Consider the following 230,686-nt stretch of genomic DNA (forward strand, 5'->3'; position numbering starts at 1 on the left):
CGGCTGGGCGCTGGCCGCTCGTGCCTGGCAGATCAACCCGCAGGATGCACTGGCCGCGTGGCTCTGGAGCTGGCTGGAAAACCAATTGGCAGTACTGATGAAAACCCTGCCGCTGGGCCAGCAAGCCGCCCAGCGCCTGACCAGCGAACTGCTGCCGCTGCTGCAACAAGCCCAGCAAAACGCCACCCGAATCCACCCCGAACACTTTGGCAGCGCCGCTTTCGGCCTGTCCCTGGCGTGTATGGCCCACGAGCGCCAGTACAGCCGCCTCTTCCGTTCCTAGGGCCCGTTACTTTGGAGAATCACATGAACACACAACCTCTGCGCGTCGGCATCGGCGGCCCGGTCGGCTCCGGCAAAACCGCCCTGACCCTGGCCCTGTGCCTGGCCCTGCGCGACCGTTACAACCTGGCCGTCGTGACCAACGACATCTACACCCGCGAAGACGCCGACTTTCTGGTGCGTAACGAAGCGCTGGCGCCGGAGCGCATCATCGGCGTCGAAACCGGCGGTTGCCCGCACACTGCCATCCGCGAAGACGCCTCGATCAACCTCGAAGCCGTGGACCAGCTCAACCGCCGCTTTCCGGGGCTGGACCTGATTCTGGTGGAGTCCGGTGGCGACAACCTCTCGGCGACTTTCAGTCCCGAACTGTCCGACCTGACCATCTACGTGATTGACGTCTCCGCCGGCGACAAGTTACCGCGCAAGGGCGGACCGGGTATCTGCAAATCCGATTTGCTGGTGATCAACAAGATCGACCTCGCGCCGTTGGTGGGAGCGTCGTTGACGCTAATGGACAGCGACACCACGCGCATGCGCAACGGCAAGCCATTCGTCTTCAGCAACCAGAAAACCGGCCAGGGTCTGGAGGACATCATTGCCTTCATCGAACGCCAGGGTCTGCTGACCGCCGCCTGACCGACACTTATCAACAAGGAAGCTTATCCATGACACTGAAACGCATCCTGGGCGCCATGGCCCTCCTGCTGACCCCAGCCATCGCCTTCGCCCACCCGGGGCACGGCGACAACGGCTTGATCGCCGGCATCAGCCACCCGATCGGCGGCCTCGACCACTTGCTGGCGATGCTCGCAGTTGGCCTGTGGGCGGCGCAGCAGAAAGGCGCAGCGCGTTGGGCGCTGCCGTGCACATTCGTCGGCACCATGCTGATCGGTGGGTTGCTGGGTTTTGAAGGGCTGGACCTGCCAGCGCTGGAAGGCGGGATTGCTGCGTCTGTGCTGGCGCTGGGCCTGGCGGTGGCTTTGGCGGTCCGTCCGCCGTTAAGCGTTGCAGTGGGAGCGACGGCGCTGTTTGCGCTGTTCCATGGTGTGGCGCATGGTCTGGAGCTGCCGGACATGACCAGCCCTTGGGCGTATGCCGCAGGATTCGTGGCGGCGACAGCGGCGTTGCATGCGGCGGGATATGCGCTCGTGCGAGTGTTGCCGCAGGCGGCTGCGCCGTTGGTTCGACTGGCGGGGGCGGCTTCGGCGGCGACCGGGGTTTGGTTGTTGGCCGGCTGATTTCCTTAGCGCCTGTTAGGGCCTCATCGCTGGCAAGCCAGCTCCCACAGGGATTTGCACTTAACCTGTGGGAGCGAGCCTGCTCGCGATGACGGCCTGAAAGACAACACACCTCTCAGGCCTGCTAACATGTCGCGCAATCAACCCCTGCCGTGACGACGCCAGCCAATGCCGCCTGTTTCCCGCTCCGCCTCCCAGCCTGAACTGACCGCCCTGTTTGCCTCGGTGCAACAGCACTTCCAGGACGTGATCGTGCCGCTCTGGCAAGGTCCGGGCTGGAATGCCGACATGGCGCTGCCCTACGAGGCGCTGGATGCCGAGCACCAACCGCTGCCACCACAGCGCTACCGGGCGATGGCCTGCGCGCGGCAGCTGTATCTGTTCGCCAGCCTGATCGGGCAGGTGCCGGACGCCGAAGAACGGGCGGCGGCGCTGTTCCGTTCCTTGCAGCGGCATTTCCACGACGCCGAACACGGCGGCTGGTTCTACAGCATCGATCCGCAAGGAGCGCCGCTGGATCAACGCAAAGACCTCTACACCCACGCCTTTATCCTGTTCGCCTGCGCCCATTACTGGGACAAGGTGCGCGAGCCACTGGTGGAGTCGGTGCTCAACGCCGCCCTGGAAGTCATCGCGCGGCGTTTCTCCACCGGGGACGGTCTCTACGAAGCCAGCCTCGACCGTGACTGGTCATCGCTCAACAGCGGCCCCTTGCAAAACCCGCTGATGCACCTCGCCGAAGCCTTCCTCGCGACGTTGTCGGTGCGTGAGGACCTCGCCGTACAACGGGCGCTCATCGAGTTATGCACAGCGATGCAGAAGCGATTCATCGAACCGCAGCACGGCGTGCTGATGGAAAAACCGCTAGGTGCTGTGGATAACTGGTTTGAACCGGGTCATCAGTTCGAGTGGTATTTCCTGCTGGAGTCGTCTGATCTGCTGCGCGGCTCAAAACTGCACGCGTCACTTGAGCGCGCCTTTGCCTTCACCGAACAACTGGGCGTCGATCAACAGACCGGCGCCGTACGGGCCATGCTGGACTTGGGGCCCAATGGCGGATCGCGAGATGCCACGCAACGGATCTGGGCCCAGGCCGAATACCTGCGCGCCTTGACGTTGCGGCCGGGCAGTGAGGCTCTGGTGTTGCGTCAATTGCAGGCATTGCAACAGCGTTCGCTGCACGCAGGCGGCTGGTATGAGTGCCGTGACGAGCACGGTGAAGTGAGCCGTCGGGACATGCCGTCGACCACACCGTATCACTTGGCGACGTGTTATCACGGGTTGGCGGAATATCTTCGCTGACCCATCACGCAATCCACTTCCTGTCCCCGGTAAAACTGATGGTCAGCCATCGCGCCGCATCAGGCTTGCCGAGCTTCGCGGAAATCTCCTCCCGCAGTGCATCCAGTTGCACCACGCTGTGCAGCCGATAGTCCGTCGGCAACACAATGTGAATCTCGATAAAACAGGCCCGTCCGTGTTTTTGCACGTAGGAAATGTAATCGTCGAAACCGTGCTCGATCTTCGCCGCCGCCAGCACCTGGTTTACCTTGTCGTCCAGTTGATCCGGGACAATCCCCAATACATCGCGCAATGCCGGCCCGAGGATTTTGAACGCCGGAGGAAGCATGCCCAAGGCCAGCAGAATCAGAATCATCGGATCGACATACACCGCCCAGTTGTCGTAACCCTGAGTCTTGAGCAGCAGCGCGATGAGGAAGCTCACCAGCAGCCCCGCCGACAGCATCGCGTCCACTAGCCAACTGATGTTGTCGAACTGGATCAGCGATGATTTGAGTGTGCGATTGCGTTGGCGGACGTAGAAGAAATAAATGAGTTCAACGACAGTGAAGAACGCCGCGTAGAAGATCACCAGCCCCAGTTCGACCTCGCGGCCACCACTGATGATGCCGAACACGCCGTTGAGAAAGGCATAGACGGCTACGAGGAATATGAAACTGCCTTCGATCACCAGCACCATGGGTTCCAGATGCCAGGAACCGAACTGGAAGCGCTGATTGCTTTCCTTGGCGATCAGCCGGGCGGTGATCAGCATCAGGACCTTGATGAAGGCCGCAATTAACGAAAAGAAGCCATCGAACAGGATGGATTGGGCGCCCGACACAAAACCGGTGATGATCCCGGCGAATGTCACGGCGAGCATCAGGAAGGTCGATTGTTTGAGCAGTGACTGCTCGCCTCGATTACTCACTTGATCCCCTCGAATACCTCTAGACCGCCGCGCTTGACGGGCTGCTTGAGAGAGGAGTCTAGCTGATGTCCAGATTTGTCTGGCCCGACCCTATCGCGAGCAGGCTCGCTCCCACAGGTTCAACGCGAACCCTGTGGGAGCGAGCCTGCTCGCGAAAGGTCGTTACGCAGTCTTAAGACTTACGCTCAATAGCAAACCCGGCCCAGCTCTGACTAACCGGCATTAGCTCGAGGCTGTTGATGTTGATATGCGCCGGCGCATTGAGTACCCAGAAAATGGTATCGGCAATGTCCTGCGGCTGGATGGGCTCGGCGCCGGCGTAGGTCGCGTTGTAACGCTCCTGGTCACCAGCAAAACGCACCAGCGAGAACTCGCTCTCACACAGGCCCGGCTCGATGTTGCTGACTCGCACGCCCGTGCCTTGCAGGTCGCAGCGCAGGTTCAAGGAGAACTGTTTGACGAACGCCTTGGTTGCGCCATACACGTGGCTGCCCGGGTACGGATAGTTGCCCGCCACGGAGCCCAGGTTGACGATGCCGGCGCCACGACCGTGGGCGATCAGCCGCGGCAACAGCAGACGAGTGCTGTACATCAGGCCTTTGATGTTGGTGTCGACCATGGTGTCCCAGTCATCCAGGTCGCATTTGGGCGCCGGGTCAACGCCCAGGGCCAGGCCAGCGTTGTTGATCAGCCCGCGCAGTTTGGCGAAGGACGGCGGCAGGTTGGCGATGGCTTCTTCCATGGCTTTGCGGTCGCGCACATCGAGCACCAGACCATGCACTTCGGTCTGCTTGGACAATTCGGTGCACAGCGCATTGAGGCGTTCTTCACGACGGCCGGTCAGCACCAGTTTCCAGCCGGCCTCGGCAAAACGGCGGGCACAGGCTTCACCAAAACCGGAGGTCGCGCCGGTAATAAACAGGGTGTTGGACATCGTGTTCTCCTTGCTTCGGCTGATCGGCAGCCATTGGAATAGAAAATCAGCAGGCAGCATGCCCGGCCTTGCCCACAGCGGCAACCATCACACCGCCTGTTCAAAAAACGATCAAAGCTTGCTTCGCCTTGTTTACCGTGGCCTGTAGACATGTGCACGCACCTTATCCACAGGCCGATCCACAGTCTTTGGGGGCAAGTGGGAAAGCTGTAAGCCGCTGTGCACAAGGCTTTGCGAGGGATTTTGAAATTTTTTTGCTTGACCCTCATTGGCCTGCTGTGTAGCCCATGGCTATTTATCCGGCCGGGCAGTCAAACCGGCGATGGCGCCAAGCCAGCAACGACGGCCTTCAGCCGAGTCTTTCCAGAGTTTAACCACAGACTTATCCACAGGCTTATCCAGGCCCGCCCAGCGCCTTTTCGGCTCTTACAAAAAGGTTGACAAAGCCGCCTCATGGCTCCGCAAAAATGCCTGATCAAAAAACAACCGCCCTGCTGAAAGCCACGGTTTCAAAGGCCTCCAGCCAGCTACTCCCACGTTATTCACAGCCAGCTCCACAGTAAACGGGGACAAGTCAAAAGCGTGACAAAACAACTATTTGCAGCGGCTTTATGTCGCGGTTTGGGAGGTCGTCAATTTTGTTTTCCACAATTTCCCCTTAACACAAACCGCGTTTTAATTCGGGCATAAAAAAACGCCCTGATTGCGTCAGGGCGTTTTCATTGGTCGCTGAAGTTTAGTGCCCGCCAAGATAGGCGTTACGCACATCCTCATTAACCAGCAGTTCCTTGCCCGTGCCGGTCATGCGAATTTCGCCGTTGACCATCACGTACGCCCGATCCGACAACCGTAGGGCGTGGTTGGCGTTCTGCTCCACCAGAAAGATGGTCATGCCGGTCTTGGCCAGTTCCCGCAGTGTCGCGAAGATCTGTTTCACCACGATCGGTGCAAGGCCCAGGCTCGGCTCGTCGAGCAGCAACAGTTTCGGCCGGCTCATGAGCGCCCGGGCGATGGCGAGCATTTGCTGTTCGCCCCCGGACATGGTCATGGCCCGCTGAGTACGCCGCTCTTCGAGCCGCGGGAACAGCTCGAACATGCGCTGCATGTCTTCCTTGGCGTACTTGTCACCGATCGGGATGGTGCCCATCAGCAGGTTTTCCTCGACGGTCATGTCGGGGAAAACTCGCCGCCCTTCCGGCGATTGCGCGATGCCGTTGGAAGCAATGTAGTGGGATGACTTGTGAGTGATATCCACACCTTGATAGAGGATCTGACCGCTCGCCGCCCGTGGCTGGCCGAAGATCGACATCAGCAGGGTCGACTTGCCGGCGCCGTTGGAACCGATAAGACTGACGGTTTCACCTTCATTGATGTGCAGCGAGACTTTCTTCAGGGCCTGGATCGGCCCGTAAAACACATCCAGCTCCTTGAGTTCGAGAATGGCACCGTTAGTCATACGAGCTCCTCTTCATCGGCGCCCAGGTACGCGGCAATCACTTTCGGGTCGTTGCGGATGTCGTCGGGGCCGCCCTCGGCGATGACGATGCCGTGGTCCAGCACCACGATGTGATCGGAAATACTCATTACCATGCCCATGTCGTGTTCGATCAGCACCACGGTCAGATCGTGCTCGTCGCGCAGCAGACGGATCATCGCGCTCAGCGCTTCGGTTTCCTGAGGGTTGAGGCCGGCCGCCGGTTCGTCGAGGCAGATGATCTGCGGACGGGTACACATGGCCCGGGCAATCTCCAGGCGACGTTGCTGGCCGTAGGACAGTTCGCCGGCCAGACGGTTGGCGCAGTCCACCAGATCCACCACTTCCAGCCAGTAAAACGCATGGTCCAGCGCATCGCTTTCGGCCTTGCGGTAGCCCTTGGTGTTGAGGATGCCGGCCAACATGCTGCGGTTGACCCACATGTGCTGGGCCACCAGCAGGTTTTCCAGCACTGACATTTCCTTGAACAGGCGAATGTTCTGGAAAGTCCGAGCCAGCCCGGCACGGTTCACCAGGTGGGTGCCGCCAAACATCTTGTAGCGCAGCCGGGTGATAAAGTTTTTTGGCGAGACGAAATCGGTCGGCTTGAACGACTCCCCCAGCAACTGGATGACGTTGGTTTGTTGACCGCGCACGTTGAGTTCAATCTTGCCGCCGGAGGCCTTGTAGAACCCGGTCAGGCAGTTGAACACGGTGGTCTTGCCGGCGCCGTTGGGGCCGATCAGGGCGAAGATCGAGTTGCGGTTGACCTTCAGGCTCACATCATTCAGCGCCTTGATGCCGCCGAAGTGCATCATCAGCTTCTCTACGGAGAGTACGACTTCGCTCATGGCGCTACTCCTTTACGCGGGGTCACACCGGTACGGCTGATCCGAATCAGGCCGCGCGGTCGCCAGATCATCATCAACACCATCAGGATGCCGAACAGCAGCACGCGGTATTCGGCGAAACCACGCAGCAGTTCCGGAGCGACGGTCAATACGAAGGCCGCAATCACCACACCAATGGTCGAGCCCATCCCGCCGAGTACCACGATGGCGAGGATCAGCGCCGATTCGAAGAAGGTGAACGAGGTCGGGTTGACGAAGCCTTGATAGGTGGCAAAGAACACACCGGCCAGGCCTGCAGTCGAGGCGCCAATGGTGAACGCGGAGAGCTTGACCAGTACGTGGTTCAGGCCCATGGAACGGCAAGCGATTTCGTCTTCACGCAACGCTTCCCAGGCACGGCCAACCGGCATTTTCACCAGACGATGCTTGATGTACAGCACAGCCAGCACCACCAGGAACAACACCGCGTAGATGAAGTAGTACTTCACGTCAGGGTTGTAGGCGATGCCGAAGAACTCATGGAACGGCACGCCGCCATCCTTCGCTCTTTTACCGAATTCCAGGCCAAAGAAAGTTGGCAATGGAGCCGGCATACCGTTCGGGCCGCCAGTCAACGACAGCCAGTTGTTGAGGATCAGGCGAATGATTTCACCGAAGCCCAGGGTCACGATTGCCAGGTAGTCACCGTGCAATCGCAGCACCGGAAAACCGAGGATGCAACCGGCCAGCCCGGCAGTGATCGCCGCCAATGGCAGCACCGTCCAGAAGCCCAGTCCCAGGTATTGGTAACCGAGTGCCAGGCCATAGGCGCCGATGGCATAGAACGCCACGTAACCGAGGTCGAGCAAGCCGGCCAGGCCAACCACGATGTTCAGGCCCAGGCCCAGCAGTACGTAGATGAGTCCGAGGATGACCACGCCCAGCAGATAGGAGTTGGAGAAGAATGGGAACACCACAGCGATGACGATAACCAGCGGGATGATCCATCGCAGGCGGGATTTGTAATCGGGCGCCAGAACATGAACCCCGGAACCGGTGGATTCAAAACCCTCGAGGATTCTCAGTCCCTTGGGAGTTTGCAGAAACATGCTCAGAGCAAAACGACCAGCCATGACGATGGCGACAATCCATGCTACCCGGGTAGTTTCCAGGTTGAAGCCATAGCCATCGAGTACGACGCCGACAATCGGCCCGAACACGATCAGGGCAATGAGGCCGGCAAGAATCGCATCAACCAGACTTTTCTTGAGATCAATGGTTTTTTTAGTGGTTGAAGACATCGCTTACACCTTCGACACAAGAGGACGGCCGAGCAGGCCTTGAGGCCGAAAGACCAGAACGAGAACCAGCAGCGAGAAGCTGAAAACGTCTTTGTAGTCCGAGTTGACCAGACCAGAGAACAGCGACTCGGAAATCCCGAGGATGATCCCGCCGAGCATGGCGCCAGGCAGCGAGCCAATCCCGCCGAGTACCGCGGCGGTGAACGCCTTGATACCGATGATGAAGCCGGCATAGAAGTCGAATGTGCCGTAGTTCATGGTGATCAGCACGCCGGCCAGGGCCGCCATCGCTGCACCGATGATGAACACATAGGAAATCACCCTGTCGGTGTTGATCCCAAGGATCGAGGCCATCTTGCGGTCTTGCTGGGTTGCGCGGCACATGCGGCCGAGCTTGGTGTACTTGATGATGTAGGTCAGCGCGGCCATCCCGGCAAACGCGGCGACCAGAATGAAGACCTTGGTGTACGTCAACTGCACGAAACCTGTGCCGATCTCGACGCGCCAGGCACCGGTCAGCAAGGTAGGAACACCTTGTTGCTTCGCGCCTTGAGCGATCTGTGCATAGTTTTGCAGGATCAGCGAAATACCGATGGCGCTGATCAACGGTGCCAGTCGGGTGGAGTTACGCAGGGGTTTGTAGGCGACGCGCTCGATGACCCAGCCATATACCGCCGTGACGACGATGGTAAAGATCAGGGTTCCGAGCATCAGTAGCGGGAAGGATTCAATACCGAAGTATGCCAGCAGAGCCAGACTGATCGCCGCGAGGTAAGCGGAAATCATATAAACCTCGCCGTGGGCGAAGTTGATCATGCCGATGATGCCATAGACCATTGTGTAGCCGATGGCGATCAGGCCATAGACCGACCCGAGGGTCAGGCCATTGACCAGTTGCTGCAGGAAAATACCATCCATAACGCAATCTCACGCAATGAGAACCTGCACACCTGTGGGGATGCGGTTCTTCTAAGGAAAATACAGATTTACGTCGGAGCAATGTCAAACACGATCAGGCAAGCCACCACCCACCTGTAGGGGCTGGCTTGCCAGCGATAGCGGTGCATCAGCCAACATTGATGTCGACTGATCTGGCCCCATCGCGGGCAAGCCCGCGCCTACAAGTGGTCAACGTGGGTCAGGCGATCGAGTCAGCCCTTACTTCTGTTTTTCCAGCTGGTGATATTTGCCGTCCTTGTCCCACTGGTAAACCACGTAGTCGGAGACTTTCAGGTCGCCCTTGCTGTCCCAGGTCTTCTCGCCCATGACGGTCTTGACCGGGTTTTTCTTCAGCCACGCAGCCGCTTCTTCGCCCTTGTTGGACTTGGCGCCGTTGAAGGCGGCAGCCAGGGTCTGGACCGAAGCGTAGGCGTACAGGGTGTAGCCTTCAGGCTCGGTACCGGCCTTGCGGAAGGCGTCTACCACGGCCTTGCTGTCTGGTAGCAGGCGTGGGTCGGCGCCGAAGGTCATCAGCACGCCGTCGACGAATTGTGGACCGCCAGCGGTGGTCACCAGTTCGTCGGTCACGATGCCGTCGTCGGACATGAACTTGACGTCTTTCAGGCCTTGTTCACGCAGTTGGCGAACCAGAGGACCGGCTTCCGGGTGCAGGCCACCGAAGTAGACGACGTCGGCGCCAGCACCGCGGATCTTGGTGACGATGGTGCTGAAGTCTTTCTCGCCACGGGTCAGGCCTTCGTACAGCACTGGCGTTACGCCGCGCTTGACCAGTTGAGCCTTGGTGGCATCAGCCAGGCCTTGACCGTAGGTGTCCTTGTCGTGCAGCACGACAACCTTCTTGCCCTTGAGCACGTCGACGATGTAGTCGCCGGCCACGATGCCTTGCTGGTCATCACGACCGCACATACGGAACATGGCGCTCAGGCCGCGCTCGGTAACAGCCGGGTTGGTGGAACCTGGAGTGATGGCGATGATGCCCGCTTCGTCGTAGATCTCCGAAGCCGGGATGGTCGACGAGGAGCAGAAGTGACCGACCACGCCAGCGACTTTCTGGTTGGTCAGGTCCTTGGCGACCGTCACAGCCTGTTTCGGTTCGCAGGCGTCATCGCCCTTGACCAGTACGATTTTTTCCCCGTTTACGCCGCCCGCTGCGTTGACCGCGTCGGCCGCTGCCTGTGCACCCTTCATGTACTGCTCGCCAAATGCCGCGTTGGCGCCCGTCATTGGACCCGCTACGCCGATCTTGATGTCAGCCTGAGCAAACGCAGAAACACCCAACGCAGTTGCCACTGCGAGGGCCAGAAAGCCTTTCTTGTAAAACGTCTGGGACATGAGGTGGTGCTCCAAGGTTTTTTTTAATTGGCACTGCGACTTCACTGAATGCTCAGAGCAAGTGTTGTGCCATCGGTTTTTTATTCTGAAAAAAGTCGCTGCTTTATTGTTATTTCGACTGTTTCGGGCCCATTTTCATTGAGCGTGCAACCGTCTAAACCGCTGAAGGTGAAACCAATTGATTTTTGCGGTGCAACCCTCCCGTGCCATCATTGCAACCCCCACACCAAACGGCGTGCAACCAGCCTGTAACAACGCGCGTCACCGAACTGCACACTACTGGTGCGCAACTGCTACAACCCGCACCACTACAGGCTAGTCGCTAGACTAAAAAGCGCCGCTTCCAGCAACAAATTTCTACAATCAAATCACGATGCGCAAGCACTGGCCTGCGTGATACAGCGAAAACCCTGCCTCATACAAGCAGCTGCGCAACCCCACCCCGGCCAATGGCTGCATGGGGGCGAATGGAATCGGTAGCGCCTGAGGATTTCCGTTACACAAATAATCGGCGAAGGCTTTGCCAACTACAGTGCCCGTGGTCACGCCCCGACCGTTGTAACCGGTGACTGCCACTAAACCGGGCGCCGGTTCGAACAGGCGCATCAAATGATCGGGCGTAAACGCGATGCAACCGGTCCAGGTGCACTCCCATTCCACCGGTTTTAGATAGGGAAAGTAATGCCGCTGGACTCGATCGGCCCAGGCCTTGAGGAACCATGTCGGCTTTTGATTGCCGTTGCCCAGACTGCCGAGCAACAGACGACCATCCTTATCCCGACGAATACTACTGAGCACCTGGCGAGTGTCCCAGGATCCCTGGCCACCGGGCAGGATTTGCTGCGCAGCGTCTTCGGTCAGCGGCACCGACGCCACCTGGTAGTAATAGCCGGGGAAGAAATTGCGCCGCAGCTCGGTCCACGCGCCCTCGGTGTAAGCGTTGGAAGCAATCACCACTTGCTCGGCCAGCACCGAGCCCTGCGCGGTTTGCACCGACCAGCGCTGGCCCTGACGTTCGAGTCGGGTCACTGGGGAATGATCGAATAATTGACCGCCGAGGCCGATGGCCGCTTTGGCCAGCCCCGTCGTGTAGGCCATCGGATTGATCGTGCCAGCACGGCGATCGAGCAACGCGGCGGCGATTTTCTTGGTGCCCGTGGCTTGCTCACAGGCTTGGCCGGTGAGCAATTCAACCGGCGCTCCACGGCGTTTCCATTGTTCTTCACGACTGCGCAGATCCGCTTCGCCACGGGCGTTGTGCGCCATGTGCAGCGTGCCTTCGCGGCGGAGCTGGCAATCGATGTTGTACTTATCCACAAGACTGAAAACCAGGGACGGCGCCGCACCGAGCATGCGGTTGAGCTGGCTGCCAACCTCTTCGCCGAACCCGGCTTCGATTTCGTCCGGTGGAATCCACATCCCGGCATTCACCAAACCGACGTTGCGCCCTGAGCCGCCATGCCCGGCGCGATGGGCCTCCAGCACACAAACCGTCTTGCCTTGCTCCAGCAAATGCACCGCCGCCGACAGCCCGGTGAAACCGGCGCCGATGACGCAGACATCGACTTTTACTTCACCCTTGAGCGCCGAGTTGTCGGGCCTTTGCGGCGTCAGTTTTTCCCACAGACACTCTTCGCGTAACGGCATTGCCAGACTCCAACTGAAACCTAACCAACACACAGTTCAAATGTGGGAGCGAGCCTGCTCGCGATAGCGTCGGCACATCCAGCAACAATGCGACTGAAAAACCGCTATCGCGAGCAGGCTCGCTCCCACAGGAGGCTCACTGTACGACCGAGACTTAGTCGAACGTGATCCCTTGAGCCAACGGCAACTCCAGCGAATAGTTCACGGTGTTGGTCTGACGACGCATGTAGCCGCGCCATGCATCGGAACCGGATTCACGACCACCGCCGGTTTCTTTCTCACCACCGAAGGCACCGCCGATTTCCGCGCCGCTCGGGCCGATGTTGACGTTGGCAATGCCACAGTCACTGCCCACCGCCGACATGAATTGCTCAGCCTCACGCACGTCGGTGGTGAAGATGCACGAGGACAGGCCTTGCGGTACAGCGTTGTTCAATCGCAGCGCTTCCTGGAAATCGCTGTAGCCGACCACGTAGAGGATCGGCGCGAAAGTTTCGTGGCACACCACATCGCTCTGCTCCGGCATTTCAACAATGGCCGGCGAAACGTAGTAAGCATTAGGGAATTTGTCTTCCAGCTGACGCTTGCCGCCGAACACCTTGCCGCCTTCGCTCAGGGCCTGCTCCAGCGCATCCTGCATGTTCTCGAAGCTGTTTTTGTCGATCAGCGGACCAATCAGGTTGCCTTCCAGCGGATGGCCGATGCGCACTTTGGAGTAAGCGGCTTTGAGGCGGGTGACAATCTCTTCCTTGACCGATTCGTGAGCAATCAAGCGACGCAACGTGGTGCAACGCTGGCCGGCGGTGCCGACGGCGCTGAACAGGATGGCGCGAACGGCCATGTCCAGATCGGCGCTTGGGCCGAGGATCATCGCGTTGTTGCCGCCCAACTCCAGGATGCTGCGGGCGAAACGTGCGGCGATTTTCGGCGCCACTTCGCGCCCCATGCGGGTGCTGCCGGTGGCACTGACCAGCGCGACACGCGGGTCATCGACCAGCGCTTCACCGGCATCGCGGCCACCGATGACGACTTGGCTCAGGTGTGGTGGAGCGTCGCTGAAGTTCTTCAGCACACGGTCGAACAACGCCTGGCAAGCCAGTGCGGTGAGCGGGGTTTTTTCCGACGGTTTCCAGATCACCGGGTTGCCGCAAACCAGCGCCAGCGTGGTGTTCCAGGCCCAGACTGCGACCGGGAAGTTAAAGGCACTGATCACACCAACGACACCCAGCGGATGCCAGGTTTCACGCATGTGGTGACCAGGACGCTCGGAGGCGATGGTCAAACCGTACAACTGGCGGGACAGACCGACGGCGAAGTCGCAGATATCGATCATTTCCTGAACTTCACCCAAACCTTCCTGAGTGATCTTGCCGGCTTCCCAGGACACCAGTTCACCGAGATCGGCCTTGTATTCACGCAGGATGTCGCCCAGTTGACGCACCAGTTCGCCACGGCGCGGCGCCGGAACCTTGCGCCACAGTTCGAACGCATGATCTGCGCGACTGATGTGCTGCTCGACTTCAGCGGCGCCTTCCCAGTTGACGGCGGCAATCTGGCTGCCATCGATAGGCGAGTGCACCGGCACTTTGCCGTTTTGGTACAGGGCCGGATTCACACCAAGACGATCAAGCAATGCGGCAACCATGGGTTACTCCTCAAGCAAAAAACGGAACGGGTGCAGCCGGAAAATCACGGCTGATCAGACCTGTAGTTTTAGCTCCCCGGAGGTTACTCAACAAACGACCTTTAAGAGAGATATCATTCCGTTTATTCATGCTGTGCATTGCTGGCAATAAAGAAACAAAAACAAAGGACCGCCCATGCTGAACAAACGCTATTTGCCATCGATCGCTGCATTGCAGTGTTTCGAAGCCGTGACCCGGCATCTGAGCTTCACCCGGGCCGCCGAAGAGCTGAACCTGACCCAGAGCGCGGTCAGCAAACAGGTCGCGCAACTGGAAGAGCTGTTGCAGCACTTGTTGTTTCGCCGGGTGCGCCGACGCCTGCAAATGACCCCGGCGGGCGATCTGTACCTGGTTGAGGTCAGAAAAATCCTCACACAAGTCGAGATGTCGACCCATTACCTACGTTCCTACGGCGGCGAAACCGAAGTCCTGCGCGTCTCGACGCCGCCCACCTTTGGTGCACGCTGGCTGGTGCCTCGCCTGAAAGGCTGGCGGTTGCGTCATCCCTCGATTCACCTGGACCTGTGCAGCGAGCAGGAAGCAGACGATCTGCTGCAAGGGCGCAGTGACCTGGCGTTCTACTTCGGCCAGGGCTCACGGCCCGGCACCGAATGCCTGAAGCTGTTCGGCGAAGAGCTGGTGCCAGTCTGCGCCCCGGGTAGCCTGCCCGCCGAGCCCTTCACCGACCCGACGCAACTCACCGATCTGGTCCTGCTGCAAAACGCCTCCCGCCCCCAGGCCTGGCACGACTGGTTCGACAGTCAGGGCTACCACACCGAACACAGCTACCACGGCCCGCGTTTCGAGACCTTCTATATGTGCATCCGCGCGGCGCAGGTTGGCTGTGGCGTGGCGCTGCTGCCAAGGTTTCTCGTGGAAGAGGAACTGGCCGACGGCAAACTGGTCATTCCCTGGCAGCATGCAATGCCCAGCACCGACGCCTATTTCCTGGCATACCCGGAACATTCAGCGGAAGTGCCCAAGGTGCGGGATTTTGTGAAGTGGATGTTGGAGCAGATCGATAGTCCTGCAGCGATCTGATGAACGCTTCGCCCTGTAGGAGCTGGCTTGCCAGCGAAGAGGCCGGCACATCCGATATTAATGTCGATTGAAAGACCGCCATCACTGGCAAGCCAGCTCCTACAAGGGCCTGCGTTGGTAGAAAAAGTGCTGGTAATGACTGTCCGGGATATGCGCCACTAGCGCCATTGATCAATACCGCTTCAACGCTGGAGATTCCCTTTATGAGCGAGAGCGTGTTTGCCGATCGCATCGTGCAGAACCTGCTCGACACCGACTTCTACAAACTGACGATGATGCAGGCGGTGCTGCACAACTACCCGAACGTGGAAGTCGAATGGGAGTTTCGTTGCCGTAACAGTGAAGATCTGCGCCCGTACCTGGCGGAGATTCGTTACCAGTTAGAGCGCCTGGCCGAATTGAGCCTGAGTGCCGATCAGTTGAGTTTTCTCGAGCGTATCACCTTCCTGAAACCTGATTTCCTACGCTTTCTCGGGCTGTTTCGCTTCAACTTGCGTTACGTCCAGACCGGTATCGAAAACGGCGAATTATTCATCCGTCTACGCGGCCCGTGGTTGCATGTGATCCTGTTCGAAGTGCCGATTCTGGCGATCGTCAGTGAAGTGCGTAACCGCTATCGCTACCGGGAAATTGTCCTGGAACAGGCGCGCGAGCAGCTCTATCGCAAGTTCGACTGGCTGACCGCCAACGCCAGCAGCGACGAATTGTCCGAACTTCAGGTAGCCGATTTCGGCACCCGGCGTCGTTTTTCATACCGAGTGCAGGAAGAAGTGGTGAACGTGCTCAAGCACGATTTCCCCGGGCGCTTCGTCGGCACCAGCAATGTGCACCTGTCCCGCGAACTGGACATGAAACCCCTGGGTACCATGGCCCACGAATGGATCATGGCCCACCAGCAACTTGGCCCGCGGTTGATAGATAGCCAGATTGCCGCTCTCGATTGCTGGGTCCGCGAATACCGTGGCCTGCTGGGGATTGCCCTGACCGATTGCATCACCATGGATGCCTTTCTCGGCGATTTCGATCTGTTTTTCGCCAAGCTTTTCGATGGCTTGCGGCACGACTCGGGCGACCCGGTGGTCTGGGCTGAAAAGGCCATCGCGCACTATCACCGGCTCGGTATCGACCCGATGAGCAAGACGCTGACCTTCTCCGACAGCCTGACGCTGCCCAGGTCCCTGGAGATATTCCGGGCGCTGCGGGGGCGGATCAATGTCAGCTTCGGTATCGGCACCCACCTGACGTGTGACATTCCGGGTGTCGAACCCATGAGCATCGTGCTTAAAATGACCGCCTGCAATGGCCAACCGGTGGCGAAGATCTCCGACGAGCCTGGCAAGACTCACTGCAAAGACCCGAATTTCGTCGCTTATTTGCGACACGTTTTCCAAGTACCTGCCGCCCTTTCCAGCGCATCAAGCCCATCTAGCAAGGAGTGAATTCATGCAAGCCGTACAGCGTGAGATTGCTGAACAGCTCAAGGTCCAGCCGCCATTCGCCGACGAAGCCGCCCTCGAAGCTGAAGTCGCCCGCCGGATCACCTTTATTCAGGATTGCCTGGTCAATTCCGGGCTCAAGACCCTGGTGCTGGGCATCAGTGGTGGCGTCGACTCCCTGACCGCAGGCCTGCTGGCCCAGCGCGCCTTGCGTGAACTGCGCCAGCGCACGGGTGACACCAGCTATAAATTTATCGCCGTGCGCCTGCCGTACGAAACCCAATTTGATGAACACGACGCGCAGGCCTCAGTGGATTTCATCGCCCCGGACGAGCGCCACACGGTGAACATCGGCCCGGCGGTCAAATCTCTGGCCAGCGAAGTCGCGGCGTTCGAAGGCAAGCAAGCGGTCTCGGTGGATTTCGTGCTCGGCAACACCAAGGCGCGGATGCGCATGGTCGCCCAATACACCATCGCCGGCGCTGCCCAAGGCCTGGTGATCGGCACCGACCACGCGGCGGAAGCGGTGATGGGTTTCTTCACCAAGTTCGGTGATGGCGCCTGCGACCTGGCACCGCTCAGCGGACTAGTGAAAAACCAGGTCAGGGCCATCGCTCGCAGTTTCGGCGCGCCGGAATCGCTGGTGGAAAAAATCCCGACTGCTGACCTGGAAGACCTGTCTCCGGGCAAACCGGACGAGGCGTCCCACGGCGTGACCTACGCCGAGATCGATGCGTTCCTGCACGGCCAGCCGGTACGTGAGGAAGCGTTCAAGATCATCATCAACACTTACAACAAAACCCATCACAAACGTGTGATGCCGTTTGCCCCGTGAGTAAGGTGGCGTCTGAACCGACGCCATCGCCAGCAAGCCGGCTCCTGCAGAGTTCCTGTCGTTATGCGATGACGGAATCGACACCAATCCGTAGGAGCCGGCTTGCTGGCGATGAACGATGGCCCGGTCAAACGCCAGGCACAAAAAAGCGTCCATTGCGGACGCTTTTTTTATGGGCTCGATTCGACTTATTTCAGCGTCACAGTGCCTTTCATCATCGAGATGTGGCCAGGGAACGAGCAGAAGAAGCCGTACTTTTCATTGGCATCAAGCTTCGACACATCGAAGGTCACCGAGTCAGTTTCCTTGGCGCCGATGACCTTGGTGTGCGCGATGACGCGGGCATCGCCTTCCTTCAGGTAGTTCTTGTCGATGCCGGCGCTCAGGCCGTCGGTGGCGATCGGCTGCATGTCCGCTTCTTTACTCAGCACCCAGTTATGGCCCATGACGTTTTTCGGCAAGCTACCGGAATGGGTCAGTTCCACGGTGAAGGTTTTGCAGCTCTTGTCGATTTCAATGGCCTTGGTGTTGAAGGACATTTGATCTGTGGAGTCAACGGTGACTTTGCACTCTGCAGCCATCAATTGGCTGCTGGCCAGTGTCAACAGGGATACCGCAACAAGTTTGGCAAACATGGTGAATCTCCAAGGCAGGGTTAGCAGAAATGCGAATGGACAGAAGACTGCCTGAAAACTTCGCAAGTTCATATGACTTGAATCAAAAATTGTATACAACTTTCGAGCTATAACAGTCATCGAAAGAATCTACCAGCCAGGCGTCTGGCCCGGGCCTAAGATCAGGCCATCATCACTTGCCGGAGCGTTTGTCATGTCCCTCAATAGCCTGTTGTGCAGCTTGCTTGCCGCCTACGCCTGCGGCGCCAGCGGAACGTACGAAACGCCCAAACGCGAAGTCTAGTCCTTGGAGCGGCGCGTGCCTGCCTTTACTCTGTGACCCTGATCGACCATGGAGGAAGGCATGTCTTTAACATCCGTTTGTGTATTTTGCGGTGCCAGCACCGGCACCAACCCGGCTTATCGTGAAGCGGCTGTGACCCTCGGCCGCGCCTTGGCCGAGCGTAAGCTGACCCTGGTGTATGGCGGTGGCGCCGTGGGGCTGATGGGCATCGTCGCCGATGCCGCACTGGCGGCCGGCGGTGAAGTGGTCGGCATCATCCCGCAGAGCCTCATGGACAAGGAAATCGGCCACAAAGGCCTGACTCGCCTCGAAGTGGTCGACGGCATGCACGCGCGCAAAGCGCGGATGGCCGAACTCAGTGACGCCTTCATCGCCCTGCCCGGTGGCTTGGGCACGCTCGAAGAGCTGTTCGAAGTCTGGACCTGGGGCCAGCTCGGCTACCACGGAAAACCGCTGGGATTGCTGGAAGTGAATGCTTTCTACAGCAAACTCACCGGTTTTCTTGATCACATCGTCGGCGAAGGCTTCGTTCGGGCCGCGCACCGTGACATGCTGCAAGTGAGCGAATCGCCACAAACTCTGCTCGACGCCCTCGATAGCTGGCAACCGACAGTGCTGCCCAAATGGGTCGAGCAAAAACCCGACTAACGACTCGGCACCGATACAGGGCAGAATATGCGCCGCTCAACCTCACCTTCGACCCCAGAGGATCGCCCATGGCTAAACCCAATTATTCCTTCGCCAAACGTCAGCGTGACTTGGCCAAGGAGCAGAAGAAAGAGGAAAAGCTTCAGCGCAAGAAAGCTACAGCTGAAGAAGCAGCACTGAACCCAGATGGTGAAGTGGCAGCAGAAGATGATGTTGATGCACCGAAAGATCAGGCGCCCGACGCCTGATACCCTCCGGGCCGGATGATCTGATCAGGCCCCCCGGATCTGTGTCCAGGGTTGGCAGCGTTGCTGCTGACCCTGGTTATTCCAATGGCATTACGGTGACGCTAACTTCCGGGTCATGGTTGCCGCCTCCCAAAATCACCCCGCGTAACGGCGACACGTCGGAAAAATCCCGCCCCCAGGCCAAAGTGATGTGCTCCAGCGCCGGCTGCACATTGTTGGTCGGATCGAAATCAACCCAACCCAGCACCGGGCAATACACCGACACCCAGGCATGGGATGCATCGGCGCCGATCAGTCGTGGCTGACCCGGCGGTGGCTGGGTCAGCAGGTAGCCACTGATGTAACGCGCCGCCAAACCACGGGAACGCACGCAAGCGAGCATCAGGTGCGCAAAGTCCTGACAGACCCCGCGTCGACGTTCCAGCACCTCCACCAGCGGTGTCGCGACTTGCGTCGCTTCCGCGTCGAACGTGAACTCGCTGAATATTTTCTCCATCAAGGCCTGGACGCCAAGCAACAGCGGTCGCCCCGGTGGAAAGCAACTCTCGGAAAATTCCACGAAGTTGCGCTTCAAATGCACATAGGGCGACTCGAAGCGGTATCGGCACGCCTCAAGCAAATCGGGCGAAAGCGGTTGGCTGCTATAGGTCAGCGCACTGCGGGTGTCTTCCCATGCTGGAGACAAATTGAAATCGGGCACAGGTCGTGGCAGTACTTCAATGGTAAGGCTGGCGTTGACCAACAACTCATCATGCGGGCGCTCGAACGCCAGCCGGGTCAACGGGTTGCCGAAGACATCCAGTTCATCGCGGCGCGAGGTCGGCTCGGGGCTGATTTGCAATTGCTGAGCGGAACAGCGCTGCCAGGCGCACGAACGCGGCCACAGGTGCGCCAGTTGCTGGGCCAAAGACACCGGGCTGTCGTAGTGATAATGGGTGTCGTGGAAAATCTGGTAACGGGCGCTCATCAGACGGACACCGTGCGCTGGCTGACATCATCGACATGGGCGAAGTGTCGCAGGGCCAGGCGATCCGACACCTGTCCGCTGGCATCGGCGATCTGTTGCAGCAAATCGGCCAGCCCCTCGACGGCAGCACGCACGCTGGCCGCACCAAACAACGGGTTTTCCAGGCAACCCAGATCGAAACGCGCCAGGCGCTCCACCAACTGCGGCAGGCCTGCTTCGCGAGGTGCACCAAAGTCGTCGCACAGGCGCTTGAGCGAACGGGTCACCAGCTTCAACTGGAACAGCACCGCGTGCGGGTTCTGTTCATCGAGCAACAACAGGTCTAGCACCGGGATCAATTGCGCCACCGCCAGGTAGCGCGAGCGATAAGTGATGCTGCTGTTGCCCAGTTCCAGCAGCCATTCCAGCCCTGCCTGATCGAAAGCCCCGGTGCCACGCAGGAACGCCGCCAGACTGCCGCTGAGAAATTGCAGGCGCTCGATCCGCCGGCCGATCATCAAAAAGCGCCAGCCTTCGTCCCGGGTCATGTCATCCAGGGCAAACCCGGACAGCGCCGCCAGGGACATCACCAAGCGGTTGAGGAAATCCAGCAGCTCACCGAAGTCCGGTTCTTCGGTTTCCAGTTCCATGGCTTCGCGCTGCAACTCCACCAGCGCCTGCCAGTTTTCCCGCGAGAGCTTGCCGCGCACCTGCGACGCCGCCCACTGCAAACGTTGCAGGTTGGAGCGCAGACTGAATGACCAATCATCGCCAAGAATTGCGGCCAGCAGCCGTTCCGGTAGTTCGCCTTCATCCGGTAATAGCATCAGCCGCTCGCCGAGCTTGACCGCAGCGTCCAGCGCCTGCGGGTCATCGCCGTCGACATATCGCGCCAGCATGATCCGTAACAACCGCGCGCTGTCATCGCACCGTTCGCAGTAACGACCAAACCAGTACAGATTTTCCACCACCCGCGACGGTAGATAGGGATCGCGTCGCACCAGATCATGCACACCGATGTTGCGCTGGGCGTTCCATTGTTCGCCGCTCGATGGGCGGTCGCCCAGCACCCAAGTGTCCTTGCTCGCACCGCCGCGCTGCATCGATACCACTTCGGCATCAGCCTCGGCGGCGACACGGGTCAAGCCACCGGGCAGGACCCGATAACCGTCGCGACTGGCCACCGCATACACACGCATGCCGATCGCCCGTGGCTGCAAGTGACCGTCCTCGGCCTGCCAGATCGGCGCTTGGGACAACTGCGCGAGTTCTTGCGCAACATAGGCGTAAGGGCGCGCCTGCATGCGCTCGGCGAGGGCCTGGCGCTGTTTTTCACTCAGGTCGCGGCCAAATACCGGAGCGAAGCTCTGGGACGGAAATGCGGGCTTGATCAGCAGTTCCGGCAGTTTTTCCAAAGCTTGGGCCAACACTGGCGCCTCACCGCACCACCACGTAGCAATGGACGGCAGGGTCAATTCCTCGCCAAACAGGAATTGATTGATCTTCGGCAAGAACCCGAGCAAACCCGGTGACTCCAGCACGCCGCTGCCGAGAGCATTGGCCACCAGCACCCGCCCCTGCCGCACGGCTTCGAGCAGACCCGGCACGCCAAGGGCCGAATCGGTGCGCAGTTCCAGCGGATCGCAAAAATCGTCGTCGAGCCTGCGCATGATCGCGTGGACCCGCCGCAAGCCATTCAGGGTTTTCAAGTAAACCGTGGCATTGCGCACCGTGAGGTCGCCGCCCTCAACCAAGGGATAACCAAGCTGCCGCGCCAGATAAAGGTGCTCGAAGTAGCTTTCGTTGAAGCGTCCCGGCGTCAGCAACACGATCAGCGGTGCTTCATTGTCGCTCGGTGCCTGGCGGGCCAGGGTCTCCTGAAGCGTGCGAAAGAATCCGGCCAGGTATTGCACCTTCAAATCCCTGTACAACTCAGGAAAGGCCCGGGACACGATCATGCGGTTTTCCAGTGCATAACCGGCGCCGGACGGCGCTTGCGTACGGTCCGCCGTCACCCACCAGCGACCATCGGGTGTGCGCGCCAGATCCACGGCATACAGATGCAGAAAGGCCCCGTCAGGCGGACTAATGCCCTGACAGGGCCATAGAAAGTTGTTATGACCGAATACCAGTTCGGCGGGCAGCAAGCCTTCGGCGATCAAGCGTTGCGGCCCGTACAGGTCGGCCAGCACGGCATTGAGCAGTCGAGCGCGCTGGGCGATTCCGGCCGATAACCGAGCCCACTCATCGGCCGCAATTACGTGAGGCAGCAGATCGAGTTCCCACGGACGATCGGCACCCTTGGGGTCGGCGTAAACGTTGTAGGTCACGCCGTTTTCCTGAATCTGCCGACTCAGCAGTGCCTGACGCTGCGCCAGTTGCGCTGGCGTGCTGCGCTGCAATTGGTCGAACAATCGACGCCAGTGCGGACGTACCGTTCCGCTTTCGTCGAGCAGTTCATGATAGGTGCCCGCTGTCAGCGGGTAGCGGTCTAGCAGGTCAGGCATGGAAAGCTCGGCAGACAGCAAGGAACGGTCAGACTAACGCAGGCTCATGACGCCCGGATATACGAAAAATCCGAGCGTCGCGTACGGTTTAGAAACGTCGTAAATCGAGAGTCATCGGTAGCTCGTCGTTAATTTCCAGAATCGGTATAGGAAATTTCCCAGGCGTGTGTCCGATGCGGAAGAAACGCGCCATCCGCCGGCTCTCGGCTTCATTGGCGTTCACCGGCAAGCTGTCGTAGTTGCGCCCGCCCGGGTGGGCCACGTGGTACTGGCAACCGCCCAAGGAGCGGCCCATCCAGGTGTCGAGCAGATCGAACACCAGCGGCGCGTGCACCGGGATGGTCGGTTGCAGGCAATTGGCCGGTTGCCACGCGCGGAAACGCACACCCGCGACAAACTCGCCAACGCGCCCTGTCGGCTGCAACGGCACCGGGACGCCGTTGCAGGTCAGGAGATAGCGCTGGGGCGCCAGACCGGTGAGCTTGACCTGCAAGCGCTCCAGCGACGAATCCACATACCGCACCGTGCCACCGACCGCGCCCTCCTCACCCAGCACGTGCCACGGCTCAAGCGCTTGGCGCAGCTCCAGCGCCACACCACTGACGGCGTAATCACCGACCTTGGGAAAACGGAATTCCAAATGCGCCGCAAACCACTCGGCCCGCACCGGATAACCGGCGGCGTTGAGATCGACGATGACGTCGGCGAAATCCTGCTCGATAAAGTGCGGCAACAGAAACCGGTCGTGCAATTCCGTGCCCCAGCGCGCCAGTTTCGGCGGCGCATAAGGCTCGCGCCAGAACCGCGCGACCAGCGCCCGCAGTAATAACTGCTGCGCCAGACTCATGCGCGCATGGGGCGGCATTTCGAAAGCGCGCAGCTCCAGCAAGCCAAGGCGACCTGTAGCACCGTCCGGCGAATAGAGCTTGTCGATGCAGAATTCGGCGCGGTGCGTGTTGCCGGTAACGTCGATCAGCAGATTGCGCAGCAACCGGTCGACCAGCCACGGCGCACATTCTTCGCCCGGTGCAGGCATCTGTGCGAAGGCGATTTCCAGTTCATACAAGGCATCGTTACGCGCCTCATCCACCCGCGGCGCTTGCGAAGTGGGGCCAATGAACAACCCGGAAAACAGGTAGGACAGCGACGGATGGTTATGCCAGTAACTGATCAGGCTGCGCAGCAAATCCGGACGACGCAGAAACGGTGAGTCAGTCGGTGTCGCGCCACCCAGTACGAAATGATTACCGCCGCCGGTGCCGGTGTGCCGCCCGTCGATCATGAATTTTTCGGTAGTCAGGCGGGTCTGGCGCGCTTCTTCGTAAAGGAACTCAGTGCGCTCGACCAACTCGTCCCACGTCGCGGATGGCTGAACGTTGACCTCGATCACGCCCGGATCCGGCGTGATGCGGAAGTTGCTCAAACGCGGATCGCTCGGGGGCTCGTAGCCTTCCAGCAGTACCGGGCAACGCAGTTCTTCGGCAGTGGCTTCGATGGCGGCGACCAGTTCCAGATAGTCCTCGACCCGCTCGAGCGGTGGCATGAACAGGTACAACCGGCCTTCCCGCGCTTCGGCACAAAATGCCGTGCGGGTAAGCCAGTCGGCGGACTCGTCTATTTTCGGTGCACGATCTTCTGCAACGGCCGCGACGCCTTGACTCTGAAGTTGCGCCGAATCGGGCAGTGCCGGGAAATCCTGATTCGGGTCCTGCGGATGAATGAACGGGTACTCTGCCGCCTTCACCCAAGGCTGCGACCCGAGCGGCAAACGATAGCCCAGCGGTGAATCCCCTGGCACCAGTCGGCAGTGCTCGTCACGCAGATACCAGCGCCCGCTCTGCCACTGATCGCCCTTGGCGGTGCGTGCCAGCGGCAAGACCTGGCCAATCACTTTATCCAGGCCCTGGCTGAAAACTTTGCGCAGACGCGCACGCTCCAGCGGCTCTTCGAGTCGCGAGTCCTCGGCACTGACGTTTTGCGGCAAAGCGCCTTCGCGCCAGAGGTAATAGAAATTGTCTTCGTAGGCTGGAAATACAAAGCGTGTCGGAATTTTCAGGCGTTCGGCGACACTTGCCAGGAAACGCCCTGCCAACTCGCCATTGGCGCCGTAGTCTTCCTGCTCGTCGGCGATCAGCGCGGTGTTGTGCCAGATCGGCACGCCGTCACGACGCCAGTAGCAGTTGAGTGACCAGCGCGGCAGTTGCTCGCCGGGGTACCACTTGCCTTGACCGAAATGCACCAGACCCTTCGGCGCGTAGTGCTGGCGCATGCGCTGGAACAGTTCGGCGGACAGTCGACGCTTGTCTGGCCCCAATGCAGCGGTGTTCCACTCGGCACCGTCCGGATCATCGATGGACACGAACGTCGGCTCGCCACCCATGGTCAGGCGCACATCGCCTTCCAGCAGGTCGGCATCAATCTGCCGGCCCAGTGTCTGAATCGCCAGCCACTGCTCTTCGGTGTAGGGCTTTGTAACCCGTGGCGCCTCCCAAATCCGCTCCACCGACATTTCGTGGCTGAATTCGCACTCGCACGGTTCCACCAAGCCACTGATTGGTGCCGCAGAGGACGGATCGGGACTACAAGCCAACGGAATGTGTCCTTCACCGGCAAACAGCCCTGAGGTCGCATCCAGACCGATCCAGCCAGCACCAGGCAAATACACCTCGCACCAGGCATGCAGGTCGGTGAAGTCGACTTCGGTACCTGACGGACCGTCGAGGCTTTTCACGTCGGCAGTCAGTTGGATCAGGTAACCGGAGACGAAGCGCGCCGCCAAACCCAGGTTGCGCAGCAATTGCACCAGCAACCACGCGGAATCGCGGCAGGACCCGGAAGCCTGTTCGAGGGTGTGCTCAGGCGTTTGCACACCTGGCTCCATGCGGATCAAGTAGCCGATGTCTTCGCTGAGGCGCTGATTGAGGGCGACGAGGAAATCCACGGCCGGTAGCGGCGTGCGGTCGATGCCGTCGAGGTAGGCCTTGAACTTCGGCGTCAGCGGCAAGGTTTCCAGGTACGGCGCCAGTTCCTTGCGCTCGTCTGCGGCATAGGTGAAAGGAATTTTTTCGGCGTAAGGCTCCAGAAAGAAGTCGAACGGATTGAACACCGCCATTTCGGCCAGCAAATCGACTTCGATCCTCAGCTCGTTGGTTTTCTCCGGAAACACCAACCGCGCCAGGTAATTACCCTGCGGGTCCTGCTGCCAGTTGATGAAGTGTTGCTCGGGCGACACCTTCAGCGCATAGGACAGAATCCGCGTGCGACTGTGAGCGGCCGGGCGCAGGCGAACGATCTGCGGACCGAGCTCGATTGCGCGGTCGTAGCGGTAATGCGTGACGTGGTGCAATGCGACATGAATCGACACGGCGTGCCTCCTGCGAGCCCTAAGCGTATTCGAAAGCGCGCAAGACTTATGCCATCCAGCAGCGCTGGCGCTTTCTCCGGTTACTGGAGGCAGTACAGCACCAAAATCGGGCGACGCGGGAAATTGGTTTGCATCGATTGCACGTAAATGTGGCGCCACACATGAAACTCGCCGCCCCTGAAATGCAAAACGCCAACCCGAAGGTTGGCGTTTTGTTCAGCCCCAGCGTGGCCTAGCGCGGCACGACCGGCTTGCGGGTCGGTTTCGGACCTTTGCCCTTGGCCGCGTCCTTGCGCTCCTTGGCCGCCTGCTGATTGCGGGCAAACGCCGCAGCCTTGGCCTGTTCGCGCTTGTCCCACGGGTTGCCGCCATCGCTGGCGCGGGGTGGCAGGCCGGTGTGCTGGGTCAGGATCTTGGTGGTCTTTTCCCCAGCAACCTTGTGGCTGCCGGCCGGCGTCGAGTTTTTGCGACGGGCACTCTGGTAGCTGTCGGTGGACGGCTGGTGCAGCGGGATCAACTGGTTCTTGCCCGGCCCGATCAGGTCGGCGCGGCCCATGCGGGTCAACGCTTCACGCAGCATCGGCCAGCCTTTCGGGTCGTGATAACGCAAGAATGCTTTGTGCAGACGGCGCTGCTCTTCGCTCTTGACGATGGTAACCGCGTCAGACTTGTAAGTGACCTTGCGCAGCGGGTTCTTGCCCGAGTGGTACATCGCGGTGGCAGTGGCCATCGGCGACGGGTAGAACGCCTGCACCTGGTCGGCACGGAAACCGTTGCCCTTGAGCCACAGCGCCAGGTTCATCATGTCTTCGTCGGTGGTGCCCGGGTGGGCGGCGATGAAGTATGGAATCAGGTACTGCTCTTTGCCCGCTTCCTTGGAGTACTTCTCGAACATGCGCTTGAATTTGTCATAGCTGCCAATGCCCGGTTTCATCATCTGGTTGAGCGGACCTTCCTCGGTGTGTTCCGGGGCGATCTTCAGGTAACCACCAACGTGGTGGGTCACCAGCTCTTTCACGTATTCCGGCGACTCGACCGCGAGGTCGTAGCGCAGTCCGGAAGCAATCAGGATCTTCTTCACACCCGGCAATTCACGGGCACTGCGATACAACTGGATCAGCGCCGAATGGTCGGTGTTCAGGTTCGGGCAGATGCCAGGGAACACGCACGATGGTTTGCGGCACGCGGATTCAATTTCCGGGCTCTTGCATGCGATGCGGTACATGTTCGCGGTCGGACCGCCGAGGTCGGAGATCACGCCGGTAAAACCCGGGACCTTGTCACGAATCTCTTCGATTTCGCGAATGATCGACTCATGGGAACGGTTTTGGATGATCCGGCCTTCGTGCTCGGTGATCGAGCAGAACGTGCAGCCGCCGAAGCAGCCACGCATGATGTTCACCGAGAAACGAATCATGTCGTAGGCCGGGATTTTCTCCTTGCCGTACGCCGGGTGAGGAATGCGCGCGTAGGGCATGCCGAACACGTAGTCCATTTCTTCAGTGGTCATCGGAATCGGCGGCGGGTTGAACCAGACATCGACTTCGCCATGCTTCTGAACCAAGGCGCGAGCGTTGCCCGGGTTGGTTTCCAGGTGAAGCACGCGGTTGGCGTGGGCGTAGAGAACGGCGTCGCCACGGACTTTTTCCACCGACGGCAGACGGATCACGGTCTTGTCGCGGGTCATCTTCGGACTGGCCAGGATCTGCACGACTTTGGCTTCCTGCGGATCCTCAACCGGGCCTTTCTCCTGCTCGATGGCGCAGGCCTGGGTGTCCTGGGTGTTCACGTACGGGTTGATGATCTTGTCGATCTTGCCCGGACGGTCGATGCGCGTGGAGTCGACTTCGTACCAGTCTTTCGGCGTATCGCGACGAATGAACGCGGTGCCGCGCACGTCGGTGATGTCTTCGATTTTGTGACCGTAGGACAAGCGCTGGGCGACTTCGACGATCGCACGCTCGGCGTTGCCGTAGAGCAGGATGTCGGCGCAGGCGTCGATCAGGATCGAGTTGCGAACGCGGTCCTGCCAGTAATCGTAGTGAGCAATGCGGCGCAGCGACGCTTCGATGCCGCCGAGTACGATCGGCACGTTTTTGTACGCTTCCTTGCAGCGCTGGCTGTACACCAGGCTCGCGCGGTCCGGGCGTTTGCCCGCCAGGCCACCCGGAGTGTAGGCGTCGTCGGAACGGATTTTCTTGTCGGCGGTGTAGCGGTTGATCATCGAGTCCATGTTGCCGGCCGCGACGCCGAAGAACAGGTTCGGCTCGCCGAGCTTCATGAAGTCGTCTTTGGACTGCCAGTTCGGCTGGGCAATGATCCCGACGCGGAAGCCCTGGGACTCCAGCAGCCGGCCGATGATTGCCATGCCGAACGACGGGTGATCGACGTAGGCATCACCGGTGACGATGATGATGTCGCAGGAATCCCAGCCAAGCTGATCCATCTCCTCCCTGCTCATCGGCAGGAATGGCGCTGGCCCGAAACATTCGGCCCAGTACTTGGGATAGTCAAATAACGGCTTGGCTGCTTGCATGTCGATAACCGGTGTTGGCTTTCATTGAATTTCGCGGGCGCGGAATATAGCACAAATTTTGACCAATTCCGACGGCTGTGGTCGGAAATTGCGTCGCCCCTATCGCGAGCAAGCTTGCTCCTACAGGTACGACGCAACCCGTGTAGGAACTGGCGTGCCGGCGATGGGGCCTTTCAGGACGCCAAATACCTTACTCGTCGTCGTCGAAGTTATAGCTACCCGGCGCCAGGTTCTCGAATCGCGTGTACTTACCGATAAAGGCCAGGCGAATAAAGCCGATCGGCCCGTTCCGCTGTTTGCCGATGATGATTTCGGCGATGCCCTTGTGCTCGGTTTCCGGGTGATACACCTCGTCGCGGTAGACGAACATGATCACGTCGGCGTCCTGCTCGATCGCTCCGGATTCCCTGAGGTCGGAGTTGATCGGCCGTTTGTTCGGCCGCTGCTCGAGGGAACGGTTGAGCTGGGACAGCGCCACCACCGGGCAGTTGAATTCCTTGGCCAAGGCTTTCAAGGAACGCGAGATTTCCGAAATCTCGTTGGTTCGGTTGTCGCCGCCGGAACCTGGAATCTGCATCAACTGAAGGTAGTCGATCATGATCAGGCCGATCTCACCGTGCTCACGCGCCAGACGCCGGGTACGCGCACGCATTTCCGATGGGCTGATACCGGCGGTGTCGTCGATGAACAGCTTGCGGTCATTGAGCAGGTTCACCGCCGAGGTCAGCCGCGGCCAGTCGTCATCTTCCAGCTGACCGGAACGCACCTTGGTCTGGTCGATCCGACCGAGGGACGACAGCATACGCATGACCAGCGATTCGCCTGGCATCTCGAGGGAATACACCAGAACGGCCTTGTCGCTGCGCAGTACGGCGTTTTCCACCAGGTTCATCGCGAAGGTGGTCTTACCCATCGACGGACGACCGGCGACGATGATCAAGTCAGCCGGCTGCAGGCCGCTGGTCTTCTCGTCGAGGTCGGTATAGCCAGTGGACAGGCCGGTAATGGCGTTGTCAGTGTTGAACAGCGTGTCGATACGATCGATGGCTTTGGTCAGCAAATCGTTCACACCGACCGGGCCACCGGTTTTCGGTCGGGCCTCGGCAATCGCGAAGATCTGGCGCTCGGCTTCGTCGAGGATCTCCTCGGCCGTGCGACCTTCCGGGTTGAAGGCGCTGTCGGCGATCTCGGTGCTGATGCCGATCAGTTGGCGCAACGTCGCGCGCTGACGGACGATCTGCGCATAAGCCTTGATGTTGGCAACCGACGGCGTGTTTTTCGCCAGCTCACCGAGGTAACCGAGGCCGCCGACTTGCGAGGTCTGACCTTCTTTATCCAATTGCTCGGACAGGGTCACGACGTCGATCGGCATGTTCTGATCGGCCAGTTTGGCGATCGCACGGAAAATCAGGCGGTGGTCATGTCGATAGAAATCGCCGTCGGAGACTTGGTCGAGCACGCGTTCCCAGGCGTTGTTGTCCAGCATCAGACCACCGAGTACAGCCTGTTCGGCCTCGATGGAATGCGGCGGCACTTTCAGCGCGGCGGCTTGCAGATCGTATTGCTCGGGAGCGGAGATTTCGTTCATGGCCACTTGGAGTCAGGTTTGAAAACGGGAGTACCAGAAAGACAAAGGGCACGACCTGTAAACAGGATCGTGCCCGATGTTACCGGCAAGCACCCGAGGGTGCCAGCCGACAAGTGCTGCTTAAGCTGCTACCACGACAACGCGTACGGTGGCTTCAACTTCGGCGTGCAGGTGCACGGCTACGTCGAATTCACCTACGTTGCGGATGGTGCCGTTCGGCAGACGAACTTCGCTCTTCTGCACTTCAACGCCGGAGGCGGTCAGTGCGTCAGCGATGTCGTGAGTACCGATCGAACCGAACAGCTTGCCTTCGTCACCAGCGGTGGCAGTGATAGTCACTTCCAGCTCAGCCAGTTGGGCAGCGCGGCTTTCAGCCGACGATTTACGGTCTGCTGCTGCTTTTTCCAGCTCAGCGCGACGCTCTTCGAACGCAGCCAGGTTGGCTGGGGTCGCGGCGGTTGCTTTACCGTAAGGCAGCAGGTAGTTACGACCGTAACCAGCCTTAACGTTCACTTTGTCACCCAGGTTGCCCAGGTTGGTGACTTTTTCCAGAAGGATCAGTTGCATGTGAAAATCCTCTTAACTTTTAACCTTCACCGTTCGCGTTATCGGCGTCTTTCGGCGCCAGACGACCGCGAAAATCAATCAGGCTGTCGACGATGGCCAGGACCACCAGCAACGGATAGATCAGCTGCATGAACAGCAACAGCGTGACGTACAACCCCACCAGCCAGAATTTGGCCAGTCGCTTTCGCGCCACCAACCCGTGAATCAGGGCCAGCCCGGCGAAAACCAGCGGTACGCTGCACAACGGCACAAGCATGGACATCTGGGCACCGAAATTCGGTGTCACAACCATGCCCGCCAGCAGCAACATCGCGGGACCCAGCGGGATTCGGACGGCGCGAAACTCGCGACCAAAACCACCGGGGTTGTACAACAACGCCTGCCAGTAGCGCCCGATAATCAGGCTCAGCACACTGACGATTTGCAACAAGGCCGCAATCAGGCCGGTCAGGATCGGTGCAATCAGGGACGCGAAACGCGCTTGTTCGTCTACCGACAACTTCTGGTAGACCTCACCGAGTAGCGACGGCATGACTTTTATCAAAGCCTGCGCCAGCATCTCGATCTGAGGACCAAAAGCCGTCCCCAGCACCACTGAAAACACCACTCCCATCGCTATGCTGACCAGCAGCACGCGGTTCCAGGACTCGCTTGCGCGCAAAACCAACGCAAGGCTCGCAGACCCCAGCAGCACCAGAAGTGCCCGAGGGTCGTCGGAGTAGAGCCACCAAATCAATGCTGGTAGCAGTCCCAGAGCAAGAACGCCCAGGGCGTCCTTAAATCCGCGCCGCAGGAGCACAAGGCATCCAGCGGCAGCACCCAACCAATACAACAACGGTAATGCCGCGCATCCAGCCACTACCAGAGTGGCCTGCATACGGCCCCGCATGATGAACTCAGCTAAGGCACGCATACATTCAATCCTTTGCTACGTGTCGACTGCCCGGTCTCAGCGGCCGTGGCTGTCGGTGTAGGCCAGCAGGGCCAGGAAGCGGGCGCGCTTGATAGCGGTGGCCAGCTGACGCTGATAACGTGCTTTGGTACCGGTGATGCGGCTTGGAACGATTTTGCCGGTCTCGGATACATAAGCTTTCAGAGTGTTGAGATCTTTGTAATCGATCTCTTTCACGTCTTCAGCGGTGAAGCGGCAGAATTTACGACGACGGAAGAAACGTGCCATTTGATAGGCTCCTTAAAAGGTCCGTGGATTACTCGTCAGCGTTATCGCTGTTGTCGCTGTCATCACTATCAGCGCTTTCAGCGCCTTCGTGCTCAGGACGGTCGCGACGCTCACGGCGCTCACTGCGGTTTTCTTCAGCCTTGAGCATCTCGGATTGGCCGGTAACGGCTTCTTCGCGACGGATGACCAGGTTACGGATCACTGCATCGTTGTAGCGGAAGTTGTCTTCCAGCTCGGCCAGGGCCTTGCCAGTGCACTCAACGTTCAGCATCACGTAGTGAGCCTTGTGAACATTGTTGATTGCGTAGGCCAGTTGACGACGGCCCCAATCTTCCAGACGGTGGATTTTGCCGCCGTCTTCTTCGATCAGCTTGGTGTAACGCTCAACCATGCCGCCGACTTGCTCGCTTTGATCCGGGTGGACCAAAAAGATGATTTCGTAATGACGCATGAATGCTCCTTACGGGTTGTAGCCTGCCGCTCAAAAGCGGTCAGACAAGGAGTGAATGACACTTATGGACTTGCGGACGCTAGACACATGCGTGCCTGCCATCACAGCAAGGGGCGCAATTGTAGAGAAGGGTCGAGGGAGGCGCAAGGTAATTGGTGATTATTTGAACAACCCCCATTTACCCCATGCCTGTAGGAGCCAGCTTGCTGGCGATCCATGCGCCTCGGTATTTCAGACACACCGAGGCGCGGCAATCGCTGGCAAGTCAGCTCCTACAAGAGACTTGCGTGAATCAGGCTTTTTTGGTGGCAGCCTTGGCTTTGACGCTGCGCTGACGCTGGGCTTCGAACAGGCAGACGCCTGTCGCCACGGAAACGTTGAGGCTGCTGACGCTACCAGCCATCGGCAGGTTCACCAGGTAGTCGCAATGCTCGCGGGTCAGGCGACGCATGCCCTTGCCTTCGGCGCCCATGATCAGGATGGTCGGACCGGTCAGGTCCTGATCATAGAGACTGACTTCAGCCTCACCGGCCGTACCGACCACCCACAAGCCGCGCTGCTGGAGCTTTTCCAGGGTGCGCGCCAGGTTGGTGACGGCAACCAGCGGAATCACTTCCGCTGCACCACAGGCGATTTTTCTTACAACCGGAGTCAGGGTCGCTGACTTGTCCTTCGGAACGATCACCGCCAGCGCACCCGCCGCATCGGCGGAACGCAGGCAGGCACCCAGGTTATGCGGATCGGTCACGCCGTCGAGCACCAGCAATAACGGCGCGCCTTCGGTGCGATCGAGCAACTCGTCGAGCATCGCCTCACCCCAGACCTGGCTCGGACTAACGTCCGCGACCACACCCTGGTGCACGCCTTCAACCCAGGCGTCCATTTCACGGCGCTCGGCCTGGCCGACCTGGACCCGATTCTCGTTGGCCAGCTCGATCAGGGTCTGCACCCGTGGATCATTGCGGCCTTCGGCCAGCCAGATCTGCTTGACGCGTTTCGGGTGATGACGCAGCAACGCTTCTACCGCATGCACGCCGTAGATTTTTTCCAACTGACTCATGGCTTGGCCTTAGGTTTACGCGCCCCGCCGCTTTTCGCGGCTGGAGCGGAACCCGCTTTTGGCGGGCCTTTACGATGTTTGCTTGGTTTTGCTGGCTTGCCGCCGGGGGCCTTTTCAGGCGCCGACCGTCCGGTCTTTCCCCCAGACGCCGCTTTACCGCCGCTTTTCGCATCGGCCAACAAGGCCTTCTTCATTTCACGGCTTTTGCGCACTTCGGCGTTTTTCGCCGCCGCATCGCTCGGGCGATAGGCTTCGACAGCCTTTTCCTTGGCAGGGCGACGACCAGTTTTCGCCGGGGCCGGCTCTGCTGCGGTTTTGGCGGCTGGCGCTGCGGTTTCGGTGCCACGCTTCTTGCGACCAATCGGCGCGCTGATGGTTTTTTCGGCCATCTCGAAGTCGATCTTGCGCTCGTCGAGGTCGACGCGCATGACGCGCACCTCAACAGTATCGCCAAGTCGGAAGCTGCGACCGGTACGCTCACCCGCAAGGCGGTGATGCACTGGATCGAAGTGGTAGTAATCACCCGGCAGCGCGGTGACGTGCACCAGGCCTTCGACGTAGATGTCGGTCAGTTCGACGAACAGACCAAAACCGGTTACCGCGGTAATCACGCCAGGGAACGACTCGCCCACGCGATCCTTCATGAACTCACACTTGAGCCAGTTCACCACGTCACGGGTCGCTTCGTCGGCGCGGCGCTCACTCATCGAGCACTGCTCGCCGAGTTGCTCCAGGGCCGCTTCGTCGTACGGATAGATACGCGCCTTCGGAATGGTCATCGCACCGGCACGGCGAACGTGCGGGGTGTCCTGTTTCGAATGGATCACGCTGCGGATCGCCCGGTGCGTGAGCAAGTCCGGATAGCGGCGGATCGGCGAGGTAAAGTGGGTGTAAGCCTCGTAATTCAAGCCGAAGTGGCCCTGGTTATCAGCGCTGTACACAGCTTGGCTCAACGAACGCAGCATGACGGTCTGGATCAGGTGGAAATCCGGACGATCCTTGATGCCGGCCAGCAGTGCCTGGTAGTCCTTCGGCGACGGGCCGTCCTTGCCTTTGTGCAGGGACAAACCGAGTTCGCCGAGGAAGGCGCGCAGTTTTTCCAGACGCTCCGGCGGCGGACCATCGTGAACACGGTACAACGCAGGAATTTCGTGTTTTTTCAGGAATTCGGCGGTGGCCACGTTAGCCGCCAGCATGCATTCCTCGATCAGCTTGTGCGCATCGTTGCGCACGGTCGGCCGGATTTCGGCGATCTTGCGCTCGGAGCCGAAGATGATCCGGGTTTCCTGGGTTTCGAAATCGATCGCGCCACGCACATGACGAGCGGCCAGCAGCACTTTGTACAGCGCATACAGCTGCTTGAGATGCGGCACAACGTCGGTGTACTCGCCGCGAAGCTTGCGCGCTTCGGTGGCTTTCGGCGTTTCGAGCATCGCGCTGACTTTGTTGTACGTCAGGCGAGCATGGGAGTGGATCACCGCTTCGTAGAAGCAGTAGTCGGTCATTTCGCCGGATTTGGAGATGGTCATCTCGCAAACCATGGCCAGACGATCGACTTGCGGGTTCAGCGAGCAGAGGCCGTTGGACAACTGCTCCGGCAGCATCGGAATCACGCGCTCGGGGAAATACACCGAGTTGCCGCGAACCTGAGCCTCGGCATCCAGCGCCGAGCCAAGCTTCACGTAGCTGGATACGTCGGCGATTGCCACGTACAGCTTCCAGCCGCCGGAGAACAGGCGCAGCTTGCCCGGACGGGCTTCGCAGTAGACTGCGTCATCGAAGTCGCGGGCATCTTCGCCGTCGATGGTGACGAACGGCAGATGGCGCAGGTCGATGCGCTTCTCTTTGTCTTTTTCTTCGACTTCCGGCTTGAGCTTGCCAGCTTCTTTCAGCACGGCGTCAGGCCAGACGTGAGGAATGTCGTAGGTGCGCAGGGCGACATCGATTTCCATGCCTGGCGCCATGTAGTTACCCACAACCTCAACCACGTCGCCTTGCGGCTGGAAGCGTGGTGTCGGCCAGTGGGTGATCTTCACTTCGACGAACTGACCGATCTGCGCGTTGGCATTACGACCCGGCGTCACCAGCACTTCTTGCTGGATCTTAGGATTGTCGGCAACCACGAAACCGATACCGCCCTCTTCGAAGTAGCGGCCGACGATGGTTTCGTGAGCGCGGGACACCACTTCGACGATCATGCCTTCGCGGCGACCACGACGGTCCAGGCCGGAAACACGGGCCAGGGCACGATCACCGTCGAACACCAGGCGCATTTGCGCCGGGCTCATGAACAGATCGTCACTGCCGTCGTCCGGAACCAGGAAACCGAAGCCGTCACGGTGACCACTGATGCGACCGAGGATCAGGTCGAGCTTGTCCACCGGCGCATACGTGCCGCGACGGGTATAGATGAGTTGAGCATCGCGCTCCATGGCGCGCAGGCGGCGGCGCAGGGCTTCGATCTGGTCTTCTGTGGTCAGACCAAACTCTTCGACCAGTTGCTCGCGGTTAGCAGGCGAACCTCGATCAGCAAGGTGCTGAAGGATCAGTTCGCGGCTAGGGATAGGGTTTTCGTATTTTTCCGCTTCACGAGCGGCCTCGGGATCGAGGGACTGCCAATCGGCCATTAGAGAGTTTTCACCTTGTCTATATACGGGTTAGTTTGGCATAGGCGTAATGAAACGGGAAATTTCAAGCTAAGACTGCCCATCTAGAGTCCTGTATCGACACATCAAAACTGTTTTGTACACCGCTGGCGAAATTTTCCAGGTTTTTTTGATGCCGGGGGTTTACAGTTAAAAAGACGCTCCGTATAGTGCGCGCCATCGACGACGGAGACGTTGCGATACTGCCCAGATGGTGAAATTGGTAGACACGCCAGCTTCAGGTGCTGGTGACCGCAAGGTCGTGGAAGTTCGAGTCTTCTTCTGGGCACCAATTTCGAGCTTGAGATTAGATCAATTTCAACGCTCACACAAAAACCCGCGAAAGCGGGTTTTTGCATTCTGGACCACTGGTTTATTAATTTTAAAATCAGGGGTTTACAGATTAAAACGCTCTCCGTATAGTGCGCCACATCAACAGCGGCAACGCTGAAGATGAATGCCCAGATGGTGAAATTGGTAGACACGCCAGCTTCAGGTGCTGGTGACCGCAAGGTCGTGGAAGTTCGAGTCTTCTTCTGGGCACCAATTCAAATTCAAGGTTAAGGCCTTGAATTTCACAGAAACCCGCGAAAGCGGGTTTTTGCGTTTCTGACCTCCTGGAATTTCACCAGTCAGTCTTTTGTGGCGAGGGAGCTTATCTGCTCCTGACAAAACTCGCCGCCTTCGCAATGCGCATTTGAGAAACAATATCGTTTATCATTGTTGCAAGTTTTTGCAATGCGACAGTGAGGAACCCTGCGAATGATGTTTCGAAATACCCTGCGCCGCGGCCTGACCATCACCCTGCTCGGCCTGGCAATCGCCACTCCCCTCACCCAGGCTGCTGATCCAGTTTCCCTGACCCTCTATAACGGTCAACACAAGGAAGTCGGCGACGCCATCGCCAAAGCCTTCGAAGCCAAGACCGGCATTCACGTCAATGTACGCAAAGGCAGCAGTAACCAGCTCGCCAGCCAGATCGTAGAAGAAGGCGATCGCTCCCCCGCCGACGTGATCTACACCGAAGAATCACCCCCCCTGAACAAACTCGGCGAACAAGGCCTTCTGGCCAAGGCCGACGATGCAACCCTGGCGGTTCTACCCAAGAAATACGTAGCCGACAATGGCACCTGGATTGGCATCACCGCCCGGGTTCGCGTCGTTGCCTTCAATCCGAAATTGATCGACGAAAAAGACCTGCCTAAATCGGTAATGGAATTTTCCAATCCGGAATGGCAAGGCAAAGTCGGCTTCGTGCCCACCAGCGGTGCGTTCCAGGAACAAGCCGTAGCCATCATCAAGGTTCACGGCATGGACGCCGCCGAAGAATGGCTTACCGGCCTGCGCGCGTTTGGCAAGACCTACAGCAACAACATGGTCGCGCTGAAGGCTGTGGAAAATGGCGAAGTGGCCACTGTCCTGGTGAACAACTACTACTGGTTCGCTCTGCAGCGGGAGAAAGGCCAGCTCGATTCGAAACTGCATTACTTCACCGGCGGCGACGTCGGAGGATTGATCACGGTTTCCAGTGCAGCCGTACTGAAATCCAGCAAGCATCCAAAAGAAGCCCAGCAATTCCTCGCCTATATGGCCAGCGAAGAGGGTCAGCGTGTGATCACCCAGACCACCGCCGAATACCCGCTGCACAACGGCATGGAATCGGATCGCGGCCTCAAGCCGTTCAGCGAACTGGAAGCGCCAAACGTCACGCCAGTCGACCTCGGCAACGCCGAAGAAGCCCTCGACCTGGAACGTGATGTTGGTCTGAACTGATGAGCCCATCGCTATCCGCTTCCACCGCACATGGCGGCTACGTTCCGCGACGCAAGCGGCCGTCGATCTGGCTGTTGCTGCCGGTTCTGCTGCTGGTCGTACTCAGCCTGCTGCCGCTGGCTTACGTTGGGCTGAAGGCCTGGCAAGCGGGTTGGGCCGAGGCGCTGCATCTGCTGTGGCGGCCTTATGTGTTTGGGCTGCTGCGAAACACCCTTGCGCTGATGGTCGGCGTTACGCTGGCGTGCGGTGTGATTGGCCTGTCGCTGGCATGGCTGCTGGAACGCAGCAATTTGCCGGGACGGCGGTTATGGGGCGTGATCCTGTGCTTGCCGTTCGCCGTACCGGCATTCGTCAGTAGCTTCACCTGGGTTTCGCTGAGCGCCCAGTTCGAAGGTTTGGGCGGGGCGATTCTGGTGATGAGCCTGTCCAAATACCCACTGATCTTTCTGCCAGTGGCCGCGACCCTGCGCAATCTTGATCCGTCTCTGGAAGAGTCTGCTCGCACCCTCGGGCAGAATCGCTGGGGCGTGTTCTTCAAAGTCACCCTGCCCTTGCTCTGGCCATCGCTGCTTGGTGGCTCGCTGCTGATCGCCCTGCACATGCTGGTGGAGTTCGGCGCGCTGTCGATCATCGGCCTGCAAACCTTCACCACGGCGATCTATCAACAGTTCGAGCTGGAATTCAGCAACGCCAACGCAGCGATGCTGTCGGCGGTGTTGCTGGCACTTTGCTTAATGTTGTTGTGGCTGGAACTGCGCGTTCGCGGCAAGGGCCGACACGTTCGCACAGGGCAAGGCGCAGCGAGGCAAGCGGAGCAGGTTCGTCTAGGATCGTGGACAATCGCCGGGCAACTTTACTGCCTGGCCTTGGCGATTATCGGTAGCGGCATTCCGCTGGGCATGCTGGCGTACTGGCTAGCCGTGGGCTCGTCGGCGGCATTCCCGGCGGCAGCCATCGGCGAAGCGCTACTTTCGTCCCTGGCGCTCTCGCTGGGCGGCGCGGCGCTGTGCCTTGTGCTGGCGGTGCCGGTGGGACTGTTGGTCGTGCGATACAAAGGCCAATTGGCGATCTGGGCTGAACGCTTGCCGTATCTGCTGCACGCGCTGCCAGGACTGGTCATCGCACTGACGCTGGTGTATTTCGCCTTGCACTATGTGCCTGCGCTGTACCAAACGTCGGCGCTGCTGCTGATAGCGTATGCGCTGCTGTTTCTACCGCTGGCTCAGGCACCGATTCGAACGGCACTGAACAAAGCGGCACCACAGCTGGAGGAGGCGGCGCGCACGCTGGGCGCATCGTCGTTCAGCGCGTTTTGCCGGGTTACCCTGCCGATTATCTTCCCGGCGCTGGGCGCAGCGTTTGCACTGGTGTTTCTGGATGCGATGAAAGAACTGACGGCGACCTTGCTGCTGAGCCCGACTGGGCTTAACACGTTGGCGACTGAGGTGTGGGCGCATACCGCGAATGTGGAGTTCGCGGCGGCTGCGCCTTATGCGGCGTTGTTGATTCTGGTGTCGGGGCTGCCCGTCTACCTGCTAACGACCCGGATGTATTTGAGCCGTTGATAAAGCAAAAGATCGCAGCCTGCGGCAGCTCCTGCAGGGAAACGCATATTCCCGTGTAGGAACTGCCGCAGCCTGCGACCTTTTGATCTTTTAAGCCCTGAACTGCCCCAGACTCGCCTTCAACTGCGCCGCCAACCCATCCAGCACTTTGCCGCTAGCCGTGGTTTCTACCACTGCCTGAGCCGCTTTCTCGGCCTGTGCATGAATGGTCTCGACGCGTCCACGCACCGCCTGCGCACCTTGCGCCTGATGCGCCGCCGCCTGGGTCGCCAGACCGATCGCCGCATGCACCTGCTCAACCGATGCCTGCACCGATTGCTGCAACCGCGCACTATCACGCAACACCAGCAAACCTTCGCTGGCCTGGCGCCCGGCCTGCCCGATCGCGGCTACCGCTTCGCGTGCGCCCTGTTGCAGCGCGACGATATGCGCCTGAATATCGCCCGTGGAGCTCTGGGTCTTGCTCGCCAGCGCCCGCACCTCGTCAGCCACCACCGCAAACCCGCGCCCGGTTTCCCCGGCACGCGCGGCTTCGATTGCCGCGTTCAGCGCCAGCAGGTTGGTTTGCTCGGCGATCCCGTGGATCACCGTCAGCACCACTTCAATTTGCTCACTTTGCTGCGCCAGTCGTTCGATGACTTGCGCCCCGGTATCGACCTGACCGGCCAACGCCTCAATCAAACTGCCGACTTTCGCCGAGGTCCGGGTGTTTTCGTCCGTGGCCTGACGGATATCCACCACTTGCTTCAATGCCGCTTGCATGGCGTGGCTTTCCGATTGGGCCTCATCGGCCATTTGCGACAACGCACGCAGGCTCTCGGCCACTTCATCGCGCTGCATGCCCGCCGCCGCATCGGCGCCGGCATTGCGCAGGGTCATGGCGCCGATTTCCACGCCAGTACGCTGAGCCACATCACCGGCCTCCCGCACGATCGGCTGCAACTTATCCACAAACCGATTGACCGCCGAAGCCATGTCGCCGATTTCGTCCTTGCTGTTGATCTGCACGCGCTTGGTCAGATCACCGTCGCCGGCGGCCAGATCATCCATGGCGCAAATCAGCATTTTCAGGCGATTGACCACGCGACGCCCCAGCACCACGGCGAGCAACAGCAGAACACCCGCACCTACCAGCGCCAGACCCATGCCGATGCGCCAGCGCAAAGTTGCCGCGGCTTCCTGCACAGTGCTGGTGGTGTTGGCTTTCATTTCAGAGGCAGTGGATTGAGCAGAGGATAGTCGCGCACGCATCGCCGCCGCACTGTCCGCCGCTGCACCTTTGAGGCTGTCGCCCACCAGTTGATCACTGCTGGCAATCAGGGCCGAGAAGCGCTTGTCGAGGGCCGCCAGGTCTGTTTCGACCGAAGCCGTCGAGACGCCCATCAAGACCTTGCCGATTTCCACGCCATTGGGGTTGATCGAGGCTTCGAGATAGTAGACCGACGGATCGTTCTTCGCCGCATCCAGAACTTTGTCCAGCGCCCGCTCGCCCTGGCCTTTTTCCAGCAGAGCCTTGTTGATCGGGTTTTCCCGGTTGAGATAGCGCGTCAGGTGCTGGCCCGTTGCGTCGTCGTAAACCACGAACAAGACGTTGGGATTGCGCTGCGCCCGACGGGCGAATTCAGAGAGGGTCGGAACGTCGCTGTCCCACATCGCGCGGGGTGCGACCGATGCCAGCAGCTGTGCCATGTCATTGGCGGAGTCCTTCAGGTCTTTTTCCAGCGTGGCGCGCAACTGCGCCTGCTCTTCCTCCAGTCGCGAGGACAAACCGGCCGTAAGACGCTGACGCGTGCTGGCGGAGAGGCTGTCGAGACTCGATGTGACTTCACGCCCCGCCTGCTCGAGTTCGCCAGAGAGTTTTTGGCTGTCCGCGCCCAGGCGCACACCCAGGTCTGCTTCCAGCGCAGTCACTGTGCTCCGGGTCAGGGCAACAGCTACCAGTACCTGCACCAATAGGGCGATACCGAGAGTAACGAACACTGGCCGCAAGAGACGGCTTTGTAACAGTGAGAGAACGGCCGACACTTGATATCCCTCTGCATTAGCGCCATTAAATTGATGGCACGCCAAAAGTGACGTTTTAGTTAAAACTAATAGCAAAGGTCATGCCGTCCAACAGGCATAAACGACAAAGGCCCCGATTAAGGGGCCTTTGTGTTTTACATCAACAGCTTATCAAGCAAATGGATGGCGCAGAACGATGGTTTCGTTGCGGTCCGGCCCCGTCGAAATAATGTCGATCGGCGCACCGATCAGCTCTTCGACGCGTTTGATGTAAGCACGGGCGTTAGCTGGCAGCTCTTCCAGGGTTTTGGCACCCACGGTCGACTCGGTCCAGCCCGGCACTTCTTCGTACACAGGCTGCAGGCCTACGTAGCTGTCTGCATCAGTCGGGGCGACCGCATTACCTTGTGCATCTTTGTAGCCGACGCAGATATTGATGGTTTCCAGACCGTCGAGTACGTCCAGCTTGGTCAGGCAGATGCCCGAGATGCTGTTCACATCGATAGCGCGACGCAGGATAACGGCGTCGAACCAGCCACAACGACGGGCACGGCCGGTCGTTGCGCCGAACTCGTGACCTTGTTTGGCCAGGTGTGCGCCAACTTCGTCGAACAGCTCAGTCGGGAACGGCCCCGAACCTACGCGCGTGGTGTAGGCCTTGGTGATGCCAAGGATGTAGTCCAGGAACATCGGGCCAACGCCCGAACCGGTAGCAACGCCGCCAGCGGTGGTGTTGGAGCTGGTCACGTACGGGTAGGTACCGTGGTCGATGTCCAGCAGGGAACCTTGGGCGCCTTCGAACATGATGTCTTTGCCAGCGCGACGCAGGTCGTGCAACTCGGCCGTCACGTCCAGCATCAGAGGCTTGAGCAGCTCAGCGTATTCTTTGCACTCGGCCAGGGTCTTTTCGAACTCGATGGCTGGCTCTTTGTAGTAACCCACCAGCATGAAGTTGTGGTAATCCACCAGTTCACGCAGCTTGTCTTCAAAGCGCGGCATGTTGAGCAGGTCGCCCACACGCAGGCCACGACGTGCAACCTTGTCTTCGTAAGCCGGGCCGATGCCGCGACCGGTAGTACCGATCTTCAGCTCGCCACGGGCCTTTTCACGAGCCTGGTCCAGCGCAACGTGGAAGGACAGGATCAGCGGGCAGGATGGACTGATACGCAGGCGCTCGCGCACCGGTACGCCTTTCTCTTCCAGCTTGGTGATCTCGCGCAGCAGGGCGTCAGGTGCAACCACCACGCCGTTACCGATCAGGCACTGCACGCCTTCGCGCAGCACGCCCGACGGGATCAGGTGCAAGACAGTTTTTTCGCCATCGATCACCAGAGTGTGACCAGCGTTGTGGCCACCCTGGTAGCGCACTACGGCGGCAGCATGTTCGGTCAGCAGATCAACGATCTTGCCTTTGCCCTCATCACCCCATTGGGTGCCCAGGACTACGACATTCTTACCCATAACACTTGTCCTCATTCGCGCAAACTTGGTGCCGGCGGCGGCCGGCAGGAAAACTCAAGAAGCCAGTGGCGATACTTGCCAAAGCCCGTTCTGCTGAATCAATTGCCGGTCGCAGTCCGCTTCACGGGCGGCGGCCAAAGGTTGTCCAGGCAATGCCTGAACGACACGCTGACCCTCACTGCGCAACTGGCAAACCTGCTGCCAGAGTGCCGCATCCGTACTGTCAGGCATCCAGATACCGCCAGACGGTAGCTCGATCTCAGCACGCCCCAGGGTCACCAGGGTTTTCAAATCGGTGGAGAAGCCGGTTGCCGGACGAGCGCGACCGAAATCGGCGCCGATGTCGTCATAACGACCGCCCTGGGCAATGGACTGGCCAACACCCGGTACGAACACCGCAAACACCACACCGGTGTGGTAGTGGTAACCGCGCAACTCGCCGAGGTCGAAATAAAGCGGCAGTTCCGGGAAACGCACGGACAGACGCTCGGCAATCGCCAGCAAATCGTCCAGTGCCGCCAAAACCGGCGCCGGAGCCTTGGCCAGACGCTCACGCGCAGCCGCCAGCACTTCGCGACCGCCACACAGGTCAACCAATGCGCGCAGCATGTCCGACAGATCGGCCGGCAGGCCTTCGGTCAAGGTAATGACCTCATCAATGGCCTTGCGTTGCAACGCATCGAACAACTGTTGCTCAACTTCACCGGAAAGGCCGGCAGCGCGGGCCAGGCCGCGATAGATACCGACATGCCCCAGGTCCATGTGTACATCCGGCACGTCAGCCAGTTGCAGCATGGCCAGCATCAGGCTGATGACTTCGACGTCGCTGCTCGGACTGCCATCGCCGTACAACTCGGCACCCAACTGGATCGGGCTGCGCGAGGACGACAAGGCACGCGGCTGAGCATGCAGCACGCTGCCGGCGTAGCACAGACGGCTCGGGCCTTCGCGACGCAGGGTGTGCGCATCGATGCGCGCAACCTGTGGCGTGATGTCAGCGCGAAAACCCATCTGCCGGCCCGACTGCGGGTCGATGACCTTGAAGGTACGCAGATCAAGATCCTGGCCCGCGCCGGTCAGCAAGGATTCCAGGTACTCGATATGGGGAGTCACGACGAACTCGTAACCCCAGCTCTGGAACAGATCCAACACCTGGCGACGCGCGACTTCAATGCGCGCCGCTTCCGGTGGCAGTACTTCTTCGATGCCATCTGGCAGCAGCCAGCGGTCTACCGTTGCCATTACGCCATTCCCCTATGATCCGGGCGGCAAGCCTTTGGGCGAGCCTTGAGTGAAGCAGAAAATGATCGGCTCAGCGCAAACCCCGCGCATGAGCGACGAAGCGAAAAGCCTGTAATGGGCTTCGCCAAGCACTTTCCTCGTAAAACCTCTCGAGCCATTGGGCTCGGGCACCTGCACAAAACAGCAATCAAACGTGCAGACGCAAAAAAGCCGGGAATTTCCCGGCTGCCGCATCATACACACGTTTTCCCAAAGGATCACCCCGCCAGAGGTATTAGCCGCCCGGCGGGATGAATCAGGTCAACGCCGTATCAAGGCTTGGCTTTTTCCAGGTAGTGGAAGAAGTCACTGCTTGGGTCGAGGACCATGACGTCGGATTTGTTCGCGAAGCTTTCACGATAGGCACGCAGGCTACGGTAGAACGCGTAGAACTCCTGATCCTGACCGTAGGCCTTGGAGTAGATCGAAGCGGCCTGGGCATCACCGTCACCGCGAATCTCTTCGGATTCACGATAGGCTTCGGCCAGCAGCACGCGGCGTTGACGATCGGCGTCGGCACGAATGCCTTCAGCCAGCTCGTTACCCTTGGCGCGGTGCTCGCGAGCTTCACGCTCACGCTCGGTGCTCATACGTTCGAACACGCTACGGTTTACTTCTTTCGGCAGGTCGATGGTCTTGACCCGTACATCGACAACTTCGATGCCCAGCTCTTTTTCGGCCATCTTGTTCAGCGAAGCCGTGATATCCGCCATCAGCGCATCACGCTCACCAGACACGACTTCGTGCAAGGTGCGCTTACCGAACTGGTCACGCAGGCCCGATTCCAGACGACGCGACAGACGTTCGTCGGCAATCTGTTTCAGACCGGAAGTCGCGGTGTAGAAACGCTCCGCGTCCTTCACGCGCCACTTGGCGTAGGCATCGACCATCACAGCCTTCTTCTCCAGCGTTAGGAAGCGTTGTGTCGGTGCATCCAGCGTCATCAGGCGTGCGTCGAATTTACGCACCTGGTTAACGTAAGGCACTTTCACATGCAGGCCAGGCTGAACATCGGTCTGGACCACGCGACCGAACTGCAGCAACACCGCACGCTCGGTTTGAGCCACGATGTAGAAGCAGTTCCAGGCTGCGATCGCCACGACGACGCCGACAATAAGGGCGATCAGCGATTTATTGCTCATCAGCGACTCTCCCTGGTACGTGCTTGCTGTTGCTGCAGATCAGCTGCCGCACGTGCATTCGCCTCATTGCTGGTGGCTGCCGCGCCGGTCACCGGAGTGTTTGAGCTGCGACCACTTTCGACCATCTTGTCCAGCGGCAAGTACAGCAGATTGCTCTGGCCGTTCTTGTTGCCGGTCACGAGAACCTTGCTGGTGTTACTGAAGACTTCCTGCATGGTGTCCAGGTACAGACGCTGGCGGGTAACTTCAGGTGCCTTGCGGTACTCGGCGACCAGTTTGGTAAAGCGATCGGCTTCACCCTTGGCGCGCGAGACGGTTTCGTCACGGTAACCATTGGCATCTTCGAGAATGCGCTGGGCCTGACCACGGGCTTCCGGCACGACGCCGTTGGCGTAGGTTTCAGCCTGGTTACGCGAACGCTGCTCGTCTTCACGGGCGCGGATCACGTCATCGAAGGCTTCCTGTACTTCACGCGGTGCCGCTGCGCTCTGTACGTTGACCTGGGTAACGGTGATACCCGTGCGATAGGTGTCCATGAAGCGTTGCAGACGCTCCTTGATTTCACTGGCCATCAATTCACGACCTTCGGTCAACACCTGATCCATTGCGGTGGAACCCACCACATGGCGCAAGGCGCTGTCGGTTGCGTGCTGCAGGCTGATTTCCGGCTGATCGACGCTCAGCACGAAGTCCTGCAGGTTGCTGATCTTGTACTGCACGGTCAGTGGCACTTCGACGATGTTCTCGTCTTCAGTCAGCATCTGGCCTTGCTTGGTGTACGCACGCTCACGCGTTACGTTTTCCATGTACTTCTTGTCGATCGGCGGGAAGTAGATGTTCAGACCCGGGCCGACGGTTTCGTAGTACTTGCCGAAGCGCAGCACCACGGCTTGCTCCTGCTCGTCGACTACATAGACCGCGCTGTACAACCATACGGCTGCCAACACGACCAGACCGATGCCGAGCAGGCCACCGAAGCCGCCACTCTTGCCCGAACCACCGCCGTCATCACCACGTTTCTTACCACCACCGAACAACCCGTTCAGGCTTTCCTGCAGCTTTCGGAAGGCCTCGTCGAGATCTGGCGGACCCTTGCGATCGCCGTTATTACGGCGCTTGCCACCCCAAGGATCCTGATTATTCGAGTTGCCACCCGGCTCATTCCAAGCCATAGCGCTCTCCATCTGATAAAGCAAAGACGCACCCACGGCGCGCCGACCAATGCTACAGAATGCCTGTCACCACGACACAACCGCTTTCTCAGGCTTTTATTGCAAAGTGTGTTGCTCGATGAATTCCATCGGCTGCAATCCTTCGCGGCTTACCAGTCGATTCAACTCGACCCGGGGCAAACGAACGGCCAGCAAACTGATGCCTTCTTCGTCGTGTTCTTCTTTTTGCACCGCGCCGAGTTCGAAAAACTGCGCACGCAGTCGAGCGAATCGTTGCGGCAAGCGCAGAGTACCGATAAACAAATCACTGCCGAGCAACTCGGCAATGGCTTGCTCAAGCAATTCCAGACCAGTGCCGTCGCGCGCCGACAGCCAGACCCGCTGGGGTTTGCCGTTTTCGTCGCGCTGGATTTGTGGCTCAACGCCTTCAAGCAAATCGAGTTTGTTATAGACCTCGAGGATCGGCAAGTCCTGGGCGCCAATCTCGCCCAGCACCACCATCACCTGCTCGATCTGCAACATGCGATCCGGTTCGGCCGCGTCGATCACGTGCAACAACAGGTCGGAGTTGCTCGACTCTTCGAGGGTAGACCGAAATGCCTCGACCAGCTTGTGGGGCAAGTGGCGAATGAAACCTACAGTGTCCGCCAGGACAATCGGCCCCAGATCGTCCAGATCCAGACGACGCAAGGTGGGGTCCAGCGTGGCAAACAATTGGTCCGCCGCGTAGACGTCGGATTTCGTCACGTTATTGAACAGCGTGGATTTACCGGCGTTGGTATACCCCACCAGCGACACGGTAGGGATATCCGCACGCGAACGGCCCCGCCGCGACTGTTCGCGCTGGCTACGTACTTTCTCCAGCCGGCCCTTGATCTGGCGCAGGCGAACCCGCAGCAAACGCCGGTCAGTTTCCAGTTGGGTTTCACCCGGGCCACGCATGCCGATACCGCCACCCTGACGCTCAAGGTGGGTCCAGCCGCGAACCAGCCGGGTGCTCATGTGGTCAAGCTGGGCCAGTTCTACCTGGAGCTTGCCTTCATGGGTACGGGCGCGTTGGGCGAAAATGTCGAGAATCAGACCCGTGCGGTCGATCACGCGACACTCGAAGACACGTTCGAGGTTACGTTCCTGACTGGGCGTTAGGACGTGATTGAAAATCACCAGATCGGCCTCTTCGGCTTTGACCAGGTCGCGCAGCTCCTCGACCTTACCGCTGCCAATCAGGAATTTGGCGGTTGGCCGATGACGCGGCACGTTAAAAAACGCAACGGTCTCGGCGCCAGCCGAATTAGCCAACTCCTGAAACTCCTGCGGATCTTCGCGCGCCTCAGGGTCCTGTCCATCCAAGTGAACGAGGATCACTCGCTCACCACCACCGTGGCGCTCAAAGAACAAAGGAGACTCCTATCAGGCGTTACCTGGCTCAGCATCACCTGCTTCGGATTCGGTTGCGCTAGGCAGACGAATTGGACGAACCGGCACTACTGTAGAGATAGCGTGTTTATAGACCATTTGGCTGACGGTGTTTTTCAGCAGGATGACGAACTGGTCGAAAGATTCGATCGTACCTTGCAGTTTGATCCCGTTGACCAGATAGATGGACACCCCAACTTTCTCTTTACGTAAAGTATTCAAGTAAGGGTCTTGTAGCGAATGCCCTTTTGACATGTGCCGCACTCCTTTAAGGATTCAATATAAAAAATAGGTAAACAGATGGCTTTGGCCGCCCCACCCCCAAGGATAGACGGCAATTGCAAGGACTCAGCTCAATATGGAGATGGTCCCCAGGTATTTCAAGGCGCGCGGCAGATTGTCGCAATCCAGGCTGTCCAGCCAGTGTAAATCAGCCCAACTGCGCAACCAGGTGAACTGGCGCTTTGCCAATTGGCGCGTGGCGATGATTCCACGCTCCTGCATCTCGGCTGACGTCAGCTTGCCATCCAGGTAGTCCCAGACTTGTCGGTAGCCTACCGCACGTATAGACGGCAACCCGGAATGCAGGTCACTTCGCTTACGCAGGGCTACGACCTCGTCGATGAATCCCTGTTCCAACATTAAAGTGAATCTTTGTTTAATTCGCTCGTGAAGTACCTGACGATTTGCCGGAGCAATAGCCAAGTTCGCGACAGTATAGGGCAATTGTTGACGTCCCGAAGCGGCTGCTTCAGTACTTTGCGCAGATTGTTGCAAGCGTAGCGCAGTCATGCTCTGACCGCTGACTCGATAAACTTCCAGTGCTCGACTGAGCCGCTGCGGATCGTTCGGATGAATGCGCGCAGCAGAAACCGGGTCGATGATTGCCAATTGGTCGTGCAGGGCTTGCCAGCCAAGGCGTGCAGCTTCTTCTTCGATTTGCGCACGGACTTCGGGATCGGCCGCCGGCATGTCTGCAAGACCTTCGAGCAAAGCCTTGTAGTAGAGCATTGTGCCGCCTACCAACAGCGGAATTTTTCCTCGCGCCGTGATCTCGGCCATCGCTTCGAGGGCATCACGGCGAAAATCCGCAGCCGAATAGGCTTCTGCCGGATCGAGAATATCGATCAAGCGGTGCGGATACTGCGCCAAAAGTTCTTTCGACGGCTTGGCGGTGCCGATGTCCATGCCCCGATAAACCAGCGCCGAATCGACACTGATCAGCTCGCAGGGCAGGACTTTGGTGAGCTCGATGGCCAGGTCGGTCTTGCCGGCGGCGGTCGGGCCCATCAGGAAAATCGCAGGGGGGAACTGGCTCATCAACGACCGCGCAAGAACAGTTTGTCCAGATCGTCCAGCCCCAATTGGGTCCAGGTCGGTCGGCCATGGTTGCATTGACCGCTGCGTTCGGTATTTTCCATGTCGCGCAGCAGACCGTTCATTTCCGGGATCGCCAGGCGCCGGTTCGCACGAACTGCGCCGTGGCAGGCCATGGTCCCGAGTAACTCGTTCAGGTGTGCCTGAATCCGGTCGCTAGTGCCATATTCCATCAAATCGGCCAACACATCGCCGACCAGCCGATTGGCTTCAGCCTGCTTGAGTAAGGCCGGAATCTGCCGGATGGCCAGGGTTTCCGGGCCGAGGCGCTGCAATTCAAAGCCCAGGCGCTGGAACCAGGCGACATGCTCTTCAGCACAATCGGCTTCACGCTGGCTGACCGCCAGGGATTCCGGGACCAGAAGCGGTTGCCCGCTCAAGCCTTCGCTGGCCATCGCTACTTTCAAACGCTCATACATGATCCGCTCGTGAGCGGCGTGCATGTCGACCAGCACCAGCCCTTGGGCGTTTTCCGAAAGGATGTAAACGCCTTTGAGCTGCGCCAGCGCATAGCCCAGCGGTGGGATGTCGTCCTGTCCGGCCGGGAGCGCGGTGGCGTTGGCCTCGGGCAGCGGTGCAAAAAACTCGCGATAGGCTGCCTGTGCCTCGGCCGCTGGAACAGCCGATTGCGGACGCGGGGTGTATTGATACTGATAATCCGCGCCAGAGCCGGTGCCGGCCGGCGTATTAAACGACGGCTGCGCTTGAGGCTGCTCCAGCAACGCATTGGCCGCCAGGCGCATTTCGCCCTGCGGGCCGAATTCACCCGCCTCAAGACCGCTAGGGCGGACGATGGCAGTCACGACTGGCGCGGCCAACTGATCATCCGGCCGAACATCACCCAATGCGCGGTGAAGCGTCCCGTAGAGGAAATCGTGAACCATGCGTCCTTCACGGAAGCGCACTTCGTGCTTGGTTGGGTGCACGTTGACATCGACGCCCGTCGGATCGACTTCGAAAAACAGCACGAACGTCGGGTGCCGACCGTTGAACAGCACGTCGCGATAAGCTTGGCGCACCGCATGGGCGACCAGTTTGTCGCGCACGGCACGGCCATTGACGAAGAAATACTGCAAATCCGCCTGGCTGCGGTTGAACGTCGGCAACCCGACCCACCCCCACAAATGCAGGCCGTTGCGCTCGATTTCGATCGGCAGTGCCTGCTCCAGGAAACCCGGGCCACAAATCGCTGCCACACGCCGCGCACGGGCCGCATCATCGTGGGCCTCGTGCAGGCTGAGGATGGTCTTGCCGTTGTGACGCAAATGGAACGCCACATCGAAGCGCGCCAGCGCCAGGCGCTTGATCACTTCTTGCAGGTGATCGAATTCGGTCTTTTCTGTCTTGAGAAACTTGCGCCGAGCCGGGGTGTTGAAAAACAGGTCGCGGACTTCCACCGAAGTGCCCACCGGATGGGCTGCCGGTTGCACGCGAGGCGCCATGTCCCGGCCTTCGGTTTCCACCTGCCAGGCCTGATCGGCATCGCGGGTGCGGGAAGTCAGGGTCAGGCGCGCCACAGAGCTGATCGACGCCAATGCCTCACCACGAAAGCCCAGGCTCATGACCTGTTCCAGGTCTTCCAGATTGCGGATCTTGCTGGTGGCGTGACGCGCCAGTGCCAGCGGCAGATCATCGGCTGAAATGCCGCTGCCATCGTCACGCACCCGCAGCAGCTTGACGCCACCCTGCTCGACATCGACATCGATGCGTTTGGCACCTGAGTCGAGGCTGTTTTCCAGCAACTCCTTGATCACCGAAGCCGGTCGCTCGACTACTTCACCGGCGGCAATCTGGTTCGCCAATCGAGGGCTGAGCAGCTCGATACGAGCGCCGTTGAGCACGACCTGATTCATTCTTTGGCCGCCAGTTCTGTGCCGGGGATGGTCAAGTGTTGACCGATCTTGAGTTCATCGCTCGACAGGTTGTTGGCGCTGCGCAACGTGGCCGGTGATACCTGGTAACGCACAGCGATCATCGCCAGCGTCTCGCCAGGGCTTACCCGGTGGTCACGCGGACCTTGGGCGATCTTGCCGGAGTCACGCAGCCAGGCAATGTAAGTGCCCGGTGGTGGGTTTTGCTGGAAGAATTGGCGCACGCCGCTGCTGATGGAGCGGGCCAGCGCTTGTTGGTGGCTCGATGCGGCGAGTTTCGAGGCCTCGTTGGCGTTGGAGATAAACCCGGTTTCCACCAGGATCGACGGAATATCCGGCGATTTCAGCACCATAAACCCGGCTTGTTCCACCCGCTGTTTGTGCAGCGGTGTAACCCGGCCGATGTTGCTCAATACTTTTTGACCGACGTTGAGACTGGAGGTCAGGGACGCCGTCATCGACAGGTCAAGCAGCACGCCCGCGAGCATGCGGTCCTTGTCATCGAGGCTGACGTTGCCGGCACCACCGATCAAGTCAGAACGGTTTTCACTGTCGGCCAGCCAACGGGCGGTCTCTGAAGTCGCACCGCGATCAGACAGGGCGAACACCGAGGCACCGAAGGCAGCGGCTGAAGGCGCGGCGTCGGCGTGGATCGAGACGAACAGGTCGGCGCCCTTCTTGCGGGCGATTTCAGTACGGCCGCGCAACGGGATGAAGTAGTCGCCGGTACGGGTCAATTCGGCGCGGAAGCCCTTCATGCCGCTGACCTGACGCTGCAATTCGCGGGCGATGGCCAGCACCACGTCTTTCTCACGCTGGCCGCGAGAGCCTGAGGCGCCCGGGTCTTCGCCGCCGTGACCGGCATCGATTACCACAATGATGTCGCGCTTGCCGGCCGGCGCTGGCGGCAACTTGATCGCCGGCTCCGTAGGCGTGACCGGCACCGCAGGCACGGTGGCCACCGACGGTGTCGGGGCTGGAGGCGGAGCGGCATCGGACGGGTTATCGAACAGATCGACCACCAGTCGGTTGCCGTACTGGGCATTGGGCGCCAGGGAGAAGCTTTTCGGGGTGACGGCCTTTTTCAGGTCGATGACCACCCGCAGGTCGGTGGGCGTACGCTGTGCCGAACGCATCGCAGTGATCGGGGTATTGGACGTGTTGACGTTCAGCGGTGCGCCCAGGGAGGCGCCGTTGATGTCGATCACCAGGCGATCCGGTGCCGACAGGGTAAAAACGCTGTGCTGGACAGGACCGGTCAGGTCAAACACCAGCCGTGTGTTGTCCGGCGCCCGCCACAGGCGAACACTGTTGACCTTCGTCTCGGCCACAGCGTCGACGGTCACCGCCAAAAACAACACCCCTACGGCAGCAACCAACGCGCGAAAGCGCATACCTAACCCCATCATTTATTTGGATTCCAATGCCAAAGCGGCACACCACGACTCGCCACGCGAGCCCTGGGACAAAATTTTCAGCGAACGCCCGCTGTCTTGCGGGCTAATGGTAATGGTCAGGTCGGGCTTTGGCAAAAAGCCTGCACCCTTGTCGGGCCATTCGATCAGGCACAGCGCGTCGTCTTCGAAGTAGTCGCGAATGCCGAGAAACTCCAGCTCTTCCGGATCGACCAGACGGTACAGGTCGAAATGGAAGGCGCGAATGTCGCCAATCTCGTAGGGCTCGACCAGCGTGAACGTCGGACTTTTTACCGCCCCGACATGCCCCAGCCCCCGGATGATGCCCCGTGACAGCGTGGTTTTCCCCGCGCCCAGATCCCCTTCAAGAAAAATCAGACCGTGCCCTTTTGTCGTTTGGGCGATGCGCGTACCAAACGCGGTCATTGCCTCTTCATCAGCCAGGTACAGGGTTACTTCAGACACGGTGCTTGCTCCTCCAATAACTGACGAATGGCTGGGATCAGATCACTGGCCGCCAGCCCACGGCCGAATTTACCTTGTTGCTCGCCGGCATTGGCGTGTAGCCAGACCGCCAGACACGCGGCGTCGAACGCGTCCATGCCTTGAGCGAGCAAAGCGCCCACCAGTCCGGCCAGCACATCGCCCAACCCTGCGGCAGCCATCGCCGGATGGCCTTGATGACACACGGCCAGCCGTCCATCAGGGCTGGCGATCAAACTGCCGGCGCCTTTGAGCACCACGACCGCTGTATATTTTTCGCTCAATGCACGGGCCGCCGCGGGCCGATCGGCCTGGACTTCAGCCGTCGTCATGCCCAGCAAACGCGCCGCTTCGCCCGGATGCGGTGTGATCACGCACTCCTTGGGCAAAGTCACGCGTTCCTCGGCCAGAATGTTAAGCGCGTCGGCGTCCCAGACTTGCGGCAATGGCGCGTTGGCGGCGGCCGACAAAAGACTGCGTCCCCAACCGGCCTGTCCCAAGCCAGGACCGACGACCAACACGGAAACTTTTTGCAGCAATTCCATCAGCTGATTGGCCGACGAAGTGCCCACTACCATCGCCTCGGGGATTCTCGCCAGCGCGGCAGGCACGTGTTCGCTGCGAGTCGCGACGGAGACCATGCCAGCGCCGCTGCGCAGGGCGCTTTGCGCACTCAGCAGGATCGCTCCACCCAAACCACGATCGCCACCGATCAGCAGCACATGACCGTATTGGCCTTTATGGGAAGTGGGAGGGCGCGCAGCCAGACGCGGCAAACTTCCAGCCGTCAGACGGCGAGCACTGATCGGCGCGCCTTCAAGCAACTGCGGATCGGCGTGCAAATCGTTGAATACCAGCTCGCCAACAATGTTCGCTGCATCGCCGGTGAACAATCCCAGCTTCAATCCTATGAACGTGACAGTCAGATCCGCTCGTACCGCATGGCCGAGTCGACGGCCGGTATCAGCGCACAGCCCCGACGGGATGTCCACCGCCGCCACTGGCAAACCGCTGGCATTGATCGCGGCGATCGCGTTGGCAAACGGTTCACGCACCTCACCGGTCAGACCGGTGCCGAGCAGAGCGTCCAGCACAATGCCGCGCAATTCGGATTGGATCGACCAAGGTTCGATAGGGACCTTTTCGGACAACGCCTCGGCATGGGCCAACGCCGCATCGCCCTGTAGCCGCATGGGATCGCCCACCGCCAGTACCCGGACCGACCAACCGGCCCGCTGCGCGAGCACTGCCACCAGATAACCGTCACCAGCATTATTGCCGTGGCCGGCCAGCACGCTCAGTTCGTTTGCTGCTGGCCATTGGCGAACCAGCGCTCGCCAGGTCGCCCGCGCCGCCCGCTGCATCAATTCAAAGCCCGGCGTACCCGCCGCAATCAGGCTCGCATCGAGTCCTCGGACCTGCGCGGCACTGTACAGCGCGTCGGGTAAATCATCTTTAGTGTGCGGCATGCGTCTTCGGGCTCCGATGTCTGGCAGAATTATACGCACCTCAGCTCCGGTTTCTCGCGCCTCATGCCCGCTATTACTACAGACCTGCCCGCCCTCGCCCAATCCATCAAGGACTGGGGCCGCGAGCTGGGCTTTCAGCAAGTCGGCATCAGCGGTCTCGACCTGGGCGAGCATGAGCAGCATTTGGAGCGCTGGCTCGAAGCCGGTTACCACGGCGAAATGGACTACATGGGCGCCCACGGCAGCAAACGCTCGCATCCGGAAGAGTTGGTGCCGGGCACTTTGCGCGTTGTTTCCCTGCGCATGGACTACCTGGCGGGCGACACGCAAATGGCGCAAATGCTCGCCCAGCCGGAGAAAGCCTACGTCTCGCGTTATGCCTTGGGCCGCGATTACCACAAATTGATCCGTAAACGCGTGCAACAACTGGCGGAAAAAATTCAGGCGGCCATCGGCCCGTTTGGCTACCGCGCTTTCGTCGACAGCGCTCCGGTGCTGGAGAAAGCCATTGCGCAAAAGGCCGGCCTGGGCTGGATCGGCAAAAACACCCTGGTCTTGAATCGCAAGGCCGGCAGTTACTTCTTCCTCGCCGAACTGTTCGTCGACTTGCCGCTGCCGGTGGATCCGCCCCACGCTACCGAGCACTGCGGACGATGCAGCGCTTGCCTCGATATCTGTCCGACCAACGCGTTTGTCGGCCCATACGTGCTGGATGCCCGCCGCTGCATTTCTTACCTGACCATCGAGCTCAAAGGCGCGATCCCGCAAGAGCTGCGGCCGCTGATCGGCAACCGTGTATTCGGCTGCGATGATTGCCAGATCGTCTGCCCGTGGAACCGCTTCGCCCGCCCGTCCGGCGAAAGCGACTTCAAGCCGCGACACAACCTGGACAACGCCCAACTGGCCGAGCTGTTTATGTGGGACGAGGAAAAATTCCTGAGCAGCACCGAAGGCTCGCCCTTGCGCCGGACCGGTTACGAAAACTGGTTGCGCAATCTGGCGGTGGGCTTGGGTAATGCGCCTTCAACGATTCCGGTGCTGGAAGCGTTGAAGGCGCGACGGGAGTATCCGTCGGAACTGGTCAGGGAGCATGTCGAGTGGGCGTTGCGCCAACATGCTCTGCGTGATGTGTAGGCTGACTACCGAAAAGTCTGCGATCAGCCTTTACCATTGAGGATCGTGGTCTCCGATCTGCTTTATCACCACTTTCATTTCAGCTCTGTACTCCAGGAAAAACACTCTGTCGAAACCTCCGAGACGCGCATGAATATGCTGGGGCTCAGAGATTAAAGCAGGGACCTCCCCGGCCTTCCTGGCAGCATTGACGGCTACCTGATTGCTCGCTTTTACGTCGCTGACCAGTCTTGTGTAACTGCTGTAACCCGGATAAGGATCGTAGCTGTTGCCCAAGTGAGCTCTTGCAGACTCATGGGGGCTCAGCCCTTCCTCTACCCCCCTTTTGAAGTCAGCGTATTTGCTTCGGGCAACATTTCCGGGCCGTCCATTCGGAGTGAGGTCGTTTCTGCCGATATCATCAATCACCGTCCACTTTTCCGGTCGTGCTGATTGGGCCGAAGTCGACGGTGTCTGCGAAGACCTGCCTACGCTTCTCGCACCTTTGGCCCCTCTTCCTCCACCGGCAAGCGCCCCCGGCCGATAGCCGAATTTAGTCACTCTGGCAGGCGGGGACGTCAGCAACCGACTGCCCCATTGGGTGAATGCCTTGGAGGCAGCAAGGCTACCTGCAGCAATTGATCCGACACCTGTCGCAAAACTCATCCAACCCAGCACCTCGCCCGCCACAGAACCGGGCAACAATTCTCCCGCTACCGTACCGGCGATCCCCGCCAACGCGGAAACACCTCCCAGGCCAAGCCCGAGAATGGCCAGCGGCGTGGCAGCGCCAAAGGTTGCAAAACTGGCGACGACTCCCACGATGGACAAGGCAATACCTAAAATGCTTTGCCAGGAAAAATGCCCCGTGGGATCGACTCGATTGATGGGGTCACCCAGGCAATAGGCGTAAGGGTTCAAACCGCCGCGACCAAAGGGACTCATGCTGTCCGGGCTGTGAAAGCGCATCAAGGCGGGGCTATACGCACGGTAGCCGTTACCCAACAGATACAGGCCTGTCAGCGAGTCAAATGGCTCCCCGTTGAATCCAGCCGGGTTGAACGGTTCTTCTTGCCCCTGGCAATAGCCATAGGGGCTGTAAGCGATTTCGCTGTGTCCGCTGCCAGTGATTTCCCCTAAAACCGTCTGCTGCTGATCCGTACCCGACAACCGGACGCCAGCATTCTTCCCCGAATGATGCCGGGCCAAAAGAAGACCGTCCTGGCGCAAACAACTGGTGGCATCGCCGCCACACACGTCATTCATCATCCGGCCGTCGCGATAGTAACGCTGGGTGGGCACTACTTCGGGCGAGGACAATTGGACGAGATTATCCATTGCGTCATAACCATAGCCTCGCAGGACAACGCCTTGCGAAGTGGCCACTTGCGTCAGTCTTCCCAGCGCGTCGTAGGTTAACGTTCGCCCCTGCTCGTCCCGTACCAATTGACCATTGGCGTCATACTGCAGGGTCACCGGCTGCGGGTAGTCGCCATGGCTATGCCGAATGCTGATCAACTGGGTCGGATCGACCTGGCTGTACTCGTATGTAGCCAGGTTCTTGCCACCGGAAAATTCGGTTTCCAGTGTCAGAATGTTATCCAGCTCATCGAATACAAACTTTTGCCTGATGATTTCATTGCCTCTGAAATCACGGGGCCGCTGCATTCCGTCGCACCGGTAGTCATTGAGTCGGCCACGCGCGTCATAGCTGAACCACTCATCACGAACCACCTGATCGCGATTTTTCAATGTTCTTTGCGCCAGTTTGCTGGCCAGGGTGTAGCGCGAGATCAGGGTTTGGCTGACATCCTTGTCAGCCTCAAAACGGCGGGTAACTTCTCGCCCCAAATCGTCATAGGCCAGACGAGTCACCAGCGAACGACCACTAACGATGTCTTGTGTATGAATGGTCTCCAGTTGCTCCAAGGCGTTGTAGGAAAAATCGGCTTTGACCTGATTCTGCACATGGGACTTCGGACGCCCCAAATCATCATAGGTAGTCTTGTGTTGAGCTCCGAGCACGTCGGTGTAGGCAAGCGGCCGGCCCGCCATGGAGTAGCTGTATTCGGCAGTTGTCGTTGTTTGACCGGGTTGAGTCGATGCCTCGCGTTTGAGTTTTCCGGATCGGCTGTACTCAAATCGCGACTCTCGTCCCTGCTCACTGCAACTCGTCAGGCCACCGAGTCGGGATTCGTACGAGTAGTCAGCCACAAGCGCTGGCTCGGAGAGAGCGCCCATCTGCGCTTCCAATGCCTGGCGCTGAACGACTTTACCGCCAAGGTTCGGCTCGTAGCTGTAGCGGACACGCTCACCACCGGGTTTGCTTTCGACAGAAGGGCGCTTCGAACCGCCCTCGTATTGCAAGCTGCTTTGCCGCCCTCCCACCTCGCTTCGGGTCAAGCGTGACAGACCATCGAACGTTTGCCTGCCGAGGCTGCGAGCGCCTACTTTGACTTCAATGGGCAATGACAAATGACTGTGAGCCGCGTATGCAGTCTCGACAACCGATCCATCAGGCAACACGCTGCGTTGCAGCCGGCCAAAGACGTCATAAGCATGGGTTGTCGTCTTCCCCTCCGGACCAGTCTGACCGACAGCGCGACCCAGGCCGTCGTAGCGATGAGTCGTCTTGCCCAGGCTCTTTCCCTTGCGGTCGAATGCTTCAACGCTGAGTGGCTTGTCGAACGCATTGAACAGCGTAACGGTCTTGCCGGCGCCCTCCGTCCAGCGCGACACCTGTCGAGACACCGGATCATGGTCTTCGTGTTGCTGACGACCGCTCTGGAAAACCGAGGTCCGTATATTCCCCCAATCGTCGAAGACAAAGGTTTGTTTGAGGGGTAATGCGACGCCGTCCAGCCAGTCGGTGCGGACTTCATCCACCAACTGATCGGTTTCGTCGTAGCGGGCCACATAAACGACTCTCAATGGCCCGTCTTTTGATTGATCGCTGTCCTGCTCCTCGATGCTCACCACTCGCCCGATGCCGTCATACGTCACCCGCTGCTTCATCCCACTGGCGTCTGTGTTGAGCAGCGTTGCGGGGGAGCCCGAGGTAGCAGCCGTGCAAATCGAATGGCGCTGCGCTTCGAACGTTGTCCCTGGCGCCACGGTCTCCGACAGAGGCCGGCCAATAGCGTCATAGACGAAATCAGTCGTCACGCCGTCTTGGTTTGTTCCGGACAACAAGGCACCGTTCAGCGCAGAGTACGTCCGCGAATCTGTCGTTTGAACGCCGTCGAAACCGGTCAACGTCGTCTGCACGATCAGCTGCGCACCCCGGAGCGTGTAAGAAAATTCGCCGTGAGTTGAGTGGCCCTGTTGAACCCGGGTTTGCTTTTTCAATAAGCCATGACGATGAGGTTCGCCCGGAAGATCGTAGTAACTCAGGTCCGTCTGTAGTCGTAACGATTCGCCAGCTGCCGTACGCTCCGACAATTGCTCTGTCACTGGCACGACGTGCTGCATAGAACTGCCAGTCAAACCCTTCAGCAACTGGTAGCGGTAGCGGCTGACGGTCACTGGCGCTCCGGCCATTCCTTCGGCCGGATGCACCACGCGCTGTTTTTCAAAGCGCACAAATCCCAGAGGATCGGCAGGACAGCCTTGCCCACCCGTGGCGGCATAAAAATCACTGATTGTGGTGATCCCGCTGGGCTCGACCTGCTTCAGCAAGTTGCCGTACTCGTCGAACTCCGTCCGGGTCACCTCTGTGCGCTGTTTTCCCGTGCCTTCGCTTTTGTATTGCTGGGTTTGGGTCAACGGCAGTCGAAACTGCGGCGGTTGATCATCAAGACTTTTGCCCGGCAAGAGGTGGTACTGCGTCGCTACGGAGTGAGTGGCCTGCCCGCACCGAGTCACTTCCGAAAGCAGCAGATGATATTTATTGTAGGTCCGCACTTTAGTGCGCCAGGCAGCGGCGCCGCGTATCAGTGTTTCTGTCGAGGTGTAGCAATAGTCATCCGGTGCCGCGCTCAGGCTGTCGAGTTCCGCCGACCAACTGAGCCCGCCATTGAATCCCAGGAAGTTGTTCTCGGAATATTCATACTCAGTGACGATGGCGGGTTGATCGACTCCCGGAAGTAACGTGTGGGCAATGACATAAGGCAAGGACGCGACAGGTCCTCCCGGAGGAAAAGCGTGCCCACTGCTGCCGTACTGAATCTGTTCGCGTGCCCCCATTGCAGAGTCGACCTGGGTCAGACAAACAAACCCTTGGACTTCCTCATAGGTGAAAAGCCATCGATCCCCAGTCGGTAACGCAATACTGCTCACGCGGTCATTGCCCAGCGCCAAAGTGAATCGCGCCTCACTGTCAGTACCCGGGTATTGGGTAAGAATGACCTGCGCGTCGTCATAGATGATGCTCAGTAAAGTCCGCTCAACGCTCCTGACTTTTACCAATACCGGCTTGCCTTGATGAAGGGTGTAATCGAGAAGGATATGCGCCCCATTCGCTGCCTCGATCCGTCTTGGCACCGCGTAGTCAGTCGACTCGAACACTTCGAGCACTTCCCGCAGGCCATTCTTGTGAAACACTGAATAGTGGCCCTCGGTAGAACTGCTTATCTTGAAGTTTTCGACGTAGGGCTCGGCAAATTTAAGCCCTCCAGCAACAGGCGTCGCTTTGTAGCTATCGCCACTCGACAACGACAGTGTGTTATTCAGCACGTCATAGCGGGATAACGGTATCGACCAACCTGCTCCCAATCCGGTATCCAGAGTATCGAGAGGGCTGAACTGCAGATTGATATTGAACGATGGCCCGTTCAGCGTCGACGAATGGATATTTCCCAGCGACAAGTTGAACGTGTACAGACCGGTCCTCGGATCAACCCCACCACTCAAAAAATCATCGAAATTAAAGGCATTGGAAAAAACAAGTGCATTGATTTTTTCAGACATACAATCATCCTGATTGGTCTTGTAACAGCAACCATGAAGTTACTTATAGAGATCAACTTAAAACGGTCAACCTTTAACGAGCGCAAACGTGCTAGGAACAACAGACTTGTCAACACGCAACCCCAAGTCATGCCCATTACCGTAAACATCGTAGACTGTAAAATAAAATGCCCCTTCATTCCCGACATGCACGTCTTCAGTGAAATCCAGGGTAGATGCTTGAACAATAGACAGCATGCCTTTTCGATCATTGACCACCACGCGATGCAACTGCGGTCTATTCACTTCGCGCTCTGGCGGAAGTACCAGATACACTTCCTGTTCATCGACACTGGCAACATGACAGAGCGATCGCCACCAAAAATCACTGTCCGGATAAAAGCCACGCATCTCAAGCGCTTTGGTACTCCTGGAGAAAACACCGTATCCAGTCTCCGCCTTACTTGACCAACCTATTAACTTCAACTGTTGCCCATCGACATTCAAACTCAAGTAAAAATGGGTAACGGTGGTGGCTTGAGCGGGATAACTCTCCACGGAGTCCAGATGAAACCTTGTAAGGTCATAAGTCACTGGAGGTTGCGCTTCGATAAACACGCTGCTATCGAATTTATGACCCACGGTGGTGTTATTGGAACGGATCACATTGTCATTCAAAATAACCACCGCACCAATCTGGACGTCCTGGGCGATGGAACTCGACACCCAATAGTTAATAATCCGGACATAGGGATTAAAGGGCGCTGACTCCTCCTTCCACTCCAGTGAAACTCCATATAGCGCCTGTGAAAACCGGTTTGGAGCACCCGCCTCCCAACCGTCCGCCAGCAACTCTCCGGTCTTGTAGTTAATCAGCCTTACACTATGATAGACCGAAGGCGACAATATGACCGGCCTTCCATTCGCATCAACAGCAGAAAGAGCCACCTGCACTCGAACCTGCATTCTGCCGTTGGCGTAGATTTTTTTGAAGTAGCACCAGCACCACCATCAAACTGAACCTTGAACATAGAAAATCGAACTGGCTTTACACTTTCATCAGGCATGACGACTCACTCTTTTTTTGCGGGAAAGGAAAATACGTTTAGTCAAATAAAAGTCAGAGCCCGGCACAAGTCCGAGCCCTGACTTCGAATGCAAAACTACAACAATCGCTTCCTACGCCACACTTAAAAAAAGAGACAAACTGTGTGAACGCCTATCAGATTATCATTCAGCGTTCGACATCACTTTCTGCGCCACTACTTATCGCACTGTCTGTCGACTCATCTTCAGAATCAATCAAAGCCTCCTCAACTTCCGGAGCCCCGTCGAATCGAACGGATATTTCTCGATCGAGACTTGCTTGTGCCAAGTATTCCTTGAGGCCAGCGATACTTTCAAATCCTAATGGGTTATCGCTGAGGTCAATATCAAGGGCCCGTGTGTCGGGCACTTCAAAAAACTCCTCGGGCAAATCAACTATCTCATTGAATGTCAGATCTGCCCTCGATAGACGCTCGAGATCAAACAGTCCAGAGGGAACTTCAGTTATTCCCGTATTACGTAAATAAAGGTCACGCAAGCCCTTCATGTAGCCCAAGTGCGGACTAATGCCCAGAGGATTATCGTTCAGACTCAGCAGCTCCAGGCTTTCGATCCGAGACAATCCTTCCGCCGTGGCCTCAGAGAGTCGCAGGGCGCAACGATCGAGCGTCAGCGAGACCAGGCCTCGCATTTGATAAATGTCCATAGGGAAGGAGCTCAGTTCAATGCCCTCAAGCGTGAGGAACTGCAGCCCGGTAAAGCTTTTCAAAAAACCATCCCCGCGCAACGGCTGAAGACGGCTCCCCAACACCAGTTCGGTGACATGGCTGAAGTCGGCAGACAGTTCGGGCAACTCGCCGATGATGTCGAGATACAGATAAAAGTGATAAGGCTCATACGGACTGGCTGGCGTCGGCTTGCGAGACCAACTGGCCTTGAGCTCCTCCATGAAGGCCCGTCGTTTGAGGGTTTGTTCCGCGATAATGCCGGCATCCAGCGGCAGGCCCGTTATCGGATGGAGAGAAGGCACGTCTTGCACCCATAGCTCCAACTCATTGACCAGCGTGAGGTACTCATTTTCCAGGCGTGTGATGGCCAGCAATGGCTCCCCGGAGAGTCGCTCACTGCGCAAGGCCGCCATATCCTCTTCAGAAAGCGCGGGGAAAAGCGCTCGCAGCCTTTGCTCGAAAGTCAGTGTATTTACGGGTTTGAAATCTCCACCGCCCAGCAGATAACCGGCGCGACCGACTGCGAGTCGCATCGGAGAATGACTGTCGGCTGCCAGCGGTGGCTGTCCGAACAACGTTCTCAACTCGGCACGTGGCAACAGTGGCAGGCGAATGACGGCCTGTTCCAGCTCATGCCCCTGCCCGACATGGGGAAACCCGAGAGCTTCGCGCTCAGGCTGGGGAAGCGCATGCTGGACCGCGCCAAACAGATCGTCGAGGCCATGCAATTGCTGACTCTTGTCATCGTAGGTTTCATAACGTCCCGCCTGCTTGACCAACACTTTACGAATCGGCGCGTCGACAGATCCGATACTGTCGAGGAGCACCCCGTCAACGTCCCCGTCACGAACCTCCAGGCGAACAGCGGGATTCCAGCCTTCGAGGGTTTCGAGCATGTGCAAGGCCAGCATGTCGCTATCGGCCGTGGAGACAGCGTGCAAATACAATCCCTCACAGGCGCGATTCAGGCGTAACTCACGCAGATAAAACAGTGCCTCGCTGGCCATCCGTCGGGGTATGCCGGGATTATTGAGCAGGTGCAATCGATCGCCAGCAGTGGCTTCCCGCCATAACTCTTGCGCAACACTTCGAGGCAGGTCCGGGAAAATCCGCCGCATCTGCTGCGTGCTTGAGTTCGCAGCCGACTCGAACGACTCCTCAACAGAGTTGAACAACGACGCGCGGTATTCCTGCGCCCACCGGGCCATGCGGTTACGCAGCAAATCGGCGCAAACCTGCCGCCCTGGCAGCGCGTCTCCCGATGATGAACTCAACCCCATGAGTATTTTCTGCTCGCGTTCCGGTACGACCTCCAGGACGGTCGCAATCACGTCACCACCCCGCAGCCGTTGCTCGGGCAGATCGACCTTTTGGGTCTTCAACAGATGCAATTGCAGGTGGACGTCAGCCTTGGCATAAACCGCCGAATCAGGGCTCGCCATTTGTGTGTTGAATAGCTCGATCCGCTGATCCAGCTTGAATCGCCGGATCGTGTCTTCAAGCAGGGCCGGCGGGCGCTGCGCGTGAACGTGCATGTGCCGCAACATTGCTTCGTCGATCCCACTGACCGAGAGGATGCGCCGTGCCGTGTCGTCGGAAAACTCCGCAACCGAGTGCCCCAGGCGTCGAAACAACTGCGCACCTTGCCACTCCATAGGTCGCTCGACCTCGTGGGCCCAGGCGCCGGCACCGTTGTGGTTGAGACGCGGTCGATAGGCATTTGGCCGCTGTGGGTGGCGGACGTGATAGGCCGCGCTTTCAGGTTCAGCGATTACTTCGTAATTGCGACCCTCAAGCGGCAGAAAAGTCTTGCCTGCCTGATGCCTCAGACCCAACTCGTCCGGCACGTCGTCCGCCAGCAAGACGGGATGTGTATAGGGCTGCAGATCGGGATACCACAACCGCGTACGCCCATCGTCAAACACTACCGGTTTGAGTCCCTCGACAAATGCCGAAGGCTTGATCGCGAGGATTTTCCCGGCCACGGTGGCGCCCCCTATGAAAGCTGCCAGCTGCGCGAGATTCTCGCCGATGGACAGCAGATGGCCGGCGGCTTCGGATACTTGTCCCTCGGCCCAATCGAGGATGCCGGTAAAGGCATCGTCCAATAATTGATAGGTGGTATACGCCAGCATCAACTCGCCCAGAAACGGCACGAAGGGCATTGCCACCAGGGCTGCGACCTGTACGACGATCGAGGCCACTTTCTCCAGACTGACCCACAGCGCCCAGCGCGACTGACGATCTTCATCGGCGGTCGGCACCGCAATGATGCGCGCGTCATTTAGGATTTTGTTAAGCGCGTCCTGATAGAGCCATTGCCACGGATCACCCTCGATTCTGTGCGAGTGGAAGCGCAGCCTGGGGTTTTCGACAGGTACACGGCGCCAGGCCGGTTGGGGGTCATCGGGTTGCGGCGGATTCCACTTCACAACATTCAATTGTTGATCGAGCGCGGCAAAGAAATGGCCGCGCTGCTCATGAGCAATAAACCTGGCAAAAAACCTTTGATAGGCCGGCGCGCGCAGTTGCTCCGTCAATACCGCCGCGAACGCCAGCGTCGAGGGATATTCCTTGAGCGGATGCTGTGGATCGTTGGGTATGTACACCACCAGTGGCTCAACGCTGGAGGAATGTTCAAGATCCCCCGCCAGCACCATGACGCCAGTCAGTTTGGCCGTCATGACCTGCAATTGGTGGCATTGCAAAAATGGAATGGATGCGCCCTCAAGAAGCCGCAGAAGCGAGGATTCTGAGTCCGTGCCAATGTCGCCCTTCATCCGCGCCATGAGTACAGCCGCCCTGAATGCATCTTTTTGGCTGGTCTTGACTCGGTACTCCAGCCCGTTTTTGGCGACAGCATCCCTGGGCAACAATATCGCTTCCAGTTCTCGCGAATACTGGCCACCGATGTCCAGTTCACGACACATCGAGATATATTCAGAAACTTTTATTTGTTTATTTACTGGCGAGTTACTGAAGTGACCAAGATTGTCGGGCCCACTAATAAAACAAGATGCGTCGTCAAAATAATTCTCGACAGCTTCCTTTGTTTCAAAGTTATTCAGCGCAGCATCTAATAAAGAGAGCGTTTTAACTTGATACCCCGGCAAAATGCCTTTGGGTAAATAGAGCCGAAGGTACGTCCGGGTTACATCCAGCTCAACACCAAAGCGATCCTTCAATATCCGTTTCAATAGTGGCTCGGCAAACCGACGGACATCGGCCAGAGGCTCAAACACTCGATCCAGTTTGGTCTGCGACAACCAGCTGGCCTTGATAGCTTGCGCCAGGGCGGCATGAGACGCCGCTGTTGCCGTTCTGTACCATGCGGGGATAGCGACAGGTGCATGCCTTAAGGCCAATCGCCTGTGAGGTGACGCCTGGATCAGCCATTCAGGGATTCGTTCTTCTATGAATCGTCTGTGACTATTAGCAGAACAATTTTTCAAACATGCATCAAGCATACAAGCCGCCTATAAACCGAAATGAAAATTCAGCTTATAAAAACCAGCGACTGATAAAGAATTAATTAGTTACCGCATTTAACATTCATAAATATGCAGCTTCAACTTCATTGCTCATCACTGTAGACAAATTTCGGCATTTCCCAGTGGAAACGAATTGCCAATAGTCGCAACAGGAAACCACCGAACAGCGTGATCAGAATCGACTGTTCTCCTGGCAAATTCAGGTAAAGGCAAAACATGTAGCACCACGCTGCGGCGAACGAGACGCTGGCGTAAAGCTCACGGCGGAAAATCAGCGGAATGTCGTTGCAGAAGATGTCCCGAAGGATGCCGCCGAACACTCCGGTGATCACGCCGCTGACGGACGCGACCAACATGCCATGCCCCATTTCCAGGGCGGTCATGCAGCCGATCAGGGTGAAGGCCACCAGCCCGACGGCATCGAGCACCAGAAACAGCGAACGCAGGTGGCGCATCCAGCGTGCCGTAAACACCGTAACCATCGCCGCAATAGAGGTCAGGACCAGATATTCCGGGTGTTTGACCCAGGTCAGCGGGTAATGACCGAGTAGCACGTCGCGCACTGAACCTCCGCCCAGTGCCGTGATGCAGGCGATCAGCACCACACCAAACCAGTCCATGCCGCGACGGCCCGCCGAGAGCGCGCCGGTCATGGCTTCGGCGGTGATGGCGATCAGGTAGAGCATCAGCAACATGTTGGCGGTCCTTGCAGAAAGGCGCGCAGTCTACTCACTTCATCCAGGCACCATAAGAGGGCGACATTATTTGTAGGAGCCGGCTTGCTGGCGATGCGTCCTCAAGGGCGCCATCGCCAGCAAGCCAGCTCCTACAGGTCGGATTCCAGGCTTAGAACTTGATGAAATGCTTGCGGTAGTGCTGCAACTCGGCGATGGACTCGCGGATGTCGTCCAGGGCCAGGTGAGTGCTGCCTTTCTTGAAGCTGTCGCGCACGTCCGGCGCCCAGCGCGCAGCCAGCTCTTTGAGCGTGGACACGTCGAGGTTGCGGTAATGGAAATAGCTTTCCAGGGATTTCATGTGGGTATAAAGGAAGCGACGGTCCTGGCAGATGCTGTTGCCGCAGATCGGCGACTTGCCTTTCGGCACCCATTTTTCCAGGAAGGCGATGGTTTCGGCTTCGGCTTCGGCCATGCTGATACGGCTGTCGCGCACGCGTTGGGTCAGTCCGGAGTTGCCGTGGGTGCGAGTATTCCATTCGTCCATGCGGGCGAGGACTTCATCGCTGTGGTGGATAGCAATCACCGGACCTTCGGCCAAAGTGTTCAGATCGCTGTCGGTGACGATGGTGGCCATCTCGATGATGACGTCGTTTTCCGGATCCAGACCGGTCATTTCCAGGTCGATCCAGATCAGGTTCTGCGTATTTAGCATGTGTCGGCTCCTAGGCAATGCTGCGCAGTTTAGCCTAGGCCGGTGGCCGGGCGTGCTAAACTCGCGACCGTTTTACCTAATCGCTGCATTCTTGATACGGAACACCCATGGCCAAACGCCAACTCAATCGTCGTCAAAACTGGCGCATCGAAAAGATTCAGGGCGAACGCGCTGCCCGCGCCGCCAAACGCGAGTCCTCGGCTGTCGAGGCACTTGAGGGCGGTGACCTCGGCCCGGAACAGACGGGCCTGGTAATCGCACACTTCGGTGTGCAGGTCGAAGTCGAGGCTCGCGATGGCGAACTGGCCGGCCAGGTATTCCGTTGCCACCTGCGCGCCAACCTGCCGGCGCTGGTGACCGGCGATCAGGTAGTCTGGCGCGCCGGCAACCAGGGCATCGGCGTGATCGTGGCGCAACTGCCGCGCAACACCGAGCTCTGCCGTCCGGACAGCCGTGGTCAGCTTAAGCCGGTGGCGGCCAACGTCGACATGATCGTGATCGTCTTCGCCCCGCTGCCCGAGCCTCACGCCAACCTGATCGACCGCTACCTGGTAGCCGCCGAACACGCCGGCATCAAGCCGTTGCTCTTGCTGAACAAATTCGATCTGATCGACGAAAACAATGCACCGGCACTGAACGCCTTGCTCGCGGTTTACCGCACCCTTGGCTACCCGGTGCTCGAAGTGTCGGCTCATCACGGCAATGGCATGGAGCAATTGCAGAAGCAACTGGATGGACGCATCAGCGTGTTCGTCGGTCAGTCCGGCGTCGGCAAGTCCTCGCTGGTCAACAGCCTGCTGCCGGAAGTCGAGACCCGCGTCGGTCCGTTGTCCGAGCTGTCCGGCCAGGGCACTCACACCACCACCACCGCGCGCCTGTTCCACTTCCCCGGTGGCGGCGAGTTGATCGACTCCCCGGGTATCCGCGAATTCGGTCTGGGCCATGTCAGCCGTGCCGACGTAGAGGCCGGTTTCATTGAGTTCAACGACCTGCTGGGCACCTGCCGCTTCCGCGACTGCAAGCACGACCGCGAACCGGGCTGCGCCCTGCTCAAGGCCCTGGAAGACGGCCGTGTGCAACTGCAACGGATGAACAGCTACCGCTCGATCATCGCCAGCCTGCCGGAAAACGGCTATTAAACAGACGCGCCGACCGCCTCGCACCAACGGGGCGGCCGGCCGTTCGTTACGTCTTACGCATATCCCCCCGCCTTAAACGTCAGACGAATCCGTAGGGCGTTTGCCCAGGTGTTTGAAGGGCATTTCTGATTCGCCGCACAAGCCTTGTTCGCGCCCGCCAATTGCATACATTCGAGCCCTCTTCGCGTTCAAGCGACATCGAGGGACACCCATGCAAACCTACCATCTGTTCATCAGCCATTCGTGGAACTACTCCGACGCCCACGACAAACTGGTGAAACTGCTCACCGCGCACCCGACCTTCACCTTCAAGAATTTCTCGGTGCCACCGCACAACCCGATTGTTGGCGCGCGAACCGACAAGCAACTCATCGAAGCCATCGAAAACAAAATCCGCCCCTGCTCCGCCGTGCTGATCATGGCCGGGATGTATTCGACCTACAGCAAGTGGATCAACAAGGAAATCGAGATCGCCAAGCGCATGGGCAAGGTGATCATCGCGATCAAACCATTTGGCGCCGAGCGCATTTCCACTGTGGTGCGTAACGCGGCACATGCCGAATGTGCGTGGAACACCAACAGCATCGTCAGTGCGATTCGTCAGCAAACGGCGGTGTAACCATGCGCAAGGGATTGTTCATCGGCATCAACAACTACAGCCATATTTCCCAGTTGAGCGGCTGTAACAACGACGCGATGGCCATGGCTTCGGTGCTGAAGACCGACGCCAATGGCGATCCGAATTTCAAGAATCTTGTTCTGACCTCAGCCGAGGACTACCTCAGTCGCGAGAAACTCGAAGACCAGATACGCGAGCTGTTTTCCGGGGACTGCAATGTCGCCCTGCTGTACTTCGCCGGCCACGGCAGCTTCGATACCGACACTGACGAAGGCATGCTGATTCCTCAGGACTACAAGAGCGCCAAGGACGGCATCCGGATCAGCGACATCCTGAATTGGGCCACCAAAGCGACGAAGATCAAAAACAAAGTGATTATTCTCGACTGCTGCCAGGGCGGATCGGCCGGCGAAATACGCGCCTTGCGCAGCGAAAGCAGTGTGATTGGCGAAGGCATGACCATTCTCACGGCGTGCAAGAAAGAAGAGCCGGCAATGGAAGGCGCTGGCCACGGGGTCTTCACCGGTTTGCTGCTTCAAGCGCTGCATGGCGGCGCCGCGAACATCCTCGGCAAAATCACTCCCGGCAGCCTCTATTCATTCGTCGACAACGCCCTCGACGCCTGGGAACAGCGCCCCGTGTTCAAGACCAATGTCTCGCAATTCATTTCCTTGCGTGAAGTCTCGCCGCTGATCCCCAAGGAAATCCTGAGAAAACTGCCCGACTGGTTTGCCGAAGCGGAATCGGTGTACCCCCTCGCCCCCAGCTATGAGCCCACCGAGCCTGAATTCAATCCAGAGCACGGCGAAGTCTTCTCTCAACTGCAAAAGTGCAATCGTCACAGCCTGATCGAACCGGTTGATGCCGAACACATGTATTACGCCGCCATTCACTCCACCGGTTGCCGCCTCACCGCCCTCGGCGCCTATTACCGCGAACTCGCGATCAAGGGACATTTCTGATGCCTGTGTTTATCAGCTACCGCCACATGGATCGCGCGCATGCGATCAACATCAACACGCGCCTGATGCAGGCGAACATCAAGACCTACCTCGACGTGCTGGACCCAGAATCCCAGACCACCGATGACATCACCGGGGTCATCACCCGCAACATCACCGAATGCACTCACCTGCTGGCGGTAGTTTCGGAAAAGACCGCGTCGTCCTGGTGGGTGCCGTTCGAAATCGGCGAAGCGACGATCAGTAATCGACGCATCTGCTCGTTCAAGGCCGGGCCGACAGAATTGCCGCTGTACCTGGACAAGTGGCCAAAACTCAGCAGCGACAAAGACATCGAGTTATTCATAGATGCTTATCGCAACGAAGTGATGCTCAAGCGCTCGATCGCAATGGAATCGGTAACGGGAGGCGAGTCCGCGCGCACCTTCAACAAGACCAATGCCGATCGCTTCCACAGTGACTTGAAGTCCAGGATCATTCGTGGATTCTGAGATCAATGCGCATCGATTTATTCCGGTCTCGCCGATGGTCCGCGTAATCGTTCATCGCCAGCAAGCCGGCTCCTACAGGAGGGGAAACGCGGTACTCCTGTAGGAGCTGCCGAAGGCTGCGATCTTTTGATCTTGATGCACCACAACAAAAAGCCGACATCTCTGTCGGCTTTCTCTTTCAGTTACTGCTTCGGCGGCTCACCCGGTTTCGGCGCCGGATCATCGAACAGGTTCAGACGTTCACGCAGTTCATGTGCCGGCAACGGTTCCTTGTCCGCTGGCAACGCATTCGGATCGACTGGCGTCGTCGGCGCGGTTGCCGGGGCAGCCGAACCTTGCGGTACATCAGGTGCAGGCTCCGCGCCTTGCGAACCTTCGATGGCGCGCTGGGCTTTCTTGGTCAGCACGATGATGTCGATACGGCGGTTGACCGGGTTGAACGGGTGCTCGCGGTCGAACAGCGCCGACGAGGCATAACCCACCACTCGCGCCACTTGCTGGTCCGGATAGCTGCCCGCCACCAACGCACGGCGAGCGGCGTTGGCACGGTTGGCCGAGAGTTCCCAGTTACCGAAATCACCGGTGCCGGTGTACGGCTTGGCGTCGGTGTGACCGCTGATGCTGATCTTGTTCGGCACCGCTTTGATCGTGTCGGCCATGGCCAGCAGGATGTCTTCGAAGTACGGTTTCAGACGCGCCGAGCCCGAGTCGAACATCGGTCGGTTTTCCGCGTCCACGATCTGGATGCGCAAGCCGTCCTGGGTGATCTCGAACAGGATCTGGTCTTTGAATTTCTGCAGCTGCGGATTTTCTTCGACCTTGTTCTGTAGTTCTTGCAGCAACAGCTCGAGGCGCTCCTTCTCGACCATTTCAGCCATGCCTTCGACCTGTTCGGCGTCGACGGTCACTTTGTCCGGCTGCGGCTGGGACTTCACCTCGGGGTTAAGGGTGTTTTCCGGCGCCAGGGTCGGCGTGCCGCCCAAATCGATGATGTATGGCGTGCCACTTTCGGAGAAGCCGATCGGGTCTTTGAAGTAACCGGCGATGGCGATCTTCTGCTCTGGCGTTGCCGTGGACAACAGCCACAACACCAGGAAGAACGCCATCATCGCCGTGGCGAAGTCAGCGAAGGCGATTTTCCACGCGCCCCCGTGATGCCCGCCGGCGATGCGTTTGACGCGCTTGATGATTATCGGCTGGTTATTTTCCATGCTTAACGACCACGAACCGCTTGTTCGAGCTCAGCGAAGCTAGGACGGTGCGCCGGGTACAGCACTTTGCGCCCGAACTCCACGGCCAGCGATGGCGGCATGCCGGAAGCCGAAGCCACCAGCGAAGCCTTAATGGCTTCGTAGACGTTCAATTCTTCCTTGGCATCGTGGGCCAGAGAGTGGGCCAGCGGACCGAAGAAACCGTAGGCGGCAAGAATACCGAAGAAGGTACCCACCAGTGCCGCACCTACGTGCAGGCCGATGGACTTCTGGTCGCCCTCACCCAGGGAAGCCATGGTCACCACGATACCCAGTACCGCCGCAACGATACCGAAGCCGGGCATGGCGTCGGCGATGCCGTTCACCGCGTGCGACGGGTGTTCAAGGTCTTCCTTGAGGCTGAACAGTTCCATGTCGAAAAGGCCTTCCAGCTCATGGGGAGCCATGTTGCCGGAGGACATGATGCGCAAGTAATCGCAGATGAACGCGGTCATGCGCTCGTCCTTGAGGACTGCCGGATACTTGGCGAAGATCGGGCTCGCAGCGGCATCTTCGATGTCGCCTTCGATGGCCATCATGCCTTCGCGGCGGCTCTTGTTGAGGATCTCGTAGATCAGGCCCAACACTTCAAGATAGAAGCCGTGATTGAAGCGCGAACCGAACATGCTCAGGGACTTCTTGAGCACGTGCATCGTCATGTAGCCGGGGTTGGCCTGCAGGAATGCACCGAGGGCCGCACCACCGATAATCATGACCTCGAAGGGTTGGATCAGGGCGGCAATTTTGCCGTGGGAGAGCACGTATCCGCCGAGCACGCTCGCGAATACGACGATGATGCCGATTATTTTAGCCATAGGTAGGAGAGCACTTACTGAGTCGGGTTCAAGGTCATATTCGGAAGTTAAAAAATCTCTTCTTCTACTTATCGGCAAAACTGCGCCAGACTATAGCCAGTTCAGGCGAAAAGCCAATTTGACCCATTCCGGGCATAGATAATGCTGACGATGATCGCCTCCCACCATGGCTAACGAAACGAACGTTCCGACTCCAAAACCGACCACGCTCGAAGGCTGGGTAAAGCTTCTCGATGGCGTGCGCCTGCCGGTTCCGCAACACAGCCACGACCTCGTCTGCCAGGCGATCCGCAACAGTCGCAGCTCGCTGCGCGACATCGCCGAATTGATGCAGGACAGCCCCGCCCTGGCCTTGAGCGTGATCCGCGAAGCCAACCGGCACACCCATGGCAACATGACCGAGCCGGCGGAAAACCTTGAGATCGCGATCAATCGCCTCGGCTTGAAGCGCACTGAAGAATTGCTTGAGCGCATGCCGGTGCTGCCTCAGGCCGAGATTCCAAAAGCCCTGCGTCAGTTACAAATGATCAGCCAGCACGCCACGCAACAGGCCAACGGTTTTTTTGCCAGTCGCCTGGCACGCCTGTGGCAGGACATCCATTGGGGCAGCCTGCTGTTTCTGTCGCCGCTGTGGCCCTTGGCGCTGACTCACCCGCAATTGCTCGAAGACTGGGAATTGCGGGTCATCTATAAAGGCGAGTCCGCGCGCAAAGTCGAAAAGCAATTGTTTGGCGTGTCTCTGCTAAAAATCGGCTTGGCATTGGTGGACATCTGGCGCTTGCCGATCTGGGTGCAACAGGGCTATCGACTTTTGCTCACCGAGCAACGGGAATTGGTGAAAGTCCTGCGCATTGCCCGCGACAGCGAGCACCCATTGCGTCAGCAAAACCGCCTCGATGATGATCCGAACCTGCGCCGCTGGCTCAATCAGCCGGCCAACACCGTGCTGCTGGCCAACGGCTTGGCGTTGTCGGCACAACAGGCCTGGGACAGTCCGCATAGTAAACGCTGGCAATACCTGACCAGCCTTTACCTGCAAATGCCGATGGACGAGTTGCAGCAACAGTTGCACCAACAGGCGGCCAACAGTGCACGCCATCACGCCATGCTCGACCTCTGGCACCCCGCCGAAGCGCTGATCTGGCCGTGGGGCATGAACCGTGTCCATGCCGGATTGCTCCCGGCGCCGGCGCCGACGGCCGAGGACCTGGCGAAGTGGCGCAAACAATGCGCCGAATTGCTGGTCGAGCCGAGTCGATTCACCAACGCCATGCACTTGACCACGTCCGCCCGTGACGCGCTGGTCGCGTGCGGCATGCGTCGGGTGATGATCCTGATGGCCGATCGCACCCACGCCAATCTGCGAGTGCATCAGACCGCTGGATTACCTACAGAAGTAGCCGGGCTGAATTTCTCAGTCAGCCAAAGCAACGTGCTGCAACGCCTGCTCGCGCAACAGGCCCAGGTTCGCCTGACTCCGGCCAATAACGCGCAGTTTTCCGCCCTGCTGCCCAACAATCTGCGCGCACAATTCAGCGGTGAACACCTGTTGCTACGCTCGCTGGTCAACAATGGCCGGGTGATCATGATTGTCGTCGCGGATCAGGGCGGCGGGCCGTTTTCCGAAATCACCGTGCAAGCCTTCGGCAAAACCGCGCAGTGCATCGAAAAAGCGCTGCACAGCTTTAGTGAACGCGGCAAATGAGCCTGCGCTACAATCCTCCCTTTTGTGCCCTGGAGACCTCACATGTCTGACTTCTCTGGCTTGCCGCTGGTAATCGAACCGAGCGACTTGCTCCCTCGCCTCGAAGCCCGCGAACTGATCCTGGTGGACCTGACCAGCAGTGCCCGCTACGCCGAAGGGCATATCCCCGGCGCACGCTTTGTCGATCCCAAGCGCACGCAACTCGGGCAGCCGCCGGCGCCAGGCCTGATGCCGCCGCAAGCGGCACTCGAAGCGTTGTTCGGTGAGTTGGGACACAATCCCGACACGGTCTACGTGGTGTATGACGACGAAGGCGGCGGCTGGGCCGGGCGCTTCATCTGGCTGCTGGATGTCATCGGACACAGCAAATACCACTACGTCGACGGCGGCCTGAAATCCTGGCTGGCGGAAGGCTTTCCGATGTCGATTCAGATCCCGCCAGCGGTCGGCGGTCCGGTCAGCCTGACCCTGCATGACGAACCTACCGCCACCCGCGAGTACCTGCAAAGCCGTCTCGGCGCCGCCGACCTGGCGATCTGGGACGCACGGGGGCCGCTGGAATACTCGGGCGAGAAAGTGCTGGCAGCCAAGGGCGGTCACATTCCTGGTGCAGTCAATTTCGAATGGACCGCGGGCATGGATCCGGCGCGCAACCTGCGCATCCGCAGCGACATGCCGCAGATCCTCGAACAACTCGGCATCACGCCGGACAAAGAAATCATTACCCACTGCCAGACCCACCATCGGTCGGGCTTCACTTATCTGGTGGCCAAGTCCCTCGGTTATCCGCGGGTCAAAGGCTACGCCGGTTCCTGGGGCGAATGGGGCAATCACCCTGACACGCCTGTCGAGCTTTAAGGTTTTTAAGGACACCCAATGAAAGAGCGTTTGTTTATCCTCAGCCAGTACCTGCTGCCTCACCACTTGCTCTCGCGACTGGCCGGCTGCGTCGCCGAATGCCGCGTGCGCTGGTTCAAGAATGCGTTCACGGCGTGGTTCGCCAAGCGTTATCAGGTGGACATGTCCCAGGCGCTGGTCGAAGACCTGACTGCCTACGAGCACTTCAACGCGTTCTTCACCCGTGCCTTGAAAGACGGCGCGCGCCCACTGGACGAAACACCGGGCGCGATTCTCAGCCCGGCGGATGGCGCGGTCAGCCAACTCGGCCCGATCGAACACGGTCGTGTGTTCCAGGCCAAGGGCCACAGCTTCAGCGTGCTGGAACTGCTGGGTGGCGACGCGGCGAATGCTGCGCCGTTCATGGGCGGTGACTTCGCGACCATTTACCTGTCGCCGAAGGACTACCACCGTGTGCACATGCCGCTGGCCGGCACCCTGCGCGAGATGGTCTACATTCCCGGCCGAATTTTCTCGGTCAACCAGACCACCGCTGAAAACGTCCCGGAGCTGTTCGCCCGCAACGAGCGTGTGGCGTGCATTTTCGACACCGAGCGCGGGCCGATGGCCGTGGTGCTGGTGGGCGCGATGATTGTGGCGTCGATTGAAACCGTCTGGGCAGGCCTGGTCACGCCGCCGAAACGCGAGCTGAAAACCTTCCGCTACGACGAAGCCGCCCGTGCGCCGATTCATCTGGAAAAAGGCGCGGAACTGGGCCGCTTCAAATTGGGTTCGACCGCTGTGGTGCTGTTCGGGCCGGATCAAGTGCAGTGGGCTGAAGAACTGGCGGCGGGTTCGCCGGTGCAGATGGGCCAGGGAATGGGCCTGCCAAAAGCATAACCCGTGTGCTGGAACGCGGTGCGCCTGGCTCACCGCGCTCGCAAACCTGTAGGAGCCGACTTGCTGGCGATGGCGTCATCAAGAACCCCATCGCCAGCAAGCCGGCTCCTACAATTTACAGCTGCCCGTCGCGATCGCGGAAGCCCAACAGGTACAGCACGCCATCCAACCCAAGGGTGGAAATCGCCTGCTTCGCCGACTGCTTGACCAACGGCTTGGCACGGAACGCCACGCCCAACCCGGCAATCGCCAGCATCGGCAAGTCATTCGCACCGTCGCCGACCGCAATGGTCTGCTCCAGACGCAAACCTTCCTTGTGTGCCAGCTCTTTCAGCAGATCAGCCTTGCGCTGCGCATCGACAATCGGCTCGACCGCCACACCAGTGACCTTGCCGTCGACAACTTCCAGCTCGTTGGCAAACACATAGTCAATACCCAGCTTGGCTTGCAATTGCTTGGCGAAGTAGGTGAAGCCGCCCGACAGGATGGCGGTCTTGTAGCCCAGGCGCTTGAGTTCGGCGAACAGGGTTTCGGCGCCTTCGGTCAAGCGCAGAGAAGCGCCAATCGAGTCCAGCACGCCGACATCCAGCCCTTTGAGCAACGCCAGGCGTTCTTTGAAGCTGGCGCGGAAATCCAGTTCTCCAGCCATCGCGCGCTCGGTTATTTCCGACACTTTGTCGCCCACGCCGGCAGCCTTGGCCAGTTCATCGATCACTTCGGCTTCGATCAAGGTCGAGTCCATGTCGAACACCGCCAGACGACGGTTACGGCGGAACAGCGAATCTTCCTGGAAGGCGATGTCGACGTTCAGTTCCTGGGCCACGCTGAGGAATTCGGCACGCAGCGCCTGCGGATCGGCCGCTTCGCCACGCACGGAAAATTCAATGCATCCCTTGCCCTTATCGGCTGGAGTATCCAAAGGCATGCGCCCGGACAGGCGATCAATATGGTCGATGTTCAGGCCATATTTGGCGGTGATCGAGCTCACGGCCTGTAATTGCCCGGCGGTCACCTTGCGGGTCAGCAAGGTCACGATGTGGCGTTTTTTGCCCTGGTTACCGACCCATTGCTGGTAATCCTCTTCGGATACCGGCGTGAAACGCACTTGTTGATCGAGCTCGTAACCCTTGAACAGGATGTCCTTGAGCACCGACTTGCCTTGCTCGGTGTCGGGAATTTCAACCAGAATGCCGAACGACAAGGTGTCGTGGATCACCGCCTGACCGATGTCGAGAATGTTCACACCACCTTGGGCCAGAACGCCGGTAATGGCTGCAGTCAGACCCGGACGGTCGACTCCCGTGATGTTTATCAGGACGATTTCGCGCAAGGCGCACCCCCGCAGGTGGAAAAAAAACGCATTCTACCCACTTTCAGTGACCATCGGGCACCGTGAGCGCTTTGACGGCCTAGGGCCTGTCGCTATACTGCGCGTCAACTTCACGGACAAAGAGCCGAGCTCAAGTGAACCGGCCCACGCCAGTAAAAACCGATAACTTCTTCCTGCTGATCTTCCGGGCACTGCGTCACCGCCGTGTACCGATTGCATTGCGCATCGCCAGCCATAACGTGATCCTGGTCGCTCTGGCCCTGGTCATCTACGCCTGCGTGATGGGTTTGCAGTTCAAGCAGGCCATGCACGAGCAGGCGGATGCGCTGGGCGAAAGCCTGACCACGCAGACGGCTACTTCGGCCACCGAGCTGTTGGTGTCCAACGACATCCTCAGCCTCAACGTGCTGCTCAATAACCTGACCAAGAACAAGTTGGTGGCTCACGCCGCCATCTATAGCGTGGATAACCGCATCCTCGCCGAAGCCGGTCAGCGTCCCAAGCACGGCCTGCTGGGGGAAGCCGAGGGCATGTACCAGAGCAAGATCACGTTTCAGGACGTGACGGCCGGCCAACTGCGCATCAGCCTCGACATGGATCAGTTCCAGCAGCCGATGACCATCAGCCTGCAGAGCATGGGCATCCTGAGTGCAATTCTGCTCGCCTTGTCCCTGGCCTTGAGCCTGCGTCTGGGTCGGCATATTTCCACGCCGCTGCTGCAATTGCGCGTGTGGCTGCGCAATATCGACGAATACACCCCGGCCACCGAACGGCAGGACGAGATCGGTGACCTGGCGCGTCAGCTGCACGCCAATTTCGCACCGGAACCGGCCGAGCCGGAACCCGTGCCGGAGCCGGAATTCGCCGACGACGATGACGAAGACGCCGAACCAGGCTTCGAAGTGCGTAACCTGCGCGATCCGAGTTTCGACGAAAGCCGTCCAATGGCCGCGATGAAAGCTGCGCCACGGCGCGTTGTCAGCACCGTCGAAGACGATGACGACGATGCGTTCGCCGATTTGCTCGATGACCCGGCAGACAGCGCACCGAAGCCAGCCATTAAACCCGTGGCCTCGAACATGCCGCAGCACAGCGCCGTACTCGCCGTGCAGCTGGGCTCCCAGGAGCAACTGCGTCGCCTGCCGCGCGCCCGCCTGGAAGAACTGCTGAAACGCTACCGCGATTGCCTCGACCAGGCCGCCTCGCTCTATGAGAGTGAAATGCACACCCTGAACGATGGCAGCACGCTGATGCTGTTCCACACCGAAGACAGCGGCGACGATTACCTGACCAATGCCATTTGCTGCGGCGAGTTGCTGCGCGCACTGGGCCATCAGTTGCAGATCGAAGTCGCCGACAGCGGCATCACCCTGCAATTGCAGCTTGGCTTGACCCTGGGTGACGAGTTGTTCGGCCTGAGCCAGATCGACCTGCTGCTGACCGACACTGCGCAGGACGCCCTGGCCTTGTCGCAACACAGCCGCAACCTGCTGCTGGTGGAACGCAAGATCAGCGACGACGCACTAATCCGCCAGCGCGCGCGGATCCGCCCGATCGCCAGCCCTGAAGGCGCGTGCTGCGTAGAGCGGTTGATGGAGCCTTATCCATCGATGCTGGAGCGGCAATTGGCCCGGATGCACGAACGCCGGGCGTAAAGACCCGCTATGAAAAAGCCCGCAGACGAGTGATCGTCTGCGGGCTTTTTGTTGCCTGTCCTGGCGCTATCGCTGGCAAGCCAGCTCCCACAGTGGTTGATGTCGCACACAAAATCAGCGCTCAACAGATAACCTGTGGGAGCTGGCTTGCCAGAAATGAGGCCATCAGCTATCGCTGGCAAGCCAGCTCCTACATAGTTATTGCAATCCACACGGACCTTGTAGGAGCTGGCTTGCCAGCGAGGAGGCCAGCAGCCCCGAAAGCCTCCAACCGACAGAAACAACAAGGCCCGCATCAATGCGGGCCTTGTTTTGAATCCTTCCAGACTTAGAAGCGAAACACTTCCATATCTGTACGAATCGGTGCAGCCATTGGGATCTTCGGCTGTTTTTCCTGTTCAGCTGCCGGCGCTACAGGCTTGGCCGCCGCTTTTTTAGGCGCTTCGGCAATCGGCGGCTGGTTAGCCAGTGGCTTGAGCGCGACCGACAGCTGTTCGGCAAGTTTCTGCAACAGCACTCCTTGAGCCTGAACCTGAGCCGCCGTGTTGCCGGCATGCTGCTCCTGCAAGTGGATGATGCGGTTATCACGCACCTGCCCGCGACGGTCGATCAGGCGCCATTGCGCATCAAGGATCGCCGGTTGCGACTCACCCGAATCCAAACGCGTGATGGTCAGCAACACCTGCACATCCGGCGTGAACCCTACCGTCGCAGGTGCCAGCACCACACGCTGGCTGTCCAGATGACCGGCCACCTGACGCAGCAACAGCTGATCGATGTCGGAAGACAGGCTGCCAGCCCAACGACCGTCGGTCGACGCTTGCAAGCTGCCATCCGGTTGGCGTTGCAACAGGGTTTCACGTTGCAGGTAGTCGGCAACGACAACCGGGCCCAGCAATACTGCCATGCCCGCGCTTTGCGCAGGCGCAACCGGACTTCCGCTGTCCAGTTGATACAGCGACACCGGCTGGTGAACGCTGCAACCCGCCAGGCCAAGTACGCCGGCGAGCATCAAAATAAAAGGAAGGCGCAGAGCAGTCATCGTCCCATCCAGGTGGCCGCCACAAGGCTGACCACAGTGAAAATACTCAATAAATATGAAGAACGCTCGGCCACGCCGGCGCTTGAAAGGCCATATCATCCGTGAATATGCGTTCCGACTCCAGCGCCAATGCGTCGATCTACGCGTTAAATCGTAGATCGAGCGCTCTAGGACGCTTAATTGAGGTTTTCGACGAGCAGCGCATCCACCCTCTGGAAGCCACGTGGCAACTTGTTACCACGACGCCCACGCTCACCCTTGTAATGTTCGAGGTCGTCCGCTTTCAGTGACAAGGTACGTTTTCCGGCCTGCAGCACCAATGTAGCGCCATCCGGCACAACGGCGATGTCCGTAACATACTCTTCGCGACTGGCCACACGCTCACCGGGGATCCCGATGATCTTGTTGCCTTTGCCCTTACCTAATTGTGGCAGATCGCTGATCTTGAAGATCAGCAGCCGACCTTCGGTGGTCACCGATGCCAGCCAGTTCTGTTCACGATCGGCCACCGGACGCGGGAGCATCACCTTGGCGTTGTTCGGCAGGCTCAACAACGCCTTGCCCGCCTTGTTCTTGGCTTGCAGGTCTTCACCCTTGACCACGAAACCGTAACCGGCGTCCGAGGCAATGACGTACAGCGCATCGTCGTCCGGCATCAGTACGCATTCGAAGCTTGCCCCTGGCGGCGGCGTCAGACGACCGGTCAGCGGTTCGCCCTGGCCTCGGGCCGATGGCAACGTGTGCGCGGCCACCGAGTAGCTGCGGCCGGTGGAGTCGATAAACACCGCAAACTGGTTGGAACGCCCAGGCGCCAAGGCCTTGAAGCCGTCCCCGGCCTTGTAGGAAAGCCCGGTGGCGTCGATGTCGTGGCCCTTGGCGGAGCGCACCCAGCCTTTTTCCGACAGCACAACGGTGACTTTCTCGTTCGGCAGCAGATCGTGCTCGGTCAGCGCTTTGGCTTCGGCGCGCTCGACGATTGGCGAGCGGCGATCGTCGCCATAGGTCTCGGCATCCTTGATCAGCTCGGTGCGGACCAGTTTTTTCAGCTTGGCTTCGCTGCTCAGCAGGGCTTGCAGCTTGGCTTGTTCCTTGAGCAGTTCATCCTGCTCGGAACGCAGCTTCATTTCTTCCAGTCGCGCCAATTGACGCAAGCGGGTGTCGAGAATGTAGTCGGCCTGGATTTCGCTCAAGGCGAAACGCTCGATCAGCGCGGCTTTCGGATGTTCCTCGGTGCGGATGATGTGGATCACTTCATCCAGGTTGAGGTAGGCGATCAACAAACCGTCCAACAGGTGCAGGCGACGCTCAACTTTGTCCAAGCGGAATTGCAGGCGACGACGCACGGTCTGCACCCGGAATTCCAGCCACTCGACCAGCAACGCACGCAGGTTTTTCAGCTGCGGCTTGCCGTCCAGGCCGATGATGTTGATGTTGACCCGATAGCTCGATTCCAGCTCGGTGCTGGCGAACAGATGCTGCATCAACGCATCGTGGTCGAAGTTTTTGCGTGCACCGGGAATGATCACAATACGGCACGGGTTTTCGTGGTCAGACTCGTCGCGCAAATCCGCAATTTGCGGGGCTTTCGAGGGTTTGGCCTGCATCATCGCGGCGATCTGTTCCAGCACCTTGGCGCCGGAAACCTGATGCGGCAGCGCGGTGACAATGATGTCGCCGTCTTCGATGTGGTACACGGCGCGCATGCGCACCGAGCCCTTGCCGGTTTCATAGATTTTCAGCAGGTCGGCGCGCGGGGTGATGATTTCCGCTTCGGTCGGGTAATCCGGGCCCTGGATGTGTTCGCAAAGCTGTTCGATCGTTGCTTTGGGCTCATCGAGCAAACGCACGCAGGCACTGGCGACTTCGCGCAGGTTGTGGGGCGGAACGTCGGTGGCCATGCCCACGGCGATACCGGTGGTGCCGTTGAGCAGGATGTTCGGCAAACGTGCCGGCAACACCAGCGGTTCGTCGAGGGTGCCGTCGAAGTTCGGGCCCCAGTCCGCGGTGCCCTGGCCCAATTCACTGAGCAAAACTTCGGAATAACGCGACAGCCGCGCTTCGGTGTAACGCATGGCGGCAAAGGACTTGGGATCGTCCGGCGCACCCCAGTTACCCTGGCCATCCACCAGCGTGTAGCGGTAGCTGAACGGCTGGGCCATCAGGACCATGGCTTCGTAGCAGGCCGAGTCGCCGTGGGGGTGGAACTTGCCGAGCACGTCACCGACGGTACGCGCCGATTTCTTGTGCTTGGAATCGGCGTCCAGCCCCAACTCGCTCATGGCGTAGATGATGCGCCGCTGTACCGGTTTCAGGCCGTCGCCGATATGCGGCAAGGCACGGTCCATGATCACGTACATGGAATAGTTGAGGTAGGCATTTTCGGTGAAGTCAGCCAGCGATCGGCGTTCTACGCCATCTAAGCTGTCTGCAAGGATGTCGCTCATGCGGGCCTCATCGGTTCGTTGTCTGGCGCAGCAGCATGGTGCCACCGCGCTGGGTAAATTCAAGTTTGTTCAGTGCGCTCATACCGAGCAGCACTTGCTTGCCATCCAGGCCTGGCACGACGATGGCGCGCACATCACGCAGCACAATGTCGCCCAGTTGCAGCCGGTCGATGCGGGTTCGATAACCCTCGGTACGACCGTTGGCGGTGCTCAGGGTTACCCCGAAGCCTTGTTCCAGTTTCAGCCGTTCGGCCATTTGCGCCGGGATCGCCACATCGGTTGCCCCGGTATCGAGCATGAAATCCACCGGCTGACCGTTGATATGGCCGCTGGCGACGAAATGCCCCTGGCCGTTGCTGACCAGCTTAACTTCGATAAAACCTTCGCCCTGTTCCGAGCTGACGACCACGTTGGGATTCTGCTGACGCGCTTCCCACTGACCAAAAAACCGTGTCGCCAGAAAAAGCGCGGCGCACCAGGCCAGCACCATCAGCACTCTACCGGCGCGCTTGCCCGGCGTTTGCTGGCTCATGGTCTGGCGCTCCAGCCACCGTCAGGCGCGGCAAAGCGCCAGACAATTGGCCGTTGCTCGCCATCGGCGCGGGCACCGTCATTGTTGTCGATACCAATCCAGGCGCCCTCGGCATCCACCACCAGCGCTTCCGCCAGCCCATAGGGTTGTGGATAACGCCGGTTTTCCTGCAACGCCTCATCAGCAAACGACCAGCAGCGCTCGACCTTGGCCGTCATTGCATCGCGACGGCAAATCTCGAACGCGTTGCGCTCAAGGGTAAATAGCTTGCCGTTGAACAATGACAGATCGGCAAAGTCACGGGAAACCGCTTTGGCCTTGGGAAACTGGGGTGGCTGCATTTCTACTCCGGCTTCGCTCAGCAGCACGCAACCGCCATCGCAGTCCCAGACGGTTTGCTTGCGCTTGATCGAGATCAACCCACGGCGTTCGCGCTCGGCAGCCAACCACAGTTGATCACCCGCCGGGTTGATCGCCAGCCCTTCGAATAACGCATTGAAATGCAACAGCATGCCGCTCGCCCGCGCTTCACGGACCATGATCGGCGAGATCTTCAGCCAGGTGGCCGGCCCCGTCGACGGAATTTGCAGCACCGCCGCATGGGATTCACTGACCACGTAGCGATTGCCGGCGCTGTCGCAGGTGATGCCCTCGAAATCGAGGTCGCCACCCCGCACAAACGCCGCCAGCCAAGCCCGCGAACGCAGCCCCCAGGGCAGACCGCTGGCGGGTACCGGAGGCGCGCCGATCCCCACGGCCTCCGCGCGCCAGATGCCGCCCCGGGTATCGAGACGATAGATCTGATCGTCGTCGCGGTCGGACACCGTCCACAGCTCCTTGCCGCACTGGGCCAACCCGGACAGGTTGCCGCCGCGCATGCCATCGACGGCATGCTCGGACAACAGACGCAACTGTGGTGTCGGCTCGGCAGACACCGTCATCGAGGTCAGCAGCAACGCACACGCCAGGGCAAAGCCCAGACGCATCAGCCCAGAACCTCGGCCAGGTTGCCCTTGGACTCCAGCCAGGTCTTGCGGTCACCGGCGCGTTTTTTCGCCAGCAGCATGTCCATCATTTCCGAGGTCGCCTCGAAATTATCGCCCAGCGTCAGTTGCACCAGGCGCCGGGTGTTTGGGTCCATGGTGGTTTCGCGCAACTGCGGCGGGTTCATTTCGCCCAGGCCTTTGAATCGGGTGACCTGTGGCTTACCGCGTTTCTTCTCGGCGACCAGGCGATCGAGAATGCCGTCGCGCTCGGCTTCGTCCAGGGCGTAGTAGATCTCTTTACCCAGGTCGATGCGGTACAGCGGCGGCATGGCGACGTAGACGTGCCCGGCATCGACCAACGCGCGGAAATGCTGGACGAACAGTGCGCAAAGCAGCGTTGCGATGTGCAGACCGTCGGAGTCGGCGTCGGCGAGGATGCAGATTTTGCCGTAGCGCAGCTGGCTCATGTCCGCCGCGCCCGGATCGACGCCGATGGCCACGGCAATGTTGTGCACTTCCTGGCTGGCCAGCACTTCGCTGCCGTCGACTTCCCACGTGTTGAGGATCTTGCCGCGCAACGGCAGGATCGCCTGGAATTCTTTGTCCCGCGCCTGCTTGGCCGAACCGCCGGCGGAATCACCTTCCACCAGGAACAGTTCGGAACGCATCGGGTCCTGCCCGGCGCAGTCGGCGAGTTTGCCCGGCAACGCCGGCCCCTGAGTGATGCGCTTGCGCTCGACCTTCTTGCTGGCCTTCAGGCGACGACCGGCGTTGTTGATCGCCAGTTCCGCCAGCGCCAGGCCGGTTTCCGGATTGGCGTTGAGCCACAGGCTGAACGCATCCTTGACCACACCGGAAACGAATGCCGCCGCTTCGCGGGACGATAGACGTTCCTTGGTCTGGCCGGAGAATTGCGGCTCCTGCATCTTCATCGACAGCACGAAAGCGATGCGTTCCCAGACGTCTTCCGGCGCCAGTTTCACACCGCGCGGCAACAGGCTGCGGAATTCGCAGAACTCGCGCATCGCATCGAGCAAGCCTTGGCGCAAACCGTTGACGTGGGTGCCGCCCTGGGCCGTCGGGATCAGGTTGACGTAGCTTTCCTGCACCGCGTCGCCACCTTCCGGCAGCCACAGCAGGGCCCAGTCAACCGCTTCCTTGTTCCCGGCAAAAGCACCGCAGAACGGCTCGTCCGGCAGACGCTCGAATTCGCTGACCGCGTCGACGAGGTAGGAACGCAGGCCATCTTCGTAATGCCACTCGACTTTCTCGCCGGTGGCCTTGTCTTCAAAACTGACCAGCAGCCCCGGGCACAGAACGGCCTTGGCCTTGAGCACGTGCTTGAGGCGGCTGATAGAGAATTTCGGTGAATCGAAGTATTTCGGGTCCGGGGCGAAGAACACACTGGTCCCGGTGTTGCGCTTGCCCACCGTACCGACGATTTCCAGCTCGGTTTTCTTGTAACCGTCGGCGAAAGTCATCTGGTATTCGTTGCCGTCACGCTTTACGCGCACCCGGACTTCAGTCGACAAGGCGTTGACCACCGAGATACCCACCCCGTGCAGACCGCCGGAGAACTGGTAGTTCTTATTGGAAAACTTGCCGCCCGCATGCAGCTTGGTGAGGATCAGCTCGACCCCGGAAACGCCTTCTTCGGGGTGGATGTCCACCGGCATGCCACGGCCGTCATCGCTGACTTCCAGCGAATGGTCGGCGTGCAGGATGACCTGCACCGATTTGGCGTGCCCCGCCAAGGCTTCGTCGACGCTGTTGTCGATGACTTCCTGGGCAAGGTGGTTCGGCCGACTGGTGTCGGTGTACATGCCGGGGCGTTTGCGCACCGGGTCGAGGCCCGAGAGGACTTCGATGGCGTCGGCGTTATAAGAGCTAGCGCTGGGAGTGGCCATGGGGTCTCGTCGTCAGTGTGTCAGTGAAAAGGGGCGAGATATCACAGTGCAGTGAAATCAATCGCCTGATACAAATCGGCGCCAATGCCGGCAAAACTCAGCATGGCGGGAAGCTGTGTGGCAAAACCCTGGAAACTATGGTCGCCGCCGGCCTGGATCCGCAAGGCACAGGCCCGGTAATACTGTTGGGCGAGGCGATAATCCAGCGTTTCGTCACCGGTCTGCAACCACACCTGATAGCGCTGCGGGTCCTGCGGCGCCGGCACTTCCAGTTCGGCCAGGGCCGTCACATGGTCGTGGGTCAGTTCCCAGGCCTCATCGGTATACAGGTTTTTCTGCGTCCCCAGAAACCCGTCGAACATCCGGTGTGGATTGACGGCAGGGTTGATCAACAGGGCCTTCAGGCCATGGCGTTCGGCCAAGTGAGTCGCATAGTAGCCGCCGAGTGAGCTGCCGACCAGCAGTGGCCGCCCGAGCGCTTCAATCGCCTGTTCGAGCTGACCGATGGCTTCGCGGGGATGGTGATGCAGGGCCGGCACCCGCAGTTGATCGCTCAAGCCCAGACGCTCCATCACTGCGATCAACTGTGTGGCCTTCTTTGACGCAGGCGCACTGTTGAAACCGTGGATATAAAGGATCGAGCCGGACATTTGAACTCCCTGTGCGTCGGGTAAAGAGGCGGAGTTTACAGGGACTCGGAAGGAGTTTGGTGCAATCATCTGTTGAATTGAATTCCCCCTGTAGGAGCCCGGCTTGCTGGCGATGGCGTCCTTGAAATCGCTATCGCCAGCAAGCCGGGCTCTCACAGAGGGAGTGGGCTTGTCAGTAACCGTTGGAACCGTAATCCACCGTAAAATCGAAGCCGATGACTCTCTCCACACCGGTTTCCAGACGACCGTCCGGCAACAAGCGCAACCAGCGATACCCTGGCGCCTGCTCGCCGACCTTGAAATCCTCGCTGCCCGGTTCGAACTGAATGCAGGTCGACGGCGAGGCGATCAGACGTACGCCGTTACGCAATTGATCGATTTCCTGATGCACGTGCCCCCAGAGCACTGCGCGTACCTGCGGAAAACGATCGAGCACTTCAAAAAAGGCTTCCGGATTGCGCAAGCCTATCGGCTCCATCCACGCACAACCGATCGACACCGGATGATGGTGCAAGCACACCAAATGATGGCGCTCGGGCGCTTCGCTCAGCGCCTGGGCCAGCAACTGCAATTGTTCGTCCTGCAGAAACCCTGGCACCGAGCCCGGCACCGCCGAATCCAGCAACGTGACCCGCCAATTACCGATATCCACCACCGGTTCCAGCAAGGCACTTTGCACCGCTGCCTCGGCCATGATCCGTGGCTCGTCGTGGTTGCCGGGAATCCAGCGTGCCGGCGCATCGAGTTGCCGGGTCTGTTCGCGAAACTGCTGGTAAGACTCCAGCGTGCCGTCCTGAGACAGATCGCCGGTGGCCAGGATCAGATCGATCCGAGGCTGCTGCGCGCGCACCAGTTCGATGACTTTTTGCAGGCTGTCACGGGTATTCATGCCCAGCAGCGCACCGTCCGCCTCGGCAAACAGGTGACTGTCAGAGAGTTGCACCAGCAACGCCGACTCGGCGGTGGTCAGGGTGGATACGCTCGGCAAGGTGTTCTCCCAGGGCGTGATCGCGGGGTTGGATAATGGCGCAATTATGCTGGGGGATGATTGAAAGGGGAAACCTGTGAACCTGACGCAGTTCACAAGAACGTCAACGGACCACTTCGTACTCGTGCCCCAACGCCAGGCAATGGCTCAACCATTCGCCCAGGAACATATTCAGTTGGGCCTTTTCGTCGGGCTGATGCATCGAAGCGTTCGGATAAGGATAGATGCCACGAAAGCGTCGCGCATGTTCGGCGCTGACCACTTCGGCCATGCAGGCGTCGTGATAGACCTGTACTTCCAGTTGCGGCACTGGCAGCCACGGCAGGCTGTGCTCCTGACGCACTTGCAGCGTCGTGGTGTACGGACAGACTTGCAGCACTTCCAGGGCCAGCACGCCGAGCATCTGCTCGCCATGGGTCACGGCGATGCGCCGCGCTGCCGGCTCGCTGCGCATGTCCGGCAGCAGTCGCATCAGGCGCGCGTAGTTCGCCTCACAGGACGCTTGCAGCCCCACGAGGTCCACCCGATAGCGATCGCGCAGCTTGTTTACGACCATAACCCCCTCACTTCAACGCGGTTCAGTGCCAGCCATTGCAAGGCAATGATGCTGGCCGCGTTGGCAATACGACCGTCGCGCACGGCTTGCAGGGCGTCTTCGAAGGCCCACACCGTCACGCGGATATCTTCTGCTTCTTCCTCCAGCCCATGCAGGCCGCCGACCCCGGTTGTCTCGCAACGCCCCAGGTACAAATGCACGAATTCATTGCTGCCGCCCGGCGATGGAAAATATTTGGTCATCGGCCACAGCGCCCCGAATACCAGCCCAGCTTCCTCCTGCCCTTCGCGGTGAGCAACTTCTTCCGGTACTTCTTCCGTATCGATCAGACCAGCGACCAGTTCGATCAGCCACGGATTGTTCATCTTGCCCATGGCGCCGACGCGAAACTGCTCGATCAGCACGACTTCGTCGCGCTGCGGATCGTAAGGCAGTACACAAACCGCATCGTGGCGCACGAAGACTTCCCGATTGATCTCGCGGCTCATGCCGCCGGCGAACAATTCGTGGCGCAAGTGCACGCGATCGAGCTTGTAGAAGCCCTCGTAGCACTTTTCGCGCCGAACGATATCAACGGCGGTCGGAATGGCGCTGGCAAAATCAGTCATGACTATCCTCTTTACTACAATCCTGTTCGAGGTTCCTTTTCCTGGAGCCTCGACTTCGCGCCATCCTAACGCGCCCGTGACGTTTGATGCAGCCCCTTTACCGTCAGCGGGATAGACGGTTAGGACGAAACCCACTCTAATTAGCTTAGTGGCGAACTGACTGCTCCGTTGACAGTCGAAGCGGGTAACTTTTCGCCTTTCCCTGTTTTATGAAGGACAACCATGTCGCTTTTTAAAATCGCCTCCGTGGCCGCTATCGCCCTGACCCTGGGCGCTTGCCAGAGCCTTTTCCAGCCCAACTATCGGGCGCCGCTGGAAACCACCCGCGACGCCTCCGAACAGCTCAAGCCAGGTTGCACGGACCAGGATTGCCCGCTGGTGAACATCGACACGCTGCACTTCCCAGCCGAGCCTGCACTGGACGGCATCATCGAAAAACGCCTGCTGCAAATGACCCGCACCTCGCCCGACGCTCCGGTGGCACCGACGCTGGCGGCCTATCGCGAACAGTTTTTGCGCACCGCCGGCCCGCGCAACAGCATTTACTTGCAGGCCAAGGTACGGGAGCAGCATGACGGCTTGGTGATCATCGAGTTGTCCAGCTACCTGGACACCGGCGGCGCCCATGGCACGCCGGGTCGGGGCTTCATCAACTATTCGCGCCAACAGCATAAAGTGCTGACGCTGTCGGACATGCTGGTGCCGGGGCAGGAAGAGGCGTTCTGGAAAGCCGCGCAGGTGGCGCACAACAGTTGGTTGATCAGCACCAAGCTCGATCAGGAACCGGAGTTCGTGAAGAGCTGGCCGTTCCAGAAAACCCAAAACGTGGCGCTGACCTATGGCGGGGTGATCCTCAAGTACGAAACCAGCAGCATCGCGCCGTACGCGCTGGGTCATGTCGAACTGAAGATCCCCTACCCTCGCCTGAACGGCATCATCAAGCCCGAGCTGTTTCCCGGCCGTAACTGAAGGCCCGACCCAGTACTAGCTGAAGCAGCCCTGCCAGGATCAACGCCGGCAGGGTTGCGCCGACATCAGGGTACAAGTTGGCCAGCAGATGATAGGTGCTGATCCCGCCCAGCCAGGCGAGCAGCGCCGGCCAGCGCAATGTAGCCGAGGCCACCTGGCCACTGCGTTTGCGCAGGATGAAGTGATCCACCAGCACCACACCGAACAACGGCGCAAACACCGAGCCGATCAACAGCAGGAAGTTCTGGTACTGGGCCAATGGCGCCAGCAAGGCGATCAAGGTGCAGACTACGCCGATGGCCAACGCCAGGTGTTCGACTTTCAAGCGCAGCAGAATCCCGCTCGACACCGCCGCCGAGTGAATATCGGCAAAGGCATTTTCCGACTCATCCAGCAAAATCAGCAGCAGCGGAATCCCCAGGCCGGCACCGGCCAGCGCCAACAGCAAGGCATTGACTTCACCGCTCGGCGCGAACGCCAGGGTGTAGGCCACGCCCAGGCTCATCAGCCAGAAGTTACCGATAAAGAAACCGATCGCCGTGCCACCGAAGACATTCTTCGCTCGCTTGCCGAAACGCGAGTAGTCGGCAATCAGCGGCAGCCACGACAACGGCATGGCAATGGCGATGTCGAAGCCCACGGCAAACGGCATCGAACCGTCACCGGCCTGTGCCCACAATGCCGCCAGATCAGCTTTGGCGAACAGGTTCCAGGTCAGCCAAATGCACGCGGCCAGCAGCAGCCAGATGCCCCACTTGCGCAGGATTTGCCGCACAAAAGTCAACGGACCGCTGACGGCGAGCAAGGTCGCCAGTGCGCCGAAGAACAGCGTCCACAGCATGGGACTCGACAACAGGCTGCCTTCGCTGAAGGCCTTCGCGCCCAACAGGCTGGCCGCATCGCGCATGACGATGATTTCGAACGAACCCCAACCGATCAGTTGCAGCAGGTTCAGCACCGCTGGCAGGCTTGCGCCCCGTGTGCCGAGGCTGAGCTTGAGCGCGGCCATGGACGACAGGCCGGTGTCGCTGCCGATCACGCCGACGGCAGCCAGCAGCAGGACGCCGACCAGCGTGCCGAGGAAGATCGCCAGCAACGAGCCGGACAGGCCCAGGCCTGGCGCCAGAAGTGCGCCAGTCTGCAGCACCATTAGGCCGATGCCGAGGGAGAACCACAGGGAAAACAGATCGCGGCCGCCGAAGACACGTTTGTCGTTCGGTACAGCAATGTCGGGTGAGTAAGTGCTGGGTTGAATGCTCAAGGGTGTTATCTCAGAGGGACATTTGTTGTTGTGGTCTTTACGGTCCCGTAGGAGCTGGCTTGCCAGCGATCAAAGGCGACGCAGTGCATCAGGTGCACCGCCATCGCCAGCAAGCCGGCTCCTACGGTTGGAATACCGGCATCAAACTTTCTGGTACAGCTGACTGCCTTCCTGCTTGAAGCGCTCGGCCTGTTCAGCCATGCCTTGGGCGACGTCCACGTCCACCGCTTCGATCCGCTGGTTGGCCGCATACTCGCGGACTTCCTGGGTAATCTTCATCGAGCAGAATTTCGGCCCGCACATCGAGCAGAAATGCGCGACCTTGGCCGAATCCTTCGGCAAGGTTTCATCGTGATACGAACGCGCGGTATCCGGATCAAGGCCGAGGTTGAACTGGTCTTCCCAACGGAATTCGAAACGCGCCTTGCTCAAGGCATTGTCGCGGATCTGCGCGCCCGGATGCCCTTTGGCCAGATCGGCGGCATGCGCGGCGATCTTGTAGGTAATGATCCCGGTCTTGACGTCATCCTTGTTCGGCAAACCGAGGTGTTCCTTCGGCGTCACGTAGCAAAGCATGGCGCAACCGAACCAGCCGATCATCGCCGCACCGATACCGGAGGTGATGTGGTCGTAGCCCGGAGCGATGTCGGTGGTCAGCGGGCCGAGGGTGTAGAACGGCGCCTCATCGCAGCATTCAAGCTGCTTGTCCATGTTCTCTTTAATCAACTGCATCGGCACGTGGCCCGGACCTTCGATCATGCACTGCACATCGTGCTTCCAGGCGATCTTGGTCAACTCGCCGAGGGTTTCCAGTTCGCCGAACTGCGCTTCGTCGTTGGCATCGGCAATCGAGCCCGGACGCAGGCCATCGCCCAGCGAGAAGCTGACGTCGTAGGCCTTCATGATTTCGCAGATGTCTTCGAAATGGGTGTAGAGGAAGTTTTCCTTATGATGCGCCAGGCACCACTTGGCCATAATCGAACCGCCACGGGAGACGATGCCGGTCACGCGCTTGGCAGTCATCGGCACGTAGCGCAACAGCACGCCGGCATGGATGGTGAAGTAATCGACGCCCTGCTCGGCTTGCTCGATCAGCGTGTCGCGGAACAGTTCCCAGGTCAGGTCTTCGGCCACGCCGCCGACTTTTTCCAGGGCCTGGTAGATCGGCACCGTGCCGATCGGCACCGGCGAGTTGCGGATGATCCACTCGCGGGTTTCGTGGATGTGCTTGCCGGTGGACAGGTCCATGACCGTGTCCGAACCCCAGCGAATGCCCCAGGTCAGTTTCGCCACTTCTTCTTCGATGGACGAACCCAGTGCGCTGTTGCCGATGTTGCCGTTGATCTTCACCAGGAAGTTACGGCCGATGATCATCGGTTCCAGTTCGGTGTGGTTGATGTTGGCCGGAATGATCGCGCGGCCACGGGCGATTTCGTCACGGACGAATTCGGGTGTGATGATTTTCGGCACGCTGGCGCCGAAACTGTGACCGGCATGTTGCTGGTCCAGCAGGCCGGCGGCACGGGCCACTTCCAGCTTCATGTTTTCGCGGATGGCGACGTATTCCATCTCGGCGGTGATGATGCCTTTGCGCGCGTAGTGCATCTGGCTGACGTTGGCCCCGGCCTTGGCGCGACGCGGGTTGTTGACGTGGGCAAAACGCAACTTGGTCAGCTCTGGATCGGCCAGGCGTTCCTGGCCGAAGTTCGAGCTCAGGCCGCTCAATCGCTCGGTGTCGCCACGGGATTCGATCCACGGCGAACGTACGTCCGCAAGACCTTTGCGCACGTCGATGATGACGTTGGGGTCGGTATACGGGCCGGATGTGTCATAGACCACGACCGGCGCGTTGACCTCGCCACCGAAGTCGGTCGGCGTCACGTCGAGGCTGATTTCGCGCATCGGCACGAGGATGTCCGGGCGAGTGCCCTGAACGTAAATTTTTTGCGAGCGGGTAAACGGCTGTACCGACTGCTGATCGACCTTGGCCGAGTCACTCAGGTTGGTGGCGATTTTTGCTTTTGTGGTCATCACGGGCTCTCCAGACAGCATCCAGGCAGTGGAATTTTGTCGGAGCGAACCTGTAAACGAATGGACGCACGGGCGCTGGAAAACCAGCTGTGCTGTGCTCAGTGCTCGAGGGGTGTTCGATTGTCGAACAACATCCCGGACGAAGCACAAGAGGACTCGCCGGGTGACGAGAAATCTTGTTCCCTACGCAGGCGCTAACCTGATCAGGTTCAACGGGATCCGAAATTATTCGATCTCAGCCTCATAGCAAGGCACCCCGACAAGAACCCGGCCAGTCTAGACACAACTGGCAAGGAACGCCAACACCGCGATAAACACCATGATGAATGGCGCAATTACCGAGAACGGCAGGATTGTTGCCGCTCGCCTGCGCAACTACACTCGCTACGGCCAAGCTGCGCATTGACGCTGCATGTGCCGCGCCGTAGCCTTGGCGCTCAAATTATCAGCATAATTTTTTAGGGATCGCCTCATGCTGCGCAAACTTTCACTGGCCCTCGCCGTGTCTTGTGCGTCCAACGGAATGGCCTGGGCAGCAGAAGCGCCCTTATCGACTAAAACCGACCTGGTCAGCGTCTATCAGGAAGCGGTGAACAACAACGCCGACCTCGCCGCCGCCGTCGCCCAATATGGCGCCCAGAAAGAAGTCGTGCCCCAGGCCCGCGCCGGGTTGCTGCCCAATCTTTCGGGCGGCGCTGATCTGACCAATGTGCGCACCTCGATCGATCAGCCGTCGGCCACGGCCAACCGCAATGCCCATTCGTATCAGGCCACCCTGGCGCAGCCACTGTTCCGTGCCGATCGCTGGTTCCAGTTCCAGGCTGCCAAGGACGTCAACGAGCAGGCCGCCCTGCAACTCTCGGCGACCGAACAAAACCTGATTCTGCAAACCGCCGACAGCTACTTCAATGTACTGCGCAGCCAGGACAACCTGGCCTCGACCAAAGCCGAAGAAGCCGCGTTCAAGCGCCAACTCGATCAATCCAACGAGCGCTTCGATGTCGGCCTCTCGGACAAGACCGACGTACTGAACTCACAAGCCAGCTACGACACCGCACGCGCCAACCGCATCGTTGCGCAACGTCAGGTGGATGATGCCTTCGAAGCCCTGATCACCCTGACCAACCGCCAGTACAACTCGATCCAGGGCATCAGCCACAATTTGCCGATCCTGCCGCCCGCGCCGAACGACGCCAAGGCCTGGGTCGAAACCGCGGCCAGGCAGAACCTCAATCTGTTGGCCAGCAACTACGCCGTCAGCGCCGCCGAGCAAACCCTCAAGCAGCGCAAGGCCGGCCATGCACCGACTGTCGACGCGATTGCGAGATACGAGAAAGGCGACAACGACGCACTGGGCTTCAGCAACCCAAACGCCTTCGGTGCGCCGTACAAAGGCGATGTCGAACAAACGCAGATCGGACTGCAATTGAACATCCCGATCTACAGCGGCGGCCTGATCAATTCCCAGGTGCGCCAATCGTATGCACAACTGGACCAGACGGAGCAGCAACGCGAATCCCTGCGTCGGCAAATCGTCGAAAACACCCGCGACCTGCACCGTGCGGTGAACACCGACGTCGAGCAGGTTCAGGCGCGCAAGCAGTCGATTATCTCCAACCAGAGCGCGGTGGAAGCGACCGAAATCGGTTACCAGGTGGGAACACGCAACATCGTCGACGTGCTGGATGCGCAGCGCTCGCTCTACACGTCGGTACGTGATTACAACAACACCCGCTACGACTACATCCTCGACAACCTGCGCCTGAAGCAACAGGCCGGCACGTTGAATCCGGGGGATTTGCAAGACCTGGCGCGTTGGTTAAACCCCAACTACAACCCGGACAAGGACTTCCTGCCGCCGGATCTGGCGAAGGCTGCGGCTGAACAACTCAAGGCCCGTCCTGAACAATAAAATCTTGTAGGAGCCCGGCTTGCCGGCGATGGCGTCCGCAAGATCGCCATCGCGAGCAAGCTTGGTCCTACGGGGCTCGGTACGCCGCTTGATTCGGGTATGACGCAAAACCTGTAGGAGCCCGGCTTGCCGGCGATGACGTCCGCAAGATCGCCATCGCGAGCAAGCTTGGTCCTACAGGGCTCGGTACGCCGCTTGATTCGGGTATGACGCAAAACCTGTAGGAGCCCGGCTTGCCGGCGATGGCGTCCGCAAGATCGCCATCGCGAGCAAGCTTGGTCCTACAGGGCTCGGTACGCCGCTTGATCCGGGCTCCTACAAGTCAGCGATTAATTAACCGGCCAAGCCCATCCAGCAATCGCTGCAACGCGCCCTGATTGGTGCGCATCACTTTCAATCCTGCATCCGCCATGCGCTGCGCATCCCTCGGCAATTCGACCAGGCGTTGCACCGCCAATGCCAATCCTTCGGCATCTTCCACTTCCAGTAACGCCCCGGCGTTGCGCAACTGTGAAGCGATTTCGAGGAAGTTGAACAGGTGCGGGCCACTCAGAACCGGTTTGGCCAGGGCCGCCGGTTCCAGCAAGTTATGCCCGCCGTTGGGTACCAGGCTGCCGCCAACGAACGCGATGTCCGCCAAGGCATACAGAAACAGCAACTCGCCCATGGTGTCGCCCAACAGCACCGAGGTCGTGGCCGTGACCGGTTCGCCGCTGGAGCGACGGACCGTGGCAAAGCCCTGCTGCCGACACAAATCGAACATCGGATTGAAACGCTCCGGATGGCGCGGCACCAGAATCAACAGCGTGTCGGGATGGCTTGCCAGCAACTGACGATGGGCCGCCAGCACCACTTCGTCTTCGCCCTCATGGGTACTGGCGGCAATCCACACCGGGCGCTCCTGGGCCTGCCATTGGCCGCGCAACTCGACCGCACGCCGCAACAGTTGCGGGTCGATGGTCAGGTCGAACTTGATCGAGCCGGTGACTTCGACGGTTTCCGCCCGCGCGCCCAACTGCCGAAAACGCTGGGCTTCAGCTTCGGTTTGCACCGCGAACAGGCTCATCTCGGCGAGCATCGGCCCGGTCAGTTTGCTGAAGCGGCCATAGCCCCTGGCAGAACGTTCGGACAATCGCGCATTGGCCAACGCCACGGGAATCCCGCGCTTGGCGCATTGATGGATATGGTTGGGCCAGAGCTCGGTTTCCATGATCACCGCCAGTTTTGGATGAACCCGATCAAGGAAGCGTTTGGCGGCACATGGCAAGTCATACGGCAGATAGCAGTGCTGGATGCGCGGTTCGTTGGCAAACAACGCCTGGATGCGTTCCGAACCGGTCGGCGTCATGCAGGTCACGGTGATCGGCAGTTGTGGGTAACGTTGCAGCAAGGCGCGAATCATTGGCGCCGCGGCAATGCTTTCGCCTACCGAAACCGCATGCACCCAGATTCCACCGGGCTTCATCGCCGGCATCCCAAAGGAGAAACGCTCGCCGACACGTTTTGCATAGGCCGGCGCCTTGCGCGCCCGCAGCCACAACCGAATCGCTACCAATGGCAGCCCCAGGTAAAACAGCGCGGTGTAGAGAGTTCTATTCATGGCGGCGGAGTTTATCGGTTTTTTCGCCGATCGCCTGTAGGTGTATGGCAAAACGTTCCGCCAGCCAGCGAGCCGCCGGACCGAGCGGTTCGTCGCGACGCCAGACCAATTCCACCACCAGCGCCGGCGGAGTCCATTCGCTGGCCAGTTCGACCATCAAATCCTGATACGCCGGGTACTGCACCACGTGACGTGGCAACCAGGCCCAGCCGAGGCCGCGTACCAGCCATTCGGCCATTACGTAGAAACTGTCGGCCCGCCAGACCTGCGGGCTGGCCGCTTCGCTGCCGGGGTAGATGCTGGACTGCGTGGACATTAGCAACTGGCGATGCCGCGCCAGTTCCTGGCAGTTCACTTCAGCCTTCGCCGCCAACGAGTGCCCGACGCCGCAAACCGTAACCATCTCGACGCTGCCCAGCACCCGCCGTTCAAGGGCTTCAGGAATTTGATCGTGATAGAACAGCAAACCCAGATCGGCCCGACGTTCCACCAGTTTGCGCGCCACATCGCCCTGGGCAGCGCTGGTTAGTTGCACTTCAAGGCTGGGGAATTTTTCCGCCAACGCCTCAAAGCTTTCAATCACCGGTTGGTAAGGCATCGCCTCGTCCTGGGCCAGACGTAGGCGCGCTTCCTGGCCACGCATCATCGCCAGCGCCCGGCCATTGAGACGCTCGCACTGGCGCAGCACTTCACGCGCTTCTTCGAGCAAGGCATTGCCGGCCTCGGTGAGTTTCGGCTGGCGACCGCTGCTGCGATCGAACAGGCTTACACCCAGGTCTTCCTCCAACAGCGCAATCGCACTGCTGACCGCCGACTGGGCTTTGCGCTGGTCGCGCGCCACGGCAGAAAACGAACGCTGCTCCGCCACCCCGACAAACAAGCGCAGTTGTTCAAGATTCCATTGCATGGCAAACCCATCTATAGAACAGATAGGTAATGACTTTACCGCATCTGGAGAATCTCTAGAATGCCGAACTCAGCAAGCAACACTTCATATGAGGATTGATCCATGACCGCTTACTACTACCTGGCCATCGCCATCTGCGCCGAAGTGATTGCCACTGTTTCGATGAAAGCAGTCAAAGGCTTCAGCACGCCGTTGCCGTTGCTGTTGGTGATCGTCGGTTATGGCATTGCCTTCTGGATGCTGACCCTGGTGGTGCGCAGCGTGCCGGTGGGCGTGGCGTATGCGGTGTGGGCCGGGATGGGGATCGTGATGGTCAGCGTCGCCGCGCTGTTTATCTACGGGCAGAAGCTGGATGTGCCGGCGATGCTGGGGATGGCGTTGATTGTGCTGGGGGTTGTGGTAATCCAGCTGTTCTCGAAAACCGCCGGTCACTGACACTCTGTCGGAGCCGGCTTGCTGGCGATAGCGGTGCATCCGGCACACCGCGTTGGCCGGATCGCCAGCAAGCCGGCTCCTACAGGGCCACCTGCATCCTGAAGATGCCTTGTATACTGCGCCCTCGTCTTGAACACTGAGGTCGCCGAATGCCATCCGTAATTTCCACCGACGTTCTGATTGTCGGCGCTGGTGTCGCCGGCCTCTGGCTGAATGCACGCCTGCGTCGCCAGGGTTTTTCGACCGTGCTGGTGGAAAGCGCCAGCCTCGGTGGCGGGCAGAGTGTAAAGTCCCAGGGCATCATCCATGGCGGCGCCAAGTACGCGTTGCATGGCGCCCTGACTGGTGCCTCTGAAGCCATCGCCGACATGCCACGCCGCTGGCGCGAAGCCCTGACGGGCGACGGCGAGCTGGATTTGTCCGGCGTACGCCTGTTGTCCGAAGCCCATTACCTTTGGTCGCCCGGCACAATCGCCGGCAACCTCACCAGCTTCTTTGCCAGCAAAGCCGTGCGCGGTCGCGTCGATCAGGTTAAAGGCGATCAACTGCCGCCCGCCCTGCAAGACAAGCGCTTCAAGGGCAAAGTCTATCGCTTGGCGGAACTGGTGATCGATGTGCCGAGCCTGGTCCAGCGCCTGGCGGATCTGGCGGGTGACGGGTTGCTCGCCGGGCAGAAAATCGAACCGCTGCTTGAAGGTGGCGTGTTGGTCGGCCTGAAGGTGGACGAGCGGGAAATCCGCGCGCAACGCATCGTCTTGAGCTCCGGCGCCGGGACTGCGGCGCTGCTCGAAGCACTGGGCCTGAGTCAGCCAGCCATGCAGCGCCGGCCGCTGCACATGATCATCGCCAAGGGGCCGGGCCTCAAACCGCTGTACGCCCACTGCCTGGGTGGTGGCACCAAACCGCGCATCACCGTGACCACCCACCCGGCCGCCGACGGCCAATGGGTCTGGTACCTGGGTGGCGACATCGCTGAAGCCGAAGGCGTAGCCCGTGAACCTGCCGAGCAAATCGCCACAGCGCAAAAAGAACTCGGCCAGTTGTTGCCATGGATCGACCTGAGCACGGCGCAATGGGCAACCTTGCGCGTGGACCGCGCCGAGCCACTGCAATCGGGCCTGACCCGTCCTGACAATGCGTTTGTTGCCGAGGAAGGCCGACTGCTGGTGGGTTGGCCAACCAAACTGGCGCTGGCGCCGGACTTCGCCGACCGGGTGATCGCCAGCCTTGCCCGCGATGGCATTCAACCGGGCCCGGTCACACCACTACCCGAATTGCCAAAACCGCCCATGGGCATCCCGGCCTGGGAGCAACTGCTGCCATGAGCCAACCAACCCTGCATGACTTGCATCGCCCCTTGGGCAGCACCGGCCTGCTGGTGTCTCCACTGGGCCTGGGCACGGTAAAACTCGGCCGGGATCAAGGGGTGAAATACCCCAACGGTTTCCAGATTCCCGATGATGACGAAGCGCGCATGCTGCTCAAACTCGCCCGTGACATGGGCATCAACCTGATCGACACCGCGCCGGCTTATGGTCGCAGTGAAGAACGCCTCGGCCCACTGCTGCGTGGTCAGCGTCAGGATTGGGTGATTGTCAGCAAGGTCGGCGAAGAGTTTGCCAACGGCCAATCGCGCCACGATTTCAGCGCCTCGCATACCCGGCTCTCGGTAGAACGGAGCTTGCAACGCCTAGAAACGGATTTCATCGACCTGGTGCTGGTGCATTCCGACGGCAACGATCTGGCGATTCTCAATGACTGCGAAGTCTACGCGACCCTCGCCGAACTCAAGGCCGCAGGCAAGATTCGCGGCTTCGGCTTCTCCGGCAAGACCGTCGAAGGCGGTTTGAAAGCTCTGGAGCAAGGCGATTGTGCGATGGTCACCTACAATCTGAACGAGCAAACCGAAAAGGCCGTCATTGACTATGCTGCTGCTCACGGCAAAGCCATTCTGGTCAAAAAAGCCCTCGCCAGCGGTCACGTGTGCCTGAACCCAGGCGTGGACCCGGTGCGCGCCAGTTTCGAGTTGTTGTTCGAACATCCGGGTGTCGCCAGTGCTATTGTCGGGACCATTAATCCGCTGCACCTCGCCCACAACGTCGCGACCGTTGCCCAGGTCCTACGTAGCAACTGACGCCGCCCACGCGGCCTTAAGCAGGAGCCGACATGCCGCGTACGCTCATAAGAAAGAACCCGAGCAACTTCAAGACCCTGCCGTTATTCGTCGAAGCGACTCCCGAAGGCCTGACTTATCAGAGCGTAGGGAGACCGCTGAATTTCTCTCAGATCCTGCAACGTCGGCGCCCGGTAATCGTCGCCGACACGGAACGGTTTTCCCTTGAACTGGCCAACCTCGGGGTTTCGGTACGCCTGACGCTGCATTGGCAAAATCGCGATTACTGGGTGCTGGTGCGCCAACGTCGGCAAGACCGCGGCGATGTGGTGCTCAAGCTGATTTCCGGCTACGTGCCGGCCCATGAGTTGAACCTGCCGCTGCACACGGCGATTCAGGAGATTGCCGAGGAATGTCTGCTGGAAACCCCGGAAGGCTGGCTCGGCGGGCGCTTCAACGATACGTGGCTGCCGGCGCCCTACTCGGCCGCCCTGCATTACCGCGAGGCTTTGCCGTTTCGACTGTCCCCGTTGTCCGGCTCGGCGCGGCCAGTGCGTTGTGCCAACCTGCAGTTGATCGAACGGCCACGCGCCTATGTGCATTTGCCGACCGCCTCACTGCAATTGATCTACGACTTGCGTCTGGAAGTGCCCAAGGAAGCCAAATCCTTGAGCCTTTTCCATGTTGATGAGCGGCTGGAAGGCGATCAACTCGTCGCTCGCCTTGATCGCAAGCGCCCTGATTTGTATCTGATGCCTTTGCAGGACGGCCATCCCATGGCTGAGCTCTACACCTTGAAAAAGGATCAGCTGTACCCGGCGAGCACGCGCGGTTTGTACCTGGCCGAAAGCTTTGCCCGGCAAGAAGGCTGGCTGGTAAGGGATGAGCGGATTCGCTGGAAGGATTGGGTGAGGCAGCAGGGGTTGAGCGCGCCGGGGAAGGATTCGGGATTGGCGCGGTTGCGCGGGAAGGCCAAATTGCTGCTGAAGAAAATCGTGCCGCGCAAGAAAGTAAGCTCCTGACCCTGTAGGAGCTGGTTTACCAGCGATGGACTCAAAGGCGCCGCATCTCTTCAATTGAAATGCGCCATCGTTAACGACCATCGCTGGCAAGCCAGCGCCTATTAGGGCTGCATCACTCGGACTTGCGGATCTTCTCGACGATTGCGGTCGTGGAGCTGTTTTCCACCAGTCCCAGCACTTTCACGGTGCCGCCGTAAGCGGTCACGATGTCAGCTCCGACCACCTGGTCGATTCCGTAGTCTCCACCCTTGACCAACACATCCGGCTTGACCTCGCGCAGCAGGTTTTCCGGCGTGCCTTCAGGGAAGCTGATCACCCAATCCACCGCGCCCAGTCCGGCCAGAACAGCCATGCGCCGGTCGACACTGTTGATCGGTCGGCCCGGTCCTTTCAGGCGGCTGACCGAGGCGTCGTCATTGACCGCAACGATCAGGCGATCGCCCTGCGCCCGAGCCTGCTCCAGGTAAGTCACGTGACCGGCATGCAGGATGTCGAAGCAACCGTTGGTGAATACGATCTTCTCGTTGTGCGCACGGGCATCGTCGACCGCCAGCAGCAGCTGTTCGAGACCCAGCACACCACGCTCGGAACCTTCTTCACGCTGGATGGCACGACGCAGTTCCGGCGCACTGATGGCCGCCGTACCGAGTTTGCCAACCACGATACCCGCCGCCAGGTTGGCCAGGCCGACCGCGTGTGGCAGTTCTTCGCCAGCAGCAATCGCCGCTGCCAGGGTGGAAATCACCGTGTCGCCGGCACCGGTCACGTCAAACACTTCACGGGCGCGGGCCGGCAGGTGCAGCGCCGGATGATCCGGGCGCAACAGTGTCATACCGTGTTCGCCACGGGTCACCAGCAAGGCACCGAGTTCGAGGTCGTGCATCAACTGCGCGCCCTTGCTTACCAATTCGTGCTCATCGGCGCAACCGCCGACGATGGTTTCGAATTCGCTGAGGTTAGGCGTGATCAGGCTCGCTCCGCGGTAGATCGAAAAATCCTTGCCCTTGGGGTCCGCCAGCACCGGAATGCCACGTGCACGAGCAGCCTGGATCAACACCTGATGATTTTTCAGCGCGCCTTTGCCGTAGTCGGACAGCACCAGCACCTTGATGCCTTCGAGCAGTTCGTCGACCTGCGCGGACAACGCCAGCGCGTCGGTGGCGAACGGTTCTTCGAAGTCGATACGCAGCAGTTGCTGGTGACGGCTCATCACCCGCAGCTTGACGATGGTCGGCTGATGCGCGATGCGCTGGAACAACGCTCGCACACCTGCGCCCTTGAGGCTATTGACCAGGCTGTCGGCGGCTTCATCGTCGCCGGTCACCCCGACAAGCGAGGCCGGCGCACCGAGCGCGGCAATGTTCAACGCAACGTTGGCGGCACCGCCCGGGCGGTCCTCGATGTTCTCGACCTTGACTACCGGTACTGGCGCCTCAGGGGAAATCCGTGAGGTACCACCATGCCAGTAACGGTCGAGCATGACATCGCCGACCACCAAGACAGGGGCTTGATCGAATCGCGGCATGGACAACTTCATGGAGCAACCCACATACAAAATGAACAGGGGCGCGATATTAACACAGGGCGGGCACGGGCTTGTGCGACGGTTGCAACGGATAAATTCGCGAAGAATGCTGTAGGCGCTATTGAGAGCAACGAGGCTGCGATCTTTTGATTTATTAAAGCAAGATCAAAAGATCGCAGCCTGCGGCAGCTCCTGCAAAGTCGGGTTTCAGGCGATGTCTTCGGCCGGAGCATCCAGGCCCATCGCATGCAGGCGCGAGTAGTAACCGTTTTGCGCCAACAGTTGCGAGTGGGTGCCACGCTCGACGATTTGCCCCTGGTCCATGACCAGGATCAGATCAGCCTTCTCGATGGTCGACAAGCGGTGAGCGATCACCAGAGTGGTACGTCCTTTCATGACGTGATCCAGCGCTGCCTGAATGTGGCGTTCGGACTCGGTATCGAGTGCCGAAGTCGCCTCGTCGAGAATCAGCAGCGGCGCGTTCTTCAACAGCGCCCGGGCAATCGCCAGACGTTGGCGCTGACCGCCGGACAGCAGCACGCCGTTCTCCCCGACTTGGGTATCCAGGCCTTTCGGCATCTGCGCGATGAAGTCCATTGCATAGGCGTCCGTAGCAGCCTTCTCAATGTCGGCGCGAGGTGCGCCAGCCAGATCACCGTAGGCGATATTGTTGGCGATGGTGTCGTTGAACAGCGTTACGTGCTGCGTGACCTGAGCTACGTGTCGACGCAGATTGCGCAGGCGATAGTCTTCGATTTCGACGTCATCGAGCAGGATTTCACCAATGTCGTGGTGATAGAAGCGCGGAATCAGGCTCGCCAGGGTCGACTTGCCGCTGCCGGAACGACCGACCAGTGCAACCATTTGCCCCGGTGCCGCGCTGAAGCTGATGTTCTTCAACACCTCGCGCTCGGTTCCCGGGTAAGTGAAGCTGAGGTTGCGAACTTCCAGATGACCGTTGACCCGATCACGCTCTACAGTGCCGTTGTCGACTTCAGGCTCAACGTCCAGTTGCTCGAAAATGCTTTCGGCACCGGCGACACCCTTCTGGATGGTCGAGCTGACTTCAGACAATTGCCGGATCGGCTTGGGCAGCAAGCCTGCGGCAGTGATGTAAGCCACCAGGTCACCGGCCGTGGCGTCGCCCCGCAGGAACAACACGAGGAACATCAACACCGCCATGGCGGTATAAATCACCAATTGCAGCATGGGGGTGTAGACCGCACCGGTCTTGGTCATGCGCAATTGCTTGTCTGTATTACCTTGGCTCGCGGCGGCAAAGCGCTGCTCTTCGTAACTCTCGCCACCGAAGCTGCGCACCACGCGATAGCCCTGGATGGTCTCGGAAGCCACGTGAGTGACATCGCCCATGGCCACCTGGATTTTCTTGCTCTGCTTGCGGAATTTCTTGCTGGTATTACCCACCATGAAGGCAATCAGCGGCAGGATTGCCAGCATCACCAGGGTCAACTTCCAGTTCATCCACAGCAAATAGGCGAACAGGAACACCACGGTCAGGCCTTCACGGATCACCACTTTGATGGCATCCGTGGCGGCACCGGTGACCATGGTCACGTTGAAGGTAATACGGGAGATCAAATGCCCGGAGTTGTGGGTGTCGAAATAGCGGTTGGGCAGTACCAGCAGTTTGTTGAACAGCTCGATACGCAGATCATGCACCAGCCCCAACGAAACCTTCGCCAGATAATAGTTACCCAGGAACGAACCCAGCCCCTGCCACGCAGCGATCAGGATGATCAGCAACGGCACGGCCATCAGCAACTGCAGGTCTTTCAAATACGGAACGTTGGGGAAGAGCACCGCTTCAGGGTTACTCAGGCCATCGACGAAATACTTGAGAATTCCCGCCAACATCGGCTGAGTAGAGGCAAAGATCACGAAGCCCACGATACTCACCAGGAAAAGGCCGATGTAGGGTTTTACATACCCCAACAGCCGAAAATAGATTTTCAGGCTGGAATCCTGTCCCGCTTTGGGCGGTGCATCACTCATCGTAGAGCTCACTGGTTAGGAAGAACGCGAAATTTTATCACAAGCGCCGGGATTGGCCCGCGCCCATACCAAAACACTGGCCAGCCCTACGGGCAACCAGCTGATGAACCACTCGGCCCGAGGTGTTCCGGTCAGGCTGGCCGCATCGAATTGCATGGCCAGGGTCGAGAACATCCAGATCCCGATGATCCCCCGGGCATAAAGTGTTTCCCGGACTTTCCAGGCCTCGCGCAATACCGCAAGCCAGATCGCACACCACAACAGCAACCCTGGCACCCCCAGCACGATGGTGACATGGGTGAACAGATTGTGGGCGTGATCAAAATACAGCCCTTCGGTGAATACTTTGTAGTCAGCACCAAGACCCAAACCGCGCCACGGATGCTCAGCGATCATTTGCAGACTGGCCATCAGGATCTGCGGACGGTACGACACTCCGCGCGCAACCACCAACGCCTCGAAAAACCAGAAAGCCAGCATGGCCACGATCAAAGCGGCTGCCGCGACAATGCGACTGCGTCGATCACGACACCAGATCGGCATGGCAAGTATGGTGAGAAACATGGCCAAGGCAGCGCCGCGACTCTGGCTGAGGAGGACAAATCCGCATAGAAAAACCAGCGCAATCCCACAGGCCACCTGCATCAAGCCAGCGCGCGGAGCCCAGAGAAGCAGCCACACCGCTGCCAGGCCGATCACATAGCCACCCAATATCGGATGGGCCAACTCGCCCAGGCCTTCAGCGCGCGCGCTCAACGCGTTGCCATCAACCCCATAAAATTTGGCGATGGCCACCGCGGCGGTTAACGCCAATCCAATCCCGCCCCACTGCATGATGCGAATCACACGCTCAGGCTGGCCATTGGCAAAAACCGGAAAGAACAGCAGAAATATCAGGATGTATGTCAAGCGCTTGGCTTCGCGCCCGGCGTCTGGCGCATTCGTCCATGAAAGACTCATCACTGACCAGACCAGGAGCCCGAGCAGCGGCAGGTAGATCCAGCGTTGCTCATCAAACATTTCCCGGAGCCGGGCACGGGCAGTCCAGGAGAACACCAGAGCCGGCAACCAAAGCAATGCCACCATTCCTTGTTGATAAACCTTGTTGGAAGGTGCAATGGCAATTGCCAGCAAAAACCACAAAAAACCTGTCGCCATCCAGACTTGCGCCCAACGTGTTTCTTGCATCAAATTGCTCCTGAGAGAGATCACCCACCCGACCCGGCATGGTTAAAGCTGAAACTTTTCGGCATCATTGCCCGCTATAGCGCCCCGTTCTTCCAACAAGGCTTTCTACAATGCAATGTTCCCGGCTTCCGCAAGCCGCTCTAAATCAGATGATTGACGGCGCCAAAATACTGGAGGCCGACAGCTACGGGCCGAAAGTCTACCTGTTGCAGGATGGAAATATTCTTAAACTGTTTCGTCGCAAGCGTATTTTTTCGTCGGCGCTGTTTCGTCCGTACTCGAAACGCTTCATCGACAATGTCGCCGGGCTGCAAAAGCTCGGAGTACCGACCTTGCAGGTTCTGCAGTATTACCGACTGCAAGCGCCAGGCATGACGGCCGTGCTGTACCAGCCGCTGCCCGGAGAAACCCTGCGCCAGATTTCCAACAAGGAAGGTTTCAACTGGCCGCAAGCCCTGCCAGAACTGGCCGGGTTGATACGCAGTCTTCATCAGTCGGGGATTTATTTCCGGTCGCTGCATCTGGGCAACATCGTGGTCACGCCGGACAACCGCATGGGCCTGATTGATGTCGCGGACATGCGCTTCCTGCGCGGGCCGCTGCCGCGGCATTTGATCAAGCGCAATCTTCAGCACTTCGCCCGCTACATTGCCCGCGAGAATCTGAACGACACCTTTCCGATGCAAGCACTCGAGCGGGCCGTGCTGGCTTCATGAAAGTAGTGTGCGGGCGGTCTGGCTGAAATCCAGCCAGGCTTGATCCGGTGCAAGTGCCTGGTATTGCTCCGCGGCGACCGTTTCGGGAGAAGTGCCGAATGCGCGCACGATTGCATCCTTCCAGGCACTGACGTCATTGGCCTCGGCATACCTGCCGGTGTCTGCCAACTGCTCGCGAAATACGGGAAGCTCACTGGACAGCACTGGAACGCCCGACATCACCGCTTCCTGCATGATCAATCCCAGGCCCTCTTCGAGCGACGGGATCGCGATCCAGTCAAATGCACGGTAGAGCCGCGCTGCGTCATTCAAATGACCCGGCAACAAGACTTTTCCGCACAACCCCAGTTCCTCAACACGCGCTTCCAGGGTGGCGCGGGCCGTGCCTTCACCAATAATCACCAACTGCAGATCGGGCCGCTCATGCGTTGCCGCGGCAAACGCGTCGAGCAGACAAGCAAAACCTTTTTCGGAGACCAGCCGGCCTACTGCACCGAGCACCAGTCCCTCGTCCGGGGCCAGTCCTAATCGGATCCGTGCGTCTTTCCGCGGGAGCAGGGCAGATCGGAAGGACGCAGGTTCGAATGCGCTACGCAACGTCATGACCGGGACTTGCAGACCTCGGCTAAGCGAGTCCGCCAACGTGTTCGATACCGCGATCAATGTCAGCCGGGAAGCCGGGATCTGTTGGAACAGCGATCGATCGCCAGAGTGCAGTCGTGTCGAACCATGAAATATCACCACCGCACGAATCTGCGGCAATGACTTGAGTATTGGCAATAGCGTGCGTGCTACACCGAATCCGTCCAGCAGCACCAGATGCGCTTCACTCTCTATGAGCGCGCGCCGAAATCGGGCTTGCATCAAGGGTTTGGCCAGGCGCCAGAAATGTCGTCCTTTCAATCGGGCGGAAGTCAGTCCCCACTCACGCACCTCACCCACGTTTACCCCACACTCGGATGCCCCTCCCTGAAGCAACCAGGTTTTGACCGGCGCAGAGGGCGCGGCCTGGGACAATATCTGCTGGTGCACCTTGTGAATAGAGGCAAACGGAGCACCGCCGGCCCACATGACGTTAAGAATATTCATAGGGCGAACAGCCAATGCATGGGTTGAAGATAAGCTGCTGTGTCGTTAGTTGATGAACCAGCCAATGCAGACTCCCAACAACAAAACCAAGGCGAACTTAATCTGTTCGCGCCGACTGCGGCGCGCCTTGCGCTGACGCTCGATAGGTGTTTGCACGTGCAAGCCAAACCCGGTGTGCATGACAGCGTCCGCTTCGAGCGTCAGGGCCGTCAAATCCAACTCTGCGTATCGCAACGACAGAGCCTTCTCCCCACTGTAGCTGGAAAATGGCGCACACAATTGATAATCCTTGATCCGTCGCAAACCTGGATTCAAAGAGAAACCCTGCCATTCCGGTTTGTCGGAAATCAACGGGTAACAGGCCACTCCACCGACGATTTCACGCGCCCCCAGACGAATGTAAGGACTGTGAACACGCAGATCGTGATTATAGCTACGCAGCCACACCTGCAGGATTTCCGGGCGCGATTCGAGAATGGTCAAGGAGTCTTCGACAAACCCTGGGCGGTAGAACTCCCAGTCATCCTCGCAGTGAAAAATGTGCGTCGTCTTGACGTGTGAGTACGCCAGATCGATGGATGCCAGTTGGCCCAGCTTCGGCCGGTTGACGAATACCGTGCAGTGATCCTTCCAATGCTCAGGAATGATCGCGCGCACACCTTCGTCACCCGCATCTTCAGTAATGAAAACTTCGCGAATGGCAGCGGTATTGAATTGATCAAAGCTCTCGAGGGTCATCTTGAGCAGATCGAGCCTGCCACAGCTGGTGACCACCAATGTGATGTCACTTTCTTTTGAAAATCGCACTGGAATCCCAATCAGGTAAAAGTCGCCAGCAATATCAATGGCCGGTCAACGCTTGTCAAATGCCCAGTTTCAGGCGGATTTTTTCTAATAGTTTCAGAGGCGCACGAGCCCGTAATGGTGGCTCGAGCTCTTCGACAATACGCTGGCCAATGCGTGAAAAACTGAACTGGCTGACGGCCAGCTCGCGGCCATTGCGAGCGATACGCTGCGCCAGATTCGGGTCGCCACGCAATAACGCCAGTTTTTCCTGAAGTTGCGCAATGCTCTGATAGAACACCACGTTGTGCATGTCCTGCAGACCCAACGCCTGGCTTTCCGCCGCGCCCTGGTCATAGGCCAGCAATACACAACCGCAGGCCATGGCCTCGAAATTCTTGATCATGAACTCGCCCATGCCGACATCGGCACTGACGAAAAAGCGGATACGGTTGAGCGTATCGCGATACTCCTCACCGGACTTGGTTCGCGTCACCACCAGGTTTTCGACTCGTCCCAACTCATCAAGCAAAGCCTTTCGACCGCTGTACGCGACACTGTTGGTACTGCCGACAAACGCCAGTTCGATATCCCGCTCGCGGCCCTGATCCTCAAGCTGCGTCTGGTCATAACCCTTGGGCACGAACACCGCATCGAAACCTTCCCCGCGCAAACGCTCGGTAACGACGAAGCCGGAACTGATCACCCGCGCCCACGGCAAGCGGCGGTAATGCGCGCTGAACTTGCCGGTGTACTTGCAGGGAATGTAGTTCTGGTAAGCGTCGTGCTCGAGTATCACCAGGTTGGGAACCGTCCGGATAAATCCGACCTGCCGGATCTCCTGCTTGAAACGCAGGAAAAACACGATCCGGTCATAGCGCGACACATCGATTTCACGCCGGAAATAGCGACGCAGGTTGCGCTGGTCATCGCTGCTCAGCCAGCGTAAGTCGCACTCACAATGCGCTGCCACTCCGTCGTACAAACGGTCAAGAATGGCTCGCTGATCTTTCTGCACCAGAAATAAAACTTTCATCGTCTTCCTTGCCGCAACGGCAAACCGAGCAATACCAGAAACCATCTACGCTCAGAGGCAGACGTATTCAGGCCACTGAAACCTTACAAACGCCAGAACAATTCCTGGCGGCGCACAGCCTTGCGAAAAAATTCGTTCTCGCCGTAGGGCGACCCTGAACGCCCTGCCAACAGGCGCTGTAAGCAGCGGCGCAAGCGACGCTTGAACGGGGCCTGGGGCTGCAAGTCATGCATCATTCCCAACGCCATGGCCTTGTCACACTGCTGCGCTCGATCAAGCAAGAGGCAGTAGGGATGGAGTGACCGGGCCGGATCGAACACCGGTGGAAGTGCCGTACCGTCTCCCGTATCACCCATCGGCCAGCGATCGTTGTCGTGCAGGTGGTTGGCGTAACCCAACAGCGTCGGTTGCCACTCCAGTCCTTTCAATGCTTCGAGAACGGCTTCTTGAGCACAAATATGATCGGGATGAGGATCGAGGGACGGGTGAGGTAGCACGATCACCTCAGGCTGCGCACGCAACAACAGGGCTCGCAGGTCCGCGAGCAGGTTGTTCCAGGTCGGCGCGCCGTCGACATCGCCCGGCAAGGCAAAGGGATTCAATTGGCGAAACAGTCGGGTATCACTCACATCCGCTTCCCGCGAGCCCACCGACTGAGTCGGCGTAGCCTGCATCGCCGCCAGCTGCAAACAGAAATAGCCCAGTTGCACGCAATGGGCTTCGGGCACCGCGGCCCAACGCGGTACGGCAATACTGTCCCAGGCCCGCAAACGACCCTTCAAACGTGCCGCATCGACCTTGCTCAGGCCCATCCGCTGATAGTGTTCGGCTTCGATCTCACCGGCAGTGAGCGTGACGATCCAGGCTTCATCGGCCTGGCTGTACAAACCATAGGCAGCCAGTTCGGCGTCGTCAGCGTGCGGTGCAATCACCATCACCCGCTGACGGCGAAAATCCGGATGCTCAAACGCCCACAATACGGGCTCGCCGAGCAGTTGGCAGAAGCGCCCACGCAAACGCAGTTCGCCGCGCGACAAAACTTGCGCCTGACCACTCAGATTGAGATACCGCAGCCCGTTCACTCCCCGCTCGAAGGTCTGCCGGTCTGGGTTCTCGCCACCCAACAACTCGACCACAGGATCGATGAAGCGCCCCAGCCAAGTGCTCTTCACTCGCAGCGCCAACACCAGTGTGGCGTCCTCCACCAACATGACGCCCTCGTCAAGCCGCAAGTGCTCACCGTTCAGATGAACCTTGGGCTGCGGCGTGTACGGCGGGAAGCTGTACTGGTAATCGTCTTTGGGGGAATAGAACAAATGGTCGGCAAACCAGGCTTCGTGGGCAATCCAGCCGAGGACCGCGATTACCAGCGGCAACCACCAGGCCACCAGCACACCGACGGCAATCAACAGCGCCAGCGCGATCAACAGACCGATACGTTTATTGCGGCGATGGCGCTTGAGCAGTTGTTGTTTGCGGCTCATGGGCTGACTCATACGGTGAAGACCGGCACAGGGTTGCACCAGCGATCCTTGTATTCCCGGTCGGCGCGACCGAAGGAAAAGCGCAAGGGTTTGTCCAGCGCCCGGGCATGTTCCCAGGCGCTCTGGGTATTGAGAAAACTCAGCACGCTACCGGGACTGAATTCACGGGTTTGCGGGTCGACACCGCCATTGATGTATTCGACGCTGATCCACTGCGGCGTCTCGACGCGGTACACCAGCTGGATCGCAATAGGCGCATCGTTGAGGAAGATTACCGAGCCGATCAGCAGCTCGCGCAACAACTCGATGACCTCGGCCATGCGATCGGCACCCGTGGCCGGGAAACCCCAGCGGCGCTGAAACAGGTCGCAGTAGATCGCCGCCAGCTCGGCACTGGAAAACTCGGTAACCGGTCGCACCACCCCGCCGGCTTCTTCCAGCAGACGCAGTTCGCGGCGTTGGTTGTAACGAAACTTTTTCGACAGTTCTTCGGGCGTGCGAGCCATGGCCAGTTGCTCGGCCTGTAGCTTGATGCCGGTAAAACGGCTTTCGTTCAGCGCCGACAAGTAGCGGCCACGATGCCGAAGGGGAGCCTGCGCATCGTCGGCGGCCGGCAAGATGATCTCGGCGTTGCCGAGGTCGAACAGGCCTTTTTTGCCGCTGCGCTTGAGCACGTCTTTGGATAACGCAAGATCGCGACCCCAGGTCGGGATCGCCGCTTTGACTGCGCCGTTCTGCTCCCAGGCCAGGTAGCGCACCGGAATGTCGGCCAACTGCGCCAGTCGCTCGACCACCATCGGATGAGTCGCGACGCTGCCGCCAAAACGTTGCCAGGTCTCGGCATAAGTCGAGGCGTCGGTTACCGACCAGCCACGTTCGCGCCAGCCTTGAAATCGGTTGAGCATCAGCCCCTCGGCGCCAGTTCGATAACGTGTGGCAAATGCCAGAAGGCATCGCGTACCGCGCGGTCGGAGAAGCGTTCATGCAGGCGTTCGAGCATCAGCTCGGCGCATTGCTGACGCTGCTGCTCGTCCATCGCGGCCAGATGCTGCAGTCCTTGAGCCAAATGCTCGGCATCGCCCAGCGGGAACAGAATACCCACGCCTTCGACCACTTCCTTCGCCCCGCCACACGCCGTGGCGAGCAACGGCACGCCCGCCGCCATGGCTTCGAGCAAGACCATGCCGAACGGTTCGTGATCGGAACTCAGGGCAAACACGTCGAAGGCGCGGAAATATCGTCGGGCTTCGGGAACCTGGCCGAGGAACAGCACACGGTCGCCAATCCCCAGTTCGCGGGCCTGAGCCTTGAGATCCTGTTCCAGACGACCGCTACCGAGAATCACCAGTTGGCTGTTGGCCGGCAAACCCGGCAGCGCGGCGGCAAAACCCTCCAGCAACGTCGCCTGGTCCTTGTCCGGGTGTAGCCGTCCGACGTTGCCGACGATCCAGGCATCCGCCGAGAGGCCGAGGATTTCCCGGGCCTCGCGCGCCGACACCTGGCTGTCCTGCAAGGCTTGCACGTCGATGCGGTTGTACAGCGTTCGAATCCGCCCCGCCGGCCACTTGGGCAGGCATTGGCGCATGTCATCGCGTACCGCATCGGAAACCCCGAGCAGACTGAGACGCTTGCGAAAGATTTGCGCGAAGAGTTTACGGCTGCCGCGCTTGTAATCGTCAAACGCGTGATGCACGCCAATCACCGGCAACGAAGTGCCAAGCAAGGCGATATAAATAGGTTTGAAACGGTGGGCGATACAGAAACTGAAGTTGCGCGAAGCGGCGATCTTGCGCAGATCGCCGATGGCGCCCAGCTTCAGGCCGCGGATGGCCCTGGAGCTGTATTCCATGAACAACACTTCATCGGAAGCGCATGCCGCGGCGACTTCAGCATCGGCGACCCCGGTCAGAAACACCGTGGTCACGCGATAGCCGGTTCCCGCGAACAGGCTGGCGTACTGCCGCGCGCAGTCCAGAAACGGCCCGTCATAGCCGTGGCAGAACTGCAGCACATGGCGTTCAGCCGAGCGTGTCATATGCGTTCGCGCCCTCTTTGACCACCAGAATGTCTTCCATGATCAGGTACTGTAGATCCGAACCGAAGAACATGTTCAGGGCGTCCGTCGGCGAGCAGATCATCGGCTCGCCACGACGGTTGAGCGAAGTGTTCAGCGACACGCCGTTGCCGGTCAGCACTTCCAGCGCTTTCATCATGTCGTAATAGCGCGGGTTGTATTCGCGCTTGAGCACCTGGGCCCGGGAGGTGCCGTCCTCGTGGACGACTTCCGGCACGCGGGTTTTCCATTCTTCCGCCACTTCGAAAGTGAAGGTCATGAACGGAGCCGGGTGATCGATCTTGATCATCTGCGGCGCCACGGTGTCGAGCATCGACGGGCAGAAAGGCCTCCAGCGCTCGCGGAACTTGATTTGGTGGTTGATGCGGTCAGCCACGCCCGCAATGCTCGGGCAACCGATGATCGAGCGACCACCCAAGGCGCGCGGACCAAACTCCATGCGCCCCTGGAACCAGGCCACCGGGTTGCCATCGACCATGATCTTGGCGATCTGCTCGGGCATGTTGTCGAGCTTGCGCCACGTTGGCTTGTTTTCGTGACGGGCGCAGGCCGCGATCACGTCTTCGTTGCTGTACGACGGGCCGAGGTAGACGTGTTCCATCTTCTCGACCGGTACGCCGCGGGCGTGAGACACATAGGCCGCGGCGCCGACTGCGGTGCCGGCGTCGCCGGACGCAGGCTGCACGAACAGCTCTTTGACGTCGTCGCGGGCGATGATTTTCTGGTTCAGCTTGACGTTCAAGGCACAGCCACCGGCGTAGGCCAGTTTGCCGGTTTCCTTGAGCACGTCGCCCAGGTAGTAGTCGATCATCTGCAGCGAAATTTTTTCGAACAGCGCCTGGATGCTGGCGGCGTAGTGGATGTACGGCTCGTCAGCGATGTCGCCTTCGCGCTTCGGACCCAGCCACTCGATCAGCTTCGGCGAGAAGTAGTAACCCTTGCCCTTCTCTTTGTAGCGACGCAGGCCAATGACGTTGGCGTAATCGGTGTTGATGACCAGCTCGCCGTTTTCGAACGAGGCCAGGCGGGAGAAATCGTATTTGCTGGCGTCGCCGTACGGTGCCATGCCCATGACCTTGAACTCACCGTCGAGCATATCGAAACCGAGGAATTCGGTAATCGCGCCATAGAGGCCGCCGAGGGAGTCCGGATCGAAGAATTCCTTGATCTTGTGGATCTTGCCGTTTTCACCGTAACCAAAGAAGGTCGTGGCGTACTCACCCTTGCCATCGATCCCGAGGATCGCGGTTTTCTCTTTGAAACCGGAGCAGTGGTAGGCGCTGGAGGCGTGAGCCAAGTGGTGTTCGACCGGCTCGATCTTGATCTTTTTCGGATCAAAACCCAGTTGCTCCAGGCACCAGACGATCTTGTTGCGATAGCGCTTGTAGCGTCGATTGCCCATCAGGATCGCGTCGAGTGCGCGGTCCGGTGCGTACCAGTAACGCTTGGCGTACTGCCAGCGGGCCTTGCCGAACAGGCTGATCGGCGCGAATGGAATCGCTACCACATCGACGTCGGAAGGCTTGATGCCGGCCTGCTCGAGGCAGAACTTCGCTGATTCGTAGGGCATGCGGTTCTTTGCATGTTTATCGCGTACGAAGCGCTCTTCTTCCGCCGCCGCGACCAGCTTGCCGTCGATATACAGGGCTGCGGAAGGATCATGGCTAAGGGCGCCGGACAGGCCAAGAATCGTCAATGCCACAGGGGTCTAGCCTCTTTAGTCTGCGTGCAGGCGCAACGCGCCTCAAAAATTAATGTGCCCTCGCAACGGGCGAGAGACAGCTAAAGGGCGGGATTATAGCTTAAAAGCAGCTTCAATCCTCTAGCTGCAAGCGGCAAGAGAAAGCAGTGGTGACCCTGGCATTGTTCATCCACGCGTGGGCCGCCAGTAAATCTGAATATTGCCATCCACACCCTGCCGGTAAATCGTATAGGGCAAGACGGCGGTGTCCAGCGCGCCAGACAAGGCCAGATCCAGCAAAACCAGCGAAACGAGGATGCCCGTGGGATCGGGCGGCGCATTCAATACACAAAAATCGTAGGCCAGGCCGCTGTAGACCCGAGGGATGGACTGACAATAGGTTTTTTGCCGACGAAGACTCTGGGCCGCGCCGGCATCGTCCTGCAAGACCGTTACGGCGGTCCCGCACCCCGTCAAAGCCAGTGAGATAACACCTGATGCGACTGCCGTCTTGATCGTCAAAGCTTGCCCTCCGAGTACGTCAGGCAAACTAGCATCGCGGTCATTCAGGCCACAGTTCATGACTTCCCAAGATCGTGTAGGACGGCTCTTAAGCGAATGCCCCTAATCTTCGCTGGCAGTTCGGGGCCTCATCGCGAGCAGGCCCGCTTCAGGTCGCGCTGGAGATGTCTTTGGGCAAACGCAGATCAATCATTTGATACAAGGCACTGCCTTCAGGCCAGTTGCGCATAAACCGCGCCCGATCCCGCGCATACGCAGGGGCAAAGCTGCCGAGCGAACCGTGCTGGCACATCGAATCCAGATCGATCAGCGCCCAGCGGTCTTCCTGCCAGAACAGGTTGTGGCCCTTGAAATCGCCGTGGCTGATGCGCTCTCGAATCAGTTCGGTGAACAGGTGATCCAGCGCCAACAGTTCGGCTTCCGGAGCGTCTCCGCTTTCAATATATGGCGCAAAGCGTTCGATGATGTCCGGTCCGGGCAGATGCTCGGTGACCAGATAGGCCCGGCTGCGCAACCAGAGAAAACGCTTCTCAAGCAACGCCAGCGGTTTGGGCGTGGCGATGCCGAGGAACGCCAGCCGATTGCCTTCGCGCCAGGAATGCCAGGCACGGCTCGGGCGCCAGAAGCGCTTGAGCCAGTGGGCGAATCCTTTGATGTTGTAGCGCTTGATGACCAGCGTACGGCCGTCCACCTCGACTTTGCCTACGCTCGCCGCGCCGCCGGTCTTGTACAAGTGACCCTGGTCGAGCAAGGCATCGGCCTGAGCCAACACCGGCAGCATCGCCGCTTCTTCCTCGCGACGAATCGCGCGCAAACCGAACGCACCGCGCTGGACGCTGAACAGCGTGCATTCGCGACCTACCTTGATCAGATAGTCCTTGAGCCGCCAGGCGCGGACCTTGTCGATATGTTTCTGCAAGGCTTCCATGGGCAAGGCGTGCTCGCCGTTGCTGAGCAGGTAATACACCAGCAATTCTTCAATGAAGGGCTCAATCGACTTGGGCAACTGGGCAAAAAACACCCCGAGGTTTTCCAGAACTTTTTGCCGCGAGAGTGGCTGACCAGGGGTTTCGGAGCAAATCCCGGCGCCGTCGATCAAATACAGTCGATTGCCCTGACGCAAAAGGTTGTCCAGATGCAGGTCTTCCTGCCACAGGCCTCTGCGGTGCATTTGACCGATGGCGCCTAACGCCTCAGCCAACACCGCTCCCTGCCCGTCGGACAACACCGGTAAATTCTCGACCTGCTTCCAGGTATCACCCAGACTTTCGGCGCCCTCCAGAAATTCGAATAGCAGCCAGCCGCCCTCGCCCTCCTTCAAGCCATCAGCCAACAGCTGCGGCGTGGTCAATCCTTGAGCGGCAAGCAAGCGCACGCCGTCCAGCTCCCGCTGAAAATGCCGAGCTGCCTTGCTGCCGACCAGCAATTTGGCCAACACCGGCCGGCCGCGCCAGACACCGGCACCGACATAGCGCTGCCCCGGCAACACCCGCAACAGGGTCAACAACTGTAATTCGGCGGGGCCGGCGGCATCGGCCAGCGAAAGACTCAACGGCAGGCTCGGTGTACGGCCAGCGTTTTTCAGTTCAGACAAACGCATCAGCGCTTCTCCTTATGGCCGCGGCGCGCGGTCAGGCGCTGTAGCCAGCTGTCGATCAGCGAACTGTCCTGCGCCTGATCCAGATAGGCAGCCAGCAAAATGCGCAACTGCGCTTCGCTCCACTCCGGCGCCCGACGCAGCAATGGTTCCAGGTCCTTGACCCGGTCGCGCTGGCCAAGCAGCAAAGGCCGGGTCTTTTCCAGGTCAATCAACTGGGCCTGGTAGCCGTCGCCGCTGGCCTGGAGAAAAATGTGCTTGGGATAAAAACAGCCGTGAACCTGGCGCTTACCGTGCAGGCGCTGCGCCAGTTGCCCGCAGGCCTGCAGAATTTTCGTCTGCTGCGCCTCGCTCAGGTCCGACCAGCATTGCAACAACGAGTCGAGGTCATCCCAGCCGTCCAGGGCGCGAGTCAGCAGAATCGCGCGGACTTCGCCATCCACTTTGCGTTCACCGAAGAACGCTGCTTTCAGCGCCGGAATGCCGAGCTTTTCATAGCGGCTGATATTGCGAAACTCACGGGCGAAACTCGGCTCGCCGAAAGGCGCATGCAACGTGTACATCTGGTAGTTGCTCTGACGCTTGAGGTAGAAGCCATGACCTTCCAGATCCAGCCGAAACACGCTGCTCCAGCCACCGCGGACGGAGTTGGGCTCGTCCACGGCTTCAAGCTGCCGGGCCCAGAGCGCGTCGAAAGTGCCGAGGCCGTGGCGCTCAAGCAGCGCACGGTCTTCAGCGGCCAGAAAATCAGTCATTCGCGTCCCTCGAAAAATCTCACCACGTGCCGGATCCGTTTTTTATCGGCCGCATTCAGCCGGTTCCGTTGGCGGTATTGCAGGTAAAAGCGCAGGCGCTGGGTGGCCGACAAGTGATACTTGGCCACTTTGTCGAGGCACGCCAGGTCTTTGGTGATGCGATATTTGAGCCAGAAACCGCGCCAGAAATCACCGTTGGGGCAATCGATCAGGAAAAGCCTGGCCTGATCGTCGATCAGCAGATTGCGCCACTTCAAATCGTTGTGGGTAAAACGATGGTCATGCATGGTCCGGGTGTAACCCGCCAATTGACGGCTGACGGTGTCGACCCAGGCGCGGTCCGCGAGCTTGGGATCATGCCGATCGGCCAGTGCGGACAAGTCTTCGGTGTTCGGCAGTTCGCGGGTGATCATCGCTCCGCGATCATACGCAGCGCCACGTCGTTCCAGGCCCCAGGCGATGACTTCGGCGGTGGGAATGCCCCATTTGGCGAAACGCTTGAGGTTTTGCCATTCCATTTTCACCCGCGGCTTGCCCAGGTAACGACGCAAGCCCTTGCCCGCGCCCACGTAGCGCTTCACGTAATAATTGACGCCATTGCGCTTCACGCGAATGACCTCGGACAGCGGATCGCGGGTCAGGCGCTCGCCCTGAAGTGCAAACACCGCCTCAAGACTGCCGAAGTCTTCGGCCAGGTCGTTGTAGCCAGGCTCCAGATTCCAACCCGCCATCAGAGCGCGTCCCCGTATCGCTGTTTACGGTCGTAGAGTTTGTTGGCCTTGCCTTCGAGCCAGCTCAGCAGCGCCGCTTCTTCGGCCAGGATCTGGCGCAGCGGCTGCTGGAAGTAGCCTTTGAGGAAGCGCAGTTTGTCACGCTGGGTCAAGCCAATGTCCAGGGCCGAAAAGTACAGCGCCGCCAGATCCTTGTTACGCCAGCGCTGGGTAATGGCCGGACGGGTCTGGGCGCGGTGCAGGTCGATCACCGAGAGTTTGAAGTCTTCAGCGGTCACCGGTTTATCGGTGTGCAGCAGGAAGTGGCAGATGTAGCAGTCGCGATGGTTGACCCCGGCGCGATGCATCATGCCGGTCATGCGCGCCACTTCGGCAATCAGCGCGCGCTTGAGTGTTGGCTCGGGCGGCTGCTTGACCCAGTTGATGCTGAAATCTTCGAGACTGATGGTCGGCGCCAACTCTTCGGTGACGATAAACGAGTGCTGGTCTGCCGGGTTGCTGCCCTTTTCGCCGTAAGCGACCGCGGTCATGGTCGGCACGCCGACTTCCTGCAAGCGCTGGATGGCTTTCCACTCCTGGCCCGCGCCAAGTACCGGCAGCTTGGCGGTGAGCAGGTTCTTGAAGATCTCGCCCCAGCCGATGCCACGGTGGATCTTCACGAAAAACCCGTTGCCGTCCACTTCAGTGCGCAGGGTGCGGCGAGCTTCAAGTTCGCGGTACACCTCGCCCTGCAAGCCCTCGACTTCGGCGAACGGGTCGCGCCCGGCCCAGAGGCTTTTGAACGGTTCAGCCAGCATCAACTTCATTAAGCGTGCTCCGCCAGAATCACATCGGCCGCGTGCTGCGGCATGCTATAGAGGTCGGCCGTCTCGGCGAAGGCCACACCGTTGCGGCTCCAGGCCGCCCGCGCTTGAGCGTCGTTCAACATATTGGTCAGGAACTGCGTCAGTTGCGCCTGATCGAACGGTTCGTCCAGCACCAGGCCGGCATCGGCCTCGGCAATGTAATGGGCGTAACCGCACACCGCACTCACCAGCACCGGCAACCCGGCCACCAGCGCTTCGAGCAACACGGTGCCGGTGTTTTCGTTGTACGCCGGGTGGATCAACAGATCGGCGCCAAGCAGGAAGCGCGGGATATCGCTGCGCCCCTTGAGGAACGTCACGTTGTCGCCGAGCCCCAGCGTGGCGCCCTGCATCTGGAATAACTTGGGGTCGTCCTGGCCAATTACAAACAGCCGGGTGCGCTTCTTCAGATCAGCGGGCAACGCGGCCAACGCCTTGAGGCTGCGATCAACGCCCTTGGTCTTGAACCCGGAGCCGATCTGCACCAGCAGCAAGTCGTCGTCCTCGAGATTGAATTCGGCGCGGAACCCGGCGCGAATTTCGTCGGCATCCGCCGGCCGACGACGATCCTGGGCTATGCCCGGTGGCAGCAGGTGGAAGCGTTCCAGCGGCGTGTCGTAATGCTTGATGAACAGCGGTTGCTGGACTTCGGAAATCATCAACACTTCGGTCTTGGCGTCCTTGGCGAACACCGCGCGCTCGTACTCAGCGAAGTGGCGATAGCGGCCCCAGCGGCGGTACAACGAGTTGCGCAGATTCTGCGCCTTGTCTTCGAAGCAACCGTCGGCGGCGTAGTAGACGTCCAGGCCCGGCATTTTGTTGAAGCCGATCAGGCGATCGACCGGACGCTTGGCCAGGTCCGCTTCCATCCATGCGCTGAGCTTTTCATTGCGACGATGGTTGAAGAACGCCTTGACCGGCGCCACCAGCACTTCGAAACCCGGTGGTACGTCGCCTTCCCAAATCAGCGTGTAGACGCGAATCTGATGCCCGCGCTTTTGGCACTCCAGGGCAATGCGCATGAAATCGCGCTGCAAGCCGCCAAACGGAAAATACTTGTACAGGACGAATGCCAATTGCATCAGCGCAGCTCCTCAGCCAGTAACAACGTGCTCAGTCGGCTCGCGACACGCTCGGGATTCAGACGCGTGAAGCACAGGGGCCACTCGCGTTTCAGGTCGAACCGGCGGGCGTCATCGGCCGTCGGTTGATAAGTGCATTTCTTTTGCAGACACGGTGCGCAGGGGAAATCGCTGGCCAGGTGAATCTGCGACTTGCCGTACGCGCCGGTCAGGCCCGGATTGGTCGGACCGAACAGCGACAAGGTCGGCACGTCCAGCGCGGCGGCCAAGTGCCCGAGGCCGGTGTCCACCGCCACACAAGCCTGTGCACCGGCCAGCACTTTACCGACGCCGGCCAGATTCAGCTTGGGCAGCACTTCGACGTGCTTCATGTCCTTGGCGATGCGCTCGGCGCGGGCCTTCTCGATCGGGTTGCCCCACGGCAGTTTCACCCCGACACCGAGGTAACCGACACGCTCGGCCAGCTCACGCCAATAGGCTTCCGGCCAGTGCTTGGTGTCCCAAGTGGTGCCATGCAGGAAGAGCACGTACGGATTCTTGCGCGGCAATTCCACCAGTCGCTCGACGTTCAGGCCGTAATCGCCCAGGCCTTTGGGCAAGTCATAACCCAGGGCCACGGCAAACAGCTGACGCACTCGCTCTACCGCGTGCTGTCCTCGGGCCACGGCCAAACGGCGGGAATAGAAACGTGCGGCAATCGGCTCGCGAGCGGAGTCCTTGTCGAGCCCGGCGACCGGGGCTTTGACATAGCGTGTGAGCAAGGCGCTTTTCAGCAAGCCCTGGGCATCGATGACCAGGTCGTATTTTGTCGCGCGAATGCTTTGCTTGAAGCGCTTCCACTCGCCGCTCTTGATGGTCTGCCAGATGTTTTTGCGCCAGCGGCGGATCGCCACCGGAATCACCTTGCCCACGGCCGGGTGCCAGGTCGGGATTTCGGCGAAACCCTCTTCCACCACCCAGTCGAATTGGATGCCGGGAATCGCCCGCGCCGCATCGGTCAGCGCCGGCAAGGCATGAATCACGTCTCCCAGCGATGAAGTCTTGATCAGCAGTACCCGCAAACTATTTGACCTCAACCACAGTGCCCTGCAACCGCTGCAAGGCTTCGTTCACCGCTTGCGGCATGAGCTGGCGCAAGCAGTTGTAATGGCCGAACCGGCAGGTGCGGTCGAAGCATGGGCTGCATTCGATGCCCAGGCGTACGATCTCGACGTGCTCGGCCAGCGGCGGCGTGAAACCCGGCGACGTCGAACCGTAGACCGCCACCAGCGGGCGATTCAGCGCGGCGGCGACGTGCATCAGGCCGGAGTCGTTGGAGACCACCGAATCGGCGCAGGACAGCAGGTCGATCGCCTCGGCGAGCGACGTGCCACCACTGAGGTTCACCGATTCTTCACGCAAACCGGGAATCAGCCGAGAACGGATGTTTTCGCCCACGGCGTGATCGTTTTTCGAACCGAAGAGCCAGACTTGCCAGCCCTCGCGAATCTTCGCTTCGGCAACTTTCGCGTAATGCTCGGACGGCCAGCGCTTGGATTCGCCAAACTCGGCGCCGGGGCACAGCGCAAGCACGGGACGATCGAGGGTCAGGCCAAACTTGGCCAGCGCCGCCTCGCGGGTCACCGGGTCGATTTGCAGGCTCGGGCGCGGGTAAGGCTTCGGCAGTTCAAAACCGGGCTCGTAGGCCAGGGCCATGAAGCGCTCGATCATCAGCGGGTAACGTTCTTTATCCAGCGTGCGCACGTCATTGAGCAGGCCGTAACGGAACTCGCCGCGCCAACCGGTGCGTTTGGGAATGCCGGCAAAGAACGGAACCAGCGCCGACTTCAGGGAATTGGGCAGCAGAATCGCCTGGCTGTATTGGCCCGCCAGGGATTTGCCGATGCGCCGACGCGTCGCCAGCTCCAGCGCGCCGTGACCGAGCGGAAAGCTCAAGGCCTGGCGAACTTCGGGCATGCGCTCAAGAATCGGCCGGCTCCACTCGGGGGCCAGCACGTCGATTTCGCATTGCGGGTGGCGTTGTTTGAGACACTGAAACAGTGTCTGCGCCATCACCATGTCACCGACCCAACTGGGCCCAACGATCAGAATTTTCATGTGGTTTCCAAAAACGAACCGGGGAGGCTTATGCCTCCCCGCCTCGTGAATTCTACAAAACACTGTGAATCTACTGTGGGAGCGAGCCTGTTCGCGATGGCGGCGTAACAGTCAGCATAGATGCTGGATGTGACGGCCTCATCGCGAGCAGGCTCGCTCCCACATTTGAATCTCATCGCTTCAACCAGCGAGAATCAGCTTAGCCCCAGCTCACGCCAGATCCGCATGACCTGCCGCCGTTCGTCCGCGAACTGATCGCCCGGTATCACCCCGGGGTCCTTCTGCAAGGCCTGCCGGTGGGCGGCGGAGCGGTAAGCCTTATAGGCTTCACGCAGCAGACTGGCATCTTCGACGGGCATCAACCCTTCGTGTTCCAGCTCTTCCAGAATACGGATGTTATCGGTCCAGCGCAGCAATGGCGGGTGCGTTTGCGACCACGCCAGGGCCGCGTATTGCACCATAAATTCAATATCGACGATACCTCCGGCGTCCTGCTTGAGATCGAACGGCGCCGTGGCCTCGAAGGCATTTGCCCCGGTGCCGGCCGCCGTACTCTTGCTGCCGAGGTTATCGCGCATCTTGGCGCGCATCTCGCTGACCTCCTGGCGCAACGTCGGCAAATCACGCGCCTTGCCCAGGATCGCCGCGCGAACCTGCTCGAAGGCCTGGCCGACATCCGTGCTGCCGACCAGCACCCGCGCACGCACCAATGCCTGATGTTCCCAGGTCCAGGCTTCATTTTCCTGATAGCGGGCAAATGCGCCCAGCGAACTCACCAGCAACCCCGACGCGCCTGACGGTCGCAGGCGCATGTCCACTTCATAGAGCTGCCCGGAGTTGGTCTGCGCCGTGAGCAAGTGAATGATCCGCTGCCCGAGCCGGGTGAAAAATTGCGCGCCATCGATGGGCTTCGGCCCGTCGGTTTCCGCCTGTGGATCGCCATCGTGGATGAACACCAGATCGAGGTCCGAACCATGTCCCAGTTCCAGGCCACCGACTTTCCCGTAACCGACAATAATAAAGCCGGGATCGCACAAGGTGCCGTCGGTGCGCAATGGCGTGCCGTATTTGGCCACCGTTTGACGCCAGGCCAGGGCTAGCACCTGCTCCAGGATCGCTTCGGCGAGCCAGGTCAGGTAGTCGCTGACTTTCATCAACGGCAGGTTGCCGGCGATTTCCGAGGCCGCGACGCGCAAGCGATGCGCCAGTTTGAAATGGCGCAGGGCTTCCATTTGTTGTTCGAGATCGTCCTCGGGAATCCGCGTCAAACGCTCGCGCAACTCGGCGGCGAGTTCCGGGGCCAGGGGCGGCTTGAACAGTCGACCCTCGTTGAGCAGTTCGTCGAGCAGCAACGGGAAACGGGTGATCTGCTCGGCGATCCACGGGCTCGCCGCGCACAAGGTCAGCAAGCGACGCAGCGCGCCGGGGTTTTCAGTCAGCAACACCAGATAGGCAGAACGGCGGGCCACGGCCTCAACCAAAGGCAGTACTCGTTCCAGCACCAGATCCGGATTGGCGTGCTCCACGGCTTGAGCCAGCAAGCGCGGAATAAAAGCATCGAGTCGTTCGCGCCCCAGACGCTGCATCGCACGCAATTGCGGACTGCCGCGCAGGCTGGCCAAGGCTTTCAGAGCCTTGGTGGCGTCGGTGAATCCGCCTTCCTGCAACTGACGGCAAGCCGCCTCTTCATCCTGAGCCTCTTCCCACAGCGGCAGCCATTCACCGCCGACCACCACTTCACTCTCGCCCCCCTGCTCCTCGTCGGGGTCGGCGATCACCTGAGCGAAGTGCCAGGCCACGCGGCCACGCCAGTACATCAGCCGCTCATGGAAAGCAGCCCAATCGTCGAAGCCCAGCATAAAGGCAATGCGCGCCTGGTCCTGGGCGCCGTCCGGCAGCATCTGGGTCTGACGGTCGGCAATCGCCTGGATCGCATGTTCGGTATAGCGCAAGAATTCGTAGCCTTCGCGCAGTTCACTGATCACTGCTGGCGGCAGGTAACCCTGACCTTCCAGCGTGCTCAGTACTTTTAATAGCGGGCGTTGCTGCAGGCTCAGGTCACGACCACCGTGAATAAGCTGGAAAGCCTGGGCGATAAACTCCACTTCGCGGATGCCGCCGGAACCGAGCTTTATGTTGTCGGCCATGCCCTTGCGCCGGACTTCCTGCTGAATCAGCTGCTTCATGGTGCGCAGCGCTTCGATGGCTGAAAAATCCAGGTAACGCCGGTAAACGAACGGCCGCAACATCTCTTGCAGTTGCGCGCCGGCCACCTGATCACCGGCCACCACCCGCGACTTGATCATCGCGTAGCGTTCCCAGTCGCGACCCTGATCCTGGTAATACTGCTCCAGCGCATTGAAACTCAGGACCAGCGCGCCCGACGAACCATAGGGCCGCAGGCGCATGTCGACGCGGAATACAAAACCGTCGACGGTCATCGGGTCCAGCGCCTTGATCAAGCGCTGGCCGAGACGAATGAAGAATTCCTGGTTATCCAGCGAGCGCTTCACGCCGACGGTTTCACCACCCTCGGGGTAGGCGAAAATCAGGTCGATGTCAGACGACAGGTTCAGCTCAACGGCACCTAGCTTGCCCATGCCGAGCACGACCATTTGCTGTGGCTCGCCACTGCGGCGACCGGTCGGCACGCCGAATTGCTGGCAGTGCCGCGCGTACAACCATTGATAGGCCTGATCGATGCTGGCATCGGCCATGTCCGAAAGGTCGCGGCAGGTCTGGATCAGATCGGCCTGGCGGGTCAGGTCGCGCCAGATGATCCGCACCTGGTGGCGGGCGCGTTGGCGGCGCAATGCTCGCGCGAGCTGATCATCGGTCTCGGCCTCGTTCACGGCTGCCGCGATCTGCGCGCACAACTCGCCGGGCGCAAAGCTACGGTCCAGCTCGCCCGACTGCACCAGCTCAAGCAGCATCAGCGGATCACGCACACTTTGTTCGATGACGAAGTCGCTGGCGGCGGTGACGCGGGCAAATTGCGCCCAGCGTTCAGGGGGCCATGCGGCCAGGCCATGGTCGTCATCCAGTGCCTCGACGGCGGTTCGGAACGACTGCTCGGCGCGGGTGACAAACGGCAGGAGAATGGCGGGCAGTTCAACAAGCGAAGGGAGGCTCATGGTCTATCCTTGATCGGCGTATAGAAGGCGGCATGTAGTGATTTTTCAAAACTCACTACCTGATCGACTGTCGAACAAAGGTTAGAAATAGCTGAAATTGCTTTTTTATTGGCAGGCCACATCAAGCTTTCACCTTTCCCGGTTGGAAAAATTCCAACCTTAACGATTATTCTCACAACGTAGTCGGAGGCCACAAGCCGCTCATCTGTAGTTTTACTACTCGTATATACATTCGGATAGCTGAAATGCCCGTTGATTTGTAGTAAAACTACACGCCGCCGGAACAACCTATCGGCAATCCAAGAATTCATAACGTCTGCCCACAAGGCCAGTCGCTAACTCAGGCAACCGATTCTGGTAGCCTTTCCGCCCTGGAGCAAGCCATGCAAGACCTCGATCCCGTCGAAACCCAGGAATGGCTGGACGCCCTGGAATCGGTTCTCGACAAAGAAGGCGAAGACCGTGCTCACTATCTGATGACCCGTATGGGTGAACTCGCAACCCGCAGCGGTTCGCAGTTGCCTTACGCCATCACCACGCCTTACCGCAACACGATCCCCGTTACCCACGAAGCACGCATGCCTGGCGACCTGTTCATGGAACGCCGCATTCGCTCGTTGGTGCGCTGGAACGCGATGGCCATGGTGATGCGTACGAACCTGAAAGATTCTGACCTGGGTGGTCACATCTCCAGCTTCGCTTCCAGTGCGACCCTGTATGACATCGGCTTCAACTACTTCTTCCAGGCCCCGACCGACGAACACGGCGGCGACCTGATCTACTTCCAGGGCCACACCTCGCCAGGCGTATACGCCCGTGCGTTCATGGAAGGCCGCATCTCCGAAGACCAAATGAACAACTTCCGCCAGGAAGTCGACGGCCAGGGCTTGTCGTCCTATCCGCACCCTTGGCTGATGCCTGACTTCTGGCAGTTCCCGACTGTATCCATGGGTCTGGGCCCGATCCAGGCGATCTACCAGGCGCGTTTCATGAAGTACCTGGAAGCACGTGGGTTCATTCCTGCCGGCAAGCAGAAAGTCTGGTGCTTCCTGGGCGACGGCGAGTGCGACGAGCCGGAATCCCTGGGCGCGATCTCCCTGGCTGGCCGCGAGAAGCTGGACAACCTGATCTTCGTCATCAACTGCAACCTGCAGCGCCTCGACGGCCCGGTTCGCGGCAACGGCAAGATCATCCAGGAACTCGAAGGCGTGTTCCGCGGTGCTCAGTGGAACGTGACCAAAGTCATCTGGGGCCGTTTCTGGGACCCACTGCTGGCCAAGGACGTCGACGGCATCCTGCAACGCCGCATGGACGAAGTCATTGACGGCGAGTACCAGAACTACAAAGCCAAAGACGGCGCGTTCGTCCGTGAACACTTCTTCAACTCGCCGGAACTCAAGGCGATGGTTGCAGACCTGTCCGACGACGAAATCTGGAAACTCAACCGTGGCGGCCACGACCCGTACAAGGTCTACGCGGCGTACCACGAAGCGGTCAATCACAAAGAACAACCTACCGTCATCCTGGCCAAGACCATCAAGGGTTATGGCACCGGTGCCGGCGAAGCGAAGAACACCGCGCACAACACCAAGAAGGTTGATGTTGAAAGCCTGAAGCTGTTCCGCGATCGTTTCGACATTCCGGTCAAGGACGAAGAGCTGGAGAACCTGCCGTTCTTCAAGCCAGAGCCAAACAGCGCCGAAGCCCGCTACCTGAGCGAGCGCCGCACTGCACTGGGCGGTTTCGTGCCACAGCGTCGCGCGCAGAGCTTCAGCGTACCGACTCCGGATCTGGATACCCTCAAGGCGATCCTCGACGGTTCCGGCGACCGTGAAATTTCCACCACCATGGCTTTCGTGCGCATCCTGGCGCAACTGGTCAAGGACAAGGAAATCGGCCCGCGCATCGTGCCGATCATTCCGGACGAAGCCCGTACCTTCGGTATGGAAGGCATGTTCCGTCAGTTGGGCATCTACTCGTCCGTCGGCCAGCTCTACGAGCCAGTCGATAAAGACCAGGTGATGTTCTACAAGGAAGACAAGAAGGGCCAGATCCTCGAAGAAGGCATCAACGAAGCAGGCGCCATGAGCTCCTTCATCGCTGCCGGTACTTCGTACTCCAGCCACAACCAGCCAATGCTGCCGTTCTACATCTTCTACTCGATGTTCGGCTTCCAGCGTATCGGCGACCTCGCATGGGCCGCTGGCGACAGCCGTACCCGTGGCTTCCTGATCGGCGGCACCGCCGGCCGGACCACCCTGAACGGTGAAGGCCTGCAACACGAAGACGGTCACAGCCACCTGCTGGCCGCGACCATCCCGAACTGCCGCACCTACGATCCAACCTACGGCTACGAGCTGGCGGTGATCATCCAGGATGGCATGAAGAAGATGACCGAAGAGCAACAGGACGTCTTCTACTACATCACCGTGATGAACGAGTCGTACCAGCAGCCAGCCATGCCGGCCGGTGCCGAAGAAGGCATCAAGAAAGGCATGTACTTGCTCGAAGAAGACACCCGCGAAGCGGCGCACCACGTTCAGCTGATGGGCTCCGGCACCATCCTGCGTGAAGTCCGTGAAGCAGCGAAGATCCTGCGTGAAGAGTTCAACGTCGGTGCTGACGTATGGAGCGTTACCAGCTTCAACGAACTGCGTCGCGACGGCCTGGCCGTTGAGCGCACCAACCGTCTGCACCCTGGCCAGAAGCCTAAGCTGAGCTATGTGGAAGAGTGCCTGAACGGCCGTAAAGGTCCGGTCATCGCCTCTACCGACTACATGAAACTGTTCGCCGAACAGATCCGTCAGTGGGTACCGTCCAAGGAATTCAAAGTCCTGGGCACCGACGGTTTCGGCCGCAGCGACAGCCGCAAGAAACTGCGTCATTTCTTCGAAGTCGACCGTCATTTCGTGGTGTTGGCAGCCCTGGAAGCACTGGCTGACCGTGGTGACATCGAACCTAAGGTTGTGGCTGAAGCCATCGCCAAGTTCGGTATCAACCCGGAAAAACTCAACCCACTGGACTGCTGAGGAGAGATTCTGTGAGCGAACTCATTCGCGTACCTGACATCGGCAGCGGTGAAGGTGAAGTAATTGAACTGTTTGTGAAGGTCGGCGACCGTATCGAAGCCGAACAGAGCATCCTGACACTGGAATCGGACAAGGCGAGCATGGAAGTGCCTGCGCCGAAGGCCGGTATCGTCAAGAGCCTGAAAGTGAAGCTGGGCGATCGCCTGAAAGAAGGCGACGAACTGCTGGAGCTGGAAGTCGAAGGTGCCGCTGCTGCGGCTCCAGCGGCCGCCGCTGCGCCAGCCGCCAAAGCCGAAGAGAAACCGGCCGCTGCTCCAGCGCCAGCAGCTCCTGCTGCTGCGCCGGCTGCCGCTTCGGTTCAGCAAGTGCACGTGCCGGACATCGGTTCGTCGGGCAAGGCCCAGATCATCGAGATCCAGGTCAAGGTCGGCGACACTGTCGAGGCTGATCAGTCGCTGATCACCCTGGAATCCGACAAGGCCAGCATGGAAATCCCTTCGCCTGCCGCTGGCGTGGTCAAGGCCATCAGCGTCAAGCTCAACGACGAAGTCGGCACCGGCGACCTGATTCTGGATCTGGAAGTGGCGGGGGCTGCGGCTCCGGCTGCCGCTGCTCCAGCCCAGGCTGCTGCTCCTGCTGCCGCGGCTCCGGCTCCGGCCGCTGCGCCTGCCGCACCGGTTGCCGACAGCGTCCAGGACATCCACGTTCCGGACATCGGTTCGGCGGGCAAGGCCAAGATCATCGAAGTTTTGATCAAGGCCGGCGACACCGTTGAAGCCGACCAGTCGCTGATCACCCTGGAATCCGACAAGGCGAGCATGGAAATTCCATCGCCTGCCGCGGGCGTGGTGGAAAGCGTTTCCGTCAAGCTGGATGACGAAGTCGGTACTGGCGACCTGATCCTCAAGCTTAAAGTCAAAGGCGCGGCGCCTGCTGCTGCCCCGGCACCAGCTGCCGCCGCTGCGAGCGCTCCTGCGCCAGCCGCCGCTGCTCCGGCTACCGCCGCACCTGCTGCTGCCGCTCCGGTTGCTGCTCCAGCCAAGCCTGGCGCCAAGGTTCACGCCGGCCCGGCAGTGCGCCAACTGGCGCGTGAATTCGGCGTCGAGCTGAGCGCTGTTGGCGCCAGCGGTCCGCACGGTCGCATCCTCAAGGAAGACGTGCAGGTTTACGTCAAAGCCATGATGCAGAAGGCCAAGGAAGCACCGGCCGCAGCCGCTGGCGCAACCGGTGGCGCGGGCATCCCGCCGATTCCGGTCGTGGACTTCAGCCGCTTCGGTGAAACCGAAGAAGTGCCGATGACTCGCCTGATGCAAATCGGCGCGTCGAGCCTGCATCGCAGCTGGCTGAACATTCCGCACGTGACTCAGTTCGATTCGGCTGATATCACTGAGCTGGAAGCGTTCCGTGTCGCTCAAAAAGCCGTTGCAGAGAAGGCTGGCGTCAAGCTGACCATCCTGCCGCTGCTGCTCAAGTCCTGCGCGCACTTGCTCAAGGAACTGCCGGACTTCAACAGTTCGCTGGCGCCAAGCGGCAAGGCGATCATCCGCAAGAAGTACGTGAACATCGGCTTCGCGGTCGACACGCCAGAAGGCCTGCTGGTACCGGTCATCAAGAACGTCGACCAGAAGAGCCTGCTGCAGCTGGCCGCCGAAGCCGCTGCGCTGGCTGCCAAGGCCCGCGACAAAAAGCTTACCGCTGACGACATGCAAGGCGCCTGCTTCACCATTTCCAGCCTCGGCCACATTGGCGGCACCGGCTTCACGCCGATCGTCAACGCGCCGGAAGTGGCGATCCTCGGTGTTTCCAAGGCAACCATCCAGCCAGTCTGGGACGGCAAAGCCTTCCAGCCGAAACTGATGCTGCCACTGTCGCTGTCCTATGATCACCGTGTGATCAACGGCGCCGCTGCTGCACGCTTCACCAAGCGTCTGAGCGACCTGCTGGCGGACATCCGCACCATCCTGCTGTAATACCGGCCGGCCCTCCTTGACCGGAGGGCCTGTCGCGTTTCGTTTTCCGAGCGCCACGCTCGTACCTCAACCCCGTCAATTTGGCGGGGCTTTTTTTGCCTGCAAAAAAACCAAATCCTACGATCACGGCTGATATCGCCCACACCTTGAGTCCACTTCAGCCCGGTATTTTGTTGGATCAAAACACTAGGCTTAGTTAAAGGTTTTAATTAATAGCCTTTACAAAAAAAACTTAATCAAAAATTTTTCGAATGGACTCGAAATGTATAAGCCTACGGTCGGCCCTATTATTGGCCACACGACATGTAACTTCGCCCGAATCTTTCTACGTGGAGAATCAAAAAAAAATACGTTGGTATTTGCCGGAATTCGTCATCGACAGCAAGGTGATGAGCGCTGGAGTAAAGGTATATTTACCCGACTGACCGACACCCGCGACATGTCCGATGTCATCGTCCTGCATAATCTTCTCGCCGATACAGAATACGAATATCAGGCTGGCTGGTTCAGTCCGATGAACCCAGTGCATACCGTAGAGACGGTACAGGAACTGCCACTGCAGTGGCCCCGAGAGATTTATCGCTTTCGGACACTACCGGACAAGAATGCAACGCCCCGGGCCTATATCGTCGGCTCCTGCCGTTACCTGCGCATGACCGCCGGCATTCCATCCGCCCCTCATCTGGGTGACCGGATTTTCGCCTCGATCTCACGTTTGTCGCAGGCTGCTTATCCGTCAATCAGCGCCATGCTGATGACCGGTGATCAAGTGTATGTCGATGACTTGAACTTCCTTGCTCCCGACCGGGAATACAACGAAATACTCGCAAAGTATCGATCGGCTTTTTCCCAGCCTCATATTGCAAAGTTAATGTCCAGCATTCCGACTTACATGATCCTCGACGACCATGAAATCGAAGATAACTGGCCAGCCAATAAAAAGAACGGCGACGAGCACTTATATAAAAATGCCATGGCAGCCTATGAGTTATATCAAGCCAGTCACAGCCCGGCCCATGAACTGAATGCCCTTGGGCAAATAAGTCATCCGTTGAAACGTTATTGGTATCAGTTCGCCGACGGCGATATTGAATGGTTTGTCACCGACAGTCGAACCCGACGCATTTTCTCGACCACGGACCGCCGGATCCTTGATATCGAACAAGAACAGGCCTTGTGTAACTGGCTGATCCACAGCCAGGCGCGGGTCAAATTCGTGGTCACCAGCGTCATGTTCTACCCTGACCGCAAACGCCTGGGCGATGACGCGTGGAAAGCCTTTCCCGAGCAACGCCTGCGATTACTGGAAACCATCCGGACTCACTGCATCAAGAACGTTTTCTTCGTGTCCGGCGATGTGCATGGCTCCCTTACCAGTCGGCTGACCCACAGCGAGGATCCCGACTTCGAGGTTCACACCATCGTCTCGTCACCGCTGTGCAACAGCAGACTGCTGCCTTATGCCAAAGCGTCCACCTTCGTTCTCGACCAACCGCTGGCCCGGACTGTTGCTGGCGACTATCGACATGAATTGACCGGCAATGTGATCAGCCAGGACAACTTTGCGCACCTCATAGTCGAGGCAGACCGGATTGATGTGCGCTACCACAACCGAGAGGGTCACCTCTTGGAGTCAACCAGCATTTCGCTGCATTAAAACCAAAAGATCGCAGCCTTCGGTAGCTCCTACATTGGGACGGCATACACCCTGTTGGAGCTGCCCAGGCTGCGATCTTTTCGCTCGATAGCATTACTTTTGACTTCAATTGAAGAAATCTTAGCTCCTGCCGACATATTCTTATAGCACTTGGCCTTCATGTCTCTTGTCAGTCGGTGTCGCAATGATGCAACCTTGCCGCTGCCTACAGTAAAGAGGGCGAGAGCCCGGCGCGTTCAGCATATTCGAAGCGAGTTTCCCTCCATATGAAAAGCCAACCCGATGCCGCCAGCCGTATGGTGGCCGAGGTAGTAACGCAGTTGCCTGTGCCCTCGCGGCTCGGCATGCTGCGTTTCGAACGGCTTAATGAACCCAGCTGGGCCCTGCTGTTTCTCGACCCCAATTGCGAACGCCAATTCGGCCTGCCGGCCATGGAGCTGTGCGCTCTGGTCGGCTCGCCCTACGCCAGCCTGATGGAGCCGGAAGCACGCTATCAATTGCATGATGCGATCCAGCAGCAACTGAGCGAAGGCTCGCACTATCTGATCCGCTACACCCTGCACACCGCCTCAGGTTCGCTGACCCTGCTGGAAATGGGCGAACCCTTCAAACAACACAACCGACACCTGCTGCGCGGCTACCTGCTGGTGATCGACGGCCTGTTCGAAGATGACCCGCTGCTACCGGCCCTTGACCTGGAAACCCAGAACTCGCGCCTGCAAATCGCTCTCGAACTCAACCAACGTGCCCAGCAGGAGCAATTACTGCACCTGGACCGGGTGCGCGCCCAGCAGGACCTGATCCTGTTGCTGACCCGTCAACGCTACAGCAGCAACAATTCCCTGCAAGAAGCCGCCGAACTGATCACTCGCAGCGCCTGCGATATTTACCAGATTGACTGCGCCAGCCTGTGGAACCTCGAAGGCCCGATGCTGGTACCGATCTCGGCCTATCACCGCGCCAGCCAGGAATACCTGTTGCCGCAGCCGATCGACGTCAGTGGTTTCCCGGATTACCTCGACGCCTTGCACACTGGCCGCGCAATCGACGCCCACAATGCCATGCACGATCCGCGCACCCGGGAAATGGCCGAACACCTGCGCCCGCGCGATGTAAACGCCATGCTCGACGCCAGTATCCGGGTCGACGGCCAGGTGGTCGGGGTACTGTGCCTGGAACAAATCGGCGCTACCCGCGCCTGGCAGTCGGATGAAATAGCCTTTGCCGGTGAACTGGCCGATCAGTTCGCCCAGGTCATCAGCAACCACAACCGGCGCACCGCTACCAGCGCCCTGCACTTGTTCCAGCGTGCGGTCGAGCAAAGCGCCAACGCCTTTTTGCTGGTCAATTGCGACGGCGTGGTCGAGTACGTCAACCCGAGCTTCACCGCGATCACCCAATACAGCACCGAAGAAGTCCACGGCCAACGGCTGTCGGAGCTGCCGGCACTGGAAAATCTCAGCGAATTGTTGTTCGACGCCCCTTCCGCACTGGCCAAAAGCAACAGTTGGCAGGGCGAGTTCAAGAGCCGCCGCAAAAACCTTGAACCCTACTGGGGCCAGTTGTCGATTTCCAAGGTCTACGGCGACAACCGCGAACTGACCCATTACATCGGCATTTACGAAGACATCACCCAGAACAAGCTTGCGCAACAACGCATCGAGCGCCTGGCTTACACCGATAATCTGACCAACCTCGGCAACCGTCCGGCGTTTATCCGCAACCTCGACGAGCGTTTTGCCCGCGACAGCGATGCGCCGATCAGCCTGTTGCTGGTGGACATCGACAACTTCAAGCGGATCAACGACAGCCTCGGCCACCAGACCGGCGACAAACTGCTGATCAGCCTGGCCCGGCGCCTGCGTAACAGCCTGATCCCGAGCGGCAGCCTGGCACGGTTCGCCAGTAACGAATTCGCCGTGTTGCTGGACAACAGCGACCTCTCGGTGGGTCAGCAAGTGGCCAATCAATTACTGGCGACCCTCGACAAACCGATGTTCGTCGACAACCAGCTGATCAGCGTCACCGGCTCCGTGGGCCTGGCCTGCGCGCCGCTGCACGGGCGCGACCCGCAAACCTTGATGCGTAACGCCGGGTTGGCGCTGCACAAGGCCAAGGCCAATGGCAAACACCAGGTTCAAATCTTCACCGAGGCGCTAAATGCCGAGGCCAGTTACAAGCTGTTCGTCGAGAACAACCTGCGCCGCGCGCTGACCCAAAACGAACTGGATGTGTTCTACCAGCCCAAGCTCTGCCTGCGCAGCGGACGTCTTCTGGGGATGGAAGCGCTGTTGCGTTGGGATCATCCGGAAAAGGGCATGATCCGCCCGGACCAGTTCATCAGCGTCGCCGAAGAAACCGGCCTGATCATTCCGATCGGCAAATGGATCGCCCGCCAGGCCTGCCGCATGAGCAAAGAGCTGACGGCCGCGGGGCTGGGCAATCTCCAGGTGGCGATCAACCTGTCGCCCAAACAGTTCTCGGATCCGGACCTGGTGGCGTCCATCGCCAACATCCTCAAGGAAGAAGCGCTGCCGGCGAACCTGCTGGAACTGGAGCTGACCGAAGGCCTGCTGCTGGAAGCCACCGAAGACACCCACTTGCAACTCGACCAGCTCAAGCGCCTGGGCCTGACCCTGGCCATGGACGACTTCGGCACCGGTTATTCGTCGCTCAGTTACCTGAAAAAATTCCCCATCGACATCATCAAGATCGACCGAAGCTTCATTCACGAAATCCCCGACAACCAGGACGACATGGAAATCACCTCCGCGGTGATCGCCATGGCCCACAACCTGAAAATCAAGGTCGTGGCTGAAGGCATCGAAACTGCCGACCAATTAGCCTTCCTGCGCCGCCACCGCTGCGACGTCGGTCAGGGCTACCTGTTCGACCGGCCGATCCCGGGGTCCGAGCTGATCGAAAAGCTCAAACGCTACCCGCGCGGCCCAATCGCCTGACAGCGAATCAACAGTCAGGCAAACTGCACCTCTAATTATTTCAACCTGACTGAGAGGACTGATGATGGTTCTGCGCTCGGAAATCCTGGTGAACAAAAACGTGCTCCCTACCAAAGAACAAGCTCTGCCTGGCCGCGAAACCCCAATGACCGTGCCGGAAAAACACTTTGTCCACGACGCCCCGCTGCTGGGCCCGTTCGCCATGGATGTGGATTTCGCGATCTTCGGCCTTGGCTGCTTCTGGGGCGCGGAGCGCAGGTTCTGGCAGCGTGAAGGCGTGGTCAGTACGGCCGTGGGTTACGCTGGCGGCTTCACCCCGAACCCGACTTACGAAGAAGTCTGCTCTGGCCTGACCGGCCACAGCGAAGTCGTGCTCGTGGTCTATGAGCCGGCAAAGGTCAGTTACGAAGCGCTGCTGAAGATGTTCTGGGAATTGCACAACCCGACCCAGGGCATGCGCCAGGGCAATGACATCGGCACCCAGTACCGCTCGGTAATCTACGCCACCAACCCGGCACAGCTGGAAGCGGCGAAAAACAGTGCAAAAGTGTTCCAGGCCGAACTGACCAAGGCCGACAAAGGCATCATCACCACCGAAATCGACGAAGCCCCGACGTTCTTCTTCGCCGAGGCTTATCACCAGCAATACCTGGCCAAGAATCCTGAAGGTTATTGCGGGATTGGCGGTACTGGCGTGACCTGCCCTATTTAACGCAGAACACTTGTAGGAGCCGGCTTGCTGGCGATGGCGGCAGGTTGTACGGCGGTGATTTCCAGACCGCTATCGCTGGCAAACCAGCTCCTACAGGGCCGAGCATTACTCGGCAATCAACCAATCCATCCGCCACCCACCCTGGGTCTGCCCGAGCTTCTCGGACAACCACGGCAGCAACTCGCGCAATTCTTCCTCCAGACCCCACGGCGGGTTGGCAATCGCCAGACCGGACCCGTTCAGGCTGTTGGGCGTATCCAGCGGATGCACCAGTAACTCCACGCGGAGCAACTTCGGCGCGCCCGAACCGGCCAGGTCCTGGTAGAAACGACGCAACGCACGCTGGTCCTTAACCGGGTACCAGATCGCCGCCACGGTTTGACGCATCCGGCCAATCGCCTCTTTGAGTGAAGCCGCACAGCGCTGCATCTCGTCGAGTTTTTCGAACGGCGGATCGATCAACATCACCGCACGCTTCTCCTGCACCGGCAACATCGCACGCGGCACATGCCAGCCTTCGCCCAGATGCACTTTGACCCGACGATCACCGGCCATGTTGTCCTTAAGCAGCACGCCGTCTTCCGGGTGCTTCTCGTTGAGCATCACGCGGTCCTGCGGGCGCGTCAGGCGCCGCGCCAACTCCGGCGAACCCGGGTAATAGCGCAACTGGCCGTCCGGGTTCATCTCGTGCAACACCTGCATGTAATCAGCAGTCAGGATCGGCAGATCCGGCTGATCCCACAAACGCGCGATGCCTTCCAGGTACTCGCCGGTACGACTGGCCTGATCGCCTTGAAGGTCATACAGGCCAATGCCGGCGTGAGTGTCGAGATAGGCAAACGGCTGCTCCTTGCGCGACATCAGGGCGATGAGGCGGGTCAAGGTCAGGTGTTTGAACACATCGGCGTGATTGCCGGCATGGAAGGCGTGACGATAATTCATGGCTGCTCCTGCGAAGGCCGGGAAGTTTACCTTTTACCGGCCGGCAAGTCAGGGGTTCACGGCTGAGCGGCTGGGCACGCTTGCCCAGCCGGACACAAAACCTATGGCGAAGGCCGCGCCTTCAACCGCCGCCCCAATACATCCAGCACATCGCAGCCATCGCGCAACGGAATCGCGCAGAGTAAGGCGAAGTCGCTGAGGATGAACGACTCGCACTCGATCGTGCCGCGCATGGACAGGTTTTCCAGCACTTGGGTAACGGCTTGAATGCGGTAGCTGGCCGCGTCATACAGCACGTCGAGCGGCGCCTGGGTGTCGACGAACAGGGTCGGCATGTCGTCGCAGTTGTTGGTGAGGGCCATGAAGCGGTTTTCGGGATGAGGGACGGGTTTTACGTAAGGTGGATCGGGATGGAGTTTTGTCATTTTGCAACTTCCTAACGTATGGACTGGAACCGTCACCCTTCACTTCCACGCAATGGGTGGCGGCTGTACGCAGGTGTGGAAGACCGGGACGTTAGGCACCCGGCGCACTCGAAAGCGCCCCGCGCACAACCACCATAAAACACAGACAACGCCGAACTGGTGGCACTTGCGCGCCTAACGATAGAAGGGCTTCCACACCCTGTCACTGAATTTGCAGTGACAGCCAAAGACTATCCCTCCACCCCATCGCCCACCAGTTCATGCAAACCACTACAACTTGAAGGAAATCTCCGAGGACCTTGCCCGGAAATGTCCTAGGACCTACTGTATTTCCTCCAGCAAGTACGCCAGCACTTCATCCTTAGGCACGGATGGCAAATCAGGCTCTTTGAGAAAATTCGCAACCTTGCTGCGCAATACGCTTTCAGAAAACGCCTCGAACACATTAGGTTGCTCCTCACTCAACCACTGCAGCAGGTTACCGATGCGGGTCGAATCATCCTCAGCGCCAAGAAGTTGCAGCACCGATTCAGGCACCTCCCACCACGGAAAAACCTTCTCCGTTTTCTCTGCGCCACCGCCAATCTCGGCTGATTGCCCATTGATCAAACACCGCCCAATCACTGGCAACAGTTGCGCAGCGTCCACCTCGGCAGACCGCAGAATCGGCAACAAATAACGCCCATCCCAAAAACGAAAAAACACAGCCTTGCCATCCGGCAGCTTCACCTGAGTCAAGCTACGCAAATGCTCAACCACCACCTCCAGGCTCGCCGAAGACACCGCCAACCATCCCCAGTCCTTGGACTCGGTCGTGGACACCCACTGCAAAAACTCACTGTCCGCGTCGACGATTCCCACATAGGGCATCACCTCTTTCCACTCGGCATAGACAGTGCCCGCCCAAACCGGGCGCGGCGCCTGAACGCCTTTTGAACGCTGCCAAACCTTGAACGGCTCAGCGGCGCTGGCGCTGCTGAAAATGGCGAAGAGTTTTTCACCAGCAGAAGGAGGAGCACTCTGCAGCCAAACATATGGACTAATCATGGATACAACTCGAAGTAAAAAATAGAAGAGAACAGCCCTTTAGCATGAATTTTTTACTCTCCACTCGCCAAGCTTAGGCCAACGATTACCCTTCAGCTAACCAGCCGACTAATCAACATAATAATTCTACCCACCTTGTCGACCCCCCCCAAAATGACTAGTTTACCCACCCCACCCACTTCCCAAAACCAACAATTACAAACAACAGCAAACCAACCAGCAGGCCTGATAGATAAGTAAACTTAATCATGACCATCAAGCCAGCGGGAAAATTTTTATAGTCGTCGATATCAAGCTCACCGCTCTTGAGATAACGAGACGGGAACGCAAACACCACACCCACACTTAAAATAATAAAAAACCGAGAAAACGGATCACTCCCCATCATCGACTTACGCGACAGAAAGAACTTACTATTAGTTAAACCATTACTTATATCGTCGACTCTGAAATATGCAAAACAAAACAACACAATCGATATAACTGCAATCGCAACCATTGCCAGCAACAAACACAAAGCATACAAAAGCTCAAAATCACTTCGCATCATCTACCAAATAAACCTTAAATCAATTATTTTTGCCCATACAAACCAATGCCATTGCCGACCGCCCACGTAATTAAAAATAATGCGGACAATGTCCATACTGAATAGTTTACGAGTTTAATTAAAACCATTAATTTTGTTGGAAACCGCGAGTAGTCCTGCGCATTGAGCTCTCCTCTCTCCAAATGACGCCGAGGAAAAGTCAGCACTGCACTTACGCAGCCAATAAACAGCAATCGACCAAATGGGCCTGCCGCCATATAGTATCTGTTGGAGCTAACAAACGATGAATTACTTAAGTTATCAATCACTTCATTCACTCGAAAATAAGCAATGTAAATTGCAACAACGAGCAAAAGTAAACTACAAACAACCAAGCCCCCTCCAAAGAACAATAAAAACACCTCCAAACCAGACCTCACTTTGTCACCTCATATACAAGCTCTCCCACAAACTCACCGAAATCACTTCCTGCAGTTCCAAATGTCGTCGCCCCCAATCCAGAAACCAAAAGTACACACGCGACTGAGCCTAAACCATAAGTTGGAACTCCAATAGCCAGGCATACTGGACTAGCGAGTAATCCACCCAGTGCTCCGCCGCCAAGACTTCCAGCAAACTTCCCTGCCTCCGTATATTTCACCTTCCTGCAAGCCTCTTCCGTCCCTATCCTGCACGTCTCCTTAACCTTAAGCCCTGAAACACCTGCCCCCAATCCCACCCCAATCCACCCACCCGCCTTGATCACCTTACTCGCCTTGCTCACCCCATCAATATGCGTGGCATATCCCGGAATCCCGCCCGCTGTACCGGCCTTGCTCCAGTGCCGCACTAGGCTACGGTTGGAAATGCCCAGTGCGTTTTTAAGTTTCGTATGATTTGGAATGCCCACGCCTGTGCGCACCAGTGAGCCAAGGCTGTTATCAAGCTGTTTCATCAACTGCCTGCGTTTGGCAAAGAAATCGTCACCCTTGAGTTTTCCGTGTTTGTCGAACGTGCGTTGATGGAGGGTTTCAATGTCCACCAGCGTTTGCTTCAGGTTGTCCAAGTGACTACTGACCATCGCGGCACTAATTCCAAGAGTGGTTGAGCTCCGCGCAAGGAAAGAATCAATAAGCCCGTGATGCCGAACCATAAACTCAGCCTCTTCATCACTCATCGGCTCCAGCGCCGCATCGACTTTCTGCTCAGCCTCCATCAACAGAGCCTCTTCACGCGTGCATTGTGTGTTTTGCGGATCGCTAAGGACGATCAACTGCCCCGGTTTGGCGTAGTTGCCGAGTTGCGGGTTGAGGCTGCGGAATTTTTCCAGCACTACGGGGTTTGATTGAGGGAACAGCAGGGTTTCGAGTGCTTTGCGCGACAAGGGTTGCTCAACGATGTGGAAGCCCGGTTCGGCGCCTTCATTGGGTTTGGTTTTGGATGCGCCGAGCAAATTGTCGTGAGTGGCGCAGATGCCGTCCTTACAACGCTCACATTCTTCGCAGAACGGTGCGCTGCTCATGAAGCTTTGTTTCTGTGCTGCACTGAGCGGCGCAGCCTTGAGTTTTTCCGGCGCCCCCGGCAACTCCGGCGTGGCAGTCATGGCCACCATCGGCGCGCCGCCAACCTGGATCGGCGCACTGCTGAAGATCCCGCCAGGGCCGATGTTGATCCAGTGCCCGCCCGCCTGAATGGTCGCGTTGATGCCGCCGTCGATCACCACTTGTTGACCGGCACTGACATGAAACTGCTGATTGGCATTGAGCGCTTGGCTGGTCACGCGAATGAGGCGGTCGCCAGCCACCAACAAGTGATCGTCCTGTTTCACCTCGGTCTGACGCTGACCATGGGTGATGCGTTGCTCGTCGGCCTTCAATTCATGACGGGCAGTACCGGTGACGACAACGTTGCGTTGGTTGTCGACTTGCACCCGCTGATCATGCAGAACGTGCTGGGTCCAGTTTCGCTGGGCGCGCAGGTAAATTTCCTCGGCGCCTTTGCGGTCCTCGATACGCAATTCGTTGTAGCCGCCACCACCGGGACTACTCCGGCTGCGGAAAATGCTGCGGGTCTTGTCAGCCGGCAGGTCCAGGGGCACTGGCGTCGATGCGTTAGGCAGGCACCCTATGATCAATGGCTTGTCGGCGTCGGCATCGCCGAAACCCACGAGAACCTCCATGCCGACCCGGGGGATCAACACGCTGCCATAACGGTCATGGGCCCAACCGGTGGCGACCCGTAGCCAGCAACTGGCGTGGTCGTTCAACTGGCCGTCGCGGTCCCATTTCAGCTGAACCTTGACCCGACCGAACTCGTCGCAATGGATTTCACTGTCTTTCGGGCCGGTGACCACGGCAGATTGATAACCGGCGATCTGGGGCTTCTTGATCAGCGGCGGTCGAAAGAAAACATCCCACGGCGTTGCCAGAAAAGTATTGCGATAGCCCTGGAAACCATCCGTGCTGTCGCTGCCCGCCGACTCCTCCAGCACTTGCGGCTGGCGGCCATGGTGCTCGATTTCAGTGAGCAGCCACAGGTCATTCCACTCCTGACGAGGGTGCTCATCTATCTGTAGGAAATGCCCGCTGCTCAAGGCGGATTGATCACCGCTGCCTTGCGCCTGCTGGTAATCCGCACGATGGCGCTCAAGCGCAAGCTGAGCCAAGTGCCTGCCGACTTCGCGATCCATGAATTGCCCTGGGAATCCGTAATCCTCCAGCACCGGCAGTTGCCCGGTGTCGCAATCGCTTTCCAGTTCAAGTCGGGGCTTATGGAAGTCGTAGTCACGAAGGGTAACGGCAGTCGTCCGGGTTTCCAGGCGTACATTGAGGCCCTTGATGGCCGGTTCATTCCCCGCCATGCCGGCTTCTGTCCGGTAGGGCGTCGGTTCGCGCAGGCGCGGAAAAACCGTCTGGTCATCACCGAACACCAGCAGATGCCCATCGAGGCTGTGCTGGAAGTGGTAGTGAATGCCGATCTCGGCGCATAACCGCTGAATGAACGCCAGGTCGCTTTCCGCGTATTGCACGCAGTACTCGCGCTCGGGGTAGTCGCCGCCCAGCTGAAACTCGAAGGCATCACCGAGGATGCCGTGGTCCTTGAAGATTTGCGTGATGATGGCCGGCACGCTTCGGTGCTGAAAGACTCGCTGATTGATGCGCTGATCAAGGTAGGTCAGACGCGGCACGAGGCTGATCTGATAACGCGTCAGACGCTCTACGGAATCGCCTTGGCCTACGCGAAAAATCTGACCGTGAACACCGGAACCTTGCGCATCGAAACTCAGAAACGCCTGACGATGCAGCAGGCTTTCGAGCTCGATGTCCGGTCGCTCGCTGACCAGTTCCACTTCAAAGCGATAAGGCTGGCTGATGGCTTCCTTGCCCGTGAACTCAAGCACTTTGAGTTCACTCTGGACACCGTCGACGGTCAACGTGAAACGCGGTTGATTAGCAGAAGCGAACATCCGGTGTGTCTCTGCAGAATGGAGGCGAGCGATTCTGCATGAGCACCAAGAAGCCCTGATCAAGAGGCAGGAAATTCAGATTTGCCCTACTGCCTCTGAAGCATCGGCCGTCAGAAAACGGTTTATCCGACTACAGACAACCTCGTAAACACCACCACTCCCTGAAGAAACGCCGCCCGGAGCAGGCTCGCTCCTACAGGGAAAACGCAGGCAAAAAAAACGGCCCGCCTCCAAAGGAAGCGGGCCGTTTTCATTCAAGCCATCCGCTCAGAGCTTTCGCTCGTGCCGATTACTTGTTCAGACGGAAATCAGCCTCGGCAGCGGCGAAGCGCTGCAACATGCCGGCAGTCGGATTGCCCAGTTTGCTGACGATGTAGATCGCCAGGCTGGCGAAAATGAAACCAGGGATGATTTCGTACAAACCCAACAGCTCGAAGTGTTTCCAGACGATCACGGTGATCGCGCCGACCAGGATACCGGCCAGTGCGCCGTTGCGGGTCATGTCTTTCCAGATCACGGAGATCAGGACAACCGGACCGAACGCAGCACCGAAACCAGCCCAGGCGTAGCTCACCAGACCCAGCACGCGGTTTTCCGGGTTGGCTGCCATCGCGATTGCGATCAGGGCAACCAGCAGCACCATGGCGCGGCCGACCCAGACCAGCTCAACCTGGGAAGCGGATTTACGCAGGAAGGTTTTGTAGAAGTCTTCGGTCAGGGCGCTCGAGCACACCAGCAACTGGCAGCTCAGGGTGCTCATCACGGCAGCCAGAATGGCCGACAGCAGGACACCGGCGACCCATGGGTTGAACAGGATCTTGGCCAGTTCAATGAACACACGCTCGTGGTTTTCGGTCACAGCACCGGCTACTTCAGGGTGAGCCGAGAAGTAAGCGATACCGAAGAAACCTACCGCCACGGTGCCGCCCAGGCACAGGATCATCCAGGTCATGGAGATGCGGCGAGCGTTGGCAATCGATTTGACCGAATCCGCCGCCATGAAACGCGCGAGGATGTGCGGCTGACCGAAGTAACCCAGGCCCCAGCCCATGAGCGAGATGATGCCAATGAAGGTCGTGCCCTTGAGCATGTCGAAGTTGCTTGGATCTTGCGCTTCGATCGCCAGGAACGTGGTGTCGACGCCGCCGGTGGCCAGCAGCACGATGATCGGCGTCAGCAACAGGGCGAAAATCATCAGGGTCGCTTGTACGGTATCCGTCCAGCTTACGGCCAGGAAACCGCCCACAAAGGTGTAGGCAATCGTCGCCGCAGCACCGGCCCACAGCGCGGTCTCGTAGGACATGCCGAAGGTGCTTTCGAACAGACGAGCACCGGCGACGATGCCGGAAGCGCAGTAAATGGTGAAGAACACCAGGATTACGACGGCGGAGATGATCCGCAGCAGGCCGCTTTTGTCTTCGAAACGGCTGGAGAAGTAATCCGGCAGGGTCAGGGCATCACCGTTGTGCTCGGTCTGCACACGCAGACGGCCGGCGACGAACAGCCAGTTCAGGTACGCACCGACGATCAGGCCGATGGCGATCCAGCTTTCGGACAGACCGGACATGTAGATGGCGCCCGGCAGGCCCATCAACAACCAGCCACTCATGTCGGAAGCACCGGCAGACAGTGCGGTCACGACGCTGCCCAGGCTACGGCCGCCCAGGATGTAGTCAGAAAGGTTGTTGGTGGAGCGATAGGCCATGAAGCCGATCAGCACCATTGCTGCGATGTAGATCACGAACGTGATCAGGGTTGGATTGCTTACGCTCATTAAGTAACGCCCTGGCTTTGTTTTTATGTAGCGGCGGCTGATTGAACCGCTCTCAAACGGTGACGTTTGACAGACGATCCTGGAACCCGCGCATTTATGACTGATGTTTCCCCAGGAAAGCCATCAGCCGGTACACCTGCCTTTTAAGACTGGTTGCACCTTGGGGCGCGAATCCTATTCAACAAAGCAAATAAGGTGCAACCCATTTCTGGAGAATTAGTTGCACCCCCTAGCTTTTTCCGTCAAAGCGCCTGTTTTTGCTCCCAAATAACGCAGTCCCGGGGCTTTGCTAGAAGTAAAAGCACCAACAACGAGCAGGACGTCCGTACCAGAATATATTTCCTGACGAGCTGCGTAATATTCCGACAAAAAAAGGGTTGCACCCGGTTGCACCTCTTTCAGTGCACGGCTAATCTTGCCGCCAGCTGATGCCACGCAGTCGTGGCAAACATGAGGATAAAAACATGGCTACCACCACCCTTGGGGTCAAACTCGATGACCCAACCCGCGAACGCCTCAAGGCTGCCGCGACCTCGATTGATCGCACGCCGCACTGGCTGATCAAGCAGGCAATTTTCAATTACCTGGAAAAACTCGAGGGTGGTGCAACCCTGACCGAACTGAATGGTTTGACCGCCAAAGACGCCGACGACTCGGGCGAAGCCCATGTCGACCACGCGCATCAGTGCTTCCTGGAGTTCGCCGAAAGCATCCTGCCTCAGTCGGTACTGCGTGCTTCGATCACCGCCGCCTATCGTCGCCCGGAGCCAGAAGTCGTTCCGATGCTGATCGAGCAGGCGCGCCTGCCGGCACCGATGGCCGAAGCTACTAACAAACTTGCTGCTTCCATCGCAGAAAAACTGCGAAACCAGAAGAGTGCTGGCGGCCGTGCCGGCATTGTTCAAGGCCTGCTGCAGGAGTTCTCCCTGTCGTCCCAGGAAGGCGTGGCGCTGATGTGCCTGGCCGAAGCGCTGCTGCGCATCCCGGACAAAGGCACCCGTGACGCCCTGATCCGCGACAAGATCAGCACCGGCAACTGGCAGCCGCACTTGGGCAACAGCCCTTCCCTGTTCGTCAACGCTGCGACCTGGGGTCTGCTGCTGACCGGCAAACTGGTCTCGACCCACAACGAATCTGGCCTGACTTCCTCTTTGAGCCGCATCATCGGCAAGAGCGGCGAGCCGATGATCCGCAAGGGCGTCGACATGGCGATGCGCCTGATGGGCGAGCAGTTCGTGACCGGCGAAACCATCGCCGAAGCCCTGGCCAATGCGAGCAAATTCGAAGCCAAGGGCTTCCGCTATTCCTACGACATGCTTGGCGAAGCAGCGCTGACCGAGCACGACGCCCAGAAGTACCTGGCCTCGTACGAACAAGCCATCCACTCGATCGGCAAAGCCTCCCACGGCCGTGGGATTTATGAAGGTCCGGGCATTTCCATCAAGCTGTCGGCCTTGCACCCGCGTTACAGCCGTGCGCAATACGAGCGCGTTATGGACGAGCTGTACCCGCGCCTGCTGTCGCTGACCCTGCTGGCCAAGCAATACGACATCGGCCTGAACATCGATGCCGAAGAAGCCGACCGCCTCGAGCTGTCGCTGGATCTGCTGGAGCGCCTGTGCTTCGAGCCGCAGCTGACCGGCTGGAACGGCATCGGTTTCGTCATCCAGGCTTACCAGAAGCGTTGCCCGTACGTGATCGACTACGTGATCGACCTGGCTCGTCGCAGCCGTCATCGCCTGATGATCCGCCTGGTGAAAGGCGCGTACTGGGACAGCGAAATCAAGCGCGCCCAGGTCGAAGGCCTGGAAGGCTATCCGGTCTACACCCGCAAGGTGTACACCGACGTTTCCTACATCGCTTGCGCACGCAAACTGCTGTCGGTACCGGAAGTCATCTACCCGCAGTTCGCCACGCACAACGCCCACACCCTGTCGGCCATTTACCACATCGCCGGTCAGAACTATTACCCGGGCCAGTACGAGTTCCAGTGCCTGCACGGCATGGGCGAACCGCTGTACGAGCAAGTTGTAGGCAAAGTTTCCGAAGGCAAGCTGAACCGTCCGTGCCGCGTGTACGCACCGGTTGGCACCCACGAAACACTGCTGGCGTATCTGGTACGTCGCCTACTGGAAAACGGCGCGAACACTTCGTTCGTCAACCGTATCGCCGACCAGTCGATCTCCATTCAGGAACTGGTAGCCGATCCGGTAGCCAGCATCGAGCAGATGGCCACGCTGGAAGGCGGCTTCGGCCTGCCACACCCGCGCATTCCAATGCCGCGTGACCTGTACGGTTCGGAACGCGCCAACTCCAGCGGCATCGACATGGCCAACGAACATCGTCTGGCTTCCCTGTCCTGCGCCTTGCTGGCGACCGCTCACAACCACTGGAAAGCCGCGCCGATGCTCGGTTGCGCCTCCAGCACTGAAACGCCTGCGCCAGTACTGAACCCGTCCGATCTGCGTGACGTGGTCGGCCATGTGCAGGAAGCCACCGTCGAAGACGTCGACAACGCCATTCAGTGCGCCCTGAACGCCGCACCGATCTGGCAGGCCACCCCGCCTGCCGAACGCGCCGCGATCCTGGAACGTGCCGCAGATTTGATGGAAGGCGAGATCCAGCCGCTGATGGGCCTGTTGGCTCGCGAGGCCGGCAAGACCTTCGCCAACGCCATCGCCGAAGTGCGTGAAGCCGTGGACTTCCTGCGTTACTACGCGGTGCAGGCACGCAACGATTTCACCAATGACGCTCACCGTCCGCTGGGCCCTGTCGTGTGCATCAGCCCGTGGAACTTCCCGCTGGCGATCTTCAGCGGCCAAGTTGCCGCCGCACTGGCCGCCGGTAACCCGGTACTGGCTAAACCGGCGGAACAAACGCCTCTGGTGGCTGCTCAAGCCGTGCGCCTGCTACTTGAAGCAGGGATTCCGGAAGGCGTGCTGCAATTGCTGCCGGGCCGTGGCGAAACCGTCGGCGCCGGCCTGGTCGGCGACGATCGCGTCAAAGGCGTGATGTTCACCGGCTCCACTGAAGTCGCTCGCTTGCTGCAACGCAACATCGCCGGTCGCCTGGATGCCCAGGGCCGCCCGATCCCGCTGATCGCCGAAACCGGTGGCCAGAACGCGATGATCGTCGACTCCTCGGCTCTGACCGAACAGGTTGTGATCGACGTGGTTTCGTCGGCGTTCGACAGCGCCGGCCAGCGTTGCTCGGCGCTGCGCGTGCTGTGCTTGCAGGAAGATTCCGCCGACCGTGTCATCGAAATGCTCAAGGGCGCCATGGCGGAAAGCCGTCTCGGCAACCCGGAACGTCTGTCCGTGGACATCGGCCCGGTAATCGACGCTGAAGCCAAGGCCGGCATCGAGAAGCACATCCAGGCCATGCGCGACAAAGGTCGCAGCGTGTATCAGGTGGCTATCGCTGATGCTGAAGAAGTCAAACGCGGTACTTTCGTGATGCCAACGCTGATCGAACTGGAAAGCTTCGACGAACTGCAGCGCGAAATCTTCGGCCCAGTGCTGCACGTGGTTCGCTACAAGCGCAAAGACATCGATCAACTGATCGGCCAGATCAACGCTTCCGGCTACGGCCTGACGCTGGGCGTGCACACTCGCATCGACGAGACCATCGCCAAGGTGATCGACAACGTCAATGCCGGTAACGTCTACGTGAACCGCAACATCGTGGGTGCTGTAGTTGGTGTGCAACCGTTCGGTGGCGAGGGCTTGTCGGGTACTGGTCCGAAAGCCGGTGGTCCGCTGTACCTGTACCGCTTGCTGTCGACGCGTCCTACCGATGCAATCGAACAATCCTTCGCTCGCGGTGATGCTGCCGTGGCACCGGACGTTCGCCTGCGTGAAGCCATGAGCAAGCCGCTGACCGCCCTGAAAACCTGGGCCGACAGCAACAAGTTCGCCGACCTGAGCGCCCTGTGCGTGCAGTTCGCCGCGCAATCGCAAAGCGGGATCACCCGCGTTCTGGCTGGCCCGACCGGCGAGCGCAACAGCTATGCGATCCTGCCGCGTGAGCACGTGCTGTGCCTGGCGGAAGTCGAAGGCGACCTGCTGACGCAACTGACGGCGGTATTGGCTGTAGGTGGTTCAGCGGTATGGCCGGAAGCTGACTTGACCAAGGCCTTGTTCGCACGCTTGCCGAAGGAAGTTCAGGCGCGGATCAAGCTGGTTTCCGACTGGAACAAGGACGAAGTGGTGTTTGATGCGGTCCTGCATCACGGCCATTCCGATCAGTTGCGTGCGGTTTGCCAGCAAGTGGCCAAGCGCGCTGGCGCGATTGTCGGGGTTCACGGGCTGTCGCAAGGCGAAACCAACATTGCGCTGGAGCGTCTGGTGATCGAGCGGGCGCTGAGTGTTAACACGGCTGCGGCGGGTGGTAATGCCAGCCTGATGACTATCGGTTAATTTCACCGAACGTCAGTTGCTACAAAAATGGGCGCCCTCATCGGCGCCCATTTTTTTTGCCTTGTAGGAGCCGGCTTGCTGGCGATCGATACAGCACAGTGCGTCTGATGCACCGCCATCGCCAGCAAGCCAGCTCCTACAGGTTGGTGTTTTGCTCTTCCATCACCGAAATCAATCATCCTGTTCAGCCTTCATGCCCACGCCTAGACTCGGCCCATCCCAATAATAGGTAGGCCGCCATGTCCGAGACGCTGCTCAGTTCCCGCAATCTGGCTTTCGAGCTGTATGAAGTCCTCGATGCCGAGGGCCTGACCCAGCGTGAGCGTTTCGCCGAGCACAACCGCGAAACCTTCGATGCCGCCCTTGGCACCGCCCGCAGCATCGCCGAAAAGTTCTTCGCCCCGCACAACCGCAAGGGTGACGAGAACGAGCCGCGCTACGAGGACGGTCAGGCGATTCTGATTCCGGAAGTGAAACCGGCGGTGGATGCCTTCCTTGAAGCCGGTTTCCTCAACGCAGCGCGCAGTTTCGATGCCGGTGGCATGCAACTGCCTACGCTCTTGTCCCAAGCCTGCTTCGCGCATTTCCAGTCGGCCAACGCCGCGTCGACTTCGTACCCGTTCCTGACCATGGGCGCGGCGAACCTGATTGAAAGCTTCGGCACCGACGAGCAGAAACGCCGCTTCCTGCAACCAATGATCGACGGGCGATTCTTCGGCACCATGGCATTGACCGAGCCGCACGCCGGCTCGTCGCTGTCGGATATTCGTACCCGTGCCGAGCCAGCGTCCGACGGCACTTATCGACTCAAGGGCAACAAGATCTTCATTTCCGGCGGCGATCACCCGCTGTCGGAAAACATCGTGCACATGGTGCTGGCCAAGCTGCCGGACGCACCGGCTGGAGTGAAAGGCATTTCGCTGTTTATCGTGCCCAAGTTCCTGGTCAACGATGATGGCAGTCTCGGCAAGCGTAACGATGTGTTGCTGGCCGGGCTGTTCCACAAGATGGGCTGGCGCGGCACCACATCGACAGCGTTGAATTTCGGCGATAACGGCGAGTGTGTCGGTTATCTGGTAGGCAAGCCGCACCATGGCCTGAGCTACATGTTCCAGATGATGAACGAGGCGCGGATCGGCGTCGGCATGGGTGCGGTGATGCTCGGTTACGCCGGTTACCTGTACTCGCTGGAGTACGCCCGCGAGCGTCCGCAGGGTCGCGTGCCAGACAGCAAGGACCCGAACACCGCCCCGGTGGCGATCATTCAGCATGCCGACGTCAAACGCATGCTGCTGACTCAGAAGGCTTACGTCGAAGGCTCGTTCGACCTCGGCTTGTACGCCGCGCGGCTGTTCGATGACACCACCACGCTAGAGACCGAAGCCGAACGCAAGCAGGCCCACGAACTGCTGGACTTGCTGACGCCCATCGTCAAATCCTGGCCGTCGGAGTTTTGCCTGAAGGCCAACGAACTGGCGATCCAGATCCTCGGCGGTCACGGTTACACCCGCGAATACCCGGTGGAACAGTACTACCGCGACAACCGCCTGAACCCGATCCACGAAGGCACCCACGGCATTCAGTCGCTGGACTTGCTTGGGCGCAAACTGGCGCAGAACGGCGGTGCCGGGCTCAAGCAATTGATCCGCCTGATCGCCGTCACTGCCGAGCGTGCGCAAGCGTTTGACTCGCTGACTGCACTGCGTGAACCACTGGAGAAACTGGTGGCGCGCCTGCAAACCGTGACCATTGGCCTGCTGACCGATCTGGCCCAGGGCAAGGTCAACAGTAGCCTGGCGAATTCGGCACTGTACCTGAAGGTGTTCGGGCACACGGTGATTGGCTGGCGCTGGCTGGAACAGGCGATTCGCGCTGAGGAAGGGTTGGCCAAGGGCAATTCGGCGGATGTCAGTTTCTATAAGGGCAAGTTGCAGGCGGCGCGGTATTTCCTGACGTGGGAAGTGCCGGGTTGCCATCATGAACTGGCGATTCTTGAGGCTCGGGATGATGTGTGCCTGAGCATGCAGGATGAATGGTTCTGACGACTGGCAAGTTTTTGTGGCGAGGGAGCTTGCTCCCGCTGGAGTGCGAAGCGCTCCCAAATCCAGCAACCCAGATATGATGCACCGAGTTGCCTGTATTTGCGGCTGCTTCGCAGCCGAGCGGGAGCAAGCTCCCTCGCCACAGAGTGGTCTCTTAACTCAACTTGAACCCACCCATCTGCCGCGCCAGATCATCCGCCAACCGCTGCAACGTCTGGCAATCCTCGCGACAAGCCCTGACCTCCCCCGCCGTCGCCCGGGCCAGATCGGAAATCCCCTGCACGTTGCGGTTGATCTCTTCGGTGACCGCCGACTGCTCTTCCGTCGCCGTCGCCACTTGGTGGTTCATGTCGCTGATGCGCTCGACCTGCCCGGTAATCGCGGTCAAGGACGCTCCGGTGCGCTGACTCGACTCGACCCCCGTGCCGGTGGCCGCTTGCCCCGAATGCATCGATGAAACTGCATTCTCCGCCCCTGCCTTGAGACTGCCGATCATCTGCTGAATCTCATCGGTCGACGATTGCGTGCGTCGCGCCAATGTCCGCACTTCATCGGCCACCACCGCGAACCCGCGCCCCATGTCCCCGGCGCGCGCCGCTTCAATGGCCGCGTTGAGCGCCAGCAAGTTGGTCTGTTCGGAAATTCCGCGAATCACCGCCAGTACCTGATCGATAGACGCGACCTGATTGGCCAACTCACCCACCGCGCCCGCTGCGAGGCCGATTTCATCGGACATGCTTTCTATATGGCGGATCGAACCACCGACCACTTCCCGCGCCTGCATTGCCTCGTCCCGCGCATTTTGCGAGGCGACCGCCGCGTTGCCGGCGTTTTGCGCGATTTCCTGCACGGTCAGGCCCATTTCGTGGACCGCGGTGGCGACCATGTCGGTCATTTCCTGCTGACGTCCGGATCGCTCAGCGGTGTTGTCCACCACCCGTGCGACCTGGCCGACGGCGGTGCGCAAGCGTTCGCTGGTGGTCAGCACTTCCCCGATCATGTCGCGCTGGCTGTCGAGGAACCGATTGAACCCGCGAGCCAGATCACCCAGCTCATCGGCACGACTGGCATCCAGCCGATGGGTCAAATCCCCACCACCGCTACCAATGGCCACCAGCGCCGCTGTTACTTGACGAATCGGGCGCACCAAGCCACGAGCAAGCAAAACCACCAGCAACAGGCACACCAGCGCCACGGCCAGGCCGATGCCGCTGCTCATCCACATGGCGCGTCGGGCTTCGGCATAGATTTGCGACTGCGGCACTTCGGCCACCAGTGTCCAGCCGAGATCTCGCAGAGGCAGGCTTAAGGCGAGAAAGTCTTCGCCATCGCGCACGAAGCTGCTGTTGGTGGCGGTTTTTTGACCCATGACCGATTGTGCCGCCGACGCACCAATCTGCTCGGCCAGGCTGCGTTTGCCGCTGAATTGCGCCTCGGGGTGAACCTGGACCAAACCGTCGGAACGCACGAGATAGACCTTGCCGCGCTCACCGAAACTGAAGTTGTGAATCAGCTCCGACAGCTCTTTCATGCTCAGGCCAAGGCCCGCAACGCCCACGACTTTGCCTGCCTTCTCGACTTTAAGGTCGATGAAAAGCGTCAATTCTCCGGTGGCTGTGTCGGTGTCGATATTGAGGGTGCGCGGCTGGTTGCTGTCGAGGAACGCATAGAACCAGGCGTCTTTCGGATTGGAACGGCTGAGAGTGCGGTCCAGGCCTTTTTCGGTGAAATAGTGGTTGGACGCGGTGCCGACAATCAGCGCGGTAAAAGCTTTGTGTTCGGCGCGGATGCCTTCGAGGTATGTGGTGAATGTTGCGGCCTGGGCACTGTTTTCACCCTCGGCCAGCCAGTCGCGCACCATGCTGTTGCTGGCGATGTCCTTGGCGGCGGTGAGCGGTTGAACGAGGATGCGCTCGATGTCGTTGCGCATCGCTTCGATGCTCGACGGCAGCGCTTGTTCAACCAGATAGCTCTGGGCGAGACGGTTGACCACGAGGGTATAAATGCCAACCACGATCAGGATACTGACCAACAGGGCGGTGCCCATGCTCAGGATCAACTGCCACTGAATACTGCGTCGCCAGAAATGCATGGAGCACCCCCAAAGAATAAGAGGCTGAAACACTGCAACAGCCGTGCCGATTGTATACAGCGCAAACGACAATTTATTCTTTGGTTGTGCGCAAAGCCGATCAGGCCTGATTGATCGTCTTGGAGATCACTTCAACCGTGGCGCTGACTTGCTCTTGGTAACGGTCGAGTTCGAGCTTGTGTTGCTTCTGCATTTCGATCTGCTGCGAACAAAGATTCATCGCGGCCAGTACCAGCAGGCGGTCACCGATCAGCGTCGGGTACTTCCGTTTGGTGTCGGCCAGGGCAGCTTTCAACATCATTGCAGCGTCCAGCAGGGTTTGCTCTTCCCCGGCCGGCGCCTTGATCGAATAGTCCTCCCCCAGGATCGAGACGACTTTTACCCCTGCGGCGTTGTAACTCATGCGCTGACAGGGCCAGCGCTGACGCGCTCAACCAGGGCCTGGATGCGTGCGGCGGTAGCGCCCTGTTTCTCTTCCTGCTCCATCAGGTTCAGTTGCAGGCTTTCGTTTTCATCCTTGGCCTGGGCCAGTTCGGCGCTCAGGGTCTGGTTGGTGCTGACCAACGTCTGGTTCTGTTGCACCAGGTCGCTGACCAGTTGTTCCAATTGGCTTAGGGATGTTTCCAACATTTTGATTTTCCAGGCATTTTCAAAGGGCGCGTACGATAAAGAAAAGTCACCACGGATGCCAGGGTTATCCAGGCGCAAGGCCTTGATTTTGCTGGCGAGTGACCTCCTTCGCGAACTTTAAAGACTGTGATTGACCCATCTGGTTCCTGCACTTCGTCGCCACAGCGTTTATGCGGCAAAAACGCGCAAGCGCTCAAGACTTTAGCCGCATGACCGATAAGCCACTCATACGTCAGCCTCGGCACTGCTCAAGTGCGCTCTTTTCGGTAACCACCATGTCCCTTCGTAATATGAATATCGCCCCGCGAGCGTTCCTCGGTTTTGCCCTGATCGGCGGCTTGATGATGGTGTTGGGGGTGTTTGCCCTGAACCAGATGAGCAAGATTCGCGGCGCTGCCGAAAACATCACCGTCACCAGCGTGCCGAGCATCACGAGCCTCGACGAGTTCACCCAACTGACCCTGCGTCTGCGCGTGTTGTCGTATCGTCTGCTGGTGAACCGCGAGCCAGACATTCAGCAAAAGACCATGGAGTTGCTGGATCTGCGCAATCAACAGATCCGCACCGCCCAGGCCACTTACGAAAAACTGATCAGCAGCCCGCAGGAGCGCGCCGCCTACGATCAATACGTGCAGTTGCTCGCGCAGTACCGCCAGATCGAAGACCGGATGAAGACCCTGTCGCGCAACAATCAGGTCGACGAACTGCGCAGCCTGCTCAACGCCGATTTGCTGAGCAACTCCGAAGCGGTCAACGCGGTGTTGAGCAAGCTGGTGGAGATCAACACCCAGCAGACCCTCGACACCAACCAGCAAGCGGCGGATCAGTACGACTCGGCGTTCAATCTGGTCATTACCCTGCTGGTCATTGCTACCGGCCTGACCGTGCTGTTCGCGTGGTTGCTGACCAACAGCATCACCAAACCGATCGCTAACGCCCTGAGCGCCGCCGAGCAAATCGCCGAAGGCAACCTGACTCGCCCGATCAAGGTCGACGGGGAGGACGAGGCTGGTCGCCTGCTGGCGGCGATGGCGAAGATGCAGGACAAACTGCGCGACACCCTGCAGCGGATTTCCGGTTCGGCAACGCAATTGGCGTCCGCTGCTGAAGAACTCAACAGCGTCACCGACGAAAGCGCCCGTGGCCTGACCCAGCAGAACAACGAAATCGAACAGGCCGCCACGGCGGTCAACGAGATGACCAGCGCCGTGGAAGAAGTCGCGCGCAACGCCGTCAGCACGTCCGAAGCGTCGAAAAACGCCACCACGTCCGCCGGCGACGGTCGTGATCTGGTGCAGGAAACCGTCAGCGCCATCGAACGCATGAGCGCCGATGTTCAGAGCACTGCGACCTTGATTGGCGACCTGGCCAATGAATCCCGTGACATCGGCAAGGTGCTGGATGTCATTCGCGGCCTGGCCGACCAGACCAACCTGCTGGCCTTGAACGCGGCCATTGAAGCCGCGCGGGCCGGTGAAGCGGGTCGCGGGTTTGCGGTGGTGGCGGACGAGGTTCGCGCCTTGGCCCACCGCACCCAGCAGTCCACCAGCGAAATCGAACGCATGATCGGCAGCATTCAGAGCGGCACCGAGCACGCCGTGGATTCGATGCGCAACAGCACCGAGCGCGCCGAGTCGACCCTGAACATCGCCCGTGGCGCCGGGATGTCGCTGGACACCATCAACAGCGCGATTGTCGAAATCAACGAGCGCAACCTGGTGATCGCCAGCGCTGCTGAAGAACAGGCGCAAGTGGCCCGGGAAGTGGATCGCAATCTGGTCAACATTCGGGACTTGTCGGTGCAATCGGCGACGGGTGCCAATCAGACGAGTGCGGCGAGCAGTGAGCTGTCGCGTTTGGCCGTAGACCTGAACACCATGGTTGGGCGGTTTAGCATCTAATCCATAGACGCCCCGATCTGTAGGAGCCGGCTTGCTGGCGATGGCGCCAGTGAAATCGCTATCGCCAGCCACCCGGCTCCTACAAGGATCGCGTAGGGCTGAAAGCGCGCCGGGCTTTTGATCTGCAAAAGCTTTTTGACAGCATCACATTTCAACAGGTTAGAATCGCTGGCACGCAGACTGCATGGTCAGTTTGTGCCCGCCTTTCAGCTTTCTGGAGTACTGCCTTTGAATGCGACGACCATCAACAGCCTGTTCTTGATCGGCGCGTTGCTGGTAGGTGCGAGCATTCTGGTGAGTTCCCTTTCTTCCCGCCTCGGCATCCCGATTCTGGTGATTATCCTGGCCGTGGGCATGGCCGCCGGCGTCGATGGCGGCGGCATTATTTTCGACAACTACCCCACGGCTTATCTGGTCGGCAACCTCGCACTGGCGGTGATCCTGCTCGACGGCGGCTTGCGCACCCGGGTATCGAGTTTCCGCGTGGCGTTATGGCCAGCGTTGTCGCTGGCGACTGTCGGGGTGTTGATTACCACCGGGCTGACCGGCATGGCCGCAGCCTGGTTGTTCGACCTGAATCTGATTCAAGGCTTGTTGATTGGCGCCATTGTCGGTTCCACCGACGCCGCCGCGGTGTTCTCGCTGCTGGGCGGCAAAGGCCTGAACGAACGGGTGACCGCCAGCCTGGAAATCGAATCCGGCAGCAACGACCCCATGGCGGTGTTCCTCACCGTGACCCTGATAGACATGCTTGCCAGCGGCCAGACCGGCCTGCACTGGAGCCTGCTGACTCACCTGCTGCGCGAGTTCGGCATCGGCGGCGTGATTGGCCTGGGCGGTGGCTGGTTGATGCTGCAACTGGTCAACCGCATCAACCTGGCCACCGGCCTCTATCCGATCCTGGTCATCGCCGGCGGCCTGGTGGTGTTCGCGCTGACCAACGCCTTGCATGGCAGCGGCTTCCTGGCGGTGTACTTGTGCGGCCTGGTGATCGGCAATCGCCCGGTGCGCAGCCGACACGGCATCCTGCACATGCTCGACGGCATGGCCTGGCTCGCACAGATCGGCATGTTTCTGGTGTTGGGCCTGCTGGTCACGCCTCACGACTTGCTGCCGATTGCCCTGCCGGCTCTCGCCCTGGCGCTGTGGATGATTCTGTTTGCCCGGCCACTGTCGGTGATCGTTGGCCTGTTGCCGTTCAAGGCGTTCCACGGCCGCGAGAAGGTCTTCATTTCCTGGGTCGGCTTGCGCGGCGCAGTCCCGATCATTCTGGCGGTGTTCCCGCTGATGGCTGGCCTGCCCAATGCCCAGCTCTACTTCAACCTTGCCTTCTTTATCGTGCTGGTTTCGCTGCTGGTGCAGGGCACGAGCCTGCCGTGGGTGGCAAAGCTTTTGAAAGTGACCGTTCCGCCAGAGCCTGCGCCGATCTCTCGCTCCGCCCTCGAAGTCCACGTCACCAGCGAGTGGGAGCTGTTCGTTTATCGCCTCGGCGCGGAAAAATGGTGCATCGGCTCGCCCCTTCGCGAACTGAAAATGCCCGAAGGCACACGCATCGCGGCACTGTTTCGTGGCCAGCAACTGCTCCATCCGTCGGGTAGTACGGTGCTCGAAGTGGACGATTTGCTCTGCGTAATCGGCCATGAACACAACCTTCCTGCACTTGGAAAACTGTTCAGCCAGGCACCGCAACGCGGCCTCGACTTGCGCTTCTTCGGCGACTTCGTACTCGAAGGAGACGCCCAACTGGCCGCGGTTGCTGCCCTGTACGGGTTGAAGGTCGAAGGCATCGATCCGGAGATGTCCCTGGGCAAGTTCATTGCCCAGAAAGTGGGGGGCGCACCGGTGGTTGGCGACCAGGTGGAATGGAACAACACCATCTGGACCGTCGCGGTCATGGACGGGAACAAGATCGGCAAAGTGGGCGTCAGATTCCCCGAAGGAAGTCGCCCGGGCCCCGGGCTCTTCCTCTAAACTCCATTCTTCGCCTCGTATCTGATCGGTCTCTATGTCAAGCCTGCGCACTTTTTTCGTCATGGTCCTTTTGGGCCTGAGCCTCTCTGCCGGTACCTTACAAGCCGCCGAACCGCCCACCCGCGAATCCGTGCAGGCGAGCCTGGACAAGATCGCCGACCGTAAACTGCCGGAAGCCGATCAAAAGGCCCTGCAATCGGTCCTGCAAAGCACGCTGACACAGCTAAACAACCAGAGCGATTACGAGCAGAAACTGGTCGACCTCAAGCAACAACTGGCGACCGCCCCCAAACAGACCATCGAAAACCAGCGTGAGCTGACCCGCCTCAAGGCCGGCAGCGTGCCGCCAGTGGCGCAACGCTTTGGCAAAGAGTCGATTCAGCAGCTTGAGCAAATGCTCACCGAGCGTTCGACCCAGCAAAGTGATTTGCAAAAGGCCCTGGGCGACGCCAACAGCCTGATCATTACCGCCCAGACTCGTCCCGAACGCGCCCAGGCGGAAATTTCCGCCAGCCAGACGCGCATCCAGCAGATCAACAACATCCTCAAGTCCGGTAAAGACGCCGGCAAGACCTTGAGTGCCGAGCAGCGCGATCAGCTGAATGCCGAGCTCATGGCGCTGAACGCCCTGATTCCGCTGCGCCGTCAGGAACTGGCCGGAAACAACCAACTGCAAGACCTCGGCAACAGCCAGCATGATCTGTTATCGGAAAAGTCCGACCGCCTGGATCAGGAAATTCAAGAGCTGCAAAACCTGATCAATGAGAAACGCCTCGCTCAATCTCAAGAAACGGTCACCCAGCAATCCATCGAAGCGCAGAAGGCTGGCGGCAGCAGCCTGTTGGCCACCGAGAGCACGGCCAACCTGAAGCTTTCCGACTACCTGCTCAAAAGTACCGACCGTCTCAACGTCGTCACCCAGAAAAACCTGCAAACCAAGCAACAACTGGACAGCCTGACCCAGAGCGATTCCGCCCTGGATGAACAGATCAACGTCCTCAAGGGCAGCCTGTTGCTCTCCAAAATTCTCTACAAACAGAAACAGGCCTTGCCGCGACTGCGGGTTGACCGCGACCTTGCCGACCAGATTGCCGACATTCGCCTGTATCAATTCGAAGTCAGCCAGCAACGCGAACTTCTAAGCAACCCGGCCACCTACGTCGACAACCTGCTGGCAGCCCAGCCGCCCGAGCAGGTCACACCGCAGCTGCGCAAAAGCCTGCTGGAGCTGGCTACAACCCGCGCCGATCTGCTGGAACGGCTGAACCGCGAACTGAGCGCGGTGCTCAACGAATCCATCACCCTGCAGTTGAACCAGAAGCAACTGCTTAGCACTGCACAAAGCCTGCGGGCGACGCTCGATGAGCAGATGTTCTGGATTCCCAGCAACAAGCCGCTGGACCTGGAGTGGCTGCGCGCGGTGCCAGAACGCCTGAAACGTCAGGTCGATACCCTGCCTTGGGCTTCGAGCCTGAGTGAATTGGTTGACGGCCTGACCCAGCGTCCGCTGCTGTTCCTGCCGTTGGCCTTGCTGATTGGCGCACTGCTGTGGCGCCGCAAGCAGTTGTATGCCCGTCTGAACAAGGTTCACCAGGACATCGGCCACTTCAAGCGTGACAGCCAGTGGCACACACCTCAGGCCATTTTGATCAACATCCTGCTGGCGATGCCGGTGGCGCTGGGTCTCGCGCTGTGTGGGCTGGCGTTGCAAATCGACGCTCGCGGGCAGAATGCGAGCATGGGCGCAGCGATACTGCAAATGGCCGGAGCGTGGCTGGTGTTCTACACCGCGTACCGGATTCTGGCGCCAGGTGGCGTGGCAGAACTGCATTTCCGCTGGGAAAAACCCCAGGTTGAATTCCTCCGTGGCTGGGTCCGTCGCCTTGGCATGGTGGTGATGGCGCTGGTCACCGTGGTGGCGGTCGCGGAACTGCAACCGGCGGCCCTGGCCGATGACGTGCTCGGTATGCCGGTGGTGCTCATCTGCTACGCCTTGATGACCTGGCTACTCAGCCGCTTGCTGATCAGCAGCCCAACCCACGAAAACGCCTCGCTGTTCCGCAAGGTCCTGGGCATCCTGTTTACCGCGCTGCCCATCGCGTTGTTCGTGGCCGTGTGCTTCGGCTATTACTACACCGCGCTCAAACTCAGCGACCGGTTGATCAACACCCTTTACTTGCTGATGTTCTGGCTGGTGATCGAAGCAACTTTCGTACGCGGCCTGAGCGTCGCGGCACGACGCCTGGCTTATCAGCGCGCCCTGGCCAAACGTCAGGCGGCGAAAGAGGCCGGCGACGGCGAAGCGGTCATCGAAGAGCCGACTTTGGACATCGAGAAGGTTAACGAACAGTCCCTGCGCCTGATCCGCCTGGCGTTGCTGGGCGGCTTCATCGCCGCGCTGTACTGGGTCTGGTCGGACTTGATTTCGGTGTTCTCGTACCTGGACAACATCACCCTCTACGAATACACCAGCGGCACCGGCGCCAACATGAGCATGGTGCCGATCAGCATTGGCGACATGCTCGGTGCGCTGATCATCATCGGCATCACCTTTGCGCTGGCGCGTAACTTGCCCGGCCTGCTGGAAGTGTTCGTGCTGTCAAAGCTGAATCTGGCTCAGGGCAGCGCCTATGCCACCACTACGTTGCTCTCCTACGTGATCGCCGGCATCGGTTTTGTCTCGACCTTATCGACGCTGGGCGTGAGTTGGGACAAGTTGCAATGGCTGGTCGCCGCGCTTTCGGTCGGCCTCGGCTTCGGCATGCAGGAGATCTTCGCCAACTTCATCTCCGGCATCATGATCCTGTTCGAACGTCCGGTGCGGATCGGCGACACCATCACCATCGGCAACCTGTCGGGCACGGTGAGCAAGATCCGCATCCGCGCCACGACCATCACCGACTTCGACCGCAAGGACATCATCGTCCCGAACAAGACGTTCATTACCGGACAATTGATCAACTGGTCCCTGACCGACACCATCACCCGGGTGACACTGAAGCTCGGGGTCGACTACGGCTCGGACCTGGATCTGGTGAAAGAATTGCTGTTGAAAGCCGCGCGGGAAAACCCACGGGTACTCAAGGAACCGGAGCCGCACGTGTATTTCCTGAATTTCGGCGAAAGTACCCTCGATCACGAGTTGCGCATGCATGTGCGCGACCTCGGCGACCGCAACCCGGTGCTCGACGAGGTCAACCGCTTCATCAACCGCGAGTTCAAGAAGCAGCACATCAACATCTCGTTCCGGCAGATGGAGGTTTACCTCAAGAACCTTCATGGCCAGGAGTACAAGATGGTGCCGATTGAGCCGGAAGCAAAAACCATCGTGCCGTTGGTCGACGGCAAACCGGTGCAAGAGCCACCTCCCGCCAAGCTCGACTAACCGGTCTTTCCCCAGCAGAATGCTCGGACATTCTGCTGGAGCCGGCCCTTGAAAGCCCTCGACGAACTGACCTTCGATAATCGCTTCGACCGTCTGGGCGATGCGTTTTCCGCCCATGTGCTGCCCGAGCCCATCGACAACCCGCGTCTCGTGGTCGCGAGCCCGGCCGCCATGGCGTTGCTGGACCTCGACCCGGCCGTGGCCGAAACCCCGGAATTCGCCGAATTGTTCAGCGGCCACAAACTCTGGGCCGACGCGATTCCCCGGGCGATGGTCTATTCCGGCCATCAGTTCGGCTCCTACAACCCGCAACTGGGCGACGGTCGCGGCCTGTTGCTGGGCGAGGTGTATAACGAGGCCGGCGAGCACTGGGACCTGCATCTGAAAGGCGCCGGGCAAACGCCTTTTTCGCGCATGGGCGACGGACGGGCGGTACTGCGCTCGTCGATCCGCGAATTCCTTGCCTCCGAAGCCCTGCATGCGCTGAATATCCCGAGCACCCGGGCGCTGTGCGTGATCGGCTCCGACACGCCGGTCTGGCGCGAGAAGCAGGAACGCGCGGCCATGGTGCTGCGTCTGGCGCCGAGCCACGTGCGCTTCGGACACTTCGAATATTTCTACTACACCAAACGCCCCGAGAAGCAGAAAGAACTGGGCGACCACGTGCTGGCCATGCACTTTCCCGAGTGCCTGGAGCAACCGGAACCCTATCTGGCGATGTTTCGTGAAATCGTCGAGCGCAACGCCGAACTGATCGCCAAGTGGCAGGCCTATGGCTTCTGCCACGGAGTAATGAACACCGACAACATGTCGATCCTTGGCATTACTTTCGACTTCGGCCCGTTCGCCTTCCTTGACGACTTCGACGCCAACTTCATCTGCAATCACTCCGACGATCAGGGCCGCTACTCCTTCAGCAACCAGGTGCCCATCGGTCAGTGGAACCTCAGCGCGCTGGCCCAGGCCCTGACACCGTTCATCAGCGTCGAAGCCCTACGCGAAACCCTTGGCTTGTACCTGCCGCTGTTCCAGGCCCATTACCTCGACCTGATGCGCCGCCGCCTCGGCCTCACCACCGCCGAAGACGACGACCAGAAACTGCTGGAAAACCTGCTGCAACTGATGCAAAACAGCGGCGTCGATTACAGCCTGTTCTTCCGCCGCCTGGGCGAGGAATCACCGGAAGCGGCCGTCGCCCGCTTGCGCGATGACTTCGTTGACCTCAAGGGCTTCGATGCCTGGGCCGAGCTGTACATCGCCCGGGTGGCTCGCGAAGGCGAGCTGGATCAAGCGCAACGCCGCCAACGCATGCACGCGGTCAACCCGCTGTACATCCTGCGTAATTACCTGGCGCAAAAGGCTATCGATGCGGCGGAAAGTGGTGATTATTCGGAAGTTCGTCGACTGCATGCAGTGTTGAGCAAGCCGTTCGAGGAGCAACCGGGGATGGAAAACTATGCCGAACGGCCGCCGGAGTGGGGCAAGCATTTGGAGATCAGTTGTTCTTCCTGAACACTGTCAGATGAAGGTTTCCACCGATACACGAAAGCGTTCGGACAACCAGCGGATCTGCCGCAGGTTGAGCTGACGCTTGCCGCTCAGGATCTCGGATACCACCGACTGAGTGCCGACACCGGGCAGGTCGCTCTGGGTCAGGCCATGTTCCCGCATCAAGTACCCGAGGACGTCGGCACCGCTAGGCTTCGGCATTGGGTGATGCTTGTTATCCCATTCCTCAATCCAGTCACCAATGATCTCTACCAGGCTCATCAGAGGATGGTTCTCATCGAGGCCAGTCATCTCGAGCAACTCGTCTAGCGCTTGCACCAACTTGTCATAGTCGTCTTCATTTTTTGGCTTGCGTAGCAAAGGGGAAACGAACTCCCAATGCTCGGCAGCCCTTTTGATCAGAACACTCATGTTCTTTCCTCCTTCCATTTTCCGCGATCATATTCGCGGTGATCCAGCACGTGCTTGATATAAAGCTTTTGCGACCGATACCCATATTGTCTTGGCTTCACGTATTCGTTTTTGGCTGATGACATGCATGCAACATCCTTATCGCACTCTGCTATGGGGAGTTAATCACAGCTCAAAATATCGCAAGTTGCGATAATCATAAAATGACCAATGGTCTCGCTCAGTACGACTCAGCCTAGTTTTATCGACTGACACTGCACGATTGAAAATATGAGCAAACGTCTCCAAATAGAAGCGATCGGCTTCTTAACAGGACTTCCTCATGACCACCCCACTTCTCATCCCCTGCCCCCACTGCAACGGCCTTAACCGCATCCCCGCCGAGCGCCTGGGCGACCATCCCAAATGCGGTCGCTGCAAGGCTGAAGTCCTGCTGAACAAACCCTTCGAACTCAAGCAAGGCGACTACGCCAGTCAAATCAAAGGTGATCTGCCGCTGCTGGTGGACGTTTGGGCGGACTGGTGCGGGCCGTGCAAATCCTTTGCACCGGTGTTCGAGCAGGCGGCGGGGCAATTGGCGGGCAAGTGTCGACTGGCCAAGCTGGATAGCGAGGCGAACCAGCAGTTGTCGGCGCAGTTGGGGATTCGCTCGATTCCGAGTTTGATTCTGTTCAAGAACGGTCGGGAAGTTGCTCGCCAAAGTGGAGCATTCCCGCTGCCGCAGTTGATGAGCTGGTTGCGCAGCCAGGGAATCTGACGCCGCATTAAAAGATCGCAGCCTGCGGCAGCTCCTACGCTTTGCGTAACCCTGCAGGAGCTGCCGAAGGCTGCGATCGTTTGATCTTCAGCTGTTTTCCAGCAAGTTATGCAACTCGACAAACTGCTGAGTCAGCTTGTGCCGCGGATCGAGATGGATCAGCGGCGTGTTGGCCTGATGGGATTCGCGCATACGCACCGAGCTGCCCAGGTACACCGGCAACACCGGCAAGCCTTCGGCGATCAGTTCGTCGAGGATTTGCTGCGGCAGGCTGGCGCGGGCCTGGAACTGGTTGACCACAATGCCTTCGACTTCCAGGCCTTCGTTGTGATCTTCCTTCAGTTCTTCTATTTCAGCCAGCAGACCGTATAGCGCCTGACGAGAAAAACTGTCGCAATCGAACGGGATCAGCACACGATCGGCGGCAATTAGCGCTGAAACCGCATAAAAATTCAAAGCCGGAGGCGTATCCAGGTAAATACGGTCGTAATCGCCATCAAGCTCCTCAAGCAATTTTCGCAGCTTGTTGATCTTGTGCTTGGCCTCAAGCTTGGGCTGCAAATCCGCCAGCTCGGCCGTGGCAGTGATGACGTGCAGGTTGTCGAACGGGGTTTCGTAGATATCGACCGAGTTTTTCTTGGAGAAAGGCCCGGAAGACAAGGTTTGCTTGAAGAAATCGGCAATCCCCATCGGGATGTCTTCGCCGGTGAGCCCCGTCAGGTACTGAGTGGAGTTGGCCTGGGCATCGAGATCCACCAACAAGGTGCGATAACCCTCGCTGGCGCTGACCGCCGCCAGATTGCAGGCAATGCTGGACTTGCCCACGCCACCTTTCTGATTGAACACCACGCGCCGCATGTCAAAACCTCCGTGTATCAAAGAATGACCGAGTGTAGTGGGCCTCGGCGGTGCTTAGCTACCGCGCAGGCATAGGGACTACACAGTCATAGCCGATCTCTCGCGGAAAAAGCCGAAAAAAAGGCTTGGGGATAAAAATCAAAACCGACAGACGGGCCGTGGACAATGTGAATAATTATCAAACGTCCAGTTTTTGCGAACCAATCGGTACATATCATTGAGCAAAATGTAACCAGTATTTGCTACACGTCCGCCGCACCCGGATAATGCGCGCCACTCGGCGCAATCGCCACGTAGGTGAGTCGTGGTTTTCGGCCACTCATCGCGTCAACGAAGCCTGCAAGGGCGGGATGAATGTCTGTGATCAATTTCAACATCGCCCAATGGCGCGCGTGGGCCCCAGGGCTCGAAAGCGTGGACGATTGGCAAGCCTGGAGCCGACAACCGGTCGTGCTACCGGGCAGCGATGCCGCCCCGGATGTTTCGTTTCTACCGGCCATGCAGCGCCGGCGACTCAGCCGTCTGGCGCGAATGGCGTTCTGCGTCGGCTGGCCTTTGGCCGAGGGCCGCCAGGACTTGCCGTTGGTCTTTGTATCCCGACACGGCGAAACCCCGCGCACATTCGACATCCTCAGCGAACTGGCGGTTGATCAGCCGCTGTCGCCCACTCAGTTCAGTCTCTCGGTGCACAACGCGATCATCGGCCTATGGTCGATCCTGCGCGGCGAAACCAGCGAAATGACGGCCCTCGCGGCGGCAGGCGATGGCCTGGAGCACGGCATGCTGGAAGCTGCTGCCCTGCTGAACGAAGGCGCTCCCGCAGTATTGTTGGTGATGACCGAGGAACAGCCGCCTGAGGCCTACTCGACCTGGATCGACGATGTGCCGTTCCCGTATGCCATCGGCCTGCTGATCACGCCGGGTAATGACTGGCAGCTGTCCCTGAACAGCCCCACGGATGCGTTGTCCAAATCCCGCTGGCCCCACGCGCTGAATCTGTTGCAAGTGCTGCTCGGCCAGCAAACGACCTGCCAACATGCCTGGAAAAATCGTGTATGGACCTGGCAACGCAACCCATGACTGAAAAGCACCGCGACGCCTATTACTGGCGCCTGCTGGCCACTGCCGCGAGCTTCACCCTGTTCGGGCTGGGCGGACTTTGCCTGCGATTGTTGGTATTCCCGTTGTTGAGCTGCCTGCCGGGCGATGCCCAGACACACCGGCTACGCGCGCGGCAAACCGTCAGTCGCTGCTTCTGGTTTTTCATCCGTTTCATGGCCCGTGCCGGCGTGCTGACCTACGACATCCAGGGTGCAGAAAAACTCGGGCGCCCAGGACAGATGATCATGGCCAATCACCCATCGTTGATCGACGTGGTGTTCCTGATCGGCCTGGTGCGCCACGCCAATTGCGTGGTCAAGCAAAGTCTCTGGGAAAACCCCTTTACCCGCAGTCCGCTACGCCGCACCGAATACATCAGCAATGACGGCAGCATGGACATGCTCGATGCGGCCGCCGAGGCGTTAAACAGTGGCCAGACCCTGATCATCTTTCCCGAAGGCACCCGCACCCCACCCGGCCAGGCGCCAGCCTTTCATCGGGGGGGTGCGGCTATTGCCTTGCGGGGTGCGAAAATCCTCACCCCGGTCATCATCAAAGTCAGCCCGACTACATTGACCAAGGCCGAGCCCTGGTATCGGATACCCAAGCGCCGCGTGCACTTCAGTTTCCGGGTCGGGGCCGATATAGACCCACAGGCCTTCGCCGCGCTGGGCCCTGCGCCGCAGGCTTCGCGCAAGCTCAATGATTATCTACATTCTTACTTTATTAAGGAGCTCGCCGAAGATGAGCGATCTGCACCGTGATATCAAAATGCTTATCATCGACGCCCTCGGCCTCGAAGACATCAGCGCCGACGACATTGGCGACGACCAGACACTGTTCGGCGAAGGCCTGGGCCTGGACTCGGTAGACGCTCTGGAACTCGGCCTGGCCATCCAGAAAAAGTACGGCATCAAAATCGACGCCGACGCCAAGGACACGCGTAATCACTTCAGTAACGTGGCGAGCCTTGCGGCGTTCGTCACTGCAAAACAGGCAGCTTGAGACCGGACCATGCAAACTCGTGACGACATTTTCAACACCCTGCGCGATGCCTTGGTCGAGCTGTTCGAACTGGACCCTGAGCGCGTGAGTCTGGAATCGAACCTGTACCAGGACCTGGAAATCGACAGCATTGATGCGGTCGACCTGATCGATCACATCAAACGTCAGACCGGCAAGAAAATCGCCGCCGAGGAATTCAAATCGGTGCGTACCGTCAGTGACGTGGTCGAGGCGGTCTACCGCCTGGTTCAACCAGCCGCATGAGCCGACTGATCGGCCTCGGCCTGCTGCTGGCGGGCTTGCTGTACCCCTTTGCGGTTTATTTCGGCATGCAGCACTTCGCGCCATGGCAGTTCGGCCTGCTGCTGGGCAGCCTGTGGCTGGCCCGCGCGCTGACAGGTAGACGACGGCCGGGCAGTTTATGGATGGCCCTTACGGCCATCGTTTTCTGCCTGTTGCTGGCGCTGTTCGACAGCCCGGTGCTGTTGCGCTGGTATCCGGTACTGATCAGCGGCTTCATGCTGGGCCTGTTCGGACTGAGCCTGGTTTACGGCCCGCCGGTGGTCGAACGCCTGGCGCGCTTGAGTGAACCGCACCTGCCAGCCAAGGGCATTCGCTATACCCGCCAGGTGACCATCGCCTGGAGCGTATTTTTTCTTTGCAACGGTTTGTGCGCCGCCGCCCTGACGCTGTGGGCGCCGCTGAGCTGGTGGATGTTGTACACCGGCCTGATTTCCTACGGATTGATAGGCCTGATGTTTGCCATTGAATGGCTGATACGACAACGGGTAAGAGGCCGCCCATGAATTGGATAAAACTTGAGCACTTGCTGCTCAAGCCGCAAGCGGAACGTGCCGTGACGGCCGAGCCGCTGCTCAACCACGCACAACTATGCGAACAGGCCCTGAAACTGGCCGCCGGCCTACAAGCCCAAGGTGTGCAGCGCATCGCCGTGCATCTTGAAGACGCCGCCGACCTGGCGATTGCCCTGCTTGGTGCCTGGCGTGTCGGGGTCAGCGTGTTGTTGCCGGCCGACCTGCAACCCCAGACCCGCCAACGCTGGTCGGGCGAAGTCGATCTGTGGCTGACCGATCAGGCCGATGACGCGCACCTGCTCGATTTCAAACGCCCGCCAATCGGCGCTGCGGCACTGGACCTGGATCGCTGTTCGTTGAGCCTGTGCACCTCCGGCTCCAGCGGCGAACCCAAGCGCATCGACAAAACCCTGCGCCAACTGGTCAATGAAGTCCAAGCCCTGGAGCAACTGTGGGGCGCTGACCTGGGTCCGGCGTGCATCATCGGCAGCGTCGCTACCCAACACATTTATGGCCTGCTGTTCCGCGTGCTATGGCCGCTGTGCGCCGGTCGCCCGTTCGTGCGCAAGCAACTGGCCTTCCCGGAGGATTTGCAGCGCGCCAGTCGCCAATATCCGGCGTTCGCCTGGGTCGCCAGCCCGGCGCTGCTCAAGCGCATGGGCGATAACCTCGACTGGCCGGCGTTGAGCGCGGTGCGTCGGGTGTTTTCTTCCGGTGGCGCGCTGCCGGTCGAAGCCGCGCAGAGCCTGCACCAACGCCTGAACCAATGGCCTTCGGAAATCTTCGGCAGCTCGGAAACCGGTGGCATTGCCTGGCGTCAGGGCCATGACCTCTGGCAGCCCTTCGCCGATGTAGCACTGAACCAGGACGATGACGGCGCGCTGCTGATCTCCTCGCCCTACTTGCCGGCCGGCCACATCGAACACACCGCCGATGCGGTGCGAATCGCCGCCGATGGCCGTTTCGAACTGCTCGGGCGGCTGGACCGTATCGTCAAACTGGAAGAAAAACGTATCTCGTTACCCATGCTCGAAAAGGCGCTGATGGACCACGATTGGGTCGCTGAAGCGCGCCTCGGCGTTGTTCAGGAAAACCGCGCCTCGCTCGGGGCGTTGCTGGTGCTGACCGAAGCGGGATTGCACGCCTTGCGCAACCAGGGTCGACGCACCCTGACCGAAGAGCTGCGCCAACACCTGAGTCAACATTGCGAAGCCCTGGCCTTGCCACGACGCTGGCGCTTGCTGCGTCAACTGCCGCTGAACACCCAGGGCAAACTGCCCCAGACTGACGTCGAAGCCTTGCTGCTGGCACCGCGCCCCAAAGTGCCGGAAGTGCTGGAGCAAGTCGAAGTCGATGGCGAATGGAGCCTGCAACTGGGGGTGCCGCCGGATCTGGCCTACTTCAGCGGCCATTTCCCTCGGGCGCCGGTGTTGCCCGGTGTGGTGCAAGTGGAATGGGCGCTGAACCTGGGCCAGCAACTGATGAACCTGCCGGAAAAATTCGCCGGCATGGAAGTGCTGAAATTCCAGCAACTGGTGCGTCCTGGCGATGAAGTGCAGCTGCATCTGCGGTTTGACCCGGTACGCAGCAAGTTGTATTTCGCCTACCGCAACGAAACCGCCACCTGCTCCAGCGGGCGGATTTTGCTGGAGGCGGCGCATGCATAACAAACGGAGCTTCCTGACTCAGGAGTGCCCTTTGTGGCGAGGGAGCTTGCTCCCGCCGGGCTGCGAAGCGGCCCCAATGTTGGCGAGCACTTCGCACTCGAGCGGGAGCAAGCTCCCTCGCCACAAGGTTTGCGCTCATGCATAACCCCTGCGCCGTCATTCCGGTCTACAACCACGAAACCGCCATCACCACGGTGGTCGAGGCGCTGCTTGCCAGTGATCTACCGTGCATTCTGGTGGACGACGCCAGCAGCCCGACGTGCGCAAAAGTGCTCGATCACCTGGCCCAGCGCGATAACGTTCACCTGATCCGCCTCGCCGCCAATCAGGGCAAAGGCGCAGCGGTGATGACCGGTCTGCGTGAAGCCTCACGCCTGGGTTTCAGCCACGCCTTGCAGGTGGACGCCGACGGCCAGCACGACCTGCAAGACGTCAAACGTTTCATCGAGCACTCTCGCGCCCATCCCGAGGCGGTGATCTGCGGCTATCCGCGATATGACGACAGCGTGCCGAAGGGTCGTTTGTACGCGCGCTACCTGACCCACGTCATGGTCTGGATCAACACCCTGTCGTTGCAGATTCGCGATTCCATGTGCGGCTTTCGCGTCTATCCATTGCCACCGACGCTGGCACTCATCGACACCGCGAAGATCGGTAAACGCATGGATTTCGACTCGGACATCCTGGTACGACTGGCCTGGCGCAATCAGCCGATGCAGTGGCTGCAAACCAGAGTTCACTACCCGCTGGACGGGGTTTCGCACTTTCGCCTGTTCCACGACAACGTGTTGATTTCGAGCATGCACACCCGGTTGTTCTTCGGCATGTTGCTGCGCTCACCCCTGATCCTCTGGCGCCGGTGGCGAACATGAACTCGGACAAACAGCACTGGGCCGACCGCGAGGAGCGCGGCAGTTTCTGGCTGATGAAGCTCACCGCGTTCGGCGCCAAAGTGCTCGGCCGCCGACTGCTGAGCCCGGTGCTGTACGGCATCGTGCTGTACTTTTTCCTGTTCGGTCGCAGCGCCCGTCACAGTGCCTGGCAATATCAGCAACGCCTGGCCGACTGGAGCGGTCGCGACGAACTGCGCCCGACCCACTGGCGGGTGTTTGGCCAGTTCATGGCCTTTGCCGATTCCATGCTCGACAAGCTCGACGTGTGGAATGGCAAACTGAGCATCGAGCAGATCGAAATCATCGACCCGGCCCTGCTGCGCAACCAATTGCGAGGTACCCGTGGGCAGATGCTGGTGGGCGCGCATCTGGGCAATCTCGAGGTGTGTCGCGCACTGGCGGAGATCGGCGAAAGGGTCACCATGAACGTGCTGGTGCACACCAAGCACGCCGAGCAGTTCAACCGCTTGCTGGGCGAAGCCGGCGCGACCAATTTGCGCTTGATTCAGGTCAGCGAACTGGACCCGGTGATCATGCTGCAACTGCACGAGCGCCTGGAGCGCGGCGAGTGGCTGGCAATTGCCGGCGACCGCGTGCCATTGCATGGCGGGCGCAGCGTGACCGTGGACTTCCTCGGCCACCCGGCAAAATTCCCGCAAGGGCCGTGGCTGCTGGCGGGTCTGCTGAAATGCCCGATCAACCTGTTGATGTGCCTGAAGAAGCCCGACGGCGATTATCGCCTGACGATCGAGCCGTTCGCTGAAGCGATCGCCTGGAAACGCAGCGACCGCGAGCAGGTCATTCATCAGTGGGCCTCCCGCTACGCTGCGCGCCTGAGTCACTATTGCCTCGACGCGCCTCAACAATGGTTCAACTTTTACCCTTTCTGGAAGACCGATGACGACGCCAACGCTTGAGCCGGTTACCTTCGGCGAACTCCCTTTGCGCATCGAGGACGTATTGGCCCTGGCCAACCGTCAGGCGCCGACGCAGTTGCAAGGCGACCCAGAGTTCCGCCAGCGGATCGCCAAGGGCGCGCAGTTCCTCGATTCCCTGCTCGACAAGGAAGGCGTGATCTACGGCGTGACCACCGGTTACGGCGATTCCTGCGTGGTGGCGGTGCCGCTGCATCACGTCGAGGCGTTGCCCCGTCATCTGTATACCTTCCATGGCTGCGGACTGGGCAAGTTGCTCGACGCCCAGGCCACCCGCGCAGTGCTGGCGGCGCGATTGCAGTCGCTGTGCCACGGCGTTTCCGGAGTGCGCGTGGAATTGCTGGAACGCCTGCAAGCGTTTCTCGAACACGACATTCTGCCGCTGATTCCCGAAGAAGGTTCCGTCGGCGCCAGCGGTGATTTGACGCCGCTGTCCTACGTTGCCGCGACCCTGTCCGGCGAGCGCGAAGTGATGTTCCGGGGCGAACGCCGTCAGGCCGCCGATGTGCATCGCGAACTCGGTTGGCAACCACTGGTGCTGCGCCCGAAAGAAGCGCTGGCGTTGATGAACGGCACCGCCGTCATGACCGGCCTCGCTTGCCTGGCCTACGCCCGCGCCGATTACCTGCTGCAACTGGCAACGCGTATCACCGCGCTGAACGTAGTCGCCCTGCAAGGCAACCCTGAGCATTTCGACGAGCGCCTGTTTGCCGCCAAGCCGCATCCGGGGCAGATGCAAGTCGCCGCCTGGCTGCGCAAGGATTTGGCGATCGATGCGCCGACCGCGCCGCTGCATCGCTTGCAAGACCGCTATTCCCTGCGCTGCGCGCCCCACGTCCTCGGCGTATTGGCCGACAGCCTGCACTGGCTGCGTTCGTTCATCGAGATCGAACTGAACAGCGCCAACGACAACCCGATCATCGACGCCGAAGCCGAGCGGGTGCTGCACGGCGGACACTTCTATGGTGGCCACATCGCGTTCGCCATGGACAGCCTGAAAAACCTCGTGGCCAACGTCGCCGACCTGCTGGATCGGCAACTCGCTTTATTGGTGGACGAACGCTACAACCATGGTTTGCCGAGCAACCTCTCCGGCGCCAGCGCCGAGCGTGCCATGCTCAATCACGGCTTCAAGGCCGTGCAGATCGGCACCAGCGCCTGGACCGCCGAAGCGCTGAAAAACACCATGCCGGCCAGCGTCTTCTCGCGTTCCACCGAGTGCCACAATCAGGACAAGGTAAGCATGGGCACCATCGCCGCCCGCGATGCGATTCGCGTGCTGGAGCTGACCGAACAGGTTGCCGCCGCCACCCTGCTCGCCGCCAATCAGGGCGTGTGGCTACGCGGCCGGGCCGAAGACGCGCGGCCACTTCCTCCAGCCCTGGCCGCCATGCACGAAGCACTGGCCAAGGATTTCCCGCCGGTCATCGAAGACCGCGCACTGGAAGGCGAATTGCGCCTGTGCCTGCAACATATCGCTGAACAACACTGGAGGCTGCATGCGTAGCAAGGGAGTGCTTCACACCGATACGGAAATCCTCGTGCCGTTCTTTGACGTCGACAGCATGCACGTCGTCTGGCACGGCCATTACATCAAGTACCTGGAAGTCGCCCGTTGCGCCTTGCTGGACAAGATCGGCCACAACTACAGCGCCATGTCCGAGTCCGGCTATGCCTGGCCGGTGATCGACCTGCAACTGCGCTACGTACGCGCCGCCGTGTTCGGCCAGAAGCTGAACGTGCGGGCCAACCTGGTGGAGTGGGAGAACCGTCTGAAGATCAACTACCTGATCAGCGATGTGCAGACCGGCGAACGCTTGACCCGCGCCGTTTCCGTGCAGGTCGCCGTCGACATGAACAACCGCGAAATGCAGCTGGCCTCGCCGAAGGTGTTCACCGATGCCGTAGAGAGGGCCTTGCCATGATTTTCTGCCACCGCCGTTCCCCTGTAGGAGCTGGCTTGCCAGCGATGGTCGTTAACGATGACGCTGGGCACCTGACACCCCGCAGAGCTCTCAGGTTTTTCGCGAGCAGGCTCGCTCCCACAGTGCTCTGCGTGTTACTGGGCGTTCCAGTGCTCGCTCACGCTTTTGATCTGCAACAACTGAGCGATCAACTGGCCAAACCCGACGTGATCCACGGCAGCTTCATCCAGGAAAAACACCTGCGTGCCCTGCCCCAGCCGCTGACTAGCAAAGGCACTTTCGTCCTGGCGAAAAACCACGGTTTGCTGTGGTTGCTGAAAACACCGTTGCAGCAGGATTACCGCATTACCGCCAAAGGCATTGCCCGACGCGATGCCAATGGTTGGCAGATGTTGCCGGGCAAGAGCGCCGGAGCCGAGCAGAACCGTTTGTTCCTCGCTGTGTTGCAAGGCGACAGCAGCGGCTTGCAACGGGATTTCGAGCTGTCGCTGATCGGCGATGCACAGCATTGGAAGCTGACGCTGCTGCCGCGTTCGATGCTGCTCAAGCAAGTGTTCAACCAGATCAACATCGCCGGCGGCGAGCTGGTAAACAGCATCGAACTGCTGGAAACCCAGGGCGACACCACTTTGCTGCGGATGCAGGACAGCACCGCCACTCAACCGTTGAGCGACGCGGAGCAACATGACTTTGCCGAGTGAACGCAGGCTGCCGCGGCTGTTCCTGATCCTGCTGCTGGCAATGCTCGCGCTCGCCGGTTGGCAATGGCGTGACGGCGCCCCGCTGTCGGCCAACCTGATGGAACTGGTGCCCGGCACCGCGCCGGACGCGCTGGAGTTGCGCGCCGAACAACGCATGCAAGAACCGTTGAACCGCGAAATGCTGGTGCTGGTCGGCCATACGAATCGTGAACAAGCCGTCGCCATGGCGCAAAAACTCGGCGATCAGTGGCAGGCCAGCGGCCTGTTCGAAAAGGTCCAGTGGAACCTGCAAGCCGATCTGCCGGCCCTGCGCACGCAACTGCTGCAAGGCCGATTGGCGATGCTTTCGGCGGACGATCGCCAGCAGTTGATCGAACACCCCGGCGCTTTTATCCAGCAACGGGTGCAGGCGCTGTTCGATCCCTTTACCGGTTTCAGCCTGGTGCCTAGTCAGGACGACTGGCTGGGCCTGACCGGGCGTATCCAGAACAGCCAGCCGCAACACGGTTCGGTGAAACTGGACATCGGCAGCGGCGCCCTGATTGCCGATGCCGACGGCAAGAGTTGGGTGCTGCTGCGCGCGCGAACCACCGGCAACGCCTTCGACATGAACCTGCCACTACAAGTGGCTGATTTGCTCCAGCACAGTCGCGAACAAGCGGCCGGCGCCGACGTGCAATTGCTCGCCGCCAGCGGTTTGCTGTACGCGGCCAACGGTCAACGACAAGCCACCCGTGAAATGACTTGGGTCGGCGGCGGCGCCACGGTCGGGATTCTGCTGCTGTTGCTGCTGGCCTTCCGCCGCTGGCGCGTGTTGCTGGCGTTCGTTCCGGTGCTGGTGGGCATGTTGTTCGGTGCAGTGGCTTGCGTGGCGTTGTTCGGCCACATGCACGTGATGACGCTGGTGCTCGGTTCGAGCCTGATCGGCGTCGCGGTCGATTACCCGCTGCATTACCTGTCCAAGAGCTGGAGCCTGAAACCCTGGCACAGCTGGCCGGCCCTGCGCCTGACGTTGCCGGGGCTGACCCTGAGCCTGATCACCAGTGCCATCGGCTACCTCGCTCTGGCCTGGACACCGTTTCCGGCGCTGACCCAAATCGCGGTGTTCTCCGCTGCCGGTTTGCTCGGCGCTTATCTGTCCGCCGTGTGTCTGCTGCCGGCGTTGCTCAAGGGTGTGGATTTGCGCCCGACGCAGTGGCCATTGCGGGTTTCCGAGTTTTTGCTGGGACGTCGCGAAGCGCTGCTCAAACACCTGAGTACGCCGGTGTTGCTGGCGCTACTGATCGCGTTTTGCGTCGGCGGCTTGTTGCAACTCGAGGCTAAAAATGACATCCGTCAGTGGGTCGGCGCACCGCAACAATTGACCGATGAAGCGCAAACCATCGCCCGTATTACCGGCTATCAACCCACCAGCCAGTTCTTTCTGGTGCAGGGCGCTGATCAACAACAATTGCTCGAACGCCTGAGCGCCTTGAGCGATCGCCTGGATCAACTGGTCAACCTGGACAAACTCCAGGGTTACTTGTCGCTCAATCAACTGGTCAGCCCGCCGAGCGAACAGCAGCAAGCGCGTGAAGCGCTGAGCAAACTGCCACAGTTCTGGCAGCCGTTGCTCGATGTCGGCGTGCCCGTCGAGGCGCTGCAAGCCGAGTTGACGAAGTTGCAGGCGTTGCCCGCCGAGGACATCGACGCGGCGCTGGCCGGCCCCTTGTCCGAGCCTTATCGGGCGCTGTGGCTCGGGCCAACCGAGAATGGCGTAGCGGCAATGGTCAGCCTGCAAGGCCTGAACAACCCGTCCCTGCTGCGGGTTCAGGCCGAGGATTTGCAGGGCGTCGTGCTGGTGGATCGCTTGGGTGAGTTGAACGAGGTCTTCGCCGCCACTCAGATCAGCGCCGCCGAACTTAAACTCGCATCCTGTGCGCTGATTGTTTTGGTGTTGATCCTGCCGTTCGGTTTCGGTGGCGCGCTGCGCATTGTTTCCCTGCCGCTGCTGGCGGCGCTGTGCAGCCTCGCCAGCCTCGGTTGGCTGGGCCAGCCATTGACCCTGTTCAGCCTGTTCGGCCTGTTGCTGGTGACAGCGATCAGCGTCGACTACGCGATCCTCATGCGCGAGCAGGTCGGCGGCGCCGCCGTGAGCCTGCTGGGCACCTTGCTGGCGGCGTTGACCACCTGGCTGTCGTTCGGTCTGCTGGCGGTATCGAGCACGCCGGCGGTGAGCAATTTCGGTCTGTCGGTCAGCCTTGGCCTGATCTTCAGTTTCATGCTCGCGCCTTGGGCCGGCCGACATGTGCAGGCGGCCCACGTCGCGGAGCCAGCAGCATGATGGTCGTGCTGTTTTGGGCGATGGCCCTGGCGCTGTTTGCCGTGGCGACCCGCATCGGGCGCCACCTTGGCTTGATCCCGATCGTCAGTCAGTTACTGTTCGCAACGGTCGGCCTTCCGCTGTTGATGTACTTCTGGATCGAACCCCATTGGCAATTGAGCGGCGCCGCGCTGGTGTCGCCGATCTGGCTGAAGAACCTCTACAGCCTGAGTTTCGCGCTGCTGCTCGGTTACATCCTCAGCGACGTGATCGACCTGCAACTGGATCGCCAGAGCCTGAAAATCGCCCTGCCGAGTTTCTGCATCCCGTTTGCCTGTGGCATCGCCACGGCGATCTGGCTGTTGCCGCCACAGCCGTGGATCAGCTCGCTGGCGGTCGGCCTGTTGTTCGCCATTACCGCGATTCCGGTGTTGTACCTGTACCTGCGACATATCGATTACCCGCCAGCCGCGACCCGGCGACTGGTGCAAACCGCGATCCTCATCGACCTGACGTGCTGGACCCTGTTCGCCATCGCCCAGGGCACCCTGCACCTGAGCAGTCTGCTGCTGCCCCTGGCCGGCGCCTGCCTGCCCGTGTTGCTGCGCTTGCTCGGCCTGCGTCAGGCATGGCTGTACAGCGCCTGCTTTTTCGCGCTGCTGGTGGTCGCCGAACATTACAAACTCAACGCGCTGATTTTCGGCATCGGTTTTTTGCTGCTCATGGCCGCACTGAAGGCGCCGCTGATACTGCCGTTTCCGGTGCGCTGGATGATTGCCCTGCAAACATACATAGCCATCCCGCTGATACTCACGTTCGGCATCGTGCAGATCAACGTGCACAGCGCCATGGACAGCCTCGGCTGGGTGCAACTGGCGGCGCTGCTGCTGTTGCCGATATCCAGCAAACTTTTGGGTAACTGGCTCGGCCTCGGCTGGGCCGGCGCCTCGTTCCACGGCGCCAGCCGCTGGCGGGAAAGTGTGCTGCTGAACATTCGTGGCTTGAGCGAGATCGTCTTTCTCAACTTGCTGCTGCAACAACAGCTCATCAGCACGCCGCTGTACTTTGCACTGATGTTGATGGGCCTGATCGCCACACTGCTGCCGGCACTCGCCGGCATGCACCGGATTCCCTTGAAAGCTGCCGCCCCGGCAAGGAGCCCACATGCCAACCGTTGAAATCGAACGTCGTCAGATCGTGGTTATCGGCGCAGGTCCTTCCGGCGCCATTGCCGCTGCACTTCTCAAGCGCAAGGGCCACGACGTACTGGTGATCGAACGCCAGCATTTCCCCCGGTTTTCCATCGGTGAAAGCCTGTTGTCGCACTGCCTGGATTTCGTCGAAGAGGCGGGCATGCTCGACACCGTCAACGCCGCCGGTTTCCAGCTGAAAACCGGTGCGGCGTTTGCCTGGGGTGAGCGTTACAGCACCTTCGATTTCGGTGACACGCTCACCCGCGGCAAACCGACGACATTCCAGGTACAACGGGCCGATTTCGACAAACTGCTGGCCGATCAGGCCGCGTTGCAAGGTGTGGAAATCCGTTACGGCGAGACCATCTTCAGCGTAGATATCGATCAGTCCAGACCGCAACTCGGCGTACGTCGTGAGGATGGCAGCGAGTACCAAATCGAGGCCGGGTTCATGCTCGACGCCAGCGGCTACGGCCGTGTCCTGCCGCGCTTGCTCGACCTTGAGGCACCGTCGAATTTCCCGGTGCGCCAGGCCGTGTTCACCCACGTCGAAGATCACATCGACCACCCGAATTTCGACCGCACCAAAATTCTCATCACCACTCACCCGACAAAGCGTGATGTGTGGTTCTGGACCATCCCCTTCAGCAACGGGCGCTGCTCGGTCGGCGTGGTCGCCGCACAGGAACATTTCGACGGTCGCACCGACAATCTGGATGACTGCCTGCGCGGGTTCATCGATGAAACCCCGAGTCTGTCCGGTGTGCTGGGCAACGCCGTGTGGGACACCCCGGCGCGAACCATCGGCGGTTACTCGGCCAACGTCAAAACCCTGCACGGGCCGGGCTTTGCCTTGCTAGGCAATGCGGCGGAATTCCTCGACCCGGTGTTTTCCTCCGGCGTGACCATCGCCATGCGCTCGGCGAGCATGGCCGCCGCTGTCCTGCACCGCCAGTTGCAAGGCGAAACTGTCGACTGGCAGGGTGAATTCGCCGCACCGCTCAAGCGCGGGGTCGACACGTTCCGCTGCTACGTCGAAGGTTGGTACAACGGGACTTTCCAGGACGTGATTTACCATGAGGGCGGTTCACCGGAGATCCGCCGCATGATTAGCTCGATCCTCGCCGGGTACGCCTGGGACGAACGCAATCCGTTCGTCAGCGAAGCCAAGCGCCGTCTGAAAGTGATTTCCGAACTCTGCGCAAAGGATGGAACATGAGCCACTTGAGCAACACCTGCGCTCGTTTCCTGCTGCTGGGTTGCCTCCTGCTGCTGAGCGCCTGCGCCAGCCAGGCGCCGCTGCCCGAGCAAACGCCGAGTCTGCCGTTGCCGATGCAATTGCACATCCAGCGCCTGCAAGCGGAACAACGTCAGGATTGGGTGCTGGTGATCCAGCGTGAAGGCCCGGCCATTCGCTGGTCGATGATGGACCTGCTGGGCATTCCCCAGGCACGCCAGAAACTGGCCGACGGATCGTGGCACGCCGATGGCTTGCTGCCGCCCAATCCCGAAGCCCGGGAGTTGTTCGCAGCGCTGCTGTTTGCCCTGACCCCGAAAGATGAGTTGCAGGGCAACTACCCCACTGCTTGGCAACATGGGGCACAACGCTCCCTGCCCGAGCGTTGGGACGTCCGTTATTCCCAACCGATGAGCTTTGAATTGAACCTGCCCAAAGGCCCGAAATATCTCGTCACGCCCTTGAGTGGTGACGCGCCATGACGGCCTATCTGAATGCCCTCGGGGTGATTTGCGCTCTCGGTCGCGACAAGGACGAAGTCGCCCGCAACCTGTTTGCCGGCGATTGCTCGGGCATGCGCAGCGAAGCGGGCTGGGTGCCGGAGCGGTCGTTGCCGGTGGGTGCGGTCCGTGGCGAACTGACGGCGATTCCCGCTGAGCTGTCCCGGCAACACACACGCAACAATCAACTGCTGCTCGAAGCAGCGCTGCAAATTCGCCAGGACGTCGATCAAGCGATCCAGACCTACGGTCGCGACCGCATCGGTGTCGTGCTGGGCACCAGCACTTCGGGCATCGACGAAGCCAGCCAGGGCCTGGCCCACTACATTCGCGAGCAGCACTTCCCGCCGCAATACGACTATCAGCAACAGGAGCTCGGCGCTCCGGCGAACTTTCTCGCCGACTGGCTGCAATTGAGCGGGCCGGCCTATGTAATTTCCACGGCCTGCACCTCCAGCGCCCGCGCGCTGATGAGTGCCCAGCGCTTGCTGGACCTGGGTGTTTGCGACGCGGTGCTGTGCGGCGGTGTCGATAGCTTGTGCAAATTGACTCTCAACGGTTTCTCGGCGCTGGAAGCGGTGTCCGAACAGCGCTGCAATCCGTTTTCGGTCAACCGTAACGGCATCAACATCGGCGAAGCGGCGGCTTTGTTCCTGATGACCCGACGTGCAGGCGATAACCCGTCGATTGCCTTGCTCGGCAGCGGCGCCAGCTCCGATGCGCACCACATTTCAGCCCCGGAACCCAGCGGCCGAGGCGCCCTGCAAGCCATGCGCAAGGCAATGGCCCGGGCGAACCTGCAACCGCAACAAATCGCCTACCTGAACCTGCACGGCACTGCGACGCAACACAACGACGCCATGGAAAGCCAGGCCGTAGCGACGCTTTTCCCGGCCGGCGTACTCTGCTCGTCGACCAAACCCATGACCGGTCACACCCTCGGCGCGGCCGGCGCGCTGGAAGCGGCGTTCTGCTGGCTGAGCCTGAACACGGGCAATCGCGAGCACGCCCTGCCGCCCCACGTGTGGGATGGCCAACCGGATCCCGATCTTCCGGCCCTGAAATGGGTGACCCCGACTGATCGCCTGGCGTCCACTGGTCCCCGCTACTTGATGAGCAATTCCTTTGCCTTCGGTGGCAACAACGTCAGCCTGATTATCGGAGACGCCCCATGATTGACTGGCCGCTCGCCGAACTGCTGCCCCACGCTGGCGATATGATCCTTATCGACCAGATCCTCGCGTTCGATGAAGAACAGATTCACACCCGCCTCACCGTCAAGCCCGATGGCCTGTTCAACCTTCCGGACGGCAGCCTGCCGGCCTGGGTCGGTATCGAACTGATGGCGCAGAGCGTGGCCGCGTACGCCGGTTGCCATGCGCGCCAGCGTGGCGATGCCGTGGCACTTGGCTTCCTGCTCGGCAGCCGTAAATTCGAATGCAATGTCGAAAGCTTTCCGGCCGGCACCGAGCTGACCATCCACGGCATTCGCTCGCTGGAAGACGACAACGGCATGGGCGTATTCGAATGCCACATCAATGCGCCCGGTATTCACGCCACCGCCCGGTTGAACGTGTATCGCCCGCCCCAGCCCACTCAATATCTCCATGAACCCGAAGGAGTCCAGTAATGACTGAATCCGTACTGGTCACCGGTTCCAGCCGTGGTATTGGCCGCGCCATCGCCCTGCGCCTGGCCCAGGCCGGGCATGACATCGTGTTGCATTGCCGCAGCGGCCTGGCCGATGCGCAGGCAGTGCAGGCCGAAGTCGAAGCCTTGGGACGCAACGCGCGCATCCTGCAATTCGATGTATCCGACCGCGCCAGTTGCAAAGCCATTCTCGAAGCCGACGTGGAAACCCACGGTGCCTATTACGGCGTGGTGCTCAACGCCGGTCTGACGCGTGACGGTGCTTTTCCGGCGCTGAGCGAGGATGATTGGGATGTGGTGATGCGCACTAACCTCGACGGGTTCTACAACGTGCTGCACCCGGTGATGATGCCGATGATTCGTCGTCGCGCCGCCGGACGGATTGTCTGCATCACCTCGGTGTCCGGGTTGATCGGCAACCGTGGCCAGGTCAACTACAGTGCCTCGAAGGCCGGGTTGATCGGAGCGGCGAAGTCGTTGGCGATCGAACTGGGCAAGCGCAAAATCACCGTCAACTGTGTCGCACCCGGCCTGATCGACACCGCCATGCTCGACGAGAATGTACCGGTGGAAGAATTGATGAAAATGATCCCCGCACAACGCATGGGCACCCCGGAAGAGGTGGCCGGCGCGGTGAATTTCCTGATGTCGGCGGAAGCGTCGTACATCACCCGGCAGGTTCTGGCCGTCAATGGAGGCCTGTGCTGATGAAACGCGTGGTCGTCACCGGCATGGCCGGCATCACTTCACTGGGCAGCGATTGGGACACCATCGCCGGCCATTTCGCGGACAACCGCAGCGGCATTCGCCGGATGGACGAGTGGGATCGCTTCACCGAACTCAACACCCGCCTGGCCGGACCCATTGATGACTTCAAGGTGCCAAGCCACTGGACCCGCAAGCAACTGCGCAGCATGGGCCGGGTTTCGCGGCTTGCCGTGGGCGCGGCGGAGATGGCGTTGGCGGACGCCGGGTTGCTCGGCGATGAATCGATCAAGGACGGCCGCATGGGCGTCGCCTGCGGTTCGTCCACCGGCAGCACCGACGAGATCAAGGCGTTCGGCAACATGCTGCTCAACTCGGTGGCCGAGGGCCTGAACGCCAACTCCTACGTGCGCATGATGCCGCACACCACGGCGGCCAACATCAGCATCTTCTTCGGCCTCACCGGCCGCCTGATCCCGACCTCCAGCGCCTGCACCAGCGGCAGCCAGGGCATCGGCTATGCCTACGAGGCCATCAAGTTCGGTCGCCTGCCACTGATGCTCGCCGGCGGTGCCGAGGAGCTGTGCCCGACCGAAGCCATGGTCTTCGACGCGCTCTACGCCACCAGCCTGAAAAACGACGCCCCGCAGACTTCACCACGTCCTTACGACAGCGCCCGCGATGGCCTCGTAATCGGCGAAGGTGGCGGCATGCTGGTGCTCGAAGAACTGGAACACGCCCTCGCTCGCGGTGCGCACATCCACGCCGAGATCGTCGGTTTCGGCAGCAATGCCGATGGCCAGCACACCACCCGCCCGGAGCAAGTCACCATGCGCCGGGCCATGGAACTGGCCCTTGAAGATGCCGGTCTCCAGCCGTCGGACATCGGCTACGTCAACGGCCACGGCACCGCGACCGAACAGGGCGACATCGCCGAAACCATGGCCACCAGCAGCCTGTTCGGCGAGCACATGCCCATCAGCTCGCAAAAGAGCTTCCTCGGCCATACCCTCGGCGCCTGTGGCGCACTGGAATCCTGGTTCAGCATCGAAATGATGAACCGCGACCTCTACGCCCACACCCTCAACCTCGACGACATCGACCCCCACTGCGGCAAACTGGATTACCTGCGCGGCGAGTTCCGGCAGATGAGCAACCAGTACGTGATGAACAATAATTTCGCGTTTGGCGGGGTGAATACTTCGTTGATTTTCAAGCGCTGGTCTTAGAACGACGATCTGCAATGAACAACTGTGGCGAGGGAGCTTGCTCTCGCTGGGGCGCGAAGCGGCCCCAAAAAAAGGACTGCTGTGCAGTCCAACGGGAGCAAGCTCCCTCGCCACAGGTTTCTTGTCGCTTGATCTATCGCTTAACTGAACAGCGATGCGATCAGAAACGCGGTTTAAAGCCTGGTAGACCGTTGGCTTCGCGCCATTTCCTCACTGTTTCGGTGATGCCTTCGTTTGAATTGTCCGCACCGTCTTCAGGGTAATAAATTAGGTCACTGCCATCAGGGTGTCCCGTAAGCTGCCTGAATTGCTCCAGAAGTTTGCCAAGAACTTCATCTGACGCACTTTCGTTTGCCGCACGTATTTCCTGCATGAAGCGGACAAACTCAGCTTCGGTGTAATCAGAGATACTTTTATTCATAAATCTACTGTTTTCGGTGATTGGCTATGTGGTTTCGAGGAGTATTGGCCCTCAGATTATCCACGTCATACACGGCTCCTCCGTCAGCAATACGCTCAACGTGGTGCAGCTCGAAAGTACTTCTTTTTCCTACGGTATCTTTATCGCGAGCAATTGGTGCATAGCCGGACTTTATACGGTTTAGATTATCTTCATTGAATTGACGATGTAGCTCAGGGTCGCCTGCTATTACTTTCCAAAACGCCTTCCTAAACGCATCAAAACTAGAAAACTCGCGACCTCTAAGCTGATCGGCAATTCGCGTTGGGACCGGGGAACCTTCTCCGGCACCTGCCCCGGCGAGCCAAATCCCCGTCACGTCTTGACCAACACCTGTAACCACACCGGGCGCACCACGCACGTTGAGCGAGATATAGACCGGCAGGATTTGCGGCTGCCCCGGAAACCAGATAATGGCATCCCGGAAGTCCGCTGGGTTTGCCGGATGCTCATAACGTTGCTCGGCCTGTTCGGCTACAGGAAAGACAAACGCGGCCGGTAATGGCGGGGCACCTTCCAGCGCTGGAATGCCCAGCACCCTGCTGGTATCGACGGCAGGTGTCCAGATCAACTCCACCCCGTCGCCCAGATCCGCGACGAGTTGATCACCGCGCGCCGTTGCGGCAATCACCGGGACACTTCGCCACGCGGAGTTGTAACCGGTGTACACCCCGAACGCGCTGACCGATTCTCCGGGCAGGTGTTTGACGTTGACCCGTACACCGATGTTGGCCACGGTCAGATTGGCAAATTCTTCGGTACTGTAAAACGCAGCGTCAGATGCAAAATTACTTGGCCAGAGCATGGCGACGGTGCCTGCAATACCGCCAGCCACAACACCTGCGCTGAGGGCCGTACCGGACAGGCCCAACGACAACGAGCCGCCGACTCGTGAAGCAAGGGTCAGTGCCGTGGCTGAGCCGCCTATCAGGTGGAGTGGTGTGCCCGCCAAGGTGATGGCTTCACGGGTGCTGAGCACTGCATAAGTGCCGTAATTACCCAGGCTCTCAAATGGGGCGGTCCCGTTCGGATGGCAGACCTGCCCCTTAGCCACGCTGGTGGATTTAGCGAATGTGCAGTCCTGGACGGAAGGTGATTTCAGTTGCTCGGCTTTTTCACGTTCGCCACATACGCGCAGAAATTCATCTTGTCGAGCGCGCTCGGCTTTTTGAAGCGCTTCGTATCGATGTGTCTCTTCCTTTTGTTCCCGCTCACGCGCTAAGGCGGTCTTTACTTTATTGGGCCTGGACGGCTCCATTTCGCGCGGTAAAACACTAATGACATAAGGCCATGTTTTAGACCTTATCAATCCTCGCCGCTTGAGCGATTCGTCACTTTCCTCAGACAACTTCCTAGACGCTCTCGGCACTCTATCCAAGCAAAATCCATTTGTGAGGGCCGGAAAGCAGCCACAGACTTATCGGTGAATCCCTAAACCCTAACAGCCGTAGACCTGCTCAGATCATGTAGGTCAAAAATCAGAAGTTGTTGGCAGACGAGACGTTCCGAACGCGAGGAAATTGCTTTGAGGTAGGTAGGAAATATCCTCAAACGCCACATTCATTGTCTGAAGTACTTGGTTACTCACATCTAACCCCTACTTCTGTAATCGCCTGCCGAATGGCTGTAGGAGCCGGCTTGCTGGCGACAGCGGACTGTCAGCAACATTGGCGTTGACTGACCCGACGCCATCGCCAGCAAGCAGGCTCCTGCAGCGTCACGATTGCAGCGGCTCCACCTTCCTCGTCAACAACTCCACAAACGCCCGCGCCATCGGCGATTTCTGATCCTTGCGCTGCACCAGCCACACCGCGGATATGGCCGCTGGATCGAGCAACGGCCGATACACCACACCATCGATGCGCATCCGTTGATAAGACGCGGGCAATACCGAAACACCCAACCCCGCTGCCACCAGGCCGATGATGGTCATCGCCTCGCCCGCCTCCTGGGCAAAGTGCGGACTGAAGCCGGCATCGCGAGCCAGGCTGAGCAACTGCGCATACAGACCACTGCCGTAGCTGCGCGGGAAAAACACGAAGGGTTCGAGGGCCAGGGCGGACAGGAACAAGCCTTCTTCACTGTCCTTGACCAACGGGTGCTTGGAGCTGAGCACCGCAACCAGCGGCTCGCGCATCAGTTCGACCACGCTGAGGCAATCCGGCAGCCCCAATGGCCGCATGATCCCGACCTCGATTGACTCATCCACCAGCGCATCAGCCACTTGGGTGCTGCTCATTTCCCGCAGGTTCAGGTGCACCGCCGGAAAACGCTGGCGAAACGAGAAAATCGCTTGGGGAATGGTCGAGTTGAACGGTGCCGATGAAGTGAAGCCGATCTTCAGCTCACCCAATTCACCGAGCTGCGCCCGCCGCGCAACATCCGCCGCTTTATCGACTTGCGCCAATACCAATCGCGCCTCCTCGAGGAACAGCCGGCCGGCCTCACTCAGTTCAACCCGACGATTGGTCCGCTCAAACAACCGTGCGCCGACCTCCTGTTCCAGCGCTTGAATCTGCTGGCTCAGCGGTGGCTGCGAGATGCCCAGCACCTGTGCGGCGCGGCCGAAATGCAGTTCTTCGGCGACGGCGATGAAGTAGCGCAGGTGACGTAATTCCATGGGATTTCCATTAGGTCGTAAAAGCTATCAAACAGGTCGAACAATATATTGGATTGAATCAATAGCCAGCTATATGCTTTTTTCACTGCCTGACCGGCTGCTCCCTCTTGAGGTCCAACGTGAAAACTGCTGTCGCCCCACTTGCCCATGAAGTTCCACCTGCCGGACAGGACGATGTCGTCGCTGAACTCAAGGAGATCTACATCGAAAAAGGCACGCCGGCGTTCATGCGTACGGTGCTGGCGCTGTTCTGCGGCGGCTTCGCGACGTTTGCCCTGCTTTACTGCGTGCAGCCGATGATGCCGCTGTTGTCCCACGAATATTCGATCAATGCGGCACAGAGCAGCCTGATCCTGTCGGTGGCTACCGGAATGCTCGCCATCGGTCTGCTGATCACCGGCCCGATCTCCGATCGCGTCGGGCGCAAACCGGTCATGGTCGCGGCGCTGTTTGCCGCTGCGCTGTGCACCATGGCCAGCGCGATGATGCCGAGCTGGCACGGCGTGCTGGTCATGCGCGCGCTGATTGGCTTGTCGCTGAGTGGTCTGGCGGCAGTCGCCATGACCTATCTGAGCGAGGAAATTCACCCGCAACATATTGGCCTCGCGATGGGCTTGTACATCGGCGGCAACGCCATCGGCGGGATGAGCGGGCGGCTGATTACCGGTGTGTTGATCGACTTCGTCAGCTGGCATACGGCGATGTTGGTGATCGGTGGCCTGGCGCTGATTGCCGCGTCGGTGTTCTGGAAGATCCTCCCAGAATCGCGCAACTTCCGCGCCCGTTCGTTGCATCCGCGCAGCTTGCTCGACGGCTTTACCATGCACTTTCGCGACGCCGGTCTGCCGCTGTTATTCCTCGAAGCTTTTGTGCTGATGGGTGCGTTCGTCACGCTGTTCAACTACATCGGCTATCGCTTGCTGGCCGCGCCGTATCACATGGAACAGGCCTTCGTCGGATTGCTGTCGGTGGTGTACCTGTCGGGCATCTACAGCTCGGCGAAAATCGGTTCAATGGCCGACAGACTCGGCCGCCGCAAAGTGCTTTGGGGCACCATCGCGTTGATGATCGGTGGTCTCGCCCTGACGATGTTTACGCCATTGCCATTGGTAATCATCGGCATGCTGATCTTTACCTTCGGCTTCTTTGGCGCCCACTCGGTGGCCAGCAGTTGGATTGGCCGCCGCGCCACCAGGGCCAAGGGACAAGCATCGTCCCTGTACCTGTTCAGCTACTACGCCGGGGGAAGCATCGCCGGTACCGCAGGCGGCGTGTTCTGGCACCTGGGTGGCTGGAACGGTATCGGTTTGTTCATCGGTACGTTGCTGCTGATCGCCCTGCTCGCCGCGTTGAAGCTGGCGAAGTTGCCTCCACTGCCGAGCAGCGGCGCAACTACCTGAGCACCATCCGCGCCTCCAGCACGGCGTCACGTTTTTCCAGCGTCAGCGATTGCAGTGCGACACCGTCGCGCTCGATGCGATCCAGCCATGGCAGCATTGCCATGGCGTCGCCGCTGAGGGTCAGGCGCAAGACTTCGTTGTCGCTGTCCATTTGATGCAGCTCAAGCCCGGCGGCGCTGGCGCTTTCACTGATGCGCAGTGACAGGGGTTGATCGACGGATTCGGGAACAAGATTACGGGGTCGCGCCTGTTGCAGTTGTGCCGCCAGTGCCAGTTGTTGCTGGTACTGACGCTCCGCTGTCGCAAGCCGTTGTTGCGTCGGCTGCCACACCAGACTGAATGCCACGACGCTCAGGACAAACACGCTCAATCCGAGTATCAGGCGTTGTTCGCGCAGGGACAGCTGCTGCCAGCGCCGCACAGCGACCGCTCTTAACACTGTTGCCTTCATGCCTCTTGCTCCATTGTCAAAATCGCCTGCACCCGGTTGCTGTCCTTGCTCGCGCTGTCGATCCGCACCGGCAAGCCTTGTTGTCGCCCACGCTCACGCAGCAACTCCAGCTCGGAAAAGCTGTTGGCCGATAGCTGGACTTTCCAGCCATCGCCCTCGCGAAACTCGATGCGCTGCACTTCGACATTGCTCGCGCCGATGACTTGCTCGACCAGGTGGACCAGGCCGGCGACTCGGCTACTTTTTGCTTCCGTTCCCTGGCCTTGCAGGGCCTTGAGCTGCGCCGCGAGGTCGACGATGCGAGTCTGCTCCGGATACAGCGCTTTGAACTGCTGCTCGCTGCGACTGTAGAGCTGACGGCTTTGGCTTTCGAGAAAATGGATGCGTACTTCAGTGGCGCCCCAGTTCAGCAGCAACAGCATCAACATTGCTGCCCCGGCGAGACGCCAGGGCAGACGTTTTCCACGCGGGGCGAAATCACCATGCAGCAGGTTGATTGCCTGTCCGTGACCGCCGATCAACCACTGATCGACATCCTCCTGACGCTCGTCGCGCCACTGAACATCAGAGGGTAAACCTGCCCTGAGCAGCACCAATCCTTCCTCCGCCAACGTCAGACGAGCCGGCAGCCCGCCACCCAGCATCCAGCGACCGAACCACCAAACGCCAAGCGCCTGATCCTGCGGCAACAGATCGGCGTCGACCAAAACCGAGCGTACTTCAACGCCCATTTCGGCCAACAACGCGAGCACGGCAGCAAAGCGCTCCCGATCAATCACCATCACCGAATAACGCCCTTGCGAATCGCGAGCGCCGACGCTCAAGTGCAGTTTCTCCAGCGATTCGCTCAGTTGTTCTTCAATCGCGAACGCGATGGCGTGTGCATCGGGTCGGCGCCGGGAGGGCCACGGTTCACTGCGCACCCAACTGCACAATTCCATGGGCAACAGCAGGTCGACGGCCTGCCCCTTCAGAACCTGCGGCGCCTGACTCAATGGCATGAGCTGTCGTTGACCGGTCGATGACCACAGGCAGCACGGCCACTCGAATGACGGCGAGTGCAGGCCTTCGGCCGTCAGGTAGAGCCAGGTTTTCATTGGGTTATCTCATGGGTATTGGACGGCAAAACTCGCCGTTGCAGGATTTTCAGCTGGCGCGTCTTGGGGTCGCGCTCGACATCGGTGGCCAGGCGAAAACGGCTCTGCCCCTGAGTCACCTGAACGGTGATCCGGTACCAGCGGCTGTCGATGCCCAGACCGTGACTGCTCACACCCAGACCGGCGAGCAGCGGACCCTGCGTGAAAGCCTGGACGCTCGGCCATGGAGCCTCAGACCGCTGGCGCATCAGCGCATCCGCCTGGAGGGCGTCGATACCATCGAGTGCGCGCAGCACCAGCGCCGGGGCGGTATTGATGTTCAAGGCGGCGTCCGTGGGCAACAGGGCTATCCAGGGTTCGAGCCGACGCAGACGTATACCGTCGACACCCGGCAACAAGCGAAGCTGACTCAACTCTCGCAAGGCGCCCACCTGCTCAAGTTGCAAAGCAGGCAGCCCGAGCAACGCCTGCAAACGCACCCAACGGTGGAGCGTAACCTGATCAATCTGTCCCTGAATCAACACGGCATTGAGATTGAAGCGTCCAGCCAGGTCTTCGATATCGATATGGACTTGCGCGTCTTCAATATCAAAAGCGGTTGCCGGGTCAGGTATCAAATCAGTGTTATTTTGCTGAGCCTGAAGCTGTGCCATCGCCCAGGTTTCCGCGGCGGAACCGAGTTGGCGCACATGCATCTGCTGCAACTGTTGTCCGCTGCTCTGCAGCAACAAACGATGGCTGCGCAGCACCCCGCCGATGATCAACAGCGCCAGGCTCATGACCAGCAATACGCTGATCAACGCCACGCCACGTTGACGAGCCTTCAAGGCAACACACTCGGTAGTACCAGCACCCGACGGATCGCCTCGAAACGCCCCGTCGACACTTGCATTTCCAGCGCCAGCGGCAACGTCCCCCTCTGATCACTGCGCCAACCGCTCTGGCTATCGAACAGGCGCCAGCTCAGGTACCGGACGTCGTCGAGCAGTTTCTGCTGCTGCACAATCAACGTGCCTTCGCCCTGGCTGTCGCGCCACAACGCTCCATTGTCGAGACGGTAGGTCAGCGCCTGGCGTTCACTGCGCGGCTGGTCCAGCGGATTGCGCCAGTTGCTGCGCTGCAATTGCAGCTGGTTTTGTACAAGCACGATGGGTTGCTCAGTGATGTGCAACAGGTCGCGCTCAATCACAGCCACGGCGCGTTGCAGGCTTCTGAATTCACGCTCATGGGCGGTGGTGCCTTGCTGTACGCGCACGACGCCATCGAACAGCGTCCAACTGGCCAGCCCCAGCAGCGCGAAGATCGCAAGAGCGATCACCAGCTCCAGCAAGGTGAACCCGGCCTGTTTACTCATGGCGATTAGGGATCCAGCTGTTGGCGCGGTGCAGGGTCTGGTCGCGACCGGCAAGGCTTACCTCAATGTCGACCGTGAGCAGGCGCGAATCGTTGGCGGTTCCAATGTGTTGACGCACGATCCAGTCGCGACGGTCCATGTGCACCACCCGTTGCGATTTCCCGATGATGGGGCCGGATTGCAGGCGCACTTCGCTCAACTGGTTATCCGCCACCCACGCCGCCAAAAAGCGCTCTTCGACCGCACTCGCCTGCTTGATCACGTATTGGCTGGCGGACAAAACGGCCGTCGCGAGCGTCGCGAAAATCGCCAGGGCGACCATGATTTCCAGCAGGGTAAACCCGGCCATGCGCGGGAAGCACGATGGCCTAGCCATCGATCACCACCTCGCCAATACCATCACTGGACAGGCTCAACCAGCTCCGGTCTTTGGTCTCGAACGTCAACGTGAACGCGCTTGTTTCGTCGCTGCTGAGCATCAGCAATTGAGGTGGACCTTCATCGGTGCCCAGGCTCACGGAGTAACCCTCGTGCTTCAGGCGCAGGCGCAAGTTGTCGGGCCATCGATAAAGCGTCGATACAGGCTCCCAGCCGCGAATGCCGAGCCGCATCGCCCGGTAGCCGCCGACGCTCAAGCGCACACCGTGCTCCTGACTTTCGAGCACTGCCTTCTCGCGTAACTGGCGAATCATGCCAGCCAGCGTGTCAGCCTCTTGCCTGGCCTGGCGCGCCGGATTCACACCGGTGGTAAAACTCACCATGCCCGCCAGCACGCCGATCAACACGATCACGATCATCAATTCCAGCAAGGTAAACCCCCGACAACGACGCCGCATGAATTAACCGCCCCAGTTGCCGATGTCGGCCGCATGGCCCTCGCCGCCGACCACGCCATCGGAACCGAGGGAGTACACGTCATAGCTGCCATCGGCCGATTTCACCCCGGGATTGAGGTATTGATAAGGCGTGCCCCACGGGTCCACGGGCAGCGTTTTCAGGTAACCCTGAGGATTCCAGTTGCGCGCCGCCGGCAGTCCCGAAGGGCGTTTGTTCAAGGCCTCCAGCCCCTGCTGTGTCGAGGGGTACTGGAAGTTGTCGAGGCGATACATTTCCAGGGCAGTGGCGATGGCCTGGAGATCGGTTTTGGCGGCGGTGACTTTGGCCTGATCGGGGCGGCTCATGAACTGCGGCACCACAATGGCCCCGAGAATGCCGATGATGACCACCACCACCATGATTTCGATCAGGGTAAAACCGCGCTGGGAAGATCTGTGACGTAGAGAGTTCATGAATCAATTCACCAATTGGTTGAGGCTGAGAATCGGGAGCAGGATGGCCAGTACGATCAGCAGCACGACGCCGCCCATCAGCACGAGCATGGCCGGTTCGAACAGGCTCACCACCAGCGCGATACGTGCCGCCAGGCTGCTTTCCTGTTGTTCGGCGGCGCGGGCCAGCATGCGGTCGAGTTCGCCGGCGCGTTCGCCGCTGGCGATCATGTGCAGCATCATTGGCGGGATGTCGCCGCTCAGTTCGAGGCCACGGGTCAAGGTCCCGCCTTCACGGACTGAGCGGGCGACATCGGACATGCGGGCACGAATGGTCAGGTTGCCGATCACGGCAGCGGCGATTTCCAGTGCATCGACCAAGGGCACCGCACTTTTGCCGAGGATCGCCAGGGTGCTGGCAAAGCGTGCCGCTTCCATTGCCCGCAGCACTTCGCCAATGAGCGGCAGGTTCAGCGCCAGCCGATGCCAACGCAGTCGCCAGATCGGCTGGCGCAGGCTCCAGCGCCAAAGAGCGATCAGCAGGGCTATTGCGCCAATGAACAACAGGCCATGGTTGCGCAGCCCGTCACTGGCACTGATCAGCGCCCGGGTCAGTAAGGGCAACGACTGACCGCTGTCGACAAAAATTTTCACAACATCCGGGACCACGAAACCGAGCAGAAATCCGACGATCACCACGCTGGCCAGCATCAGGATCAATGGGTACACCAACGCCATCTGGATTTTTTGTCGCGAGGCCTGGCGTGCCTGGGTGTACGCCGCCAGTTGCTCCAGCACATGACCCAGATGCCCGGAGCGTTCGCCAGCGGCCACGGTGGCGCGGAACAATTCGGGGAAGGCCTTGGGGAACTGTCCCAGCGCCGTCGCCAGCGCATGGCCTTCCATCACCCGACTTCGGACCGCTGATAACAAGCCGGCGACCCGACGCTTGGCACTCTGCTTTGCGACGGCGTCGAGGGCTTCCTCCAACGGCAGGCCGGCCTGCACCAGCGTGGACAATTGCAACGTCAGCAGCGCCAGGTCCGCAGCACTCAATCGTCCTGCACCACGCGGTGTATGCGTGCCCGCGACTTTTATCTCGCTTACGGCGCGAGGCCACACGCCGCGCTCGCGCAACAGTTGCCGCGCGTGGCGCGGGCTGTCGGCCTCCAGCCGTCCCTTGCAACGGCGCCCTTGAGCATCGTCGGCGCGGTAGTCAAAAGTCGGCATGCCTTAGTCCTCCCTCGTCACGCGCAGTAATTCGTCGAGGCTGGTCAAACCGCCGATGACCCGCTGTCGGCCGTCCTGGAACAGGCTGCGTGAAGCCTTGCGCGCTTCGTCGGACAAGGCCTGCTCACTGGCGCATTGATGGATAAGCGTCGACACGGCAGGTGTCACGCTGATCAATTCGTAGATGCCGATGCGCCCGCGATAACCTTGCTGACATTGATCACAGCCCACGGCTCTGAACAGCTGCAATGGCGTCTTCGCGTCCAGCCCCAAACGCTGGCAGGCCGACGCATCAGCGCTGTACGGAGCCTTGCAATGCGGGCACAACGTACGCAACAGGCGCTGGGCCAGAACACCCACCAGTGACGACGCCAGCAGGTAGGCATCGACGCCCATGTCCACCAGCCGCGTCACCGCGCCGACCGCGCTGTTGGTGTGCAACGTCGAGAGCACCAGATGCCCGGTCAGCGAAGCCTGGACGGCGATTTCCGCCGTCTCGCGGTCACGGATTTCGCCGACCATCACCACGTCCGGGTCCTGGCGCAGAATCGCCCGCAAACCTCGGGCAAACGTCATGTCGACTTTCGGATTGACCGGCATCTGCCCGACACCCGGCAGGTGATATTCGATGGGGTCTTCGACCGTGAGAATGTTGCGGGTCTGGTCGTTCAGGCTGCTCAGCGCGGCGTACAGGCTGGTGGTTTTCCCGGATCCCGTCGGCCCGGTCACCAGCAGAATGCCGTGGGGTTTGCCTAGCAATTGGCGCAGGGCGGCGAGCGTGTCGTCCGGCATACCCAAGCGTTGCAACTCCAGGCGTCCGGCCTGTTTATCGAGCAGGCGCAATACCACCCGTTCGCCGTGGGCCGAGGGCAAGGTCGAGACCCTCACGTCAACTTCATGTCCGGCCAGCCGCAAGGCGATGCGGCCATCCTGCGGCACACGTTTTTCCGCGATGTCGAGTCGCGCCATGACCTTGATTCGCGACACCAGCAGCGTCGCCAGTTCACGCTTGGGCCGGAGCATTTCGCGCAGCTGCCCATCGACGCGCATGCGCACCGACAGGTAGTGCTCGAAGGTTTCCAGATGCACGTCCGACGCCTGTTCGCGCACCGCTTCACTGAGCAGCGCGTTGATCAATCGGATGATCGGCGCGTCGCCCTGCTGCTCCAGCAGATCGGCGGTTTGCGGCACCTGGTCCACCAAGCTGAGTAGGTCCAGCTCTTCGTCCAGACCCTGGGCGACTTGTTCCGCGGCGCTCTGCCCTTCGCGGTACGCTGCCGCCAATCGTGTTGCGAAGACTTCCGGTGGCAGCAATTGCAACGGCAGTTCGTGGCCACAGACACGGCGCGCTTCCGCCAAAGCGGTAAGCGGCGTATCGGCACGTATCGCCAGGCGCCATTCAGCGCCATCGTGTTCCAGCAACACACCGAAACGCCGGGCGAATCCGAAGGGCAGTGCCTCGCAAAAACCGTTCTCGCGGATCATGGCGCTGGTTTGCGCAGGTCGAACACCGGCACCTCGGAAACCGGCTCGAACAATTGCCGCGCGTCCGCTGGCAGCAGCAACGAGTTGTTCTCCCCCGCGTCGCGCCGGCTCAAGTCGTGCAGCGCGTTGTAGCGCTTCTGGCTGACCTCGACCAGGTCTTCCTTGCTGCGCACGATGGTGGGCCGCAGAAACACCATCAGATTGCTCTTGGTCTGGGTGTCTCGATTCCAGCGAAACAGTGCGCCGAGGTACGGAATGTCACGCAGCAGCGGCACACCGCTTTTTTGCGTGCGCACGCTGTCGCGGATCAGCCCACCGATCACGATGATTTCGCCGTCGTCGGCCAGAATGGTGCTTTTGAGCGCGCGTTTATTGGTGATCAAATCCGAAGAATCAATGCCCGATACCGAGGGCGCGATGTCCGACACTTCCTGCGCGACTTCCAGGCGCAGCGTCGAGCCTTCGTTGATGTAGGGCTTGATCTTCAGGCTGATGCCGACGTCTTTGCGCTCGACCGTGGTAAACGGATTGTCCGCGCCGCTGCTATTAGTGGCGTAGGAGCCGGTTTTGAACGGCACGTTTTGGCCGACGATGATTTCCGCTTCCTGATTGTCCAGCGTCAGCAGACTCGGCGTGGACAACAAGTTGCTGCGCGTATTGCTGGCCAGCGCCGAAATCAATGCACCGAAGCGGTCACTGCCGAGGCGCAAAATCGCGCCTTCAGGCGCCGATTTTTTTTCGTCGAACGTCAGGCCACCGACAATCGGGATGTCGGTGCCGGGGAAGTTGATGAAGCCTTTCGCATCACCTGTGTTGATGCCCCACTGCACGCCTACTGCTTCGGCGATGTCCCCGGAAATCTCGACGATGGCAGCATGGATCAGCACCTGCGCCCGCGGCTGGTCAAGCTGACGCACGATGCTTTCGATGGTCCTGACCTGCGCCGGTTCGGCGATCAGCACCAGCGCGTTCTGACTTTCATCAGCCTTGATCATGAACGTTGCGCCAGATGCCGTTTCCTTACCGCCGCCCACGACCGGCGACGCTTTACGACCCTGACCCATGGTCTCCAGAATCTCGGCCAGTTGCCTGGCATCGCTGTGTCGCAAGCGGATCACCCGGGCGTTGTCGGGAATTGCCGTGGCAGGGATGTCGAGACTGCGAGCCAGATCAGCCAAGCGCTGGCGAACGGCGGGGGGACCAATGAGAATCAGGCGATTGGTGCGTGCATCGGCCAGCACCTGGATCGAGGTATCGGCATTGCGCTTGCCCAGCGCGGCTTCCATCATCGGCGCCACGTCGCTGGCCTGGGCGTGGCGCAGCTGAACCACCGCGTGCAGAGTGCCCTGCCCCGAGTCGAGCTGCCCGACCACCTGGGCGATTCGCTGGGTATTGGCGGCCGTGTCGGTCACCACCAATGCATTGGCCGAAACCGATGGCCCGACATACCCATTGACCGACACCAGGGGCCGGACCAGACCGGCAATGTCGGCGGCGCTGCTGGTGTTCAGCTCAATGACCCGGGTGACAAATTGCGAGGCCGTGGCGTTTGTTGCGGCTCCGCTGCCGGCGCGGGTTTTGGCTTCGGTCACGGGGGTAATCAGAATCCGGTCGCCCTCGTCGATCACCGTGAAGTTGTGGGCGTCGAGTACCGAGTAAAACAACCGACGAACACCCTCGCGGTCAAGGGCCTGATGGGACATCACCGTAATGCGCCCGGAGACCCTGGGATCGAGCACCACGGTGGTCCCAAGAATGGATGAAATTTCTCCGACGATGTCGCGCAGCTCGGCGTTATTCATCGCCAACTGCCATTTTTCTTCTGCGGCATGCAGCGCGTGCGGCAAGGTCGCCGTGGCCAAAGCGGCAAGAAAAAGCATGATGCGCAGGGCCTGCGCGCCGGTGAAACTGTTCATGGGTTTGTTCACTCTGACGGCCCGGAAAGCGGGCGTAGAAAACGCGCGGAAATAGCGGGGGTTTGTGTGTCGACTGCAGACTCAAGACGGCGCAGCAAACGCTCGGCAGACGGCTGCAGCGTTAATCGCTCTTCGCGACCCTTGTTCCACAGCACCACTTGATTGGCCTCGACGCGACGCAAAACACTGCCACCCGGCAAGCGCTCGCCAACCTGATACATGCGTGGACCTTGAGCATCGGCCAGCAGCGCTCTGGACATGCCGTTGCTGACAACGAAGCTCGCCTGTAGCGTCATCGGTTCGGCACTGGCAAGCAGCGTAATTTGCGTGGTCAAGCCAAGCATCGTTGCCACCGCTGTGGCATCCAGCGGCACATGGGCAGGCGCCCGGGTTATCGTGGCTAGCGTCGGCGACGGGCGAGCCAGTTGCTCGCGAAACTGCCATTCCTGCCATACCAAATAAACGGCGTAACCCGCTGGCAAGGCCAGCAGGAAGATAGCGCCCACACGCAAGCCGAAGCGGGTTAACACCCTCAGTGAAATTTCCACGATCGGCTCACTTGATGTTCATGAGGTGCTTGCTTCAGGCGACCCTTCACAGGTCGCCTGAAGTGCTACGAGGACTTAGAGTTTGTTCCAGGCCATGTGCCAGTGCCCACCGACGCCAGGCTCAAAGCCGTTGGCAGTCGGGCTGTATTGCTTGCAGTAGCCCGACTCGGGGAACGGCTTGCATTCAAAGACTTCATTGGTCTTAGGCTGCAGCACTTTGGTACCGGCCTTGTACTCGCTGATGCCTTCGGGGAACACGAAGTCATAGTCGGCACCGGCGCCTTCGCCGGTCACGTTGATCGATTGGGTGTCCTGTCGAGTGGTCCGGCCATCCAGAGTGGTGCCGACCAATGTCAGGGTGTGCGCACCAGGATTGCTGCGGATATCGATGGCCAGCCACGCGGAACCACTGTCCACCTGTGCCGAGGTAGAACCGACCGGCTTGTTGTTCTCATCGAACAATGTGGCTTCAACGTTCATCTTGCGATTGGAAATAGTGCTGAAATCGACCTTGGCCTGGCCCTTTTCCAACACGTATTGCTCTTGCTTCGCGGCGACCGACAGGCGAGCCGCCGCATCTTCCTGCATGTTCAGCTGCACTTCGTAACGGACCACGCCGCTCTCTTTTTGCGCATACAGGCTGTTGCTGCCCTTGACCGGCTCAATCGCGCCGCTTTCATCTCGAAGGCCTGCACGGATTAGCGTGTGAGCCTTATTAATGGCTTCTGCGAGTTTGAACGACCAGTTCTGCGGCGAACCTTCCTCTGCAGTATCGATGGAGATTTCGACGCTGAAATTCGGGCTCTCGCCATTGGCGGAAAATGCTCGAGCCTTGACCTTGTCGCCGATCAGCAACTGGGCCGAAGGGGCGATGCTGCCCACGGAGGTCCAACCGCCTGGCAACTCTGGCTCCGCAAGGATGTTTACGTCTGCCGCGTTGTAAAACGCCGCATCCGTATCACCTACCGTCCAGATGGCCAGGACCACGTGTTGACCGGTTTTGTCTGTCGGGATGGTGCAGTTGTGTTTGTCGCTGTTGGACGGTCTCTGATTGCCGCCATCAACCGTGCAGAACGGCGTGCTTTCGAAGGTCGCGCGTTTGAGCGATTCGTTCGGGTTCCAGCCGTTACGAGTAATGAAATATTCATGCTTGGTGGCTGGATGCACAGCCGTGTAGGTCCATTGGAAATCAATGTTGCGATCCTTGATTTCCGTCAGGTGCCAACGGGTAGCCGACTGCGCGTCCATGGCGGAGAACAACGAGTGACCGCCACTCGCGATCTTGCCATCCACCGGGCCTTGCAACGGTGCACCACCGACTCCGGCCGGAAAGCCTTTGAAGGTCTCACCGACACTTTGTGGTTCGTATTGCGCACCACCACAGTTGGTGTTCAGACCTTGCTTGCAAGCCAGTGCACGCGAAGGCGGCACTTCCAGGTAGCCGTGAGCGGAAGCGCTTTGTGATGCCAACATTGCCGATAACAGGATCATTGAGGAGGTGCAGGCTGCAAACGCACTTCCTTTGTAAGAAGTATTTTTCATCTAATGAATTCCAGACAGCTTATCGAAGATTAAGGCGCGCAGGACGCGCACCGTTGTTTGCGATATTGCTCAGCGTTGGGCTGAGCAAGGGTCGGGAACCTTACTTGGACAAAACTGTTTTCTATGTAGGGAAAGTCTCTGATCAAAGCGGGATTAGTCTCTCTAATCACTTTTCTGACAAAGAACGAAAAACTTCTTACAAGTAGTAACACCCCAACCAAACATGAAGTTTAAGGGCACAAAAAAGCCTGTTCGGCACCAGGCCGGACAGGCTTTTTAACAACTTACAAATCAGTTATTCGTGATACTGCGCCGACAACTCATGTACCGCGCGCAGGAAGGCGCCGGCGTGTTCCGGGTCGACTTCCGGCGTGATGCCGTGACCGAGGTTGAACACGTGACCACTGCCCTTGCCGTAGCTGGCCAGAATACAGCCGACTTCGGTGCGGATCGCTTCCGGTTTTGCATACAGCACGGTCGGATCCATGTTGCCTTGCAGGGCGACTTTGCTGCCGACACGCTCACGGGCGTTGCCAATGTCGCAAGTCCAGTCCAGGCCCAACGCGTCGGCGCCAGCGTCGGCGATGCTTTCCAGCCACAGGCCGCCGTTCTTGGTGAACAGAATCACTGGTACCTTGCGCCCTTCGTGCTCGCGGATCAAACCGCTGACGATTTTGCGCATGTAGGCCAGGGAGAACTCCTGATATGCCGCCGCCGACAAGTTGCCACCCCAGGTGTCGAAGATCTGCACCGCTTGCGCACCGGCCATGATCTGGCCGTTGAGGTAGCTGGTGACTGACTGCGCGAGCTTGTCCAGCAGCAGGTGCATGGCTTGCGGGTTGTCGTAGAGCATGGCCTTGGTCTTGCGGAAGTCTTTCGACGAGCCGCCTTCAACCATGTAAGTGGCCAGCGTCCACGGGCTTCCGGAGAAACCGATCAGCGGCACGCGCCCGTTCAGTTCACGGCGAATGGTGCTGACCGCGTCCATCACGTAGCCGAGGTCTTTCTGCGGATCCGGGATCGGCAGGGCTTCGATATCCGCCAGGGTGCTGACGACTTTCTTGAAGCGCGGACCTTCACCGGTTTCGAAGTACAGGCCTTGGCCCATGGCATCGGGGATGGTCAGGATGTCGGAGAAGAGGATCGCCGCGTCCAGTTGTGGATAGCGGTCAAGCGGTTGCATCGTGACTTCGCAAGCGAACGCCGGGTTCATGCACAAGCTCATGAAATCGCCAGCCTTGGCACGGCTGGCGCGGTATTCCGGCAGGTAGCGACCGGCCTGACGCATCATCCATACGGGCGTGACGTCTACGGGTTGCTTGAGCAGGGCGCGGAGGAAACGGTCGTTCTTCAGGGCAGTCATGTCGGCATCCGGAAAAAAAGTGCGGGCATTTTCTCAGAGCCGGGCGCAAAAGGCACGGCAAGCGCCGCACCTTTTGTCTATCGGGTCAATTTGTCGCGGTGGAATGCAGTGTTTGCAGCACCCGGAAACAACTGTAGGAGCTGGCTTGCCAGCGATGCAGACACCTCGGTTTGTCAGGTAGACCGAGGTGATGCTATCGCCGGCAAGCCAGCTCCTACAGGTTTTGCATTTCAATCTGTTGGAACGGTGATCAGACGCCCAGGTAATCCAGGATCCCTTCAGCCGCATTACGGCCTTCGAAGATCGCCGTCACTACTAGGTCAGACCCGCGAACCATATCGCCACCGGCGAAGATTTTCGGGTTGCTGGTCTGGTGCTTGTATTGGCCTTGTTCCGGGGCTACAACGCGGCCCTGGCTGTCGGTCTGGATTTCGAACTGCTCGAACCACGGCGCCGGGCTTGGACGGAAACCGAAAGCGATGACCACGGCGTCGGCAGGGATGATCTCTTCGGAACCCGGGATCGGCTCGGGGCTGCGACGGCCACGGGCGTCCGGTTCGCCGAGACGGGTCTCGACCACCTTCACGCCTTCAACTTTGTCTTCACCGACGATGGCGATCGGCTGGCGGTTGTAGAGGAATTTCACGCCTTCTTCCTTGGCGTTCTTCACCTCTTTACGCGAGCCCGGCATGTTCGCTTCGTCACGACGATAAGCACAGGTCACCGACTTGGCGCCCTGGCGGATCGAAGTACGGTTGCAGTCCATCGCCGTGTCGCCGCCGCCGAGTACCACGACCTTCTTGCCTTTCATGTCGACGAAATCTTCCGGCGACTTTTCAAAGCCCAGGTTGCGGTTGACGTTGGCGATCAGGAAGTCCAGCGCGTCGTAAACGCCCGGCAGATCCTCACCGGCAAAGCCGCCCTTCATGTAGGTGTAGGTGCCCATGCCCATGAACACGGCATCGTATTCTTCGAGCAGTTGCTCCATGGTCACGTCCTTGCCCACCTCGGTGTTGAGGCGGAACTGGATGCCCATGCCAGTGAAGACTTCGCGACGATTGCTCAGCACGGTCTTTTCCAGCTTGAACTCGGGGATGCCGAAGGTCAGCAGACCGCCGATTTCCGGGTTCTTGTCGAACACCACCGGGGTCACGCCACCGCGCACCAGCACGTCGGCGCAGCCCAGGCCCGCAGGCCCGGCACCGATAATCGCGACACGCTTGCCGGTCGGCTTGACCTTGGACATGTCCGGACGCCAGCCCATGGCGAACGCGGTGTCGGTGATGTACTTCTCCACCGAACCGATGGTCACCGCGCCGAAGCCGTCGTTGAGGGTGCAGGCACCCTCGCACAGACGGTCCTGCGGGCACACCCGGCCGCAGACTTCCGGCAGGGTGTTGGTCTGGTGCGACAGCTCTGCGGCCTGGAGGATGTTGCCCTCGGCCACCAATTTCAGCCAGTTCGGAATGAAGTTGTGCACCGGGCACTTCCATTCGCAATACGGGTTACCGCAACCCAGGCAGCGGTGGGCCTGGTCGGCCGACTGCTGGGGTTTGAAGGGTTCATAGATTTCCACGAACTCTTTCTTGCGTTGACGCAACAGTTTCTTCTTCGGATCCTTGCGCCCGACCTCGATGAACTGGAAGTCATTATTCAGACGTTCAGCCATTTTAAAACCTCATCAAACTCTTCAGGCGCATATCACTGCGGGTTGGCACGGGTGCTGGAAAGCAACGATTTCAGGTTGGCAGCCTTGGGCTTGACCAGCCAGAAACGACGTACGTAATCATCGAGGTTTTCAGCGAGTTCACGACCCCACTCGCTGTCGGTTTCCTCGACGTACTCGTTCAGCACGCGTTGCAAATGGCTACGGTAGGCTTCCATCGCCTCGCCGCTGATCCGCTGGATTTCCACCAGTTCGTGGTTGACCCGGTCAACGAAGGTATTGTCCTGGTCGAGCACGTAGGCGAAACCACCGGTCATGCCTGAGCCGAAGTTGTAGCCGGTCTTGCCCAGTACGCAGACGAAACCGCCGGTCATGTACTCGCAGCAGTGATCGCCAGTGCCTTCCACGACAGTGTGGGCACCGGAGTTACGCACGGCGAAACGCTCACCCGCGGTGCCAGCGGCGAACAGCTTGCCGCCCGTGGCGCCGTACAGGCAGGTGTTGCCGATGATGGCACTGTCCTGAGTCTTATAGATGCTGCCCTTCGGCGGAACGATGACCAGCTTGCCGCCAGTCATGCCCTTGCCGACGTAGTCGTTGGCATCGCCTTCCAGGTACATGTGCAGACCGCCGGCGTTCCACACGCCGAAGCTCTGACCCGCCGTGCCCTTGAAGCGGAAGGTGATTGGCGCGTTGGCCATCCCCTGGTTGCCGTGCTTGCGGGCGATGTCACCGGAGATCCGCGCGCCGATGGAGCGGTCGCAGTTGCAGATATCCAGGGCGAATTCGGCGCCGCTCTTGTCGTTGATCGCCGAGGTCGCCATGTCGACCATTTTCTCGGCCAGCAGGCCCTTGTCGAACGGCGGGTTGCGTTCCACACCGCAGAACTGCGGCTTGTCCGCCGGCACGTGGTCGCTGCCCAGCAATGGGGTCAGGTCGAGGTGATGCTGCTTGGCGGTCTGGCCTTCGAGGACTTCCAGCAGATCGGTGCGACCGATCAGCTCTTCAAGGGAACGCACGCCCAGCCTGGCCAGCCACTCACGGGTTTCTTCGGCGACATAGGTGAAGAAATTCACCACCATGTCGACGGTGCCGATGTAGTGATCCTTGCGCAGCTTCTCGTTTTGAGTCGCGACGCCGGTGGCGCAGTTGTTCAGATGGCAGATGCGCAGGTATTTGCAACCCAAAGCGATCATCGGCGCGGTGCCGAAGCCGAAGCTTTCAGCGCCGAGGATGGCCGCCTTGATCACGTCGAGGCCGGTTTTCAGGCCGCCGTCGGTCTGTACCCGGACTTTGCCGCGCAGGTCGTTGCCACGCAGGGTCTGGTGGGTTTCGGCCAGGCCGAGTTCCCACGGAGCGCCCGCATACTTGATCGAGGTCAGCGGCGATGCACCGGTACCACCGTCGTAGCCGGAGATGGTGATCAAGTCCGCATAGGCCTTGGCCACACCGGCGGCGATGGTTCCAACGCCCGCTTCTGCTACCAGCTTCACCGAGACCAGCGCTTTCGGGTTGACTTGTTTCAGGTCGAAAATCAGCTGCGACAAGTCTTCGATCGAGTAGATGTCGTGGTGCGGCGGCGGCGAAATCAGGGTCACACCCGGCACTGCGTAACGCAGTTTGGCGATCAGACCGTTGACCTTGCCGCCCGGCAATTGACCACCCTCGCCCGGCTTGGCACCTTGGGCGACCTTGATCTGCAGCACTTCGGCGTTGACCAGGTATTCCGGTGTCACACCGAAACGGCCAGTCGCCACTTGCTTGATTTTCGAGCTCTTGATGGTGCCGTAGCGTGCCGGGTCTTCGCCACCTTCGCCGGAGTTGGAACGCGCACCGAGGCGGTTCATGGCTTCGGCCAGGGCTTCGTGAGCTTCCGGCGACAGGGCGCCCAGGGAGATACCGGCGGAGTCGAAGCGCTTGAGCACCGATTCCAGCGGTTCGATCTCGCTGATGTCCAGCGGTGTGTCGAGGGTTTTGACTTTCAGCAGGTCGCGGATCATCGACACCGGACGATTGTCCACCAGCGACGTGTATTCCTTGAACTTGCTGTAGTCGCCCTGCTGCACAGCCGCTTGCAGAGTGTTGACCACGTCCGGGTTGTAGGCGTGATATTCGCCACCATGGACGAACTTCAGCAGGCCACCTTGCTGGATCGGCTTGCGCGGGCTCCAGGCTTCGGTGGCGAGTGCTTTCTGCTCGGCTTCGATGTCGACGAAACGTGCGCCCTTGATGCGGCTTGGTACGCCACGGAAGCTCAGGTTGCAGACTTCTTCGGACAAGCCAATGGCTTCGAACAACTGCGCACCACGGTACGACGTGATGGTCGAGATGCCCATCTTCGACAGGATCTTCAGCAGACCCTTGGTGATGCCTTTACGGTAGTTCTTGAACACCTCGTAAAGGTCGCCCAGCACTTCACCGGTACGAATCAGGTCACCCAGCACTTCATAAGCCAGGAACGGATAAACGGCAGAAGCGCCGAAACCGATCAACACGGCGAAGTGATGCGGATCGCGAGCGGTCGCGGTTTCCACCAGGATGTTGGAGTCGCAACGCAGGCCTTTTTCGGTCAGGCGGTGGTGTACCGCGCCGGTGGCGAGCGAAGCGTGGATCGGCAACTTGCCCGGAGCAATGTGGCGGTCACTCAGTACAACCTGGGTGCGACCGGCACGCACGGCTTCTTCAGCCTGATCGGCGACGTTGCGGATGGCCGCTTCGAGGCCGACGCTTTCGTCGTAGTTGAGGTCGATGATCGCGCGCTCGAAGCCCGGACGATCGAGGTTCATCAGCGAGCGCCACTTGGCCGGGGAAATGACCGGCGAGCTGAGGATCACGCGCGAAGCGTGTTCCGGCGACTCCTGGAAAATGTTGCGCTCGGCACCGAGGCAGATCTCCAGCGACATGACGATGGCTTCACGCAGCGGGTCGATCGGCGGGTTGGTGACCTGCGCAAACTGCTGGCGGAAATAGTCGTACGGCGTACGCACGCGCTGGGACAGCACGGCCATCGGCGTATCGTCGCCCATCGAGCCCACGGCTTCGTAGCCCTGTTCGCCGAGAGGACGCAGCACCTGGTCGCGCTCTTCGAACGTGACCTGGTACATCTTCATGTATTGCTTGAGCTGATCGACGTCGTAGAAGGCCGAACCGTGGTCATTGTCTTCCATGGTCGCCTGGATGCGCAGGGCATTCTTGCGCAGCCATTGCTTGTACGGATGACGGGACTTGAGGCGGTTGTCGATCGCATCGGTGTCGAGGATCTGGCCGGTTTCGGTGTCCACGGCAAAGATCTGGCCCGGGCCGACACGACCCTTGGCGATCACGTCTTCAGGCTGGTAGTTCCAGACACCGATTTCCGACGCCAGGGTGATGAAGCCGTTCTTGGTGGTGACCCAGCGCGCCGGACGCAGACCGTTACGGTCGAGCAGGCATACCGCGTAGCGACCGTCGGTCATTACCACACCGGCCGGGCCGTCCCACGGCTCCATGTGCATCGAGTTGTATTCGTAGAATGCACGCAGATCCGGGTCCATGGTTTCGACGTTTTGCCACGCAGGCGGAATGATCATCCGCACGCCACGGAACAGGTCGATGCCACCGGTGACCATCAGCTCGAGCATGTTGTCCATGCTCGAGGAGTCGGAACCGACGCGGTTGACCAGCGGGCCGAGTTCTTCCAGGTCCATCAGATCGTTGGTGAACTTGGTGCGACGGGCTACAGCCCAGTTGCGGTTGCCGGTGATGGTGTTGATCTCGCCGTTGTGCGCCAGGAAGCGGAACGGTTGAGCCAACGGCCATTTCGGCAGGGTGTTGGTGGAGAAGCGCTGGTGGAACACGCAAATCGAGGTTTGCAGGCGCTCATCACTCAGGTCTGGATAGAAGGCGGTCAGATCCGCCGGCATCATCAGGCCTTTATAAATGATGGTCTTGTGCGAAAAGCTGCACACGTAGTGGTCGGTGTCAGCGGCGTTGGCCACGGACGAGCGACGACGGGAAGTGAACAGTTTGACGGCCATGTCCTGATCGCTCAGACCTTCACCGCCGATGTACACCTGCTCGATCTGCGGCAGGCGCTCAAGGGCCAGGCGGCCGAGAACGCTGGTGTCGATCGGCACTTTGCGCCAGCCGACGAGTTGCAGGCCGGCGGCCAGGATCTCGCGGTTCATGTTCTCGCGAGCGGCCTCGGCTTTGACCGGGTCCTGGTTGAAGAAGACCATGCCCACGGCGTATTGCTTGGGCAGTTCAACGCCGAACGTTTCCTGGGCGATGGCTCGCAGGAACGCGTCCGGCTTTTGAATCAGCAGACCGCAACCGTCACCGGTCTTGCCGTCGGCATTAATCCCACCGCGGTGGGTCATGCAGGTCAGGGCCTCGATGGCCGTTTGCAAAAGGGTATGACTGGGCTCGCCCTGCATATGGGCTATCAGGCCGAAACCGCAGTTATCCTTGAATTCATCTGGTTGGTACAGACCTGCTTTCATAGACACTTTCTCACCAGGCTGCCTCTTGTCGAGGCAAATTTCTTTTCAATTCAACCACTTACCAACCGCGCCGAACGTACGCCAGCTTTGCGGGGGCAAAAGGGAGGTCATTGTACACACCGACACGGAGGCTCACAAATTCGACGACGAAATGTCGCAAATCCATGTCGCATTTGTGAAAGGTTTAAAGCGATATGCTGTGCTAGTCAAAACTTTTTTAATTCTGACCGCAACGACTCAAAGACTACTGTGACGCAGACGCCACAAGGCACGCGGCCTGTGGGGCCAGCGCGCTCTTGCAGAAATTTTGAGGTGCCGGGAGAGGCGGCCTGGGTAAGGCCGCCGAATCTTCAGCGAGCTGTTGCCAGTTCCTGTTGGACGCTGGCGACAGAGCGTGGCCAAGGTTTACCAGCCTGAACCTTCGCTGGCAAGGCCTTGATGGCGGTTACGGCTGCATCGCGGTTAGTGAAACTGCCGTAGGTGATGACGTATAGCGGTTTGCCGTTGAGGACTTTCTTGAAGTAACGATACTCGCCGCCCTGTTCCTTGACGAAGTTTTGCGCGGTCGTTTCGGAGCTGGTGCCGAGGATTTGCACCACGTAGTTACCCGGCGCCTGACCGGCGTACCAGGTACCGCCAGCAGCCTTGGCCACGGCGGCTGGCTTCTCGGCCGGCTTGGCCGCTGGCGCTGCTTTTGCCACCGGAGCAGCTGCTGGCGCAGGTTTGGCGGCCGGAGCAGGTGCTGGCTTGGCGGTAGCGACTTGAGTTGGCGCAGGTGTCGGCTTGCCTGCCGTGGTCGGCGCAGGACCGGCCGGAACACCCGCAGGCGGTGCGATTGTGGTCACGGTCGGTGGCGTGGCGCTGGAGCCTTCAACCGGCACGCCGTCGTCGCCCTCGGTGATGCCACCAGCGGCTTCAGCCAGCGGACCACGCATGACCGGCTGCGAATTACCGACCAACGGCAACGGCATCGGCTGCGTGTTGCCGGCGAATTCGACGGATGGCGCGCCGCCAGCTTGTGGCTGACCCTGACCGAGCGGCAGTTGCGCCTGTTCATTGGCCGGTGCACCTGTAGTCGGTGCTTTGCTGCGACCTGGCATTAACCAGGCGGCGGCTACCGCGACCACGACGACGGCGGAAATCGCCAATACGTGTTTCTTCGGCATACTGAACCCCATACTTGGACGCTTGACCGCTGAGCGGCTGGCAATCATGGCTTCGATCATCGCATCGCGGGCGACCTGGTTGATGGTGCCAGGCCAGCCGTCGGAGCTCTCGTGAATATCAGTGATCTGATCCGCGGTGAAAAGTTCGATACCCCGGCCGGCACCTTCGAGGCGCTGCTCGAGATATTCGCGGGTTTCTTCTTCGGTGTACGGCTGCAATTCGATGACGTGGAAGCGCTCTTCCTCGAGGTGCAGCGCCTCAAGCTGAGCAATCAGCGACGACTCGCCGAACAGGAACACGTGCGGGCGACCTTCCGGCGCGCCAGCCGCCAACCCCATCAAGGCTTCAAGCGCGGACTCGTCGAGTTGCTCGGCGTCATCCACCAGCAAATAGACTTCCTGGCCGGTGAGCGCCAGTTGCACAACCTGAGCCAGAATGGCGCCGATCTCAGCCTGGGCAACATCCAGCGCCTGAGCGACCTGACGCAGGATACCCGCCGAATCGCCGGCGCCACGGGCGGAAACCACCACGCTCTGCACCGACTGTTTGTTGGTGCTGGCCACCAAAGCCTGACGCAACAGGGTCTTGCCGCTGCCATGGGGGCCGGTGACCACCAACAGCAATTGGCTATAGCGCGCCAGGTGATGCAGCTGCCCCAGCACGGGTTTGCGCTGGGCCGGGAAAAACTTGAAGCCAGGCACCCGTGGAGCAAACGGGTCATGACTCAACTGGTAATGGCCGAGGAAAGCCTCGTCGGCATGCAAACTAGTCATCGCGATCTTATTAACCCTTAAGCTGAGCCAGAGCGCGGTAATCCGCTCCCAGCGTGGCCTGTAAAACCTCTTTCGGATAATCGTCGGTCACCACTGCTTCGCCCATGTGGCGCAGCAGCACCAGGCGCAAACGACCGTCGATCACTTTTTTATCTATTGCCATGTGTTCAAGGAAATCGGCTTCGGTCATCTCTTCAGGGGGGATAACCGGCAGGCCGGCGCGCTGGAACAGGCGAATACCGCGGTCACGCTCCTGTTCGCTGATCCAGCCCAGCCGTGCGGACATTTCCAGCGCCATTACGGTGCCAGTAGCCACCGCCTCACCATGTAGCCAGACACCATACCCCATGTGGGTTTCGATGGCGTGACCGAAGGTATGCCCCAGGTTGAGCGTGGCGCGTACACCGGTTTCTTTTTCGTCGGCACCGACCACGGCAGCCTTGGCCGCGCAGGAGCGCTCAATGGCGTACGTCAGCGCTTGCTGATCCAGATTGCGCAGGCGATCGACGTTGTCTTCGAGCCAGGTCAGGAACGGCTCGTCGCAGATCAGCCCGTACTTGATGACTTCAGCCAGTCCGGCGGACAGCTCGCGGGCCGGCAGGGTATTGAGGGAGGCAGTGTCGATCAGCACGACGTTCGGCTGATAGAAGGCGCCGACCATGTTCTTGCCCAGCGGGTGGTTGATCCCGGTCTTGCCGCCCACGGACGAGTCGACTTGCGACAACAATGTGGTCGGCACCTGGATGAAATCGACCCCGCGCTGGTAGCAGGCAGCAGCAAAACCGGCCATGTCGCCAATCACACCGCCGCCGAGGGCAATCACGGTCGTGCGGCGGTCGTGCCGCGCGGTCAGCAGACCGTCGAAAATCAGTTGCAGGGTTTCCCAGGTCTTGAAGGCTTCGCCGTCAGGCAGCACCACGGAAATCACCGAGAATTGCTCGAGGCTGCGGGTCAGACGTTCGAGATAGAGCGGCGCAACGGTCTCGTTGGAAATAATCGCCACTTGCCGTCCGCGAATATGCGGGGCCAGCAGCTCAGGCTGATCCAACAAACCTTCGCCAATATGAATCGGGTAGCTGCGCTCGCCTAGATCGACCTTGAGTGTCTGCATGTGTCCCCACAGTGAAGATGGAATCAGGCGTCCTGCCTTGAGTTAACGAATGTCCACGGCGTTTGCTGGTGTGACGCCGTTCGGTAGCCGCTCGCCACAACCTTGAGCGGTTGTGGCAGGACGCCGAGGATAGCGCATTTCGCGCTGCGCATTAACGGGGAGGCAGTTGCTGCAAGCGTTCGAGAATATCGAGCACGACCATTCGCGGCGGCCGCTCATCGGTTTCGACCACCAGATCGGCGATTTCCCGATACAGCGGATCGCGGATGGTCAGCAGATCCCGAAGGGTCTTGGCCGGATCGGCGGTGCGCAATAAGGGTCGATTGCGGTCACGGGACGTACGACCGACCTGCTGCTCGACAGAAGCATGCAGATAAACCACGCGACCGCCAGCATGCAGTGCCCGTCGATTGGCTTCGCGCATGACTGCTCCGCCACCGGTCGCCAGCACCACGCCGTCGTAATCGCACAGTTCGGCAATCATTGCCTGCTCGCGATCACGAAAGCCCGGTTCGCCTTCTTTATCGAAGATCCATGGGATATTGGCGCCCGTGCGTAATTCAATTTCCTTATCGGAATCTTTGAATGGCAAGCGCAGCTCTTTGGCCAGCAACCGGCCGATGGTGCTTTTTCCAGCCCCCATCGGTCCTACAAGAATCAAATTTCGCACAGAATCAACGACTCACAGCAATCGCCTGGTTATTCATGATACGCGGAGTGAGAAACACCAACAGCTCGGATTTTTTCTCCGAAACCACGTCACGCCGGAAAAGGCGGCCAAGATACGGCACATCGCCAAGAAATGGCACCTTATCTACAACCTTGCTTTGAGTATTTGAGAAAACGCCGCCAATGACGATGGTCTCGCCATCGTTGACCAGGACCTTGGCATTGACTTCGTTTTTCTTGATCGGCGGCACATCCTGGACCTTGTTCAGGTAATCCGGCTCGTCCTTGGTGACCTTCACCTCCATGATGATCCGGTTGTCCGGGGTGATCTGCGGCGTCACTTCCAGCGACAGCGAGGCCTCCTTGAATGACACCGACGTAGCGCCGCTGGAGCTGGCTTCCTGATACGGAATCTCGGTGCCCTTGAGGATTTTCGCGGTTTCCTTGTCGGACGTGACGACCTTGGGCTGGGAGACGATTTCGCCGTTGCCGGTTTTCTCCATCGCCGTCAGTTCCAGGTCCAACAGGACGTTATCGGTGATGAACGCGATGCCGATTCCGGAGGTGTTGTTCACAGCCCCCAAGTCGACGAACGGCGAGTTGGTACTGGTGCTTCCCGGTGTGCCAATGGTTGAGGACGCGTTGGCGCCATTGCTGACACCGGAAGTGTTCCAGTTGCCCTTGTTCTGCACGGAACCACCCCAGCGCACACCGAGGCTTTTGTCATAGTCGACGTTCGCTTCGACGATGCGCGCCTCGATCATCACCTGACGCACCGGAATATCCAGTTGTGCAACGATTCGCCGCAACTCGTCCAGCCGGTCTTGAGTCTGGTAGGCAATGATATTGTTGGTGCGCTCATCGACGGTGATCGAGCCCCGTTCGTCGACTTTAGCCTCTGCGCTGGTCACTGACTGGAACAGCTTGGCGATGTCAGCGGCCTTGGCGTAGTTGACCTGCAACAACTCCCGTCGTAGTGGCGCCAGATCGGCGATCTGCTTCTGCGATTCCAGCTCCTGCCGTTCGCGGGCGGCAATTTCATCGGCGGGCGCCACCAGCAAGACGTTACCGACTTTACGCTTGTCCAGCCCCTTGGTTTTCAGCACCAGGTCCAGCGCTTGGTCCCACGGAACATTCTGCAAGCGCAGGGTGATGCCGCCCTGCACCGTGTCGCTGGCCACCAGATTGAGGTTGGTGAAATCGGCGATCAATTGCAGCACTGAGCGCACATCGATGTCTTGGAAGTTCAACGAGAGCTTTTCGCCGCTATAGGCGTAGCGATCGGCATTGCGCTTGTGCAGGTCGTCGACGGTCATCGGACGGACGCTGACGGTCAGTTTGTTATCGGTCTGGTAGGTCGAATAATCGAAGGTGCCACTTGGTTCGATACTGATCGTGGCCCGGTCGCCCGTGGCGCTGGCATTGACGAATTGCACTGGCGTGGCGAAATCCTTGACGTCCAGGCGCACGCGAAGCGGCTCCGGCAACTGGGTCCTGGCAAAGGCGACAATGATCTTGCCGTCGCGCTCTTGAATGTCCGGTGCGATTGACGGATCCGACAGATCGATCACCACATTGCCTTCACCCTGGGTGCCGCGCTGGAAATCCACGCCGCGAATGGCCTTGGTCGAGGGTGCACGCGCACGCGCCGGGGCTGGCACTGCAGCCGGACTGGATACCGGGCTTTCGGCTGCCTGCCCGACCACCACGAACAGGTTATTGCCTTCGACCCGCGTGTCATACGGGGTCAATTGAGTCAGGTTGATGATCAACCGGGTGCGGTCCTTGGCCTCAACCACCGTCGCGCTGCGGGCATTACCGCTCCCGAGGTCGCGACTCTTGTTCGCCAGTTGACTGACGACACCGGGCAAGTCCAGCGCGATGCGTGCCGGCGATTCCGTGGTGTAACCGTTGGGGGGTGGCGGTGGCTCATCGAACGCCAACTTCAACTCGACGCGGTCTCCCGGTAACGCCGAGACATCCAGCGTCTTGAGGTTGGCCGCTTGTACCATCGGCGACAGCAGCGCTATCCATAGCGACACTCCGAGGGTTAAGAAAGTCCTGTTCATTTTTCGAGTTCCACTATGAGTGCTCTTTCAAAGGAATGCTCCGCGGCCGTTCCAGCCAGGCGCCCTGCCCATCGGGGACGATTTCGACCACATCGACTTGTGAGCCGCTGATAGCGACGATTCGCCCGTCGTTACGCCCCAGGTAATCACCGACTTTCAGCCGATGCACCCCGCCAGCCCCCCGTAACAGCGCAAAAGAGCCTGCTGCATTGGACATCGTGCCAACCATTTCAAACTGCTCGATGTTGAAACCCTCGAGGTATTGCTTGACCCGATTGGGGTCGGGCTTGACGTTGCGCGAGCCGTGTTTCTGCCCTGCCAGATCAATCCTGACCTGCGGGGAAAAAGGGCTGCGAAGGTTGGCGGCGTTGTAGGTGAATGTCGGGTAAGACCGGAATGTCGGCGCTGGTTCAATTTTGCCCGGCGCCCGCAGGCGCATTTCGTTCATATAGGCGTCCAGGTCACTGAAGTCATTACCGCCGCCACAACCGCCGAGCGCGGCCAACACCACGACCATCGAAAAACAACGTAACGGGCTCATTGATGCAGCCCCTTGTCGTTGTAGCGGTAGGTCTTGGCGAGAATGCTCATGCGCAGCTTCGCGCCGCTTTCGGGGTCGGCTGGCGCCAGGTCGAAATCATGCAAGGTCACGATGCGCGGAAGGCCCGCCACGCCGCTGACGAAGGTAGCGAGGTCGTGATAAGCGCCGGTGACGGTGATCTGGATCGGCAGTTCGATGTAAAACGGCTGAGTGACCTCGGGCAGCAGCTTGATCTCTTCAAATTCCAGGCCGCTGCCCAGACCCGTGCGGGTGATGTCTTCGAGCAATCCCGGCACTTCGGTGTCACTGGGCAGTTGCCGCAGCAGCACGCCAAAGGAGTTCTCCATTTCCTTCATCTGCTGGGTGTAGAGCTCCAGATTCGCCGCCATGTGAGACTTGGTCGCGAATTGCTCCTTGAGGATCGACTCTTCCTCTCGCTTGAGTTGAAGCAGGCCTTCAAGCTCGCGTGTGGAAAAGCTGTAGCCCAGCGAAAGAACCAGAATCATGACCAGCACACCCACCAAAACCTTGATCGCAGGCGGCCACGAACCGATGTTGTTGGTGTCCAGTTCGTTGATGTCGATCTTGCGCAAGTTTTCAAACCATTCGGGCGGGCTCATTTCCCGCCCTCCACGGCAACCGGCTGGGTCTGACGAACGGTCAACTGAAAGACGTTGGCCTGGTCCACCTGACCGGCAGTGGTGGCTTTGACTTCCGTCAGGCTTGGCGCATCGAACCAGTCCGACGCATCAAGATTGCGCATCAGATCGGAAACGCGATTGTTGGATTCCGACGCACCGGTAATGGATAAGGTCTTGCCGTCCATTTTGACCTCGGTGAAATACACCCCGTCCGGCAGCGTCCGCGCCAACTGATCAAAAATACGTCCGCTGATTGGTCGGTTGCCTTGCAGGTCCTGGATGATGCGCATGCGCTCCACCAGTTGCTGGCGTCGGGCCTTGAGGTCACTGATCTGCTTGATCCGCTCGTCGACGACGACGATTTGCTTGCCGATGTAGTCATTGCGCGCAACCTGTCGATCAATGGCAGCATTGATTGCCTGATTCGCGATCAGCACCGCGCCTGTCGACCCCACCAGCACGCCGGCCAGAATCAACAAGAAACGCTTGCGGCGCTCTTCACGCCGCTCTTCACGCCAGGGTAAAAGATTGATCCGCGCCATCAGTCGAAACTCCTGAGGGCCAGCCCGCAGGCGATTATCATCGCTGGCGCATCGCTGGTCAGCACCGCGGCGTTGACCTTGTTACTGAGGGTCATGTCGGCAAACGGATTGGCCACCTGGGTCGGAGTGCCGAGCTTCTGTTCAATCAATCGATCCAGTCCGGAGATTGACGCAGTCCCGCCAGCCAGCAAAATGTGATCGACCGAGTGGTATTGGCCAGATGCGAAGAAAAACTGCAACGAACGCGACACCTGCTGCACCAATGCCTCGCGAAACGGCTGCAACACTTCACTGACATAATCGTCCGGCAATCCGCCCTGCTTCTTTGCCAGACCCGCCTGCTCGATCGTCAGGCCATATCGACGCTGGATCTCTTCCGTCAGTTGACGCCCGCCGAACAACTGCTCGCGGGTATAAATGATCCGTCCGTTGTGCAGCACGCTGAGGGTGGTCATGGTCGCGCCGATATCGACCACCGCGACCAGATGTTCCCTGGAGCTCGCCAGTTGATTAGCCAGCAAGCCGAAGGATCGCTCCAGCGCATAGGCCTCGACATCGACCACGCGCGCGGTCAGGCCGGCCAGGGTCAGCGCCGCTTCACGGACTTCAACGTTTTCTTTGCGACACGCTGCGAGTAGCACATTGACCCGCTCAGGGTTGCGCGCTGAAGCGCCCTGCACTTCAAAGTCAATCGCGACTTCATCCAACGGATAGGGGATGTACTGATCAGCCTCGATCTTCAGCTGGTTTTCCATCTCGTCGTCGGAAAGTCCGGCATCCATTTCGATGGTCTTGGTGATGACCGCTGAACCGGCCACCGCCACGGCAGCGTTTTTGAGGCTGGTTCTAGCCTTGAGCAGCACACGCGAAAGGGCCTGGCCCACACCTTCGAGCTCGGCGATATTCTTTTCGATTACAGCGTTGGCGGGCAGCGGCTCAACTGCGTAGGCCTCGACCCGATAACCGTTGCCCTGACGGCTCAGCTCCAGAAGTTTCACCGACGTGGAGCTGATGTCGATCCCTAAAAGCGTATTGGCCTTTTTGTTGAAGAGTCCTAGCACTACCAATTCCCTATGACTATCCGTGAGTTACGGACTCTGCAATGTCCATTGCGTTCAATCCACCCGTCTTGACAGCAGCGCAAATGACGCCCTCGACGGAAAAATGCTTATAATGCCCCTCGTTTTTTTCCGCTTTTCGCAAGCGCGGGTCGTTCTCCTTTAGCCTGAACCCTGATGCCTAATTCATTTTTTGCCCTGGATATCCAAAAGCCTTGATTCGTCTGCTGAAGTTTTTCGGTTGGTCCATCGTCGCGATTTTCTGCGGACTGCTTTTGGGTCTGAGCGGGGCGTTTCTTTACCTTAGTCCTGGATTGCCGTCCGTGGATGCGCTACGAAGCATCCAGTTGCAGATTCCTTTGCGGGTCTACAGCAGCGACAACAAGTTGATCGCAGAATTTGGCGAAATGCGCCGTACTCCGATCCGTTTCGCCGACATTCCCCCCAATTTCATTAATGCGTTACTAAGTGCTGAAGACGACAATTTCGCCAATCACTACGGCGTCGATCCCAGCAGCCTGATGCGTGCCGCCACCCAATTGGTAAAAAGCGGACACATCCAGTCCGGCGGCAGCACCATCACCATGCAGGTGGCGAAGAACTTCTTCCTGACCAGCGAACGCAGCTTCTCGCGCAAAACCACGGAAATTCTGCTGGCCCTGCAAATCGAACGACAGCTGACCAAGGACGAGATCCTTGAGCTGTACGTCAACAAGATCTATCTGGGTAACCGCGCCTACGGCATCGAGGCCGCCGCGCAGGTTTATTACGGCAAATCGATTCGTGACGTCAGCCTGGCGCAGATGGCGATGATTGCCGGCCTGCCAAAAGCCCCGTCGCGCTTCAACCCGCTGGCCAATCCGGCACGCAGCAAGGAACGCCGCGACTGGATCCTCGGGCGCATGTACAAGCTCGGCAAAATCAACGAAGCCGATTACACCGCCGCCATCAACGAACCGCTGAACGCCAGCTATCACGTACCGACCCCGGAAGTGAACGCGCCGTACATCGCCGAGATGGCCCGTGCGGAAATGGTCGGCCGTTATGGCAGCGACGCGTACACCGAAGGTTTCCGCGTCACCACCACGGTGCCGAGCAATCTCCAGGAAATGGCCAACACGGCCCTCCACGAAGGCTTGATGACCTACGACCAGCGTCACGGCTATCGCGGCCCCGAGTCTCGCCTGCCGGGCAAGACTCGCGAAGCCTGGGCGACCGAATTGACCAAGCAGCGCACTATCAGCAGCCTTGAACCGGCCATTGTCATCCAAGTCGACAAGACCGGCCTGCAGGTGCTGACCCGCAACGGCAATGAGCACGTTGGCTGGGACAGCATGAAATGGGCTCGCCCTTTCCTGAACACCAACAGCATGGGCGCCAATCCGAAGCAGCCGTCGGACGTGGCCCAGGTCGGTGATCTGATTCGCGTACAACGCCAGGCGGACAACTCGCTGAAATTCAGCCAGATCCCGCAGGCTCAAGGCGCGCTGGTTTCCCTTGATCCGCAGAACGGCGCCATTCGTTCGCTGGTGGGCGGTTTCGCCTTTGAGCAAAGCAACTACAACCGCGCCCTCCAGGCCAAACGCCAACCGGGTTCGAGCTTCAAGCCGTTCGTCTATAGCGCCGCCCTGGATAGCGGGTACACCGCTTCCAGCCTGGTGAACGACGCACCGATCGTGTTTGTCGACGAGTACCTGGACAAGGTCTGGCGCCCAAAAAACGATACCAACACCTTCCTCGGCCCGATCCGCCTGCGTGAGGCGCTCTACAAGTCGCGCAACCTGGTTTCGATCCGCCTGCTGCAAGCGATGGGCGTTGGCAAAACCATCGACTACATCACTCGCTTTGGCTTCAACAAGCAGGACCTGCCGCCCAACCTGTCCCTGGCCCTGGGCACCGCGACCCTGACGCCGATGGAAATCGCCACCGGCTGGAGCACCTTCGCCAACGGCGGCTACAAGATCACCCCGTACATCATCGACAAGATCGAAAGCCGCAATGGCGATACGCTGTTCGTCGCCAATCCTCCGAGCGTTCCGAAGGGTGACGCCTCCAGTGACGGGATCGCTGCGCCAGCAGCCGAAACCTTCACGGTAAACGCTTCGCCAGAAGCAGCACTGACCGCCCAACCGGCGCCACAAGCACCCGCCGTGGCTGAGCGGATCGTCGATGGCCGTACCACGTATATCCTCAACAGCATGCTTGAGGACGTGATCAAGCTTGGTACCGGCCGTCGTGCACTGGCCTTGGGCCGCAGCGACATCGCCGGCAAGACGGGTACGACCAACGAATCCAAAGATGCGTGGTTCTCCGGCTACAACGCCGATTACGTCACCACCGTGTGGACCGGCTTCGATCAGCCTGAAAGCCTGGGCCGTAAGGAATTCGGCGGCACCGTTGCCCTGCCGATCTGGATGAACTACATGGGCGCTGCGCTCAAAGGCTTGCCGCCACACACGCAACCAGAACCTGAAGGCATCCTCAGCCTGCGCGTGGACCCGATCAGCGGCCGTGCAGCCACGCCTGGCACGCCTGGGGCCTACTTCGAGCTGTTCAAGGCCGAAGACACGCCACCTTCTGTCAATGAACTGGGTAACGGCAATGCGCCGGGCAGCCCGTTGCCGGCGGATGAGGCGGCGCCGATCGACCTGTTCTGATTGCAGCAATATTGAAAAGCCCCGCCTTCGTGTGAAGTGCGGGGCTTTTTTTGCTTGCAGGTTTTGTGATGACCGGTCTGGTCTAATCGCTAGCAGGCTAGCCTGCTAGCGATTAGGCCATTACTACTGACCCAAAACCCTCAGGCACAAAAAAACCCCGGCTCATTACAAGCCGGGGCTTTCGGTTGAAGCGCTACAACGGCTTAGCCGTTGAACACGTCATCCACGCTTTTCAGCGGGTAGTTCTTCGGATACGGCAGGGTCGCTACGCCGGTCTCGATGGCGGCTTTAGCCACGGCATCGGAGATCAGGGTGATCAGACGCTTGTCCATTGGCTTCGGAATGATGTACTCACGACCGAATTCCAGTTTGATGCCGCCGTAGGCGTCGCACACTTCCTGAGGCACTGGCAGCTTGGCCAGTTCGCGCAGGGCGTTGGCCGCAGCCACTTTCATTTCTTCGTTGATGCGCTTGGCGCGAACGTCCAGGGCACCACGGAAGATGAACGGGAAGCCCAGTACGTTGTTGACCTGGTTCGGGTAGTCCGAACGGCCAGTGGCCATGATCACGTCGTTACGGGTGGCGTGCGCCAGCTCCGGGGAGATTTCCGGATCAGGGTTCGAGCACGCGAACACGATCGGGTTAGGCGCCATGGACAGCAGGCCTTCAGCGCTGAGCAGGTTCGGACCGGACAGGCCAACGAACACGTCTGCGCCTTGCAGAGCATCTGCCAGGGTGCGTTTTTCGGTCGCGTGAGCGAAAACAGCCTTGTACTGGTTCAAATCGTCACGGCCGGAGTGAATCACGCCGGTACGGTCGATCATGTAGATGTTTTCGATGTTGGCGCCCATGCTCACCAGCAATTTCATGCAGGAGATGGCGGCCGCACCGGCGCCCAGGCAGACGATCTTGGCTTCTGGCAGGGTTTTGCCAGCGATTTCCAGGGCGTTGATCATGCCGGCTGCGGTCACGATCGCGGTGCCGTGCTGGTCATCGTGGAATACCGGAATGTCGCACTGCTCGATCAGAGCGCGTTCGATCTCAAAGCACTCAGGTGCCTTGATGTCTTCCAGGTTGATGCCACCGAAGGTGATGGAGATGCGCTTGACGGTGTCGATGAAGGCTTGCGGGCTTTCGGAGTCGACTTCGATGTCGAAAACGTCGATGCCGGCGAAGCGCTTGAACAACACGCCTTTACCTTCCATCACTGGCTTGGAAGCCAATGGGCCGAGGTTACCCAAGCCGAGAATCGCGGTGCCATCGGAAATGACTGCAACCAGGTTGCCTTTGCCGGTGTATTTATAGGCCAGTTCAGGATCGCGGGCGATTTCGCGTACTGGTTCGGCTACACCGGGGCTGTAGGCCAGCGACAAGTCGCGGGCGGTGGCAGTGGCCTTGGTGAGCTCGACACTCAGCTTACCTGGACGAGGATTGGCGTGATATTCGAGAGCGGCAGTTTTCAAATCAGACATGGGGGCATTCCGCTTTTACTGTTGGACAGACTGGTCAGCGAGGATACGCGCCTCACAAAATCCCCACAAGACTGACCGGTCACCCCTGTCAAGCGCCCTGCCCTACGACTTTGGCCCAAGAGCCGCGGAACATAAGGGATAGACTGTTCACAATTGACAGAAAAAATGTCTACAATTTTTTATCACTGCGCGACCTGAAACATGGCCGGGTCAGTCAATGGCAACATCCAGCGCGCCTGGCCTTCCTTGAGTCCGCCACGACGCGAACGATCCAACACCCAACCGCGAGCCTCGATCTGCTTGCCTTTGAGCCTTTCAAGCGAGGTGGCATCGAAGCGATCCACCAAATTGGGCGCAACGCGCAATACAACTGAATCCTGTAACTCGATCCAAACACCACCCCGATTGCGCTGGACCTTGCTCACACGACCACTGAGCACAGCAAAACCGGAGGCGCTGATCTGATCTGCTTTCAGTACAGGCGACTGGCGCCACACGCCAAGCCCGGCCTGGCGGGCGCTGCGTTCGGCGGCGCCCTGACAGGCAACCAGATCGACATTGGGCGCGACTGCCACTTGAAAACCGAGGCCTTCGGCGAGCATTTGCGCTTCGAGGTTGGCGCCATCGGCACCGTAGACGTGGGCCAGGGTACGGCCATAGTGATCTTTACTTTCTTTGCCGGGCAGCAAGCCGACCCGGCCATCGCTCGCGGCGACCAAGGCTTCGAGGCGTTTACGCGCAACAATGGCGAATGGTTCGTCAGACCGACCTTTCTTGCCCAGTTCCGGAGTATTCAAGCCGATCATGCGCACACTGCGGCCGTCACTCAGTCGCAGCGTATCGCCATCCACGACCCGCTCAACCGCGACTGATGTGAGCCCGGTCGGCGCCGGGCAGAACGCCTGGGCGCTGGAGAGCCAAATCGCGGACACAAAAAAGGCGCCCACGAGGGACGCCTTTTTCAACAGCAAGGAAAAGCCCATCGGGCTCTTTAACCTTACTCTGCAGCAGCTGGAGCTTTCTTGCCGAAAGCACCGAAACGGTCTGCGAAGCGCTGAACGCGGCCGCCAGTGTCCAGAGTCTTTTGCTTACCGGTGTAGAACGGGTGGCATTCGTTGCAAACGTCGATCGCCAGGGCTTTGCCGAAGGTCGAACGGGTTTCGAACTTGTTGCCGCAGCTGCAGGTAACAGCAACTGCTGGGTATTCTGGATGGATATCAGCTTTCATGGTGTTTTCCTCAGGCTAGCGTGCCGCCACCCAACACTATTGTTGAATACCGCACGTAATTAGGCCGCGGATTCTACCAGACAATCCCGATCACGCAAGCTGTCACTCAAACCGGTCGTCTGCTAGGCTCCCGATCCAATACGCGATCCCCTGTAGGAGCAAGCTTGCTCGCGATGAGGGCGGGTCAGTCAGCCTATGTGCGCCTGACACGACGCTATCGCGAGCAAGCCTGCTCCTACAGGGGACATGCAACCCCGCTTTTTTGTGAATCGAGATCCCCCGCGTGCCCGACGCCATTCTGCGCCTCGCCTTGCCCTCACCGCTGCGCCGCCTGTTCGACTATCGCGCACCGGCCGGCGTACTGCGCGCCCAGTTGCACCCCGGCATGCGTCTACGGGTGCCTTTCGGCCGACGCGAGATGATCGGGATCCTGGTGGAAATCGCCGACACCAGCGAAGTCCCGGCGGAAAAACTCAAACCGGCCCTGGCCCTGCTCGACGCCACGCCGCCATTGCCGCCCGCGCTGTTCAAGCTGTGCCTGTGGACCTCGCAGTATTACCAGCACAGCCTCGGCGACACCTTGAGCTGGGCGTTGCCGGTGCTGTTGCGACAGGGCGAACTGGCCGAAGCACGCCAGGAACGTTTCTGGTCCGCGGCACCAGGCGCCAGCCTCGATGACCCGCGCATCGCCCGCGCCCCGCGCCAGCGTGAAGCCCTGGCGACGCTGGCCCAGCATCCCCACGGCGTCGCCCATCAGTTACTGAGCAAACTGATGCTGAGCAAGGACAGCCTTGACCTGTTGCTGGCCAAGGATCTGGTGCAGGTAGAAATCCGCAAGCACGCCCCCGGCGCGCGCCACGAACATTGGTTGGCGCAACCGGAGCTGCCGCTCAATCCGGAGCAGCGCGCGGCTTACAAGGCGATTCGCGCCGGGTTCGACAGTTATCACGCATTCCTGCTGGCCGGCGTCACCGGCAGCGGCAAGACCGAAGTCTATCTACAGTTGATCCGCGAGACGCTGGAGGCCGGCAAACAAGCCCTGGTGCTGATCCCGGAAATCAACCTCGGTCCGCAGACCCTGGCGCGCTTCGAGCAGCGTTTCAATGCGCGCATCGCCCTGATCCACTCAGCGGTTAATGATCGCGAACGTCTCGACGCCTGGCTCGCCGCCCGTGATGGCGAGGCCGACATAATTATCGGCACCCGCTCGGCGCTGTTCACGCCAATGAAAAACCCCGGTCTGATCATCATTGATGAAGAGCACGACGGCTCCTATAAACAGCAGGAAGGCCTGCGCTATCACGCCCGCGACCTGGCCCTGGTGCGCGCCCGCCAGGAAAACATTCCGATTGTGCTCGGCTCCGCCACGCCTTCGCTGGAAAGCCTGCACAACGCTTACACCGGTCGATACGGCCTCCTGCGGCTGAATGAGCGTGCCGGTGGCGCCAAGCAGCCACGTTTCCTGCGCTTGGATGTAAAAAGTCGCCCGCTGGACAGCGGCATTTCCGGGCCGATGCAGCAAGCCATCGGTCAGACGCTCGCGGCCGGGCAACAAGTGTTGGTGTTTCTTAACCGCCGCGGTTTCGCACCGACCCTGCTGTGTCACGACTGTGGCTGGATGTCCGAATGCCAGCGCTGCGATGCGCGGATGACCGTGCACCAGCGCTATGGCGAATTGCGTTGCCACCATTGCGGCTACGTCGAACGCGTGCCGCGCCAGTGCCCGAAGTGCAACAAGGTCGATTTGCGGCCGGTGGGAGCCGGTACTGAACGGGCTGAAGAACGTTTGCAGATCCTGTTCCCGGATTTCCCGGTGTTGCGGGTCGACCGCGACAGCACCTCGCGCAAGGACGCGATGAACCAGTTATTCGCGACCATTCAAAAAGGCCAGCCGTGCATTTTGATTGGCACGCAAATGCTTGCCAAAGGACACCACTTCCCACGGGTGACGCTGGTGTCGATTCTCGATGCCGACGGCGGACTATTCTCCGGCGACTTCCGCGCCAGCGAGCGCATGGCGCAGTTGATCGTCCAGGTCGCCGGGCGAGCGGGCCGGGCGGAAGAACCGGGCAAGGTGATCATCCAGACACACCTGGCCGACCATCCGCTGCTGGTGCAATTGACTGAACAGGGCTATTTCGCGTTTGCCGAACAGGCCTTGAGTGAACGTCGCGCGGCGGGATTGCCGCCGTTCGCGCATCTGGCGTTACTGCGGGCCGAAGCGCACAAGCCAGGACAGGCCGAAGGGTTTCTTGATGAAGCGTGCAGCGAGGCTGAGCGCTTGCTGGCCGAACAGAATCTGACCGGCATTGAACTGCTGGGGCCGGTTCCAGCACCGATGGAGCGGCGGGCCGGGCGTTATCGGGCGCAGTTGTTGTTGCAGGCCACGGCCCGGGCACCGTTGCATCGGTTGCTTGCCAGTTGGTTGCTGGTGCTGGAGCAGATGCCGAGCGGGCGGGCGGTGCGCTGGTCTCTGGATGTTGATCCCGTGGATTTGTATTGAGCGGGAGATCGCCATCGCTGGCAGGCCAGCGCCTACAAGGGCTTTGGCATGCGTGAACACCCACGATCATTGTAGGAGCCGGCTTGCCGGCGATAGCGGTCGATTTGTCACCACATATCCATAACCTGCCCGCTATAGTTGGCAAGCCCGCCTTCGCAACGGATAATGCCCAGTTTTTCCACCAGCGCATCTATGCGCCGCCGCGCCTGCGGTCGAAAGAGAAGACCATGAAAGACACCATTCGCCAGCTGATCCAACAAGCCATCACCCAACTCGTCAACGAAGGTGTGTTGCCTGAAGGCCTGTCGCCGGCGATCCAGGTGGAAAACTCCCGCGATAAGAAGAACGGCGATTTCGCCAGCAACATCGCCATGATGCTGGCCAAGCCTGCGGGCATGAAGCCGCGCGATCTCGCGGAAAAAATCATCGCCGCGCTGCCGGCTGACGAGAACGTCAGCAAGGCCGAAATCGCCGGTCCTGGCTTCCTGAACTTCTTCCAGAACACTGATGCCCTGGCCAATCGTCTGGACGCCGCGCTGGCCGATGAACACATCGGCGTGCGCAAGGCCGGTCCGGCGCAGCGCACCGTGGTCGACCTGTCGGCTCCGAACCTGGCCAAAGAGATGCACGTTGGCCACTTGCGCTCGACCATCATCGGCGACGGCGTGGCCCGCGTGCTGGAGTTCCTCGGCGACGAAGTGATCCGTCAGAACCACGTTGGCGACTGGGGCACCCAGTTCGGCATGCTGATGGCCTACTTGCAGGAAAACCCGATCACCAGCGACGAACTGTCGGACCTGGAAAACTTCTACCGCGCCGCCAAGCAACGCTTCGACGAATCCGAAGAGTTCGCCGACCGCGCCCGTGGTCTGGTGGTCAAGCTGCAAGCCGGCGACCCGGACTGCCTGGCGCTGTGGACCAAGTTCAAAGACATCTCGCTGTCCCACTGCCAGAAGATCTACGAGCTGCTGAACGTCAAACTGACCATGGCCGACGTGATGGGCGAAAGTGCCTACAACGACGACCTGATCAACGTGGTCAACGACCTGAAAGCGGCTGGCATGCTGGTCGAGAGTAACGGCGCCCAGTGCGTGTTCCTCGACGAATTCAAGAACGCCGACGGCGACCCGCTGCCGGTGATCATCGTCAAGGCTGACGGCGGCTACCTTTACGCCACCACTGACCTGGCCGCCGTGCGCTACCGCAGCGGCAAGCTCAAGGCTGACCGCGCGCTGTACTTCGTCGACCAGCGTCAGGCCCTGCACTTCCAGCAAGTGTTCGCCGTGGCGCGCAAGGCTGGTTTCGTGACGCACCCGATGGAAATGGAACACATGGGCTTCGGCACTATGAACGGCGCCGATGGCCGCCCGTTCAAGACCCGTGACGGCGGCACCGTGAAGCTGATCGACCTGCTGACCGAAGCCCAGGAACGCGCCTACACACTGGTCAAGGACAAAAACCCGGAGCTGGCCGAAGCCGAGTTGCGCAACATCGCCAAGGTCGTGGGCATCGGCGCGGTGAAATATGCCGACCTGTCCAAGCACCGCACCAGCGACTACAGCTTCAACTTCGATCTGATGCTGAATTTCGAAGGCAACACCGCACCGTATCTGCTGTACGCCTACACCCGTGTGGCCGGCGTGTTCCGCAAGCTCGGCAAGGACTTCAGCGAAGTCGAAGGCCAGATCGTGCTAGAGGCACCGCACGAACACGAGCTGGCGGCGAAACTCGCGCAGTTCGGCGAGATCCTGAACAACGTGTCCGAGAAAGGCACGCCGCACATCCTCTGCACTTACCTGTACGACGTCGCCGGCCTGTTCTCCAGCTTCTACGAAAACTGCCCGATCCTCTCCGCCGAGACCCCGGCCCAAATGCAGAGCCGTCTGCGCCTCGCCGCGCTGACCGGTCGCACTCTCAAGCAAGGCCTGGAACTCTTGGGTCTGGAAACTCTGGAGCGTATGTAAGTTGGCTGCCAAGAAAAAACCTGCACCCAAGCGTGGCGCCAGCCGTTACCAAGCACCAGCGAAGCAACCGATCCCGGGTTGGCTGTGGATGGCCATCGGCCTGACGGTCGGTGCCTTCATCGTATTCCTGATGAAACTGGAGCCAGGCAAGGGCAGCGACACGGTCAAGCGCGAGAAAGTCGAGCAACAGCAGAAAGCCACGAAGATCGCCGAGGCCAACAAGACCCCGCCGAGCCCGACGCAACCGGTGAAGCCGAAGTACGACTTCTATACCTTGCTGCCGGAATCGGAAGTCATTGTGCCGCCGGACGCCGTGCCGGAAAAAACCCTGCCGACACCGCAAGTGCCGACCGTGCCGACCACACCGGTTACACCGGCCGAAGCAGCGAAGATCGACACCGCTCGTGCCCAGGCAGCCCTGGCCGGCATTACGCCGCCGCCAGCACCTCCCGTCACCAAGGCTGCGCCAGTGACCAAGTTCTTCCTCCAGGCCGGTTCGTTCCGCAAAGAGGCGGACGCGGACAAGGTGCGGGCGCAGATCATCCTGCTCGGCCAGGCCGTGGCGGTTGAATCCGGCACAGTGAAGGACGAGACGTGGTATCGGGTTCTGGTTGGGCCGTTCAGCAACCGCGAGCAACTGACCACCGCACAGAAACAACTGGCTGGCGCCGGTTTCAGCAACCTGTTGTTACAACAACGCCAAAGCCGCTGATTCCGTCAGTAGGACCTTGTTATCGTTCATCGCCAGCAAGCCGGCTCCTACAGGATTTACGCGATTCCCTGTAGGAGCCGGCTTGCTGGCGATGGCGTCATAACAAACAACACTCCCATCGCCATCGAACACCGCTCGTCCCCCGCCAAATCCCGCAGTTGAAATCCACTCCACCACCCCCATATGAATGGGCATAAGGCATTTTCGCCCCGCTGCGTGGAGACTCTTCCCTTGACCACCATCGTTTCAGTTCGCCGCCACGGCAAAGTCGTCATGGGCGGCGACGGCCAGGTTTCCCTTGGCAATACCGTGATGAAGGGCAACGCGAAAAAAGTTCGCCGCCTGTACCACGGCCAGGTCATTGCCGGTTTTGCCGGTGCCACCGCTGACGCCTTTACCCTCTTCGAACGCTTCGAAGGCCAGCTTGAAAAACATCAGGGCCACCTGGTTCGCGCCGCTGTCGAACTCGCCAAAGAATGGCGCACTGACCGCTCCCTGAGCCGCCTCGAAGCCATGCTCGCGGTCGCCAACAAAGACGCTTCCCTGATCATCACCGGTAATGGCGATGTGGTTGAGCCTGAAGACGGCTTGATCGCCATGGGCTCCGGTGGTGCTTACGCCCAGGCCGCCGCCAGCGCCCTGCTGAAGAAAACCGATCTGTCGGCCCGGGAAATCGTCGAAACCGCCCTCGGCATCGCCGGCGACATCTGTGTATTCACCAACCACACCCAGACCATTGAGGAGCAGGACTGCGCCGAGTAAGCCTGATTCGGCTCCGTGCCACGGCTCATTCTTGCTTGAGGTCCATTAAATATTATGTCCATGACTCCCCGTGAAATCGTCCACGAACTCAATCGCCATATCATCGGCCAGGACGATGCCAAGCGCGCCGTCGCCATTGCCCTGCGCAATCGCTGGCGCCGCATGCAGCTGCCTGAAGAGCTGCGCGTTGAAGTCACGCCAAAAAACATTTTGATGATCGGCCCGACCGGTGTCGGTAAAACCGAGATCGCCCGTCGCCTGGCCAAGCTGGCCAACGCACCGTTCATCAAGGTCGAAGCAACCAAATTCACCGAAGTCGGCTATGTTGGCCGCGACGTTGAATCGATCATTCGTGACCTCGCCGATGCCGCGATCAAGCTGCTGCGCGAACAGGAAATCGTCAAGGTTCGCCACCGCGCCGAAGACGCTGCCGAAGAGCGCATCCTCGATGCGCTGCTGCCGCCGCCGCGCATGGGTTTCAGCAACGACGACACTCCGACGGCCGACTCCAACACCCGTCAGCTGTTCCGCAAGCGTCTGCGCGAAGGTCATCTGGATGACAAGGAGATTGAAATCGAAGTCGCCGAAATGGCCGGCGTCGATATCTCCGCGCCTCCGGGCATGGAAGAAATGACCAACCAGCTGCAAAGCCTGTTTGCCAACATAGGCAAGGGCAAGAAGAAGGCCCGCAAGCTCAAGGTCAAGGAAGCGCTGAAGCTGGTACGCGACGAAGAAGCCGGCCGTCTGGTCAACGATGAAGAGTTGAAGGCCAGGGCGCTGGAAGCGGTCGAGCAGCACGGCATCGTGTTCATCGACGAAATCGACAAAGTCGCCAAGCGCGGTAATTCCGGTGGCGTCGATGTGTCCCGCGAAGGCGTGCAGCGCGACTTGCTGCCGCTGATCGAAGGCTGCACCGTCAACACCAAATTGGGCATGGTCAAGACCGACCACATCCTGTTCATTGCGTCGGGTGCTTTCCACCTGAGCAAACCGAGCGACCTGGTGCCGGAGCTGCAAGGTCGTCTGCCGATTCGTGTGGAGCTGAAGGCGTTGTCGCCGGAAGACTTCGAACGCATCCTCAGCGAACCGCACGCTTCGCTGACCGAGCAATATTGCGCACTGCTGAAAACCGAAGGCCTGGGTATCGAGTTCCAGCCGAGCGGCATCAAGCGCATCGCGGAGATTGCCTGGCAGGTCAACGAAAAAACCGAGAACATCGGCGCCCGTCGTCTGCACACCCTGCTCGAGCGTCTGCTGGAAGAGGTGTCGTTCAGTGCCGGCGACCTGGCCAGCAGCCATGACGGCAAGGTCATCCAGATCGACGCCGACTACGTCAACAGCCACCTCGGCGAATTGGCGCAGAACGAAGACCTGTCCCGTTATATCCTGTAGGTCATGTGATCCCTTGTAGGAGCCGGCTTGCCGGCGATGGCGTCCCCGAGATGGCCATCGCCGGCAAGCCGGCTCCTACAAGGGGCAGACCACGCATACCAACGGATATCCGGTCATGATCCCCACCGACATCAAGCTGCACAAAGCCTCGAAAACCCTGACGCTCAAATATGCGTCCGGCGAGGAATACACCCTGCCCGCCGAATTCCTGCGCGTGCATTCTCCCTCCGCCGAGGTCCAGGGCCATGGCAAACCCATCCTGCAATTTGGCAAGATCAACGTAGGACTGAGCCAGGTAGAACCGGCCGGTCAGTACGCACTAAAACTGACCTTCGACGACGGCCACGACAGCGGCCTGTTCACCTGGGAATACCTCTACGAACTGGGGCGACGATATGACGCACTCTGGGAGGATTATCTTGCCGAGCTCAAAGCGGCCGGAAAAACCCGCGACCCGAATGAGTCTGTCGTCAAGCTGATGCTCTAGCCTGAGCCTCTTGCTCTTTAGTAGGCATTTTCTAATTTCATCTGTTTGAATGCTTGGCCGCGAGGTCAGTCATTGGCCTGCTTGCGAAAAAAATTAAACTCGGGTAACCAATGGAGCTGGCAAGTTCCCTGCAGTGCTCTCTGCGTACGAAAAAGCAGCGATGCAGAATTAACGGTCACCCCGAGCAGTAGTACCTGGCATTGGCTGTGACTACACAGCAGGACCCCGGTACTCGTCTCAGGACAATGGAGCGTCGTAGATGAGTAACAAGAATAACGATGACTTGAAGTATCAGGCCTCGGAAAACACCTTGGGACTGAACCCTGTCGTTGGGCTGCGTGGAAAGGATCTACTGGCGTCTGCTCGCATGGTCCTCAGGCAGGCCATCAAACAACCGGTGCACAGCGCCAAGCATGTCGCTCATTTCGGCCTTGAACTCAAGAACGTATTGTTCGGCAAATCCGCGCTGCAACCGACGAGCGACGATCGTCGTTTCGCCGATCCGGCCTGGAGCCAGAACCCGCTCTACAAACGTTATCTGCAGACTTACCTGGCGTGGCGCAAGGAACTCCACGACTGGATCGACCACAGCAACCTCACCCCTAATGACGCGGCTCGCGGCCACTTCGTGATCAACCTCATGACCGAAGCGATGGCCCCGACCAACAGCGCGGCCAATCCGGCGGCAGTCAAACGCTTCTTCGAAACCGGAGGCAAGAGCCTGCTCGACGGCCTCTCGCATCTGGCCAAGGACATGGTGCACAACGGCGGCATGCCGAGCCAGGTCAACATGGGCGCGTTCGAGGTCGGCAAAAGCCTGGGCGTGACCGAAGGCGCAGTGGTATTCCGTAACGACGTGCTGGAGCTGATCCAGTACAAGCCGATCACCGAGCAGGTCCACGAGCGTCCGTTGCTGGTGGTGCCGCCGCAGATCAACAAGTTCTACGTTTTCGACCTGAGCCCGGACAAGAGCCTGGCGCGATTCTGCCTGCGCAATAACGTGCAGACCTTCATCGTCAGCTGGCGCAACCCGACCAAGGAGCAGCGCGAGTGGGGCCTGTCGACTTACATCGAGGCGCTCAAGGAAGCGGTCGACGTGGTCACCGCGATCACCGGCAGCAAAGACGTGAACATGCTCGGCGCCTGCTCCGGCGGCATCACCTGCACCGCCCTGCTCGGCCACTACGCCGCGATCGGCGAGAACAAGGTCAACGCCCTGACCCTGCTGGTGAGCGTGCTCGATACCACACTGGACAGCGACGTTGCGCTGTTCGTCAACGAACAAACGCTGGAAGCCGCCAAGCGCCACTCGTACCAGGCCGGCGTGCTGGAAGGCCGCGACATGGCAAAAGTCTTCGCCTGGATGCGCCCCAATGATCTGATCTGGAACTACTGGGTCAACAACTACCTGCTGGGTAACGAGCCGCCGGTTTTCGACATCCTGTTCTGGAACAACGACACCACAAGGTTGCCCGCAGCGTTCCACGGCGACCTGATCGAACTGTTCAAAAACAACCCACTGATTCGCCCGAATGCACTGGAAGTGTGCGGCACTGCCATCGACCTCAAGCAAGTGACGGCCGACATCTTTTCCCTGGCTGGCACCAACGACCACATCACTCCGTGGAAGTCCTGCTACAAGTCGGCGCAACTGTTCGGCGGCAATGTTGAATTTGTGCTGTCCAGCAGCGGCCATATCCAAAGCATTCTGAACCCGCCGGGCAATCCGAAGTCCCGTTACATGACCAGCACCGAAACAGCGTCGACCGCCGATGAGTGGCAAGAAAACGCCACCAAACACACTGACTCCTGGTGGTTGCACTGGCAGGCCTGGCAGGCTCAACGCTCCGGCGAAATGAAAAAGGCCCCGGCGAAACTGGGCAACAAGGCCTATCCGGCTGGCGAGGCGGCGCCAGGCACTTACGTACACGAGCGCTAGACCCGCAGACCTGTAGGGCCGGCTTGCTGGCGATTGCATAGCCACGGCGAGACTGCCGAACCACGGTGATCGCATCGCCAGCAAGCCAGCGCCTACAGGCTGCGCGTCAGGAACCACGATCCACCCACAGGGCCCGAAGCATGCCGCAACCGTTCATATTCCGTACCGTCGACCTGGATGGCCAGACCCTCCGCACGGCAGTACGCCCCGGCAAGCCTCACTTGACGCCCTTGCTGATTTTCAACGGCATCGGCGCCAACCTGGAGCTGGTGTTTCCGTTTGTCGCTGCGCTGGACCCGGACCTGGAAGTCATCGCTTTCGACGTGCCCGGTGTCGGTGGTTCGTCGACGCCGAGCCGGCCGTATCGCTTTCCGGGCCTGGCCAAACTGACGGCGCGGATGCTCGATTATCTCGACTACGGGAAAGTCAACGTGATCGGCGTGTCATGGGGTGGCGCCCTCGCCCAGCAATTCGCCTTTGATTATCCGGAGCGCTGCAAAAAACTGGTACTCGCCGCCACGGCAGCGGGCGCGGTGATGGTGCCGGGCAAACCGAAAGTGCTGTGGATGATGGCCAGTCCGCGGCGCTACATTCAACCGTCCCACGTGATTCGTATTGCCCCGATGATCTACGGCGGCTCGTTCCGTCGCGATCCGACTCTGGCAGCGAGCCACGCGGCAAAAGTGCGTTCGGCAGGCAAGCTCGGTTATTACTGGCAGCTGTTCGCCGGTTTCGGCTGGACCAGCATCCACTGGCTGCACAAGATCAATCAGCCGACCCTGGTACTGGCAGGCGACGACGACCCATTGATCCCTTTGATCAACATGCGCTTGCTGGCCTGGCGAATTCCCAACGCCCAACTGCACATCATCGATGACGGTCATCTGTTCCTGATTACTCGTGCCGAAGCGGTGGCGCCGATCATCATGAAATTCCTCGAAGAGGAGCGACAGCGCGCCGTGATGCATCCGCATCCGGCACCACTGGGCGGTTAGCCGACGCATTGTCGGTCGGCAGGACGCCGCGCCGCGCAACAACCCGTTACAGCGTCTATGGTGTTCTGGTTCGGATGTTTGTTTTTGGCCTGAAGACGAAGGAGTGTTGACTCATGCGTGACAAACCAGCGAGGGACTCTTTGCCCACTCCCGCCGCGTTCATCAACGCACAGAGTGCGATTACCGGCTTGCGTGGCCGGGATCTGATTTCGACCCTGCGCAGCGTTGCTGCCCATGGCTTGCGCAACCCGGTGCACAGCGCCCGACATGCGCTGAAACTGGGCGGACAACTGGGCCGCATATTGCTCGGCGAAACCCTGCACCCGACCAATCCCCAGGACGGTCGTTTCGCCGATCCGTCATGGAGCCTCAACCCTTTTTATCGTCGCAGCTTGCAGGCCTACCTGAGCTGGCAGAAACAGGTCAAAAGCTGGATCGACGAAAGCAACATGAGCCCGGACGACCGCGCCCGCGCGCACTTCGCTTTTGCCTTGCTCAACGATGCCGTGTCGCCGTCCAACAGCCTGCTCAATCCATTGGCGATCAAGGAGATCTTCAACTCCGGCGGCAACAGTCTGGTGCGTGGAATCGGCCACCTGGTCGATGACCTTTTGCACAACGACGGCCTGCCCCGGCAAGTCACCAAACACGCCTTCGAGGTCGGCAAGACCGTCGCCACCACCAACGGCGCCGTGGTGTTTCGCAATGAACTGCTGGAGCTGATCCAGTACAAGCCGATGAGCGAAAAGCAGTATTCCAAACCGCTGCTGGTGGTGCCGCCGCAGATCAACAAGTACTACATCTTCGACCTCAGCCCGCACAACAGCTTCGTCCAGTTCGCCCTCAAGAACGGCTTGCAAACCTTCATGATCAGTTGGCGCAATCCGGATGTGCGTCATCGCGAATGGGGGCTGTCGACTTATGTCGAGGCGGTCGAAGAAGCCATGAATGTCTGCCGGGCGATTACCGGCGCCCGTGAAGTCAATCTGATGGGCGCCTGCGCCGGCGGGCTGACCATTGCCGCACTGCAAGGTCACCTGCAAGCCAAGCGACAGCTGCGGCGGGTGTCCAGCGCGACATACCTGGTGAGCCTGCTCGACAGTTCCCTGGACTCGCCAGCCACCCTGTTCGCCGACGAACAAACCCTGGAAGCCGCCAAGCGTCGCTCCTATCAGAAAGGCGTGCTCGACGGCCGCGATATGGCCAAGGTCTTCGCCTGGATGCGCCCCAACGATTTGATCTGGAGTTATTTCGTCAACAATTATCTGCTGGGCAAGGAGCCACCGGCGTTCGACATCCTCTACTGGAACAACGACAACACGCGCCTGCCGGCAGCCCTGCATGGCGACTTGCTGGACTTCTTCAAGCACAACCCGCTGAGCCACCCCGGCGGTCTGGAAGTGTGTGGCACGCCAATCGACTTGCAGAAGGTCACCGTCGATAGCTTCAGCGTCGCGGGCATCAACGACCACATCACGCCGTGGGACGCGGTGTATCGCTCGACACTGCTGCTGGGGGGCGAGCGCCGCTTCATATTGTCCAACAGCGGCCACATACAGAGCATTCTCAACCCGCCGAACAACCCGAAAGCCAACTACATCGAGAACGGCAAACTGAGCAGTGATCCACGGGCCTGGTACTACGATGGCAAGCATGTGGACGGCAGCTGGTGGACCCAATGGCTGAGCTGGATTCAGGAGCGCTCGGGCGCGCAAAAGGAAACCCACATGGCCCTCGGCAACCAGAATTATCCACCGATGGAAGCGGCACCCGGCACTTACGTGCGCGTGCGCTGACGTTCAACGACCCA

183 protein-coding genes, 2 tRNA genes, 2 pseudogenes and 1 riboswitch (1 of these 188 running past the window's edge) are annotated in these 230,686 nt (G+C 59.6%); of the genes and pseudogenes, 71 read left to right on the forward strand and 116 right to left on the reverse strand.

The annotated features are described in order from the left end of the window. From ABVN21_RS20705 to ABVN21_RS20720, 4 genes are all read left to right on the forward strand, one after another. Window positions 1-283: the 3' end of an urease accessory protein UreF gene (locus tag ABVN21_RS20705; RefSeq protein WP_339554283.1), read on the forward strand. The gene continues 392 nt to the left of window position 1, outside the view; the window shows 283 of its 675 coding nt (coding positions 393-675); its start codon lies beyond the left edge, outside the window; it ends in the stop codon at window positions 281-283. 23 nt (window positions 284-306) lie between these two features. Beyond that, a complete protein-coding gene (gene ureG / locus ABVN21_RS20710) occupies window positions 307-921 on the forward strand; it encodes an urease accessory protein UreG (protein WP_056852405.1) in 615 nt (204 codons plus the stop codon). Between the two features lie 29 nt (window positions 922-950). Continuing rightward, entirely contained in the window at window positions 951-1,523 is a 573-nt protein-coding gene (locus ABVN21_RS20715) for a HupE/UreJ family protein (RefSeq protein ID WP_339554284.1), read from the forward strand. Between the two features lie 168 nt (window positions 1,524-1,691). Beyond that, complete coding sequence (locus ABVN21_RS20720; protein ID WP_339554285.1) at window positions 1,692-2,825, forward strand: AGE family epimerase/isomerase; 1,134 nt, start codon at window positions 1,692-1,694, stop codon at window positions 2,823-2,825. Window positions 2,826-2,829: 4 nt separating this feature from the next. Here ABVN21_RS20720 and ABVN21_RS20725 read toward each other — a convergent pair whose 3' ends face one another. The 9 genes from ABVN21_RS20725 to ABVN21_RS20765 form a co-directional block, all read right to left on the reverse strand. Next, on the reverse strand, window positions 2,830-3,735 hold the full coding sequence (locus tag ABVN21_RS20725; protein ID WP_339554286.1) for a cation transporter: 906 nt from the start codon (window positions 3,733-3,735) through the stop codon (window positions 2,830-2,832). A 172-nt stretch (window positions 3,736-3,907) separates the two neighbouring features. Next, on the reverse strand, window positions 3,908-4,669 hold the full coding sequence (locus tag ABVN21_RS20730) for an SDR family oxidoreductase (protein ID WP_339554287.1): 762 nt from the start codon (window positions 4,667-4,669) through the stop codon (window positions 3,908-3,910). Window positions 4,670-5,405: 736 nt separating this feature from the next. After that, the gene (locus ABVN21_RS20735; protein WP_339554288.1) at window positions 5,406-6,125 is read right to left on the reverse strand and encodes an ABC transporter ATP-binding protein; all 720 of its coding nucleotides are present in this window, start codon (window positions 6,123-6,125) and stop codon (window positions 5,406-5,408) included. Further along, window positions 6,122-6,994: an ATP-binding cassette domain-containing protein gene (locus tag ABVN21_RS20740; protein WP_339554289.1), complete on the reverse strand. Its 873-nt coding sequence runs from the start codon at window positions 6,992-6,994 to the stop codon at window positions 6,122-6,124. The genes ABVN21_RS20735 and ABVN21_RS20740 overlap by 4 nt, the downstream gene beginning before the upstream one ends. Beyond that, window positions 6,991-8,274: a high-affinity branched-chain amino acid ABC transporter permease LivM gene (gene livM / locus ABVN21_RS20745; RefSeq protein ID WP_339554290.1), complete on the reverse strand. Its 1,284-nt coding sequence runs from the start codon at window positions 8,272-8,274 to the stop codon at window positions 6,991-6,993. The genes ABVN21_RS20740 and livM overlap by 4 nt, the downstream gene beginning before the upstream one ends. Before the next feature lie 3 nt (window positions 8,275-8,277). Continuing rightward, a complete protein-coding gene (locus tag ABVN21_RS20750; RefSeq protein WP_339554291.1) occupies window positions 8,278-9,192 on the reverse strand; it encodes a branched-chain amino acid ABC transporter permease LivH in 915 nt (304 codons plus the stop codon). A 240-nt stretch (window positions 9,193-9,432) separates the two neighbouring features. Beyond that, on the reverse strand, window positions 9,433-10,566 hold the full coding sequence (locus ABVN21_RS20755; RefSeq protein ID WP_034149650.1) for an ABC transporter substrate-binding protein: 1,134 nt from the start codon (window positions 10,564-10,566) through the stop codon (window positions 9,433-9,435). Window positions 10,567-10,929: 363 nt separating this feature from the next. Beyond that, the gene (locus ABVN21_RS20760) at window positions 10,930-12,213 is read right to left on the reverse strand and encodes an FAD-binding oxidoreductase (protein ID WP_339554292.1); all 1,284 of its coding nucleotides are present in this window, start codon (window positions 12,211-12,213) and stop codon (window positions 10,930-10,932) included. 154 nt (window positions 12,214-12,367) lie between these two features. After that, complete coding sequence (locus ABVN21_RS20765) at window positions 12,368-13,858, reverse strand: aldehyde dehydrogenase family protein (RefSeq protein WP_339554293.1); 1,491 nt, start codon at window positions 13,856-13,858, stop codon at window positions 12,368-12,370. 175 nt (window positions 13,859-14,033) lie between these two features. On the opposite strand from ABVN21_RS20765, the gene ABVN21_RS20770 reads away from it, so the two are divergent. From ABVN21_RS20770 to nadE, 3 genes are all read left to right on the forward strand, one after another. Beyond that, window positions 14,034-14,939 carry a LysR substrate-binding domain-containing protein gene (locus ABVN21_RS20770; RefSeq protein ID WP_339554294.1) on the forward strand — a complete coding sequence of 302 codons (906 nt, stop codon included), beginning with the start codon at window positions 14,034-14,036 and terminating at the stop codon, window positions 14,937-14,939. A gap of 203 nt (window positions 14,940-15,142) precedes the next feature. Beyond that, complete coding sequence (gene pncB / locus ABVN21_RS20775) at window positions 15,143-16,378, forward strand: nicotinate phosphoribosyltransferase (RefSeq protein WP_339554295.1); 1,236 nt, start codon at window positions 15,143-15,145, stop codon at window positions 16,376-16,378. 4 nt (window positions 16,379-16,382) lie between these two features. Continuing rightward, window positions 16,383-17,210, forward strand: coding sequence for an ammonia-dependent NAD(+) synthetase (gene nadE / locus ABVN21_RS20780; protein WP_339554296.1), 828 nt, complete (start codon window positions 16,383-16,385; stop codon window positions 17,208-17,210). 188 nt (window positions 17,211-17,398) lie between these two features. On the opposite strand, the gene azu is transcribed toward nadE, so the two are convergent. Continuing rightward, window positions 17,399-17,845: an azurin gene (azu, locus tag ABVN21_RS20785; RefSeq protein WP_339554297.1), complete on the reverse strand. Its 447-nt coding sequence runs from the start codon at window positions 17,843-17,845 to the stop codon at window positions 17,399-17,401. 343 nt (window positions 17,846-18,188) lie between these two features. Here azu and ABVN21_RS20790 point away from each other — a divergent pair, with 343 nt between their 5' ends. After that, window positions 18,189-18,776 carry a TIGR00730 family Rossman fold protein gene (locus ABVN21_RS20790; protein ID WP_339554298.1) on the forward strand — a complete coding sequence of 196 codons (588 nt, stop codon included), beginning with the start codon at window positions 18,189-18,191 and terminating at the stop codon, window positions 18,774-18,776. Between the two features lie 68 nt (window positions 18,777-18,844). After that, window positions 18,845-19,024 (forward strand): hypothetical protein, encoded by a 180-nt coding sequence (locus ABVN21_RS20795; RefSeq protein ID WP_034149642.1) that lies wholly within the window; start codon window positions 18,845-18,847, stop codon window positions 19,022-19,024. Window positions 19,025-19,100: 76 nt separating this feature from the next. Here the strand turns inward: ABVN21_RS20795 and ABVN21_RS20800 are convergent, their stop codons facing one another. The 11 genes from ABVN21_RS20800 to rnr form a co-directional block, all read right to left on the reverse strand. Then, window positions 19,101-19,991, reverse strand: coding sequence for a transglutaminase family protein (locus tag ABVN21_RS20800; RefSeq protein WP_339554299.1), 891 nt, complete (start codon window positions 19,989-19,991; stop codon window positions 19,101-19,103). After that, complete coding sequence (locus ABVN21_RS20805) at window positions 19,991-22,477, reverse strand: circularly permuted type 2 ATP-grasp protein (RefSeq protein ID WP_339554300.1); 2,487 nt, start codon at window positions 22,475-22,477, stop codon at window positions 19,991-19,993. Before ABVN21_RS20805 ends, ABVN21_RS20800 begins: the two co-directional genes overlap by 1 nt. Before the next feature lie 88 nt (window positions 22,478-22,565). Then, window positions 22,566-25,841 carry a transglutaminase family protein gene (locus ABVN21_RS20810; protein ID WP_339554301.1) on the reverse strand — a complete coding sequence of 1,092 codons (3,276 nt, stop codon included), beginning with the start codon at window positions 25,839-25,841 and terminating at the stop codon, window positions 22,566-22,568. Window positions 25,842-26,073: 232 nt separating this feature from the next. After that, window positions 26,074-28,377, reverse strand: a complete 2,304-nt coding sequence (locus ABVN21_RS20815) for a YgiQ family radical SAM protein (RefSeq protein ID WP_150705316.1) — start codon at window positions 28,375-28,377, stop codon at window positions 26,074-26,076. 190 nt (window positions 28,378-28,567) lie between these two features. Continuing rightward, entirely contained in the window at window positions 28,568-29,965 is a 1,398-nt protein-coding gene (gene dnaB, locus ABVN21_RS20820; protein ID WP_339554302.1) for a replicative DNA helicase, read from the reverse strand. A 120-nt stretch (window positions 29,966-30,085) separates the two neighbouring features. Next, window positions 30,086-30,532: a 50S ribosomal protein L9 gene (rplI, locus tag ABVN21_RS20825; protein WP_034149636.1), complete on the reverse strand. Its 447-nt coding sequence runs from the start codon at window positions 30,530-30,532 to the stop codon at window positions 30,086-30,088. Window positions 30,533-30,551: 19 nt separating this feature from the next. Next, on the reverse strand, window positions 30,552-31,445 hold the full coding sequence (locus ABVN21_RS20830; RefSeq protein ID WP_339554303.1) for a hypothetical protein: 894 nt from the start codon (window positions 31,443-31,445) through the stop codon (window positions 30,552-30,554). Window positions 31,446-31,481: 36 nt separating this feature from the next. Further along, entirely contained in the window at window positions 31,482-31,712 is a 231-nt protein-coding gene (gene rpsR, locus ABVN21_RS20835; protein WP_002551829.1) for a 30S ribosomal protein S18, read from the reverse strand. Window positions 31,713-31,740: 28 nt separating this feature from the next. Next, window positions 31,741-32,163, reverse strand: a complete 423-nt coding sequence (rpsF, locus tag ABVN21_RS20840; protein ID WP_003217491.1) for a 30S ribosomal protein S6 — start codon at window positions 32,161-32,163, stop codon at window positions 31,741-31,743. 292 nt (window positions 32,164-32,455) lie between these two features. Then, window positions 32,456-33,223 (reverse strand): 23S rRNA (guanosine(2251)-2'-O)-methyltransferase RlmB, encoded by a 768-nt coding sequence (gene rlmB / locus ABVN21_RS20845; RefSeq protein WP_339554304.1) that lies wholly within the window; start codon window positions 33,221-33,223, stop codon window positions 32,456-32,458. Then, window positions 33,220-35,850 carry a ribonuclease R gene (gene rnr, locus ABVN21_RS20850; RefSeq protein ID WP_339554305.1) on the reverse strand — a complete coding sequence of 877 codons (2,631 nt, stop codon included), beginning with the start codon at window positions 35,848-35,850 and terminating at the stop codon, window positions 33,220-33,222. The genes rlmB and rnr overlap by 4 nt, the downstream gene beginning before the upstream one ends. Window positions 35,851-36,073: 223 nt before the next feature. Here rnr and ABVN21_RS20855 point away from each other — a divergent pair. The 4 genes from ABVN21_RS20855 to ABVN21_RS20870 all read left to right on the forward strand — a co-directional run bounded on the left by ABVN21_RS20855 (window position 36,074) and on the right by ABVN21_RS20870 (window position 39,206). Continuing rightward, a tRNA-Leu gene (locus ABVN21_RS20855) sits at window positions 36,074-36,160 on the forward strand. A 167-nt stretch (window positions 36,161-36,327) separates the two neighbouring features. Beyond that, a tRNA-Leu gene (locus tag ABVN21_RS20860) sits at window positions 36,328-36,414 on the forward strand. 216 nt (window positions 36,415-36,630) lie between these two features. Continuing rightward, window positions 36,631-37,641 carry an extracellular solute-binding protein gene (locus ABVN21_RS20865; protein WP_339554306.1) on the forward strand — a complete coding sequence of 337 codons (1,011 nt, stop codon included), beginning with the start codon at window positions 36,631-36,633 and terminating at the stop codon, window positions 37,639-37,641. Continuing rightward, entirely contained in the window at window positions 37,641-39,206 is a 1,566-nt protein-coding gene (locus tag ABVN21_RS20870; RefSeq protein ID WP_339554307.1) for an iron ABC transporter permease, read from the forward strand. The genes ABVN21_RS20865 and ABVN21_RS20870 overlap by 1 nt, the downstream gene beginning before the upstream one ends. Window positions 39,207-39,296: 90 nt before the next feature. Here ABVN21_RS20870 and ABVN21_RS20875 read toward each other — a convergent pair whose 3' ends face one another. The 12 genes from ABVN21_RS20875 to ABVN21_RS20930 form a co-directional block, all read right to left on the reverse strand. Continuing rightward, on the reverse strand, window positions 39,297-41,231 hold the full coding sequence (locus tag ABVN21_RS20875) for a methyl-accepting chemotaxis protein (protein ID WP_339554308.1): 1,935 nt from the start codon (window positions 41,229-41,231) through the stop codon (window positions 39,297-39,299). Window positions 41,232-41,381: 150 nt separating this feature from the next. Continuing rightward, window positions 41,382-42,671, reverse strand: a complete 1,290-nt coding sequence (locus ABVN21_RS20880; RefSeq protein WP_027921980.1) for an adenylosuccinate synthase — start codon at window positions 42,669-42,671, stop codon at window positions 41,382-41,384. A gap of 54 nt (window positions 42,672-42,725) precedes the next feature. Further along, window positions 42,726-43,913, reverse strand: a complete 1,188-nt coding sequence (locus ABVN21_RS20885; protein ID WP_339554309.1) for an ATP phosphoribosyltransferase regulatory subunit — start codon at window positions 43,911-43,913, stop codon at window positions 42,726-42,728. 311 nt (window positions 43,914-44,224) lie between these two features. Then, window positions 44,225-45,094 carry a protease modulator HflC gene (gene hflC / locus ABVN21_RS20890; RefSeq protein WP_008064109.1) on the reverse strand — a complete coding sequence of 290 codons (870 nt, stop codon included), beginning with the start codon at window positions 45,092-45,094 and terminating at the stop codon, window positions 44,225-44,227. Further along, window positions 45,094-46,266, reverse strand: coding sequence for an FtsH protease activity modulator HflK (gene hflK, locus ABVN21_RS20895; RefSeq protein WP_339554310.1), 1,173 nt, complete (start codon window positions 46,264-46,266; stop codon window positions 45,094-45,096). The genes hflC and hflK overlap by 1 nt, the downstream gene beginning before the upstream one ends. A 96-nt stretch (window positions 46,267-46,362) precedes the next feature. Continuing rightward, on the reverse strand, window positions 46,363-47,664 hold the full coding sequence (hflX, locus tag ABVN21_RS20900; RefSeq protein WP_046819838.1) for a ribosome rescue GTPase HflX: 1,302 nt from the start codon (window positions 47,662-47,664) through the stop codon (window positions 46,363-46,365). Between the two features lie 12 nt (window positions 47,665-47,676). Continuing rightward, window positions 47,677-47,937, reverse strand: coding sequence for an RNA chaperone Hfq (hfq, locus tag ABVN21_RS20905; RefSeq protein WP_007902656.1), 261 nt, complete (start codon window positions 47,935-47,937; stop codon window positions 47,677-47,679). Window positions 47,938-48,030: 93 nt separating this feature from the next. Further along, window positions 48,031-49,002, reverse strand: a complete 972-nt coding sequence (gene miaA / locus ABVN21_RS20910; RefSeq protein WP_339554339.1) for a tRNA (adenosine(37)-N6)-dimethylallyltransferase MiaA — start codon at window positions 49,000-49,002, stop codon at window positions 48,031-48,033. Next, window positions 49,002-50,912, reverse strand: a complete 1,911-nt coding sequence (mutL, locus tag ABVN21_RS20915) for a DNA mismatch repair endonuclease MutL (RefSeq protein WP_339554311.1) — start codon at window positions 50,910-50,912, stop codon at window positions 49,002-49,004. The genes miaA and mutL overlap by 1 nt, the downstream gene beginning before the upstream one ends. Then, complete coding sequence (locus ABVN21_RS20920) at window positions 50,909-52,336, reverse strand: N-acetylmuramoyl-L-alanine amidase (protein ID WP_339554340.1); 1,428 nt, start codon at window positions 52,334-52,336, stop codon at window positions 50,909-50,911. The genes mutL and ABVN21_RS20920 overlap by 4 nt, the downstream gene beginning before the upstream one ends. Before the next feature lie 3 nt (window positions 52,337-52,339). Beyond that, window positions 52,340-52,810, reverse strand: coding sequence for a tRNA (adenosine(37)-N6)-threonylcarbamoyltransferase complex ATPase subunit type 1 TsaE (gene tsaE, locus ABVN21_RS20925; protein WP_339554312.1), 471 nt, complete (start codon window positions 52,808-52,810; stop codon window positions 52,340-52,342). Continuing rightward, a complete protein-coding gene (locus tag ABVN21_RS20930) occupies window positions 52,798-54,297 on the reverse strand; it encodes an NAD(P)H-hydrate dehydratase (RefSeq protein ID WP_339554313.1) in 1,500 nt (499 codons plus the stop codon). Before ABVN21_RS20930 ends, tsaE begins: the two co-directional genes overlap by 13 nt. 63 nt (window positions 54,298-54,360) lie before the next feature. Here ABVN21_RS20930 and queG point away from each other — a divergent pair, with 63 nt between their 5' ends. Continuing rightward, window positions 54,361-55,431 (forward strand): tRNA epoxyqueuosine(34) reductase QueG, encoded by a 1,071-nt coding sequence (queG, locus tag ABVN21_RS20935; RefSeq protein ID WP_339554314.1) that lies wholly within the window; start codon window positions 54,361-54,363, stop codon window positions 55,429-55,431. Between the two features lie 30 nt (window positions 55,432-55,461). Here queG and ABVN21_RS20940 read toward each other — a convergent pair whose 3' ends face one another. From ABVN21_RS20940 to orn, 5 genes are all read right to left on the reverse strand, one after another. After that, on the reverse strand, window positions 55,462-60,318 hold the full coding sequence (locus tag ABVN21_RS20940; RefSeq protein WP_339554315.1) for an RHS repeat-associated core domain-containing protein: 4,857 nt from the start codon (window positions 60,316-60,318) through the stop codon (window positions 55,462-55,464). Window positions 60,319-60,384: 66 nt separating this feature from the next. After that, window positions 60,385-61,245, reverse strand: a complete 861-nt coding sequence (locus ABVN21_RS20945) for a hypothetical protein (RefSeq protein WP_339554316.1) — start codon at window positions 61,243-61,245, stop codon at window positions 60,385-60,387. 286 nt (window positions 61,246-61,531) lie between these two features. Continuing rightward, the gene (locus ABVN21_RS20950; RefSeq protein WP_339554317.1) at window positions 61,532-65,338 is read right to left on the reverse strand and encodes a DUF6543 domain-containing protein; all 3,807 of its coding nucleotides are present in this window, start codon (window positions 65,336-65,338) and stop codon (window positions 61,532-61,534) included. A gap of 308 nt (window positions 65,339-65,646) precedes the next feature. Continuing rightward, window positions 65,647-66,258 (reverse strand): trimeric intracellular cation channel family protein, encoded by a 612-nt coding sequence (locus tag ABVN21_RS20955; RefSeq protein WP_339554318.1) that lies wholly within the window; start codon window positions 66,256-66,258, stop codon window positions 65,647-65,649. A gap of 151 nt (window positions 66,259-66,409) precedes the next feature. Next, window positions 66,410-66,952, reverse strand: coding sequence for an oligoribonuclease (gene orn, locus ABVN21_RS20960; RefSeq protein WP_339554319.1), 543 nt, complete (start codon window positions 66,950-66,952; stop codon window positions 66,410-66,412). A gap of 107 nt (window positions 66,953-67,059) precedes the next feature. Between orn and rsgA the strand changes: the two genes are divergently transcribed. The 4 genes from rsgA to ABVN21_RS20980 all read left to right on the forward strand — a co-directional run bounded on the left by rsgA (window position 67,060) and on the right by ABVN21_RS20980 (window position 70,163). Then, a complete protein-coding gene (rsgA, locus tag ABVN21_RS20965; RefSeq protein WP_339554320.1) occupies window positions 67,060-68,091 on the forward strand; it encodes a small ribosomal subunit biogenesis GTPase RsgA in 1,032 nt (343 codons plus the stop codon). Window positions 68,092-68,302: 211 nt separating this feature from the next. Further along, the gene (locus ABVN21_RS20970; protein WP_339554321.1) at window positions 68,303-68,710 is read left to right on the forward strand and encodes a TIR domain-containing protein; all 408 of its coding nucleotides are present in this window, start codon (window positions 68,303-68,305) and stop codon (window positions 68,708-68,710) included. A gap of 2 nt (window positions 68,711-68,712) precedes the next feature. After that, the gene (locus ABVN21_RS20975) at window positions 68,713-69,672 is read left to right on the forward strand and encodes a caspase family protein (RefSeq protein WP_339554322.1); all 960 of its coding nucleotides are present in this window, start codon (window positions 68,713-68,715) and stop codon (window positions 69,670-69,672) included. Continuing rightward, the gene (locus ABVN21_RS20980; RefSeq protein WP_339554323.1) at window positions 69,672-70,163 is read left to right on the forward strand and encodes a toll/interleukin-1 receptor domain-containing protein; all 492 of its coding nucleotides are present in this window, start codon (window positions 69,672-69,674) and stop codon (window positions 70,161-70,163) included. The genes ABVN21_RS20975 and ABVN21_RS20980 overlap by 1 nt, the downstream gene beginning before the upstream one ends. Window positions 70,164-70,345: 182 nt before the next feature. Here ABVN21_RS20980 and motB read toward each other — a convergent pair whose 3' ends face one another. Together motB and motA are read right to left on the reverse strand one after the other, a co-directional pair. After that, window positions 70,346-71,374, reverse strand: coding sequence for a flagellar motor protein MotB (motB, locus tag ABVN21_RS20985; protein ID WP_339554324.1), 1,029 nt, complete (start codon window positions 71,372-71,374; stop codon window positions 70,346-70,348). Window positions 71,375-71,376: 2 nt separating this feature from the next. Then, the gene (gene motA, locus ABVN21_RS20990) at window positions 71,377-72,228 is read right to left on the reverse strand and encodes a flagellar motor stator protein MotA (protein WP_339554325.1); all 852 of its coding nucleotides are present in this window, start codon (window positions 72,226-72,228) and stop codon (window positions 71,377-71,379) included. Window positions 72,229-72,394: 166 nt separating this feature from the next. Between motA and ABVN21_RS20995 the strand changes: the two genes are divergently transcribed. Genes ABVN21_RS20995 through asd form a run of 3 tightly spaced genes read left to right on the forward strand, consistent with a single transcriptional unit; the run spans window position 72,395 to window position 75,670 of the window. Then, on the forward strand, window positions 72,395-73,933 hold the full coding sequence (locus ABVN21_RS20995) for an HDOD domain-containing protein (protein ID WP_339554326.1): 1,539 nt from the start codon (window positions 72,395-72,397) through the stop codon (window positions 73,931-73,933). Window positions 73,934-73,975: 42 nt separating this feature from the next. Beyond that, window positions 73,976-74,791: a rhodanese-like domain-containing protein gene (locus ABVN21_RS21000; RefSeq protein ID WP_339554327.1), complete on the forward strand. Its 816-nt coding sequence runs from the start codon at window positions 73,976-73,978 to the stop codon at window positions 74,789-74,791. A gap of 18 nt (window positions 74,792-74,809) precedes the next feature. Further along, window positions 74,810-75,670 carry an archaetidylserine decarboxylase gene (gene asd / locus ABVN21_RS21005; protein WP_339554328.1) on the forward strand — a complete coding sequence of 287 codons (861 nt, stop codon included), beginning with the start codon at window positions 74,810-74,812 and terminating at the stop codon, window positions 75,668-75,670. 115 nt (window positions 75,671-75,785) lie between these two features. Here the strand turns inward: asd and serB are convergent, their stop codons facing one another. Continuing rightward, window positions 75,786-77,000, reverse strand: coding sequence for a phosphoserine phosphatase SerB (gene serB, locus ABVN21_RS21010; protein WP_095192149.1), 1,215 nt, complete (start codon window positions 76,998-77,000; stop codon window positions 75,786-75,788). A gap of 134 nt (window positions 77,001-77,134) precedes the next feature. On the opposite strand from serB, the gene ABVN21_RS21015 reads away from it, so the two are divergent. After that, window positions 77,135-78,655, forward strand: coding sequence for an AhpA/YtjB family protein (locus tag ABVN21_RS21015; protein ID WP_339554329.1), 1,521 nt, complete (start codon window positions 77,135-77,137; stop codon window positions 78,653-78,655). A gap of 328 nt (window positions 78,656-78,983) precedes the next feature. Here ABVN21_RS21015 and ABVN21_RS21020 read toward each other — a convergent pair whose 3' ends face one another. The 9 genes from ABVN21_RS21020 to ABVN21_RS21060 all read right to left on the reverse strand — a co-directional run bounded on the left by ABVN21_RS21020 (window position 78,984) and on the right by ABVN21_RS21060 (window position 88,368). Further along, window positions 78,984-79,697: an ABC-type transport auxiliary lipoprotein family protein gene (locus ABVN21_RS21020; protein ID WP_339554330.1), complete on the reverse strand. Its 714-nt coding sequence runs from the start codon at window positions 79,695-79,697 to the stop codon at window positions 78,984-78,986. A 176-nt stretch (window positions 79,698-79,873) separates the two neighbouring features. After that, window positions 79,874-82,141, reverse strand: a complete 2,268-nt coding sequence (parC, locus tag ABVN21_RS21025) for a DNA topoisomerase IV subunit A (protein ID WP_339554331.1) — start codon at window positions 82,139-82,141, stop codon at window positions 79,874-79,876. A 7-nt stretch (window positions 82,142-82,148) separates the two neighbouring features. Next, window positions 82,149-82,673, reverse strand: coding sequence for a TIGR02281 family clan AA aspartic protease (locus tag ABVN21_RS21030; protein ID WP_339554332.1), 525 nt, complete (start codon window positions 82,671-82,673; stop codon window positions 82,149-82,151). Continuing rightward, window positions 82,670-83,659 carry an esterase-like activity of phytase family protein gene (locus ABVN21_RS21035; protein ID WP_339554333.1) on the reverse strand — a complete coding sequence of 330 codons (990 nt, stop codon included), beginning with the start codon at window positions 83,657-83,659 and terminating at the stop codon, window positions 82,670-82,672. The genes ABVN21_RS21030 and ABVN21_RS21035 overlap by 4 nt, the downstream gene beginning before the upstream one ends. Next, on the reverse strand, window positions 83,659-85,566 hold the full coding sequence (gene parE, locus ABVN21_RS21040) for a DNA topoisomerase IV subunit B (RefSeq protein WP_339554334.1): 1,908 nt from the start codon (window positions 85,564-85,566) through the stop codon (window positions 83,659-83,661). The genes ABVN21_RS21035 and parE overlap by 1 nt, the downstream gene beginning before the upstream one ends. A 41-nt stretch (window positions 85,567-85,607) precedes the next feature. Beyond that, window positions 85,608-86,216 carry a YqiA/YcfP family alpha/beta fold hydrolase gene (locus tag ABVN21_RS21045; RefSeq protein ID WP_339554335.1) on the reverse strand — a complete coding sequence of 203 codons (609 nt, stop codon included), beginning with the start codon at window positions 86,214-86,216 and terminating at the stop codon, window positions 85,608-85,610. 172 nt (window positions 86,217-86,388) lie between these two features. Beyond that, entirely contained in the window at window positions 86,389-87,204 is an 816-nt protein-coding gene (cpdA, locus tag ABVN21_RS21050; protein ID WP_339555209.1) for a 3',5'-cyclic-AMP phosphodiesterase, read from the reverse strand. Between the two features lie 103 nt (window positions 87,205-87,307). After that, on the reverse strand, window positions 87,308-87,760 hold the full coding sequence (locus ABVN21_RS21055) for a DUF1249 domain-containing protein (protein ID WP_034148716.1): 453 nt from the start codon (window positions 87,758-87,760) through the stop codon (window positions 87,308-87,310). Next, window positions 87,751-88,368, reverse strand: coding sequence for an NUDIX domain-containing protein (locus tag ABVN21_RS21060; RefSeq protein ID WP_339555208.1), 618 nt, complete (start codon window positions 88,366-88,368; stop codon window positions 87,751-87,753). Before ABVN21_RS21060 ends, ABVN21_RS21055 begins: the two co-directional genes overlap by 10 nt. Window positions 88,369-88,590: 222 nt before the next feature. Here ABVN21_RS21060 and ABVN21_RS21065 point away from each other — a divergent pair, with 222 nt between their 5' ends. Then, window positions 88,591-89,337 carry an RsiV family protein gene (locus ABVN21_RS21065; RefSeq protein ID WP_339555207.1) on the forward strand — a complete coding sequence of 249 codons (747 nt, stop codon included), beginning with the start codon at window positions 88,591-88,593 and terminating at the stop codon, window positions 89,335-89,337. Here the strand turns inward: ABVN21_RS21065 and cytX are convergent. Then, window positions 89,306-90,598, reverse strand: a complete 1,293-nt coding sequence (cytX, locus tag ABVN21_RS21070; RefSeq protein WP_339555206.1) for a putative hydroxymethylpyrimidine transporter CytX — start codon at window positions 90,596-90,598, stop codon at window positions 89,306-89,308. The two genes, ABVN21_RS21065 and cytX, sit on opposite strands and share 32 nt — an antisense overlap. Window positions 90,599-90,739: 141 nt before the next feature. Next, a complete protein-coding gene (thiC, locus tag ABVN21_RS21075) occupies window positions 90,740-92,629 on the reverse strand; it encodes a phosphomethylpyrimidine synthase ThiC (RefSeq protein WP_160105216.1) in 1,890 nt (629 codons plus the stop codon). Window positions 92,630-92,792: 163 nt separating this feature from the next. Further along, window positions 92,793-92,898: riboswitch (TPP riboswitch) on the reverse strand. A 203-nt stretch (window positions 92,899-93,101) separates the two neighbouring features. Between thiC and ABVN21_RS21080 the strand changes: the two genes are divergently transcribed. Beyond that, window positions 93,102-94,541, forward strand: coding sequence for a TolC family outer membrane protein (locus ABVN21_RS21080; RefSeq protein WP_339555205.1), 1,440 nt, complete (start codon window positions 93,102-93,104; stop codon window positions 94,539-94,541). Between the two features lie 322 nt (window positions 94,542-94,863). On the opposite strand, the gene waaA is transcribed toward ABVN21_RS21080, so the two are convergent. Together waaA and ABVN21_RS21090 are read right to left on the reverse strand one after the other, a co-directional pair. Continuing rightward, the gene (waaA, locus tag ABVN21_RS21085; protein WP_339555204.1) at window positions 94,864-96,141 is read right to left on the reverse strand and encodes a lipid IV(A) 3-deoxy-D-manno-octulosonic acid transferase; all 1,278 of its coding nucleotides are present in this window, start codon (window positions 96,139-96,141) and stop codon (window positions 94,864-94,866) included. Next, window positions 96,134-97,048 (reverse strand): LysR family transcriptional regulator, encoded by a 915-nt coding sequence (locus ABVN21_RS21090; RefSeq protein ID WP_339555203.1) that lies wholly within the window; start codon window positions 97,046-97,048, stop codon window positions 96,134-96,136. The genes waaA and ABVN21_RS21090 overlap by 8 nt, the downstream gene beginning before the upstream one ends. Window positions 97,049-97,150: 102 nt before the next feature. Here ABVN21_RS21090 and ABVN21_RS21095 point away from each other — a divergent pair, with 102 nt between their 5' ends. From ABVN21_RS21095 to ABVN21_RS21110, 4 genes are all read left to right on the forward strand, one after another. Next, window positions 97,151-97,483, forward strand: coding sequence for a multidrug efflux SMR transporter (locus ABVN21_RS21095; protein ID WP_008004867.1), 333 nt, complete (start codon window positions 97,151-97,153; stop codon window positions 97,481-97,483). 149 nt (window positions 97,484-97,632) lie between these two features. Beyond that, the gene (locus ABVN21_RS21100) at window positions 97,633-98,808 is read left to right on the forward strand and encodes an FAD-dependent oxidoreductase (RefSeq protein ID WP_339555202.1); all 1,176 of its coding nucleotides are present in this window, start codon (window positions 97,633-97,635) and stop codon (window positions 98,806-98,808) included. Then, entirely contained in the window at window positions 98,805-99,617 is an 813-nt protein-coding gene (locus ABVN21_RS21105; protein ID WP_339555201.1) for an aldo/keto reductase, read from the forward strand. Before ABVN21_RS21100 ends, ABVN21_RS21105 begins: the two co-directional genes overlap by 4 nt. Window positions 99,618-99,649: 32 nt before the next feature. Next, window positions 99,650-100,618 (forward strand): metal ABC transporter ATPase, encoded by a 969-nt coding sequence (locus tag ABVN21_RS21110; RefSeq protein WP_339555200.1) that lies wholly within the window; start codon window positions 99,650-99,652, stop codon window positions 100,616-100,618. A 112-nt stretch (window positions 100,619-100,730) separates the two neighbouring features. On the opposite strand, the gene hldE is transcribed toward ABVN21_RS21110, so the two are convergent. The 3 genes from hldE to ABVN21_RS21125 all read right to left on the reverse strand — a co-directional run bounded on the left by hldE (window position 100,731) and on the right by ABVN21_RS21125 (window position 105,344). Further along, window positions 100,731-102,155, reverse strand: a complete 1,425-nt coding sequence (hldE, locus tag ABVN21_RS21115; RefSeq protein WP_339555199.1) for a bifunctional D-glycero-beta-D-manno-heptose-7-phosphate kinase/D-glycero-beta-D-manno-heptose 1-phosphate adenylyltransferase HldE — start codon at window positions 102,153-102,155, stop codon at window positions 100,731-100,733. Between the two features lie 195 nt (window positions 102,156-102,350). Further along, entirely contained in the window at window positions 102,351-104,156 is a 1,806-nt protein-coding gene (gene msbA / locus ABVN21_RS21120) for a lipid A export permease/ATP-binding protein MsbA (protein WP_339555198.1), read from the reverse strand. A 15-nt stretch (window positions 104,157-104,171) separates the two neighbouring features. Then, complete coding sequence (locus ABVN21_RS21125) at window positions 104,172-105,344, reverse strand: O-antigen ligase family protein (RefSeq protein ID WP_339555197.1); 1,173 nt, start codon at window positions 105,342-105,344, stop codon at window positions 104,172-104,174. A gap of 149 nt (window positions 105,345-105,493) precedes the next feature. On the opposite strand from ABVN21_RS21125, the gene ABVN21_RS21130 reads away from it, so the two are divergent. Next, window positions 105,494-106,060, forward strand: coding sequence for a toluene tolerance protein (locus ABVN21_RS21130; RefSeq protein ID WP_339555196.1), 567 nt, complete (start codon window positions 105,494-105,496; stop codon window positions 106,058-106,060). On the opposite strand, the gene ABVN21_RS21135 is transcribed toward ABVN21_RS21130, so the two are convergent. The 17 genes from ABVN21_RS21135 to ABVN21_RS21215 form a co-directional block, all read right to left on the reverse strand. Continuing rightward, entirely contained in the window at window positions 106,055-107,149 is a 1,095-nt protein-coding gene (locus ABVN21_RS21135) for a glycosyltransferase (RefSeq protein ID WP_339555195.1), read from the reverse strand. The two genes, ABVN21_RS21130 and ABVN21_RS21135, sit on opposite strands and share 6 nt — an antisense overlap. A gap of 45 nt (window positions 107,150-107,194) precedes the next feature. Then, on the reverse strand, window positions 107,195-107,956 hold the full coding sequence (locus tag ABVN21_RS21140; RefSeq protein ID WP_339555194.1) for a glycosyltransferase family 2 protein: 762 nt from the start codon (window positions 107,954-107,956) through the stop codon (window positions 107,195-107,197). 55 nt (window positions 107,957-108,011) lie between these two features. Continuing rightward, entirely contained in the window at window positions 108,012-108,968 is a 957-nt protein-coding gene (locus ABVN21_RS21145; RefSeq protein WP_339555193.1) for a glycosyltransferase, read from the reverse strand. A gap of 83 nt (window positions 108,969-109,051) precedes the next feature. Further along, window positions 109,052-110,452 (reverse strand): PIG-L family deacetylase, encoded by a 1,401-nt coding sequence (locus ABVN21_RS21150; protein WP_339555192.1) that lies wholly within the window; start codon window positions 110,450-110,452, stop codon window positions 109,052-109,054. Window positions 110,453-110,460: 8 nt separating this feature from the next. After that, window positions 110,461-111,357, reverse strand: a complete 897-nt coding sequence (locus ABVN21_RS21155) for an antimicrobial resistance protein Mig-14 (protein ID WP_339555191.1) — start codon at window positions 111,355-111,357, stop codon at window positions 110,461-110,463. Beyond that, window positions 111,357-112,487, reverse strand: coding sequence for a glycosyltransferase (locus ABVN21_RS21160; RefSeq protein WP_339555190.1), 1,131 nt, complete (start codon window positions 112,485-112,487; stop codon window positions 111,357-111,359). The genes ABVN21_RS21155 and ABVN21_RS21160 overlap by 1 nt, the downstream gene beginning before the upstream one ends. Then, window positions 112,471-114,228 carry a carbamoyltransferase gene (locus tag ABVN21_RS21165; RefSeq protein WP_339555189.1) on the reverse strand — a complete coding sequence of 586 codons (1,758 nt, stop codon included), beginning with the start codon at window positions 114,226-114,228 and terminating at the stop codon, window positions 112,471-112,473. The genes ABVN21_RS21160 and ABVN21_RS21165 overlap by 17 nt, the downstream gene beginning before the upstream one ends. A gap of 165 nt (window positions 114,229-114,393) precedes the next feature. Then, complete coding sequence (locus ABVN21_RS21170) at window positions 114,394-114,729, reverse strand: YceK/YidQ family lipoprotein (RefSeq protein ID WP_339555188.1); 336 nt, start codon at window positions 114,727-114,729, stop codon at window positions 114,394-114,396. A gap of 148 nt (window positions 114,730-114,877) precedes the next feature. Beyond that, entirely contained in the window at window positions 114,878-116,329 is a 1,452-nt protein-coding gene (locus ABVN21_RS21175; protein ID WP_339555187.1) for a lipopolysaccharide kinase InaA family protein, read from the reverse strand. Next, window positions 116,329-117,081 carry a lipopolysaccharide kinase InaA family protein gene (locus ABVN21_RS21180; RefSeq protein ID WP_339555186.1) on the reverse strand — a complete coding sequence of 251 codons (753 nt, stop codon included), beginning with the start codon at window positions 117,079-117,081 and terminating at the stop codon, window positions 116,329-116,331. The genes ABVN21_RS21175 and ABVN21_RS21180 overlap by 1 nt, the downstream gene beginning before the upstream one ends. Then, window positions 117,078-117,812, reverse strand: coding sequence for a lipopolysaccharide kinase InaA family protein (locus tag ABVN21_RS21185; protein ID WP_339555185.1), 735 nt, complete (start codon window positions 117,810-117,812; stop codon window positions 117,078-117,080). The genes ABVN21_RS21180 and ABVN21_RS21185 overlap by 4 nt, the downstream gene beginning before the upstream one ends. After that, on the reverse strand, window positions 117,812-118,618 hold the full coding sequence (rfaP, locus tag ABVN21_RS21190; RefSeq protein WP_339555184.1) for a lipopolysaccharide core heptose(I) kinase RfaP: 807 nt from the start codon (window positions 118,616-118,618) through the stop codon (window positions 117,812-117,814). The genes ABVN21_RS21185 and rfaP overlap by 1 nt, the downstream gene beginning before the upstream one ends. Further along, entirely contained in the window at window positions 118,618-119,739 is a 1,122-nt protein-coding gene (locus tag ABVN21_RS21195; protein ID WP_339555183.1) for a glycosyltransferase family 4 protein, read from the reverse strand. The genes rfaP and ABVN21_RS21195 overlap by 1 nt, the downstream gene beginning before the upstream one ends. Next, window positions 119,739-120,800 (reverse strand): lipopolysaccharide heptosyltransferase I, encoded by a 1,062-nt coding sequence (waaC, locus tag ABVN21_RS21200; protein WP_339555182.1) that lies wholly within the window; start codon window positions 120,798-120,800, stop codon window positions 119,739-119,741. Before waaC ends, ABVN21_RS21195 begins: the two co-directional genes overlap by 1 nt. Window position 120,801: 1 nt before the next feature. Continuing rightward, entirely contained in the window at window positions 120,802-121,836 is a 1,035-nt protein-coding gene (gene waaF / locus ABVN21_RS21205) for a lipopolysaccharide heptosyltransferase II (RefSeq protein ID WP_339555181.1), read from the reverse strand. Window positions 121,837-122,030: 194 nt separating this feature from the next. After that, window positions 122,031-124,970, reverse strand: a complete 2,940-nt coding sequence (glnE, locus tag ABVN21_RS21210) for a bifunctional [glutamate--ammonia ligase]-adenylyl-L-tyrosine phosphorylase/[glutamate--ammonia-ligase] adenylyltransferase (RefSeq protein WP_339555180.1) — start codon at window positions 124,968-124,970, stop codon at window positions 122,031-122,033. Further along, window positions 124,967-125,281, reverse strand: a complete 315-nt coding sequence (locus ABVN21_RS21215) for a hypothetical protein (RefSeq protein WP_339555179.1) — start codon at window positions 125,279-125,281, stop codon at window positions 124,967-124,969. Before ABVN21_RS21215 ends, glnE begins: the two co-directional genes overlap by 4 nt. Window positions 125,282-125,353: 72 nt before the next feature. On the opposite strand from ABVN21_RS21215, the gene aceE reads away from it, so the two are divergent. The 5 genes from aceE (at window position 125,354) to msrA (ending at window position 135,298) form a co-directional block, all read left to right on the forward strand. Next, window positions 125,354-127,999 (forward strand): pyruvate dehydrogenase (acetyl-transferring), homodimeric type, encoded by a 2,646-nt coding sequence (gene aceE, locus ABVN21_RS21220; protein WP_339555178.1) that lies wholly within the window; start codon window positions 125,354-125,356, stop codon window positions 127,997-127,999. An 11-nt stretch (window positions 128,000-128,010) separates the two neighbouring features. Further along, window positions 128,011-129,969, forward strand: coding sequence for a dihydrolipoyllysine-residue acetyltransferase (gene aceF / locus ABVN21_RS21225; RefSeq protein ID WP_339555177.1), 1,959 nt, complete (start codon window positions 128,011-128,013; stop codon window positions 129,967-129,969). 262 nt (window positions 129,970-130,231) lie between these two features. Continuing rightward, window positions 130,232-131,626, forward strand: coding sequence for an alkaline phosphatase D family protein (locus tag ABVN21_RS21230; protein WP_339555176.1), 1,395 nt, complete (start codon window positions 130,232-130,234; stop codon window positions 131,624-131,626). A 266-nt stretch (window positions 131,627-131,892) separates the two neighbouring features. Then, window positions 131,893-134,586, forward strand: a complete 2,694-nt coding sequence (locus ABVN21_RS21235; protein ID WP_339555175.1) for an EAL domain-containing protein — start codon at window positions 131,893-131,895, stop codon at window positions 134,584-134,586. 64 nt (window positions 134,587-134,650) lie between these two features. After that, window positions 134,651-135,298, forward strand: coding sequence for a peptide-methionine (S)-S-oxide reductase MsrA (gene msrA, locus ABVN21_RS21240; protein ID WP_339555210.1), 648 nt, complete (start codon window positions 134,651-134,653; stop codon window positions 135,296-135,298). A gap of 105 nt (window positions 135,299-135,403) precedes the next feature. Here the strand turns inward: msrA and rlmJ are convergent, their stop codons facing one another. The 7 genes and pseudogenes from rlmJ to putP all read right to left on the reverse strand — a co-directional run bounded on the left by rlmJ (window position 135,404) and on the right by putP (window position 143,481). Further along, window positions 135,404-136,240, reverse strand: a complete 837-nt coding sequence (gene rlmJ, locus ABVN21_RS21245; protein ID WP_339555174.1) for a 23S rRNA (adenine(2030)-N(6))-methyltransferase RlmJ — start codon at window positions 136,238-136,240, stop codon at window positions 135,404-135,406. Window positions 136,241-136,341: 101 nt separating this feature from the next. Continuing rightward, on the reverse strand, window positions 136,342-136,665 hold the full coding sequence (locus ABVN21_RS21250; RefSeq protein ID WP_339555173.1) for a hypothetical protein: 324 nt from the start codon (window positions 136,663-136,665) through the stop codon (window positions 136,342-136,344). 321 nt (window positions 136,666-136,986) lie between these two features. Then, on the reverse strand, window positions 136,987-137,712 hold the full coding sequence (locus tag ABVN21_RS21255) for a DUF4123 domain-containing protein (protein WP_339555172.1): 726 nt from the start codon (window positions 137,710-137,712) through the stop codon (window positions 136,987-136,989). A gap of 157 nt (window positions 137,713-137,869) precedes the next feature. After that, the gene (locus tag ABVN21_RS21260; protein ID WP_339555171.1) at window positions 137,870-138,262 is read right to left on the reverse strand and encodes a hypothetical protein; all 393 of its coding nucleotides are present in this window, start codon (window positions 138,260-138,262) and stop codon (window positions 137,870-137,872) included. Between the two features lie 23 nt (window positions 138,263-138,285). Then, window positions 138,286-138,681 (reverse strand): hypothetical protein, encoded by a 396-nt coding sequence (locus ABVN21_RS21265; RefSeq protein ID WP_339555170.1) that lies wholly within the window; start codon window positions 138,679-138,681, stop codon window positions 138,286-138,288. Between the two features lie 1,025 nt (window positions 138,682-139,706). Beyond that, window positions 139,707-141,707 (reverse strand): annotated as a pseudogene (locus ABVN21_RS21270) (type VI secretion system tip protein VgrG); the annotation flags it as partial. A 289-nt stretch (window positions 141,708-141,996) separates the two neighbouring features. Continuing rightward, window positions 141,997-143,481 (reverse strand): sodium/proline symporter PutP, encoded by a 1,485-nt coding sequence (gene putP, locus ABVN21_RS21275; protein WP_034148676.1) that lies wholly within the window; start codon window positions 143,479-143,481, stop codon window positions 141,997-141,999. Between the two features lie 464 nt (window positions 143,482-143,945). Between putP and putA the strand changes: the two genes are divergently transcribed. Together putA and ABVN21_RS21285 are read left to right on the forward strand one after the other, a co-directional pair. Next, complete coding sequence (putA, locus tag ABVN21_RS21280; protein ID WP_339555169.1) at window positions 143,946-147,899, forward strand: trifunctional transcriptional regulator/proline dehydrogenase/L-glutamate gamma-semialdehyde dehydrogenase; 3,954 nt, start codon at window positions 143,946-143,948, stop codon at window positions 147,897-147,899. 239 nt (window positions 147,900-148,138) lie between these two features. Next, a complete protein-coding gene (locus ABVN21_RS21285) occupies window positions 148,139-149,941 on the forward strand; it encodes an acyl-CoA dehydrogenase (protein WP_339555168.1) in 1,803 nt (600 codons plus the stop codon). Between the two features lie 154 nt (window positions 149,942-150,095). Here ABVN21_RS21285 and ABVN21_RS21290 read toward each other — a convergent pair whose 3' ends face one another. From ABVN21_RS21290 to ABVN21_RS21300, 3 genes are all read right to left on the reverse strand, one after another. Then, window positions 150,096-152,033: a methyl-accepting chemotaxis protein gene (locus ABVN21_RS21290; RefSeq protein WP_339555167.1), complete on the reverse strand. Its 1,938-nt coding sequence runs from the start codon at window positions 152,031-152,033 to the stop codon at window positions 150,096-150,098. Between the two features lie 100 nt (window positions 152,034-152,133). Next, on the reverse strand, window positions 152,134-152,436 hold the full coding sequence (locus ABVN21_RS21295) for a cell division protein ZapA (RefSeq protein ID WP_102698611.1): 303 nt from the start codon (window positions 152,434-152,436) through the stop codon (window positions 152,134-152,136). After that, the gene (locus tag ABVN21_RS21300) at window positions 152,433-152,663 is read right to left on the reverse strand and encodes a hypothetical protein (protein WP_339555166.1); all 231 of its coding nucleotides are present in this window, start codon (window positions 152,661-152,663) and stop codon (window positions 152,433-152,435) included. The genes ABVN21_RS21295 and ABVN21_RS21300 overlap by 4 nt, the downstream gene beginning before the upstream one ends. Window positions 152,664-152,938: 275 nt before the next feature. Between ABVN21_RS21300 and ABVN21_RS21305 the strand changes: the two genes are divergently transcribed. The 4 genes from ABVN21_RS21305 to selO all read left to right on the forward strand — a co-directional run bounded on the left by ABVN21_RS21305 (window position 152,939) and on the right by selO (window position 161,432). Then, window positions 152,939-154,564, forward strand: a complete 1,626-nt coding sequence (locus ABVN21_RS21305; protein WP_339555165.1) for a methyl-accepting chemotaxis protein — start codon at window positions 152,939-152,941, stop codon at window positions 154,562-154,564. A 228-nt stretch (window positions 154,565-154,792) separates the two neighbouring features. Continuing rightward, window positions 154,793-156,535 carry a potassium/proton antiporter gene (locus ABVN21_RS21310; protein ID WP_339555164.1) on the forward strand — a complete coding sequence of 581 codons (1,743 nt, stop codon included), beginning with the start codon at window positions 154,793-154,795 and terminating at the stop codon, window positions 156,533-156,535. A 34-nt stretch (window positions 156,536-156,569) separates the two neighbouring features. Beyond that, complete coding sequence (gene mscK, locus ABVN21_RS21315) at window positions 156,570-159,920, forward strand: mechanosensitive channel MscK (RefSeq protein WP_339555163.1); 3,351 nt, start codon at window positions 156,570-156,572, stop codon at window positions 159,918-159,920. Window positions 159,921-159,968: 48 nt separating this feature from the next. Next, a complete protein-coding gene (selO, locus tag ABVN21_RS21320; protein ID WP_339555162.1) occupies window positions 159,969-161,432 on the forward strand; it encodes a protein adenylyltransferase SelO in 1,464 nt (487 codons plus the stop codon). 6 nt (window positions 161,433-161,438) lie between these two features. Here selO and ABVN21_RS21325 read toward each other — a convergent pair whose 3' ends face one another. Beyond that, window positions 161,439-161,840, reverse strand: a complete 402-nt coding sequence (locus tag ABVN21_RS21325; protein ID WP_339555161.1) for a transcriptional regulator — start codon at window positions 161,838-161,840, stop codon at window positions 161,439-161,441. Further along, window positions 161,837-161,920, reverse strand: a pseudogene (locus ABVN21_RS21330) (type II toxin-antitoxin system HigB family toxin); the annotation flags it as partial. The gene ABVN21_RS21325 and the pseudogene ABVN21_RS21330, both read right to left, overlap by 4 nt. A 242-nt stretch (window positions 161,921-162,162) precedes the next feature. Here ABVN21_RS21330 and trxC point away from each other — a divergent pair. Further along, window positions 162,163-162,597 (forward strand): thioredoxin TrxC, encoded by a 435-nt coding sequence (trxC, locus tag ABVN21_RS21335; RefSeq protein WP_339555160.1) that lies wholly within the window; start codon window positions 162,163-162,165, stop codon window positions 162,595-162,597. Between the two features lie 87 nt (window positions 162,598-162,684). Here the strand turns inward: trxC and ABVN21_RS21340 are convergent, their stop codons facing one another. After that, entirely contained in the window at window positions 162,685-163,455 is a 771-nt protein-coding gene (locus ABVN21_RS21340) for a ParA family protein (RefSeq protein WP_339555159.1), read from the reverse strand. A gap of 354 nt (window positions 163,456-163,809) precedes the next feature. Between ABVN21_RS21340 and ABVN21_RS21345 the strand changes: the two genes are divergently transcribed. From ABVN21_RS21345 to ABVN21_RS21435, 19 genes are all read left to right on the forward strand, one after another. Next, window positions 163,810-164,535 carry a beta-ketoacyl synthase chain length factor gene (locus ABVN21_RS21345; protein ID WP_339555158.1) on the forward strand — a complete coding sequence of 242 codons (726 nt, stop codon included), beginning with the start codon at window positions 163,810-163,812 and terminating at the stop codon, window positions 164,533-164,535. Beyond that, entirely contained in the window at window positions 164,511-165,320 is an 810-nt protein-coding gene (locus ABVN21_RS21350) for a lysophospholipid acyltransferase family protein (protein ID WP_339555157.1), read from the forward strand. The genes ABVN21_RS21345 and ABVN21_RS21350 overlap by 25 nt, the downstream gene beginning before the upstream one ends. Then, window positions 165,301-165,561, forward strand: a complete 261-nt coding sequence (locus ABVN21_RS21355; RefSeq protein ID WP_056852297.1) for a phosphopantetheine-binding protein — start codon at window positions 165,301-165,303, stop codon at window positions 165,559-165,561. Before ABVN21_RS21350 ends, ABVN21_RS21355 begins: the two co-directional genes overlap by 20 nt. Before the next feature lie 9 nt (window positions 165,562-165,570). Then, window positions 165,571-165,825, forward strand: coding sequence for an acyl carrier protein (locus tag ABVN21_RS21360; RefSeq protein ID WP_007992314.1), 255 nt, complete (start codon window positions 165,571-165,573; stop codon window positions 165,823-165,825). Further along, a complete protein-coding gene (locus tag ABVN21_RS21365) occupies window positions 165,822-166,367 on the forward strand; it encodes a hypothetical protein (protein WP_339555156.1) in 546 nt (181 codons plus the stop codon). Before ABVN21_RS21360 ends, ABVN21_RS21365 begins: the two co-directional genes overlap by 4 nt. Beyond that, window positions 166,364-168,043: an AMP-binding protein gene (locus tag ABVN21_RS21370; RefSeq protein ID WP_339555155.1), complete on the forward strand. Its 1,680-nt coding sequence runs from the start codon at window positions 166,364-166,366 to the stop codon at window positions 168,041-168,043. Before ABVN21_RS21365 ends, ABVN21_RS21370 begins: the two co-directional genes overlap by 4 nt. A gap of 137 nt (window positions 168,044-168,180) precedes the next feature. Continuing rightward, window positions 168,181-168,915 (forward strand): glycosyltransferase family 2 protein, encoded by a 735-nt coding sequence (locus ABVN21_RS21375; RefSeq protein WP_339555154.1) that lies wholly within the window; start codon window positions 168,181-168,183, stop codon window positions 168,913-168,915. Beyond that, window positions 168,912-169,853 (forward strand): glycosyl transferase, encoded by a 942-nt coding sequence (locus ABVN21_RS21380; RefSeq protein WP_339555153.1) that lies wholly within the window; start codon window positions 168,912-168,914, stop codon window positions 169,851-169,853. The genes ABVN21_RS21375 and ABVN21_RS21380 overlap by 4 nt, the downstream gene beginning before the upstream one ends. Then, on the forward strand, window positions 169,834-171,378 hold the full coding sequence (locus tag ABVN21_RS21385) for an aromatic amino acid ammonia-lyase (protein ID WP_339555152.1): 1,545 nt from the start codon (window positions 169,834-169,836) through the stop codon (window positions 171,376-171,378). Before ABVN21_RS21380 ends, ABVN21_RS21385 begins: the two co-directional genes overlap by 20 nt. After that, window positions 171,371-171,796, forward strand: coding sequence for an acyl-CoA thioesterase (locus tag ABVN21_RS21390; RefSeq protein WP_339555151.1), 426 nt, complete (start codon window positions 171,371-171,373; stop codon window positions 171,794-171,796). The genes ABVN21_RS21385 and ABVN21_RS21390 overlap by 8 nt, the downstream gene beginning before the upstream one ends. Next, entirely contained in the window at window positions 171,793-172,497 is a 705-nt protein-coding gene (locus ABVN21_RS21395; RefSeq protein ID WP_339555150.1) for an outer membrane lipoprotein carrier protein LolA, read from the forward strand. The genes ABVN21_RS21390 and ABVN21_RS21395 overlap by 4 nt, the downstream gene beginning before the upstream one ends. Further along, window positions 172,481-174,820, forward strand: coding sequence for an MMPL family transporter (locus tag ABVN21_RS21400; RefSeq protein ID WP_339555149.1), 2,340 nt, complete (start codon window positions 172,481-172,483; stop codon window positions 174,818-174,820). Before ABVN21_RS21395 ends, ABVN21_RS21400 begins: the two co-directional genes overlap by 17 nt. After that, complete coding sequence (locus ABVN21_RS21405; RefSeq protein ID WP_339555148.1) at window positions 174,817-175,977, forward strand: sodium:proton antiporter; 1,161 nt, start codon at window positions 174,817-174,819, stop codon at window positions 175,975-175,977. The genes ABVN21_RS21400 and ABVN21_RS21405 overlap by 4 nt, the downstream gene beginning before the upstream one ends. Continuing rightward, a complete protein-coding gene (locus tag ABVN21_RS21410; RefSeq protein WP_339555147.1) occupies window positions 175,964-177,211 on the forward strand; it encodes an NAD(P)/FAD-dependent oxidoreductase in 1,248 nt (415 codons plus the stop codon). The genes ABVN21_RS21405 and ABVN21_RS21410 overlap by 14 nt, the downstream gene beginning before the upstream one ends. Then, window positions 177,208-177,711, forward strand: coding sequence for a hypothetical protein (locus ABVN21_RS21415; RefSeq protein WP_339555146.1), 504 nt, complete (start codon window positions 177,208-177,210; stop codon window positions 177,709-177,711). Before ABVN21_RS21410 ends, ABVN21_RS21415 begins: the two co-directional genes overlap by 4 nt. Beyond that, entirely contained in the window at window positions 177,708-178,904 is a 1,197-nt protein-coding gene (locus ABVN21_RS21420; protein ID WP_339555145.1) for a beta-ketoacyl-[acyl-carrier-protein] synthase family protein, read from the forward strand. The genes ABVN21_RS21415 and ABVN21_RS21420 overlap by 4 nt, the downstream gene beginning before the upstream one ends. Beyond that, a complete protein-coding gene (locus ABVN21_RS21425) occupies window positions 178,901-179,359 on the forward strand; it encodes a hotdog family protein (protein ID WP_339555144.1) in 459 nt (152 codons plus the stop codon). The genes ABVN21_RS21420 and ABVN21_RS21425 overlap by 4 nt, the downstream gene beginning before the upstream one ends. Next, complete coding sequence (gene fabG / locus ABVN21_RS21430) at window positions 179,359-180,087, forward strand: 3-oxoacyl-ACP reductase FabG (protein WP_339555143.1); 729 nt, start codon at window positions 179,359-179,361, stop codon at window positions 180,085-180,087. Before ABVN21_RS21425 ends, fabG begins: the two co-directional genes overlap by 1 nt. Beyond that, the gene (locus tag ABVN21_RS21435; RefSeq protein WP_339555142.1) at window positions 180,087-181,313 is read left to right on the forward strand and encodes a beta-ketoacyl-ACP synthase; all 1,227 of its coding nucleotides are present in this window, start codon (window positions 180,087-180,089) and stop codon (window positions 181,311-181,313) included. Before fabG ends, ABVN21_RS21435 begins: the two co-directional genes overlap by 1 nt. A gap of 160 nt (window positions 181,314-181,473) precedes the next feature. Here the strand turns inward: ABVN21_RS21435 and ABVN21_RS21440 are convergent, their stop codons facing one another. The 3 genes from ABVN21_RS21440 to ABVN21_RS21450 all read right to left on the reverse strand — a co-directional run bounded on the left by ABVN21_RS21440 (window position 181,474) and on the right by ABVN21_RS21450 (window position 184,393). Further along, window positions 181,474-181,734, reverse strand: coding sequence for a bacteriocin immunity protein (locus tag ABVN21_RS21440; RefSeq protein ID WP_339555141.1), 261 nt, complete (start codon window positions 181,732-181,734; stop codon window positions 181,474-181,476). A gap of 4 nt (window positions 181,735-181,738) precedes the next feature. Beyond that, the gene (locus ABVN21_RS21445; protein WP_339555140.1) at window positions 181,739-183,121 is read right to left on the reverse strand and encodes an S-type pyocin domain-containing protein; all 1,383 of its coding nucleotides are present in this window, start codon (window positions 183,119-183,121) and stop codon (window positions 181,739-181,741) included. Between the two features lie 369 nt (window positions 183,122-183,490). Next, window positions 183,491-184,393, reverse strand: coding sequence for a LysR substrate-binding domain-containing protein (locus tag ABVN21_RS21450; RefSeq protein WP_339555139.1), 903 nt, complete (start codon window positions 184,391-184,393; stop codon window positions 183,491-183,493). A 119-nt stretch (window positions 184,394-184,512) separates the two neighbouring features. Here ABVN21_RS21450 and ABVN21_RS21455 point away from each other — a divergent pair, with 119 nt between their 5' ends. Continuing rightward, the gene (locus ABVN21_RS21455; RefSeq protein ID WP_339555138.1) at window positions 184,513-185,793 is read left to right on the forward strand and encodes an MFS transporter; all 1,281 of its coding nucleotides are present in this window, start codon (window positions 184,513-184,515) and stop codon (window positions 185,791-185,793) included. Here the strand turns inward: ABVN21_RS21455 and gspM are convergent. From gspM to ABVN21_RS21570, 23 genes are all read right to left on the reverse strand, one after another. Further along, the gene (gspM, locus tag ABVN21_RS21460) at window positions 185,786-186,244 is read right to left on the reverse strand and encodes a type II secretion system protein GspM (RefSeq protein WP_339555137.1); all 459 of its coding nucleotides are present in this window, start codon (window positions 186,242-186,244) and stop codon (window positions 185,786-185,788) included. The genes ABVN21_RS21455 and gspM overlap by 8 nt on opposite strands. After that, the gene (gspL, locus tag ABVN21_RS21465) at window positions 186,241-187,341 is read right to left on the reverse strand and encodes a type II secretion system protein GspL (protein ID WP_339555136.1); all 1,101 of its coding nucleotides are present in this window, start codon (window positions 187,339-187,341) and stop codon (window positions 186,241-186,243) included. Before gspL ends, gspM begins: the two co-directional genes overlap by 4 nt. Beyond that, a complete protein-coding gene (locus tag ABVN21_RS21470) occupies window positions 187,338-188,168 on the reverse strand; it encodes a type II secretion system protein GspK (RefSeq protein WP_339555135.1) in 831 nt (276 codons plus the stop codon). The genes gspL and ABVN21_RS21470 overlap by 4 nt, the downstream gene beginning before the upstream one ends. Continuing rightward, entirely contained in the window at window positions 188,165-188,695 is a 531-nt protein-coding gene (locus ABVN21_RS21475; protein WP_339555134.1) for a type II secretion system protein GspJ, read from the reverse strand. Before ABVN21_RS21475 ends, ABVN21_RS21470 begins: the two co-directional genes overlap by 4 nt. After that, the gene (gene gspI, locus ABVN21_RS21480; protein WP_339555133.1) at window positions 188,688-189,071 is read right to left on the reverse strand and encodes a type II secretion system minor pseudopilin GspI; all 384 of its coding nucleotides are present in this window, start codon (window positions 189,069-189,071) and stop codon (window positions 188,688-188,690) included. Before gspI ends, ABVN21_RS21475 begins: the two co-directional genes overlap by 8 nt. Next, window positions 189,064-189,531, reverse strand: coding sequence for a type II secretion system minor pseudopilin GspH (gspH, locus tag ABVN21_RS21485; protein ID WP_339555132.1), 468 nt, complete (start codon window positions 189,529-189,531; stop codon window positions 189,064-189,066). Before gspH ends, gspI begins: the two co-directional genes overlap by 8 nt. Window positions 189,532-189,534: 3 nt before the next feature. After that, window positions 189,535-189,984 (reverse strand): type II secretion system major pseudopilin GspG, encoded by a 450-nt coding sequence (gene gspG, locus ABVN21_RS21490; RefSeq protein ID WP_339555131.1) that lies wholly within the window; start codon window positions 189,982-189,984, stop codon window positions 189,535-189,537. A 3-nt stretch (window positions 189,985-189,987) separates the two neighbouring features. Then, a complete protein-coding gene (gspF, locus tag ABVN21_RS21495) occupies window positions 189,988-191,193 on the reverse strand; it encodes a type II secretion system inner membrane protein GspF (protein ID WP_339555130.1) in 1,206 nt (401 codons plus the stop codon). Between the two features lie 3 nt (window positions 191,194-191,196). Beyond that, window positions 191,197-192,678 (reverse strand): type II secretion system ATPase GspE, encoded by a 1,482-nt coding sequence (gene gspE / locus ABVN21_RS21500; protein ID WP_339555129.1) that lies wholly within the window; start codon window positions 192,676-192,678, stop codon window positions 191,197-191,199. Beyond that, on the reverse strand, window positions 192,675-194,594 hold the full coding sequence (gene gspD, locus ABVN21_RS21505; protein WP_339555128.1) for a type II secretion system secretin GspD: 1,920 nt from the start codon (window positions 194,592-194,594) through the stop codon (window positions 192,675-192,677). The genes gspE and gspD overlap by 4 nt, the downstream gene beginning before the upstream one ends. 8 nt (window positions 194,595-194,602) lie before the next feature. Then, on the reverse strand, window positions 194,603-195,142 hold the full coding sequence (locus tag ABVN21_RS21510) for a type II secretion system protein N (protein WP_339555127.1): 540 nt from the start codon (window positions 195,140-195,142) through the stop codon (window positions 194,603-194,605). A gap of 75 nt (window positions 195,143-195,217) precedes the next feature. Beyond that, window positions 195,218-196,684 carry an N-acetylglucosamine-binding protein GbpA gene (gbpA, locus tag ABVN21_RS21515; protein WP_339555126.1) on the reverse strand — a complete coding sequence of 489 codons (1,467 nt, stop codon included), beginning with the start codon at window positions 196,682-196,684 and terminating at the stop codon, window positions 195,218-195,220. A 295-nt stretch (window positions 196,685-196,979) separates the two neighbouring features. Continuing rightward, entirely contained in the window at window positions 196,980-198,047 is a 1,068-nt protein-coding gene (gene hemE, locus ABVN21_RS21520) for a uroporphyrinogen decarboxylase (protein ID WP_339555125.1), read from the reverse strand. A gap of 250 nt (window positions 198,048-198,297) precedes the next feature. Further along, on the reverse strand, window positions 198,298-199,716 hold the full coding sequence (locus tag ABVN21_RS21525; protein WP_339555124.1) for an FAD-dependent oxidoreductase: 1,419 nt from the start codon (window positions 199,714-199,716) through the stop codon (window positions 198,298-198,300). A gap of 32 nt (window positions 199,717-199,748) precedes the next feature. After that, window positions 199,749-204,194, reverse strand: a complete 4,446-nt coding sequence (gene gltB / locus ABVN21_RS21530) for a glutamate synthase large subunit (protein ID WP_339555123.1) — start codon at window positions 204,192-204,194, stop codon at window positions 199,749-199,751. A gap of 350 nt (window positions 204,195-204,544) precedes the next feature. Then, window positions 204,545-206,134, reverse strand: coding sequence for an AAA family ATPase (locus ABVN21_RS21535; RefSeq protein WP_339555122.1), 1,590 nt, complete (start codon window positions 206,132-206,134; stop codon window positions 204,545-204,547). Window positions 206,135-206,144: 10 nt separating this feature from the next. After that, the gene (gene aroB / locus ABVN21_RS21540) at window positions 206,145-207,245 is read right to left on the reverse strand and encodes a 3-dehydroquinate synthase (protein ID WP_339555121.1); all 1,101 of its coding nucleotides are present in this window, start codon (window positions 207,243-207,245) and stop codon (window positions 206,145-206,147) included. Between the two features lie 151 nt (window positions 207,246-207,396). Next, window positions 207,397-207,915, reverse strand: coding sequence for a shikimate kinase AroK (gene aroK / locus ABVN21_RS21545; protein ID WP_223503377.1), 519 nt, complete (start codon window positions 207,913-207,915; stop codon window positions 207,397-207,399). A 4-nt stretch (window positions 207,916-207,919) separates the two neighbouring features. Further along, window positions 207,920-209,983 carry a type IV pilus secretin PilQ gene (gene pilQ / locus ABVN21_RS21550; RefSeq protein ID WP_339555120.1) on the reverse strand — a complete coding sequence of 688 codons (2,064 nt, stop codon included), beginning with the start codon at window positions 209,981-209,983 and terminating at the stop codon, window positions 207,920-207,922. Window positions 209,984-209,996: 13 nt separating this feature from the next. Next, window positions 209,997-210,524, reverse strand: a complete 528-nt coding sequence (locus ABVN21_RS21555; RefSeq protein WP_339555119.1) for a pilus assembly protein PilP — start codon at window positions 210,522-210,524, stop codon at window positions 209,997-209,999. After that, window positions 210,521-211,144, reverse strand: coding sequence for a type 4a pilus biogenesis protein PilO (gene pilO / locus ABVN21_RS21560; RefSeq protein ID WP_339555118.1), 624 nt, complete (start codon window positions 211,142-211,144; stop codon window positions 210,521-210,523). The genes ABVN21_RS21555 and pilO overlap by 4 nt, the downstream gene beginning before the upstream one ends. Beyond that, window positions 211,141-211,707, reverse strand: coding sequence for a PilN domain-containing protein (locus tag ABVN21_RS21565; protein ID WP_339555117.1), 567 nt, complete (start codon window positions 211,705-211,707; stop codon window positions 211,141-211,143). Before ABVN21_RS21565 ends, pilO begins: the two co-directional genes overlap by 4 nt. Further along, window positions 211,707-212,768 carry a pilus assembly protein PilM gene (locus ABVN21_RS21570; protein ID WP_339555116.1) on the reverse strand — a complete coding sequence of 354 codons (1,062 nt, stop codon included), beginning with the start codon at window positions 212,766-212,768 and terminating at the stop codon, window positions 211,707-211,709. Before ABVN21_RS21570 ends, ABVN21_RS21565 begins: the two co-directional genes overlap by 1 nt. Before the next feature lie 212 nt (window positions 212,769-212,980). Between ABVN21_RS21570 and ABVN21_RS21575 the strand changes: the two genes are divergently transcribed. Next, complete coding sequence (locus ABVN21_RS21575) at window positions 212,981-215,422, forward strand: penicillin-binding protein 1A (RefSeq protein ID WP_339555115.1); 2,442 nt, start codon at window positions 212,981-212,983, stop codon at window positions 215,420-215,422. 203 nt (window positions 215,423-215,625) lie between these two features. On the opposite strand, the gene ABVN21_RS21580 is transcribed toward ABVN21_RS21575, so the two are convergent. From ABVN21_RS21580 to rpmE, 3 genes are all read right to left on the reverse strand, one after another. Then, a complete protein-coding gene (locus tag ABVN21_RS21580) occupies window positions 215,626-216,894 on the reverse strand; it encodes a malic enzyme-like NAD(P)-binding protein (protein WP_339555114.1) in 1,269 nt (422 codons plus the stop codon). A 182-nt stretch (window positions 216,895-217,076) separates the two neighbouring features. Continuing rightward, window positions 217,077-217,877, reverse strand: coding sequence for a thermonuclease family protein (locus tag ABVN21_RS21585; RefSeq protein WP_339555113.1), 801 nt, complete (start codon window positions 217,875-217,877; stop codon window positions 217,077-217,079). Window positions 217,878-217,891: 14 nt separating this feature from the next. Further along, a complete protein-coding gene (gene rpmE / locus ABVN21_RS21590) occupies window positions 217,892-218,122 on the reverse strand; it encodes a 50S ribosomal protein L31 (protein ID WP_053153366.1) in 231 nt (76 codons plus the stop codon). Between the two features lie 283 nt (window positions 218,123-218,405). Between rpmE and ABVN21_RS21595 the strand changes: the two genes are divergently transcribed. The 9 genes from ABVN21_RS21595 (at window position 218,406) to phaC (ABVN21_RS21635) (ending at window position 230,672) form a co-directional block, all read left to right on the forward strand. Continuing rightward, window positions 218,406-220,625 carry a primosomal protein N' gene (locus ABVN21_RS21595; RefSeq protein ID WP_339555112.1) on the forward strand — a complete coding sequence of 740 codons (2,220 nt, stop codon included), beginning with the start codon at window positions 218,406-218,408 and terminating at the stop codon, window positions 220,623-220,625. 227 nt (window positions 220,626-220,852) lie between these two features. Next, window positions 220,853-222,589: an arginine--tRNA ligase gene (argS, locus tag ABVN21_RS21600; protein WP_339555111.1), complete on the forward strand. Its 1,737-nt coding sequence runs from the start codon at window positions 220,853-220,855 to the stop codon at window positions 222,587-222,589. Between the two features lies 1 nt (window position 222,590). Next, entirely contained in the window at window positions 222,591-223,301 is a 711-nt protein-coding gene (locus tag ABVN21_RS21605; RefSeq protein ID WP_339555110.1) for an SPOR domain-containing protein, read from the forward strand. A gap of 231 nt (window positions 223,302-223,532) precedes the next feature. Next, entirely contained in the window at window positions 223,533-224,063 is a 531-nt protein-coding gene (hslV, locus tag ABVN21_RS21610; RefSeq protein ID WP_007975582.1) for an ATP-dependent protease subunit HslV, read from the forward strand. 54 nt (window positions 224,064-224,117) lie between these two features. After that, a complete protein-coding gene (gene hslU / locus ABVN21_RS21615; RefSeq protein ID WP_339556871.1) occupies window positions 224,118-225,455 on the forward strand; it encodes an HslU--HslV peptidase ATPase subunit in 1,338 nt (445 codons plus the stop codon). 115 nt (window positions 225,456-225,570) lie between these two features. Continuing rightward, window positions 225,571-225,942, forward strand: a complete 372-nt coding sequence (locus tag ABVN21_RS21620) for a DUF971 domain-containing protein (protein WP_339553700.1) — start codon at window positions 225,571-225,573, stop codon at window positions 225,940-225,942. Window positions 225,943-226,201: 259 nt separating this feature from the next. Then, window positions 226,202-227,881: a class II poly(R)-hydroxyalkanoic acid synthase gene (gene phaC / locus ABVN21_RS21625; RefSeq protein ID WP_339553525.1), complete on the forward strand. Its 1,680-nt coding sequence runs from the start codon at window positions 226,202-226,204 to the stop codon at window positions 227,879-227,881. Between the two features lie 140 nt (window positions 227,882-228,021). Further along, window positions 228,022-228,876: a poly(3-hydroxyalkanoate) depolymerase gene (gene phaZ, locus ABVN21_RS21630; RefSeq protein WP_339553526.1), complete on the forward strand. Its 855-nt coding sequence runs from the start codon at window positions 228,022-228,024 to the stop codon at window positions 228,874-228,876. A 113-nt stretch (window positions 228,877-228,989) separates the two neighbouring features. Then, window positions 228,990-230,672, forward strand: coding sequence for a class II poly(R)-hydroxyalkanoic acid synthase (gene phaC / locus ABVN21_RS21635; RefSeq protein ID WP_339553527.1), 1,683 nt, complete (start codon window positions 228,990-228,992; stop codon window positions 230,670-230,672). Window positions 230,673-230,686 lie beyond the last annotated feature (14 nt).

Source organism: Pseudomonas sp. MYb327, assembly GCF_040438925.1.
Classification (GTDB): Bacteria; Pseudomonadota; Gammaproteobacteria; order Pseudomonadales; family Pseudomonadaceae; genus Aquipseudomonas.

Bases quoted from the DNA above. Each gene is read 5' to 3' on its own strand.
- ureG (WP_056852405.1), top strand. From the start codon at position 307: ATGAACACACAACCTCTGCGCGTCGGCATCGGCGGCCCGGTCGGCTCC.
- ABVN21_RS20715 (WP_339554284.1), top strand. From the start codon at position 951: ATGACACTGAAACGCATCCTGGGCGCCATGGCCCTCCTGCTGACCCCA.
- ABVN21_RS20720 (WP_339554285.1), top strand. From the start codon at position 1,692: ATGCCGCCTGTTTCCCGCTCCGCCTCCCAGCCTGAACTGACCGCCCTG.
- ABVN21_RS20730 (WP_339554287.1), bottom strand. From the start codon at position 4,669: ATGTCCAACACCCTGTTTATTACCGGCGCGACCTCCGGTTTTGGTGAA.
- ABVN21_RS20735 (WP_339554288.1), bottom strand. From the start codon at position 6,125: ATGACTAACGGTGCCATTCTCGAACTCAAGGAGCTGGATGTGTTTTAC.
- ABVN21_RS20740 (WP_339554289.1), bottom strand. From the start codon at position 6,994: ATGAGCGAAGTCGTACTCTCCGTAGAGAAGCTGATGATGCACTTCGGC.
- livM (WP_339554290.1), bottom strand. From the start codon at position 8,274: ATGTCTTCAACCACTAAAAAAACCATTGATCTCAAGAAAAGTCTGGTT.
- ABVN21_RS20750 (WP_339554291.1), bottom strand. From the start codon at position 9,192: ATGGATGGTATTTTCCTGCAGCAACTGGTCAATGGCCTGACCCTCGGG.
- ABVN21_RS20755 (WP_034149650.1), bottom strand. From the start codon at position 10,566: ATGTCCCAGACGTTTTACAAGAAAGGCTTTCTGGCCCTCGCAGTGGCA.
- ABVN21_RS20760 (WP_339554292.1), bottom strand. From the start codon at position 12,213: ATGCCGTTACGCGAAGAGTGTCTGTGGGAAAAACTGACGCCGCAAAGG.
- ABVN21_RS20765 (WP_339554293.1), bottom strand. From the start codon at position 13,858: ATGGTTGCCGCATTGCTTGATCGTCTTGGTGTGAATCCGGCCCTGTAC.
- ABVN21_RS20770 (WP_339554294.1), top strand. From the start codon at position 14,034: ATGCTGAACAAACGCTATTTGCCATCGATCGCTGCATTGCAGTGTTTC.
- pncB (WP_339554295.1), top strand. From the start codon at position 15,143: ATGAGCGAGAGCGTGTTTGCCGATCGCATCGTGCAGAACCTGCTCGAC.
- nadE (WP_339554296.1), top strand. From the start codon at position 16,383: ATGCAAGCCGTACAGCGTGAGATTGCTGAACAGCTCAAGGTCCAGCCG.
- azu (WP_339554297.1), bottom strand. From the start codon at position 17,845: ATGTTTGCCAAACTTGTTGCGGTATCCCTGTTGACACTGGCCAGCAGC.
- ABVN21_RS20790 (WP_339554298.1), top strand. From the start codon at position 18,189: ATGTCTTTAACATCCGTTTGTGTATTTTGCGGTGCCAGCACCGGCACC.
- ABVN21_RS20795 (WP_034149642.1), top strand. From the start codon at position 18,845: ATGGCTAAACCCAATTATTCCTTCGCCAAACGTCAGCGTGACTTGGCC.
- ABVN21_RS20800 (WP_339554299.1), bottom strand. From the start codon at position 19,991: ATGAGCGCCCGTTACCAGATTTTCCACGACACCCATTATCACTACGAC.
- ABVN21_RS20805 (WP_339554300.1), bottom strand. From the start codon at position 22,477: ATGCCTGACCTGCTAGACCGCTACCCGCTGACAGCGGGCACCTATCAT.
- ABVN21_RS20815 (WP_150705316.1), bottom strand. From the start codon at position 28,377: ATGCAAGCAGCCAAGCCGTTATTTGACTATCCCAAGTACTGGGCCGAA.
- dnaB (WP_339554302.1), bottom strand. From the start codon at position 29,965: ATGAACGAAATCTCCGCTCCCGAGCAATACGATCTGCAAGCCGCCGCG.
- rplI (WP_034149636.1), bottom strand. From the start codon at position 30,532: ATGCAACTGATCCTTCTGGAAAAAGTCACCAACCTGGGCAACCTGGGT.
- ABVN21_RS20830 (WP_339554303.1), bottom strand. From the start codon at position 31,445: ATGCGTGCCTTAGCTGAGTTCATCATGCGGGGCCGTATGCAGGCCACT.
- rpsR (WP_002551829.1), bottom strand. From the start codon at position 31,712: ATGGCACGTTTCTTCCGTCGTCGTAAATTCTGCCGCTTCACCGCTGAA.
- rpsF (WP_003217491.1), bottom strand. From the start codon at position 32,163: ATGCGTCATTACGAAATCATCTTTTTGGTCCACCCGGATCAAAGCGAG.
- rlmB (WP_339554304.1), bottom strand. From the start codon at position 33,223: ATGAGTCAGTTGGAAAAAATCTACGGCGTGCATGCGGTAGAAGCGTTG.
- rnr (WP_339554305.1), bottom strand. From the start codon at position 35,850: ATGGCCGATTGGCAGTCCCTCGATCCCGAGGCCGCTCGTGAAGCGGAA.
- ABVN21_RS20865 (WP_339554306.1), top strand. From the start codon at position 36,631: ATGATGTTTCGAAATACCCTGCGCCGCGGCCTGACCATCACCCTGCTC.
- ABVN21_RS20870 (WP_339554307.1), top strand. From the start codon at position 37,641: ATGAGCCCATCGCTATCCGCTTCCACCGCACATGGCGGCTACGTTCCG.
- ABVN21_RS20880 (WP_027921980.1), bottom strand. From the start codon at position 42,671: ATGGGTAAGAATGTCGTAGTCCTGGGCACCCAATGGGGTGATGAGGGC.
- ABVN21_RS20885 (WP_339554309.1), bottom strand. From the start codon at position 43,913: ATGGCAACGGTAGACCGCTGGCTGCTGCCAGATGGCATCGAAGAAGTA.
- hflC (WP_008064109.1), bottom strand. From the start codon at position 45,094: ATGAGCAATAAATCGCTGATCGCCCTTATTGTCGGCGTCGTCGTGGCG.
- hflK (WP_339554310.1), bottom strand. From the start codon at position 46,266: ATGGCTTGGAATGAGCCGGGTGGCAACTCGAATAATCAGGATCCTTGG.
- hfq (WP_007902656.1), bottom strand. From the start codon at position 47,937: ATGTCAAAAGGGCATTCGCTACAAGACCCTTACTTGAATACTTTACGT.
- miaA (WP_339554339.1), bottom strand. From the start codon at position 49,002: ATGAGCCAGTTCCCCCCTGCGATTTTCCTGATGGGCCCGACCGCCGCC.
- mutL (WP_339554311.1), bottom strand. From the start codon at position 50,912: ATGAATCAGGTCGTGCTCAACGGCGCTCGTATCGAGCTGCTCAGCCCT.
- ABVN21_RS20920 (WP_339554340.1), bottom strand. From the start codon at position 52,336: ATGGGGTTAGGTATGCGCTTTCGCGCGTTGGTTGCTGCCGTAGGGGTG.
- ABVN21_RS20930 (WP_339554313.1), bottom strand. From the start codon at position 54,297: ATGCCGCACACTAAAGATGATTTACCCGACGCGCTGTACAGTGCCGCG.
- queG (WP_339554314.1), top strand. From the start codon at position 54,361: ATGCCCGCTATTACTACAGACCTGCCCGCCCTCGCCCAATCCATCAAG.
- ABVN21_RS20940 (WP_339554315.1), bottom strand. From the start codon at position 60,318: ATGTCTGAAAAAATCAATGCACTTGTTTTTTCCAATGCCTTTAATTTC.
- ABVN21_RS20955 (WP_339554318.1), bottom strand. From the start codon at position 66,258: ATGTTGCTGATGCTCTACCTGATCGCCATCACCGCCGAAGCCATGACC.
- orn (WP_339554319.1), bottom strand. From the start codon at position 66,952: ATGCTAAATACGCAGAACCTGATCTGGATCGACCTGGAAATGACCGGT.
- rsgA (WP_339554320.1), top strand. From the start codon at position 67,060: ATGGCCAAACGCCAACTCAATCGTCGTCAAAACTGGCGCATCGAAAAG.
- ABVN21_RS20970 (WP_339554321.1), top strand. From the start codon at position 68,303: ATGCAAACCTACCATCTGTTCATCAGCCATTCGTGGAACTACTCCGAC.
- ABVN21_RS20975 (WP_339554322.1), top strand. From the start codon at position 68,713: ATGCGCAAGGGATTGTTCATCGGCATCAACAACTACAGCCATATTTCC.
- ABVN21_RS20980 (WP_339554323.1), top strand. From the start codon at position 69,672: ATGCCTGTGTTTATCAGCTACCGCCACATGGATCGCGCGCATGCGATC.
- motB (WP_339554324.1), bottom strand. From the start codon at position 71,374: ATGGAAAATAACCAGCCGATAATCATCAAGCGCGTCAAACGCATCGCC.
- motA (WP_339554325.1), bottom strand. From the start codon at position 72,228: ATGGCTAAAATAATCGGCATCATCGTCGTATTCGCGAGCGTGCTCGGC.
- ABVN21_RS20995 (WP_339554326.1), top strand. From the start codon at position 72,395: ATGGCTAACGAAACGAACGTTCCGACTCCAAAACCGACCACGCTCGAA.
- ABVN21_RS21000 (WP_339554327.1), top strand. From the start codon at position 73,976: ATGTCTGACTTCTCTGGCTTGCCGCTGGTAATCGAACCGAGCGACTTG.
- asd (WP_339554328.1), top strand. From the start codon at position 74,810: ATGAAAGAGCGTTTGTTTATCCTCAGCCAGTACCTGCTGCCTCACCAC.
- ABVN21_RS21020 (WP_339554330.1), bottom strand. From the start codon at position 79,697: ATGACTGCTCTGCGCCTTCCTTTTATTTTGATGCTCGCCGGCGTACTT.
- parC (WP_339554331.1), bottom strand. From the start codon at position 82,141: ATGAGCGACATCCTTGCAGACAGCTTAGATGGCGTAGAACGCCGATCG.
- ABVN21_RS21030 (WP_339554332.1), bottom strand. From the start codon at position 82,673: ATGAGCCAGCAAACGCCGGGCAAGCGCGCCGGTAGAGTGCTGATGGTG.
- ABVN21_RS21035 (WP_339554333.1), bottom strand. From the start codon at position 83,659: ATGCGTCTGGGCTTTGCCCTGGCGTGTGCGTTGCTGCTGACCTCGATG.
- parE (WP_339554334.1), bottom strand. From the start codon at position 85,566: ATGGCCACTCCCAGCGCTAGCTCTTATAACGCCGACGCCATCGAAGTC.
- ABVN21_RS21045 (WP_339554335.1), bottom strand. From the start codon at position 86,216: ATGTCCGGCTCGATCCTTTATATCCACGGTTTCAACAGTGCGCCTGCG.
- ABVN21_RS21055 (WP_034148716.1), bottom strand. From the start codon at position 87,760: ATGGTCGTAAACAAGCTGCGCGATCGCTATCGGGTGGACCTCGTGGGG.
- ABVN21_RS21060 (WP_339555208.1), bottom strand. From the start codon at position 88,368: ATGACTGATTTTGCCAGCGCCATTCCGACCGCCGTTGATATCGTTCGG.
- ABVN21_RS21065 (WP_339555207.1), top strand. From the start codon at position 88,591: ATGTCGCTTTTTAAAATCGCCTCCGTGGCCGCTATCGCCCTGACCCTG.
- thiC (WP_160105216.1), bottom strand. From the start codon at position 92,629: ATGACCACAAAAGCAAAAATCGCCACCAACCTGAGTGACTCGGCCAAG.
- ABVN21_RS21080 (WP_339555205.1), top strand. From the start codon at position 93,102: ATGCTGCGCAAACTTTCACTGGCCCTCGCCGTGTCTTGTGCGTCCAAC.
- waaA (WP_339555204.1), bottom strand. From the start codon at position 96,141: ATGAATAGAACTCTCTACACCGCGCTGTTTTACCTGGGGCTGCCATTG.
- ABVN21_RS21090 (WP_339555203.1), bottom strand. From the start codon at position 97,048: ATGCAATGGAATCTTGAACAACTGCGCTTGTTTGTCGGGGTGGCGGAG.
- ABVN21_RS21095 (WP_008004867.1), top strand. From the start codon at position 97,151: ATGACCGCTTACTACTACCTGGCCATCGCCATCTGCGCCGAAGTGATT.
- ABVN21_RS21100 (WP_339555202.1), top strand. From the start codon at position 97,633: ATGCCATCCGTAATTTCCACCGACGTTCTGATTGTCGGCGCTGGTGTC.
- ABVN21_RS21105 (WP_339555201.1), top strand. From the start codon at position 98,805: ATGAGCCAACCAACCCTGCATGACTTGCATCGCCCCTTGGGCAGCACC.
- ABVN21_RS21110 (WP_339555200.1), top strand. From the start codon at position 99,650: ATGCCGCGTACGCTCATAAGAAAGAACCCGAGCAACTTCAAGACCCTG.
- hldE (WP_339555199.1), bottom strand. From the start codon at position 102,155: ATGAAGTTGTCCATGCCGCGATTCGATCAAGCCCCTGTCTTGGTGGTC.
- msbA (WP_339555198.1), bottom strand. From the start codon at position 104,156: ATGAGTGATGCACCGCCCAAAGCGGGACAGGATTCCAGCCTGAAAATC.
- ABVN21_RS21125 (WP_339555197.1), bottom strand. From the start codon at position 105,344: ATGCAAGAAACACGTTGGGCGCAAGTCTGGATGGCGACAGGTTTTTTG.
- ABVN21_RS21130 (WP_339555196.1), top strand. From the start codon at position 105,494: ATGATTGACGGCGCCAAAATACTGGAGGCCGACAGCTACGGGCCGAAA.
- ABVN21_RS21135 (WP_339555195.1), bottom strand. From the start codon at position 107,149: ATGAATATTCTTAACGTCATGTGGGCCGGCGGTGCTCCGTTTGCCTCT.
- ABVN21_RS21145 (WP_339555193.1), bottom strand. From the start codon at position 108,968: ATGAAAGTTTTATTTCTGGTGCAGAAAGATCAGCGAGCCATTCTTGAC.
- ABVN21_RS21150 (WP_339555192.1), bottom strand. From the start codon at position 110,452: ATGAGCCGCAAACAACAACTGCTCAAGCGCCATCGCCGCAATAAACGT.
- ABVN21_RS21155 (WP_339555191.1), bottom strand. From the start codon at position 111,357: ATGCTCAACCGATTTCAAGGCTGGCGCGAACGTGGCTGGTCGGTAACC.
- ABVN21_RS21160 (WP_339555190.1), bottom strand. From the start codon at position 112,487: ATGACACGCTCGGCTGAACGCCATGTGCTGCAGTTCTGCCACGGCTAT.
- ABVN21_RS21175 (WP_339555187.1), bottom strand. From the start codon at position 116,329: ATGCGTTTGTCTGAACTGAAAAACGCTGGCCGTACACCGAGCCTGCCG.
- ABVN21_RS21180 (WP_339555186.1), bottom strand. From the start codon at position 117,081: ATGACTGATTTTCTGGCCGCTGAAGACCGTGCGCTGCTTGAGCGCCAC.
- ABVN21_RS21185 (WP_339555185.1), bottom strand. From the start codon at position 117,812: ATGGCGGGTTGGAATCTGGAGCCTGGCTACAACGACCTGGCCGAAGAC.
- rfaP (WP_339555184.1), bottom strand. From the start codon at position 118,618: ATGAAGTTGATGCTGGCTGAACCGTTCAAAAGCCTCTGGGCCGGGCGC.
- ABVN21_RS21195 (WP_339555183.1), bottom strand. From the start codon at position 119,739: ATGCAATTGGCATTCGTCCTGTACAAGTATTTTCCGTTTGGCGGCTTG.
- waaF (WP_339555181.1), bottom strand. From the start codon at position 121,836: ATGAAAATTCTGATCGTTGGGCCCAGTTGGGTCGGTGACATGGTGATG.
- glnE (WP_339555180.1), bottom strand. From the start codon at position 124,970: ATGAGCCTCCCTTCGCTTGTTGAACTGCCCGCCATTCTCCTGCCGTTT.
- ABVN21_RS21215 (WP_339555179.1), bottom strand. From the start codon at position 125,281: ATGAATTCTTGGATTGCCGATAGGTTGTTCCGGCGGCGTGTAGTTTTA.
- aceE (WP_339555178.1), top strand. From the start codon at position 125,354: ATGCAAGACCTCGATCCCGTCGAAACCCAGGAATGGCTGGACGCCCTG.
- ABVN21_RS21230 (WP_339555176.1), top strand. From the start codon at position 130,232: ATGTATAAGCCTACGGTCGGCCCTATTATTGGCCACACGACATGTAAC.
- ABVN21_RS21235 (WP_339555175.1), top strand. From the start codon at position 131,893: ATGAAAAGCCAACCCGATGCCGCCAGCCGTATGGTGGCCGAGGTAGTA.
- msrA (WP_339555210.1), top strand. From the start codon at position 134,651: ATGGTTCTGCGCTCGGAAATCCTGGTGAACAAAAACGTGCTCCCTACC.
- rlmJ (WP_339555174.1), bottom strand. From the start codon at position 136,240: ATGAATTATCGTCACGCCTTCCATGCCGGCAATCACGCCGATGTGTTC.
- ABVN21_RS21250 (WP_339555173.1), bottom strand. From the start codon at position 136,665: ATGACAAAACTCCATCCCGATCCACCTTACGTAAAACCCGTCCCTCAT.
- ABVN21_RS21255 (WP_339555172.1), bottom strand. From the start codon at position 137,712: ATGATTAGTCCATATGTTTGGCTGCAGAGTGCTCCTCCTTCTGCTGGT.
- ABVN21_RS21260 (WP_339555171.1), bottom strand. From the start codon at position 138,262: ATGATGCGAAGTGATTTTGAGCTTTTGTATGCTTTGTGTTTGTTGCTG.
- putP (WP_034148676.1), bottom strand. From the start codon at position 143,481: ATGAGCGTAAGCAATCCAACCCTGATCACGTTCGTGATCTACATCGCA.
- putA (WP_339555169.1), top strand. From the start codon at position 143,946: ATGGCTACCACCACCCTTGGGGTCAAACTCGATGACCCAACCCGCGAA.
- ABVN21_RS21285 (WP_339555168.1), top strand. From the start codon at position 148,139: ATGTCCGAGACGCTGCTCAGTTCCCGCAATCTGGCTTTCGAGCTGTAT.
- ABVN21_RS21290 (WP_339555167.1), bottom strand. From the start codon at position 152,033: ATGCATTTCTGGCGACGCAGTATTCAGTGGCAGTTGATCCTGAGCATG.
- ABVN21_RS21295 (WP_102698611.1), bottom strand. From the start codon at position 152,436: ATGAGTTACAACGCCGCAGGGGTAAAAGTCGTCTCGATCCTGGGGGAG.
- ABVN21_RS21300 (WP_339555166.1), bottom strand. From the start codon at position 152,663: ATGTTGGAAACATCCCTAAGCCAATTGGAACAACTGGTCAGCGACCTG.
- ABVN21_RS21305 (WP_339555165.1), top strand. From the start codon at position 152,939: ATGTCCCTTCGTAATATGAATATCGCCCCGCGAGCGTTCCTCGGTTTT.
- mscK (WP_339555163.1), top strand. From the start codon at position 156,570: ATGTCAAGCCTGCGCACTTTTTTCGTCATGGTCCTTTTGGGCCTGAGC.
- ABVN21_RS21325 (WP_339555161.1), bottom strand. From the start codon at position 161,840: ATGAGTGTTCTGATCAAAAGGGCTGCCGAGCATTGGGAGTTCGTTTCC.
- trxC (WP_339555160.1), top strand. From the start codon at position 162,163: ATGACCACCCCACTTCTCATCCCCTGCCCCCACTGCAACGGCCTTAAC.
- ABVN21_RS21340 (WP_339555159.1), bottom strand. From the start codon at position 163,455: ATGCGGCGCGTGGTGTTCAATCAGAAAGGTGGCGTGGGCAAGTCCAGC.
- ABVN21_RS21345 (WP_339555158.1), top strand. From the start codon at position 163,810: ATGTCTGTGATCAATTTCAACATCGCCCAATGGCGCGCGTGGGCCCCA.
- ABVN21_RS21350 (WP_339555157.1), top strand. From the start codon at position 164,511: ATGGACCTGGCAACGCAACCCATGACTGAAAAGCACCGCGACGCCTAT.
- ABVN21_RS21355 (WP_056852297.1), top strand. From the start codon at position 165,301: ATGAGCGATCTGCACCGTGATATCAAAATGCTTATCATCGACGCCCTC.
- ABVN21_RS21360 (WP_007992314.1), top strand. From the start codon at position 165,571: ATGCAAACTCGTGACGACATTTTCAACACCCTGCGCGATGCCTTGGTC.
- ABVN21_RS21365 (WP_339555156.1), top strand. From the start codon at position 165,822: ATGAGCCGACTGATCGGCCTCGGCCTGCTGCTGGCGGGCTTGCTGTAC.
- ABVN21_RS21370 (WP_339555155.1), top strand. From the start codon at position 166,364: ATGAATTGGATAAAACTTGAGCACTTGCTGCTCAAGCCGCAAGCGGAA.
- ABVN21_RS21375 (WP_339555154.1), top strand. From the start codon at position 168,181: ATGCATAACCCCTGCGCCGTCATTCCGGTCTACAACCACGAAACCGCC.
- ABVN21_RS21380 (WP_339555153.1), top strand. From the start codon at position 168,912: ATGAACTCGGACAAACAGCACTGGGCCGACCGCGAGGAGCGCGGCAGT.
- ABVN21_RS21385 (WP_339555152.1), top strand. From the start codon at position 169,834: ATGACGACGCCAACGCTTGAGCCGGTTACCTTCGGCGAACTCCCTTTG.
- ABVN21_RS21390 (WP_339555151.1), top strand. From the start codon at position 171,371: ATGCGTAGCAAGGGAGTGCTTCACACCGATACGGAAATCCTCGTGCCG.
- ABVN21_RS21395 (WP_339555150.1), top strand. From the start codon at position 171,793: ATGATTTTCTGCCACCGCCGTTCCCCTGTAGGAGCTGGCTTGCCAGCG.
- ABVN21_RS21400 (WP_339555149.1), top strand. From the start codon at position 172,481: ATGACTTTGCCGAGTGAACGCAGGCTGCCGCGGCTGTTCCTGATCCTG.
- ABVN21_RS21405 (WP_339555148.1), top strand. From the start codon at position 174,817: ATGATGGTCGTGCTGTTTTGGGCGATGGCCCTGGCGCTGTTTGCCGTG.
- ABVN21_RS21410 (WP_339555147.1), top strand. From the start codon at position 175,964: ATGCCAACCGTTGAAATCGAACGTCGTCAGATCGTGGTTATCGGCGCA.
- ABVN21_RS21415 (WP_339555146.1), top strand. From the start codon at position 177,208: ATGAGCCACTTGAGCAACACCTGCGCTCGTTTCCTGCTGCTGGGTTGC.
- ABVN21_RS21420 (WP_339555145.1), top strand. From the start codon at position 177,708: ATGACGGCCTATCTGAATGCCCTCGGGGTGATTTGCGCTCTCGGTCGC.
- ABVN21_RS21425 (WP_339555144.1), top strand. From the start codon at position 178,901: ATGATTGACTGGCCGCTCGCCGAACTGCTGCCCCACGCTGGCGATATG.
- fabG (WP_339555143.1), top strand. From the start codon at position 179,359: ATGACTGAATCCGTACTGGTCACCGGTTCCAGCCGTGGTATTGGCCGC.
- ABVN21_RS21435 (WP_339555142.1), top strand. From the start codon at position 180,087: ATGAAACGCGTGGTCGTCACCGGCATGGCCGGCATCACTTCACTGGGC.
- ABVN21_RS21440 (WP_339555141.1), bottom strand. From the start codon at position 181,734: ATGAATAAAAGTATCTCTGATTACACCGAAGCTGAGTTTGTCCGCTTC.
- ABVN21_RS21450 (WP_339555139.1), bottom strand. From the start codon at position 184,393: ATGGAATTACGTCACCTGCGCTACTTCATCGCCGTCGCCGAAGAACTG.
- gspM (WP_339555137.1), bottom strand. From the start codon at position 186,244: ATGAAGGCAACAGTGTTAAGAGCGGTCGCTGTGCGGCGCTGGCAGCAG.
- gspL (WP_339555136.1), bottom strand. From the start codon at position 187,341: ATGAAAACCTGGCTCTACCTGACGGCCGAAGGCCTGCACTCGCCGTCA.
- ABVN21_RS21475 (WP_339555134.1), bottom strand. From the start codon at position 188,695: ATGAGTAAACAGGCCGGGTTCACCTTGCTGGAGCTGGTGATCGCTCTT.
- gspI (WP_339555133.1), bottom strand. From the start codon at position 189,071: ATGGCTAGGCCATCGTGCTTCCCGCGCATGGCCGGGTTTACCCTGCTG.
- gspH (WP_339555132.1), bottom strand. From the start codon at position 189,531: ATGCGGCGTCGTTGTCGGGGGTTTACCTTGCTGGAATTGATGATCGTG.
- gspG (WP_339555131.1), bottom strand. From the start codon at position 189,984: ATGAACTCTCTACGTCACAGATCTTCCCAGCGCGGTTTTACCCTGATC.
- gspF (WP_339555130.1), bottom strand. From the start codon at position 191,193: ATGCCGACTTTTGACTACCGCGCCGACGATGCTCAAGGGCGCCGTTGC.
- gspE (WP_339555129.1), bottom strand. From the start codon at position 192,678: ATGATCCGCGAGAACGGTTTTTGCGAGGCACTGCCCTTCGGATTCGCC.
- gspD (WP_339555128.1), bottom strand. From the start codon at position 194,594: ATGAACAGTTTCACCGGCGCGCAGGCCCTGCGCATCATGCTTTTTCTT.
- gbpA (WP_339555126.1), bottom strand. From the start codon at position 196,684: ATGAAAAATACTTCTTACAAAGGAAGTGCGTTTGCAGCCTGCACCTCC.
- hemE (WP_339555125.1), bottom strand. From the start codon at position 198,047: ATGACTGCCCTGAAGAACGACCGTTTCCTCCGCGCCCTGCTCAAGCAA.
- ABVN21_RS21525 (WP_339555124.1), bottom strand. From the start codon at position 199,716: ATGGCTGAACGTCTGAATAATGACTTCCAGTTCATCGAGGTCGGGCGC.
- gltB (WP_339555123.1), bottom strand. From the start codon at position 204,194: ATGAAAGCAGGTCTGTACCAACCAGATGAATTCAAGGATAACTGCGGT.
- ABVN21_RS21535 (WP_339555122.1), bottom strand. From the start codon at position 206,134: ATGACTAGTTTGCATGCCGACGAGGCTTTCCTCGGCCATTACCAGTTG.
- aroB (WP_339555121.1), bottom strand. From the start codon at position 207,245: ATGCAGACACTCAAGGTCGATCTAGGCGAGCGCAGCTACCCGATTCAT.
- pilQ (WP_339555120.1), bottom strand. From the start codon at position 209,983: ATGAACAGGACTTTCTTAACCCTCGGAGTGTCGCTATGGATAGCGCTG.
- ABVN21_RS21555 (WP_339555119.1), bottom strand. From the start codon at position 210,524: ATGAGCCCGTTACGTTGTTTTTCGATGGTCGTGGTGTTGGCCGCGCTC.
- pilO (WP_339555118.1), bottom strand. From the start codon at position 211,144: ATGAGCCCGCCCGAATGGTTTGAAAACTTGCGCAAGATCGACATCAAC.
- ABVN21_RS21565 (WP_339555117.1), bottom strand. From the start codon at position 211,707: ATGGCGCGGATCAATCTTTTACCCTGGCGTGAAGAGCGGCGTGAAGAG.
- ABVN21_RS21580 (WP_339555114.1), bottom strand. From the start codon at position 216,894: ATGTCTGATTTGAAAACTGCCGCTCTCGAATATCACGCCAATCCTCGT.
- ABVN21_RS21585 (WP_339555113.1), bottom strand. From the start codon at position 217,877: ATGGGCTTTTCCTTGCTGTTGAAAAAGGCGTCCCTCGTGGGCGCCTTT.
- rpmE (WP_053153366.1), bottom strand. From the start codon at position 218,122: ATGAAAGCTGATATCCATCCAGAATACCCAGCAGTTGCTGTTACCTGC.
- argS (WP_339555111.1), top strand. From the start codon at position 220,853: ATGAAAGACACCATTCGCCAGCTGATCCAACAAGCCATCACCCAACTC.
- hslU (WP_339556871.1), top strand. From the start codon at position 224,118: ATGTCCATGACTCCCCGTGAAATCGTCCACGAACTCAATCGCCATATC.
- ABVN21_RS21620 (WP_339553700.1), top strand. From the start codon at position 225,571: ATGATCCCCACCGACATCAAGCTGCACAAAGCCTCGAAAACCCTGACG.
- phaC (WP_339553525.1), top strand. From the start codon at position 226,202: ATGAGTAACAAGAATAACGATGACTTGAAGTATCAGGCCTCGGAAAAC.
- phaZ (WP_339553526.1), top strand. From the start codon at position 228,022: ATGCCGCAACCGTTCATATTCCGTACCGTCGACCTGGATGGCCAGACC.
- phaC (WP_339553527.1), top strand. From the start codon at position 228,990: ATGCGTGACAAACCAGCGAGGGACTCTTTGCCCACTCCCGCCGCGTTC.